This window comes from Enterobacter sp. E1 (assembly GCF_016809815.1).
GTDB lineage: Bacteria > Pseudomonadota > Gammaproteobacteria > Enterobacterales > Enterobacteriaceae > Enterobacter > Enterobacter adelaidei.
Genome location: NZ_JAFBJM010000006.1, coordinates 56,821 through 240,529 on the forward strand (window position 1 = coordinate 56,821; position 183,709 = coordinate 240,529).

A 183,709-nucleotide genomic window follows, 5' to 3' on the forward strand; every position below is an offset into this window, starting at 1 on the left:
CGCGCGGTCCGGTAACGTTGCGCATAGATGAAGTCGAAAACCTGGTGACCGCGCGAAATATTACGGCGGACCTCCAGGGGGACTACCCATGGACCGAGGAAAACCCGCTCCTGCTCACCAACGTGAAGGTGGAAACCCTCGGCGGGAAAATCACCATGCAGCAGCTGAGAATGCCGCAACACGATCCGGCCTTGCTGCGCGTAGACAATATCTCTTCCAGCGAGCTGATTAGCGCCGTCAATCCGAAACAGTTTGCCATGTCGGGGCCGGTCAGCGGGGCGCTGCCGTTCTGGCTGGACAATGAAAAATGGATCATCAAAGATGGCTGGCTGAGCAACCCCGGGCCCATGACGCTGCGTATCGACAAAGATACCGCAGACGCCATTGTGAACGATAATATGGTCGCGGGCGCCGCGATTAACTGGCTCCGCTATATGGAAATTTCGCGTTCGTGGACGAGAATCAATTTAGATAACCTGGGGCAATTAACCATGCAGGCCACCATCAAGGGGACCAGCCGTGTCGATGGCAAAAGCAGCACCGTCAACCTGAACTATACCCATGACGAGAATGTCTTTACCCTCTGGCGCAGCCTGCGTTTTGGAGACAACCTGCAAACCTGGTTTGAGCAACACGCGGCGATACCCGGTCCCCGCAGTTCGACTGGCAAGGAAAGTGAGGAACAACAATGAAAAAGATGGCTGGTGTACTCACCGTTGCCGTTGTCGCGCTACTGAGTGGCTGTACGCCGCGCATTGAAGTCGCGGCACCGAAAGAGCCGATTACCATCAATATGAATGTCAAAATCGAACATGAGATCCACATTAAGGTCGATAAAGACGTTGAAACTCTGCTGAAATCGCGCAGCGATCTGTTCTGAGGACGCCATGAAACGATTAGCTCTGATTTTACTGGCACTGGGGATGAACGTGCAGGCGGCCGCGCTCACCTTAAATGATGCCCGGGCGCAGGGGCGCGTAGGGGAAACCCTGAGCGGGTATCTTGCCCCGATCCAACAGGATGCGGAAACGCTGGCGCTGGTTAACCGTATCAATGCGGCGCGCACGGAAAACTACCAGAAGCTGGCTGACAGCAATAATTTACCGGTCGATGAAGTGGCGAAAATGGCGGGACAAAAACTGGTTGCCCGTGCTCAACCCGGCGAGTATGTGAAGGGCATTAACGGAAAATGGCTGAAAAAATAGTTAGCGGTAGCGCTTGCGGTATTCACCTGGCGAGACGCCAAAACGCTGCTTAAACGCCGTGGAAAAATGGCTATGGTCGGTAAATCCCCAGCTGTAGCCAATCCCCGCCAGCTTTTCGCCATCACTGGTAGAACGCAACACCTGCGCGCACAGATCCAGACGACGGTTTTTAATGTACTGCGCCACCACCAGCCCTTTCTCGGCAAACATGCGGTAGAGGCTGCGCACTGACATACCGCTTTCGGCGGCAATCCATTCCGGACGCAGAGATTCAGACTGAATATGATCGTCGATCAGCGCCACCACATGCTGGAACTGGCGTTCCTTACGCGGCTGAATCAACTCGCGCTGCTGGAAAGCGGGGCGCAGCAGGCAGACCATCGCTTCGATCGCGGCTTCACTCTCCCGGTCACTCAGATCGGCATTGTTCATACTGTCCATTAACAGACGATGACTCAGCTGTACCGTTGGCAAAGAACGGGAAAGGGTGAGCGCGCAGTTGATCTCCTGAAACCGACACTGCTGCTCAATGATCTGACGGGGTACCAGCAGCGAAATCTGACGGGATTTTTCCTGCCAGTTGATTGAGCAGGGGCGGGATGCGTCAAGCAGCGTGATATCACCGGTTTTTAGCACAGAGCGCCGGTCATCCTGCTCAATTTCTGCGCTGCCTTCAAGCTGAAACACGGTATAGAACCAGGCATCATTACTCTGAGCGATCTCCTGACGGGAGCGGAACAGATTCACACCGCCTGCGGTAACGGTACTGAGCTTCAGGCTGCGCGCGTAGCTGGTTTCCAGTTCGCCGAAGAATTTTCCCTCCAGAGGACGCGCGTTAAAGCGCCCGCAAACCTGGTTAATTTGCGCCAGCCACTGCTGATACTGTTCCTGCTCGCTTGCACACGCCATCGTTTCTCTCACTGCGCCGTCAACGTTTTCGCATTGTTGCATTTGTGTTGCATTTTGTCAGAGCTATGAGGCTGACTATAGGAAAGAACACTCACCGGGAACAGTGATATAAGGCGGAATTATCACGATTTGCGGAGCCTGTCACAGGTGGCAAAGCGAATGTCACACAGACAAAAGCGAGAATGCGAAACCCCTCTTAGACTGGATCAACACCCGACGAATAATAACGAAGGAGTACCCTATGTCTGAATCACTGGTGGCAATCCAACCTGCTGTGCAGCAGTTTTTAGACCGACATCATGGCCTGTGGATCGAAGGGCGTCAGGCCGCATCAGACAGTGAAAAACGGCTGAATGTCTACAACCCGGCCACGGGTGAGGTGATTGCCTCGACTGCCGATGCCAGCGTTGACGATGTTGACCGCGCCGTGATGTCCGGCTGGCGCGCGTTTGTTGCCCGCAGCTGGGCCGGAAAATTACCGGCGGAACGCGAGCGGATCTTGCTCCATTTTGCCGATCTGGTTGAGCAGCACAGTGAGGAGCTGGCTCAGCTTGAAACGCTGGAGCAGGGCAAATCCATTAACATTTCCCGCGCTTTTGAAGTTGGCTGCACCCTGAACTGGATGCGCTACACCGCCGGGTTGACCACCAAAATCGCGGGCAAAACGCTGGACCTCTCCATCCCATTACCACAGGGGGCCCGCTACCAGGCGTGGACGCGCAAAGAGCCGGTTGGCGTGGTGGCCGGAATTGTACCCTGGAACTTCCCACTAATGATTGGGATGTGGAAAGTGATGCCTGCGCTGGCCGCGGGCTGTTCCATTGTGATTAAACCGTCAGAAACCACGCCGCTGACCATGCTGCGCGTGGCGGAGCTGGCCAGCGAAGCGGGCATCCCGGACGGGGTGTTCAACGTCGTAACCGGGAGCGGCGCGGTGTGTGGCGCTGCGTTGACCTCCCATCCGCACATTGCGAAAGTGAGTTTTACCGGTTCAACGGCAACGGGTAAGCAAATTGCCCGCACGGCGGCGGACACGTTAACCGGGGTGACCCTGGAACTGGGCGGGAAAAACCCTGCCATCGTGTTGAAAGATGCCGACCCTGCCTGGGTGATTGAAGGCCTGATGACCGGCAGCTTCCTGAATCAGGGACAGGTCTGTGCGGCAAGCTCCCGCATCTATATCGAAGCGCCGCTGTTTGACACGCTGGTCAGCGGGTTTGAACAGGCGGTGAAATCGCTGAGCGTCGGGCCGGGCATGTCGCCGGAAGCCTTTATTAACCCGCTGGTTTCGCGTGCGCATTGCGACAAGGTGCAGACTTTCCTCGATGAAGCGAAGTCCCGTCATGCGGAACTGATCGCCGGTAACCGTGGCCCGGAAGGTAAAGGCTATTACGTTTCACCAACGCTGGTGGTGAACCCGGATGCCGCGCTGAGGCTCACTCGTGAAGAGGTATTTGGCCCGGTGGTCAACCTGGTGCGAGTGGCCGATGGTGAAGAGGCGCTCCAGCTGGCAAACGACACCGAGTATGGCCTGACGGCCAGCGTCTGGACGCAGAATATCAGCAAGGCGCTGGAATATACCGACAGGCTGCAGGCGGGTACCGTCTGGGTAAACAGCCATACGCTGATCGACGCTAACCTGCCGTTCGGCGGGATGAAACAGTCTGGCACCGGACGCGACTTTGGCCCGGACTGGCTGGACGGCTGGTGCGAAACGAAGTCGGTGTGCGTGCGGTATTAAAAAACAAGCCGGGTGGCGGCTACGCCTCACCCGGTTTTATTAACGGGACCACCGATCCCGCCCGGCCTCTTTCGCCCGATACAACGCCGCGTCAGCGCGGGCGATGATCTCGGGACCCGCCAGACCGTCCTCCATTCCCGCAATCCCCATGCTGGCGGTGACAACCCCGCTAACCTTCGAGCCACTGTGCGGTATCGCGGCTGAATACAACCCCTCCTGAATGCGTATAGCAACCTGTTCTGCCATGTTCTCCGGACAGTCAAACAGGATCACTACAAACTCTTCACCACCGTAGCGAGAAACAACGTCGTGAGGTGTACGTACTGATTTTTTCAGCACCTGCGCTACCTGCGCCAGGCAGTCGTCACCCGCCTGGTGGCCATAAGTGTCGTTGTAAAGTTTGAAATAGTCGACATCCAGCATAATCAGCGAGAAGGCTTTTTTCTGATCAACCGCGTTTTCCAGCACGGTTTCCATGGCCCGGCGGTTTGCCGTCTGGGTTAACGCATCCAGATGCGCCAGCGCGTCCAGCCGCAGAATGAGTCGCTGATTCTGCTGGTTACGTCGCCAGGCTTCTTCGAACCAGTTCAGGAGGATAAAGCGCCCGCAAATCAGGATCAGGGTGAATACCACCCAGATCACGGCAAAGCGCAGGTTAACGCTCTGGTTCAGGGCGATGCTTGCAGACGGCAGGGCGATCCAGAGCGGCAGGACAAAAGAGAGCAGCCCCGACGGGTGAAAATAGAGCGCGGTCATTCCCGCGAGCAACAGAATCACGAAGATTGGCCAGGCGTGAGGAAGCTGAACAACCGTGATCAACAAATAACTACACAGTGACCACAGCAGGCTGCAGATAAACAGCACGACACTGATCCCGACGATACGTCGCCAGGCCATAACCATCAGCGCGGTTGAAAGGATAATGACCCCCAGCATTGAGGTATCGACCATCATCGTAAGGTATTTCGTTGCACCGACCTGGCTGTCGATGTTACCGAACAAGACGTTGCGCAGCAGGAGCATCAGCGCAAAGCTCACGTTCACGAAAGCCAGCCACGGTAGATTCATCGACAGGCCATGGTGCACCATGGATTTTCGGGTGGGCCAGGTGGCTAGCTCGGGTGGTGTATTGCGTCTTTTTTCCATAAAGGTTGTTTACCCGTCCGGGGGCGTGAAGGTGAGATATCATTAACTATAAGCAGGTTGGATGAATCATCAAAATGAAAGGCAAAAAAACCGGGCATTACGCCCGGCTGCTGATTATTTCTGTTCGTCTTTTTTCCTGCCGAGCGTTGGCGTCTCGTCAAAGAAGTTCCACGGTTTAAGCAGAGTATGTACCCATTCCGTCGGCATGATCGGCCACTCTTCGGCACGGGCGACGTGGGTTGTCCCTGTGGTCATCCAGACGACGTCATCCTGGTTATTCAGTGACTCGTTATCTTTGCTGTACTGCCCCAGGCCCGTATCGTGGATTGAACGGTTAGGGAATTTCCCTTCCGGGTACAACTCATCAGGATGGTAACGGGTGACCCACAGCTGCTTATCCATAAAGCTCAGCCGGTGGTAAATCCACTCGTCCGGGGCAAACTTCGCGCCCGTCGCTACCGGGTGTGTACCGCCCGCGTAAGGGATAATCTGGTACGAGACCGGGTTGCCCATGCGGTTCTCTTTGCTGGTATTGCTTAACAAGCGAATAGTGCCCGGGTCGAATTTCTGTGCCGCCTGCTGCTCGGTATCAATGTCGTACTGATTGATCTGCATGGTACTGGTGCGCGGGCCACCGGCGGTGTTAGGTTTAACCTCCGGATCCATCGCTACCAGTTTATTGTTGATGCCATCCACATCCATATCAAGACGGAAGTTATAGATATGCTGGTGGGTGGTACCCACGATGTTGTGATCGATCAGTGTGCCGTATTTGGTGTCGTCTTTCGCGGTGGCGTCATGCATGGTTTTCGCCAGTACGCCTTTCACCGCTTCGATACCCGTCGCACCAGCATCAATTCCAATGGTGCCATTTTCATGGAATACCCAGTCGAAGATGTAATCGTAGTTACCGACAGTACTCACCCAACGTACCACCAGTTCACGACGCTCGGTGCTGACGTTTGGCTGTCCCATCTCCTGGTGTTTGTATTCCGGCCCGGCGTAGCGTTCGAAAATGGCGATTGCGCGCGGGATCTCCATTGGCGCACCGGTGTAATCCGGGATCGTTTCATTGAGCATCACGGCGTTAGACGGCACGTCTTTCCCCCGTACCAGCGAAGAGGTCAGGGTGCCCATGCCATAGTCGCCGGAATCCAGATAGGCTTTGAAATACCAGCCCACGTCCGGGTCGCCGTAAGGGACGATCATGCCACCTAAGGAGCCCTGATACATAACCTGGCGCTTTTTGCCGTTATCGTTGTACGTCACAGTCGAAATCATCGGGCCGACGCGGGAATCCAGGCTCAGGTGGAAATCCCAGTTCTGCCAGTGCACCATATCACCGGTAATGGTGTAGTTCTTGCCTTCTGGCTCGACGATCTCAAGGGGCTTTTTCGTTGTTTCGATACGGTCACGGCCGTCATACGGACGCGGAGCCATGGGAACCGGAATAACAGCGCCTTCTTCAATTTTCTGGATTTTTTTCTGCTCAAGATCGACTACGGCCACCAGGTTTTCAATCGGATGCGCCCAGTAGTTACCGTCACCGACGTCCAGGTAGCTGACCACTTTCAGCAGGCGATCTTCCTGCTTCAGGCCGTCTTTACCGTCGAAATAGCCGACGGTCAGCGGCGTGGTAATCACTTTCTTCGTATCGGTGATACCGTGTTTTTTAAGCACCTCTGCAAACTCAGTGCTCTCGTTGATGATCTGCTGAACCGCGGTGAAGTCATCCAGCAGCACCATGCCGTGTGCGTCTTTTACCGGTTCCCAGCTCAGGATCTTTTTGTCCTTCAGATCCACCCGGCTTTCGATAACGTGCTTCCCGTCGAGCATAACCACGTTCGCCTGGCGGGGAGAATCCACTGCCGTACCGTTAAGCACAAAGTCCCACACTTTGGTCTTATCTGGCTCAGCAAGGGCAATCTGGGTAAAACGGGTATTCGGTTTGAAATCCGCAGAGGTTTTGACGATCTCTACGGCTTGTTTGATTTCGTCAGCCGTTAGCGCGTTTAACGGGTGAGGGCGTTTTTCAACCTGGAAAGTCTGGTCGAGGCCGGACTGGAAAACGTCGTTGATGAAGGTGTCAGAGATAAAGGCCTTTTTGCCTTTCATCACCACCGGTACCTGCAGCTTGAGGGTTTTACCGTTGACGATAGCGGTTTTCGCCCCCGGTTTGACCTTCACAAAAGCACCGTCTTTCGCGATGGTGAACAGTTGTGCGTAATCATCCCACTGGACATCCGCGCCAAAGTCCTGCAGCGTTTTGTCCATCGGGACCATGTGCGCCTCGCTGCCGTGAGCGAAAACAGGGGATTGCCAGGCGCAACACAGCGCAACAGCCATAGCCAGTGCCGTTCTACGGGCAGAAAAAGAAGAATTGCTTCCCATCGTAGACCTCATCTTGTTGTGTTTATTGTGTGGTGACAGCCTTATCCTGACAGGCGCCTGAGAAAAGCGTTTGCCTGCATCTGCCAGATTATTTGTCAGTCTTGCCAGGTTAAAAAAAGACCGGGGTGGCATCACACCCCGGTCAACGTGCGAGAGAGAAAAGAGTCAGGCGTCACCCTGCTGGCGCGCCACCAGCGTCAGAATGGAGTAGAGCGCCACGGCCTGCTGATGCTGGTTAAAAATCTCAACGGCCCACTCCACCACGCCCGTCGGTTTTTCCTCGGCGGTGCGTTGTTTCTTCAGCGTTTTACGTTTGCAGGTCAGGCGCACCTGAATGGTATCGCCCGGTTTAACCGGCTCGATAAAGCGCAGGTTTTCCATGCCGTAGTTGGCAATCACCGGCCCGACACCCGCATCAACGAACAATCCTGCTGCGGCGGAAATCAGGAAATAACCGTGGACCACGCGTTCGCCAAAGATTGACTCTGCCGCGCCAATCTTGTCCATGTGCGCGTAAAAGTGATCGCCGCTCAGGCAGGCAAAGTTCACGATATCCGCTTCTGTGAGCGTACGACGCGGCGTCAGCAGGCTGTCGCCCGGCTGCAACTCCTCGAAGTATTTACGGAACGGATGAACGCGGTCTTCCTGCACGTCGGCACCGCGCACCCACTGTTTGCCAATGGCAGCCAGCATGGATGGACTGCCCTGAATGGCGGTGCGCTGCAGATAGTGCTTCACTGCCCGCAGGCCGCCCAGCTCTTCACCGCCGCCCGCGCGACCTGGACCACCGTGGACCAGTTGAGGAAGCGGAGAACCGTGGCCGGTAGACTCTTTCGAGGATTCCTCATTGAGGACCTGAATACGTCCGTGAGCGCGTGCCGCGCCGGCAATAAACTGGCGGGCGGTTGCCAGATCCGCAGTGACCAGCGTCCCGGCCAGGCTTCCACCGCCCGCGCGGGCAAGCTGCATCGCGTGGACTGCATTGCGATACGGCATCAGGGTCGCAACCGGACCAAAGGCTTCAGTCGCGTGAACTGCCGGTGTTTCATCCGGCTGCGGACAGAAAAGCAGGGTCGGTGGGAAGAAGGCACCAGTAGCCTGCAAATCCGCTTTGCCCCCCAGGCGGATTTCACAGCCTGCGGCAACCAGCTGATCCACTTTCTCCTGAACGTCCGCACGCTGTTCGCTGTTCACCAGCGCGCCCATTTTCACCCCTTCCTGCGCCGGGTCACCCACCACGACTTTTTCAAGACGCGCAATCAGCGCCTGACTGACGGCATCGAGCTGGCTTTGCGGGACGATAATCCGGCGAATGGCCGTACATTTCTGTCCGGCTTTGGCGGTCATTTCACGGACCACTTCCCGAATGAACAGGGCAAATTCTGGCTGGTCTGGCGTAACGTCTTCCCCGAGTACGCAGCAGTTCAGGGAGTCAGCTTCCATGGTGAAGGGAATGGAATTCGCCACAATATTCGGGTGCACACGCAAGCTTTGCCCGGTACTGGCGGAGCCGGTAAACGTCACCACGTCCTGGCTGTCGAGATGATTCAGCAGATCCCCTGCGCCACCGCAGATCAGACTGATGGCGCCGTCCGGTACCAGGCCGCTGTCGATAATGGATTTCACCATCGCCTGGGTCACCTGCGCTGTGGCGGTAGCGGGTTTGATGATGGCAGGCATCCCGGCGAGCCAGGTAGGGGCCAGTTTTTCCAGCATGCCCCAGCACGGGAAGTTAAAGGCGTTGATATGAACCGCCACGCCCGATTTTGACGTCAGGACATGGCGTGCGGCAAAACCACCTTCCTTCGACAGAGGGATCAACTCATCCTCAGGCCACAGTGTGTCATCCGGCAGTTCGCGGCTGCCCAGGCTGGCATAGGTGAAGAGGGTACCGATACCGCCTTCAATATCCACCCAGCTGTCTGCCTTTGTCGCCCCGGTCTGGGCGGACAGGGCATAAAACGTCTCTTTGTGACTAAGCAGATGTTTCGCCACCGCCTTCAGCATGGCAGCACGTTCGATAAAGGTCATTTTGTGAAGTGCTTCGCCGCCGTGCTCAATGACATAGCGACGGGCGGCCGCCATATCCAGCCCTTCGCTGGTCACGCTCCACAGCGCTTCGCCAGTGATGGCGTGATGAATAGTGCGTTCGCGGCCCCGGCCAGACTGCCAGGTACCGGACAAGAAGCTGGCTAACTGCTGCATCGCTTATCTCCAAATGTTACGAAAATTCACCATTAATAGTTTGATCGTGAATCATAAAAATCAAGCTGAGTTTTAATGATTTGTTAACATTGTGATCCGGCACTGATGAAGTGCAGTGCGCAAAAGCCCGGATGTTAGGGTGTGCTGTAAAAGCCTTGCGAGCGGCATCACAAAACCAGGAAACAATTCTTGGGGTTATATTTAACCTTTGTGTAACTTTTAAAAAACAAAGTGATTCAACATTTCGCTTTAGATTGCAAACTAACGAATCATAAAGGTGATGACGTGACGCAAGAACAACGGTTTGAGCAGCGCATAGCGCAGGAGACGGCGATAGAGCCCCAGGACTGGATGCCTGAGGCCTACCGCAAGACGCTGATCCGCCAGATTGGCCAGCACGCGCACTCCGAAATTGTCGGCATGCTGCCCGAAGGTAACTGGATCACCCGCGCACCGACGTTGCGTCGTAAAGCGATCCTGCTGGCGAAAGTGCAGGACGAAGCCGGACACGGTTTGTACCTGTATAGCGCGGCAGAAACGCTGGGCTGCGCGCGGGAAGACATCTACCAGAAGATGCTCGACGGCAAGATGAAATACTCCTCCATCTTCAACTACCCAACCCTGAGCTGGGCCGATATCGGCGTGATCGGCTGGCTGGTGGACGGCGCCGCCATCGTTAACCAGGTGGCGCTGTGCCGGACCTCTTATGGGCCGTATGCCCGCGCAATGGTGAAAATCTGTAAAGAAGAGAGCTTCCACCAGCGTCAGGGCTTTGAAGCCTGCATGGCGCTGGCGCAGGGTAGTGAAGCCCAACGCCAGATGCTCCAGGACGCCATCAACCGTTTTTGGTGGCCGGCACTGATGATGTTTGGGCCGAACGATGACAACTCGCCGAACAGCGCCCGCAGCCTGGCCTGGAAAATCAAACGCTTCGGCAATGACGAACTTCGCCAGCGTTTTGTCGACAACACCATTCCCCAGGTGGAGATGCTCGGCATGACGGTGCCCGATCCCGACCTGCGTTTTGACGACGAGAGCGGTCATTACCGTTTCGGCGAGATCGACTGGCAGGAATTTGAAGAGGTGATTAACGGGCGTGGCATCTGTAACCACGAACGCCTGGCCGCCAAACGCAAGGCCTGGGAAGAGGGGGCGTGGGTGCGTGAAGCTGCACTGGCGCACGCAGAAAAACAACATGCCCGCAAAGTGGCTTGAGAGGAATCACGATGAGCAATGTCTACTGGCCGCTGTACGAAGTGTTCGTACGCAGCAAACAAGGTTTGTCCCACCGTCACGTGGGAAGTCTGCATGCCGCTGACGATCGCATGGCGCTGGAAAATGCGCGTGATGCTTATACCCGCCGCAGCGAAGGGTGCTCCATCTGGGTGGTCAAGGCGAGCGAGATTATCGCTTCCCAGCCGGAAGAGAGCGGCGAGTTCTTCGACCCGGCGGAAAGCAAGGTCTACCGCCACCCGACGTTTTACACCATTCCTGATGGCATCGAGCATATGTGAGGTTGGGGATGAAAACAGTCACTGCATATGCCCTTCGTCTGGGCGACAACGGTCTGGTGCTTTCGCAGCGTCTCGGCGCCTGGTGCGGTCACGCACCGGAGCTTGAGATCGACCTCGCGCTGGCCAATATCGGTCTCGACCTGCTGGGTCAGGCGCGCAATTTCCTGACCTATGCCGCGGAGCTGGAAGGTCAGGGCGATGAAGACACGCTGGCATTTGGGCGTGACGAGCGTCAGTTCCGCAATTTACTGCTGGTGGAGCAGCCGAACGGCAACTTCGCCGACACGATTGCTCGTCAGTACCTGATGGATGCCTGGAATGTGGCGCTATATGAACGCCTTGCACACAGCAGCGACAGTCAGCTTGCCGCCATTGCCGCAAAAGCCATTAAAGAGGCGCGCTACCATCTGCGCTTTAGCCGTGGCTGGCTGGTGCGCCTGGGCGATGGCACCGAAACCTCCGCGCAAAAAATGCAGCAGGCCATCGATAACCTGTGGCGCTTTACGGCCGAACTGTTCGAAGCCGATGACGTTGAGCTGGAGCTGATTGCCTCCGGCGTGGCGGTTGAACCGCGCACCTTGCGCCAGCCGTGGGAAAGCGAAGTGTTTGCCGGCCTGGCAGAAGCCAACCTGAAGGTACCCGACGAAGTGGCGTATCGCACCGGAGGCAAGAAAGGGCTACATACCGAACATCTGGGCCCGATGCTGGCGGAAATGCAATATCTCCAGCGCGCGTATCCGGGTCAACAGTGGTAATAGCGGAGGTCATGATGCAGCGTTTTGCTGAGATTGCACCTGCGGAGATCCCGCAGATCTGGTCGCTGTTAAGCCAGATCCCGGACCCGGAAGTGCCCGTGTTAACCATCACCGATCTGGGCATGGTGCGAAGCGTCGCACCGCAAGGTGAAGGCTGGGTCATTGGCTTCACGCCGACCTACTCAGGTTGCCCGGCGACGGAACACCTGCTGGGTGCTATCCGCGAAACGATGACCGCACACGGGTTTACGCCGGTTCATATTGTGCTCCAGCTTGAACCCGCCTGGACCACCGACTGGATGACCGCCGATGCCCGCGAGCGTCTGCGTGAATATGGCATCAGCCCGCCGGTCGGCCACAGCTGCCATGCCCATGCGCCCGCTGAGGTGACGTGTCCGCGCTGTGCGAGCACCGATACCTCGCTTATCAGTGAATTTGGTTCAACGGCCTGCAAAGCGCTCTATCGCTGCAACACCTGCCGTGAGCCTTTCGATTATTTCAAATGTATTTGAGGCTGCCATGACAACGTTTCATTCATTAACAGTGGCAAAAGTGGAACCCGAAACCCGTGATGCGGTAACGATCACCTTCGCGGTGCCGCAGGAATTACAGGACGCGTACCGCTTTCGTCCGGGGCAGCACCTGACCCTGAAAACGAAACTGGGCGGGGATGAACTGCGCCGCTGTTACTCCATTTGCCGGAGTAGCGCACCGGGTGAGATCAGCGTGGCGGTCAAAGCCATCGAGGGCGGACGATTCTCCCGCTATGCCCGGGATCAGATTAAACAGGGTATGGCGCTGGAGGTGATGGTTCCTCAGGGCCAGTTTGGCTACCAGCCGCAGGCGGAACGTGAAGGACACTATCTGGCGATTGCCGCAGGCTCCGGGATCACCCCGATGCTGGCGATTTTATCCGCAACGCTTGCCACCGAACCGAACAGTCATTTCACCCTGATTTACGGCAACCGCAGCAGCCAGAGCATGATGTTCCGCCAGGCCCTGGCGGACCTGAAAGACAAATACCCGCAGCGGCTGCAGCTGGTCTCCATCTTCAGCCAGGAGCGTCTGGATAGCGATCTTCTCCATGGTCGTATTGACGGGGAAAAACTGCAGGCACTGGCGAAAACGCTGATCAACTTCCGCCAGTACGATGAAGCGTTTATCTGCGGTCCGTCGGCGATGATGGATGAGGCTGAAAGCACATTAAAAGCGCTGGGGATGCCGGAAAAAGCCATCCATCTGGAACGTTTTAATACGCCAGGCTCTGCGGCTAAACGCACGGTTAGCGTGCAGGCTGAGGGGCAGAAAGTCACCGTTCGTCAGGACGGCCGTGACCGTGAAATCACCATGACGGCGGACGATGAAAGTATTCTTGATGCCGCACTGCGCCAGGGGGCGGATCTGCCGTATGCCTGTAAAGGCGGCGTGTGCGCCACCTGTAAATGTAAAGTGCTGCGCGGCAAAGTGGACATGGTGACCAACTATAGCCTGGAGCCGGACGAACTGGCCGCCGGGTATGTGCTGAGCTGTCAGTCGCTGCCGTTAACCGCTGACGTGATCGTCGATTTCGACGCGAAGGGGATGGCATGAGCGAACTGATTGTCACCCGCCATGGCCGCGTGTTGCAGCTGACGCTGAACCGTCCGGCGGCACGCAACGCCCTCAACAATTCGCTGCTGACGCAGATTGCGGAACAGCTTGAGGCGGCGGCCTGTGATAGCGGCATTTCTGCCTGCGTTATTTATGGCAACGAGCGTTGCTTCGCGGCCGGGGCGGATCTCAACGAAATGGCAGATAAAGACTTGCCGGCCACGTTGAACGATATCCGTCCGCAGCTGTGGAAGCGGATAGACGCATTTAACAAACCGCTGATTGCCGCCGTGAACGGCTTCGCGCTGGGGGCTGGATGTGAACTGGCACTGCTCTGCGACGTGGTGATCGCCGGGGATAACGCGCGTTTCGGTCTGCCGGAAATCACCCTCGGGATTATGCCTGGCGCGGGCGGCACGCAGCGTCTCATTCGCAGCGTGGGTAAATCCCTCGCCAGCAAAATGGTGCTGACCGGGGAAAGTCTCTCCGCGCAACAGGCGCTGAGTGCTGGGCTGGTCAGCGATGTGTTCCCGGTCTCCCTGACGCTGGAGTATGCCCTGAAGCAGGCGGCATTGATGGCGCGTCATTCGCCGCTGGCATTGCAGGTCGCGAAACAGGCGCTGCGCCAGTCTCAGGAAGTGCCATTGCAGGCAGGATTGGCACAGGAACGTCAGCTTTTTACGCTGCTTTCCGCGACCGAAGACCGCCGGGAAGGTATCAATGCCTTCTTACAGAAACGCACCCCCGACTTTAAAGGACGCTAATTGTGGAATTTATCCTGAGTAACGTAGAGCAAGGCGTAATGACCATTACGCTGAACCGCCCGGAGCGTCTGAACAGCTTTAACGACGTGATGCATCAGCAGCTTTCGGAGTGCCTGAAACAGGCCGAGCGTGATGACACCATCCGCTGTCTGCTGATCACCGGGGCAGGACGTGGTTTCTGTGCCGGTCAGGATCTGAATGACCGCAATGTCGACCCCAACGGCCCGGCGCCGGATCTGGGCATGTCCGTGGAGACGTTTTACAACCCGCTGGTGCGCCGCCTGGCAAAACTGCCGAAGCCGGTCATCTGCGCGGTCAACGGCGTGGCGGCCGGTGCCGGGGCTACGCTGGCGCTCGGATGCGACATGGTCATTGCGGCGCGTTCCGCCAACTTTGTGATGGCCTTCAGCAAGCTCGGGTTAGTCCCGGACTGCGGCGGCACCTGGCTGCTGCCACGCGTTGCCGGACGCGCTCGCGCCATGGGGCTGGCGCTGCTGGGGGACAAACTCAGCGCCGAACAAGCGCAGGCCTGGGGGATGATCTGGCAGGTGGTGGACGACGAGCAGCTTTCCGCCACGGCACAGCAGATGGCGCTGCATTTTGCCTCACAGCCGACGTTTGGTCTGGGGTTGATCAAGCAGGCCATCAACGCGGCGGAAACCAACACCCTCGATGCGCAACTCGATCTCGAGCGCGACTATCAACGCCTGGCCGGGCGCAGCGACGACTACCGCGAGGGCGTCAGCGCCTTCCTGGCAAAGCGCGCGCCGAACTTTACGGGGAAATAAGATGTTGAACATACGCACTGTCGCCGTGATTGGCAGCGGCACGATGGGCGCCGGAATTGCCGAAGTCGCGGCCAGCCATGGTCACCACGTCCTGATATACGACATCTCCGCAGATGCGATCTCGCGCGCCATTGACGGCATTCGCCAGCGTCTGGCTTCCCGGGTGACGCGAGGAAAACTCTCCGCAGATGCTGGCAGCCAAATCCTGGCCAGACTGCTGCCGGTGACCGATATCGAGGCACTCTCGGCGGCAGATCTGGTGATTGAAGCGGCTTCTGAGCGTCTGGAGGTGAAAAAGGCGCTGTTTGCACAGCTGGCCGCGGTCTGCCCGGCTCAGACGGTGCTGACCAGTAACACCTCGTCTATTTCAGTTACCGCGATTGCGGCCGACGTGCACCACCCGGAGCGCGTGGCGGGACTGCATTTCTTTAACCCGGCACCGGTAATGAAGCTGGTGGAAGTGGTCAGCGGGCTGGCGACCTCTCCGGAAGTGGCCGATGCGCTGTGCGAGCTGGCGCTCAACTGGGGGAAACAACCCGTTCGCTGCCAGTCAACGCCGGGGTTCATCGTGAACCGCGTTGCACGTCCGTTCTACTCTGAAGCCTGGCGCGCACTGGAAGAACAGGTGGCCGCGCCGGAAGTGATTGACGCCGCACTGCGCGAAGGCGGCGGTTTTCCGATGGGGCCGCTGGAACTCACAGACTTGATTGGTCAGGACGTTAACTTTGCAGTGACCTGTTCGGTGTTTAACGCCTTCTGGCAGGAACGCCGTTTTCTGCCTTCGCTGGTCCAGCAGGAGCTGGTGCTGGCGGGGCGACTCGGTAAAAAAAGCGGAAAGGGCGTTTACGACTGGCAAGGGGATAAACCCGACGTGCAGTGGGTCGAGGACGTGGATGACAGTTATCGTCCGATGCGCATCGAAAAGAAAAGTGACGGTGTCACTGAAATTGACGATGTGTACCTGATGGAAACGCAGGGTGAAACCGCTCAGGCGCTGGCGTTGCGCCTTAACTGCCCGGTGGTGATGGTTGACCGTATTGAGCGCGATGTGGCGGTGATTGCGGCGGCAGCCAGCAACCCGCAGACCGCGACGTTAAAAGCCATCTGGTACCTGCAACAGCAGGGCAAACGGGTCGTACAAATTGCCGATTATCCGGGCATGCTGGTCTGGCGCACGCTGGCGATGATTGCCAACGAAGCGCTGGATGCCCTGCAAAAAGGGGTGGCCAGCGAGAAGGATATTGATACCGCCATGCGCCTCGGCGTGAACTACCCGAGCGGTCCGATTGCCTGGGGGGAGCGTCTGGGCTGGCAACGTCTGCTGACGCTGCTGGAGAACCTGCAACGTCATTACGGTGAAGAACGTTATCGTCCCTGTTCACTGCTGCGCCAGCGTGCGCTTCTGGAGAGTAGCTATGAGTCCTAACGCCTGGCATAACGCCCGCACGATGTACGAAAAGGACGCCTGCGCGCAGGCGCTTGGAATCGACATCATTGAAATGGACGAAGGCTATGCGGTGGTGACGATGACCATCACCCCGCAGATGCTAAACGGCCACAAAACCTGTCACGGCGGACAGCTTTTCTCGCTGGCGGACACCGCCTTTGCCTACGCCTGCAACAGCCAGGGGCTGGCGGCGGTCGCCTCCGGTTGCTCGATTGATTTTCTGCGTCCGGGCTTTGCCGGGGATACGCTGACCGCCACCGCGCGGGTAAAGCATCAGGGCAAACTCACCGGCGTGTATGACATTGAAATTCAGAATCAACAACAGAAAACCGTCGCCCTTTTTCGCGGAAAATCGCACCGCATTGGCGGCAGTGTGACAGGAGAAGCCTGATGCGTGATGCATTTATTTGTGATGGCGTACGAACCCCGGTGGGGCGTTACGGCGGCGCACTTTCCGCAGTTCGCGCTGACGATCTGGGGGCCGTTCCGCTGCGGGCGCTGCTGGCGCGTTATCCGCAGCTTGATCTGGAGCGGATTGATGATGTGATCCTCGGTTGCGCCAACCAGGCGGGGGAAGACAACCGCAACGTGGCGCGCATGTCGTCCCTGCTGGCGGGATTGCCGCAGACGGTTTCCGGTACCACCATTAACCGCCTGTGCGGTTCGGGGCTGGACGCGATTGGCTTTGCAGCCCGCGCTATTAAGGCAGGCGATGGCGATCTGTTGCTGGCAGGCGGCGTGGAGTCCATGTCCCGCGCGCCGTTTGTGATGGGGAAAGCCACCGCCGCATTTCAGCGTCAGGCAGAGATCTTTGATACCACCATCGGCTGGCGTTTTGTGAATCCGCTCATGCATCAGCACTTCGGAACTGACAGTATGCCGGAAACGGCAGAGAATGTAGCTGAATTGTTAAATATCAGCCGTGCCGATCAGGATGCTTTTGCGCTACGCAGCCAGCAGAGAACCGCCAGGGCGCAGCAGAACGGTATTCTGGCACAGGAGATTGTGCCAGTGCTGGTGCCGGGTAAAAAAGGCGCGGTAACGGAATGTAGCGTGGATGAACATCCACGGGCGGATACGACACTTGAACAACTAGCCGGACTGAAAACACCGTTTCGTAAAAATGGGGTGGTTACGGCGGGGAATGCCTCTGGCGTGAACGACGGCGCAGCGGCGCTGATCGTCGCCAGTGAACAGATGGCGCTCGCGCAGGGATTAGTCCCGCGTACGCGTATTGTGGCGATGGCGACGGCAGGCGTGGAACCGCGTCTGATGGGCTTAGGCCCGGTACCTGCCACCCGCAAAGTGCTGGAGCGAGCCGGACTCAGTATCAACGATATGGACGTCATCGAGCTTAACGAAGCTTTTGCTTCGCAGGCACTGGGCGTGCTGCGTCAGTTAGGGTTACCCGATGATGCCGCTCACGTTAACCCGAACGGGGGCGCTATTGCGTTAGGCCACCCGCTGGGGATGAGCGGTGCCAGACTGGCGCTGGCCGCAAGCAATGAATTGCATCGACGCAACGGGCGCTATGCGCTGTGTACGATGTGCATCGGTGTGGGTCAGGGCATTGCCATGATCCTTGAGCGTGTTTGAGCGAATAACAATGTGAGTACCCTACAATGACAAATACAACAAAGCTTGACCCGATCGAAACAGCATCCCTTGACGAATTACAGGCCCTTCAGACCGAGCGTCTGAAATGGACGCTGCACCATGCCTATAACAACGTACCGATGTACAAACGCAAGTTTGACGCAGCGGGCGTTCACCCTGACGATTTCAAAGAGCTGGCGGATATCCGTAAATTCCCGTGCACGACCAAGCAGGACCTGCGGGATAACTATCCGTTCGATACCTTTGCCGTACCGATGGAGCAGGTAGTGCGTATTCACGCCTCCTCAGGCACTACCGGCAAGCCAACGGTGGTGGGTTATACCCAAAATGATATCGACACCTGGGCCAATCTGGTGGCTCGCTCCCTGCGCGCCGCGGGCGGCAGTGCAAAAGACAAAATTCACGTAGCCTATGGTTACGGGTTGTTTACCGGTGGTCTGGGCGCGCATTACGGTGCGGAACGTTTAGGCGCAACGGTGATCCCGATGTCGGGTGGTCAGACGGAGAAGCAGGCGCAGCTTATCCGGGATTTCCAGCCAGATATGATCATGGTGACGCCATCCTACTGCCTTAACCTGATTGAAGAACTGGAACGCCAGATGGGCGGCGATGCCAGTACCTGTTCTCTTCGTGTGGGCGTGTTCGGCGCCGAGCCGTGGACGCAGGCCATGCGCCGTGAGATTGAAAAACGGCTAGGGATCACAGCACTGGATATTTATGGTCTTTCTGAAGTGATGGGCCCCGGCGTGGCGATGGAGTGTATCGAAACTGCCGATGGTCCGACCATCTGGGAAGATCATTTCTATCCGGAGATCGTCAACCCGAACGACGGCACGCCGCTTAATGACGGCGAGCAGGGTGAACTGCTGTTTACCACGCTGACGAAAGAGGCGCTGCCGGTGATCCGCTACCGTACCCGTGACCTGACACGCCTGCTGCCAGCAACCGCGCGCAGTATGCGTCGTATGGACCGGATCAGCGGTCGCAGTGACGATATGCTGATCATCCGTGGCGTCAACGTCTTCCCGTCGCAGCTGGAAGAGGAAATTGTGAAGTTCGAACATCTCTCGCCGCATTACCAGCTGGAGGTGAACCGTCGCGGACATCTTGATTCACTTTCCGTGAAGGTGGAGCTGAAAGAGAGCAGCCTGACGCTGACGCACGAACAGCGTTGCCAGGTGTGCCACCAGTTGCGCCACCGCATTAAATCCATGGTCGGGATTTCAACCGACGTGATGATCGTTAACTGCGGCAGTATCCCGCGCTCAGAGGGGAAAGCCTGCCGGGTGTTTGATTTGCGTAAAGTCGCGGCCAACGGCTGAGTTTCTTCTTCCCTCTCTCCGCCGGAGAGAGGGAACGCAGAACTATGCTATGATTCATCCGGGACAAAAATTACAACAGAATGAATCACATGAAACTCGACGCCTTCATCCAGCACGCAGTCAGCTCCGTTCCGGTCAGCGGGACATCCCTTATCTCTTCATTATACGGTGACGCGCTTTCCCATCGCGGGGGCGAGATTTGGCTCGGAAGCCTGGCGGCATTACTGGAGGGTATGGGGTTCGGCGAACGGTTCGTGCGAACTGCGTTATTCCGCCTTAACAAAGAGGGCTGGCTTGACGTCTCGCGCATTGGACGCCGCAGCTTTTATCGCCTGAGCGACAAAGGGCTACGCTTAACCCGCCGCGCGGAGAATAAGATCTATCGCGCGGAGTTGCCCGCCTGGGACGGAAAATGGTTATTGCTGCTCTCTGAAGGCCTGGACAAAACCACGCTTGCTGACGTCAAAAAACAGCTGATCTGGCAGGGGTTTGGCACGCTTGCGCCGAGCCTGATGGCCTCGCCATCGCAGCATCTGGCGGATGTGCAGTCCCTGCTTCATGATGCTGGCGTGGCGGAAAACGTCATTTTCTTTGAAGCTCACTCGCCGCTGGCTTTATCCCGCGCTGCGTTGCGTTCGCGGGTGGAAGAGTGCTGGCAACTGACCGAACAAAACACGATGTACGAAACGTTTATTAGCTCGTTCCGACCGCTGCTGCCGCTGCTGAAAGAGGCGACACCAGAGGAGCTGACGCCAGAGCGTTGTTTCCAGATCCAGCTGTTGCTTATCCATTTTTATCGTCGTGTGGTGCTGAAAGACCCATTGCTGCCGGAAGAGCTACTGCCAGCGCACTGGGCCGGGCAAAGCGCCCGGCAGCTCTGCATCAATATTTATCAGCGTGTGGCACCGGGGGCGCTGGCGTTTGTCAGTGAGAAAGGCGAAACCTCCGTCGGTGAACTGCCCGTGCCCGGCACGCTCTACTATCAACGCTTTGGTGGTCTTACGAGCACATAAGGAGTGAGGATGCCTGTTTATCAAATTGATGGTCTGACGCCGGTCGTACCTGACGAGAGCTATGTTCACCCGACGGCGGTACTCATTGGTGATGTGATCCTGGGGAAAGGTGTTTATGTCGGCCCGAATGCCAGCCTGCGCGGAGATTTTGGCCGTATCGTGGTGAAAGATGGTGCAAACATTCAGGATAACTGCGTGATGCATGGTTTCCCTGAGCAGGACACGGTGGTGGAAGAGGACGGCCATATCGGCCACAGCGCTATTCTGCATGGCTGTGTTATTCGCCGTAACGCACTGGTGGGAATGAACGCTGTGGTGATGGACGGCGCGGTGATTGGTGAAAACAGCATCGTCGGCGCGGCGGCATTTGTGAAGGCGAAAGCGGAAATGCCCGCAGGGCATTTGATTATTGGCAGCCCGGCCAAAGCGATTCGCGAGTTGAGCGAGCAGGAACTGGCGTGGAAAAAACAGGGTACAAGGGAATATCAGGTGCTGGTGGAGCGCTGCAAGCTGACCATGCACCAGGTGGAACCGCTGCGTGAAGTGGAGCCTGGGCGGAAACGGCTGACGTTTGATGAGAATTTAAGGCCGAAGACGGCGGTGTGAGGTGAGATATTGAAGCAGGGGCGGATGGAACCGACCCATGCTGCGGTTATCTGTACAGTTGCAATTAAATGAGGCTAATTATTTAATCCCTGGTGCCGATAATCTTTTTCTCTGATTATATATGAAGGAACATGTATGCATTACGCACGGCCTTTACTACGCCCTCTGTTTTTACTTTCTCTGTTGCCGTTTTCTTTTGCTCAGGCCGCTGAAAAGCCTGAACTTATCGGCGGTGGCATCAACCCCTTGTCTGTTACCCGCATCCACGATCGTGTGAGTTATATGGTGTCGTTAAACTTCAATAACGGCAAAACAGCGCAACAATGGCGTTCAGTGGATTGTAAGCAGGGTAAGTCCGAGCTTCTGTACAAGGATTTACTGGATGATGAAGGGTTAACCAAAGTCCGTTTTTACGGCGACAGCTACATGCGGTATGCGCCAGCACAGGATGATAAGCTGATGACGGCAGAGGATATCCGTAAGATCTGCCAGCTACCGGTAAAAGAACCCCTGTGGGAAAGATTATCAGCCACGTCTGCAACGGGCATTACCGATCTTGTCGATGTTAACAGCATTCATCGCGTTGGCGACATTTTAACGGTACGCATGGGATATGATTTTGCAGATATCATCTGGGAACCGCCTTATGACGCGCCGCTTGAATTAAAGATTGAGCACTATTTCTATAACTGTAAAACCCATCAGGGCGACGCTGTCGCTGCAATGAACTTCGATGGCCAGGGTCGCGTAACGGACTCACTCATCACGGCTGATATTGTTCGCCGCAAAAGTAGCTTCAAGATTGACGCTCAAAAGGCACAACACTTTGAGCAACTCTGCCAGCTACCTGCAGGCAAAACGTTCACCGCTGAAGGGCGCTTTGTACCCGCGGTGAACAAGTCAGCATCCACGTTGATGGGGCCCTCAATGCCCGATCTGAGCAATAATAATCCGCAATGGTTGAGTAAATACCCCCTTTCTGCTGCTATTGATCGCCAGGCGCAGGCATTGATCAAATCCTGGGCGATGCCGCGTTTTAAACAGGTTCGTTACACCGAAGTCAGCGCGCTCGGTAAGATTAAAGTCCAGCTGGATGCGCAATCGGATGGTTATATACGTAAGCTGGAAGATTATGGCATCTGGACGGTTCAACGTTTAACGCTGGCTAATCTGTTGCAACTGAAATTCGCCATGTCCATCAGTAGCGGTGCCATGTTGCTCAACACATTGCAGACGGATCTGCATTTCCCGTTAGTACAGGGTCAAAAATTTCAGGCTAAATTGGAAAATATTGATGCGGATAAGAAAGTCACATCGTCAGCGATGCGCTGTGAAGTGACGGGGGAAGGGGATGCGCAGCGTATCGCACCTGAGTTTAGTGGGAAATATTTGTTAGTTGAGTGTCATGAAAGTAATGAGGGGCAACCGGATAACAGGAGCAAATTAGCCTGGCTGCAGGATCTCAATATCTTCGTCCCTGTTGCTCAGCAACTGGGTGACAAGCCTGAAAGGTTGGTGACGCTGGAAAATGTGAGTGTGACGCGATAATCAATAACCAGCCTTACCGAGCTATTATGAAATAAGGACATAAAATGACCAATTCAGCGTTTCAGTGGACGTGCATTAAATGTGATAAAGAGATCCCACAGCATCTTGAATATTGTTCTGAGTGCGAAGAAAAACGATATCGCAAAATAGGTGGTTTGTTATATCTGCCATTTATCAATATGCTGTTTATCGCTTACGCCTACTTTAACTCTATGGCAGTAACGTTAAGTGCCGGGATGGAAACGGTAGGTCGTCTTCCGCTCTCCCAGACGACCTATCTCTTTGTTGCTAGTGGGATTAACTTAGTTTTCCTGCTCTTTATCATCTATATTGTTTCTCTGTTTTTGCGGAAAAAGAAAGAGTTACCTCTGGCTTATTGTGCTTTGCTTGTTTCGGGTATCGCTCTGATGCTAATTGACAGGGTCGCCACTTCTTACATCTTTCCGCAGATCTCCCTGAATATGGCTCAGATAATGCCTATTATTATGCATGTGATATACGCTTGTATCTGGATCCCGTACTTCCGTACCTCCGTTCGGGTTAAAAAGACGTTCATTTGGTAGACGAGGCTGGCCGCCAGTACACGATAGGGAAGCAATATTTATTGGCGTTGTTGGGAGGTCATCTCAGCAACCCAACCAATATTGGGTGTCTCCCACATATCCGAAAGTATGCTAAAATTTGTACAGCGATAAGCCGAAGATAAAACGTCGCAATTTCAGCGCGTTAGCCAAAGTGAGTGATTATGGATAATAGTCCACATGAACAGACAGTTTGGAAAAGATACCGCGCATGGTTGTGGTGCGGAAGTTTTTATCTGGTTGCATTGCATTGTTCTGCAGATGAAATAAACCTGTACTCAATAAACACGGGTTCATACGTCTATCATCTTACAAACAATCACGGGCAATATACTGAGAATTTTGAGAATAACTTTATATCCGTGGAGAGGAAGTTCTCGGATGATTCGAAATATAGCTTTGTGCTAGGCACAATGAAAAACAGCTTTGATAACAGATGTCTGGCTGCCGGCGTCAGAAGAGACTGGGCAGGGTGGGATAACGGTTGGGTTTTTAAAGGGATATATGGATACGTCGGTGAGTTTTTCTTTGATGCTTTCAGTGATTGTGGTGACCATGGGTCATACCATGATTTCAAAAAAGTAACAGGAATCGGCTTTTCTCCCTACATATACCATGGATTTCAATACAATTTTACGTCTTATTTTGGGATGGATGTGGGTATTATAATTCCATCCGTATTTGTCATTACAGCACAGTGGAGCTTTAGATGAATCCTTCACCTGGTGTGACGACATTATAGAATGAAGTGATGTACCACCCGTTGGTTGTGCGACATATAGTAACATCCTTCTCTCCGCTTTATCGCAGGGCTGCGACAGCAGCCCGTTGAAAATTCTGGTAATATTCGCCTTCAACCCGTTTGGGGTTATATAACACTACCGGTTTCACCCTCACTCGCAGTCTCTTTGCTTTGAATGAAGCGGAGTGCCAGATAGAGGTCTGGCGCCAGAATCATTTCATCATCATTGATAGTTGGTCGACTTTCTTTGAACCAGCGTGTTAATTCCGTTTTCCTGCCCGCAAGGATGAGCTTAATCTGCCGGCCCTTCAGGTCACGCTTTAGCTCATTAATGGTTGCCAGGACACTGATATCTGAATAGGTGAAGCAGGCAACGGCATCAATGACCACCCATTTAGGCTGTTCTGCTGCGCCTTCAACTAAGTTCAACACGCGGCGTTTAAAATAAGCCACATTAAAATAGGTCAACGGTGAGTTAAATCGATACATCAGCACGCCCGGAACCATTTTAATATCGGTGGTATTCCCTAATGAATGGATCATGCCATTTTCGTCTGTTCCCAGTAAATGCTCAGAGGGGCGAAAGACGGTACGCAGGAACTGTAACAGACCAAGCAGCACCGCAAGGCCGATCCCCTGAATAACGCCGATAATTAAAACACAGCCAAACGTGAAAAAGGCCAGGCGAAATGCTTGTTTATTTCTTCGTCTCAGGTTCCATAGCCCACGCAAATCAATTAATGACCATGACGCATACATTAGAACAATGCCTAAGGCAGAGACCGGAATAAATTGTAAGGGTTGGGTGAAAAAGAGTAATACGACTCCAATGATTAAGGCTGCGACAATGGATACCAGCTGACTTTTTCCTCCAGTGGAATCATTAACCGCGGTCCGGGAATCGGCCCCACTAATAGCAAACCCCTGAGATAACCCCGACATGATATTCGCAATACCCAGCGCTCTGAACTCTGCATCAGCATTAATTTCATAGCCATTTTTCGCGGCAAAACTGCGGGCGGTCAGCATCAGACTGACAAAACTAACCAAAGCCAGGTTCAGCGCCGGGATCACTAAATCACGCATCGGGCCCGGCTGGAACGCCACCCAGTTAACGACCGGTAAACCGGGCTGGAAGCCTTCCCCCCCAATAGTGGCAATACCATACTGTTGCGCAGATGTCCCCCATACCAGAAACGTCGTAATCACGATGGCAATCAACGGTGCGGGCCAGTGGCTGCGAAACGTTTTGATCGCCATTAAAATCGCTAACGTTAAAATGGATATTCCTAAGGTTAATAAATGGCTGTCTGAAATTCGGCCCGGTAAGGCAATAATTTTCTCAATAACCTGCGCTTCATCAAGCTTGATCCCGAAAACCTTGCCTAATTGCCCGACAATAATCGTCACGGCTACGCCATTAAGCAGGCCAGTCAGAATAGGGTGAGAAAGCAGATCGGCAAGGGCACCCAGGCGAAATTTACTGGCAAGCAGACACCATCCGCCCATCATCAATGTCATGACGATCGTCAGTTGCCAGTGCAGTTCGGGATTTCCGGCAGAAAGAGGAAACACGACGGCGGCAATCACCGCGCAGGTCGTTGCGTCGGGGCCAACAATAAGCTGACGTGAAGAGCCAAACAGCGCATAGGCTATCATTGGTAAAACGCATGAATACAGACCTACGATAGCCCCAACACCCGCCAACTCAGCATAAGCAATAGCAACGGGCAGTGCTACAGCCGCAACGGATAACCCGGCTTTAACATCATGTTTTAACCAGCTTTTATCGTAGGCTAATAAATTTTGTAACCCTGGCATGTAGTTTAATAAAAATTTTCCGAACACGTTTTTCTCCGGATATTGATCTTACCTACGTAATGATGGCACGCTTCTAAATAAAATTTTTGTTTTAAAATGGTTCCAGGCTTTGCCGACATTGGCAGTTGTTACTCTCAGGAGCGCGATATGACCACCTTTTATCAATTTTCTGCTACCAGTCTGCGCGGCCAGGTTATCTCAATGGCTGACTATGCTGGCAAACTGGTTTTGGTGGTGAACACTGCCAGTCAGTGTGGATTCACGCCACAATACTCTGGCCTTGAAGCGCTCTACAAGAAGTATGCTGGCCATGGGTTTGTGGTGCTGGGTTTCCCCTGCAACCAGTTTGGTAAGCAGGAACCCGGTGGTGCTGATGAAATCGAGCAGACCTGTTATATCAACTACGGTGTGAGCTTCCCGATGTTCGAGAAAGTAGAGGTCAACGGCAATGCCGCGCACCCGGTGTTTCGTTACCTGAAAAATGAATTGCCCGGGGTGCTGGGGGGACGGATCAAGTGGAATTTCACGAAGTTCCTGATAGGTCGCGATGGTACACCGCTTAAGCGTTTTGCACCGTTCACGACGCCGGAGAAAATGGAAGCCTCCATCCTCGCCGCACTCAAGATCTGAGTGTTCCCGTTATTCGAGATATTTGCTTCTGGCGTACTTTTGGCAAACGGCAGGTAGTATGACCGCCCGTTGACAGGGGGGCGTATACAATACCGCAAGGGATAAACTGATTGAAGCCGTCGCGTATAATCACTTATTCTTTGCCGTTTAAACATGCAGGAGATGCGTCATGATCGGCGAAACGCGCGGGCGGGGAAGACCACGAAAAACAGAAAGCACCTATGCAGATACCCGTAATGATCTGATCCGCAGCGGACTTGAACTCCTGACGCAGAATGGATTTCTTTCGACGGGAGTCGATGCCATTGTCAAAAATGCCAGTGTTCCAAAAGGCTCATTTTATTATTACTTCAAGAGCAAAGAGGAATACGCCCAGACCGTTCTGAGTGCTTACGACAGTTTCTTCGAGCACAAACTAAAAAAACATCTGCATGCGTCATCCTGCGCACCCATGATACGTCTGGAAAATTTTATACACGATGCCTGCGACGGGATTAAAAAGTACAATTTCACCCGGGGCTGCCTGGTTGGAAATATGATGCAGGAAAGTCCGGGGCTTCCACCCTCCTTTATTAAACAGCTACAGGATATTCTTGAAAGCTGGCAAGCGCTTGTGGCGACCTGTTTGTCCGATGCATTATCTTCCGGTGAAATATGCTCTGATATGAATGACAAACAACTGGCCGCTATTTTCTGGAGTGGTTGGGAGGGGGCTGTAATGCGTGCCAAACTTTATTGTTCCACCCAACCTGTGTACGACTTCTGGAGCTACTTCAAAACGTCTGTACGCTATCAGCCATCGCAGGATGTGGCACCTGAACAGTAAAAAGAGAGGGGCTGATAGCAGCCCCTTAAGAGAACGATAATCCTGTCGCTTTAGCTACATTTAATCACTGCCCGGCCACGAATGCCGCCACTAAGAAGTGCTTCGGCCACCGAGATGGCCTCACTGAGCGGATATACGCTGGTCAGGCTATCCAGTCTGGATTCCGGTAAATACGTAATTGCCTGCTGCCAGATCGCCGCTCTTTTCTCTTTCGGGAACATGACACTGTCAATTCCTTTCAGCGTAACGCCACGCAGAATAAACGGGGCCACATTTCCCATCATATCCATACCCTGGGCCATACCGCAGGCCGCAACAATACTACCATAGCGAACTCCGGCGCAGGCATTACAGAGCGTGTGACTGCCCACCGTATCAATCGCGGCAGCCCAGCGTTCTTTCTGCAACGGTTTGCCTGGGCTGGAAAGCTCAGTGCGATTAATAATCTCATTGACCCCGACCGTTTTATAAAGCCATTCGGATTCTTGCGGGCGACCGGTAGACGCGGTGACCTGGAAGCCCATTGACGCCAGGATCATGGCCGCAATACTTCCGACGCCTCCGCTGGCTCCGGTAACAAGTACCGAGCCATCTTCAGGCTTAACACCGTGGTTCAGCAGGGCGTCAACACACAGCATCGCGGTAAAGCCTGCAGTTCCGATGGCCATGACGTGTTTACTGTTTGCGCCAGCCGGAAGCGGCGTCAGCCAGTCGCCTTTTACCCGTGCCTTTTCGGACAACCCGCCCCAGTGTTTTTCCCCTACACCCCAGCCGGTGAGGAGAACCTGATCACCGACCTGATATTCCGGATGCGAACTGGCGGACACAGTGCCAGCAAAATCGATGCCCGGCACCATCGGGAACTGACGGACGATAGGACCCCGCCCGGTGATAGCCAGGGCATCTTTGTAATTGATGGAAGAGTAGTCAATGTTGACAGTGACATCCCCGTCAGGCAGATCGCTTTCAGCTGTCTCAACAAATTGCGCAGAGTAATGGTCTTCTTTCTTGTTGATTAATAATGAGTTAAACATTTTTACCTCGTAAGTTTGGTTGTATGGCTACCCGTAAACAGCAGTATAATTTCAATATTGACCGATCGTCTAATAATCAGTGCTACTATCCCAGCGTTTTAGCAATATTCAAGAATTGTTTGTTAATTCATCGCATTATCGGGTGAGCTTTTGATTCGAATCAAAATGAGGAGCTGAATGCAGATTATGTATGCTCGTTTCAGACGTGAACCGGGAAATAAAACACACGTCAGACTCTGTTCAAATAGCGTTGGGGATAATCAGCGGGGCGGTTATCGGGCCAAACCCGCCGGCCTTTGCCAGCGGGGGAACTGGATCCTTACTCCCAGCGTTTCAACAGCAGGCTAGCGTTGACGCCACCAAAGCCAAAACCGTTCGACAGCGCGTAGTTCATCTTCTGAGGACGAGCCGACAGCGCAACCAGGTTCAGGCCTTCCGCGTCTTCATCGGGGTGAGACAGGTTCAGCGTCGGCGGCACTATCTGGTCACGCAACGCCTGAATAGTGAAGATGGCCTCAATTCCGCCGGCTGCACCTAACAGATGACCGGTTGCTGATTTCGTGGACGTAATAGCAACGGGATGCGTGCCAAACAGGCTTTTAATCGCTGCCAGTTCACCTTTGTCTCCTACCTGAGTCGAAGTGGCGTGGGCATTGATATGGTCAATCTCTTCTACTGAGACTCCCGCCTGACGAATGGCCATTTCCATGGCACGACGTGCGCCGTTACCGTCTTCCGGACCCGCTGTCAGGTGATACGCATCTGCACTGGTGCCGTAGCCGACCAACTCTGCCAGCGGCGTGGCGCCACGCGCCAGTGCATGCTCCAGCGACTCAATCACGATAAGCCCGGCACCTTCCCCCATCACAAAACCATCGCGGTCGCGGTCAAAGGGGCGAGAGGCGGCTTCCGGCTGGTTATTGGAGGCGGTGGAGAGTGCTCTTGCTGCGGCAAACCCGGCAAGGCTAACGCGATGAATCGCCGCTTCTGAACCGCCACAGAGGGCGATATCGGCCTCGCCGCTGCGGATCATTCGTGCAGCATCGCCAATGGCCTGCGCACCTGCCGCACAGGCGGTGACCGGCGCGCCGATGGGACCACGAAAACCATGGGCAATTGACACATGTCCGGCGGCGAGATTGGCAAGAAAAGAGGGGATGGTGAACGGAGACAGGCGACGCGGCCCGCGCTCATCCGTCGTATGTACCGCATTGGCGATCTCGCTGAACCCGCCGATCCCAGTAGCGATGACCGTTGCAGTACGATCTTGTTCTGTCGTTGATGCAGGCGACCACCCGGCCTGCGTCAGCGCTTCACGCGCGGCAACCAGCGCAAATTCGATAAAGCGATCCATCTTTTTACGTTCTTTGGCCGGAATGGTTGCCAGCGGATCGAAGCCGTGCAGCGGGTCGTTCTCAACGGACGGAACCTGTCCAGCGACTTTGCAGGGAATATCGTCGACCAACTTCTCGCTAAGCTTTGTAATACCTGACTTTCCTGCCAGCAGCGACTGCCAGACGTGTTGTACACCGCAGCCCAGTGGGCTGACAATCCCCATCCCGGTTACAACAATGCGTTTAGCTGAAACGCCCATAAACAACTCTCCTGTATGAGTAATGTGCCGGCGACTTTTTCAGCAATGAAACCAGCAGCGCGACAATCAAAAAACCGATCATGATGAGGTCAATTACTTCGGGAAATACCTTGCTTCGTTCCTCCCGCTAATTCAGGTCGGATTCATGGCTGGCATCTCTGTAAGGTTCGGGTTGGAATTTTTGCGCGCTATCGCCTTCGCGTTTGCGCAGCAGATATTCGTGGCGGTATTTCATCATCGGTGAGGCTGCGGGTCCCGGTACCATGGTGTATTTGCCCGTAACAATCTCCTCACCGGTTGCTTTATCGACCAGGATCGGCTCCACAGAACGCTGGGTTTCACTTTCCACCAATTGCATCTGACGGCCTTCGGGTGAAAAGTGGCGGCTTCCCCATTCCGCCATCGCCAGCAGAACCATGCGAAAATCGCGCCCGCTTTGTGTGAGGTGATATTCGTAGCGCGGTGGTGAACTGCTGTAGCAAATCTTCTCCAGCAATCCGTCATCTACCAGCGACTTAAGACGGCGCGAAAGAATATTGGGCGCGACGTTACTGCTTTTCTGGAACTCGTCAAAGCGGGTAAAACCCGAAGCGGCGTCGCGCAGGATCATGATGCTCCAGCTGTCACCAATACGGCCAAGACTACGGGCGATGGGGCAGGGAGCGTGGCAAAGCAGTTCATTTTTCATGGGCTGACCTGGATGAATAGGTGGCTTTCGCAAGCAAATTGGCATAGTAACTATCAAAATGCAAGTTACTTAAGAATCAATCTGAATGTTGCACTGGTCATTGATGGACGTCTGGAGCTGAGTGTGAAAGGAAACAAAATCTCTGTTACGTCCGGCCAGCTTTATGTAGCGAAAGCGGGCGTTCCTCATTCTGTAGAACCAGGCAGCTCTGGCATACTGGTTATCATTGATTTACCAGAAACGGAAGTTGCCTGAAATACACTCGAGAACCTTCGATAATAAAGAAATGACCTTTGGCGGTGAATAAAAACATGATAGCTTTATGGTTGATAGAAGATCTCTCACGCTTTAAGTTAATGAGTGAACTCAGGAATATAAATGATAGATGATATCCGTTACCTGATAGTTTTTGCAAAAATTGTACAAGCTGGATCGATTTCAGGTGGCGCAGACGCTTTAGGGCTTACTACCGCGACAGCAAGCACACATCTTTCTAAGCTGGAGAAAAATCTGGGAAGTGCTTTGCTATACAGAAATACACGCAAATTATCCCTGACACATGATGGAGCAAGTTTGCTCGAAACCGCTAACGCTATGTTAGAACTCTATGAAAAGGGATTTATCGAGTTTAAACAGCGTTCTATTTCAACAAGCAATAAGTTGAATCTTTCTATCCCTGCAGTTTTTATAAATAGTGTATTCACACGCCATCTTGCAGGTTTTATAAAGGAATACCCGGACGTTTGCCTGAATATTTCTTATTGCGACACGCGCAAAGATATCATTGCCGATAGTATTGATGTTGCATTTCGAATTGGCGAACTACCGGACAGCGCACTCAAAGCACGGCATCTTTTTGTATTGCCCCGACACGTTGTTGCGTCAAAGCAATTTATGAGCAATTACCCGCCTGTCAACCATCCTGATGACTTAGAAAAAATGCCCTGGATTGGTCTGAGCATGCTGCAGAGCAGTCGAGAATTCAGGCACAAAAATGGCGAGATAGCTGTAATTAAGTATACGCCAACGGTTTACGTTGATAATGTCGAAGCTGCCTATACTCTTGCAAAACATCAGGTTGGAATCGCTGCTCCTCCTTGCTATCTCAGCAAAGAGGATATTAAGCGGGAAGACATGCAGTTGGTTCTCCCTGACTGGTCACTGGAACCACTAAAAGTCTATGCGATTTGGCCCTCAAATATATCTACCAGCAGTATCGCGTATACGTTAATAAATAATATTTACAACTCTTTTGAATCCCATTCATTATGATTGATTTAAAGGTTTGATAATTAAAGGGGTTAAATGTAGTCAGTGTGCAAAATAGTTTTTCATTGGGTGAGAAGCATGTAGGAGGCAGTGATGATCAGTGTTCCGCCCATACATAAATTAAAGGCACGGGTGCGTCCGGTGCTATTAAGTAATGTTGAAATATTCTTCCCAAGAACGGCCCATGCAGCTAATGAGAGATAGCATACTAAGAAATAGGTAGTTATGAAAACTATCATTGGGAAATTGTTTGACGGCTCAGAAAAAAGTACTACTCCAGATGCACAGGCAATCCAGGCTTTAGGGTTGAGCCATTGAAGTAAAAAGCCCTGAATGAAGCCAGGTGCCTCTGATTTTGTTAATGACAACTCAGACTGGGATGAAGCTATCTTATAACCTACGTATATTATAAACGCTGAGCCTGCCACGTTGAGATATTTGAAGAAGAGTGGGTGCTGCTCAATGATAGTATAGAACCCAAAGCCAGTAATAATAAGTAATAGAGTAAATCCTATTGTCGCACCTGAGACGAATGGGAGCGTTCTTCTAAATCCATGGTTCGCGCCTGATGATATAATAACCATGTTGACTGGTCCTGGCGAAATGGACATGGTGAGGGAGAACAAAAACATTGCAAAAAATAAAGTCATTTTATCTCCGTACTCTTATCGACGACTCTGTAATAAAGCAAATTTTTAATGCACGACTACATTCCTGTTATCCTCATAGTCTATAGATAAAAATGGCCAGATAAAGTGGGTTTTCTATAAAGGTGTATTTGATTTTTTCACATAATCCTTTTAATAAACATGTCGGAGATTCAATTAGTTAATTATTATTTGCACGTTTCGCATGTGTAGCCATCAACAATTACTCTTTGGCACCGTAGCCACGGTGTGATCGTCAGCCCGGTAAGCAAACCTTCCGGGCGATCAGCGGAACGCGACGGTCGGGAAATTTACCAGCCAGTGCAGAAACAACAAACCCTGCGACAAACCTCACGGGCAGGAGTGTATTGAACGCGCGTTTGAAGTCATCGCGGATCAAGGTAGCTGATTGTCTGTTTCTAATGGTATAACGTGCTGCGGCAATCGGGTTGCCGTAAGCTAACTACACTCCCAAAGGTTTATATGAAACAAATTACGTTCAGTGACCTGCAGCAACAAAGCGAGCAAGCCGCAAATTCCCCTCGCTTACGCGCTCATCGAAATTTGCACCCTGAGCTCAGCGATCCGGTTCAGCGTCTGGCTATTGCCATGGAACCAGGTACCTATGTTCGTCCTCATCGTCACCCGCACACGTTTGAACTGCTGACGGCTCTTAGCGGGCGCTTTTTAGTACTGAATTTTGATGACAACGGTAACGTGACCCAGCGTGTTGTACTGGGTGAAGATTGCAAGGTGCTGGAGATGGACGCGGGGATCTGGCATGCCGTGTTATCGCTGGATAAAGGCGGGGTCATTTTTGAGGTAAAACACGGTGGCTACCAGCCTGTTGCCGAACAAGATTCAGCCCCATGGGCACCTGCTGAAAACGAGCCAGGTACCGCGGAGCTAATGAAATGGTACGCTCAGGCACAAGTGGGTGACGGTGGTTTTACGCTGTAATGGTGCTCACAAGCCCTTGCAGGAAATTTTCTACCTGAGCAGGTGTCGCTGTATCTGCCTGGAAAAGAATATCGAGCGTGACGTTCTTCAAACCGCAGAAGCCGAAAATACCCTCGATTATCTGCGTCTGCATCGCCGTTGAGTAACCATGCTTATCGAATCCGCTGAGATCGGTGCCAGCAGTTGCTACAAGGCGAACGGGAACGTCACGTAAATTCCCCACAATCCGGCCATCTTCTGCCACCTTGTATGCCCAGTCCAGCGTCAAAACGCGATCAAACCAGCCTTTTAACAGACCGGGGACTGACCACCAGTACACCGGGAAGACAAACACCAGCATATCCGCTCGCTCAACACGCTGCTGCTCGCGCAGAATATCGCCGGGAAGGGCGCTGGGATCGCCGTGATATAAATCAAGATCGGGACGAGACATGGCCGGATTAAACCCTTCAGCATGCAGATCGGCAATTTCAACCTGCGTACCTTGCTCGCGTAATTTCCCGGCAATATGGGTTGCCAGCGAATGGGATAATGAGTTGTCGACAGGGTGAGCCGTCACGATCAATGCGTTATTAATGGCATTTGTAGCAGACATAGCGACCTCGAATGGGTAAGAGTTGACGCTTATGTTACCATTGGTAACTTAAGCGTCAATCCACCCCGAGCGATCATTTTGTGCTATTCACGTAGGTCTCCAGCACGCCAGACATGGCACCACTGAGCATATCTTCTGCAATATTTCGGGCGAGCGCGCCGTTACCTGCGGCCGTGCTGAGAGCATCTGCTGCACCGATGATGGCCGTCAGTACCGCTTCGCCCTGGACACCTTTCAGAACGATAAAAGGGGAAAGCGCGGTACGCAGACAGTCGGCACATTCCGCCACGCAGGCTTCCCGAAACGTTTGCAACGCGCGGGAGCCAGACAGTGCCGCGGCGATCGGCCCGGTTTCAGGCCCGGCGGTAATCGCGCAGTCGATATAGGCAGCGCTGAAAAAGCGGATCGTCTTTTCCAGGGTTTTGCTGTCGACCGCCAGCGTCTCACGGAATTTCGCCAGTTGCCGATCGCTATAATCCTGGTACAACGCCATAAGCAACCCTTCACGATCGCCAAAGTGGTCGTAGGGGATAGGTTTTGTCACGTTGGCCCGCTCGGCCAGATAACCGAGCGTCAGTGCCTCCGTGCCTTGCTGGCGGACAATACCACGCGCAACCTCCAGCAGTTGCACGCGGCGATCCTCTTTTCTTAAGCGCTTAACAACCATGCTTTCCTCAAAACTTTTATCTACTGATGGTAGTTTACACGTTTTCTGCGGGGTGCTGCACGCGTTGTTCCACCGGGTGGATCCTGAACCAGATCGCATACATTGCAGGCAGGAACACGAGCGTAACGATTGTTCCCCCTAACGTTCCGCCGATTAGCGTATAGGCCAGCGTTCCCCAGAAGACCGAATGCGTCAGGGGAATGAACGCCAGCACTGCAGCCATCGCGGTCAATAATACCGGTCGCGCCCGCTGGACCGTCGCCTCGACTACCGCCTGGAACGGGTCGAGACCTTCTTTCTGGTTATGGTCGATTTGCCCAATCAGAATCAACGTATTGCGCATAAGAATGCCTGAAAGAGCGATCAATCCGACCAGCGCATTGATGCCAAACGGCTGATTGAAAACCAGCAGTACAGGCACCACGCCAATCAGCCCCAGCGGAGCGGTTAAGAACACCATCACCATCGCCGAGAGTGAACGCACCTGCAGAATGATGATGAGAAGCGTCAGGGCAATCATGATCGGGAACAGCGGCAGCATGGCTTTTGTCGCTTTCCCCGATTCCTCAATAGAACCTGCCATCTCGATACCGTATCCAGGCGGTAGGGCGTCAACAATCGGCTTGAGCTGTTTCATGATGGCGACAGACACATCCGGTGGCTGAAGATTGTCGGCGATATCGCCCCGCACGGTAATCGTGGGGGTACGATCGCGTCGGCGCAGTATTGGGTCTTCCATGCCAATCTCAATTTTGCCGATTTGAGACAGCGGAATACGCTGTCCCGCATTGCCGACAAGGGTGAAACCCTCGATTTTTGCCGGGTCAAGACGGATATCACCCGCGGCACGACCAATAACTTCAACCGAGCGAATATCTTCCCGCACAGAAGTAATCGGTACACCGGATAGCAGGAACTGCAGCTGCTGAGCGACGGCACTGGAGGTTAACCCGGTGGCCTGCAGGCGGTTCTGATCCAGAGTGAAATGTAATACGGGCACGCGCGATCCCCAGTCGGTGTTGACGGTTCTCATCATCGGGCTGGCCTGGAGTACGGCTTTCACCCGATCGGCAATGTCCCGTACTTGATCAACATTCGGCCCTGAGACTCGCCAGGCAACCGGGAAGGGGGAGTACGGACCAAACACCAGCTGCGTCACCCGCACGCGCGCTTCAGGCGAAAGCCCGTTTGCGACGGCGTCTCTGAGCCGCAACTTGAGCGCCTCGCGCGACGTTTCACCGTCCGTCAGGATCACGATTTTCGCAAATGAAGGGTCGGGCAACTCGGGTGCCATCGCCAGATAAAAACGGGGCGAGCCCTGACCAATATAGGCAGTGACAATTTTGGCTTCCGGCTGCTGGCCGAGCCACGCTTCAATTTTTGCCGTTGCGGCGCTGGTTTGCGCAATTGAGGTACCGTAAGGCATCTGTACCTCAACCAGCACTTCCGGGCGATCGGAGGTCGGGAAGAACTGTTTTTTTACCAGCCCCATGCCGAGCACGGCCAGGATGAAAATGGCGACCACAGAACCGGCCACCTGCCATTTTCTGGCGATAACGCGGCCAAGCAGCTGGCGAAAACGGTTATAGCGGGGCGTGTTATAGATGGCAGCATGACCCCCTTCCACTTTGGGAATATTGGGCAGGATCTTCACACCCAGATACGGCGTGAACACCACGGCGACAAACCACGACGCGATCAGCGCAAGGCCAACAATCCAGAACATATTGCTGGTGTATTCCCCGGCTGTCGACTGGGCAAACCCATTCGGCATAAAGCCAATGGCCGTTACCAGCGTACCGGCCAGCATCGGCGCGGCGGTATGGCTCCAGGCATAGGCGGAAGCTTTGATTCTGTCGTAACCTTCCTCCATCTTCACCACCATCATTTCGATGGCGATAATGGCGTCATCCACCAGTAAACCGAGGGAGAGGATCAGGGAGCCAAGGGTGACGCGGTCAAAGTTTATTCCCGCGGCTTCCATTACCACGAAGACAACCGCCAGCGTCAGCGGTACCGCCGCCGCAACGACCACCCCCACGCGCCAGCCCATGCTGGCAAAACAGACCACCATGACCACAAGCAGGGCGACAAAGAATTTGATCATGAATTCATCGACCGACGAGCGAATATTCACGGACTGGTCGGTGACTTTGCTCAGGGACATGCCAAGCGGCAGGCTATCATTTATTTTTGCCGTTTCCGCATCCAGCGCTTTACCCAGCGCCAGACCGTTCCAGCCTTCACGCATCACAATGCCCAGCAGAAGAGCGGGTTCATGCTGATTACGAATCAGCATCGTTGGGGGATCTTCATAGCCGCGTTCAACCGTTGCCACATCGGCCAGCCTGAGCGTTTTCCCCTGAGCCACAAAAGGTGTATTGCGGATCTTCTGCAACTCATTGAATGCCCCGTCCAGGCGGATAAAAATCTGTGCGCCCCGGGTCTCAATGGAGCCCGCAGCGGTTAACGCGTTCTGGCTGTTGAGTGCATTGAAAATATCCTGTGGCGAGAGTCCCATTGTCGCCAGACGGTCATGCGAGAAGGAGATATAAATCCGTTCGGCCTGTTCACCAATAATGTTCACTTTCTTCACGCCAGGTACGTGCAGAAGCTGCTGGCGCAGGCCTTCGGCATCACGTACCAGCTGCCGCTGTGGCTCGCCTTTCGCTTTCAGGGCAAAGAGGGCAAAGGTAACATCCGAGAATTCGTCATTGAACATCGGGCCGATGACGCCCGCCGGGAGATGTTGGGATTCATCCCCAAGCTTCTTACGCGCCTGATAGAACTCCTCCTGTACCTCTGTAGGAGGGGTCTTGTCCTGTAATGATAGCGTGATAAACGCCATACCTGGACGGGTATAGGTCTCCGTACGGTCATACCACTTGAGTTCCTGCAGCCGCTTTTCCAGCGGTTCGGCAACCTGATCCTGGATTTCTTGCGCGGTCGCACCCGGCCAGACGGCAATCACCGTCATTTGTTTCACCGTGAAGGGCGGATCTTCCGCGCGTCCGAGCCCAAAAAAGGCGTAAATACCGGCAATTGTCACAAGAACGATCAGGAACAGCGTGATGGATCGCTCGCGGACGGCCAGCGCTGACAGGTTGAAGCGATTTCCGCTCATGGCGTGTTCTCCGCCAGGACGGCACTACGTTGTACGGCAAGCCTGACGATTTCACCTTCATGCAGAAGGTGGGCACCTAATGCAACAATCTTCTCGCCGGGCTTCACAGCACCTGTGACCTGCACCGCATCTTCACCCACGCTCAGTACTTTGACGGGCGTCCATACGACCTTTGTTGGTTGGCTGGAAATGCGCCAGACGCCCGGACCTTTGCCTGCATCATAGAGCGATGCCAGTGGGACCTGCATGACCTGACCTTCCGCTTTATTGTCCTGAATGTTCAGCGTGACGGTAGCTCCTAACGGTGCATTCGCCATTGCACCTTCCAGTACGTACCGTGCTTCGAAGGTGCGGGTTGTGGCGTCGGCTGAATCTGACAGCAGGCGCAGCGTCGCGGTGACCGAGTGTTTTTCATTGCCATAAAGTGTGGCTTGCGCTGCGCTGCCGACGGCAGGGCGCAACGTTTCCGGAAGCTGCACGAGCGCTTCACGCTGTCCTGCTCTGGCGAGCCTGATTACGACCTGCCCGGCACTGACAACCTGACCCGGTTCGGCGAGCGTCTCCATTACCACGCCGTCTGAATCCGCCAGCAGAACGGCATAGCCCGTAGCATTTTGCGCTACGTTGGCTTGTGCCCGGGCGGCGCTGAGATCGGCCCTGGCCGTATCGGCCGCCGCTTTGATCTGGTCATACTCCGAGGCAGACACGGCGCCGGAGGCCACAAGGCCGCGATAACGCGCCTCATCGCTGGACGCTTTTCTCGCACGCGCCTGGGCCGCGTCCACCGCGCGTTGCTGTGCCTGGGCCTGTAATCTCAGGTCAACCGGATCCAGGCGCAGTAAGGGTTGCCCCTGTTTGACACTCTGTCCCGTATCAACCAGGCGTTCGAGGATTTTTCCCTGAACCCTGAAACCTAAATCGCTTTGTGTTCTTGCGACCACCACACCCGTAAAAGCGTGGAGAGACTCGTTCGCAAGCTCAACGGAGGCCGATCTGACAAGCGGTGGCCTGGTGCGTGGGTCATCACTCGCGGAAATATCGCCGCACGCCACAAGGGCAAACGGCAAGAGACAAACGGCAACGCGGGCTGAAGTGAGCCTGAGCATGGGAAACCTTTTTGAAATAACAGGACGGTATCCGCATTCTCTGACTAGTGACCAATATTGTCAATGGTCACAAATCAGGGGGCCAGGCTTCTTAAAATCAGTGAGGAGAGAAGTACCGCCGCAGTGGGGGCCATTTCGAGGTTGTACTGCAACTGAATGGGGTTAATGAAAGGGCACATCACCATGTGTATGGCATGGGTGACTTCATCCAGCGGTGTTTTTCTTTCGAACTCGCCGGCCTGCCTGCCTTCTATAATGATGCTCTCGATCAGCTTCATCAGGCTTTCCGCGTACCTTTCCGTCGAAGGCCACTGCTCGCGTGCGGCAACGGCGGCAATGTCGTAAAGCTTACGGTCGTGGAAAAACAGCTCGCTTCCTGCCTCGGTGAGCGCTTTGAAAAGACGGCGTAATTTCTCGCTTGCTGAAGGCGCATCATTGATGGCGGAAAGCACTGCCGCCATAATCAGCTCCAGGCGGTTAGCGCAGATCACTTCACCAATTGCTTGTTTGGAATCGAAAAACTTATAAATGTAGGACTTTGAAAAACCGATGGATTTAGCCAGTTCGGCGACGGTGGTTTTCTCATAGCCGTAGTGACCGAAGTGCTCAAAAGCCGCTTCGACGATTTGCTCTCTGACAGAGTGGTCAAGGGGACCACGTGTTGATGGGGCGTTCATATTTTTAGTCATTATTTAAGCTTAGCGTGACGGGATTTGATTGACAACGAGTGACCATTTTATACTTTGGTTACCTTCTGTTTTGTCATAAGCCATTCAGACGGGACAATCAACCAGATGGGGTAAGTGTATCACTGTTTTTCGCGCGCGATGGCATCTATCTGTGGCGATGTGTGAGGGTTTCAGTGCAATTCCTTTGCACTGAAACGAGAGTATTTTTCTTAAGGAGAGCGTGGACGTAATATTTTTTCAACGATGAGCAACAGACGTTTGCGTGTTACGAATCGGTGTAACTGCCCCAGTAGCCAGTTGCCACACCCGGTAATCAGATAGCTGCGGTTAGCATCGACAGCCCTTAATGCCAGGGTAACGACTTTATCCACTGGCATCCTTTTACCTACCGAGGCTTCTTCGGCATTGACCACATCAAAAAAGGCCGTGTCCGTTGCACCGGGGCAAAGCGCCAAAATGCGAATACCCTGTGTGCGGTATTCTGCCCAAAGCGCACTCGAGAAGGAGAGTAAAAAAGCTTTTGTTGCGCCATAAATCGCCATGTAGGGGTCCGGTTGTAGCGCCGCGGTTGAAGCCACATTGATGATCACCCCAGACCCTTTCTTGAGCATTCCGGGTAGTATCGCGTGAGTCAGTTCCACGGGTACCAGGCAGTTCACGTTTATCTCATCACGCTGACGATCGATGGACAGTTTTCCGAAGGGACCATAGGTGGCGAACCCGGCGCAATTGATCAGAATGTCGGGGTAACGTCTTAATTTTTCCAGCCGTTCCGTAATGGCAGAAATGGCATCTGGTTCCACTAAGTCCTGGACAATAATAGCGATTGATACACCATGCGTTTTGACTAGCTCTGTAGCAAGTGCCTGTAGCTTTTTCTCGGAGCGGGCGATCAGAATCAATGACACGCCGCGGTTCGCAAGTTGCCGGGCGAAATCACGACCAATTCCCGAGGACGCCCCGGTAATCAACGCTGTTTTTCCTGTATAATCAAAAGAATTCATATTTTAAATCCCGTATCCCTGATAGATGCAACACAGGATAAACCGTGCACTTAGGTACACGGTCAAGCGTGATTTTTACAAGGTGAGGGCGGCGCGATGCGAATTGGCGAACTGTGTGCGAAAACGGGATTGTCAAAAGAGACGGTACGTTATTATGAAAGGCAGGGGTTGTTAGAGAATATCCCGCAACCTAATCGTAGCAACAACTACAAAGTGTATTCCGCGGTCGATTTACAGCGATTGAAAATGATCAAGCATGCCAAAATACTGGGCTTTACCTTAGCCGAAATATCCGACGTTTTAGCTGTTTGGGTCGATGACAAATTTACTGCAGAGCAAAAAAAAGCGTCTCTGCGCCGCAAGTTGCAGCAGCTGGAAGAGAAAGAAGCGGCGTTAATTGAACTCAGAGCCAGGATAACTAACGCCATTAATAAGGTTGGCGAACCTTGCGTAGATGAATTTTGATAGACCGAGAGAGGAGGCCGCAAAAACCGATGCGGCCTTATATGTCAGGCAGCCAGTTCAGGCATCTGCTCCTTCACAAAATTCAATACCTTTTTCGCGTCCAGAGACGCATATGGCAGACTCTCAACAATGGCGATTGAACGCGTATTCCCCACCGTTTCTTTTATCTCATCGAGTTTGTACTGAATATGCGGCGCAATGAGGAAACCATCGAAAGCGGGAGCGACACTGGCGAAATTATCCAGCCCTACAGCGCTAATCATCAGCGGATAACCTTCGCGTTCTGCCAGAGACTGCATCTTTTTGGCGAGCGAGTTTGCGGTATTACCAAACAAACAACATATCAGAAGCTTTTTCATGTTTTGTTCCTCCTGAAAACCGCTCTTAGGGTAGTCCTGAGGGTGTCACCGAAATGAGTGCTGTCTCTTATTTCGGCGACAAATTAATGCTCTTTTAGCCAGTCGAGAAAAAACTGACTAAATGCCGTGACCTGAAGCGGCTGTAATTTGCGTTGTGGGTAAACAAACTGCAGCCCGACGTCTTTGCGGTCGTAACGGCTAAACCCGGTGAAGCTGTCGGCAAACAGCACCATGAGCTTACCGCTCTCAACATCGTCTTTGACGTCCCACCACGATTTTCCTGCAATACCCGCGCCACTGAGCGCCCACTGACGAAGCAATGCTCCGTCGTCGCAAACCATGGCAGGTTCTATACGAACGATGGTTTCTTCTCCCTCACTTTCAAAACGCCATTCGTTCATCACCACGCCCTGAGACTCAAGTGCCAGGCATCGGTGCTGGGCTAAATCGGCAAAGGTGGAGGGGGTACCACGATCGCTAAGATACGCCCCGGAGGCGACCAGCACCCGATGATTCGGACGGATATTTCTGACGACAAGGCTGCTGTCCGGCAGGTTGCCGAAACGCACGCTCATATCCAGCCGGTTAGCGACCAGATCCTCAAGATGTTCCCTTAAGTAGATGAAAAATTTCACTTCAGGATGGCATCGGGAAAATTCAAGAACGGCGGGGCTAAGATACTGTCTGCCAAAGTCAGAGGGTGCAGAAAGGCGAATGTTGCCGCTGAGTACACCTTCTTTTTGCGTCAGTAACGACTCGGCGTGATGCATCTCTTCCAGCACGCGAAGCGCGGCATGGTAAAACTCTTCGCCTGCACGGGTCAGCGTAATGGCACGCGTAGAACGATGGAACAGGCGTGTCTGGTAACGCTCTTCAATCGCTTTTAACCTGGCCGTCATGGTGGCAGGGGAAAGCGACAGGCGTCGTCCGGCGGCGGAAAGACTACCCGCCTCGGCAACTTCAACCAGTAATGCCATGTCTTCAAGTTTGCCCATTATTCATTTTTTCCGAAAAGTGCATCTGTTTTTGCTGTAATTATCAAAAGAAGAGGTGAGCTGTAAAGTGATTTCATCCAAACCACTCGAGATGAAATCATGAACCGTACTTCACTTTTTGAACGTTACAGGTTAGGTGAGCTAATCCTCAAAAATCGTATCGTTATGGCGCCGATGACCCGCGCGCGTTCCCTTCAGCCAGGAAATATTCCTTCCTCACTGATGGCTGAGTATTACCGACAGCGTGCCAGCGCGGGATTGATCATTACGGAAGCCACGCAGATCTCGCCTCAGGGCCAGGGATACTCATGGACACCCGGTATCCATTCGCCGGAGCAGATTTCAGGATGGCAACTCACGACGGGCGCTGTGCATCAGGCGGGTGGGGTGATTTTTTCTCAGCTCTGGCACGTCGGCCGAATGTCGCACGCCAGCTTTCATCAGGATGGTCAGCCCGTCGCCCCTTCAGCACTGGCGCCGGACGCCAAAGTGTGGGTGGTGAATGAACAGGGGGAAGGTCAAATGGTTGACTGCCCGCAGCCGAGAACGCTCTCGCGAAAGGACATTCACAGCATCATCGCGGATTACCGCCAGGCGGCACTGAATGCCGTTCAGGCCGGGTTTGACGGCGTAGAGGTTCACGGCGGAAACGGCTATCTGATCGACCAGTTCCTGCGTCAAACCTCCAACAAACGTACGGATGAGTATGGCGGCACGCTTGCTAACCGGATCCGCTTTGCCCAGGACGTGTTGAACGCGATTGCGGAGGCTATTGGTCCCGAGCGTACGGGCATCCGGCTTTCACCGTTTATTACCCAACGTGGGATGAACGATCCGCAGGTGACGGAAGCCATACTCGCTCTTGCGGCCTGGTGTGAGCAAAAAGGGATCGCGTTCATCCACCTGGCGGAAGCTGACTGGGACGATGCGCCTCAGGTGCCTGATCATTTCCGTCAATCGCTTCGCGAGACGTTTAGCGGAACCCTTATCGTCGCAGGAAACTATGACCTTGATAAAGCGGAAAAAATACTTGCTGCCGGTTATGCCGATTTGATTGCGTTCGGACGGCCGTTTATTGCCAACCCGGATTTACCTCACCGGCTGGCGCACCAGTTGCCTCTGGCTCAGGTGCGAGACCCCGCCACGTTGTTTGGTGGCACTGCGACGGGATATACCGATTATCCAATATACAACCTGCAAGAGAATGATCTGCAGTTATCTAAATAAGGTGTCGAGAGAGATTATGAAATATTCAACATTTTTTGCCCCAGGCATAATGGCGCTTATTCTTGCTGGTACCACGGGAACCGCATTTTCGGCCCAGGTTGAACTGGTGAAGCCGGAACATCTTATTGTCGATAAAAGCCTGATGCAGACGCAATTAGCGGCGAATGAATATGTTGCCAGAGAGTATGCAACGTTCTGGAATACGGGGAAAGAGTCCCTGGCCCGTGATGCCCTGGCGATTAATTTTATTGATAAAACGCCTCCTGAAGGTCGCAAGCAAGGTCCAGAAGGCGCTATTTTAGCTTCCCGGGCATTTCGTACGGCCGTACCTGATTTACGCTGTGACGTTGAGCAAATGATTATTTCGGGTAGCCGTGTCGTATCCCATTTACATTTTCACGGCACATTCACCGGGACATTTGGCAAGCTAAAAGGAAAGGGGCAGAAAATAGATTTTATCGCCACGGATATTTATGAGATCGGTGACGGCAAAATTGTGGCTAACTGGCATATTGAGGACAACCTGACGCTGATGAAACAGCTGGGGGCGTTGTAAATTCATCACTCCGGGGTCTGCCCGGAGTGATGCGAAAATCCTATAAACCCAGATCGCTCAGAGAGGGGTGATCGTCCGGGCGTCTGCCCAGTGGCCAGTGGAACAGTCGCTCTGATTCGTTGATCGGCATATCGTTGATACAGGCAAAACGACGCTTCATGAGCCCATTCGGCTCAAACTCCCAGTTTTCATTGCCGTATGAACGGAACCAGTTGCCTGAATCATCATGCCATTCATAGGCGTAGCGAACCGCGATCCGGTTATCCGTAAATGCCCAGAGCTCTTTAATCAGACGATAATCCAGCTCTTTTTTCCATTTCCGCTCCAGAAACGCCTGGGCCTCTTCACGGTTGGTGGCGAATTCCGCACGGTTGCGCCATTGGGTATCAAGTGAATAGGCGAGTGCGATTTTCGCCGGGTCGCGACTGTTCCAGCCATCTTCTGCCAGTCTGACTTTTTCGATAGCACTTTCACGCGTGAAGGGCGGTAAAGGAGGACGTGTGTTCATGGCGATTACCTCAGGATTATATTATGTAGACAGGTCTGTCTACTTGCGGTAATCTATGCCTGTGAAATAACGTTGTCAACATCCGTTTTGAGGCTACCGAAAAGTGAAAACAGACCCCGTAAGCAACGATACAAAAATCAGCGTCAGGGATAAGATATTACTGACGGCGCACGATCTGTTTTATTCCACAGGTTTCAGGGCGACGGGGGTGGATACGCTGATTAAAGCGTCGAAAGTGACAAAGGTGACTTTCTATCGCCATTTCCCGAGTAAAAGTTTACTTATTCTTGCCTATTTGCACTATCGGCATGAAATATGGATTAGCTGGTTTGAGTCCACGCTGCGTCGACATCTCGTTGAAGGTAAAATACCTTCTGATGCGATATCTGAAACGCTTTGCGAATGGTTTATTTCGTCCGATTTCCACGGCTGCGCGTTTATTAATGCCAGCGCAGAGGCAAAATCGGAAGATATTGAAAGCGAAATAAAAGAGATATGCCGCGATCATAAAATCGAAACAAAGAAAATCATTGCGCAGATGACGGGCATGACGAATGAGAACGTCGCCAACGAAATCATGTTGCTGATTGACGGCGCAATTATCCATGCACAAATGGGCATGGATACGGATGATGTCATCCCTCCATTGAGGAGGGCATTAGCCGGGTTGATAGAGGGTTAATGAGACTTCCCCTTAACCCTCAACGCGGCGGCTGATGAACGTTTTCAGTATTTCTCCTGCACTATGAATATGTCGCATGACTTCAGCCCGTGCTTTCTCTGCATCCCGTTCCTTGCAGGCTGTAAGGATGCCTGCATGGTCATCCTGAAAAACTGGGGTTTCAGAAAGGAGCTTTCGCTGGAGATATTCATATCGCTCTATCTGATTGCGGGTATCATTAATCAACTTCAGCAGGCGTTGGTTTTTGCACCCACTGTAGATAAGATCGTGGAACTCCCGGTTTAGTGCGCCCTGCATTTCAAATTCAGTCGTTCTGGCGAGCAGCGTATGCGTCAGTTCTGCTCTCGCCAGCGTATCAGAATTCACCATTTTCGCGCTCTGAAAGACGGCTTCACCTTCCAGCAAGGCGCGTAGGGAGTAAATCTCATCCAGATCCTCAACGGATAGCGTTCTGACAACAGCGCCGCGATTCCTGAAAATTTCCACCAGCCCATCGCGTTCAAGCTGTCTGATCGCTTCTCTCATGGGAATTCGGCTGACAGAGAAATAACTGGCGAGATCCCTTTCAACAAGCCTTTCTCCATCACGCAGACGGCCGCTGTTGATCATCTTTCTTAACTCACTGGCGAGCACGTCCGGGGTCGAAAGGGCGTTCAGTTGCATACTGTTTCTCCTGAAAAGATGGAATAATGGTATGCCATCTGCTAGCTTACGTCGAGTCAGGGGATGTGCGAACAAACATCGCGAGTACAACCCATCGGATATCATTATCGGGAGTATCAAGATGAGCCATCGTGAACATCATTATCAGGTTAAGGTTGAGTGGAAAGGGAACAAAGGCCGTGGGACGGAAGCCTATAAAGCCTATGATCGGCTTTATGACATCACGGCGGGTGATAAATCTCCGATTGCAGGTTCATCAGACCCTGCATTTCTTGGTGATGCATCATGCTGGAATCCTGAAGATCTTCTTGTCGCGTCAGCCTCTGCCTGTCACAAATTATGGTATTTGCATCTTTGCGCTGAAGCGGGGATAAGCGTTTATACCTATATTGACCGGGCGGAAGGAACGATGCGCGAAGGAGAAAAGGGATGTTTCACCTCTATTGTGCTCAAGCCCGACATTACGCTTCGTCCTGGGGATGATATCGATCGCGCTGTGGCACTTCATCACCGCGCGCATGAGCTTTGCTTTATTGCTAACTCGCTGAATTTCCCTGTGACGTGCGAGCCAACAATACTGCATAGCGCCAGCTCACACGTCGATGAGCAATAACGCTAAGCGTTGACTAACCTTCACACCGGAAATGAGCAAATGGCCTGTAACCGTACTTTCGCTCTCGATATAAGCTGGAAAACGCTGCTGAAAGACGCGGGGCTTGAGCCAGTACGCATTCTCCGCAGGGCAGGATTACCTGACGATCTCTTTTTGCAAAAAGCGCGCGGACTCGATACGCATGAATACATCCGCTTCTGGAGCGCGCTGGAGGCCGAAACGAACCATCCTGCCTTTCCCGTACCGCTCATTGAGTTGATCTCAGCGGATGTGTTTGATCCACCACTTTTTGCCGCACTGTGTAGCAGCAATATGATGCAGGCTGTCCAGCGTCTGGCCAGATATAAACAGCTTATTGCACCCATGGTTCTGGAAACAACGGTGGAACAAAACGGCATACTTACCGTTTCACCGCGCTGGCTCTATGCGATAGCTATCCCGCCGTCTCTGCAGGTGGCAGAGCTGGGCTTCCTGCTCAAGCTTCTGCGGCTGGGGACCCGCGAACCGGTTAACCCCTTACAGGTCCGTGTCTCTGCACTGCCGTCAGCGGTTCAGAACAGCCACTTTTCCCATTTCTTTGGAACTGACGTGCAATATGGAGAACAGCCTGCCATCAGCTTTTCCTCGACTGATGCTCTTCGGCCGTTTTTAACGGCAAATGAGGGGATGTGGCAGGTATTTGAACCAGAACTTCAGCGTCGTCTCAGTCAGTTAAATGAACTGGCTTCAACCGCCGAGCGCGTTCGTGCGGTACTCCTGGAACTTATTCCCGGTAACGAAGCGACTATTGAAAAAGCGGCGGAGCGTCTGGGAATGAGCAAACGCACGCTGCAACGCAGGCTTGAGCAGGAAGGGGGCAACTTTCGCAACCTTGTTAATGCTTGTCGCGAACACCTGGCCCGGCATTATCTTCGTAATACGCGTCTTTCCGGGTATGAGATCGCATTTTTGCTTGGCTTTGAAGATCCTAACTCATTCTATCGCGCATTTATGGCCTGGACGGGCCAGACCCCTGAAGCGGCCAGGACAGCCATGCGTCTTGAGTAAACAGGTGCATATTTATCGCTCTGAAGGCGCAGTTTGCGAGTCATATGGCGCGGTACGCTAGTTAACGTAGGGCCGAAGGAGGGCAAAATAACGACAGTCTACTCACCGAGGTATTTATGTTTACTCAGGACAAGAAAACCGCGCTGGTCACCGGTGCATCGTCAGGTATGGGCAAAGTCATCGCCCGTCGTCTTATTCAGGATGGCTATCAGGTTTACGCTGCTGCCCGTAGCGTTGAGAAAATGAACGATCTCGCCCAGCTTGGTGCGCGCCCTCTGCGGATGGATATCTCGCGTGATGAAGACATTTTGGCTGCAGTAGATACCATCGTGTCGCAGACAGGTGGGGTTGACGTACTGGTCAACAATGCGGGTTTTGGGCTCTATGGACCGGTAGAAGAGATCGGTATTGATGAAGCTCGCTATCAGTTTGAGGTGAACGTGTTTGGAGCGGCCCGCCTTACGCAACTGCTGCTCCCGGCCATGCGCGCCAGACGCCATGGTTACATTATCAATATCACTTCGATAGGAGGGAAAATTTACACCCCCCTGGGAGCCTGGTATCACGCAACGAAACATGCGCTCGAAGGATGGTCTGACTGTCTGCGTCTTGAAGTGGCTGAATATGGAATTAAGGTTGTGATTGTTGAACCGGGTTTAATCGAGACAGGCTTTGGTGAAGTGGTCAGCGGCAGTATTGTCAAACGTTCAGCTAGTGGCCCTTATGGTCATCTGGTGGGGAAGGTGGCGAACTCGGTCAAAAATGCTTACGGGAATGGCAGAGGCAGCGACCCGAAGGTGATTGCGGACGTGGTTGCCCGCGCCGTTAACAGTCCTCATCCACGTACACGTTATGCTGCCGGCAAGTATGCAAAGATGCTCATCCGCATGCGCGTCTGGTTGGGTGACCGTCTGTTCGATCGCGTTATTCTTAGCCAGACCCGATGATCCGAGCGCCGAGGATAAAAAAAACTCGGCCTCCGTATGCGCCGCTACACAATGCTGTAAACACCGGCTCCCCAGTACCCCTTACCCGGGCGAGTCTGTTCTTTCCAGCCTAATGCGATCAGTTCTTTTGCAATAAACCGGTTCATGATCCCGTGTCCCATGAGCAAGACGGGTCCGTCGGAGCCCTTAGCCGCCGTCACGAGGAACTCTGCCGCCTTAACGGCACGACTTTTTGCCATTCTTACGCACTCTACCTCTCCAGACAGGCCACAGAGCCAAAGTACTCGAAATAACGCTGCCCAATGAAAAGGCGATAACCGCAACCCCGGGATACGGAATACCGGTAGCTCCGCCTCCCGAAACACGTCATCAATGAAGCCGGGTTCACACCCCAGTGTTTTTAACGATGAGAGGGCTCTCGGAAGCGGACTGCTGATGAAGGTGAGTGCGCGATAAATCAGGACTTTACTGATTTCCGGCGGCATATCGCGGCCCGTAGAAGAGAGATTATAGTTGTCGATCCACTCCGGCATTTCCCTGCACGACACTTTTGGCGCGCCTGCGTATTGGGGCTTTCCATGTCGCATCAAAATAATTTCCATAAAAATCTTATCGTCTGTCATCCACTCGTCGCAGGCAGACTAGCGCGTTCTGGCGAAAATGTTCTACCACTTGTTTTAGTGGGGAGCACGCGTTCTATATAACGAGCAGGGGGAATCCATCTATCCGGCCTACATAATTAGTCATTCGGAGTATGGTTTTAACCAACTGAAATATAAATGATATAAATAAAATCCCCACACAAACTTGGACAAATAACAGTAATTGTGTAAGTTTTAATTATGCGATTACGCCACGTTATATACAGCCGGGATGTGACCCATGAGCACGTTGCACACTGTCGTGAGTCGTTTTGTGAATTACTACACCGCACTGGATAGCCAGCCACCTTCTGCGCTGGCTGAGCTTTATCATTCAAATGCCACGCTTATCGATCCGTTCGGCGAGCATCAGGGGATTTTTGCACTTCAGCGCTATTTCACCCATCTGCTGGCCAATGTCGAAGATTGCCGTTTCACTATCGATCCGCCGCTGTGCAGCGAAAGCTGCTTTGCTGTCACCTGGGTAATGCACTGGTCGCACCCGCGCATTGCGGGTGGAGAGCCGCTCGAACTGCCGGGGTGTTCGGTAGTGGAGACGGAAAACCATCTCATCACGCGTCAACGTGATTACTACGATGCGGGAGAGATGCTCTACGAACACCTTCCTCTACTTGGCTGGGCGGTACGCGGCGTGAAGCGGAGGGTGAAATCATGAAGACGGTGCTCATTACTGGCGCAAGCTCGGGTATTGGCGCCGGGCTGGCGAAATCATTTGCCGCTGACGGCTACCACGTGATTGCCTGCGGGCGCGATCCTGCACGTCTTGAAGCCCTGCACCAGAGCTGCCCCAATCTTACCGTTCGCCTGTTCGATATGACAGACAGGGACGCCTGTCGCCAGGCCCTGACCGGCAGCTATGCCGATTTGATCATTCTTTGCGCCGGTACCTGCGAATACCTCGATCATGGCGAGGTAGATGCGGCGCTGGTGGAACGCGTTATGGCGACAAACTTCCTCGGCCCGGTGAATTGCCTTGAGGTGCTGCAGTCGCAGATGGCTGTCGGCAACCGTGTGGTGCTGGTGAGCTCGATGGCCCACTGGCTTCCATTTCCACGCGCGGAGGCCTACGGCGCGTCCAAAGCGGCGCTGAGCTGGTTTGCCGAGAGCTTGCGTCTTGACTGGGAGCCAAAAGGGATTGCTGTCACGGTTGTTTCTCCGGGTTTTGTTGACACGCCTCTGACGCGCAAAAATGATTTTGTCATGCCTGGCCGGGTGACTGTCGACGACGCGGTTAAGGCGATCCGCACCGGGCTGGCGGCAGGAAAAATGCATATCGCGTTTCCTGACGGTTTCGGCCTGATTATGCGATTACTCTCCGGACTGCCTGCGTTTCTTCAGCGCGCGCTGCTGCGCAGGATGGTGCGTTCATGAACATTGCGATTATCGGCAGCGGCATCGCCGGCCTGACCTGCGCCTGGCGCCTGGCCGGGCACCATCGGGTGACGCTGTTTGAAGCGGGAGCCACGCCCGGCGGCCATACCGCAACGGTTGACGTGACGACACCTCAGGGCACATACGCGATCGATACCGGGTTTATCGTCTACAACGACCGCACCTACCCGCGGTTTATGGGGCTACTCAGCGAGCTGGGCATCAGCGGGCAAAAAACGCAGATGAGCTTTTCGGTGCACAATCCCGCGACGGGGCTGGAGTACAACGGACACACCCTGACATCGCTGTTTGCCCAGCGTCGAAATCTGGCGAATCCGACGTTCTGGCGGCTGCTCGGGGAGATCGTCCGCTTCAATCGGCTGGCGAAAGAGACGCTGGCTGGGGAGGTGGACCCGAATGCCACGCTACAAACGTTTCTGGAGCAGCACGGCTTCACGCCGTTTTTTGCGCGCCACTACATTCTGCCGATGGGGGCCGCCATCTGGTCATCGTCGTTGCAGGAGATGAAGCGTTTCCCTTTGCCGCTCTTTTTACGCTTCTTTCACCATCATGGCCTGCTGGATATCACCCATCGCCCGCAGTGGTACGTGGTACCCGGCGGCTCGCGGGAGTATATCCGCGCCATGCTGGACAAATTGGGCAACCGCATGACGCTACACCTCAACGTGCCGGTGCAGCGGGTGAGCCGACACGCTCGCGGGGTTACGCTTCAGCTTGAAAACGGCAGCCATACCTTCGACCAGGTCATTTTTGCCTGCCACTCCGACAGTGCCCTGGCGATGCTTGATGACCCCACGCCCGCAGAGCGCGAGGTGCTGGGCGATATCGGCTGGCAGCGCAACGAGGTCGTTTTACACAGCGATCCGCGCTGGCTGCCGGTGCGGCAGCGGGCATGGGCCAGCTGGAACTACCGCCTGAGCGAACACGAGCAGGCCAGCGCCTGTGTTACCTACAACATGAATATTTTGCAGGGGTTGCCTGTGGGTAGCCCGCTGTTCTGCGTCACCCTGAACCCGGACACGCCGGTGGATGAACGCTTCGTTCTGCAACGTTTTGTTTATGAACATCCGCTGTTTAACCCGAAAAGTTGGCGGGCACAGGCGCGGCGGGGCGAGATCAACGGCCACCAGAGAAGCTGGTTTTGCGGGGCCTACTGGTACAACGGTTTTCATGAAGATGGCGTGCGCAGCGCGCTGGACGTGGTCAATGCGATAGCGTCCGGAGAGGGGAACTGAGATGAACAGCTGCCTCTATCATGGCGTACTACGCCACCGTCGCCTTCAGCCGAAAACCCATGAATTCCGCTACACCGTCTTTATGGCCTGGCTGGATCTGGATGAACTGCCGCTGCTGGCCTCCGTCGGCGTGCGGCGCAATCGCTTTGCCGCCGCCGCGTTTTATGACGCGGACTATCCGCTCGGCTCGCCGCTCAAAGAGAACGTGCTGAACAGGCTGGAAAGCCTGACCAGAGAACGCCCGGACGGGCGGGTGATGCTTCTGACGCAGTTGCGCTATTTCGGCTTTCATTTCAATCCGGTCAATTTTTACTACTGCTACGACGGGAAGGGAACGCTGCGCTGGGTGCTGGCGGAGGTCCGCAACACGCCGTGGAATGAACGTCATTACTATGCCGTTAACGGACAAAATGCGCAGCCCACGGAAAAAGCGTTTCACGTTTCCCCCTTCAACCCGATGGACATGGTCTATCACTGGCGCTTTAACGACCCGGATAACACGCTGCATATGCACATTGAAAATCATCAGGAAGGGAAAGTTTTCGATGCCACGCTGGCGCTACGCCGGGCGCCTCTGACACGCCCGGCACTGCGCTCACTGCTATTGCGCATCCCGCTCATGACCCTGAAAACCGTTTTTGCCATTTACTGGCAGGCGCTGCGCCTGTGGCTCAAGCGTGTGCCGCTGTATAACCATCCCGTCAGCAGGAGTGAACGCTCATGACCGATCCTGTCTTTGCGCTTGAACCCGATATCCCGCGCAACGTCCGCATCGCGCGCTGGCTGCTTTTTCGTTTGCTAAGCGGTATTCGCGGCGGCTCGCTGACGCTTCGCGAAGGGGCACAAACTTTCCATTTTGGCGAGACATCCTCCGCGCTGCATGCGGATGTGCAAATCCTTTCTCCCGGCGTCTACTGGCGTGTCTTAACCGGCGGTAGCCTTGCCGCGGCAGAAGCCTGGATGGACGGCGAATGGGAAACCACGCAACTCACGCCGCTTCTCGAACTGTTGGCGCTTAACGGCGAGGTACTTGGCCGTCTGGAGAAAGGATTCCGTTTTCTCGGCAAGCCTCTGGAGCGCTTACGTCACTGGACGCGGCGTAATTCCCGCGCGCAGGCACGTGAAAATATTGCCGCCCATTACGATCTGGGCAACACCTTTTATGCCCATTTTCTGGATAAGGAGCTGCTCTATTCCAGCGCGCTATTTACCGCGGACGAGCAGGATCTTACGGCGGCGCAGCAGGCAAAAATGGCGCGTTTGTGCGAACAACTGGCTCTGAATGAGACCGATCACCTGCTGGAAATTGGCACGGGCTGGGGTGCGATGGCGGAATACGCCGCGCGTCACTACGGCTGTCGGGTAACCACTACCACGTTGTCGAAAGAGCAATATCTCTGGGCGACGGAGCGGATCGCCCGCGCCGGATTGCAGGATCGCGTCGAGGTACTGCTTTGCGATTACCGTGACCTTACCGGGCAGTATGACAAGCTGGTCTCAATAGAGATGATTGAAGCCGTAGGGCAGCGCTACTTGCCAGTGTTCTTCCGTACCTGCCAGGCGCGGCTGCGTCCGGGAGGTCGCATGGCAATTCAGGCCATTACCATTCAGGACCAGCGCTATCGCGACTACAGCAAAAGCGTCGATTTCATCCAGCGCTATATTTTTCCCGGCGGCTTCTTGCCGAGCATTACCGCGATGAATGAGCTGATGACACGCCACACCGATTTCGTGGTGCGTAATCTCTTCGACATGGGGCCTGACTACGCCCGCACGCTGGCCCACTGGCGGCAGCGCTTTATCCATACCTGGCAGGAGATTGAAAAACTCGGGTTCGATGAGCGTTTTCGCAGGATGTGGCTTTACTACTTTGGCTACTGCGAAGCCGGGTTTAACGCCCGCACCATTAGCGTGGTGCAGTTGACCGCTGAGCGCGTATGAAACGATACCTTCAGGTCTTCCTGCTGGCCATCGCGTTCGATCTTTACTGGGCGCTGGTGGTGCTGTTTCGAGAACAGGGCCTGATTATCTGGCTCGCGCTGGCGATCCTTGCCTGTCTGTTGTTGCCGTCAGCATACCGTCTGTACGCAATCGGTCTGGCCGCAGCGGGCTGCCTGCTGGATGCGCTCTGGGCATTAACGGGGCTGATTTCCTTCAGGAGCGAGTCCCTGATACCGCTATGGATAGTGGCATTGTGGCTGATGTTCGCCACCGTCTGGACACAGCTTACGCTCACTACGACCTTACCCGGCTGGCTGTTGACTCTGCTGGCAGCCGCAGGAGGACCGGTGGCGTACCTGATTGGCGAGCGACTGGGGGCCATCACGTTTCTGGAGCCGACCTTTATCGTCGTCAGTTGGATGGTGCCGGGCTGGCTGGTGTTGATGCTGTTTTTCCACCTGCTATTGGGGAGACAAAAATGAGGTCTGCCGTTTTGCTTATCTGGCTGATGACCATGTCCCCTCTGGTCCAGGGGGCCGACTGGCTGGCCTGGCGTAAGGTAGGGGATGCCACGCTGACGTGGGGACCGTTCACCGTCTATACCTCCCAGCTGCGCACTCCCGATGGTCGATACAGCCGGGAAAATCAGGATCAGGCGCTAATTATTACCTATGCGCGCGATATCGATCGCGAAGATCTGGTTGAAGCGACCCGCGACCAGTGGAAGGCTCAGGGGATCCTGGCGCAGGAACCGCAAAGCGAAGCCTGGCTGCGTATGCTTCAGTCACTGTGGCCGGATGTCAGACCGGGTTCGCAACTGGCATTTGTCATCAATGATAAGCAGGGGCAGTTCTGGTATCGCGAACCCACTTCCCAGAAAAGTTTTATTCCCCTGGGACCACGCCAGTCAGAAGCATTCAGTACTCGCTTTCTGGCGATCTGGCTTGGCCCACGCACGCAGTATCCAGACCTGCGTCAGCAGTTAATCGGAGGCCAAAAATGAAACGTATCCTGATGATGGCACTGGCATTCTTGATGCTGCTGGCCGGCTGTAGCACCGACGTGACCGAGTATCGCCAGCAGCAGCCGAGGCTCGATATCTTCCACTACTTCCAGGGCAAAACCGAAGCGTGGGGGATGGTGCAGGATCGCAGCGGCAAGCAGATCCGCCGTTTTCATGTGGAGATTACCGGGGACGTTATCGGCGATACGCTGACGCTCAATGAACACTTTGTTTATGACGACGGTGAAAAGCAGCAGCGGGTCTGGCAAATCCGCCGCGTGGGGAACGATCGCTACGAGGGAACGGCAGGGGACATTGAAGGGGTTGCCACCGGGCAGGCAGCAGGCAACGCCTTTAACTGGCATTACAGCATGAATGTGAAGGCGAACGGCAGTACCTGGCTGCTCAAGTTTGACGACTGGATGTACCTGCAGGATGAGACACATCTGTTCAACAAAACCGAGATGAAGAAGCTGGGCGTCACCGTCGCCACGGTGACGCTGTTCTTTACCCGGAAGGGGGAGTGATTCGCCGTTATGCGAGCTCTTTGCGAATAATCTCCGCCCCGGCGCTCAGGGCCTTCAGTTTACCGTTGGCAACCTGACGGGAAAGAGGAGCCATACCGCAGTTGGTTGACGGGTAAAGCTTATCGGCATCAACAAACTGCAGGGCTTTACGCAGCGTATCTGCCACTTCTTCTGGCGTTTCGACGCTGTTAGTGGCGACATCAATCGCGCCAACCATCACTTTTTTACCGCGAATCAGCTCCAGCAGATCCATCGGTACGCGGGAGTTGTGGCACTCCAGGGAGATAATGTCGATGGTAGAGGTCTGCAGTTTCGGGAAGGCCTCTTCGTACTGGCGCCACTCCGAGCCGAGCGTCTTTTTCCAGTCAGTGTTGGCTTTAATACCGTACCCGTAGCAGATATGTACCGCCGTTTCACATTTCAGGCCTTCAACGGCACGTTCCAGCGCGGCGATGCCCCAGTCGTTGACCTCATCAAAAAAGACGTTAAACGCCGGCTCATCAAACTGAATAATATCGACGCCAGCTGCTTCTAATTCTCTTGCTTCCTGATTCAGGATTTTGGCGAACTCCCAGGCCAGCTTTTCACGGCTTTTATAGTGCGCGTCGTAAAGGGTGTCGATCATGGTCATCGGCCCGGGCAGGGCCCATTTGATTGGCTTGTCCGTGAGCTGGCGTAGGTACTTCGCGTCATCCACGAATACCGGTTTCTGCCTTGCGACGGCAGAGACCACGGTCGGCACGCTGGCGTCATAGCGGTTACGAATGCGTACGGTCTGGCGGTTTTCAAAATCAACGCCGCTCAGGTGTTCAATAAAGGTAGTGACAAAGTGCTGGCGGGTTTGTTCACCGTCGCTGACGATATCAATACCCGCACGGATCTGCTCATCCAGAGATAAACGAAGTGCGTCCTGTTTCCCCGCGAGTAATTCCTGATCCTGTAATTTCCAGGGTGACCACAGCGTTTCAGGTTGAGCAAGCCAGGTCGGCTTAGGCAGGCTGCCAGCCGTAGAAGTCGGGAGCAATGTTTTCATAGTAAAAGACCTTTTTTGATGTATTAAAGCGTGTAGTTATCAGACCACTGCTCAAGAATGTGTTGGTAAGGCTTAATGAAGTATTCTTCGGTAAATCGACCCTGTTCAATCGCCAGACGGCTTCGCTCTTCGCGGTCATAAACAATTTTTGTTAATGAGTGATCCTGCTGGTTCAGATCCGGTCGATAGAAAAGTCCCGCCGCCGAGTTAGCGTTATAAATTTCCGGGCGATAGATTTTCTGGAACGTTTCCATCGTGCTGATGGTGCCGAACAGTTCCAGATCGGTGTAATCACTCAGCAAATCGCCGGTAAAAAAGAACGCAAAAGGTGCGACGCTGTTTTCAGGCATGAAATAGCGTACGTTCAGGCCCATCTTCGCGAAGTACTGTTCTGTTAAAGACTCGCCATCTGGCTGATACTCGATGCCGAGCACAGGGTGCTCGTTTCCCGTACGGCGGTAGGTATCTTTGCTGGAGACGCTCAGGCAAATTACAGGTGCCTTATTGAAGTTCTCTCTGTACTCCGATGAGCTCATAAAATGGCGGAAGATATTGCCATGCAGTTCGCCAAATTTTTCCGGAATGCTGAAGTGTTGTTGGTTTTTGTTGTGCTCAAGCAGCAGCACGCTGAAATCATAATCCCGCACATACGACGAGAAGTTATTCCCGACAATGCCAGGGATACGCTGGTTGTTTTTCTTGTCGACAATGGTGGTCTGCAGTATCTCAATGGCCGGGAATGCTTTCTCAGCACCGATGTTCATCTCAACTGAAATGATTTCAAGTTCGACCGCATAGCGATCGGCATTTGGGTTATCCCAGCGCGCCAGGGCGTTAAAACGGTTGTTGATCATCACCAGCGTATTGCGCAGGTTTTCCTGACGCTTTTCCCCGCGCGCCAGGTTGGCAAAGTTGGTGGTCGTACGCGTATTTTCAGACGGGTTGTAATTCTCATCGAAGCAACTGCGCTTAAGGGTATATGTGAAAGCTTTGCTCATTGTGGTTATGCATCCTAAGTTCATGTTGCCAAGAAGTTACCGATGCATAATTTATGCCTGAGCCCGCGGCGCAGGGGAAGTGACTTAATTTCAATGCAACATGAGGGAAGTTCATTAACAGGATTGCGCACAGGCTGGAGAGTGAAGTGAAAGAGGAAGGGGCATCGCGCCCCTTAGCGTTAGGCTGTAGGCCTTTCGTTCCAGGCGTCGCTGTGCATGATGTTCCCGTCGACGATGCGCCAGGTAATTTTTTCGTACTGCAGGCTTACGCTTTCAACGTGGTTCATTTTATCGTTGGCAGTGATCTTCACGTTTGGCACGCTGCAGTTAACACCAGTAACCTTTACGTTCTCCATTAGTACGGAGTAATAACAGACTTCCTGTCCGGCATCATTAATATGATAGAACTTGATTTCAGCGCTTTTAAGCGCCTGACCGGTAGATGCTGCTTTGTAGAGATAGGGCGTGGAGCTATCAACTTCCTTTTCAATGCGCATGGATGAGTGTTGACGCGTGCCGGTGATCTTGCCGTTAGCTCTGTCTACCGGGAGGTTGATGCCATGGCTCAGCCCTATGATCTCAATGCTGCCTTCACGGTCCTGAACATCAACGGAACCTTTAATATGTGCTCCACCGTCGTCTTTTAGCCACATGTAGGGAGGAATTGGCATTCGTTATTTCCTTATTTTATTGAATAGCAGAGTTGTTAAGCGATAAATAACCGTGGTGAGGGTCAGTACAATTAAAATATCGATATTGGTATATGTGTCATATATTGTTTCAGCATTCACATCGCCATAAATAAAATCACATATAGATGAGGCGACGTCGTGGTCTAAATAGCGTTCAGCGGGCCCCAATGTGCGGCCAAATATAATGCTGATGCATATAAACCAGGCCGTTTTCAATAGCCTGATGCCCCATTTACGGGCAAGTGCTGGTATAGCCACTTTCACTCACCTCAACCCAGCCGCGTGCCATCAGCGAACGCATACAGGGAACTTCAATAAGCTCTGTACTCATGAGAGCATTCCGGATCAATGCGTAATCAGAATTATGGGCAATCGTGATACATCCCTCAGATACCGTACCTGGATGCAGCCGAAACAAACCCCGGTAGACGTTATCAATCCAGGTACCATCATCGATTCCCCAGTCATCCTTGTATAAAGCAAACCACTCATCGCGGCCAAATTCTGCGCCAGATCTCACCTTGTTCCACCGATCCTGAACCTTCGCTTTTAATCCTGAAAAGAAACCTCCAGTCCCTCTGTCAACAATCCAGTATTTACCTGGGGGAATTGGACCCGATCCTTTGACTGCACCACATAATCCATTGTTTCTGTAAATTCCCTGCCCGGAATGCGCCATAAACACGCCAACGCCGTGCAGGTTAAAAGGCGCATAGTCAGCACCGTTAAGCAGCATTGTTCCTTTTAAGGCCATATTTTCTCCTTAGTATTTTAATAAGAGAAAAGCAGCCTACGCCTGATGTGGGTACAGATATTCAACTCACATCATATTTCTGCGCTGCTGATTTTTTTTAAGAAAATGACCTGACAATTTTTAATCACTCTTTAGGCGTTAACGCTAGTTAATGCTGAATGACTAATGAGCCAGACTCAGTTAAAAAAACGACATGCCTACTTCTCTGGCACACGCTCCGCAATTCCCGCTATAATCCCCAAAATTTCCAATCGGTTTAGAAACGATCATGACAAAACTCACCTTACAAGAGCAGATGCTGAAAGCAGGCCTGGTCAGCAGCAAGAAAGCGGCGAAAGTGCAGCGCACGGCAAAGAAATCACGCGTTCAGGCGCGTGAAGCTCGGGAAGCGGTTGAAGAGAACAAGAAAGCGCAGATCGAGCGCGATAAACTGCTGAGCGAGCAGCAAAAACAGGCAGTACTGGCGAAAGAGTTTAAAGCCCAGGTGAAACAGCTGATTGAGATGAACCGCATCACCGTGGCGAAAGGCAACATCACCTTTAACTTCACCGACGGTAATCTGATCAAAAAAATCGAGGTCGATAAGCAGACCCAGACTCAGCTGATCAACGGTCGTCTGGCGATTGCGCGTCTGGTGATTAATGCTAATGGTGACTGCGAATACGCGATAATCCCGGCAGTGGTGGCCGATAAAATTGCCCAGCGCGATGCCGACAGTATCGTATTAAACAGCGCGCTCAGCCAGGAAGAGCAGGACGAAGACGATCCGTACGCGGACTTCAAAATTCCGGACGATTTGATGTGGTAAATCCCCTTCAGAACGGGGCGGCGTGACGGGCGTTAACCGGCTCTCCGCTCACGGGATGAATAAAATTCAGAATGCTTGCATGCAGCATCAGCCGGGATGTTCTTTCCGCTCCCGGCGCTTCGAGACCACCATACAGATCGCAGCCCAGAATCGGGTGCCCCAACTGCTGGCAGTGAATGCGCAGCTGGTGGGTTCGCCCGGTCTCCGGGGTGAGTTTCACCCGTGTTAACGGCAGGCCCGTCTCCTGATAAAACCGTTCCACCACCCGATAGTGGGAGCGGGCGGGTTTACCGTTTTTCGCGCAGATCGACATCAATGGGAATAGCGCCGGATCTTTGGCAATCGGCGCATCAATTACACCTTCGTCATTTTCAACATGTCCGCAAAGCAGGGCGCTGTAGACTTTCTCCACGCTGCGCTGGCTGAACTGTTCGCACAGTGCGGCATTGATAGCTTTATTGCGCGCAACCACCATCAACCCTGAGGTACCAAAATCCAGGCGGTGTACCAGCGTGCAGCCAGGGAACGTCTGGACCAGACGATAATGGACAGAATCGAGGTTTTGCGGATTTTTGCCCGAGAGGCTGAGCAGACCGGAAGGTTTATTGATCAACAGCAGATGTTCATCCTGCCAGAGGATCTCGATGTCGTCGTGACACGGTGGGGCAATAAAAGAATCAATAATCGCAGACATCAGGCCGCCCGGCTGGAGAGTGGGAGCGGATGATAACGAAATGCGGAGAAAAGAAAAACCCTCCCACCGGGCGGTGAGAGGGGAATATCTTAAGCAGCTACGAAACTGTCGATAGCGGATTTCGCATCGGTCTGCGCTTTGGTCGCCATTTCAGGACCGTAGGCAATACCTTCAGCGAACACGAAGTTCACATCAGTGATACCGATGAAGCCCAGGAAAACGGTCAGGTATGGTGCAACCAGGTCGGTTGGGGTGTCTTTGTGGATACCGCCACGGCTGGTCAGTACGATCGCACGTTTACCTTTTACCAGGCCTTCAGGACCGTTCTCGGTGTAACGGAAGGTTACGCCAGCACGCGCCACCAGGTCGAAATAGTTCTTCAACTGAGTTGGGATGTTGAAGTTGTACATTGGGGCGTTAATGACGATAACGTCGTGCGCCTGCAGCTCAGCAATCAGTTCGTCGGACAGGGCCAGAGCTTCCTGCTGACGTGGGCTCAGTGGTGCATCGCTTGGACGCAGCGCGCCAACCAGCTCGCCGTCCAGCACAGGAATTGGGTTTGCAGCCAGGTCACGCACGGTGATTTCGTCAGCAGAATGCTGTTCACGCCACTGTTCAACGAAGTAATCAGACAGCTGACCAGACTGAGAGTACCCTGCCAGAATACTGGATTTCAAAACTAATACTTTGCTCATGGGTGATTCCTGTTATTGCATTTGATTGAAGGGGGTTGCCCCGTTGCTTGTTGACACTCTATTCACAATCCTGCCATAGAGATAGCGCAATATATCGAAGCCTATGTTCGAATTTTTTGAATAAGGCGCTGAAAGCACCAATGTGGTACTCTATAGCAATCATTAAAAAGAGATTTTACCTGGCAGTGCACTGCCCGTTAACGCTATGACAGAACAACAAAAACTCACCTTCGCGATGCTACTGCAACAGCTTGATTCGCTGACGCTGCGTGATAAACCGCGCTTTGCCCGACGTTTACACGGCGTGAAGAAGGTTAAAAATCCTGATGCACAACAGGCCATTTACCAGGATATGGCAAAAGAGATTGAACAGGCGGCAGGGAAAGTTGTGCTGCGTGAAGCTGCACGTCCGGCGATCAATTACCCGGATAACCTGCCCGTCAGTCAGAAAAAACAGGACATCCTCGAAGCTATCCGCGATCACCAGGTGGTGATTGTCGCCGGCGAAACCGGTTCGGGGAAAACCACCCAGCTGCCGAAAATCTGTATGGAGCTTGGCCGCGGGATCAAAGGGCTGATTGGCCACACCCAGCCGCGTCGTCTGGCGGCGCGTACTGTTGCGAACCGTATTGCCGAAGAGCTGCAAACGGAGCCGGGCGGTTGCATCGGTTACAAAGTGCGATTCAGCGACCACGTTAGCGATAACACCATGGTCAAACTGATGACCGACGGTATTCTGCTGGCGGAAATCCAGCAGGATCGCCTGCTGATGCAGTACGACACCATCATTATTGACGAAGCGCACGAACGCAGCCTGAACATCGACTTCCTGCTAGGCTACCTGAAAGAGCTGCTGCCGCGTCGCCCGGATCTGAAAATCATCATCACCTCCGCAACCATCGACCCGGAACGCTTCTCGAAGCATTTCAACAATGCGCCGATTATCGAGGTATCAGGACGCACCTATCCGGTTGAAGTCCGCTACCGCCCAATAGTGGAAGAGGCGGATGATACCGAGCGAGACCAGCTGCAGGCTATTTTCGATGCCGTTGACGAACTGGGTAACGAAAGCGCGGGTGATATTCTGATCTTTATGAGCGGCGAGCGCGAAATTCGCGACACCGCCGACGCGCTCAGCAAGCGCGACCTGCGCCACACGGAGATCCTGCCGCTGTACGCGCGTCTGTCAAACAGCGAACAGAACCGCGTGTTCCAGGCGCACAGTGGGCGACGTATCGTGCTGGCGACCAACGTGGCGGAAACCTCGCTGACCGTACCGGGGATCAAATACGTTATCGACCCGGGTACGGCGCGCATCAGCCGCTACAGCTATCGCACCAAAGTTCAGCGCCTGCCGATTGAGCCGGTTTCCCAGGCCTCGGCGAACCAGCGTAAGGGCCGCTGTGGTCGTGTGTCAGAAGGGATCTGTATTCGTCTTTACTCTGAGGACGATTTCCTGTCGCGTCCGGAATTTACTGACCCGGAAATTCTGCGTACCAACCTGGCGTCCGTTATCCTGCAGATGACTGCCCTGGGGCTGGGCGACATCGCGGCGTTCCCGTTCGTGGAAGCGCCGGACAAACGCAACATTCAGGACGGTGTACGTCTGCTGGAAGAGCTCGGCGCTATTACCACCGATGAGCAGGCAACGGCCTATAAGCTGACGCCGCTGGGCCGTCAGCTCAGCCAGTTGCCGGTCGACCCGCGTCTGGCGCGTATGGTGCTGGAAGCACAAAAACACGGCTGCGTGCGTGAAGCGATGATCATCACCTCGGCGCTCTCCATTCAGGATCCGCGTGAACGTCCGATGGACAAACAGCAGGCGTCTGATGAAAAACACCGCCGCTTCCACGATAAAGAGTCCGATTTCCTCGCTTTCGTGAACCTGTGGAACTACCTCGGCGAGCAGCAGAAAGCGCTCTCCTCGAACCAGTTCCGCCGCCAGTGTCGCGTGGATTTCCTCAACTACCTGCGCGTACGCGAGTGGCAGGATATCTACACCCAGCTCCGCCAGGTGGTGAAAGAGCTGGGCATTCCGGTCAACAGTGAACCGGCGGAATACCGGGAAGTGCATATCGCACTGCTGACTGGTTTGTTGTCCCATATCGGGATGAAGGACGCAGAAAAGCAGGAGTATACCGGCGCGCGTAACGCCCGTTTCTCCATCTTCCCCGGTTCCGGCTTGTTCAAAAAACCGCCGAAATGGACCATGGTGGCCGAGCTGGTGGAAACCAGCCGTCTGTGGGGGCGCATTGCGGCGCGTATCGATCCGGAATGGGTTGAGCCGGTGGCGCAACATCTGCTGAAACGCTCGTACAGTGAGCCACACTGGGAGCGTGCGCAGGGCGCGGTAATGGCAACTGAGAAGGTGACCGTCTACGGTCTGCCTGTCGTGGCCGCGCGTAAGGTCAACTACAGCCAGATCGATCCGGCGCTGTGCCGCGAGCTGTTTATCCGCCATGCGCTGGTGGAAGGTGACTGGCAGACTCGCCACGCCTTCTTCCGCGAAAACCTCAAACTGCGCGCCGAGGTGGAAGAGCTGGAACACAAATCCCGCCGTCGGGACATTTTGGTGGACGACGAGGCGCTGTTTGAGTTTTACGATCAGCGCATCAGCCATGATGTGATCTCTGCCCGTCACTTCGACAGCTGGTGGAAGAAGGCCAGCAAAGAGACGCCAGACCTGCTCAACTTTGAGAAGAGCATGTTGATTAAGGAAGGGGCGGAGTCAGTCAGCAAACTTGATTACCCGAACTTCTGGCATCAGGGCAACCTCAAGCTGCGGTTGACCTATCAGTTTGAACCAGGCGCGGACGCGGATGGGGTGACCGTACACATCCCGCTACCATTGTTAAACCAGGTGGAAGAGAGCGGGTTCGAGTGGCAAATTCCTGGCCTGCGTCGAGAACTGGTCATTGCATTAATCAAATCGCTGCCGAAACCGGTGCGCCGTAACTTTGTGCCTGCGCCAAACTATGCGGAAGCCTTTTTAGGCCGCGTCACGCCGCTGGAACTGCCGCTGCTGGACGCGCTGGAGCGTGAATTCCGACGCATGACCGGCACGACCATCGACCGCGATGACTGGAACTGGGATCAGGTGCCCGATCACCTGAAAATCAGCTTCCGCGTGGTGGACGATAAAAACAAAAAGCTGCAGGAAGGGCGTTCCCTGACCGAATTGAAAGAGGCGTTGAAAGGCAAAGTCCAGGAGACGCTCTCTGCGGTTGCGGATGACGGTATCGAGCAGAGCGGATTGCACATCTGGAGTTTTGGTCAGCTTCCGGAAAGCTACGAGCAGAAGCGCGGTAACTATAAGGTGAAGGCCTGGCCTGCGCTGGTCGATGAGCGCGACAGTGTGGCGATCAAGCTGTTTGATAACCCGCAGGAACAGCAACAGATGATGTGGCGCGGCCTGCGTCGCTTGCTGCTATTGAATATCCCATCGCCGATTAAGTATCTGCACGAGAAGTTACCGAACAAAGCCAAACTGGGGCTGTACTTTAACCCATACGGTAAAGTGCTGGATCTGATCGACGACTGCATCTCCTGCGGCGTGGACAAACTGATCCACGAGGCGGGTGGTCCGGTCTGGACGGAAGCAGGTTTTGCTCAGCTTCATGACAAGGTGCGCGCGGAGCTGAACGACACGGTGGTAGATATTGCCAAACAGGTCGAGCAAATCCTCACCACCGTTTTCAATATCAACAAACGTCTGAAAGGGCGCGTGGATATGACCATGGCGCTGGGGCTGTCAGATGTAAAAGCACAGATGGCCGGGCTGGTGTACCGCGGGTTTGTCACCGGAAACGGCTTTAAGCGACTCGGCGATACGTTGCGTTACCTGCAGGCGATTGAAAAACGGCTCGAGAAAATGGCTATCGACCCACATCGCGATCGCGCTCAGATGTTGAAAGTGGAGAGCGTGCAGCAGGCGTGGCAGCAGTGGCTGAATAAACTGCCACCGACACGCCGCGACGATGAAGACGTTCAGGCAGTCCGCTGGATGATCGAAGAGCTCCGTGTCAGTTTCTTTGCCCAGCAGCTCGGTACGCCGTATCCGATTTCGGATAAACGTATTTTGCAGACAATGGAGCAGATTTCCGGTTAAAACCCTTGCCCGGTGGCGCTGCGCTTACCGGGCCTACGGAAGAAAATGTAGGCCGGGTAAGGCGTAGCCGCCACCCGGCTGGTTATCGTTCCACAATTGCCAGCGTAAACCCGTCCCACCCCTTAACCCCCACCGTCTGCAACGCGGTGGCGGTTAAACGGGGATTGTCCCCAATCATCTCGATAAACCGACGAACACCCTGCACGCGCGCATCGTCACTTTGCTCGTTAATCACTTCGCCCTCGCGTACCACGTTATCACCAATAATCAACGTCCCTGGGCGGGAGTAGTGCAGCGCCCATTCCAGATAACCTGGGTTGTTTGGCTTATCTGCATCAATAAAGATCAGGTCGAATGGCGGTATATCACCGAAATTCTCGAGCGAGTTCAGAGCCGGGCCTTCTACCAGTTCAATACGGTTGTTTAGCCCCGCGAGGTGGATATTCTGGCGGGCAATTTCGGCATGGGTTGGATCCGCTTCAAGCGTAATCAGCTTTCCGTCTGGCGGCAGAGCGCGAGCCATCCAGATGGAACTATAGGCACCGAGCGTGCCAATCTCAAGAACACGCCGCGACTGCGTCAGACGGACAAACAGCGCCAGCAGTTGACCCTGATTGGCCGCTACATCGTGTTCTGGGAGCCCGCCGCGTTTGTTGTTTTCCAGTACCTGACGCAAGACATCATCTTCAGGAATAAGCGAAGAAATCATGAAATTATCTACTGCTGACCACTGTTGTTGCATAGATTGGCTCCTGAGAGTAAAAACTGGGGGCGAAATAGGGACCTGGTAATCGTAGCACTTCAGGCATTGAACCTTCGTAAATCTGGCCCCGAAGTTCCCTGTAAAATCGTTCACGGTATAATTGAGCCGCACTGGGTACTTTTTTAAACAGCACACGCAACAGAATGTTTTGAGTGATAGAAAACCAATAGCATAATAGGCAGATGCAATCCGATTCGGCGCTCGCCTGTACTTTATTAGCCAGAAGCCGTCCCCCTGAAGAGACTCACAGGAGAAGTTCATCATGGTTCAGACCCATTTCCCCATTCTGCCTGATGCCACTCTGGCGGCGATTAATACTCTCGGCACATGGCTGGCGCAGGATGATCTGAGCGGTTCCCGTCAGAACCCGGATGTCGATGGGGTGGTTCTGGCAGGAAACGCGGTCATTCCGACTATTGATGCGGCCTGCCGTATCGCCGCGCAAAACGAGATCCCGTTGCTGATTAGCGGCGGTATCGGCCATTCGACCGCGTTTCTATATGCGGCCATTGGCAGTCACCCGCGTTATCACACGATACCGGTCACTGGGCGGGCGGAAGCCAGTATTCTGGCCGACATTGCGCGCGAGTTCTGGCAGATCCCTGAGGGACGTTTGTGGATCGAAGATCAATCCACCAACTGTGGTGAAAACGCGCGTTTTAGCTGGAACATACTGAAACAACGTCAGCGAGCTACCGGGCGGGTGCTGGTGGTGCAGGATCCGACAATGCAGCGACGTACCATGGCGACGTTTGCCCGCGTGTGCCGGGATGAACCCGTTGCACCTCAGTGGATAAGCCACCCGGGTGTTACGCCGACACTGCGGAACGGCAAAGATGGGGTGGAATTTAGCGAGGGCAACACCGGACTGTGGCCCGTTGACCGCTACCTGTCACTGGTTCTGGGGGAACTGCCGCGACTGTATGATGACGTTAACGGCTATGGTCCTGCCGGACGTGATTTTATCGCTCACGTTGAGTTTCCTGATGCCGTGGCTGACGCATGGGTATTGCTACAGCAGGATCCGATCCTGAAAAACGCCTTATCCCGGCGCTCGCTTCTCTGAGCATCCTGCGGTTTCCCCCTCCGCAAAGAGGGGGAAGGCATTACAGCGCGGCGTACTTATCCAGCGTACGCACCAGCTGTGTCACAAAACCATATTCGTTGTCATACCAGGCGACGGCTTTCACCAGTTGCAGATCGCCCGCTTCCGTTACCTCGGTTTGCGTGGCATCAAATACCGAACCAAAGTGCGAACCGATCACATCTGACGACACAATCTCTTCATCGGTATAACCAAACGATTTATTTCCCTGTGTCGCCTTTTTCAACGCGGTATTGATCTCCTCAACCGTGACCTTTTTACCCAGAATGGCGACCAGTTCGGTGACGGAGCCGGTTTTAACCGGCACGCGCTGCGCGTGGCCTTTCAGTTTGCCACTCAGCGCGGGGATGACCAGGCCGATGGCTTTTGCCGCACCGGTGGTATGCGGAATGATATTTTCTGCCGCCGCGCGTGAGGCACGAAGATCTTTTCCGCGAGGCCCATCTACCAGCGCCTGGGTACCGGTATAGGCGTGAATAGTCGTCATGGTACCGACTTTAATTTCAAAGGCATCATGCAGCGCTTTTGCCAGTGGGGCGAGGCAGTTGGTGGTGCAGGAAGCGACGGAAATGATGGTATCACTGGCGTCAATGGTGTCGTCATTCACGTTATACACGATGGTTTTCATCTCTCCGGCAGGGGCAGAAATAAGCACTTTCTTCGCGCCTGCATCCAGATGCGCTCGTGATTTTTCTTCGGAGGTGTAAAAGCCGGTGCACTCCACAACGATATCCACACCTGCGGCTTTCCACGGAATATGCTTCGCCTCTTTTTCGGCGTATACCGCAATGGTTTTACCGTCAACAATCAGCGCATCTTCAGTGAAATCCACGCTCCACGGGAAACCACCGTAGTTGGAATCATGCCTGAGCAGATAGGCCAATACTTTGGGAGAGGTGAGGTCGTTGATGGCGACGACGGTGTTGCTATCCTGGGTTTCAAGAAGGCGGCGCAGTACAAGGCGTCCAATGCGTCCAAATCCGTTAATGCCAATTTTACTCATGGTGTTCTCCTGTGAACGTGTCGATACGACAGTTTGAACTCATCCAGGCTTAGACCATCACAGGCTGGGCGGCAATTGAAGATGCTTCATGCGGAAGGAAGTATTTGAAAAACCATACAGAAAAATTGATGAATTTTTAAGGAAAGGGGATTATGTTGACGCGATATCCGTTTTTTTCGGGAAATCCCATGCGCACTAAATATACAAGCCTGCAAATCGCAATTCACTGGCTGGTGTTTCTGTTAATCATCGTTGCTTATTGCGCGATGGAGTTTAAAGGTTTCTTCCCGCGTACCGCTCGCCCATTGATCAATATGATCCACGTCTCATGCGGAATCACCATTCTGGTGCTGATGGTGACGCGTCTGCTGGTTCGTCTCAAGTTCCGCGCGCCACCGATTCAACCAAAGCCAAAAGCGATGGTGACGGGGATGTCTCATCTGGGGCACCTGGTGGTGTATATGCTGTTCATTGCGTTACCGCTGATTGGTATTGTGATGATGTACAACCGGGGCAGCGACTGGTTTGCTTTTGGCATGGTGATGCCGCATGCGGCGGAATCCAATTTTGACCTGGTCGATGTGCTGAAAGAGTGGCACGTTACGCTGGCGAATCTGGGGTATTTTATGATTGGCCTGCACGCACTGGCAGCACTGATGCACCACTATTTCTGGAAAGATAATACCCTTCTGCGCATGATGCCGAAAAAGCGTCAATAAATGCGGAAAACAGGCCGGGTAAGCGCAGCGCCACCCGGCTTTTTTTTAGCGCAGCTGAGCACGCTCTTCAGTAGTTAACGCCAGCGCCTGCGTTGATCCGGTCTCAGACGATTTCACTGCCGCTTCCAGTACAGCCATAACCGCTAATGCTTCGACAGGATTAACGGGGTTGGTGATTTTCCCGAGAACCGCATCACGTACGTTAATGTAATACTGGCGCTGATCGCCTTTCGGGGTCGCAATAGTCTGCTGTGCTCCGTCTGCTCCATAGAGCACCATGCTGTCGCTGTCTTCGCCCCAGGTTGCACTGCCGGGAATCACCCCTGCGAGCAGCTGCGCTTCCTGCTGATCGATTCTGGCTTTTACCACGCTGCCCTTATCCCCGTGGACCGTAAAGCGTGCCGTACCGCCTGCGACCAGCATGCTGGCATGCAGAATGACCTTATGTTGCGGATAATTTAAGACCACGTGCGCCCAGTCGTTAATTTCTGCACCGTCGCGCAGCGTCGCGATATTCCCCTGAACCGACTGCGGCAGGCCAAAGAGCTGAAGCGTCTGGTCAATCAAGTGAGGACCCAGGTCAAACCACAGGCCGCTCCCGGGGACGTTCTGCTCGCGCCAGCGCACGCGTACTTCCGGACGGAAACGGTCAATATGCGACTCCAGATGTTTAATCTTGCCGAGCGTACCTTGCTCAATAAGCTGCTTAATGCCGAGGAAATCGCTGTCCCAGCGGCGGTTGTGAAAGACGGAGAGCAAAAGCTGCTTTTCATCCGCCAGCGCAATCAGGTCGCGGGCTTCCTGCATGTCGAGGGTGAAAGGCTTATCCACGACCACATGTTTCCCGGCGTTCAGCGCAAGCGTGGCCAGCGGCGCGTGGGTGGCGTTGGGGGAGGCAATAACGACCAGATCGACATCCGGATGCTGAATGGCCTCTTCCGGTGTTGCAACCACCTGAACATCCGGAAGATCGCGTTTTACTTTTTCTTCATCACGAGAAGATACGACCGCCAGCTTAAGTCCATCAACGGACTGGATCAGCGGTGCATGGAAGGTTTTGCCGACAAATCCATACCCGATCAATGCAATGTTGATTGTTTTCACTTTACTCATGACCTTCTCCACGTTGATTCGCGCAAACCGTGACCTGCAATGCGCTATGGTCCCCAAGCTCAGGCCAGGGACGATCCAGAAACAGTTGTTGGATGTTGGATAACTCGCAAACCAGATACGGTTCGCAGCGGTTGACTTTAAGGTGGTCGGCGACAATCCAGTGAGCATGGCTGACGGCAAGCATCGCGCGCTTGACCTCCGCATCTGCTTCTGTACTGGCACTCAGACCGAGTTCGGCATGGATGGCGCACGCCCCGAGAATAGCGATATCCGCACGATAACGGGACAGGAGAGACAGGGTGGCGCTTCCGGCGAACAGGCGCTGTTTTTGGTCCCATTTTCCACCGAGCAGGATCAGCTCAATATTATCCTGGTCGCTAAAATGCTGGGCAATATCCAGCGAGGTGGTGATAACAGTCAGCGGCCCCTGAAGAAAGGTGGCAACAGCCATCACCGTGCTTCCGGCATCCAGAAACAGGGTGGAGCCCGGTGGAACTGCCTGCGCGACCTGTTTACCCAGACGCTGTTTGGCTTCGGGCAGCAACGTACTGCGCCCCTGACGATTCATGGCGGAAAGATTGAGTGCAATAGCCCCGCCATGATTCTTCTGCGCAAGGCCCTGGTTTTCAAGGTCAGTCAGATCGCGGCGGATGGTGTCTGCTAAACCTGAAGCTTTTCTGCCAGCTCGGTGATACTGGCCTGTCCTTGCTCACTAATAATATCAAGTACATATCGTTGACGAGCCGTTTTGTGCATGAACAAATCCTGCAAAATGTCGCAATAGTTCGCATAATACAGCATTTCAGCGCAGAGAGAAGCACAATGTCGTCACCAGGATACGCAAGTGGGGTAATGATTCAGGTAGGTGATTATTAAAATTATATTAAGTGCTTATAAGTAAACCGTTTTAAATGTTAACCATAGTGTTATTGTTATGTTTTATTTAATAGTTTGGATTATGTCGCTATTGTATCACCCTTATTTAGCGATATATTTCAATTAAATTTGAATTAACGAATTAAAATAACGTAAATTTGTTTTTTAATGGTTATTTATGTCGACATGTAGGCTTTAACTACGTAAGTTGACACTTCTTTGAAAATCTTTGTGTCTGACCCTTCATGAAATTAACGCAAAAATGTGCATATAACGAATTAGGAATTTTCCTTAAATAACAGGGGGTTTATATGTTTCATTTGAAAGTCCATTTTCGAGGTTTTGTCCAGAAACCCCATGTTTTTTCTTATTTGTAACACCGCATTAACATTGTGGGTGTAGTGGCCTATACCGCATTTTGTTATGCTGCTAACCAGTTTAAGAAATAAGTAAATTCTTAATTGAAATAAGACGCAGACAGAACTCAGTTCCAATGGAAATGGGTATGGGAAGTATTACCTGAAATCCGGCAAGGAAACCGAAGAAATATTTGTCTAATTATCTATACCTCTTTTTGGGTATTTGTTTGAGTATCACTCAGAGTCAGGGAGATAAAATGACGAAATTGAGTAAACCTAAGTTCCTTCGATATGCAGCCGCGATGGCATTATTTTCGATAGCCATAAATACCGCTTGTGCCAATAGTGGGCAGGTGGGGATTGCCCCGGTTTCCACAACAACATTAAAAGAAAGTATTCTTTTTGCTATCGATCGCGATCCGTCAATTAGTCAGCAGGCCGCGCAATTAGGTATTGGTCAGGCACAAATAGATGAAGCGCGCAGCGGTTGGATGCCGCAAATATCGTTAAACGGGAGTACAGGGCACAGCCAGACCACCGATTCCAGCGGGTCACTGAAGAATTCAGCCGCCTGGGGGCTGAGCCTGACGCAGCTGCTGTACGATTTTGGCAAAACCAATAACAGCATCAGTCAGTCTTCCGCCCAGCGTGATAGCTACCGCTATCAGCTGATGGGCACGCTTTCGGATGTGGCGGAAAAAACGGCGCTGAGCTATGTAGAGGTCAAACGCTATTCCGATCTGTTGCTGGCGGCAAAAGAGAATGTTCAGGCGCTCAAAAACGTCGAGCAGCTGGCAAAACTGCGCGCTGATGCAGGCGTGAGCTCCACGTCCGATGAGCTCCAGACCCGCACGCGTATTGCCGGCATGCAGGCGACGGTCGCTCAGTATCAGGCCGCCCTTAACAGCGCCCGCGCCAGGCTAGCGGTTTTAACCGGAATGCAGGCAGAGGTCTATTCGCCGGTGCCTGCGAATCTTGCCGTGGAGCCGGACTCGCTCAATCGCATAGATTATTCGCTGATACCGGCGGTGATGGCCGCACAGAACATGGAACGGTCTGCTCAGTATGGCGTGGAAACGGCGAAGTCCCAGCACTGGCCGACGCTAAGTCTGAAAGGAGGGCGTACCCGTTATGAATCGGACAACCGTTCTTACTGGGACGACCAGATACAGCTCAACATTGATGCCCCACTGTATCAGGGGGGCGCGGTTTCCGCACGCGTTCGGCAGGCGGAAGGCGCACGAGCCATGGCCTCCTCTCAGGTCGATCAGGCGCGTTTCGATGTCCTGCAAAAAGCTTCCGTAGCGCAGGCGGACTGGACCGGCGCACGGGGAAGAATGGAAGCCGGGAAACAACAGCTGGAAAATGCACTGCGCGCCCGCGATGTCTATAAAAATGAATACACCCTGAGCAAGCGGAGCATTAACGATCTGCTCAGCGTTGAGCAGGATGTCTGGCAGGCCACCTCGGCAAAAATAATCGCTGAGTATGATGGCTGGAGTTCGGCAATTAATTATGCTGCTGCGGTTGATAATTTAATGCCACTTATTGGAGTAGAGAAAAGCGCTACCGCAAAACTACCCGATTTGAGTTAAAAAAAGGCGCACATTGGTTGCGCAAAATAAGTCTGAAAATAATGGGTGATTTTTCCCAGGGATAGCTACATCCATCTGGTGGACATATCCACAGGAATCCTTACACCTGCAAGGAGAAGAAAATGAGTAACGTAAAGGTTGTTGATGTCATCATTCGCAAAACGGCGGAGAAAACGAAATTAACAGGTGAAGGAAATCTGTCGGTCTCTATTTCATCGCCAAGCGTGATTGAAATCCAGGGTTCTGCTCAGGATGTGGCGCGTTATGTTCGCCAGGGTAAAGATCTCCTCATTTATATGAAAGATGGCAGCGTTATTCGCTGCAATAACTATTTTGTCGAAGATCCAGAAACGCATAATCAGTCAGAACTGGTGTTCAACGACCGTCAGGAACTGACACATATTTCTTTTGCCGATGCCGGGGAAGCGTCAGGCGCTGCAGTAACTGAATTAACCGCGCAGGCCACACCGATTAGCAGCATTGAGCCTTTCCTCGAGCAGGGAAGCGTTTTGAGCGACGCGCCGTGGGGCTGGATTGCGGGCGCTGCGTTAGGCGGTGGTGCCATCGGGGCACTGCTGGCTCACGGGGGAGACGGCGAAACCAAAACAAGGGTTGTTGATAATACCAAAGAGGTTGAAAGCGCAACGCCCACCTTTTTGCTGACAGATAAAGCGGGTGACAAGCAGGGGGTGCTGAGTGCAAAAGAGGTCACGGACGATAACACCCCAACCTTTAGTGGTACCGGCCAACCGGGCGCAACCATCCAGATCAAAGACAGCAGCGGCAGTACCATCGCCAGTGCAATGGTCGCTAAAGACGGTACCTGGACGGTAAAATTACCAACCCAGACCGACGGGGAGCATACCTGGTCGGTCGTGCAGATCGACGGCAGTAAAACCACCGCAGCGGGCTGTATCACCGTGACGGTTTCTACCGCCGATGCCTCTATTACGCTGGCCACCACGGCGGGCGATAACGTGCTTAACGCCAGCGAGCAATCCGCGGGCTTTACGCTTTCCGGTGCCAGCAAAAACCTGGCGCAGGGTACTGAACTCACCGTAACGCTGAACGGCAAAACCTACACGACTGAAGTGGGCGCAGACGGCGCATGGCTCGTTAACGTGCCTGCAGCTGACGCGCAGGCGTTGGGCGACGGCACCTGGACGGTCAACGTCAGCGGTAAGGACGCGGCGGGGAACACCGTGAGCGGAAGCCAGACGATTGGCGTCGATACCACCGCGCCAACGCTGTCTGTTGATACCCTCGCGCAGGACAACATCATCAATGCGGCTGAGCACAACCAGCCGCTGACGCTGACCGGTAAAACCAATGCGGAAGCCGGTCAGATTGTCACCGTGACGCTGAACGGTAAAAACTACAACGCCACCGTGGCGGGTGACGGTACCTGGACCGTCACGCTGGCGGCGAACGACGTACAGGCGCTCAGCGAGGGCAATCACACCCTGACGGTGAACGTCAGCGATAAAGCGGGCAACGGCTCGTCTGTTACCGCAGATTTCACGGTTGATATCACCGCACCGGTTGTCACCGTCAATACCGTGGCGGGCGACGATGTTCTCAATACCAGCGAGCAGGGTCAGGCACAGATTATTTCCGGCCTGGCGAACGGTGCAGCTGCGGGCGATGTGGTCACCGTGACCCTTGGCGGCCAGACTTTCACCGGCGTGGTGCTTGCGGACGGTAGCTGGAGCGTCGGCGTTCCTGCGTCCGTGCTGGGCGCGCTGGGTGAAGGCAGCCACACGATTTCGGTTTCCGTGACTGACGCGGCAGGCAACACCGGCAGCGCCACGCACGGCATTACGCTGAGCGGACACCCGCCAGAATTTACGATTGACGCCATCAGTCAGGACAATGTTCTGAATGCTCAGGAGGCGATGCAGCCGCTGAGCCTGACCGGTACCAGCAATTTGCCGAACGGCAGCGCTATCACGGTGACGCTGAACAACGTTAACTATCAGGCGACCGTCGAAAACGGTGTCTGGGCGGTCCAGATGCCGGTTTCCGACGTGCTGAATCTGGCGAACACGCTTTATACCGTCAGGGTCAGCGGTACCGACAGCGTGGGTAACAGCGGTTCTGCAGAAGCGAATCTGCTGGTGGATACCGTCCTTCCGCAGGTCATTATCAATACGTTTGCGGGCGACAACCTGGTCAATAACGCCGAAGCGGGCGTCGATCAAACCCTCAGCGGCCGCGTTATCGGCGCGGCGGCGGGCGATACCGTCTCTGTCACCGTCGGCGGCAAGAGCTATACCGCAACGGTTGGCAGCGATCTGACCTGGAGCGTGAAAATCACGTCAGCGGATCTTCAGGCGTTCGGCGACGGTGATTTAACCTTCACCGCATCGGTGACCAATGGGCACGGCAATACCGGCACCGGCGAGCGTGATATCAATATCAACGCGGAGCTGCCGGGCCTGCGCGTGAACACCATTTCCGGCGATGACGTGATCAACGCCATCGAGCAGCAGCAGGATCTGAGCGTCACCGGCTCCAGTACTCATCTGGCAGCGGGGACGCAGATTGCCGTCACCATTAACAACGTCGAGTATGTCACCGCGGTTAACGCCAGCGGCAGCTGGCAGATCGGCGTACCCGCGGCGGACCTTCAGGCCTGGACGGCGGGAGGTATGACGGTCAGCGTCAGCGCTGAAGATACCTGGGGCAACACTGTTGCGGCTGAACACCCGATCGAACTCGATCTGAACGCAGTGGCGGTCACCATTGATACCGTCTCCGGCGATGACCTGCTGAATGCGGCAGAAAAAGGCAGTGATTTAACCCTTTCCGGCCAGACGCAGGGCGTGGAAGCGGGGCAGACCGTGGTGGTGAAATTCGCTGACCAGACCTTTACCGCGCAGGTGCAGCAGGATGGCTCCTGGAGCCTGACCGTACCCGTCAGCGCCATGGAAACCCTGATCGACGGTCGCGCGCAGGTGAGCGTTAGCGTCACTAACGTCAACGGTAACAGTGCCGAGGCGTCGCGCGTGGTCACCGTAGATACTCAGCCGCCGACAATAACGATCGATAATCTGACCACCGACAACATCATCAATGCGGCAGAAGCGCAGCAGGATTTAGTGTTAAGCGGCAGCAGCAATGCTGAAGCAGGCCAGGTGGTCACTGTAACGATGAACGGTAAAACCTATCAGACCACGGTTCAGACGGACGGTACCTGGCAGTTGAGTGTACCAGCGGCTGACGTCGGCGCGCTGGCAGATGGCATTGTGACCGTGACGGCAACCGTGAGTGATGTGGCGGGGAACACCAGCAGTGCCGATCGCATTGGGCTGGTGGACGCGACCGTGCCGCAGGTGACGATTAACGACTTTGTCACCGATACCAACACCGTTAACCAAATCGCCCATTCACAGGCGCAGATCCTGAGCGGCTCCGTCACCGGTGCGGCTGCGGGCGACAGGGTAACCATCTCCATTAATAACGTGGATTACACCACCGTGGTCGATGCGGCAGGTCACTGGAGCCTGGGACTGCCTGCGTCAGTGGTGCAAGGTCTGGCTGACGGTACCTGGACGATTAACGTCTCCGTGACCGACCAGTCCGGTAATACCGGAAGCCATTCACTGGATGTGGTGGTGAATACCGTGACGCCTGTCATCGGTATCAACACGCTGGCGGCGGACGATGTGATCAATGCTACAGAGAAAGGCGAAGATCTGCTGCTCTCCGGCACCAGCAACCAGCCGGAAGGCACCACCGTTACGGTGACCCTGAACGGCATTCACTACACAGCCACTACTGACGCCAGCGGAAACTGGAGCGTCACCGTGCCTGCTTTCGCGGTGAGCGCGCTGGGTGAAGCCCATTACACCGTGACGGCGGACGTCACCGACAGCGTAGGTAACAGCGCGTCAACCTCACACGACGTGCTGGTGGACAGCTCGCTGCCGGTTGTGACGATCAACACGCTGGCGGGCGACAACATCGTTAACGCAGCGGAAGTGGCGGCAGGGCAAACCCTGACCGGTAAGGTAACGAACGCGGCTTCAGGTGACACTGTCACTATTATCCTGGGCGGCCAGACATACACCGCTACCGTGCAGGACGATCTGACCTGGAGCCTGCCGTTAAGCGAGAACCAGCTGACCGCGCTCGGCAACGGCGATCTCACCGTATCCGCCAGCGTCACCAACGCGCACGGTAATACCGGCTCTTCTTCTCTCGACTTCACCATCGACGCCCAGCTCCCGGGACTGCGGATTGATACCGTGGCGGGTGACGACGTGATTAACGTGATCGAGCACGCTCAGAACCTGATTGTGTCCGGCACCAGCACCGATCTGGCCGCGGGCAGCATCGTCACCGTAACCATTAACGGCAACACTTATTCTGCAACCGTGCTGGCGGACGGTTCCTGGCAGGCGGCAGTGCCGGCGGCGGATGTATCTCAGTGGGCGGACGGTTCGCTGAAGATCACAGCAAGCGCACAGGATACCTCCGGTAATCCGGTCGCTATCGGGACTGTCGTGGATGTCGATCTCGCACCTGTGGCTATCACCATCAACAGCGTGACCGATGACAACGTGCTCAACGCGGCGGAAAAAGGCCAGGATCTGGTGCTGTCCGGCACCTCATCCAACGTTGAAGCGGGCCAGACCGTGACCATCACCTTCGCGGGTAAAACGTATACCACCACGGTGGATGCCAACGGGGACTGGACGTACACCGTACCGGCAGCCGATTTGAGCGGCCTGAAAGACGGTGACGCCAGCGTGCAGGTCAACGTCACCAATGTGAACGGTAACGCGGCGTCTTCGGCGCAGGAATTCAGCGTCGATACCACCGCGCCGACGGTGACCATCAACACCATCAGCCAGGACAATATGCTGAACGCGGCCGAGGCGGCTCAGGATCTGACCCTGAGCGGCACATCTACTGCCGAAGCAGGCCAGACGGTGACCGTGACCTTCAACGGCAGCACCTATACCGCGCAGGTGCAGGCGGACGGTAGCTGGACGCTGGACGTCCCGGCGGCGGACATGGCAGGCATCACCGACGGCAATGCGGCGGTCACGGCGACGGTGTCCGATAAAGCAGGCAACCCGGCCAGTGCGGGTGCTTCTGTGCTGGTTGACACCACCGTACCGCAGATTACCTTCGATATCGTCTCGGGCGACGACATCGTGAATATTGCCGAACACGGCCAGGCGCTGATTGTTTCCGGTAAGGTTACGGGGGCACAGGCGGGCGACGTGATTACCGTGACCCTGAACGGTAAAGACTACACCGCGATGCTGGATGCGTCCGGAAGCTGGAGCGTGGGTGTTCCGGCGGCGGACGTGAGCGCGTTGGCTAACGGCGACCAGACAATGTCGGCGACCCTCACCGATAAAGCGGGCAACAGCACCACTGCCACGCATGATTTTGACGTCTCCCTGACCGTACCGGTTATCGCCATCAATACCCTGGCGGGTGACGATGTGATCAATGCCGCAGAGAAAGGTGAAGATCTGCTTCTTTCCGGTACCAGCAACCAGCCGGACGGAACCACCATTACGGTGACGCTGAACGGTATCAATTACAGCGCCATCACAGACGCCAGCGGTAACTGGAGCATCACCGTTCCGGCGGCAAACGTCTCTGCGCTGGGAGAAGCAAGCTACGTCGTGGCGGCGAGTGTAACTGACGCCGCAGGCAACAGCGCGAGTACCAGCCACAGCGTACTGGTCGACAGCGCATTGCCGCAGGTCACCATTAACCCTGTCGCCACGGACGATGTCATCAACGCAGCGGAAGTGGCTGCCGGGCAGACCCTGAGCGGCAAAGTGAGCGGCGCAGCGAGCGGTGACACTGTCACTATTAGTATCGGCGGAAATACGTATACGGCTACGGTTCAGGACGATCTGAGCTGGTCGGTCAACGTGCCGTCTACGGTCTTAACCGCCATCGGTAACGGCGATCTGACGGTTTCAGCCAGCGTCACCAACGGCCACGGCAACACCGGAACAGTCGAGCGCGACATCACCATTGATGCCAACCTGCCGGGCCTGCGCGTTGATACCGTAGCCGGCGACGATGTGATCAACAGCATTGAGCACGCTCAGAACCTGATTATCACCGGCTCCAGCGAGGGCCTGGCAACGGGTGCGGCGTTAACCGTGACCGTGAACGGCAAAACCTACGCGGCGACGGTGCTCGCTGACGGTACCTGGGCGGCAGCCATTCCGGCGGCAGACGTCAGCGCGCTGACTGCTGGCACGCTCACTGTGACCGTTGAAGGCCAGAGCGCAGCGGGTAACCCGGTTTCTATCAGCCATGACGTGAAGGTGGATCTGGCGGCAGTCGCCATCAGCATTGACCCGATTGCCACAGACGACGTGATTAACGCGGCGGAGAAAGGCGCGGACCTGGTGCTGTCCGGCAGCACCACTAACGTGGAAGAAAACCAGACCGTCACCATCTCATTTGGCGGTAAGTCTTACACCGCGACGGTGGATGCGGACGGCAACTGGACGGCGACCGTACCGTCTGCCGATTTGGGCAGCCTGAAAGACGGCGACGCCAGCGTGCAGGTAAGCGTCACCAATGTGAACGGTAACAGCGCGTCGGCGGGCCGCGAGTACAGCGTGGACGCCACCGCACCGACGGTGTCTATCGAAATTATCAGCGACAACAACATCATCAATGCGGCCGAAGCGCAGCAGGATCTGGTGATCAACGGTGTGACCAACGCCGAAGCGGGCCAGACCGTTACCGTCACGCTGAACGGCGCGAATTACACCACCACCGTGCAGGCAAACGGCAGCTGGAGTGTGACCGTACCGTCTGCGGATCTGGGGGCGATTGCCGACGGCAACTATACCGTCAGCGCCGCCGTGTCTGATAAAGCGGGTAACCCGGCCTCAGCGGATCGCGATGTGCTGGTTGATACAACCGTACCACAGCTGACTATTAACACCGTTTCCGACGACGACGTGATCAACAGCGCCGAGCATGCGCAGGCATTGATTGTTACCGGATCTGTGACCGGCGCGGCGGCGGGCGATGTGGTCACCGTCACCATCAATAACAAATCTTACACCGCCACGATCGACGCCGCTGGCAACTGGAGTGTGGGCGTGCCGGCAGCAGATGTTACGGCTCTGGCCGCCGGGGATTACACCATCACCGCGGCGCTGACGGATAAAGCGGGCAACAGCAACAGCGCCACGCACAGCGTGGAAGTCAACCTGACCGCACCGGCGCTGACCATTGACACCGTTTCCGGTGACGATGTGATCAATAGCACCGAGAAAACGCAGGATCTGACCCTTTCCGGTACGGCGTCCGGGCTGGCTGCAGGCGCGGCCGTGACCGTAATGCTCAACGGCAAAGCGTACAGCGCTACGGTTGATAGCAACGGAAAATGGACCACGACCGTTCCGGCTAACGAGGTGGGGCAACTTGGCGAGGCGCTTTATACCGTTACCGCATCGGCAACGGATAGCGTCGGCAACAGCACCAGTACGTCGCACACCGTGAACGTGGAATCCGTTCTGCCGGGCGTGATTATCAACACCGTTGCGGGCGACGACGTGATCAACGCTGCTGAGCTGGCAGCCGGCCAGACCATCAGCGGCAAAGTGGTGAATGCCGAAGCGGGCAACACCGTGACCGTGACGATTGGCGGCAACAGCTACACCGCAACGGTGCAGAGCGACCTGACCTGGTCCGTTAACCTGCCGTCCGACGTTCTGACCGCGCTGGGTAACGGCGATCTGACTGTGACCGCTAGCGTCATAAACGGCGTGGGTAATAGCGGAACGGGCGAGCGCGATATTGCTATCGACGCTAACCTGCCGGGCCTGCGCGTGGATACCGTGGCGGGTGACGACGTGATCAACAGCATCGAACACGGGCAGAATCTGATTATCACCGGCACCAGCGACGGGCTGGCGGCGGGCGCGGCGTTGACCGTGACCGTTAATGCCAAAACCTACCCGGCTATCGTACTGGCTGACGGTACCTGGAGCGCGGCGATCCCGGCGGCAGATGTGGGGGCACTGGCTGCAGGCACGGTCACGGTGACTGTTGCAGGCCAGAGCAGCGCCGGTAACCCGGTCTCCATTAGCCACGATGTGACGGTGGACCTGGCAAACGTCGCCATCAGCATTGACGCCATTGCCTCAGACGATGTGATCAATGCGGCTGAAAAAGGCGCGGATCTGGTGCTCTCCGGTGCGACTTCAAACGTGGAGGAAAACCAGACCGTCACCATCACCTTCGGCGGCAAGAGCTACACCGCGACCGTTGGCGCTGACGGCAAATGGACCACCACGGTGCCCGCCGCCGATCTGACCAACCTGAAAGACGGCGATGCCAGCGTGCAGGTGAGCGTGACCAACGTGAACGGCAATAGTGCATCGGCGGGTCGCGAGTACAGCGTGGATACCACCGCGCCGTCCGTGACTATCAATACGCTTGCGGCTGACGACATTCTGAATGCGACAGAGGCTCAGGCTGACCTGACCGTGTCCGGCACCAGCACCGCCGAAGCGGGTCAGACGATAACGGTGTCACTGAACGGCAAAGACTACACCACAACCGTGGGCGTCGACGGCGGCTGGACGCTGAACGTCCCGGCGGCGGATGTTGCGGCGCTGACGGACGGCAGTGTGACCGTCACCGCATCGGTAAGCGACAAAGCGGGTAACCCGGCGTCGGTTGATCACAACCTGACGGTGGACGTCACCGTCCCTGCAGTGACCATCAACACTATCGCTGGCGACGACGTGATTAACGTGGCTGAACACGCGCAGGCGCAGATCATCAGCGGCTCCGCCACCGGCGCGGCAGCAGGTGATAAGGTGACCGTCACGATTGGCGGACAGACTTACACCACCGTGCTGGACGCGGCGGGTAACTGGAGCGTGGGTGTACCGGCGAATGTAATTTCCGGCCTCAGCGACGGTACCGTGACCGTCACGGCGTCAGTCACCGACGCGGCGGGGAACACGGGCAGCGGCACCCATAACGTGACCGTTGATACCGGTCTGCCATCGGTCAACTTCAACGCCATCAGCGACGATAACGTGCTGAACGCGGTGGAAAAAGATCAGGATCTGAACGTCAGCGGCACCAGCGCTAACCTCGCGGAAGGCACCGTGGTGACGGTGACCCTGAACGGTAAAAACTACACGGCCACCACGGCTGCAGACGGCAGCTGGAGCCTGACGGTTCCGGCAGCGGATCTGGCCGGCCTCGGCCAGGCTAATTACACCCTGAACGCGACCGCCACCAACGGCGTGGGCAACAGCGTGAGTAATACCGCGAACCTGCTGGTGGACACCGCGCTGCCGACCGTCACCATCAATACCGTGGCGGGTGATAACGTCATCAACGCGGCGGAAGTGGCTGCAGGTCAAACCTTGAGCGGTTCGGTGGCAAATGCCGAAGCGGGCAATACCGTCACCGTCACCATTGGCGGCAACCGCTACACCGCAACGGTGCAGAACGATCTGACCTGGTCCGTGAACGTGCCGTCAGACGTGCTGACCTCGCTGGGCAACGGTAGCCTGAGCGTAACGGCGACCGTCACCAACGGTCATGGCAACACCGGAACCGGCGAGCGCGGTATCACCATCGACGCTAACCTGCCGGGTCTGCGCGTGGATACCGTGGCGGGTGACGATGTCATCAACAGTATTGAACATACGCAAAACCTGATCGTCACCGGCTCCAGCGACGGGCTGGCGGCAGGTACGGCGCTGACCGTCACCGTCAACGGTAAAGACTATGCGGCCACGGTGCTGGCGGACGGCACCTGGAGCGCCGCGATCCCGTCCTCCGACGTGAGCGCGTGGCCGGAAGGCACCGTCAAAATCAGCGTTACCGGCGACAGCTCTGCGGGCAATCCGATCACCATCAGTCACGATGTGACGGTGGATCTGGCGACCGTTGCCATCAGCATCAATGCCATCGCCACCGATGATGTGATTAACGCGGCGGAGAAAGGGGCCGATCTGGTGCTGTCAGGCACCACGACCAACGTTGAGGCGGGGCAGACCGTGACCCTGAGCCTGAACGGCAAAATCTATACCACCACCGTGGACGACAGCGGTAACTGGACCTGGACCGTGCCATCTGCGGATCTGGCACACCTCAAGGATGGCGACGCCAGCGTGCAGGTGAGCGTCACCAACGTGAACGGCAACAGCGCCTCGGCGGGCCGCGAGTACAGCGTGGATGCTACCGCGCCGTCCGTGACCATCAATACGCTTGCGGCTGACAACATCCTGAATGCCACCGAAGCGCAGGCTGACCTGACCGTGTCCGGCACCAGCACCGCTGAAGCGGGTCAGACGGTGACCGTGAGCCTGAACGGTAAAGAGTACACCACAACCGTGGGCGCGGATGGCGGCTGGACGCTGAGCGTTCCGGCGGCGGATCTGGCCGTGCTCGGCGACGGCAGCGTCACGGTGACGGCGAGCGTCAACGATAAGGCGGGTAACCCGGCGTCGGTTGATCACACGCTGACGGTGGACGTGACCGTGCCTGCGGTGACCATCAATACCGTGGCGGGCGACGACGTGATTAACATCACTGAGCACGCGCAGGCGCAAATCATCAGCGGCTCCGCCACCGGCGCGGCAGCGGGCGATAAGGTCACCGTCACCATCGGTGGACAGACGTACACCACCGTGCTGGACGCGGCGGGTAACTGGAGCGTTGGCGTACCGGCAAATGTGATTTCCGGCCTCAGCGACGGCACCGTAACCGTTACTGCGTCAGTCACCGACGCGGCGGGCAATACCGGTACCGGCAGCCACAACGTGACCGTCGATACCGGTCTGCCATCGGTGGCCTTCAGCGCCATCAGCGGCGATAACATCCTGAACGCAGTGGAGAAAGGTCAGGGTCTGAGCGTCAATGGAACCAGCGCTAACCTGACGGAAGGCACAGTGGTTTCCGTGACCCTTAACGGTAAAAACTACACCGCCACCACGGCGGCGGATGGCAGCTGGAGCCTCACGGTTCCGGCGGCGGATCTTGCCGTGCTGGGCGAAGCCAACTACACCCTGAGCGCGGTAGCGACCAACGCCGTGGGCAACAGCGTCAGCAACACCGCGAACCTGCTGGTCGACACCGCGTTGCCGACCGTCACCCTCAACACCATAGCGGGTGATAACGTCATCAACGCGGCAGAAGTGGCCGCGGGGCAGACCATTAGCGGCAAGGTAGCGAACGCGGAAGCAGGCAATACCGTCACCGTATCCATTGGCGGCAACACGTACACGACAACCGTGCAGAGCGATCTCACCTGGTCCGTTAACGTGCCGTCCAACGTTCTGACCGCGCTGGGCAACGGCGATTTGACTGCGTTAGCTTCCGTCACCAATGGCCACGGCAACACCGGTACAGGCGAGCGTGATATCACCATCGACGCCAACCTGCCGGGTCTGCGCGTGGATACCGTGGCGGGCGACGACGTGATCAACAGCATCGAACACGGACAGAACCTGATCCTCACCGGCTCCAGCGACGGGCTGGCAGCAGGTACCACGCTGACGGTAACCGTCAATGGCAAAACCTATGCGGCCTCCGTGCTCGCAGACGGCAGCTGGAGCGCGGCGATCCCGGCGGCAGACGTCGGGGCCCTGGCAGCAGGCACGGTAACCGTGACCGTTGCAGGCCAGAGCGCGGCGGGCAACCCGGTAACGATCAGTCATGACGTGACCGTTGACCTGACGGCGGTGGCTATCAGTATTGATGCAATTGCCACCGACGACGTGATTAACGCGGCGGAGAAAGGCGCGGATCTGGTGCTTTCCGGCAGCACCTCGAACGTGGAGGAAAACCAGAGCGTCACCATCACCTTCGCGGGTAAAACGTACACTGCGAAAGTGGATGCCGACGGTAATTGGACGGCCACTGTGCCTTCCGCCGATCTCGCGGGCCTGAAAGACGGCGATGCCAGCGTGCAGGTGAGCGTGACCAATGTGAACGGCAACAGCGCGTCTGCGGGTCGCGAGTACAGCGTGGACGCCACCGCGCCAACCGTGACCATTGATACGGTTGCAGGCGATAACGTGATTAACGCCAGCGAAGCGTCCGCAGGTGTGACCCTCTCCGGTACTACCACGGCGGAAGTCGGGCAGACGGTCAGCGTGACGCTGGGCGGTAAAAGCTACACCACGCAGGTACAGCAGGGTGGCATCTGGAGCGTGAACGTGCCGGGTACCGATCTGTCCGCCCTGGCGGATAACGGCTACACCGTGCAGGTCAGCGTGAACGATGCTGCCGGTAACCCGGGCAGCGCGGGCAAAGCGATTACGCTTGATACCACGCCGCCAACCGTCAGCTTTAACGTTGTCGCGGGCGATGACGTCATTAACAGCGTGGAGCACGGACAGGCACAGATTGTCAGCGGCACGGCAACCGGTGCGAGCGTTGGCGATAAGCTGGTCATTACCATCGGTTCGAATCAGTACACCACTACCGTTGACGCCAGCGGTAACTGGAGCGTGGGCGTTCCGGCAAGCGTGATTTCCGCGCTCACCGACGGCACCGTGACCCTTAGTGCGACCATTACCGACAGCGCGGGCAACAGCAGCACCCAGACACACGATGTGGTGGTCAACACCGCGTCTGTGGCACTGACGGTTAACACCCTCAGCGGGGATGATGTGATCAACGCGTCTGAAGCCGGTTCGTCACTGGTGATTAACGGTTCCAGCGCCCAGTTCGCCAGCGGGACCCAGGTCACCGTGACCCTGAACGGCAAGAGCTATACGGCCACCATCCAGAGCGACGGCAGCTGGACGACCACCGTACCTGCCGCCGACGTGGGCGCGCTGGCCGATGGCGCGAGCTACCAGGTGTCTGTGTCGGCGCAGGACAGCGCGGGCAACAGCGCGTCGGCGACGCACAGCATCAGCGTAGATACCACGGCGCCAGTCGTGAGTATTGCGACGCTGTCGGGCGATGACATGCTGAACGCGGCAGAAGCGCAGCAGCCGCTGACGGTGCATGGTTCGTCCAGTGCAGAGGCGGGTCAGACCGTCACCGTGACGCTCGGCGGGAAAACCTACACTGCAACCGTAGCTATCGATGGCACCTGGACGCTCGACGTGCCGGCAGCCGATCTGGCTGCGTTGAGCCAGGGCGCTCTGACCTTGACCGCATCGGTCAATGACAAAGCCGGTAACAACGGCCAGACCACGCACACGTTAACGGTCGATACCGTCGCGCCAACCGTGACCATCAGCACCGTGGCCGATGACGATATCGTCAACAACGCAGAGCAGCTGGCGGGCCAGACCATCCGTGGCACAACCACAGCGGAACAGGGTCAGACGGTGACCGTCTCCTTCAACGGACACAGCTATCAGGCGACCGTCGGGGCAGATGGTTCGTGGTCGGTCTTCGTGCCGGGACGTGATTTCCTCGGTCTGAGCGACGGGGATTACACGATTACCGCCTCGGTGAACGATAAGGCGGGTAACCCGGGCAGCGCCACGCACGACGTGACGCTGAACGGCGACGTCCCAACCATCACCATTAACACTTTTGCGCAGGACGATATCGTCAACGCCGCCGAGCACGGCACGCCGCTGGTTGTTAGCGGCACCACCAACGCCCCGGCGGGGCAGACGGTGACCATCACGCTGAACGGTAAAACCTACGCGGCAACCGTCCAGAATGACGGTACCTGGAGCTACACGGTCGGCAGCGCAGAGGTGAGCGCGCTGGCAGACGGCGGTTCTTACGTCATCAACGCGCAGGTCAGCAACACCATCGGCAATAGCGCCAGCGACAATCATACCGTTACGGTGGATCTCACCGCGCCGTCGATGGGGATCAGCATTGATTCCCTGCAAAACGACACCGGTCTGAGCGCGAGTGATTTCATCACTAACGATAATCAGGTGGTGGTGAATGGCTCGCTGACCGCGCAGCTCGGCAATAACGAGAAGGCGCAGATCAGCCTTGACGGCGGGTTAACCTGGATTGACCTGACGGTGACGGGTACCACCTGGCGCTACACCGATGGCCGCAGCCTGACGGACGGAACGTATCAGTACCAGGTTCGCGTGATCGATAACGCGGGTAACGTGGGGGCAACGGACAGCCAGGACGTAGTGATTGATCTGACGAAGCCTGCGGCAACGACCATTACCGTGGATTCCATCACTCAGGATACCGGTCTGTCCGGCAGCGACTTTATCACCAGCGACAACCAGATCAGCCTGAAAGGGACGCTTGGCGCGGCGCTGGGCGCTGGCGACCACGCGCAGATCAGCCTCGACGGTGGCGTTACCTGGACCGATGTGAGCGTCAGCGGCCTGAGCTGGACCTATGTGGATGGGCGTACCCTGGCCGACGGGGATTACAACTACCAGCTGCGCGTGATTGACGACGCGGGCAATATCAGCGCCACCGCCAGCCAGGTGGTGACGATTGATACGGTGGCACCGGACGCCAGTAAAACGATCGCCATCGACAGCATCAGCGACGATACCGGCCTGAGCAGCAGCGACTTTATCACTCGCGACACGTCCCTGACGCTGCACGGCTCGCTCGGCGCGACGCTTGTGGACGGCGAGTATGCCCAGATCAGCATCGACGGCGGTGTGACCTGGCAGAACGTGATTGTCACCGGCAACAGCTGGTACTACGTGGACGGCCGCACGCTGGGTAACCAGACCTATGACTACTATGTACGCGTGGTAGATGCCGCCGGTAACGTGGGGGCCAGCGCCCATCAGCAGGTGACCGTCGATACGGTTGCCCCGGATGCGGCCATTACGGTGACCGTGGATAACATCACCGTGGATACCGGCTTCGACAATAACGACTTCCTGACCAGTTCGACCTCGTACACGCTGCACGGAACGCTCGGCGCAGAACTTGGCGCGGGTGAATTCGTGCAGGTGAGCATGGACGGCGGCAACACCTGGGTGTACGCCACCGTAAGCGGTACGCAGTGGAGCTACAGCGACACGCGTACCCTGACCGACGGTAGCCATAACTATCAGGTGCGGGTCGTCGACCAGGCGGGGAACGTTGGGGCAACCACCTCGCAGGCGGTAACGGTGGATACCCAGGCGCCGCAGTACGGCGTCACCATCGACAGCATCAGCGAAGATACCGGGCAGTCCGGCAGTGATTTCATCACCATGGACACCACGCTGACGATCAACGGTTCGCTGGGCAGCGCGCTGGCAAATGACGAGCGCGTACAGATCAGCCTGGACGGTGGGAATACCTGGCTCGACACCACGGTCACCAACCAGCGCTGGAGCTACACCGATACCCGCGATCTGCCTGACGGGGACTATACCTACCAGGTGCGGATTATTGACCAGGCGGGCAACGTGGGCTCTACCGCCTCTCAGGTGGTGACGGTGGACACCACGCCGCCAACCACGGTAGGCACGGTAGTGAGCTATACCGACGGTGAAGGCGAGCGTCAGGGCACCTTTGGCAGCGCGGTGGCAACAGACGATAACTCGCCGCTGATCAACGGGACGCTTAACCGCGCTCCGGACGACGGTGAAATTGTGCAGCTCTATCGTGACGGGGTCCTGCTCGGCCAGGTGACCATGAACGGCAGTGCCAGCTGGTCCTTCCAGGACAACGGCCTGAGTGATGGTAACCACACTTACATTGTGCGTGTCACCGACAGGGCCGGTAACTACACGGAGTCGGACGGGTTTGTCCTGAACGTTGATACCAGCATCCCGACCACCACGGCGGCGATTACCGCGCAGACCACATCGGATACCACGCCGATTGTCAGCGGTACCGTCTCTGCCGATCTGGTGAACGGCGAATACCTGGTGGTGACGGTGAACGGCAAAACCTACACCTCCCAGACGGGCGGCGCGGTAGTGGTCGATCCGGCACATAACACCTGGTATCTGCAGATCCCGGACGGCGATGCGCTTAGCGTGTCGAGCTACAGCGTGACGGCGCAGGTGAAGAGCAGCGCGGGTAACGGTAATACCACCGGCACGGCGACCGGCAGCCTGGTGATTGATACCACCTCGGTGAATACCGACTGGGCAACCACGGCGGGGAACAGCAACAACTCCACCATGACCCTCGGCATGAACAGCAGCGGTCTGTGGAATATCATTGCTAACGGCCAGTCTTACTCCAGCAGCGATAGCTCGAGCTATGCCGGGAATACGCTGACCAACACCCGCGGCTTCTACGTGGTGAGCCAGACCGCCGCCGACTTTGACCGTAACGGCACGCAGGACATTTTCGCCACGGAGAACACCTATGGCGGATCCACGCAGGTGATGTGGACCTACGATGGCAGCACCTATAACGCCAGCCAGCTGGCAATGGGGACCACCATCTGGTACGGCGGCGTGATTGCGTACGACAAAACCGGGGATGGCTACCTGGATCTGGCGTACGGCGATGCGGGTGCCGACTCCATTACCTACCTGATCAATAAGAACGGCGTTCTGTCGCCGGATGGCACCAACGGCGGGGCCGGGTTCTGGGGGCAATTCACCACCATGCGTGAAATTTCAGGCGTTGACCTGAACAACGACGGCACGGTGGATATTGTTCAGCACACCAACCGCAGCGGCGCGAACTCGTTAACCGTGATCAACAACAACGGTAACGGCACGCTCTCCATCGGCCAGAACCTGACCAACGTGTTTGTGGCTAACGCCTCGAATACCACCACGGCGGCGTCCATGACGTGGGCGGATTTCAACGGCGATGGCTACATGGATCTGTACCTGGGCAGCAGCTACAACAACAACGGCGGGGTGATCTACTACAACGACGGTACCGGGAAGCTCTCTGCCACCAAGAGCGCGGTGGAAGCCTCGAACGCCACGGCAGGTTATCTGTCAGTGGCGGTGGACTGGAACGGCGACGGGCAGATGGACATCATCAAGCTCAGTACCTATGGCGGCTCGCAGACGGCGACCCTGTTCACCAACAACGGTTACGGTTCCACCTGGACCTCAAGCCAGCTGGCTTCGGGCCTGGCGAACGTCACCGGCGTGGCGGCCGTGGACTACAACTGGGACGGCGCGCAGGATCTGCTGGTGTCTCAGCAAAACGGTAAGGTGGTGCTGGTACAAAACAGCAAAACCATTGCTGACGGCACCGCGATGCATCTGCACATTATCGACAGCGAGGGCATCAACGCCTACTACGGCAACACGGTCAATCTGTATAACGCCGCGGGCGTGCTGGTGGCGTCGCAGATCATCAACGCCCAGTCCGGTATCGGTTCGAACGATACCTCTGCACTGGTGAGTTTCTACGGGCTGGATCCGAAAGAAACCTATTCGGCAGAGATCCTGAAGATCACCAACGGCGTGTCGGATAACGTCACCTGGAGCGGTCTGGAGGCGGGCAACGGCAAAGAGGGCTACGTCCTGACGGCCGAAGCCGCCACCGGCGGCCACAGCGGGACCATCACCGGGACCGGGTATAACGACACCTTTATCGCAGAGGATGGCACCTATACCTACAACGGTTCCGGCGGCTGGAATACCCATTCCGACTACGACACCTGGAGCAATACCGGTGGGATGGACGTGGTGGATTACCGCAACGCAACGTCCGGGATTACGGTTGACTTACGCCTCTCAACCGCCCAGAACACCGGGTTCGGTACCACGCGGCTGCTGAACATTGAAGGGATTAACGGCTCTGACTTCGACGACGTTATCACTGGCAACAGCGGTGATAACCAGTTCGAAGGCCGAGGCGGAAACGACACCTTCAACATCGGCAGCGGCGGTCACGATACGCTGCTCTATAAGCTGATCAACGCGTCGGATGCCACGGGCGGTAACGGTCACGACGTGGTGAACGGCTTTACGGTCGGCACCTGGGAAGGGACGGCGGACACGGATCGTATTGACCTGCGCGATCTGCTCTCCGGCAGCGGCTACACCGGCACGGGCTCGGCGAGCTATGTGAACGGCGTGGCCACGCTGGACAGCAGCGCGGGCAATATCAGCGATTACATCCGCGTGGTGCAGAACGGCAGCAATACCGAAATTCAGGTGGATCTGGACGGTACCGGCGGTCAGTTCACGCCAACCACCCTGGTGACACTCAACGGCGTTCAGACGGATCTGGCGACGCTGCTGGCAAACCATCAGCTGTTAATTGCGTAAAACAGCGCCGCGGGGAGCGATCCTCGCGGCTTTTTGCGTTTATTTACACGAATAGCAATAACCCTATATTTCACAAGATTATTTTGCGGGCTCGTTTAGAGACGGTTCGATTTTCAATCATCCCGTAAAGGTATCATTTCAGTGCGTAATTATCGCGCTGGACAGGACGTAGCATTATGAAGACACATCCACAGTACGAACCCTGGCTGCAGGGCATGTTCATCATCGCGAAGCATTATCGGCTGGATTTTTCTGCGGAGCATGTTCGGGTCACCATTAATCATGAAAGTCAGTCTCCGCGCCAGCTGGTGCTGGAGGAGATGGCGCGCCAGCTTGGGCTGGGGATGCGTATGGTCGCGGCAGATGCCGTATCCCTTGACCCGTGGCGCTTGCCGATGCTGGCGGAATTCACCGGCGGGCAAATCGCGGTGATCGCTCGCATGGACGGTGAAGGTAATGTCAGTCTGCAGTTCAGTGGCGACGGAGGTCTGGAGACAACGCTAACGCGTGAGGAGCTAGGTTCACGGTTAACAGGACTGATGGTGCTGCGCCCGCTTGAATCCGCGCCGGATGCCCGCGTGGATGACTACATCAAACCGTATGAAAAAAACTGGTTCTGGCAACTGGCGCTGAAGGACTGGCGACGCTACAGCGACATTATGCTGGTGGCGCTGGTCGCTAACGTGCTGGCGCTTTCCGGCATGGTCTTCTCCATGCAGGTCTACGACAGGGTGGTACCGTCGCAGTCAGAAGCCACGCTGTGGGTGCTGTTTGGCGGCGTGATGATTGCCATCGTGTTTGAATTCATCATGCGTATGCTGCGCGTGCATATCTCTGACGTGGTGGGGAAGCGTGCCGATCTGCGCATCTCCGAACGCGTTTTTGCCCATGCGCTACGGATTAAAAACGGCGCGCGCTCTAAATCAACCGGATCGTTTATAGCCCAGATCCGCGAGCTGGAGTCGGTGCGCGAGCTCATCACCTCCACCACCATTGCGGCACTCTCCGATCTGCCGTTTTTCCTGCTGTTTGTCTTTATTCTGTGGATGATTGGCGGTCCGCTGGTGCTGGTGGTTCTGCTCGCCGTACCGTTGCTGCTCATTCCTGGTCTGCTGGTGCAGCGTCCGCTGGGTAAACTCTCCAGCGAAGGGATGCGCGAGTCCGCCATTCGTAACGCCACGCTGGTTGAAGCGGTGCAGGGCATTGAAGACATCAAGCTGATGCGCGCCGAGCAGCGTTTCCAGAACCAGTGGAATAACACCAACGACGTTGCCGCCAGCGTTGGTATGAAGCAGCGCTGGCTGACGGGCCTGCTGCTCACCTGGACGCAGGAGGTGCAGTCGATTGTCTATGCGGTGGTACTGCTGGTGGGCTGTTATCTGGTTATCAGCGGTGACATGACCACCGGTGCGCTGGTGGGGACCTCGATTCTGGCATCGCGCACAATTGCGCCGCTGTCGCAGATCTCAGGCGTGCTCTCGCGCTGGCAGTCGGCAAAAGTGGCCCGCAAGGGGCTGGACGACCTGATGCAGCGTCCGATTGACGATCCGCAGAACGGCAAAAAGGTGCACAAAGCGCACCTGCGCGGCGACTACAGGCTTGAGGACGTAGGGTTTTACTACGACGAAGAAGAGAAACTCACCGTGCTCAACATCAGCAAGCTGCAGATCCGTGCCGGAGAACGGGTTGCGGTGCTGGGGCGAAATGGTTCCGGTAAAAGTACGCTGTTACAGCTTCTGGCGGGTATGCAGGAGCCGCAGCAGGGGAGCATTCTGCTGGACGATATTGCCCTGAACCATCTTGATCCGGCAGACGTGCGTCGTGATATGCAGTTGCTCAGCCAGCAGGCGCGCCTGTTCTTTGGCTCGGTGCGTGACAACATCCTGATGGGGAACCCGCTCGCCACTGACGATGAAATTCATCATGCGCTGGTCAACAGCGGTGCGCTGGAGTTTGTGCGCAAACAGAAAATGGGGTTGAACACCATCATCAACGAGGGAGGCACGGGGCTATCGGGCGGCCAGCGCCAGGCGCTGTTGTTGGCGCGCGCCCTGATCACCTCACCGCATATCCTGCTGCTGGATGAGCCTACCGCCTGGCTGGATGAAGTGAGCGAGAAGCAGTTTATTCAACATCTTCACAAGTGGCTGGGTAAACGCCGGACGTTGGTTGTGGCAACTCACCGCTTGCCTATTCTGGACCTGGTCGACCGTATCATTGTGCTGGAAAACGGTAAGGTGGTGATGGACGGTCCACGTGACGCGATCCTGCATCAGCACGGTATGGCACCGCAAAAAGCGGCTCAGCGCACCGTGACCATGAAACCGGCAGCGGTGGCAGAGGAGGGCGCGGCATGAATGATTTCTCACGTTTCAATAGTCGTCTGAAGGAGCCGCGCTTACCGCGATCGTCCCTGGTGGCATGGTCGCTGTTCGCCCTGCTGGCGGTGTTTATCATCTGGGCGAGTCTTTTCCAGCTTGATGAAGTCACTACCGGCAACGGCAAAGTTATACCTTCATCGCATGAGCAGGTGATTCAGTCTCTTGAGGGCGGCATTATTCACAGCCTGATGGTGCGCGAAGGTGACATTGTTGAACGCGGTCAGCAGCTTGCGCAGCTTGACCGGACCAAAACCGAGTCAAGCGTCCTGGAGAGTGAGTCTCGTCTGAATGCCGCGCTGGCAACGGCTGCGCGCCTGAAGGCCGAAGTGAACGATACGGAGCTCGCGTTTCCTGAGGAACTGGATGACGACGTTGAGCTGGTCAAGCAGGAAACAGCGCTTTACCAGTCCCGTCGCGAGAGTCTGGAAAAAGGGCTGGCTGGTTTGCGTCAGGGGGCAGAACTGGTGCAGCGAGAGCTGTCGTTAACCCGACCACTGGTGACCCAGGGTGCGGCCAGCAAGGTTGAGGTATTACGTCTTGAGCGTCAAAAAAATGAGCTTGAGAATAAAATCACCGAGATGAAAAATCAGTACTACGTTCGCGCCCGTGAAGAGCTGGCAAAAGCGAATGCGGAAATTGAAGCCCAGCGTTCGGTGATGAAGGGGCGCGAGGATTCCCTGACAAGGCTGACCTTCAATGCGCTGGTTCGCGGGATTGTTAAGGATATTGACGTTACAACCGTTGGTGGCGTTATTCCCCCCAACGGCAAACTGATGAGCCTGGTTCCGCTGGACGATCAGATGGTGGTTGAGGCGAAAATCTCACCGCGTGATGTGGCCTTTATCCATCCAGGCCAGAAAGCGCTGGTGAAAATTACGGCCTATGACTACTCCATTTACGGTGGGCTGGAAGGAGACGTGACCATGATTTCCCCGGACACCTTACAGGATGAAGTGAAAAGAGACGTCTACTATTATCGCGTTTACATCCGTACCGACAATAACCATCTGACCAATAAGCAAGGCAAAGAGTTTCCGGTCTTTCCGGGCATGATAGCCACGGTTGATATTAAAACGGGCAGTAAAACTATTCTGGATTATCTGTTGAAACCATTGAATAAAGCGAAAGAGGCGTTACGAGAGCGATAGGCGAATGGCGTTCGGAACACCGAACGCCTGCTGAGTTAAGCGGTTGACGTCACGTGATGAGCGTGGCGGCGATCTTTAGGAACAACGTTAATGTAATGCGTGACATATGCAAAATATAATCCGGCATAATTTTCAACGAGTTCGATAAACGCCGGGTATATCGACATACGCCCATCACCGCGATCTTTCAGATAACCTGCCTCTTGTGCCGATTTGATGATTCGGTTGACGTGAATTCTTGAAACAAAAAATTCTTTTGCGAGTGTGCTTGCTGAATATTCAATAGTTGCACCATGGGCAGATTTGTTTTTTATGGCCTGCAGGTATAGATAGAGCATAATCATTCGACCGCCATCTTTATCGATGAATAATCCCACTTCAGGCAAAACCTTTCTGAACGTTAATCCCCGAAAAAGATATTCTGCCACGCGACGGAAAAAATTATTTCTCAACACGTCATTATCCAAAAGGTTAACGTCAATATTAAATGCCGGATAAAGAATGCTGACCGGCAAAAATGCCCCGGACATATATCGCTTTAGTTCATTCAGGCCTTTTTCAGTTGGCGCTATTCTCGTTTTGCGTCTGTCTTCCGTGCAGCGCCAGGTGCTGATGCGCCCGGTGGTTCTGAGTATCGTAATGATTGCAATAACGCTGTTGGGGCTGGCTATTTTATAGCGAGAACATAACTCTTTTATTTCCGAGACAGATTCAGCCTGATTTCCAAAAATAAAACAACACATGGAAAGGATAATGTTAAATCGTGATTCCTGCAGCATTGTTTTGTAGAACAAAGGTTGTTTTTTGTAGATGGTGTCATTAATGGTGTAGTGCTCTAATATTGCCTCACTGAATCGCGGATTGTTCTTTATAACATCCCTTCGATGTAGCAAGGCCCTGGATGAGATATGATTATCCATAGCGTATTTCTCGTATTTGAATGAGCCGATAGATGAAGTATCCAGCCTTCTTTTTCGGAATTTTCATTATACCCTGAGAATGAAACATTTACCGTGGTTATTTGAAAAGAAAAGTATATTTTCAGGTTGTGTGGCGTGAAGTGATTAACGCAAAGATGTTCCAGTGAGGACTGTTTCTTACCCTGTTGTTGTACGGTAAAATTAATACTCACATCAGGTGCATGACATTTTATGCATTCACAAATGGAAATGGCGCGTTGGTGCCCAGGAGCAGGTTATGACCCAAAAAATTTCTCTCAGAAATGGGGCTTGCGATGACCAAAAGTTTGTCATCTCAGCCTGCGGCTTCACATTTCAGGGATATCGTCTGATCCTGGAAAAATACGGGATAGAGGCATCGCTTATTCGCTTTGTTGGGGATGAGATATCTCAACGAGACAGAAAAAATATTCTTATAAATCAGAGTGCTCACATTGTGGTGTTCCTCGGGAAAGGTATTGTCAATCTCCTTGAGAGTCTGAAACGCCTGGCATCCGTACTTAATTCGCTACCCGTTATTCAACGTGTTACTCTGTATGGTGATATACCAGACAGCTGGCTGTATCGCACCCTGGGTAGCCTTTTAAATAGCAGCCGTCAGTTATCGCTGATTCGCATGGCCAGCGTGTCTGATATAATAGGCTCCATCAGCATGCATGATAATATATTTAAGGATGGTTCTCGTTTATTGCGGGATCACTCTCTGGATTATTCTGCTAAAGGAAATTTTAAATGGCTAACCCGAAGGGAGGTTGATGTTTTATTAAGTTTCTACCGGGGCATGTCCGTAAAAGAATTGTGCGACACAATGGGGTTATCTAATAAAACGGTATATACTCACCGAAAGGAAGGTGTTCAAAAATTACATTTAATCAAGCAATGGGTAAACGATTCACACAATTTCAATGTGGGTGAGAGTATTAAGCGCAAAAGTCAAAAGACAGACTTTACGGAAAAGGAAACAGAGATTTTTAACGCGCTGCTTAAGCGGGAAATTTTCCCTGTGTACCAGATCATTACCGACCATAACAAAAAAGGGGTTGGTTTTGAAATACTTATTCGCTGGAATAAAAATGGTAAAATCGTCAAGCCAGTCAGTTTTTTGGCTGATATTTCAAATAATGAAATATGGCTAAAGATTACGGCGTTAGTTATCCATGCTGCCGTGTCTGGTATTAATAAATATAACGGGAAGTATTATTTTTCAGTTAATATACCACCCCGACTGGCTTCCGGGAATGCATTGCCTGATATGGCAAAGAAAGCTATCGACATGCTACTCAAACCGCGGTGGGCCGAAAATTTAGTCTTTGAATTCGCGGAGGATATTGATGTCACGAAGGACACCAGGATCCCTGAAACTATGCGCCATTTACGGAGTACGGGATGTCGATTATTTTTGGATGACTGCTTCTCTAACCATCAAACCATGTTCCCGGTGCGACAGGTACATTTTGATGGGCTCAAACTAGACAAGGACATTGTTGAGCATTTCGTGGCAAATGACAATGACTATCACCTTATTAAAGCGATACAACTTTATAGCGATATGACCGGGACGGATTGCATTGCAGAGGGAGTTGATAGCGAAGAAAAGTTTGAGAAATTAGCTGCCCTGGGCGTCAAAAACTTTCAGGGGTATTATTTATCTCGTGCTGTGAAAGAAGATGAGTTAGACCGCATGGTACGGTTATTTAGCTAGTGAGGAAAAAAAGCCCCGAAGGGCCTTGAGTTATTTTCGACCCAGCAACAGGCCGAGCACAATACCGACAGCACCAGCGGCGATTAGGCCAGTGAGAGGGTTGTTTCTGACCGCTTCGGTGACATCGGAGACCGCATCGCTGGCCTGCGCGGCATATTTTTTCGCGGCACCTTTTACCTGATGTTTTGGTGAATCAACGAATTCACCAAACTGCTGCTGCGCTGAACCTGCGAGTTCATCAAGTTTATTTTTTGCTTTGTCTTCAGCAAACTGGGTATTTTTATCAGTACCGAAATCAGACATTTTTGCCTCCTTTTGTTGATAGTTAAAGGATAGCCGCTCTTTGTAGAGGTGAGAGACGAAAGGCTAAATTCGGCACCTGACAGGATGGTTTTCGGATATATCTCTATATCGGGAACCCGTTATTTCTCATTGTCATCCAGACCGTAATTTATGCCAGGGTAGCACAGTTTCAGGAGCGGCAGGCCGGGTAAGCGCAGCTACCCGGCCGATATAGCGGTCAATGAGGTATAGTCATTTTAACGGCAGGTAGATATCCGTTTGCAGCGCATGTTCCGGCACCTCGTGAATAAAGTTGAGGTAGTGGAAAAATACCGGGGCATCGCGCAGCGTTTCGCCGCTGGCCGGTAGCCAGTCGCGAAACATCACCCATACCGTGGCGGAAATGTTATCCAGCGAACCTGAGTGACGCCCGACGGCGTATCGACCACCGTCGATTTCACCACTGGAAACCCCGAAGTCATTTTCTGGTATCGCTTCAGAGATACTGCCGCAAATATCGAAACGAAAGGCGTCTGCGGGTGTGGTTGCCGGGTCATCCCAGGCAATGCCAAAGGTGCTGCTTTCGTGTACGGGTGATAAGCCCGAGGTTTTACGCCAGGCAATAAATTTCGCCGCGCTGTCATTAACCCTATCTGGGCTGCCACGGTGCTGCAGCACTGCCACTCGGGTCTGTGGGAAATCGACAATCTTAATTTCCATTGTTTTTTGCTCCTGAAAGGTCATTTTCGGTACGCGCTGGTGCCAGCTCAGCCAGTCCGGCTGTTGCCGAAACTGACGGGGGCTTTTTCCAAATGCGTTTCTGAAGGCGCGGCTGAACGATTCGGGGTTCTGAAATCCGGCATCGAGCGCAATATCAATCACCTTATCCTGTGGATTAAACGCCAGTCGCCAGGAAGCACGACGAAGGCGTAGCCACTGGATATAGCGATACAGCGGCTGGCCGCTGAATGCCAGAAACTGCCGGTGAAAATGAAAAGGTGAACAGCAGGCTATCGCGCTGAGCTTCTCCAGCGTGAGCGGCTCATCGAGATGGTGGGCGATATAGTCGCACACCATCGTGAAGCGCTCGCGGTAGGCCGTTTTGATTGCATCGTTCATTGCATCCTCCTGATGACTTACTTTGCTTTACCGTACAGTGAAGATCCTGACCGATCTTGCGCAATTAACGTAACCAATCCTATGTGGACTTAACTCAATCGAATAAAGTGAGTTCATGGAAGAGCATAGGTATGTCGTTGTGTAAGCATCCCAGCTTTAGTTCCATGCACTTTTTGAGAGTTCCTGTTTCTCAGCTATCAGCCGGTATTCCTCCCTCGTCAGGTTATTCAGGGATTCATGAGGACGCTCGTTGTTGTGTTCATTCAGCCAGCGTTCCGTGATTTCCCGTGCTTCATTCAGCGTTCTGAACAGGTAAAAATCCAGGATTTCTGTCCGGTACGTCCGGTTGAACCGTTCGATAAACGCATTCTGCGTCGGTTAACCCGCCAGCGAGGTTCGACCCGCTGGCTTAAAGAGGAGATGCAAAAGCTGGTGTAACACAATGAAAATAATTCCTTATAGCCTTTTTAAAACCAGCATGCAGAATTATTTTTCCTCATCTTCGAATAATGCCATTGAATATACCCACGATGGCATTGCATTGATTTTGTGTTCGTACGATTGACTTTTTTCAGAACAATGGTTTTTAATGTTATATACGAAGCTTGGTAGCCCGGAGTTAATTAAGTATTTATCAATAAGAGATGAAACACAAAAATAAGGTTGATTATTTGCTTCTTGAGAGAGTTGTTCTAAATTAGCATTATCTCCTGCAGTCACAAATACAGGGACATCTCCATAATCTGTAGGTTTTATATCCCACTTAAATACAAAATCATCGTCGTGATTGCCTGTTTTGCTGAAAAGCTCAGTTGCAAGAACGTTATTTTCCATGAAGAATTTATTTAAGGCGGGCTTATGATCGCCATAAAGAACAACTACTGCATTCGGATCTATTTTTCGAACTTCTTTGTAGAAATTAACAAAACGATCAACGGCTTGTTTTAATTCGAATGTATATATTTTCTCACCTGAATCGTTCTCATGAGGATATGGACCATGTGTAGACATAGTAATTAAATTTATGAATATGTTTTTTCCGCCAGCTTTTTTTAAGTGTTCAATTGCTGACTTATAAAGGAGATAATCATCAGGTTGCCATTGCCATTTTTTTCTGGTTGCAACAATTTGTTCCGGAAGGCTTATATTAGACATTTCATAAAGACCATCAAATTGTTCAAATCCAAATTTTTTATATACAATATCTCTATGCCAAAATTCTTTTAAATAATTGTGTGCTGCATAAGTTATAAAGTCTTTTGCTTTTAATGAGCTGGCAATAGTATCGGAATACGATTTGAACTGTGATGCATATTCTTGATAAATTATGCCGGATAAAACCCTTGAATTACTTGGTAATCCGGTTAGCATTTCAAATTCAACATTTGCAGTACCTCCACCATAAACTGGAGAAGTAGCTCTAAAAGTAACAAACCCTTCGTTCAATATTGGGGTGATAATTTCTTTGAAATTTGCATTGTCATACCAACATGACTCACAGAGCACATAAATGATAGTTTTATGTTTTGGTAATAGCGTACTATCCGTACGTTTTTCAAGATTGTAAATTTCTTTATTACTTTTGCTAACTAAAGGAGCAGATTTTCGTGAACTTGTCATCACGAGATGCATTGCTATTCCATTATCCTGAAGATTTTCAGGCCAATTCCATGATTTGTAATTTACATTCATTTCCTTAGCTAATAATATCATTTTCCTGGAGGTGACACTGTCCTCACCAAAGAGAGAACTGAAATGAGAGTAAAACGAAAATGGCAATGTTATTATAAAGATAATAGCAAGAGCCATTGTGTTTTTCTTTGTTGTATAAAACACTCGGCTGATAAAAAATAAAATCACACAGATTGAAAGTGCGAGGAAAAGAAAGAATGCTGGCCATGCTGTAAGATAATGTTTTGCGATGGTTATATTAGAGTGAGAGAATAAATCATTCCAGGATAACACCTCACCTGTGAGAGATAACTTGATATTGTTTATATATTCAAGTAATTTAAATGTTGTAAAAGAAATATAGGCTGAAACTAAAGATGGTAGTTTTATTAAACGAAGTGAAATATAAGCTAAAGGTAAAGGGCTGGCAAGCCATATGTAGTGTATTAATGAATATAAATAGTTTGGTAATTGAACGGTGTTTTTAATTCCAGTTACAGCTATTGCGAAGAAAGTAGTAATGAAAATAAAGTCTAACAATGATGACTTTACTTTTTTTGGACAGTTAGTTGAGGTGAAAGACGTAGTTTTGAAGAGCACGTTCATTTTTGAACCTTAAAAGTAATAATTCTTAGTATACCATGTAATTATTCGAAGCGTAATAACCTATCTTAAAAAGGTAACTAATGCCACTACTTGAAAATAAGTATTTGGCAATTAATGACAGGTAAATCACTGAGCGTTTTTTGTACGAAACGTCATCATGAATAAGACCTTAAAACTTGTATGGTAATCTAACTGGATCAGAGAAAAATCTCGTTATGTCTGATAGTGACTTTTAAATTTATTAAGTAAATACATGATAATCATAGAATTCTTAATCTTTACATAAGAGTGCTTAGAGGTATACCATACCCCCCTATAGTATCAGGAGGGCGTATGCCGCATTCACCCGAAGACAAAAAACGTATCCTTACCCGCGTCCGTCGCATTCGTGGGCAGGTCGATGCCCTTGAACGCGCGCTGGAGTCGGGCGATCCCTGTTTAGCCATCCTGCAGCAAATCGCCGCCGTGCGCGGTGCTGCCAATGGCCTGATGGGCGAAATGGTCGAAATTCACCTCAACGATGAGCTGGTGACGGGGGAAACAACGCCGGATCAGCGAGCCGTGCGCATGGCGGAAGTCGGCCATTTGCTGCGCTCTTATCTAAAATAAACCCACATACCTCACAATAAGGGAAGACAATATGAAATCTCGCGCTGCTGTCGCATTTGGCCCCGGCCAGCCGCTCAAAATCGTTGAAATCGACGTGGCACCGCCGAAGAAAGGCGAAGTGTTGATCAAAATAACCCATACCGGCGTATGTCATACCGATGCGTTTACGCTGTCGGGTGACGATCCGGAAGGCGTTTTCCCTGCGGTACTCGGTCATGAAGGTGGCGGGATTGTGGTAGAAGTGGGCGAGGGCGTGACCAGCCTGAAACCAGGGGATCACGTGATCCCGCTGTACACCGCGGAGTGCGGCGAGTGTAAGTTCTGTAAATCCGGTAAAACCAACCTCTGCCAGGCGGTTCGCGCCACTCAGGGCAAAGGGCTGATGCCGGACGGCACCACCCGTTTCTCTTATAACGGCGAGCCGGTTTATCATTACATGGGCACCAGCACTTTCAGCGAGTACACCGTTTGCGCGGAGATCTCGCTGGCGAAGGTGAACCCGCAGGCGCCGCTGGATAAAGTCTGCCTGCTGGGCTGCGGCGTGACCACCGGTATTGGCGCGGTGCATAACACGGCAAAGGTCAAAGAGGGCGATACCGTGGCGGTGTTCGGTCTCGGCGGCATTGGTCTGGCGGTGATTCAGGGCGCGGTTCAGGCGAAGGCCGGTCGTATCATCGCAGTCGACACCAATCCGGAGAAATTCAAGCTGGCGGGTGAAATGGGTGCGACCGATTTCGTGAACCCGAAAGATCACGAAAAATCGATTCAGGATGTCATCGTTGAGCTGACCGACGGCGGCGTTGACTTCAGCTTCGAATGCATCGGCAACGTGAACGTGATGCGTTCTGCGCTGGAGTGCTGCCACAAAGGCTGGGGCGAGAGCATCATCATTGGGGTTGCCGGGGCGGGTCAGGAGATTAAAACTCGTCCATTCCAGCTGGTGACAGGTCGCGTGTGGCGCGGTTCCGCGTTTGGCGGCGTGAAAGGGCGTACTCAGCTCCCGGGTATGGTTGAAGATGCCATGGCCGGAAAAATCCAGCTCGACCCGTTCATCACCCATCGTTTGCCACTGGAGCAGATCAACGACGCGTTTGATCTGATGCACGAAGGGAAATCCATCCGCACCGTTATTCATTTCGGCGACAAGTAATTTCATTTCGGCGACAAGTAATTCTTCTGCCAGCGGTTTTTCACCGCTGGCATTTCTTTAATAATCTTCTCTAAAGTGTGACCAGTGCGGCGTTTTTAGCCGTAATCTAAATCTCTGCCGTGCCGATGACTATTTAACGGGCGTGTTTTTACGCATCTTACCTATAAGAGAGTCGACGGTCATGGACAACACTACTTCGATGCAGGCGCAGCGCAAGCTGGGCTTCTTGCATCACATCAGGCTGGTTCCGCTGTTTTCCTCCATTCTCGGTGGCATTATTCTGCTTTTTGCCTTGAGCTCAGGTCTGGCGGGATATTTCCTGCTTCAGGCCGATCGCGATCAGCAGGATGTCACATCTGAAATTCAGGTGCGTATGGGGCTGTCGAACAGCTCAAACCATCTGCGAACCGCGCGTATCAATCTGATCCACGCCGGTGCGGCAAGCCGTATCGCGGAGATGGATGCCATGAAGCAGAACATCAGCGATGCGGAAACGCGTATTAAGCAGTCTCAGGAGAGTTTCACCGCCTATATGAATCGCGCCGTGCGTACCGCAGAGGGCGAAGCGCTGGATGCTGACCTGAAAGCACGATATGACGCCTATATTGCGGGTATGCAGCCGATGGTGAAATTCGCCAAAAACGGTATGTTTGAAGCGATTATCAACCATGAAAACGAAACCGCCCGTCCGCTGGACGACGCCTACAACGCCGTGCTGCTGAAGGCGATTAAGATCCGTACCGACCGTGCCAATGCCCTGACGGCACAGGCGCACAGCCGCACACAGCTGGGTCTGATGTTTATGATCGGCGCGTTCGCGCTCGCACTGGTGCTGACGGCATTGACCTTTACCGTGCTGCGCCGCACGGTGATCCATCCGCTGCAGCGTGCGGCGAAACGTATCGAGAATATCGCCAAAGGCGACCTGACGATGCCGGACGATGTGGCCGGACGTAGCGAAATTGGCCGCCTGACGCGCGATCTGCAAACCATGCAGCACTCGCTTGAAAACACCGTGGGTACCGTACGTCAGGGGGCGGAGGAGATCTACCGTGGAACCAGTGAAATCTCTGCCGGTAACACCGATCTCTCTTCGCGCACTGAACAGCAGGCTGCTGCCATTGAGCAGACCGCCGCAAGTATGGAACAACTGACCGCAACGGTGAAACAGAACGCGGATAATGCTCACCATGCCAGTAAACTGGCGGAAGATGCCTCCGGTAAAGCCAGCCGTGGCGGCCAGATGGTCTCCGGGGTGGTCAAAACCATGGGTAACATCTCCAGCAGTTCGAAAAAAATCTCTGAGATTACCGCAGTGATTAACAGCATTGCCTTCCAAACCAATATCCTGGCGCTTAACGCAGCGGTAGAAGCGGCGCGTGCGGGTGAGCAGGGCCGTGGTTTTGCTGTGGTGGCAAGTGAAGTACGTACCCTGGCAAGCCGCAGTGCGAATGCCGCAAAAGAGATTGAGAGCCTGATCAACGAGTCGGTCTCGCTGATCGACCAGGGTTCTGGTGAAGTTGTCGCCGCCGGCAACACCATGAATGAAATCGTGGAGGCGGTTAAACGGGTGACTGACATCATGCTGGAGATTGCCGCAGCGTCTGATGAGCAGAGTCGTGGCATTGTGCAGGTGAGTCAGGCGATTTCTGAAATGGATAAAGTGACCCAGCAGAACGCCTCTCTGGTGGAAGAAGCCTCCGCAGCCGCAGCATCTCTGGAAGAACAGGGCGCGCGTCTGACCGAGGCGGTTGGCGCGTTTCGTTTGAGCAGCGTGAAGCCAGGCCGAGTGGCTACACCAGCCTCAGTGACGAAGAGCACGCCGCTACGCCACGCGGCGACGGTTTCCGGGGATAACTGGGAAACGTTCTGAGTTGCGCCACCAGAAAAAAAGGGACCTTTCGGTCCCTTTTTTCATCTGTTACTTCTTATCGGGTAAGGCATACGCGATAACGTAATCACCGCGATCCGGTGACTGACGGGCGCCCCCGGCGTTAATGATGATGTACTGCTTACCGGTTTTCGGCGACACGTAGGTCATCGGGCCGGACTGGCTGCCGACCGGCAGGCGGTCTTTCCAGATCTCTTTCCCGGTGGCGGTATCAAACGCGCGCAGGTAGAAATCCTGCGTGCCAGCGAAGAACAGCAGACCAGACTGAGTAGAGAGCGAGGCACCCAGTGTCGGCATACCAATTGGGATCGGCATATGCATACGAATGCCCAGCGGGCCGGTATCTTCCACCGTACCGACAGGAACCTGCCACACCAGCTTGCCGGTTTTCAGGTCAACGGCTGACATGGTGCCAAACGGCGGCTTCTGGCACGGAATGCCCAGCGGCGACAGGAAACGTTCGCGCATGGCGCCGAACGGCGTGCCGTCCATCGGTACGATACCCATCTCGATGCCGCTGGCGTTTTTCGCCACGTTAGCGCGCGGTACCATGTAGTTTGCCAGCCCCAGGCGCATATCGTTGACGAACATCAGGCTGTTGTTCGGGTCAACGGAGACGCTGCCCCAGTTCATCCCGCCGAGCGAGCCAGGGAACTGCAGGGAACGGTCGAGACCTGGCGGCGTGAAGACGCCCTGATGGCGCATCTCTTTGAACTGAATACGGCACAGCAGCAGGTCAACAGGCGTCGCCCCCCACATGTCGGACTCGGTCAGCGTCTGGTTGCCAATCATTGGCATACCAACAGAATACGGCTGGGTTGGAGAGTAGCGCTCACCTTCGACGTTACCCGCCGGGACAGGACGCTCCTCAACCTTCGCCACCGGCTTACCGGTTTCGCGGTTGAGCATGAAGATCATACCCTGCTTGCTGGTCTGCACCAGTACAGGCGTGGTACCGCCCTTACCGTCGGGCAGGTCGTACAGCAGCGGCTGGGAAGGCAGATCAAAGTCCCACAGGTCGTGGTGGGTGGTCTGGAAATGCCAGCGGACCTGACCGGTGGCTGCATCAACCGCCACGATAGATGAGCTGTATTTATCATCCAGCGCGGTACGTTCACCTGCCCAGAAATCCGGGGTGGCATTGCCGGTTGGCAGGTAGATCAGGTTCAGTTTGGCGTCGTAAGACATCGCCGACCAGACGTTCGGCGTACCGCGCGTGTAGGTCTGGCCTTCCGGCGGCAGGCCGGTCAGGTTCGGGTTACCCGGATCCCACGCCCACGCCAGTTTACCGGTGTGAACGTCATACGCGCGCACCACGCCCGGCGGTTCGCCAGTGGAGTAGTTATCCGCGACGCGACCGCCGACGACAACAACATTCCCGGCAACCAGCGGCGTAGACGTTTGCTGATAGTAGCCCGGCTTGATCTCGCCCATGCCGACGCTCAGGTCAACGGTGCCATGGTCGCCAAAGTCTTCGCAGACCTTACCGGTATCCGCGTTGATGGCAATCAGGCGGGCATCAGTAGTGGGCAGGAACAGGCGGCGAGGGCACGCGGCAGGCTGTGTCTCAACCTGTGACGTTGTCACTGAAGAGCGATCCTCAAAATAGCCCAGACCACGACAACGCTGCCAGTTAGGTGCCGTGGCTTTGGAATCATAGCGCCACTTCTCTTTACCTGAGTCGACATCCAGCGCCAGCACTTTACTGTATGGCGTACAGACATAGAGCGTGTCGCCAATCTGCAATGGCGTGTTTTGATCTTCCGCGCCAGAACCATTGCTCTGCGGGATATCACCCGTGTGTGCAACCCAGGCAACTTTCAGGCCACTGACATTCTGCTTGTTAATCTGGTCCAGCGCGGCGAAGCGGTCGCCGTGCGTGGTGTTGCCCCAGTGCTCCCAGTTTTTTTGCTGCTCGCCGGGTGCGACGGGTTTAACCGGAACGGGCTCGTTAGCCGCCACGAGGGTTTGCGGTTTAAACATCCAGCCCAGGCTGACCAGCATAGCCACCGCAAGCACGGCTGCGATACCAAAAGCGGGAGCCTTGTTCGGTGCGTTATGGTTTGCTGCACGCAGAAAAGGCCACACGATGGCGCAGAGGAATGCCAGTACGGCAAACGTAAAGAGGCGGGAGAAGAGCGGCCAGAAATCCCAGCCCGCATCGCTTACAGCCCAGAACAGCGAGGCGATAAACGCGATGCTATAAAGCACTATCCCACTGGTGCGACTGGTGAAAATCAGGATCGCGGCAATCACCATCACCACGCCCATTATCAGGAAGTACCAACTTCCACCTACGGAGGCGAGCTTAAAGCCCAACCCGCCGACGGCCAGACCGATGAGCATCATCAGTCCGGCAAGTAGCCACTGCAGAATACGAGGTATCCCGCGCGGCGCGCTGCCAAATGCCATTTTCTGTCTCCTTTAGATCCCCCCGCCGTGCCGGAAATGTACCAGTTGGGTAATAATTGCAAAGGGAGCAATGATAAATACGAGTGAATTCGGGTTTGTAAAATGATTTGTGAACCATTTGGTGAATTCACAGGTATGATAAAACTGTTAAATTGTTTTACGCAATTGTTAATGAATAATTTCGCATTAATTGATTAGAGCACAGGACTGCCCCTCGCCCCCTTTGGGGAGAGGGGTAGAGTGAGGGGAAAGGTTTCTAGACCGGCATAGATTTGCGAATGGCGCTCAGCAGCGTCTGTGCACCTGTGGAAAGCGGGGTATCTACCCGCGTCAGAATACCGATGGGTTCACCGGCGCCAGGCGACGTCACCGGCAGTGCGGTAAGCGTACCCTTGCGTAAATCATCTTTTACCGCGCCGGAGGGAACGAACCAGACGTAGTCATAATCCAGAGTAAGCTGGCGTGAAAGCGAGGCCGAAAGCGTTTCGATACAACCCGAAGGCAGCGAACATCCCTGCATTTTCAGCAGTGTTTCGGCAGTGTCTCGCGGGACTGTCCCTTTAGGGCAGACCACCACAGGCCACTCCATGACGCGGCTTAACGTCACGGTATCCTGCAACAGAGGGTGGTCAGGACGCACAACCAGCTTCAGTGATTCCAGGAACAACAGTTCGTAATTCAGACCACCCATCAGTTCAGGATCGGACATTCGACCGATGCCAAGATCCAGTTCACCTGATTTCAGCCCCGCGAGCAGCATGGTGTTATTCATGGTGGCAACCTGAATCGTGGTATGTCTTTGCTGTTTGTGGAACTGACCGATGACCGGAGGAAGAATACCCAGTGCAGCGGTAGGCAGGGCTCCCACGCGCACAACTTCGCTGGCGTGCTCTTCTTTGCGATTGAGGGACTGGCCCGCGGTGTTGAGGGCATCAAGCACTTTTACGGCGTGCGTGAGAAATTGCTCGCCCACCAGGGTCAGTTGTGCCCCTAAACGGCCACGGTCAAAAAGACGTGTACCGGTAAGTTGTTCCAGCTCATTCAGCGTTTTCGAGAGAGCAGGCTGGCTCAGGTTAAGAGTTTCAGCCGCACGCCCCAGCGTTCCCTGTTGAGCGACGGCCACAAATGTATGCAAATGGCGCAAGCGTATGCGCTGACTGAACAGACCATTTTTTTCCATAGGCGATGTTAAAAACAGAGCGATGCGGGTGACAAGTTAAGTTGTTTAATTTTGATAACTTGATAGCAAAATATTTTTAACATTTGATCTGTTTGAGTTACAACATGTTTTTCGACGGGGGCACAAAAGCGAACGTCCGTGTTCATTTATCGCGCATTCAGGAGAGGAGTGGCTAACCGGTTTAGATCACGCCGTCACCGCCGTCAGAGCACCACACCTGGCCGGACGTAAAGGAACATTCATCCGAGGCCAGCGTGACGTACAATGGCGCAATCTCGACGGGCTGGCCCGGACGCCCCAGCGGGGTGGCGCCACCGAACTCCTTCACTTTTTCCATCGGTTGCCCGCCGCTGGATTGCAGCACCGTCCAGTAAGGACCGTACGTTGTTGGGTATCGCTCATAGCTGACTCCTTAAGCCAAGGGGTGAGATTTGATGGATAACTGCAGCGTTAACGCTTCGCTGAATTATTTCTGCAAACGATCTACGCGGACGACGGCAGGGGATGATTTTTTATCAAGCGAACCGTTAATACCGATCATCTGGTCGGGTTTTACCGTTCTGCCCTCGAAGACTGTCTGGGGAATAATAACGTCGATTTTTCCGGTTTTATCCTGAAATACAAATTTATCGCCGCTACCGTCAATAAGATTACCGCGCAATGAAATTGTTGCACCATCGTGCATTTGTTTTGCCTGAGTGATTGTCATAATGCGCGCATCGTCGGTTCCGCGATATCCGCTATCCAGCGAATGAGGTGGCGGTGGGGCTTCGCCTTTTTGTAATCCGCCGTTATTATCTGCCCATGCGGTCGGAGCCAGAAATATCACTAAAGCGAAAGCGGATGATAATTTCATCTGATATCCTTCATCTTTGGGTGTATTGAATTATTAAGTATTATTGCTATTCCTTTATGGGGCAAATGTGATAAGTCCTAAAAACACGCACCTTAAAAATCGAAGGTATTCTGCTATTGGCCGCCATAATAATTGCTATACAGGTATGCGAGAAATTAAATATGCCATGATTGAACGCCATGTATATATTTCGAATATTTTTTTCGAGAAATGACAGGCGGACAGAGAAACATTCTTTTTCGCGACAACAGTCCGCCGTCATGGCGTTCCTCAGTGATAGCCTTCAGTATCCGAAACCTTGCCCCGGAAGACGTAGTAGCTCCAGGCGGTGTACACCAGGATCACCGGAATAATCAGTAATGTCCCGACCAGCATAAACAGCTGGCTGGCAGGCGGGGCAGCGGCCTCCCACAGGGTGATACGCGGCGGAATAATGTTCGGCCAGAGGCTAATGCCCAGTCCGCTAAACCCGAGGAAAATAAGTCCCAGCGTCAGCAGAAAAGGGCGCGCGTGGCTGGTCGGATTGCGGGTCAGGCGCCAGATCAACACGCTGAAGATCCCGACCAGCAGAGGAACCGGCAGGAACCAGAAGAAGTTGGGTAGGGTAAACCAGCGGTCGGCCACGTACTGCCAGCCGAGCGGCGTCCAGACGCTCACCACCGTAATTACCACTATCAGCGCCAGCAGCACGTGGCGGGTCAGCTCGCGCATACGGACCTGCAACGCGCCTTCGCTTTTCATAATGAGCCAGGTTGTGCCCAGCAGCGTGTAGGCGACGACCAGACCGATGCCGCAGAAGAGATTAAAGGGTGTGAGCCAGTCCAGCGCCGAGCCAACAAACCGCCGTCCCTCCACGTCGAAGCCGTTTATCATCGCCCCCACCACCACGCCCTGGCTGAAGGTGGCGAGCAGGGAGCCGCCAGCAAAGGAGTAGTCCCAGAACTTGCGGTGTGAGGGGGTGGCTTTGAAGCGGAACTCAAAGGCGACGCCGCGAAAAATGAGGCCGATCAGCATCGCGGTGAGGGGGATCGTCAGCGCATCAATAATGACCGCATAGGCCAGCGGAAATGCGCCGAAGAGCCCCGCGCCGCCGAGTACCAGCCAGGTCTCGTTACCGTCCCAGACGGGCGCCACGCTGTTGACCATCACATCGCGCTCTCTGGCATCGCCCACGAAGTTAAACAGCAGGCCAATGCCCAGATCGAAGCCATCCATAATGATGTACATCAGCGTGGCAAACACGATGATGGCAAACCAAATCACTGAGATATCGACACCCATCAGATTTTCTCCTCTTCCGGAACAGACTCAGCGGCAGACAGCGGACGGGCAGGCGTGCCCGAGGTGTTTGACGTCAGCGTATCGACGGGCTGAGGACCTTTCTTAATCAGCCGGATGAGATAGACATAGCCTACGCCAAACACCGACGAGTAGACGACGAAGAACGCCAGCAGGCTGATGCTCATCTGCAAGGTGCTGTGCAGCGATACCGCGTCGATGGTGCGAAGGTAGCCATAGACGACCCACGGCTGACGTCCCACTTCGGTGGTTACCCATCCGGCGAGCAGCGCCAGTAGCCCGGCAGGCCCCATGCAGAGGGCAAACCAGTGGAACGGGCGCGAGTGGTAAAGTCGATGGCGATAGCGCAGCCAGACGCTGATAAGACCAAGGGTAATCATCAGCAGTCCCATCCCGACCATCACGCGGAACGACCAGAAAACAATGGTCGAGTTTGGGCGATCTTCTTTCGGAAAGTCTTTCAGCGCCGGGACCTGCTTATCCAGGCTGTGCGTCAGGATAAGGCTGCCGAGCGCGGGGATTTCCAGACCGTATTTGGTGCGCTCCTCGTCCATATCCGGCAGGCCAAACAGCAGCAGCGGGGTAGCCTCGCCGGGAGGATTTTCCCAGTGCCCCTCAATGGCGGCAATTTTTGCCGGCTGATGCTCAAGCGTGTTCAGGCCGTGCATATCGCCCACCACCGCCTGAATGGGCGCGACCACCAGCGCCATCCACATCGCCATCGAAAACATGGTGCGAACGGCGGGGGCATCGTTACCGCGCAGCAGATGCCATGCGCCCGATGCCCCGACAAACAGCGCGCTGCTCAAAAAAGCGGCGATAGCCATATGAATAAGGCGGTAAGGGAACGAGGGGTTAAAGACAATCGCCAGCCAGTCCTGCGGGATAACCTGCCCGTTATCGATAGTGAAACCCTGCGGGGTATGCATCCAGCTGTTGGAGGCGAGGATCCAGAAGGTCGACATCAGCGTGCCGAGCGCCACCATGCAGGTTGAAAAGAAGTGCAGACCCGGACCGACCTTATTCCAGCCGAACATCATGACGCCAAGGAAACCGGCTTCCAGGAAGAAGGCGGTTAACACCTCATAGGTCAGGAGTGGGCCGGTAATACTGCCGGCGAACTGTGAGAAGCCGCTCCAGTTGGTGCCAAACTGATACGCCATGACCAGACCGGAAACGACGCCCATCCCGAAGTTAACGGCAAATATCTTGAGCCAGAAATGGTACAGCGATCGCCAGACGTCGTTTTTGGTGCGCAGCCACATGCCCTCCAGCACCACCAGATAGCTGGCGAGCCCGATGGTGATCGCAGGAAACAGGATGTGGAACGAGACGGTAAAAGCGAACTGAATTCTTGCTAAATGGAATGCATCAAGTGCGAACATGGTCCGTACCTCTGAAACGATGGGGCACGCGCATCGCCGGGCTGCTTTTTGCTACCAGGCAAAACCGATTACGGTTTTTGATACCGGTGCCGCAATCGGCCACGGTGAGCAGGTCGGAATGCGGATCGCCGTGCCAACTTCCGCGAACCTCTTTACCTAAAGATAGAGTGTAGACCCTGTTGGCATAATCCTCGTCTGGAGACAGTGTGAGGATAAAATAATGGTTCCGTTTGGGGTTGTTCAGGGGGCCAGTAGCACACGGTTTGACCACTGTCGTCTTAAGATCACAAATCAGAAATTCTTCCCCCAGGAAGGAACGGGTTTCTCTACACTCCAGGTAATATTCACTGGAGGCATGACATCATGGCGAACACCATCACGGCTGATGACATTCGGGAACGCTTTTCGCAGGCTATGTCGGCGATGTACCAGCAGGAAGTTCCGCAATACGGCACTTTGCTCGAACTGGTCGCAGACGTAAACCTGGCGGTTCTGGAAAATAACCCGCTATTACATGAACAACTGGCTAATGCCGATGAACTGGCGCGCCTGAACGTGGAGCGCCACGGGGCGATCCGCGTCGGCACGGCACAGGAACTATCAACCCTGCGTCGTATGTTTGCCATCATGGGCATGTACCCGGTCAGCTATTACGATCTCTCTCAGGCGGGGGTGCCGGTCCACTCCACGGCGTTTCGTCCGATAGACGATGCGGCGCTGTGCCGTAATCCGTTTCGTATCTTTACCTCGCTGCTGCGTCTTGAGCTGATTGAAAACGTTGCGCTGCGTGAACGCGCGGCGGAGATCCTGTCTCACCGGAACATCTTTACCCCACGCTGTCTGGCGCTGATCGAGCTCCATGAGTCGGAAGGGCAGTTTACTGACGCACAGGCGCACGAATTTGTGCAGGAAGCGCTGGAAACCTTCCGCTGGCATCGTCATGCGACGGTCGATCAGGAAACCTATCTGGCCCTGCACAACGAACACCGGCTGATTGCCGATGTGGTTTGCTTCCCGGGCTGCCACATTAACCACCTCACGCCGCGTACCCTGGATATTGACCGAGTGCAGGAGCTGATGCCGAAGTATGGTATAGAACCAAAAGTGCTGATCGAAGGACCTCCTCGTCGCGAAGTGCCTGTGCTCTTACGACAGACCAGCTTTAAGGCGCTTGAAGAACCAGTGCTGTTTGCCGGAGAACATAAAGGCACACATACCGCGCGGTTTGGTGAAATTGAACAGCGCGGCGTGGCGCTGACGCCAAAAGGCCGTGAACTGTACGATAGCCTGCTCGCACAGGCCGGTACCGGTAAAGATAACCTGACCCACCAGCTGCATTTGCGGGAGATCTTTAACGCTTTCCCGGACAGCGAAATGCTAATGCGTCGTCAGGAGCTGGCCTATTTCCGCTATCGTCTGACGCCTGCGGGGGAAGCGCATCGCCACGCGTTTCGTCCCGGAGACGATCCGCAGCCGCTGATCGAACGTGGGTGGGTGGTCGCTCAGCCGATTACCTACGAAGATTTCCTGCCGGTCAGCGCTGCCGGGATATTCCAGTCCAATCTCGGGAACGAAACCCAGGCGCGCAGCCACGGAAATGCCAGCCGCGATGCCTTTGAAGCGGCGCTGGGCTGCCCGGTGTATGACGAGTTTACGCTCTATCAGGAGGCTGAAGTACGAAGCAAACAGCGTTGCGGTTTGCTCTGAAACCGTTACTCTGCTGGGGTGTGATGGAAAAATTAAGGTCGTTATGCAAAATCCTTCCGCCCCTGTGGTTGAAACGCGCTGCGGCGCACTGTCTGGTTTAACCGATGAAAATGTCCATGTCTGGTGCGGTATTCCCTACGCCGCACCGCCCGTGGGCGAGTGGCGCTGGCGTTCCCCGCGGCGGCCTGAACCGTGGGATGGACTTCGCGAAGCCACCACCTTTTCGGCCTCAAGCTGGCAAAGCAGCGAGTATTGTCAGGAGCTAGGCGGCGGCGATCCGGGCCAGTTTTCTGAAGATTGTCTCTATCTCAACGTCTGGTCTCCCAAAGAGCGCGCGGAATCGCTTCCGGTGATGGTCTGGCTGCACGGCGGCGGGTTTACCATTGGTGCCGGGGGGCTGCCGCCCTATAACGGCAAAGCGCTGGCAATGCGCGGTGTGGTTGTAGTCACGATCAACTATCGCCTCGGTCATCTTGGCTTCTTTGCCCATCCTGCACTGGAGGGCGAAGAATATCGCGTTGTGCATAATTTTGCCCTGCTGGACCAGATCGCCGCGCTCGAATGGGTGCGGGATAACATTGCTGCGTTTGGCGGCGACCCTGCTAACGTGACCCTGTTTGGCGAATCCGCGGGCGCGCGCAGCGTGCTTTCGCTGCTGGCCTCGCCATTGGCAGAAGGATTGTTCCATAAGGCGATTGTACAAAGCGGTTACACCTTACCTGACACGCCGCGCGAGCAGGCACTGCAGAAGGGGGAAGCGCTGGCCGCCCATTTTGGCCTGGAGAATGCGACAGCCGAGGAGCTACGCGCTATTCCGCCCGACGCGTTCTGGCCATTAACCGCACCGCTGAACATTGCCCCGGCACCCATCGTCGGGGATTGCGTGCTGCCGGAAGCGATGCTCGATGTCTTCTTCGCCGCCCGACAGCATCCTGTGCCGGTGATGATTGGTTCAAACAGCGATGAAGCCAGCGTGATGGCGGTGTTTGGTATCGATCTTGCCGGGCAAATCCAGAAACTGCGCCGCGAACGTCGATTTGGTCTGGGGTTGATTAAGCTGCTCTATCCTGGCGTCAAAGGGGACGAAGAGCTGGGCCGACAGGTGTGCCGCGACATGGCGTTCACCACGATGGGTTACGTAGTGATGCAGGCTCAGCAGCGTATCGGCGGATTGTGCTGGCGTTACTGGTTCGACTATGTCGCGGAAGCAGAACATGACACCTATATCAACGGCGCCTGGCACGGCAATGAAGTTCCCTATGTGTTCGATACGCTTGGTCAGGTAGAACCGTCGCGTCAGTATGTTAATGCACGCGATCTCCAGTTTGCTGCCCAGGTTGCCGATTATTGGGTAAGTTTCGCGCGTGACGCGGGGAGGCGCGACATTCTGCCGGGACCCACGCACTGGCCCGCGTGTCGCAAGGGGCGGGACGTTCTGTTACGTATTGGAGTGAATAAACATGCAGGTTTCAGGCTTGAAAACCGCTTTATGCGCGCGCGCATGAGTCTCTTCAAGCGGGTGATGAAGCATCACGTCAGCCTCGACTAAGCAAACAAGCGCGAAACGCCGCCAGCCCATTTTCTTCGCCAGGCGTTTCGCGCAGCACCAGGCGGTAGCTCGCGCCGGTTTTTATACTTGTCTCATAGGGCCGCGTTAGCCTTCCGGCACGGACATCTTCTTCTACCAGCGTTTCGTCGGCAATGGCGACGCCCAGCCCCTGAATGGCCGCCGTAATGGCGAGATCCATCGTATCGAAGTGTTGATTTTTGTGCATAACAAAGCCCGGGCCTTCCTGTTTTGCCAGCCACAATGACCAGTCTGTCTTATCCCTTGTGGGGTGAAGAAATGTCAACGAACCCAGTGCGGCACTCGCGCGCATAGGGCTAAGCACCGGGGTTAACGCCTCTTCAAACAGCAGGTCGCCGGCACTCATATGCGTGCCGAACACGATGGCCGCATCGTAAGATTCGGTTTTGAAATTCACGTTGTGATCGGTGGTGGTGGTCAATGCAATTTGCAGATCCGGCTGTTCACGCTCCACCTCCAGCAGGCGGGGGACCAGCCAGCGCATGGCGCAGGTGGGGGCTTTTAAGCGGATGACGGTTTGCTGGCTGCGGGCCCGGTCGGCCACCGTCAGCAATTGCTCAAAAGACGATTGCAGTTCAGGCAACAGGGCGCTTCCCTGCGGTGACAGCCGCAGCCCACGCGCATGACGCTCAAATAGCGGAAAGCCAAACCACGCTTCAAGGGAAGCGATCTTGCGGCTCACTGCCCCCTGTGTCAGGCAAAGCTCAGCGGCGGCGTGGGTGAGGTTCAGGTGACGCGCGGTGACTAAAAATGCGTCGATGGCATTGAGCGGGAGCGAACGGCGCGACATATAAACACCTCAGCTATGCATTTTTCTCATGGCTATTATGACAACAATTCGATTGTCCCGACAACTCACTTGTTGTTTGAATAGTTATGCAATGTCCATGAGAAGGGAAAGAGGATGACTTTACGAACGCCGGTGCAAACACGCTCTAAACTGCCTGATGTGGGTACCACCATTTTTACCGTTATCGGCCAGCTCTCGGCGCAGCATAACGCGATTAACCTTTCTCAGGGCGCACCGAATTTTTCCTGCGACCCGAAGCTGATTGCGGGCGTCACCCGCGCAATGGAGGCAGGGCATAACCAGTATGCAGCGATGACCGGTCTGCAGCCGCTCAAAGAACGCATTGCCGATAAAATTGCCACCCTCTACGGTACGCAGTATGACCCAGGTAGCGAGGTGCTGGTCACCGCCAGCGCCAGCGAAGGGCTTTATTCGGCAATCAGCGGGCTGGTGCACCCGGGCGATGAGGTGATCTACTTTGAACCGTCATTTGACAGCTATGCGCCAATTGTCCGCCTGCAGGGGGCAACCCCGGTCGCCATCAAACTCACGGTGCCGGATTTTGCCGTCAACTGGGATGAAGTGCGTGCCGCGATCACCCCGTGTACGCGTATGATTATCATCAATACCCCGCACAACCCGAGCGGTCAGGTTTTCTCAGCTAATGATCTGCAGCAGCTGGCGGCGCTGACGCGCAATACCGATATCATTATTTTGTCTGACGAAGTGTACGAACACGTCGTTTTTGATGGTGAACCGCACCACGGGATGGCTACACACCCGCAGCTGGCGGAACGTAGCGTGATTATCTCTTCTTTCGGAAAAACCTATCACGTTACCGGATGGCGTGTGGGTTACTGTGTTGCTCCGGCGGTACTGATGGACGAGATTTGTAAAGTCCATCAATTTTTAATGTTTTCTGCCGATACGCCAATGCAGCATGCCTTTGCTGAACATATGGTCGACCCGCAAACCTGGCTGTCGCTGTCGGCGTTTTACCAGCGTAAGCGCGATCTGCTGCAAAGCCTGCTTGAGGATTCGCCGTTTACCCTGTTGCCGAGTGCCGGGTCGTTCTTCATGCTGGCGGACTACAGCCAGTTTAGCGATGAGCGTGATAGCGAGCTGGTGAAACGGCTGATCGTTGAGTACGGTGTTGCCACCATTCCGCTGTCGGCGTTTTATGCGGACGGTACGGATAATAAATTGATTCGTCTCTCTTTTGCGAAAGATGAGGCGACGTTACGGGCAGGTGCCCAGGCCCTGTGTCGGGTTAAACCACGCTGAGGAGTATTGGATGAAATTACGCGCGTTAGTTGTCGGCATGGGATTGCTGTGTACCTTTTCTTCCTTCGCGGCTACCGAGCTGCGTTACGGTCTGGAAGCGGAATATCCGCCGTTTGAGAGCCGTAATGCGGCGGGCGAACTGGAAGGGTTTGACGTTGAGCTGGGGAATGCCATTTGTAAAGCCGCAGCGCTGAAGTGCACCTGGGTTGAAACCTCGTTTGATGCGTTGATTCCGGGGCTGGTGGCGAAGAAATTCGACGCGATCAACTCGGCGATGAATATCACCGAACAGCGCCGCAAGAGTATTGATTTTACCCAACCGATCTACCGTATTCCGTCGCAGCTGGTCGGTAAGGCCGGAACGGCGGTAGAGGCGACTCCCGAAGGGCTGAAGGGAAAAACCATCGGTGTGCTGCAGGGATCCATTCAGGAAACCTATGCGAAAGAGCACTGGGAAAAGCAGGGTGTCACCGTGGTGTCTTATAAAGATCAGAATATGGCCTGGGGCGATCTGCTGAATGGTCGGATCGACGCCTCGCTGGTCATGTCAGCGGCCGGGCAGGCAGGTTTCCTCAGCAAGCCGCAGGGGAAAGGGTTTGGCTTCATCGGCAAACCGGTGTCTGACGACACTATCCTCGGCAGTGGGATCGGTTTTGGGTTGCGTAAAGGTGACGAGGCCACCAAAAAGCAACTTGATGCCGCGATTGATAAAGTACGTGCCGACGGCACGATCGCTAAACTCGCTGATAAGTACTTCCCGGGTATCGATGTCAGCGTAAAATAACCGCCTCATTGGCCCCGGCGAACGATGTCGCGCCGGGGCATTTTTCTACACATTCTCCAGGCTTTCTTTACACCACTTTCGGGCCGTTCTGGTCGACAGAAAATATTTCACACTTTGTTCATATAATCACCGGCCAACAATTGGATTCTTAACCATTTTTGTTTAGGCTGTGCGTTCTTTCTTGCCGTCATTTCGCCGAGCGCGAAACACATTCACACGACCATAAGGACGTTTTTCCAGGCATGAATCGCAGACGTTTTCTAAAAGGCTCGCTGGCAGTGGCAGCCCTGAGCGGCACATCTGGCCTTGCTTCTCTGTTTTCCAAAGCGGCATACGCTGCTGACTCTGACATTGCTGACGGCCAGAGCCGTCGTTTTGATTTCTCCGTACTGCAATCCATGGCGCATGACCTGGCGAAAACCCCGTGGGGTGGTGCGCCGCGCCCGCTGCCGGACACGCTGGCCACCATGACACCGCAGGCGTACAACGCCATCCGCTACGATGAAAAGCAGTCTCTGTGGAATAACATTGAAGGGCGTCAACTGGACGTGCAGTTCTTCCATATGGGAATGGGTTTCCGTCGCCGCGTGCGGATGTTCTCGCTCGACCAGTCTACTTCTATGGCGCGCGAGATCCACTTCCGTCCGGAGCTGTTCAGCTATGGTGAAACGGGTGTGGATACCAAACAGCTGGAAGGGCAAAGCGATCTCGGCTTTGCGGGCTTCCGTGCGTTTAAAGCCCCTGAACTGGCGCGTCGCGATATCGTCTCTTTCCTCGGTGCGAGCTATTTCCGTGCGGTTGATGACACCTACCAATATGGTCTTTCCGCACGTGGTCTGGCGGTGGATACCTTTACCGACACGCCGGAAGAGTTCCCGGATTTCACCTCGTTCTGGTTTGAAACCGTCAAACCTGGCGACACCACTTTTACCGTTTATGCGCTGCTGGACAGCCCAAGCATCACTGGTGCTTATAAATTCGTGATCCACTGCGAGAAGAGCCAGGTGATTATGGAGGTGGAAAACCACCTCTATGCGCGTAAAGACATTAAGCAACTCGGCATCGCACCGATGACCAGCATGTTCAGCTGCGGTAATAACGAACGCCGCATGTGTGACACCATTCACCCGCAAATTCATGACTCCGACCGCCTGGCCATGTGGCGCGGCAACGGGGAGTGGATCTGTCGTCCGCTGAACAACCCGCAGAAGCTGCAGTTCAATGCCTATATGGACAAGAATCCGAAAGGGTTCGGCCTGCTGCAACTTGATCGCGATTTCTCGCACTATCAGGACGTGATGGGCTGGTATAACAAACGCCCAAGTCTGTGGGTTGAGCCGCGCAATGACTGGGGCAAAGGCTCAGTTGGCCTGATGGAGATCCCGACTACGGGTGAAACGCTGGATAACGTCGTCTGCTTCTGGCAGCCAGAAAAAGCGGTCAAAGCGGGCGACGAGCTGGACTTCAAATATCGCCTCTACTGGAGCGCCATGCCGCCAGTGCGTTCTCCGCTGGCAACGGTCTTCGCGACCCGCACCGGTATGGGTGGCTTCCCGGAAGGGTGGGCACCCGGCGAAAATTACCCGAAAGTGTGGGCCCGTCGCTTCGCTATCGACTTTGTCGGTGGCGACCTGAAAGCGGCTGCACCAAAAGGCATCGAGCCGGTCATTACGCTCTCCAGCGGTGAAGCGAAGCAGGTTGAGATCCTTTACGTTGAACCGTTTGACGGCTATCGCATTCTGTTTGACTGGTATCCAACATCGGATTCGACCGAACCAGTGGACATGCGTTTGTTCCTGCGCTGCCAGGGGGATGCCATCAGTGAAACCTGGCTGTACCAGTATTTCCCGCCAGCACCGGATAAACGTCAGTACGTTGACGACCGGGTAATGCGTTAACGATTGATACCCTCTCCCGTTGGGAGAGGGTTAGTGTGAGGGGTCATGACCGCAGCACAATCCGAAATTATCCCGGTGTCTGACACCGTCGAACTGCGCGCCGTTGAAGAGCGCTACGCCGCCGAACTGCACAACCTCGTCGTCAAAAACAGAGCTTTTCTGCAAACCGCCTTTGACTGGGCGCAGCACGTGGGCAGCGAAGAAGATACCCGCCGTAACGTGCAGAGTAACCAGATGCTGCACCAGCGCGGCTACGCCAAAATGTTTTTGATCTTTAAGGATGATGGGCTGGTCGGCGTGCTGTCGTTTAACACGATTGAACCGGCCAACAAAGCCGGGTACATCGGCTACTGGCTGGATGAAGCGCATCAGGGGCAGGGGATCCTCTCTCAGTCATTGCAGGCGTTTATGCGTTACTACGCTGAACGCGGTGAAATCCGTCGTTTTGTGATTAAGTGTCGGGTCGCGAATCAGCACAGCAACAATGTTGCCCTGCGCAACGGTTTTACGCTGGAAGGTTGCCTGCGGGAAGCGGAATTCCTCAATGGTCATTTCGACGATGTGAACATCTACGGCAAGATTTATACGCTATAGCGCGCCCAGCAGGGGCGTGCGGGTAATGCGCTGGTTGCCATTAATGACCTTTTCGCCGCGCAGATGAATATTCTCACCGGCAAACGCTTCAATCACCGCATCGTCGGTGATTTCAACCCGGTGCTCAATCAGCACATCGCCGCTGATCCTCGCCCGTCCCTGAATCACGACTTTATCATCCAGCATGATCGGCCCACCGCGTAGCCATGCCTGTCCCCCAATCAGAACGTGGTGTTTTATGATGCAGTTTCCTTCTACCACCGCATCCTCCGCGACCTGAGAGCTGTAGCGCACCGTCGGAATGGCATCGTCATCAAAACCGGCAATCACGCGGGCATTGCCATAGACCTTTGCGCAGTCGCACACCCAGACGTTATTGAGATCGTTGCCTTCAAGGATTGCGTTGTCGAATATTTCGGCGCGGTGCTCAACAAAGGCATCATTCACCATCGCATCGCCGTAGATTTGCGCCTGATGCACAATGCGTGACTGGCTCACCGTCGCGTTATCGTAAATTTGCAGGATCTGTTCATGGTCCGGCGTCAGGCCTTTGGCGGCAATAACGACGCTGTTGTGAAGCACGCGGGCATTGCCATAAATATGACATTCACCCCGAACACAGGAGTGCTGAATGGTGACGTTGTCACTTATTCGGGCTCCATGGCTGACTTCAGCCTCGTCCAGCCAGCAATTGTCGCCGATATGCGCTTCGTGGCTGATGATGCAAGGCAGGGTAAGCCGCGCGTTGCCGGATACGGTGGCACCGGCGAACACCACGCTGTTTTCGTCGTAGATCCAACAGTCACCGTCTTGTGCGAGGGCGCGCTCATCGTCAATCCATCCACCTTTCGTACCTATCGTCACGTCGTTAAACTCCGCCGTGGCGATAATCTGCCGTAATGTGGTCGTGTGGGTTGTTTCGCCATTTTTCCATTGCCAAAGGCGTGTATCGTCGCTCAGGCGATATTTGTTCATCTTGATCTCTCTGATAACCGTCTTAACTAAACGTAGCAAATATTTCAGTTTTCGAACGGTTGGCAACCAGACGGTAAACGCCTTAAAATGGCATTCAAAATGCACTTTAAATTTATGCAGGATCAGGAAAAAATAATGACCGTCGATGAGAATTACTTCACAGAGAAATATGGCTTAACCCGAACGCATTCCGAGGTGCTGTTCAGTGCAGAAAGGGTTAAGCCGGGTAAAACGCTGGATCTGGGCTGTGGAAATGGCCGTAACAGTCTCTACCTTGCTGCTAACGGTCACGAGGTGACGGCCTGGGATAAAAACCCGATGAGCATTGATAATATCGAGCGCATCAAGGCGGAAGAAGGGATCGACAACCTCCACACGGCGATAAAAGATCTCAACACCCTGAGTTTCGACGGCGAATATGATTTTATTTTGTCCACCGTCGTGCTGATGTTCCTGGATGCAAAAACCATCCCCGGTCTTATCGCCAATATGCAGCGCTGCACTACACCAGGCGGTCACAACCTGATTGTCGCCGCCATGGATACGGTGGACTACCCGTGTACCGTTGGTTTCCCGTTTGCATTCAAAAGCGGTGAACTGAGCAACTACTATGAAGGCTGGGAGTTGCTCAAATACAACGAAGACGTTGGTGAACTGCACCGCACCGATGAAAACGGCAATCGCATTAAGCTGCGCTTTGCCACCATGCTGGCGCGTAAGCCCACTTAACGGGCGGCCAGCAGGCAGAGTTGCAGGGCAGTCTGGTAAGAGGCCTCGAACGACGACAGCGGCAGAAATTCAAACCTCGAGTGGAAGTTATGCGCGCCGGTGAAGAAGTTTGGCGTAAGTAGCCCTTTTGCCGAGAGTGCCGCACCGTCTGTGCCGCCGCGCATCGGCGTCGGTTTCGGCGTGATGCCGAGCGATTCCATCGCTTCAAACATCAGGTCGATAGCGCGCCTGTCTTCGCCAATCGCATTGCTGATATTGCTGTAGGTATCTTCAATGCGATAGTCCACGTTGGCCGTTGGATGTTGGGCGGCTATCAGCGCAGCCACGTCGGCAATCTGCTGCTTGCGGGCGGCAAAGCTGTCCTTGTCAAAATCGCGGATATTCGCTTTGAGGATGGCCTCGTTTTGCCCCGCCTGAATACCGTTAAACCAGATATAGCCCTCACGACCTTCGGTACACTCGGGCGTTTGCTGGCGGTCAAAATGGTTGATGTAATCGGTCGCCATCAGCAGGGGGTTCACCAGCACGCCTTTGGCGGACATGGGGTGTGCCGTCACGCCGGTAAAGCGGATTTCCGCGGCTGCCGCATTAAAATTCTCGTAGACAATTTCACCCAGCTCGCAGCAGTCAATGGTCCAGGCAAAATCAACGTCGAAGCGTTTCAGATCGAGCGCCTTCGCGCCACACAGACCGATTTCTTCATCCGGGACAAATGCGACCACAATGTCGCCGTGTTGATGCTCCGCGGTCAGGTTTTCCAGCACGGTCATGACTACGGTAACGGCTGATTTATTATCTGCGCCCAAAACGCTGGTTCCGTCGCTGAAAATAATCTCCTCATTAGGGTAGGACAGAATTTCCGGGTGCTCTTTTACGCGTAACCAAATGTCTTTGTCTTTATTCAGACAGAGGTCTTCACCTGTAAATGTTAATATCTGCGGATGAATATCCGGTGATAATCCCACGTCGACGGTATCAATATGGGTAATAAAACCAATACGCGGCGCACCGGCGACGTTACCTTTTTTCACCGCGGTCACCGTGGCGAATTCATCAATCACAATGTCGTCTAACCCCAGCTGTGCCAGCTCCTGAGCAAGCTCCCGCGCCATGTTGTGTTGGCCTGGCGTAGAGGGCAGCGTTTTTACTCTGGCATCGCTCTGGCTGGTGATGGAGAGATAGCGAAAAAAGCGGTGCGTTAATTGTCTGGAAAGTGGCGAGCCCATAGTGATTTATTCCTTATTTATTTTTCAGGTGTTTGCCACTTCACTTTAATGTTATTTATGAAATGGCAAAAGAATTAATTAGCCGTCGAATTAAAAAGACAGGAATAAATGATGAAAAGCAAACTCACAATCTTAACGCTTGCTCTTGCGGCGCTCACCGTCAGTTCCACTGTCGCTGCGAAAACGCTCGTGTATTGTTCCGAAGGATCGCCGGAAAACTTTAATCCTCAGTTATACACGTCGGGCACCAGCGTGGATGCCAGTGCCGTACCTGTTTATAACCGGCTGGTCGATTTCAAACCTGGCACCACGGAGCTGGTACCCAGTCTGGCAGAGAGCTGGGAGGTCAGCGACGACGGTAAAGTCTATACCTTCCATCTGCGCAAGGGGGTGAAATTCCAGAGCAATAAATTGTTCACACCGACCCGGGACTTTAACGCCGATGACGTCATCTTCTCGTTTATGCGGCAGAAAGATGTGAATCATCCTTACCATAACGTCTCTAACGGCAGCTATTCCAATTTCGAAAGTCTGGAGTTTGGCAGTCTGATAACCGCCATTGATAAAGTCGATGATCACACCGTGCGCTTTACGCTGGCACACCCGGAGGCGCCGTTTGTCGCGGATCTGGCATGGTATTTTGCCTCGATCCTCTCTGCGGAGTATGCCGACGCGATGCTGAAAGCGGGGACACCAGAGAAGGTGGATATGGAGCCGATTGGCACCGGGCCGTTTAAGCTCGTACAGTATCAGAAGGACTCCCGCATCCTTTTCACCGCGTTTGCAGACTACTGGCAGGGTAAATCGAAACTCGATCGACTGGTGTTTACCATCACGCCGGATGCTTCAGTACGTTTTGCCAAAATCGAAAAGAACGAATGTCAGGTGATGCCGTTCCCGAACCCAGCCGATCTGCCGCGTATGAAGGCGAACAAAGACATCAACCTGATGAGCAAGGCAGGGCTGAACACTGGTTTTCTGGCGTTTAACACCCAAAAGCCACCGCTGGATAACGTGAAGGTTCGCCAGGCGCTGGCCATCGCCATCAACAAATCAGCCATTATTGACGCGGTGTTCCATGGCACGGGGACCGCCGCGAAGAACCTGCTGCCGCCAGGGGTATGGAGCGCCGACAGTGAACTTAAGGATTACGATTACGATCCGGAAAAGGCAAAAGCGCTGCTGAAGGAAGCAGGTTTTGCAAACGGGGTGAACATTGATTTGTGGGCAATGCCGGTTCAGCGTCCGTACAATCCGAATGCGAAACGTATGGCCGAAATGATTCAGGCCGACTGGGCGAAAGTGGGCGTACAAACTCACATTGTCACCTATGAATGGGGTGAATACCTCAAGCGCGTGAAGGGCGGGGAGCATCAGGCTGCGCTGATGGGCTGGACGACCGCAACGGGCGATCCGGACAATTTCTTTGGTCCGCTATTTACCTGCACCTCTGCAAATGGCGGTTCGAACTCGGCGAAGTGGTGCTATAAGCCGTTTGATAAAATTATTGCGGAGGCAAAATCAATAACCGACCACGATAAACGTGTGGCGCTGTATAAAGAGGCTCAGCAGATGATGCATGACCAGATGCCAGCGGTGATGATTGCGCATTCAACCATTTTCGAACCGGTGCGCAAAGAGGTGACGGGTTATGAAATTGACCCGTTCGGTAAGCATCTGTTCTGGCAACTGGATATACATCAGTAATTTTTCACTGCCCGGCACGCATCCGGGCAGTCTTTTTGCAATTTGTGCTCCCGACATCATTTTTTGTCACAACAAACCCTCCAGTCCTTTGCTATAACTTCAAATGCATACTTGCAGATAACATGGAAAACCATCATGCGTACTCAAACTTTTTTAAAAGTTGCAGTGCTTACTGGTCTGTTGGCTTTGGCGGGCTGTTCATCAAAAGTGGCCGCTCCCGAACAATACTCAGGCTTTTTAAAAGACTATTCTGGTTTAAAGGAAACAACTTCTGCAACGGGTAAACCGACCTTACGTTGGGTTGATCCGTCATATAACGAAGCTAATTATGACAATATTGTCTGGAACCCGATTACTTATTATCCGGCTCCAAAGCCAACCACGCAGATTGGTCAAAAAACACTGGATGAGCTGCTGAGTTATACCAACAACAAAATGAAAACCTCGATTGGTCAGCGTAAACCGATCGTTACCACACCAGGGCCGCGTAGCCTGATCTTCCGTGGTGCGATTACCGGTGTAACCTCTAAGCAAGAAGGTTTGCAGTTCTATGAAGTGGTGCCAGTGGCACTGGTGGTTGCAGGTACGCAAATGGCGACCGGTCACCGCACAATGGATACCCACCTTTACTTTGAAGGTGAGTTGATTGATGCAAAAACCGGTAAACCTGTTATTAAAGTGGTTCGTAAAGGCGAAGGTAAAGAGCTGACGAACAAAAATACCCCAATGGGCTTTGCAACCCTGAAACAGGTTGTTGATGACATGGCGACCGATGCCACCATGTTTGATGTGAAAAAGACCATGAAATAACCAGGAAAGGCCTGCATTGCGCAGGCCTTATTTATTTACGCTGTTCGTAAGCGCCTGATCCAGGTTTCGGGTTTAGTAAACATCACCATATTCCCCCCCAGAATCAGCAACAATCCGACGATACCGTTAATATGCCACACGTAACCTTCATAAACCGTTGAGATGGAGAGGGCGACCAGCGGGAAGAGCAGCGTACTGTAGGCTGCTTTACCAGGGCCAATACGTCCCACCAGCGTAAAGTAAGCACCGAAAGCAATCACCGAACCAAACAAAGCCAGATAGAGCAGCGCGCCAATGTAGCTCACCGTCCATTCCGGGGTGAAACTGTCGCCTCTGAAAAGGGCAATGCACCCCATCACCAGTGTGCCATACAGCATCGCCCAGGCGTTGGTAGTCATAGTTTCAAGGCCTTTGCGCTGATGGCGCATGCTGATCATATTGCCCAGCGAGAAACCGTAGGTACCGAGTGCGGAGAGACCAATACCCGTCAGGAGTGACGCGCTCCAGCCACTGGCCAGAAGATCGTCCCAAAAGAGGGTGATAATGCCAATCAGCCCCAGAGCCGCAGCGGTCCAGAACCGCGCTGGTGGGCGTTGGCCGAAGAAAATAAAGCTGTTAATGGCGTTATAGAGCACCGCCATTGAGAAAATCACCGATTCCAGCCCGGTGTTGATGTGCGAGGCCGCGGTATAAAAGCACCAGAAGTTAAAGCAAAAAACGCAGCATCCCTGAAGTATGCAAAACAGATGATCCCGCAGCGCCAGTTTGCGCAGTCTACGCAGGGCGAGTAACACCACCATCATCGTGAGGCTGGCAACCGCGAAGCGCCAGAAAATGGATACGGGGGCCGCCACGGAACCCTGCTGCAGGAAAATCGCAATCCAGGTGGTTCCCCAGATAATTACCACCAGTCCGTATAATAATGCGTTCATACTTTTTCTCTTCTCAAATCACGGAAGTGGGCAGTATGGCGCGCTGAGCCGCAAGGGGCTTGCACTGCCTTGCGGTAGACTTGCAAATTCTTGCGCTTTTTTCTTTTATGGGGACTGGCAACCGGCGGCAACAATTCTTAGACTGATATTCTGATCAATAACACGCTAACGGTTATGTCTCACGCTTACGATACCTTTGAAACGCTGCGCCAACAGAATGCAGTCCTGCGGGAAACCGTCTCGCTGAACTCGGGTATTCAGCTGGCAGCGTGGTACAACAAGCACGATACGATAACGGTAAAAAGCAATCATCATACCCTTAGCCTGTACGTGGCTGACGGTTACGAAAGTTATCAAAAAACGCCGGGCGGCTGGAAAAATGGCGGTGGTCCGGATCGTTTCTGTTTGATGCCCAAAGAGAGCGAATCAACGTGGGATATCCGGGATGACCTGTCGTTTGTGCATCTCTACTGCACCGATGAACATCTGCGCGACGTGGGAGAAAAAATCTGGGACAAGCGGCCACTTTCGCTGACCCTGGACGAGCGTATTTTCGGCAGTGACCCGAAGATAACCGCGTTGTACCGTCAGTTTTTACTTGGCTGCGACTGGCAGCAGCACGCTAACCAGCTCACCCTGAGCACGGCCTCTACGCTGCTGTTAACGCATCTGCTGCAAAACTACTCGAACGTTCAGTGGAAATTGCCGGTCGTCACGGGCGGGTTATCCCCGTTCGTGTTGCGTAACGTGCTGGCCTTTATCGAAGAGAACCTGGGGCAGCCCCTGACGCTGGCAGAACTGGCTGCACAGGCCTCCCTCAGCGAATACCATTTTGCCCGCATGTTCCGCCAGTCGACGGGGCTGGCGCCGCATCAGTACGTGATGCAGCGCAGAATGGAAAAGGCGAAAGCGCTGGTACAACACACGGCGACGCCGCTGACGGACATCGCGCTTGCCTGTGGGTTTAACTCCGCCAGCCACTTCAGTAACCGCTTTCGCAGCGTGACGGGAATGACACCTTCTCAGCTACGCGCGGCGAGTGCGTGATAACAGGGCATAGCACACACCGCCCAGAACCAGTCCCCAGAATGCCGAACCAATGCCCAGGAGCGTCACACCGCTCGCGGTCATCAGGAATGTGACTATCGCTGCGTCACGTTCCGCTTCGTGATTCAGTGCCTGATACAGACTTCCGCTGATGGTGCCCAGTAGCGCCAGACCTGCCAGCGTCTGGATCCAACTGAGCGGTAGCGCCGTCATGATTGCAGTAATAGAACCACCGAAAATACCGGCTAACAGATAAAATCCACCGGCCGCGATGGCTGCCAGCCAGCGTTTACCTGCATCCGGGTGCGCATCCGGGCTCTGACAAATGGCGGCGGTAATCGCCGCGATACAGATGGAAAAGACGCCAAAGGGCGAAAACAGCAGTGCCAGCCCGCCCGTAAAGATGATGAGCGGCGAAACCGCCAGCGGGTAGCCGGAGGCTTTCATCGTGGCGAATCCCGGGGCATTTTGAGAGGCCATGGTCACCAGGAAGAAAGGGATGCCCACGCTCACCAGGCTGGTGAAGGTGAAGGATGGCGCAATAAACTCCGGCATAACAAGGGAAAGGGTGAATTTATCCGTGACATCGTCACCACTTACCCAGGCCACGATGCCGCCTGCCAGAAGCGTAACCACAATGGCATAGCGGGGGGCCAGCGCTTTTGCCATTAGCCACGCGGCAATCATGCTGCCGCACAGCAGAAAGTGTCCCTCCAGATGGGCAAACGCATGCAGCCCAAACTGCAAAAGCACCCCTGCCAGCATGGCAGCCGCAAGCGAATGGGGGATCAACTTCATCAGCCTGGCGAATAACCCGGTGATGCCGCAGAGTAAAATGAGCGCATTGGCAAAGATGAATACGCCGATCGTTTCAGCCAGCGTGACACCGTGCAGGCTGGTCGCGAGCAGCGCCGCACCGGGTGTTGACCAGGCGGTGAGTACCGGCGCTTTATACCACCATGAAAGCGCCAGCGTGCTGACTCCCATCCCGATCCCCAGCGCGGTCATCCAGCCCGCAATCTGTTGCGCATTTGCGCCGGCTGCCGCTGCGGCCTGCCAGATGATAGCAGCAGAACTGGCGTAGCCGACCAGGACGGCGACAAAACCTGCCAGAACGGCTGGAACAAGGTGTGTTGAAGAAGCGCGCATGAAGACTCCGTTGTGCGTTATAACGTCCGTGGTAAGGTAACACTGTGCGTTATAGCGTACAAGTGATATGCTCGTCATCACCAGGAGGGAACATGGACATCACACAACATCTTGCAACCACACTGAAAACACTGCGCCAGGATCGCGGCTGGAGTTTGTCGAAGCTGGCAGAAGAGACGGGGGTTTCAAAAGCGATGCTCGGGCAAATCGAGCGCAATGAATCCAGCCCCACGGTATCAACACTGTGGAAAATCGCCACCGGGCTGAACGTACCGTTTTCCACCTTTATCACCCCAGAGGCGGACAAGCAGGCTGTTTTTGACCCGCAGCAGCAGGCCATGGTGGTAAAACCGCTGTTCCCGTGGGATGAGACGCTGAAGTTTGATCATTTCTCCATTACCCTGGCACCCGGCGCGCTAAGCGAGTCAACGCCCCATGAAACGGGGGTGATTGAGCATGTGGTGGTGATAAGCGGCGAGCTGGAGATGCAACTGGAGGGTGAGTGGCAGACAATTCCTGCCGATTCGGGCATCCGTTTTGCCGGAGACAAACCGCACGCGTACCGTAACAGCAGCGACCGGACGGTGCATTTTCACTCCCTAATCCATTATCCCCGCTGACGCTACGCAAAACTGTTTCGCTGTCGCATACTTCTGACTACAATAGCCGCCATTTTGACCATAACGGATAACGACGAAGTATGCGCCTGCAATCCCATCATCTTGAACTTTTAAGCCCGGCCCGCGACGCCGCCATTGCCCGTGAAGCGATCCTTCACGGTGCAGATGCCGTCTACATTGGCGGTCCTGGCTTTGGTGCCCGCCATAACGCCAGCAACAGTCTGCAGGATATTGCTGAACTGGTACCGTTCGCCCACCGTTTCGGGGCGAAAGTGTTCGTGACCCTGAACACCATTCTTCATGATGATGAACTGGAACCTGCGCAACGTCTGATCACCGATCTCTACCAGACCGGGGTCGATGCCCTGATTGTCCAGGATATGGGCGTTCTTGAGCTGGATATCCCACCTATTGAACTGCACGCCAGCACCCAGTGCGATATCCGCACCGTTGAGAAAGCCAAATTCCTCTCCGACGTCGGTTTTTCGCAGATCGTTCTGGCGCGTGAACTGAACCTGAACCAGATCCGTGATATTCACCAGGCGACAGACGCGACGATTGAATTCTTTATCCACGGCGCGTTGTGCGTGGCTTATTCCGGCCAGTGCAATATTTCTCACGCCCAGACCGGGCGCAGCGCTAACCGCGGCGATTGCTCTCAGGCTTGTCGCTTGCCGTACACCCTTAAAGACGATCAGGGGCGCGTCGTGGCGTTTGAAAAACACCTGCTTTCCATGAAGGATAACGATCAGACCGCCAACCTCGGTGCGCTGATTGATGCAGGCGTGCGCTCCTTCAAAATTGAAGGGCGGTATAAAGATATGAGCTACGTGAAGAACATCACCGCACACTATCGTCAAATGCTGGATGCCATTATTGAAGATCGTGGTGACCTGGCACGCGCGTCAGCCGGTCGTACCGAACATTTCTTTATTCCGTCGACCGATAAAACCTTCCATCGTGGCAGTACCGACTATTTCGTGAACGCCCGTAAAGGTGACATCGGCGCGTTTGATTCGCCGAAATTTATCGGCTTGCCGGTCGGTGAAGTTCTGAAAGTGGCGAAGGATCATCTGGACGTGGAGGTCACGGAGCCGCTGGCGAACGGCGATGGCCTGAACGTGATGATTAAGCGTGAAGTCGTAGGCTTCCGTGCCAATACGGTTGAAAAAACCGGAGAAAATCGCTATCGCGTGTGGCCGAATGAAATGCCTGCCGATCTCTACAAAGCGCGACCGAACGCGGCGCTAAACCGTAACCTGGATCATAACTGGCAGCAGGCGCTGCTGAAAACCTCCAGCGAGCGTCGCATCGCGGTGGATATTGAACTGGGAGGCTGGGAAGAGCAGCTGATTTTGACCATGACCTGTGAAGACGGCATCAGCGTGACGCATACGCTTGATGGCCAGTTTGAGGTCGCCAACAATGCGGAAAAAGCGCTAAACAACCTGAAAGAGGGTGTGGCGAAGCTGGGACAGACGATTTACTACGCGCGTAATATTGAGGTGAATCTGTCGGACGCACTGTTCGTGCCGAACAGCCTGCTTAACCAGTTCCGTCGGGAAACCTCGGAAATGCTCGATGCGGCTCGTCTGGCACACTATCCGCGAGGTAGCCGTAAAGCTGAAGCTGTTCCAGCGCCCGTTTACCCGGATACGCATTTGTCGTTCCTGGCTAACGTCTACAACCATAAAGCACGTGAATTCTATCATCGTCACGGCGTGCAGTTGATCGACGCGGCCTATGAAGCACATGAAGAGAAGGGTGATGTGCCGGTGATGATCACCAAGCACTGTCTCCGTTTTGCGTTTAACCTGTGTCCTAAGCAGGCGAAAGGGAACATCAAGAGCTGGAAGGCCACACCTATGCAACTGGTGAATGGTGACGAAGTGCTTACCCTGAAATTTGACTGCCGTCCTTGCGAAATGCATGTAATTGGCAAGATGAAAAACCATATTTTCAAAATGCCAGCGCCGGGGAGTGTCGTAGCCTCAGTAAGCCCGGACGAACTTATGAAAACCCTGCCTAAACGCAAAGGTAATTAACGAAAGTGTGTATCCGGTTTGCGCGATTTTTGCCACAGGTGGTGTTCGCGCAAACCTTCCGCTGATTCTTCTGCTTCACTTCGCAACTCATCGCTGTCAGCTTCATGCCGAAGCTGATGCCCAACATTTTTTACCCATAAATACTCATGACCTTTGTGCCCGGCCATCAGTTGGCCTGAAAACAGGGCGCAAATCAGCATTATGAGTGTTAACCCTTTTTTTATCATGTGTTCACCGCGAAATGACAGAGCAGGAATATCATGCCTGTTATTTCATGGTGTTATTATTCAAAAGTTCAAATTATCGCAAAGAGAATGTCAAATATTGTCGGAATAAAAGACAGCCAGGAAACATCTTAAAAATCATCTGATATATTGCAAGCCGCCATTTTTGGTACATAACTGGACAGTTACTTTAAAGATTATTCCTATATAATAGCGAGTCTATGGCTAAGGAATGGGTCCTGATTAATGAAAAAAATGATAACGTTTGGGATTGTAGCGGCTGCTGTTGTGGCTGCTGCTGGGTTTCACTACGCTGGTGACAACGAACCGGAATATATTAAGTCCGCACAAACACGTGTTGGTTCATATTTAACCAGCGATTATGGCCGTGTTGCCTGCAATAGCACCAAAGTGAACGATCAACATTGGGAATTAGACTGCACCAATCAGTTGCGGGGAAAAACATTTCAGTTTGCCGTGTATCCTTCTGATAAAGCACCTTATAGCGTCGCGCGTTCGTTTTATCTGGAAGCAATGAATGATGACGCAAAATTGAGCGCTGAACAGGGGCTGATGCGTTATTTGCAAATCAATACCAAAGCGGGTTAATAGGGCTGTTTACCTCTCGTTAAGATAAAAGGTGTTAGGTTGTAATGGATCCGCTGCCCGGCCATGGAGTGTCGGGACGTAGAGCATAAAATACAAATCTATCCATGCAAGCATTTACCGCCAGATAATGGCGGTTTTTTTTTGTACATGTCGTCACGATGTTTGCCGCGGTTTATGATTTCAGCCGATAGTGCGACTGCACCAGACCTGAAGGGAAGCTGTGGCTTGATACCAGTGTCAAATCAATATCCTGGGGCAGGCTTCCGAACAAAGACTTTCCTGAACCAAGCAGAACAGGGACGGTCGTGATAACCATATCCGCGACCAGCCCTTCACGCAGGAACGACTGTATCACCTGTCCGCCATCGAGATAGACGCGATGGACGTTCTGCGCCGCCAGGTCATCGAGCACCTCTGTTGGTGTGCGATGAGAGAACTGTACTTTGCCCTTCAGGGCCTCCGGCACGGGAGTATTCGCCAGCTGTCGGGAGAGTACCAGCACGGGCCGGTCATAAGGCCATGTGTCAAAGGACAATACCTTCTCATAGCTCCCTCGTCCCATTACGATCCACTCTTTGTCCGCGATGAACGCTTCATAGCCATGATCTTCTGTCGGGTCATCGCGCTGCAAAAGCCAGTCGATATCGTCATTCTCTCGGGCGATATAGCCATCAAGACTGACCGCGATAAAAACGTGTGTGGTGATCATCAGGTGCTCCGTATTTCAACACAACCAAAAGAGTGATGCCTCAGCGGGCATTACCTGGACCTGAAAATTGCTTGCGATACTGTGCCGGGGAAAGTGCAAACTGCTGGCGAAAATGATGGCGCAACGTCGATGCCTGACCAAATCCAGTTTGTTCTGCAATACTGTCGATACTTAAACGGCTGCTTTCAAGATAATCTTTTGCCCGCAACAGGCGTTCATTGATCAACCAACGCGCTGGGGTCATTCCTGTCGCTGCCTCGAAGCGACGAAGGAAAGTGCGCTGGCTCATGCCCACCCGACGCGCCAGCGAATCGACGCTATGAGGCTCGACAAGATGATTGTGGAGGAAATCAAAAAGCTGGCCCAGGCGCTGGCTTTCCCGCAACTGCGCGACCGGGCGACTCAGCTGTTGCGGTTGTGAGCCATCCCTGTGAGGGGGAATGACCAGCCGACGCGCAACGCTATTGGCCGTTTCCATTCCATAATCCCGCCGTACAACGTGCAGGCAGAGATCAATTCCTGCCGCACTGCCTGCGGAGGTAAGAATATCTCCCTCATCCTGATAGAGCACATCCTCGACCACCTGGATGTCAGGGTAACGGGCTTTAAGCGCGTCAAGATAGCGCCAGTGCGTCGTGGCTTTACGTCCGTTCAGCAACCCCGATGCCGCCAGCACAAAGACCCCCGAACAGATGGACAGCAACTGGCAGCCTCGCGCGCTGGCCTGGCGTAATGCCTCACAAAGTGTGTCCGGGACTGGTGAATCCAGGCCTCTCCAGCCAGGAATCACGATCAGATCGGCAGATTCAAGCAGGCTTAAATCGCCGTCGGTTATTATACGGATCCCACCGGTTGCCCGAAGTTCACCGCTATCAATACCCGCCACCGCAAAACGATACCATTCGTCCCCCAGTTCAGGACGCGGTAGACCAAAGATCTCCACCGCCACGCCAAACTCAAAGGTACACAGACCGTCATACGCCAGTACAACCACCAGCGGCCGCGTTATCTGTCTTAAGTTTGTCATCTTTTTGCTGTTTTCTGGCATACGCGCGGGCATTCACGGGCTGAATTTGTGGATAGAGTAGTGTTAACACAAACGCCAAAGATGAGGAAGTATCATGAGTTATGTTACTGAATTTCCGGCTGCGGAACCGCAGGAAGCTGTCACCCATTTTCTACGCCGCCTGAGCGTCGAAACCGACTGTGCTGATGTGCATCATGCCATCGTCAACCAGGAGCAAGATTTTGTGCTGCTGCACGTAGTGGGGAGTCCGGAGCAGTTTGCGCGCCGTCATGTGCCTGGCGCATTGCACCTGCCGCGTAGCCAGATTACTCCTGAGCGCATGGCGCAATGGCCTGAAGGCACGCTTTTCGTTGTCTACTGCGCAGGGCCGCACTGTAACGGCGCGGACAGAGCGGCGCTCAAGCTGGCACGACTCGGGCTGCCGGTCAAAATCATGCTCGGGGGGATCACCGGCTGGGAAGATGAAAAGTTCGCCTTTGCCAGCAGCGAAACCGCTACCGCGCTGTGAAGATGAATTTTATTCAACACCCGTGAAATTTTCTCGTTTGCCGGAATATGACAGATATGACATCTTTTTTGGACATTTAGACATCCAGAAGTCTAAACATTCAAATAATGAATTATCACTTCTGGCAATTATCGCCGGCAGACTGAGGAGAATTCCATGCAACGACAACACGCCCCGTATCGCGCCGATGTAGTAGGCAGTTTTTTACGTCCGGACACCATCAAACAGGCCCGCCTGAAATTTGCCAGCGGCGAAATTGATGCCGGAGAACTTCGCGCGGTGGAGGATGAGGCGATCCGCCATGTTGTCGAGCAGCAGTGCGCATGTGGGCTCCATGTGGTCACCGACGGAGAGTTTCGCCGCGCCTGGTGGCATTTCGATTTCTTCGACGGTCTGCAGGGCGTTGAGCGTTACGATTCACAGCAGGGTATTCAATTTAACGGGGTACAAACCAAAGCCCATGGCGTGCGCGTCATCGGCAAGCTGGGCTTTGGCGAGCATCCGATGCTGGAAGATTTTCGTTATCTGAAAAGCATCAGCGGCAACGCTCAGCCGAAGATGACCATTCCCAGCCCGAGCGTGCTCCATTTCCGCGGAGGCCGTAAAGACATTGATGCGACGGTTTACCCGGATCTGAATGACTATTTTGACGACCTGGCGACCACCTGGCGTGATGCCATCCGCGCATTCTACGATGCAGGCTGCCGTTATCTGCAGCTGGATGACACCGTCTGGGCGTATCTCTGTTCTGACGATCAGCGCCGTCAGATCCGCGAACGCGGCGATGATGCCGATGAACTGGCGCGTATCTATGCCCGCGTGCTAAACAAGGCGCTGGAAGGGAAACCGGACGATCTGACCATCGGGCTGCACGTCTGTCGCGGGAATTTCCGTTCAACCTGGATTTCCGAAGGCGGCTACGAGCCGGTGGCGGAAGTGCTGTTTGGCACGGTCAACGTTGATGCCTTCTTCCTTGAGTATGACAACGACCGCAGCGGGGATTTTGCACCCCTGCGCTTTGTTCGCCCGGGCAAGCAGCAGGTGGTGCTGGGCCTTATCACCACTAAAAACGGCGAACTTGAAAACCCGGAAGGGGTAAAGGCACGTCTGGAGGAGGCGGCAAAATACGTGGCGAAAGCGCAAATTTGCCTCAGCCCACAGTGTGGTTTTGCCTCCACGGAAGAGGGCAACACGCTAAGTGAAAACCAGCAGTGGGATAAAGTGCGTCTGGTGACGCAGATCGCCAGCGAAGTCTGGTAAACCCTTCGTTCCCGGCGCTGCATTATAAAAGTGCAGCGCTGTGCCATTCTGAGTCGTTCTCTTTACATCCTGCTTTCACTTTCCCTGCAATCGCGCTTTTTCCATTCTGGCATCCTTTTTGCTCCTGCTTAGCTGGCACATTTTTTTCCGCGTCCACGCCGTAACGGACGTCTTCGCACAGCGTTCTTTTTCAGGAGTGAAAATATGCACCGTCGTACCTTATTGAAAGCCTTCGCGTTGTCAGCTTCTGTTGTTGCTATGGGAATGAGTTTTGGCGTGCAAGCGGCCGATACCATCAAAGTGGGCATTATGCATTCTTTGTCCGGCACGATGGCTATCTCCGAAACCCCGCTGAAAGATGTTGCGCTGATGACGATCGATGAGATCAACGCCAAAGGGGGCGTACTGGGTAAAAAGCTGGAACCGGTAGTGGTTGACCCGGCGTCGAACTGGCCGCTGTTTGCTGAGAAAGCTCGCCAGCTGTTAAGCCAGGATAAAGTCGCGGTCGTGTTCGGTTGCTGGACATCGGTGTCGCGTAAATCGGTTCTGCCGGTGTTTGAAGAACTGAACGGCCTGCTGTTCTATCCGGTGCAATATGAAGGCGAGGAGATGTCACCGAACGTCTTCTATACCGGCGCGGCACCGAACCAGCAGGCGATCCCGGCGGTGGAATACCTGATGAGTGAAGACGGCGGTGGGGCAAAACGCTTCTTCCTGTTAGGTACCGATTACGTTTACCCCCGTACGACCAACAAGATCCTGCGTGCCTTCCTGCATTCGAAAGGTGTCGAGGATAAGGATATCGAAGAGGTTTACACCCCGTTTGGTCACAGCGACTACCAGACTATTGTTGCCAATATTAAGAAATTCTCCGCAGGCGGTAAAACCGCCGTGGTATCGACCATCAACGGAGACTCCAACGTACCGTTCTACAAAGAGCTGGCCAACCAGGGCCTGAAAGCGACCGACGTGCCGGTAGTGGCATTCTCCGTGGGTGAAGAAGAGCTGCGCGGGATAGACACCAAACCGCTGGTCGGCAACCTGGCTGCGTGGAACTACTTTGAGTCTGTGGATAACCCGACCAACCAGGCGTTCGTGGCGGATTACAAAGCCTATGCAAAAGCGCACAAGCTGCCGAATGCCGATACCGTGGTGACCAACGACCCGATGGAAGCCACCTACGTGGGCATCCATATGTGGGCACAGGCGGTGGAAAAAGCCGGTTCTACCGATGTAGATAAAGTGCGCGCGGCGATGGCAGGCCAGTCATTTAAAGCCCCTTCAGGTTTTACGCTCACCATGGATGCCACCAACCATCACCTGCATAAGCCGGTCATGATCGGTGAAATTGAAGGGAACGGTCAGTTTAACGTGGTGTGGCAGACTGAACAGCCGGTACGTGCCCAGCCGTGGAGCCCGTTCATTGCCGGGAATGACAAAATGCCCGATCAGCCGATGAAAACCGCCAGCAACTGAGCCATTACCGCAGGGAGATAATCCATGAACGTCATGCGCACGATCGTCGCTATTGTGTGGCTTGCCGGTCTGCTGCCAGGGATGGCGCAGGCATCGGATGCCGATCGTTTTGTTGCCGCCAGTCGCAGCCAGCAGGCTGACCTGCTGACGCAGTGGGCCGCAGCGCCGGATGCCGCAAGGTTGCCGCTGCTTCAGGCACTGCAAGATGAAAACCTCTACACCGACAGCCAAAAGCACGCGTTTGTGCAACGTAATGGCGACATCATGCCGCTGGGGGAAACCAAAACTGCAGAGGGGCCAACCAAAGCCGTGCGTCTGACCAACCGGCTGCGGGTGCTTGCCGCAACAGCCATTGCTACACATCAGGTTGTGAGTGACAGTGTCACTGAAAGACGTGCTGCGGCTCGCCAGCTTCAGCGTGACGCTCAGCCCGGCATGCTCGGTTTCCTGCAAACGCGGGTTGTGAGTGAAACCGATGATGTGGCGCGCCAGGCGCTGCTGCTGGCGGTGGCGAATCTTCAACTGGCAAGTCCGCAGGCAGAGGTGCGCCGCAAGGCAGTCGAGCTGTTAGGTCAGTCCGACGATCCGGATGTGCAGTCAAAGCTAACACCGTTTGCGCAGGTGCAGACCGAGCCTGATGCTGGCGTTCGCGCTGCCGCAGAAGAGAGCCTTAGCCAGATTAAGCATCGCCTGATGTGGGGCGATCTGCTGGGACAGGCGTTTATGGGACTCTCTCTGGGATCGGTGCTGCTGCTGGCCGCGCTGGGTCTTGCTATCACCTACGGTTTGCTGGGGGTAATCAATATGGCCCACGGTGAGATGCTAATGCTCGGGGCGTACGCTACATGGATGGTGCAGCAGGTGATGGCCGGGCTTGCTCCCCAGTGGCTGGCGCTCTATCCGATTATCGCGTTGCCGGTGGCGTTCTGCCTGACGGCGGGCATCGGGATGGTGCTGGAGCGTACCGTGATCCGTCACCTGTACGGTCGTCCGCTGGAAACGCTGCTGGCAACCTGGGGCATCAGCCTGATGCTCATCCAGCTGGTGCGCATGACCTTTGGCGCACAGAATCTGGAGGTGGCAAACCCGGCATGGTTGTCTGGCGGCGTGCAGGTCTTTGCTAACCTGACGTTGCCGTGGAACCGCATAGTGGTGCTGGGATTCGTGCTGCTGGTGCTGTTCTTCACCTGGCTGATTCTGAATAAAACCCGTCTGGGGCTTAACGTGCGTGCGGTGACACAAAACCGCAGCATGGCTGCCTGTTGTGGGGTGCCGACGGGGCGTGTCGATATGCTGGCTTTCGGGCTTGGCTCAGGCATTGCCGGGTTAGGCGGCGTGGCGTTATCTCAGCTTGGGAACGTCGGGCCAGAGCTGGGTCAGGGCTATATCATCGACTCTTTCCTCGTGGTCGTTCTCGGTGGCGTAGGCCAGCTGGCAGGCAGCGTGGCCGCAGCCTTTGGTCTTGGGATCTTTAATAAAATCCTTGAGCCGCAGATGGGGGCGGTACTGGGCAAGATTCTGATTCTGGTGGCGATCATTCTGTTTATTCAGAAACGACCGCAGGGGTTGTTTGCACTGAAAGGGAGGGTTATTGACTGATGAGCCAGCCACTCACCTTAACGCTGGCGCGTAAAGCGCCACGAACCATTCAGATTGTCGGCAGCCTGCTGGTGGCGTGTCTGCTGATATTGCCGTTTTTTGCCTTACTCCCTGCCACGCATCCGCTGGCGTTATCAACCTGGATGCTGACGCTTATCGGTAAGATCCTCTGCTACGCCATCGTTGCGGTGGCGCTGGATCTGGTGTGGGGCTATGCCGGAATGTTGTCCCTTGGGCACGGTATTTTCTTCGCGCTGGGTGGCTATGCGATGGGCATGTACCTGATGCGCCAGGCCGCAGGTGACGGTTTGCCCGCGTTTATGTCGTTTCTCTCCTGGACCGAAATGCCGTGGTTCTGGTGGGGAACCCAGTACTTTGCCTGGACGCTGGTACTGATTGTCATGGTGCCTGGCCTGCTGGCGCTGGTGTTTGGCTGGTTTGCCTTCCGCTCGAAGATCAAAGGGGTCTACTTCTCAATTATGACCCAGGCGCTGACCTATGCGGGGATGTTGCTGTTCTTTCGCAACGAAACCGGTTTTGGCGGTAATAACGGCTTTACCGGTTTCACCACGTTGCTGGGGTTTTCGGTGACGGAAACGACCACGCGTATTGCGCTGTTTCTGGCGACCGTATTGTTGCTGCTCCTGGCGTTAGGCACCGGATTTGCACTGGCGAAGAGCAAGTTTGGCCGTATTTTGACTGCCGTACGGGATGCCGAAAACCGCCTGACGTTTTGCGGGTACGATCCTCGCGGGTTCAAGCTGCTGGTGTGGACACTTTCTGCAGTGCTGTGTGGCCTTGCAGGGGCACTCTACGTTCCGCAGGTGGGCATTATCAACCCAGGAGAGATGTCGCCGACAAACTCGATAGAAGCGGCAATCTGGGTAGCGCTGGGCGGACGTGGCACGTTGGTGGGGCCGGTGATAGGCGCTGCGCTGGTGAATGGGGCAAAGAGTGTTTTCACGGTCGCGATGCCGGAATACTGGCAACTGTTTCTCGGGATGATTTTTATCGCCGTGACCCTGTTTTTACCACGCGGCGTTTACGGTCTGTTTCGTAAGGGAGAGAAGTAATGCAGCCAGCTGAAGGATTATTCACCCGCCAGTTACCTGGCGATCGCTACCGTGAGCAGACTGACCCTGTGCTGCAACTGGAAAAGATCAACGTTAACTTTGATGGATTTCAGGCATTGACGGATCTCACATTGAACATCGGCGTGGGCGAGTTGCGCTGCGTGATTGGTCCCAATGGTGCAGGTAAAACCACGCTGATGGATGTCATCACTGGCAAAACACGGCCGAAAAGCGGCAAAGCGATTTATGACCAGTCTATTGACCTGACGCTGCTTGAGCCCGCCGCCATTGCCCGTCAGGGGATTGGCCGAAAATTCCAGAAACCGACGGTATTTGAAGCGCTAACGGTGTGGGAAAACCTTGAGATTGCCATGAAAACCGATAAATCCGTGTGGGCGAGCCTGCGGGCAAAACTCAACGGTGAACAACGCGACCGGATTGATGAAATGCTGGTTTTGCTGCGGCTGAGTAGTGAACGTGACCGCCTGGCCGGGCTACTTTCGCACGGGCAAAAACAGTTCCTCGAGATCGGTATGCTGTTGGTCCAGGATCCGCATCTGTTGTTGCTGGATGAGCCGGCGGCCGGGATGACCGATGCGGAAACCGAATATACCGCTGAGTTGTTCAAAACGCTGGCGGGCAAGCATTCTCTGATGGTGGTGGAGCACGATATGGGCTTTGTAGAAACCATTGCCGATCACGTGACGGTACTGCACCAGGGGCGCGTGCTGGCGGAGGGATCGCTTCGCGAGGTGCAGGCCAATGAGCAGGTGATTGAAGTCTATCTGGGACGCTAAGGAGCGGTGATGTTACAGGTTAACGAACTGAATCAATATTATGGCGGCAGCCATATTCTGCGCGGCGTGAGCTTTGAAGCCATCACTGGCGAAGTCACCTGCCTGCTGGGGCGTAACGGCGTCGGGAAAACTACGCTGCTGAAGTGCCTTATGGGTCTGATCCCGGCGAAAACCGGGGAGGTGATTTGGCAGGGCAAAAAAATCACCTATAGCAAGCCGCACCAGCGGGTGCAGTCTGGCGTGGCGTATGTCCCGCAGGGGCGTGAAATTTTCCCTCGCTTAACCGTTGAAGAAAATTTGCTGCTTGGCCTGTCGCGGTTTTCTGCCCGCGATGCAAAGCATGTTCCGGAAGAGATCTGGCAGTTGTTCCCGGTGCTTAAAGAGATGAAACAGCGTCGCGGGGGCGATCTCTCCGGAGGACAACAGCAACAGCTGGCGATTGGTCGAGCGCTGGCAAGCCGCCCGCAATTGTTGATCCTCGATGAACCCACCGAAGGTATACAGCCGTCTGTCATAAAAGAGATAGGTCAGGTGATCCGCACCCTGGCGGATCGGGGCGATATGGCGATCCTGCTGGTCGAGCAGTTTTATGATTTTGCCGCCGGGCTGGCTGACAGCTATCTGCTGATGTCGCGCGGCACTATCATTCAGCGCGGACGAGGTGAAAACATGGAGCAGGAGGGCGTTCGCGGCCTGGTTGCGATTTGAAATGTTATAATATAACATTCGCATTCTTATCAAACGGAATGAGGATGTTATGTTGGCTGCACATATTGGAAAATTTGCCATGACTCTGGGGGCGCTGCTGGTCAGCGGCCAGCTGTTTGCTCACTCGCACGGCCATCAGATGACCGAAGCGGAACAGAAGGCGGCGAACGGCGTGTTTGAGGATAAAGACGTGAAGGACAGAGCGCTGTCTGACTGGGACGGTACCTGGCAGTCGGTCTATCCGTTCCTGCTCGATGGTTCGCTGGATCCGGTCTTTAGGCAGAAAGCGCAGAAGGATAAAAGCAAATCCTTTGATGAGGTGAAAGCCTACTACCGCACGGGATATGCGACGGATGTGGATGCCATCGGCATTGAAAATAACGTTATGGAATTTCACAAAGGTAAAGAGGTTAGCCGCTGTCATTATGATTACAGCGGCTACAAAATCCTGACCTACGCGTCAGGTAAGAAAGGCGTTCGCTATCTGTTTGAGTGCAAGGACACCAGCAGCAAGGCGCCGAAATTCGTGCAGTTCAGCGACCATACCATCGGACCGAAGGCCTCTTCGCACTTCCATATTTTCACGGGCAACACCTCCCACGAGGCGCTGCTGAAAGAGATGGATAATTGGCCGACCTACTACCCGAACGAGATGTACAAAGAGCAGGTGGTGGAGGAGATGTTACACCATTGATGCTTTACGGCCGGGTAGCGGCAACGCCTTACCCGGCCTACACGTGCTACGCTACGTTGGGTGACTCGCACCACGCCTTCACGCTCATCCCGCGCAAGATCATCAGCCAGGCAATCACAATGGCGACCATCATAATCACAAATAACGACCAGTGCGGCAGGTTGGTCAGGATTATACCGGTGATCATTGGGTTTGCCGCTGCGCCGAGCCAGCCCAGCGCCTGCGCGGAGAAGTAGCTCGCTTTCATTCCTGGTGGAGCGATATTGTCGATCAACATGTATTCACCCGGTGCATAGATGATTTCGCCGAGCGTAAAGATGGCGGCAGCAATACCCCAGTAAATCAGGTTTTCTCCGGAGAGCATGAAGCCGCCCAGTCCCATAATAAAAAACAGGGTCGCGAGGGTCATCAGCGGGCGAATATTGCTGGCAGAGATCTTGCGACCCAGCGCATATTGCAGCGTCACCACCACGGCGGCGTTGACGGGCAGCACCACGGCGACCACTTTTTCAGCGAAATCACTGTCTGCATGCGCGGCCAGAACGTATTGCGAAATACAGCTCGCGAACGATCCGCCCACGTAGGACGCCAGCAGGCCAGAGAGCGTGTACCAGAACAGCGCGCGGTCTTTCAACAACACTGAAGGCTGCCAGGGCATTTTCTCCTCGGTGGTATCCAGTGCGACGCTTTTTTGCACGAAGAAATGGATAAATCCGAGCGGCAGTGCGGCACAGAAGGCGGCCAGCCAGAACGGCAGCTGCAGGCTGTACATCACCAGCAGGGTGCCAATGGGCGGCCCGATCGTCCAGCCAATATTCAGGAAGCTGTAGTTCAGCGAGAAGACACGCGCTTTCTGACTTGCGGTGAGCACGTCGGAGAACCAGGCCTTCAGCACCGTTGAAAAGACGGAATAGGCGCAGTTGATCAGCGCAAAGAACAGCACCACCAGCGTGACGTTATCGACCAACGGGATCGCGACAAATCCGGCAATAAAAGCCACGATCGCGATCAGCATGTAGCGTTTTTTATCAAACTTATCGGCAAGAATGCCAAACCCCAGGCTGAACACCACGCCGATAGTCAGCGCAATCGTCAGGGCATAACCAATATTCTCGACGCTCATGCTATAGACGCGCGTGAGATAAATGGTCATAAACGGCAGCGTTGCCCCCCGACCGATTGTTAACAACAATGACGATGCCAGCAGCGCTGCGGTTGAGCGCCTGAGAGATGGTTTCATATTCCTGCCCGACAATTGCTTATGCTTTTTATGTTGTGTTCTAAAAGGAGTATCACGACATAAGGGGCTTGTATAGCACCCAATTTATCCGTAAGTGCTTCGCCTGACTGCCAGAATTAATGATCTTCTCGCAGCGTGCTTTTTTCTGTTACCTTGAAGTGTTAACAAATAATTAATAATTCAGGGGCAGGGTATGACGCGTAAAGACGGGCTGCTGGCGTTGCTGGTGGTCGTAGTATGGGGGCTCAATTTTGTGGTCATCAAGCTGGGGTTGCACAACATGCCCCCGCTGATGCTGGCCGGTTTACGTTTCATGCTGGTGGCGTTCCCGGCGCTTTTTTTCGTCGCCCGTCCTAAAATCCCGTTGAAACTGCTGCTGGGCTATGGCCTGACCATCAGCTTTGGCCAGTTCGCTTTTCTCTTCTGTGCCATCAAGTTCGGAATGCCGGCCGGTCTTGCCTCGCTGGTGTTACAGGCGCAGGCGTTCTTTACCATTATCCTCGGCGCGTTTGTGTTTGGTGAGCGTTTGCAGGGCAAACAGCTGGCGGGGATCACGCTCGCGGTGTTTGGCGTGCTGGTACTGATTGAGGCCAGTCTGAACGGTCAGGATGTGGCGTTGCTCGGCTTTATGCTGACGCTGGCAGCGGGGCTGAGCTGGGCCTGCGGGAATATCTTCAACAAATTGATCATGCAGCATGAGGCGCGCCCGGCTGTTATGTCGCTGGTGGTCTGGAGTGCGCTGATCCCGATAATCCCGTTTCTGGCGGCGTCGTTTATTCTGGATGGTCCGGATGTGATGCTGAACAGCCTGGTTGAAATCGATCTCACCACGATTTTGTCGCTACTCTACCTGGCGTTTGTCGCCACTATTATCGGCTATGGGATCTGGGGGTCACTGCTTGGCAAGTATGAAACCTGGCGCGTCGCACCGCTGTCGCTGCTGGTTCCGGTGGTGGGGCTTGCCAGTGCGGCACTCTTACTGAATGAAACGCTGAGCGCGCTGCAGCTGCTTGGCGCTGTGCTGATCATGGCCGGGTTGTATATTAATGTCTTTGGTTTGCGCGTGCGTCGGGCGACGCGGGTCAGTGGAAAGGCATAAAAAAGCCCCGCATCTGCGGGGCAAAACGAATCAGAGGCCGTGCTAATTGTAATAAGGCACGCCTAATTCGTCGGACTTGTCGCTACCTGCACCCATGTGGTTGAAATCGTAGGGTGACCGGTCATGTGCTGACGGCAAAATCATCGTATCAGGATTATTTTGCTGCGTTGCACGAGGGGTTTGCTCCGCGAAGGTCTGGCTGGAGAACAGCACCAGCAAGGCGAGGGCGGCGGAGGCGATAGCTTTCATGATTTCCTCGGTTACGTCTTTAAAGGCGATGATTAACTACAATGTTTTAACGGATACAGGTATCGGGATTCGCCCGGCACGCTGGTAATTCGGTACTTATGAGGCGGCACGTCAAAGTAGTTCTTGAACGTACGCGTCAGGGTTTGTTGCGATTCAAATCCGTAACGCTCCGCCAGATAAAGGATCGGCTCATTGCTTTCTTTCAGTTTCTGGGCAATTTCTGTCAGCTTGCGGCTGCGAATATATTGACCTAATGAATGGCCGGTCTCTTTTTTGAACATCCGTTGCAGGTGCCATTTGGAGTAACCTGAACGCTCGGACACTTTTTCAAGGGAGAGCGGCGATTCCAGGTTATCTTCGATCCAGTCCAAAATGCTATGAATGGTAATAGCGTCAGTATTGCGTCTGGACATCGTCATACCTCTTATTCTGATTACGGCAGTATTTTCTTAAGCAAAAGCTCAAGGGTTGCCACTTCATCTGCCGTTAAGTTTTTTGTGAGTTCCTGATGTAATTTTTGTCCTACTAATTGATGACATTGTTCGCACATCGCTGCGCCATCCTCGGTGAGTTTCACCAGTACGCCGCGTTTGTCATTCGGGTTAGGGCTTCGTTCTATCCATCCTTTGCAGACGAGACGATCCAGCATGCGGGTTAGCGCACCCAGATCGACAGAGAGCACCTTTTTCAGCTCAACCGGCGTGATACACATTTCGCAGCGAATGGAACACAGCACTTTGAACTGTGTTGCGGTGATATCCAGCGGTGACAGGTAGTCATTGAGCAGGCGATCTTTTTTCTGATTGACCATATGAATAAGACGACCCAGTGGAATAATGTCGTTAAAGAGATCACTGGTGCTTTTCACAATGGTTGCCCTGGCAAGTAGTTTAGTCACGGCAGATATTATTGCTCAGGCAAGTATAAGTCAACTGAATGAATTAACCGATGCCACGAATTGCTAAAACGTTTCATGTACGTTTTTTGAGGTCTTTCAAATCAAATAGATAACCAGGAGTAATTATTCACGGAGGAAAATAATCGTTACGTTGAGCAGATGGCTGAACGTCACACTTTCCCCCTATAATTGCTGTGTTAAATATGAATAAGGACAACAACGCACTATGTTGGATTTGATTAAAGCAATTGGTCTTGGGCTGGTGGTATTGCTGCCGTTGGCCAACCCGTTAACGACGGTTGCGCTCTTCCTCGGGCTCGCGGGGAACATGAACAGCGCCGAGCGTAATCATCAGTCGATGATGGCCTCCGTGTATGTATTCGCCATCATGATGGTGGCTTACTACGCCGGACAACTGGTGATGAACACCTTCGGGATTTCTATCCCTGGCCTGCGTATCGCCGGGGGGCTGATTGTGGCCTTTATCGGTTTCCGTATGCTGTTCCCGGCACAAAAAGCGCATGAGTCACCGGAAGCGACCAGTAAATCGGAAGAGCTGGAAACCGAACCGAGTGCGAATATCGCCTTTGTACCAATTGCCATGCCGAGCACGGCGGGGCCGGGTACCATCGCGATGATCATCAGTTCCGCATCCACGGTGCGTGACAGCGCAACCTTCCCGGACTGGGTACTGACGGTTGCGCCACCGCTGATTTTTGCGATTATAGGCATTATCGTGTGGGTGTCACTGCGCAGTTCTGGCGCCATTATGCGCTGGGTAGGCAAGGGCGGTATCGAAGCGATTTCCCGTCTGATGGGCTTCTTACTGGTCTGTATGGGCGTGCAGTTTATTATTAACGGCGTACTGGAGATTATTAAAACTTACCATTAATTTCATTGCCGGGTGGCGGCTTCGCCTCACCCGGCACAAACAAACGTCACCCGTGCTGCCTGTGTTCTTCAAGCGCCACCGGCCATTTACGGAAGATCAGCACTGACCAGATCAGCGCTACCAGCGCAGGGATGGCTCCCAGATAGCCGATCGCCGACATCGACACATGCAGGCTAATTTGATTTCCCACCAGCGCGCCCGCGCCAATGCCCAGATTAAAAATCCCCGAGAACAGTGACATGGCGACGTCCGTCGCATCGGGTGCCAGGGCCAGGACTTTCACCTGCATGCCCAGACCAATAATCATGATCGCCACCCCCCAGAACAGGCTGAGGATCGCCAGATGGTTTTCACTTCCCGCCGCGGGCATCAGTAACAGCAGGCAGGCCAGCAGCAGGCCAATGGCACTACTCACCAGAGTGGAGGCATGCTGGTTACCCAGCTTACCAAACAGAATGCTGCCAATAATGCCCGCTCCACCAAGGATCAACAGTAATACCGTGGCAAAGTTGGCGCTAAAGCCCGCCACAACCTGTACAAACGGCTCAATGTAGCTATACGCCGTGTAATGCGCCGTCACCACAATGACGGTAAGCAGGTAGATACTCAGTAACGCCGGGCGACGCATCAGCAGCGGCAGGCTTTTCAGCGAGCCAGAATGTTCGCTTGGCAGCGTCGGCAGCAGTTTGATCAGGCAAACCAGCGTGATCAGTGCCCCCATGCCGATGGCGAAGAAGGTGGTACGCCAGCCGAAATATTGCCCTACGATGCGGCCAATAGGCAGACCCAATACCATCGCCAGCGCCGTACCGGTGGCAATCAGGCTCAGCGCCTGGGCTCGTTTACCGGCCGGTGCCAGCCGTATAGCCAGAGACGCAGTAATTGACCAGAACACAGCGTGGGCAAAGGCAATACCGACGCGGCTAATGACCAGCACGGTAAAGCTCCACGCCATAAACGACAAAACGTGACTGGCAATAAACAACGCAAACAGACCGATTAACAGCTTACGCCGCTCCATCTGGCTGGTCATGAGCATAAACGGCAGGGACATCAGCGCCACCACCCAGGCGTAGATGGTCAACATAATGCCCACCTGCGCCGTTTCCATCTGGAAACTTTCCGCGATATCAGACAACAGCCCAACCGGAACAAATTCTGTGGTGTTAAAAATAAATGCGGCAATAGCCAGCGTGACCACCCGTAGCCACGCAACTCTGCGGGAAACTGTGTTCGTTGTCATAGGGATGTCGGAGATTCGTTGCTGAAAAGAAGAGATGTCGATCTTAAAACGTTAAATGGTGAAAACTCAATCATTATGTGATGCAGATCTCAATATTTACCTTATGAAAGCGGTAGCCGGGAACGTCGTTTTCATTGAATATAAAAGAACAACATAATAAAAACAGGCGGTAAGACAATGCAGGAGATTGATTTTTATCTGGTTGATGCCTTCAGTGACAAAACCTTTGGCGGCAATCCGGCAGCGGTTTGCCCGTTGAAGACATGGTTACCCGATGAGACCTTGCTGAGAATGGCGCAAGAGCATAATCAGTCGGAGACGGCTTTTTTCGTCTGCAGTAAAGGGGGGATTGAGCTACGCTGGTTTACCACTCTTACGGAAGTGAATCTCTGCGGTCACGCCACGCTGGCGGCGGCGTATGTCCTGTTTACCGAACTGGATTATCCCGACTCGCGGATCCACTTTGATACCGCATCTGGCCGCCTGACAGTAAGCCGTGAAGGTGACTGGATGACACTGGATTTCCCGGCATGCCCAACTCATGAAGAGACGCCCCCACCGGAGATGCTCTCGGCCCTGGGGATCAGCCACTACGCTGAAGCCCGTAAAGGCCGGGCCTGGCTCATCGTGCTGGACGATCGCCAGCAGGTCGAAGCGCTCGCGCCAGACATCTCCGCGATGACGCCAGGCGAACATAAAGTGACGGTAACGGCACGGGGAGACGGTGAATATGATTTTGTCAGCCGCTTCTTCTCGCCGGGGGTGTCCGTCCCGGAAGATCCGGTTACCGGCTCTGCACATACGATGCTCATTCCTTACTGGAGTGAAAAACTGCGTAAAACGACGATGCTTGCTCGTCAGGTTTCCGCACGCGGCGGGGATGTCCGCTGCGAGTTGAAAGACTCACGCGTGCTGATGAGCGGCCAGGCAGCACTTTATTTAAAAGGCACAGTTTTTCTGCGCTGAATACCCATAACAAGAGAGGAAGAGACAATGCAGGAAATTGAATTTTATCTGGTGGATGCCTTTAGTGACAAAACGTTTGGCGGCAATGCTGCAGCAGTGTGTCCTCTGGAAGAGTGGTTGCCGGACGAGACGCTGCTCAAAATGGCGCAGCAGCATAACCAGTCTGAGACAGCTTTTTTTGTACGAACCGACGACGGGTTTGAGCTGCGCTGGTTTACCACGCTGGATGAAATTAACCTGTGCGGCCATGCCACGCTGGCGGCATCACACGTTATTTTCGAATACCTTGATTACCCTCATACCGAAATCACCTTCACCACGCGCTTTGTCGGCGAGCTGACCGTCAAACGCAGCGGCGACTGGCTGACGCTGAACTTCCCCGCGTGGACGACAGAAGTCGTGGAAAACCCACCCGAAGTGCTGCTTAGCGCGCTGGGCATCCCAGAGGCGAAAGAGGTGCGCGTCGGACGCGATTACATGGTGGTGCTGGAGAGCCAGCAACAGGTGGAAGCGTTAACGCCAGATATTGGGGCGATGCTTCCGCTGGATAAAATGGTCTGCGTGACGGCGCCGGGAGAGCAGTATGACTTCGTCAGCCGCTTCTTCTGCCCGGGGGAAGGGGTACCAGAAGATCCGGTCACCGGGTCTGCCCACAGCATGCTGATCCCGTACTGGAGCGAAAAGCTGGGTAAAACGTCACTGAACGCCCGCCAGGTATCGTACCGTGGCGGGGACCTGCGCTGCGAGCTGAAGGGCGACCGCGTGCTGATTGGTGGCCAGGCGACCCTGTATCTGAAAGGGCGCATCTTCCTGCGCTAGCCGAGTGAGGCGCCGCCGCATATCACCATCTCCTGGCCGGTGATGGCGGCGGCGTCGTCGCTAAGCAAGAAACTCACCAGTCCCGCCACCTCCTCTGGCGAGATTAAACGCCCGATTGGCGGACATTTGGGGGGCGAGGTTTCCCGCCCCGGCGCGCTGAGCATCGGCGTATGGGTGGCGCCCGGCGCGACCACGTTAGCGGTGATCCCGCGCGGGGCCAGCTCCGCCGCCCAGCTTCTGACCATTCCCACCATCGCCGCCTTGGTGGCAACATACTGCGATCGTCCTGCTGCCCCGCGGGAGGTTCTGCTGCCTATCGCCACCAGCCGTCCACGCGGGGCCATTGCGGGGGCAAAATGGTTAAACAACGCCTCACAGGCCATGACGTGGAGCTGCCACAGGGACTCGCTAACGCGGCTTTCCAGCTGGCCCAGCGGCGCGGCGGCCATCATCCCGGCGGCATGGATCACCGCCCGAGGCGTAGCGATGGTGTGCATGGCGCGGCTCAGGGCGTCCGGGTCGGTGATATCCACCTGAAGGCAGGTGAAGCCGGGGGTATACGGCATCACGGCCCGTCGGCTCAGCCCGGTGACCTGCCAGTCCTCCGCCAGCAAACGCTTAACGATGGCCTCCCCAATTCCGGAGCTGGCTCCGGTAACGACGGCGTGGCGCATGTCATACCTCCAGCATCGCGCGCGGAATTTTAAACACCGCTTTGCGCACGGTCATCGGTGCCTCTGCGGCGCACAGCGCCTGGTGAGGTTCACCGGGACAAAACACTGCAAAGTCGCCTGCGGCCAGGCGGATCCTGACGCTGTGCCCGGCGGATGAAGCAATAAAGAGATCCGGCTTACGCTCTTCGTCACCCGGCCTGCCTGCGGGAAGCGCGCCAGCGTATATGTATTCTTCACCGGCTAACACGATTTGGATATCCGCCCACTGATGATGATACTCCGTGTGCCGCTCGGCGCGCGGCTGGGTTTTCGCCGGGCCGACGTGACAAAACCATGGCGCATCGTCTGGCTGCCAGCGCCCGTCATTGCGTTCGCTGAGCGCCTTAAGCGTGCAGTCCGGGCGCGAAAGCAGGGCGTACAGCGCCGGCGGGAGCCCTGCCAGCGGCAGGGCGTTGAGATGTCCGATAATCATACTGACTCCTTGACCCATTCTGGCGTCACCCGCACGTATTTGATGGCCTGACGGAAGTACGTATACGCGATATGCAGATCCCCTTCAGGACCCTGCTTGATGCTGGGATAGGAGAATTCGCGGTTGAGCTTTTCCAGAGAGTTGTTGGTCATGCAGTAGCCATCCCCCTCGTCCAGATGACGTTGCCACGGCCAGCTTTGACCACCGTCCGGCGAAATGGCGACGGTCATCGGCGCGCGCGGTGCACCCCAGAAGGCAGCCCGACCGTGGGTGACAACCGGCTCTTTGCGCCCGTCGCCATCGTCTATTTCATCGTATAGTGAGGCCCGACGTTCCCGCGCGCCGGCGGCGCTCATGGGGTTAAACACCAGCGCCAGCTCACCGCTCGCAAGCGTGGTCACCTGGATAGACGAGTTGTTATTGGGTAGCTCCGTGGGCTCCGGTACGGACCAGCTTTCACCGTTATCGGTTGATTGGCTGTAATAAATATTGTCCGCCCAGCGGCTGCGGAACAGGGCGACCAGCGTGCCGTTGAGAAGCGGAGTGATGTTCATATGCACGCAGCCCAGGCTGTCCGGCACCTCGACGTCGCGCCACGTTTTGCCACCGTCTTCGGAGATTTTTACCGCGCTTATGTCGTCATTGCCTACCCATTTCTCACCTGGCCGCGTGCGGCAGTAAAACACCGGCAGCAGCCAGCTGCCGTTGTCCAGCACGACAATCGGCTGGCGGATAAACGTGCCCGGTTTATCGAGCAGGGTGGCGATATCTCCCCAGGTTTTACCCAGATCTCGGGACTGGCGATAGCGCACGATGGCCGTGTCCTGATTCCCGGAAACCTGCGCGGTCCACAGCAGCCACAGCATGTTGTCCGGGGCCAGGAACAGAACCGGGTTTTGTTCGGAACGCGTGGCATCGTCCGACAGTTTTACCGCATCGCTCCACTGCTTGCTGCCCTGCGCCAGGCGTGACCCCCATACGGAGATATCCGCAATGCCTTCCTGGGTACCGCCAAACCAGACGCACATCAGCGAGCCGTCCGGCAGCGGCAGCAGGTTCGCCGCGTGGTTTTGTGGGCAAGAGGAAGGCAGCATGGCGGCCTTCACGTGAGCGTCCTGTTGCGGGCGAAGAATCCCGTCGCGAGTTACGGTTACAGACATATCAGACTCCATTATTTTGAGCGGGGGTTGGCGCTTTACCCTGCGCTTTTCCCGGAATGAGGCGGTCGATCGCCATGATGACGGCTGGGGTTATCAGGGCGATATACATATTGTTGATGCCGAAAGGATCGCCCAGCAGATACCAGACCGAGGTCACGACGCAGGCGCCAATCAGGCCCGCATTGGCCCCGCGGGTGCTGCGGAAGAACGGGGCGTAAAACGCGATGACGGCCACCACGGAAATCGACAGGCGAATGGCGCGGGTAAAGAACGAGAGCTTCAGCACTTCAGGCACCAGCAGCACAAAAATCAGCGGCAGGAAGCCAATCAACAGGGAGATCCAGCGGGTGGCCTTAAACTCCTGCTCGGGCGTCGGGTTGCGCATCGGCACGTAAAAGTCTTTGACCACCAGGGAGGCGATGGCCAGCGCAACGGTACTGACGCTGACGAAGATGGACGCCACCAGAGAGGTGGTTACCAGGCCGGCCAGCCACGGGTTCATATCCTGCAGGAAAATCGGCATCGCATAGAGGCTGTCGATCTCAGGGTGCAGGTATTTTGCCGCCACGCCAATCACCGCGATGGCCAGCGCGATCGGCAGGCAGAAGAAGAAGGCAACCCAGGTAGAGCGTTTGGCTGATTTCACGTCTTTGGTGGAGGAAATCGCCTGAATGACAAACTGGGTACAGAAGATGGAGCCGATGGTGCCAATCAGCCACGCGAAAATGGTCGACGCGCCGATGTTGCCATCCCAAGTCCAGTAGAAGTCCGGCATGTTTTCAATCATCGGCGTAAAACCGCCGGTTTTCGACAGCGCAAAGCCCATGATGGCGAGGATGCCGAAGTATTTCAGCGCGCTGTGCAGCACCGTAACCCAGGCCACGCCCTTCATGCCGCCAAAGGCGAAATAGAAGGTGCTGACAATGGCCGTAATAAAGGCGGCCACCGGGAGGTTGACTTTCAGTACCGTGGAAATGGCCGCCGCGCCGCTGACGTAGTTCCCCACGTTAACCAGCAGCAGGGCGTAGATCATGATGATGGAGATAATGTTTTTGGTGCTGTTACCGTATTTTTCAGCAATCGCACCCGAGATGGTGATTTTCCCGGTGTTGTAGATGCGCTTCACCAGCAACAGGCCAAAGAGCGGGAAGCCAATCGCGGCCCCGATAACGGACCATGACGCGGCAAACCCGTCTTCAAACGCCGCCTGCGCGGTACCGATGGTGGATTTAGCGCCGATATACTCGGACATCAGCAGGATCCCGACGATAAACGCCGGCATCGCGCGGGAGCCTTCCATAAAGTCGCCGGAGTTTTTACTGCGGATCCGAAAGGTCAGCCAGGTGGTGAACAGGATGTAGGCAATGACTATGCCCACAATGATCAGGGTATCTTCAGCGGTAAAATTATTCATCTTTGCCTCTCTTCAGGGCGAGTGAATCCTGGGCACCTCAGGCACCCGGTATTCTTATTGACGAAACAAACGCCGTTTAGTTAAGTGACGTCGTCACTATTCGGCGTATCTGTTGGCACTGCTGCTCGCTAAACGCCACGGCATAGCGGCTTTCTCCGACGTCTTCCCCCATGATCTGCAGCGCTTTTTTGACTGCGGCAGGCGAAAACGCCACGTTGTAAAGCTCGGTGCGAAGCTGGGTGACGCGCTCCTGCGCCAGTCGAGAACCGTCAATATCACCCGCGTTAAAGCGTGACCAGATGGCGTTGATGGCCTCCGGCGCCACGTTCGCCAGCCCGGAAATACAGGCTGAACATCCGTCGACGAAGCCCTGATGGATAAGCGAATCCGGGCCGTTCAGCACGTCGAATCCGCCAATGTCGCTCACCGCATTGAGGAATCCGCTCAGGCTCTCGTAACTTCCGGCACTGTCTTTAATACCGATAATGTTCGGATGCTCGGCCAGCGCGCGTGCGGTAGCGGGCTCGATGGTGTTGCCGGTACGCGCCGGAATGTTGTACAGAAATACCGGGACGTCTAGCGCGTCGGCGATAGCGGTGTAATGTGCGACGAGTTCAGCCTGCTTCAGCGGAACGAAGTAAGGGGTAATGACGGAAACGGCGTCGACGCCCAGCGAGGCGATCTGTTTTCCGAGGCGGATGGTTTCACGGGTCGAGATTTCCCCAATGTGCGCCACTACCGGGGCGCGCCCGGCAACCGTTTCCACACAGGTACGGGTAACGGCGATTTTTTCTTCTTCGTTCAGCACGAAGAACTCGCCGTTTGTGCCGCCGCAGAAGATGCCGTTACCAGCATTAAGTTGACGATCGATCTGTTGTTTAAGGCCCGACAGGTTCAGCGCGCCTTCCGTGTCAAAGGGGGTCACGATGGCCGTCAGTACGCCCCTGATGTTGTTATGCATGATTCACTCCCTGGCTATTCATGTTGGGAAACAGTGTCCGGTAAATCGCCTGCACCTCGTCGTGGTTGACCTGACAAGGGGCGTTGTTCATTAGTCGCTTAACGTTAAGGGCCGCATCGCTCAGGGAGGGGACGTCGTCGCGCGGTACGCCCAGCGCCTCCAGGTTGTCCGGCAGGTTGAGCCTGCGAACCAGCGCGGCAAAGTACTCCACCAGCGCGTGGGATTTCTCTTCGTCTGACAGCGCCGTATCCGCACCGGGCACCAAATCCCATACCTGCGCAAATTTCGTCACGCAGTGGGGGCGAACCGCTCGCATGCAGGGTGCCAGCAGAATGGCATTAGCGACGCCGTGCGGCAGGTGATATTTACCGCCGAGCGGATAGGAAAGGGCGTGAACCAGGTGCGTGCCTGCATGCGCAATGGCAACCCCGCCGTAATAAGACGCCCACAGCATCTCCAGCTTCGCCAGCAGATTTCCCGGTTCGGCGCAGGCCGTTTCAATGTTGTTCAGCAGCTTAGCCAGTCCCGTCAGCGCGGCGTTATCGCTCACCGGGTTGGCAACCGTTGAGGTGAAACACTCAATCAGATGACACAGGGCATCGATTCCGGTGGATGAGGCAATATGCGCGGGCATGCTGGTGGTCAGCTCCGGCAGCAGGGCGACGTAGTCAGGCAGCAGGACGGGGGAGATAATGCCCACCTTCGTGTTTTGCTCCGGGATGGCCAGAATGGCGTTCGGCGTAGCTTCCGATCCGGTTCCGGCAGTGGCCGGGATCAGCAGCGAGGAGATGCGCGCCACGGGTTTTGTTCCCGCCAGCAGGCTGTCCAGCCCCGGTGACTGCGGGTGGCAGAGCACCGAAAGCAGCTTGGCCACATCCAGGACGCTACCCCCGCCAAGCCCGACGACCAGCCCAAACGTTCCCGTTAACCCGGCAAGCAGCTGGCTCACGTCATGGTGTGAGGGTTCAGGCGGCACCGTATCGATAATCGTGACGCGGCGGTTGTCCTCTTCGAGGATCGCGCGGATCTGCTTTGCCGCCTCCAGACGCGCAATATTGCCGTCCGTCACCAGCAAGAGCTGCGCTTTGTCAGTCAGTAACGGCCTGATGGCGGCGATGGCGTTCGCGCCGCTAATTATGGTGCTGTTAATAGTTACCACGCTTTTCTCCTGTCTCTGGGTCCATGATTGATTTCGCTCAAACAAGACGCTTCATGGTCATCGTGTAGCTAAATTTATAATTTATTCGCAAACTGATTAACTTGATCTTGCTCACATATAATCAATCATGATTGAATATAATCATTAACAGGAAAGGCGAACCCGGAGTGGGATGAAAGTGAACAATCTGTACAGAGAGGTCGTGGTGGTCGCAGATGACTTTACCGGCGCTAACGACGCCGGCGTAAGCCTGGCGCTGTGCGGCAAAAAAGTCAGCGTGGCGTTTCATACGCCTTTTACCCAGACGACCGATGCGCTGATCGTCAATACCGATTCCAGGGCGCTGTCGGCATGGGAGGCGGCCGAAAAGGTGGCCGAACTCGGGGCGGATATCGCGGATGCCCGCTGGCTCATCAAAAAAATGGATTCGACGCTGCGCGGCAACACGGGGGCCGAGTCACAGGCCCTGAAGACATTAAGCGGCAAGCGCCAGGTGATTGTTGCCCCGGCATACCCCGCGGCAGGGCGGATCACGCGGCACGGCAGGTGTCTGATGAACGGCATTCCGGTGAATGAAACCGAATTTGCCAGCGATCCCAAAACGCCCGTTCCGTCTGCCGCCATTGCTGACCTGTTTAGCGGCGTGAGCGTTAAAAACGTGACCGTGAAGACGCTGACAGCCGAACTGGCGCAGGGAACGGAGTGGTTGATCGTTGATGCGCAAACCGACGAGGAGCTGGACGCCATTATCGCCGCCGCGCAGGGCTGCGCGCAGACCCCGCTGCTGGTGGGCTCGGCCGGGCTGTGCGATGCGCTGGCCCGCCATCTGGCCACGGCCCGACGCAAACAGCTGCTGGCCGTGGTGGGCTCGATGAGTGAGATCGCTCAACGACAAATTACGCGGGCTAAATGTAAGAGGGGCGTCTCGTCGGTACTCATCGATGTGAATGACGCGCTGCGCGGCGACGCGGACGGGTATCTCACACAGATTGCGCAGGTGCTCCAGGCTGGCCATCACTGCATCGTGCATACCAGCGCGGGCCACGCGGCTCGTCATCAGGTGGAGCAGCTCTGCCAGCAACATCACGTCACCCGAGCGGGTCTGGGCGAAAAAATCTGTACGTTTTTAGGCGAGCTGACCCGACAGGTGCTTGCGGTGCACGAGCCGGACGCGCTGTACGTCTCCGGTGGCGATGTGGCGATGGCCGTCGCCAGGGCACTGGATGCCCGCGGGTTTGAAATCACCGGGTGCATCGCACGATGCGTACCGGTCGGACAATTTGTGGGCTGTAGCTGGCAGCGGCCGGTAATGACCAAAGCAGGGGGCTTCGGAAAGGAAGAGACGCTGCTTGAGGTTTTGCATTTTATCGAGGAGAGACTGAGTGACTAAAATCATCGCTGTAACCATGGGTGACCCGGCCGGCATTGGCCCGGAAATCATTATTAAATCCCTCATCGGGGGCGAGCTGTCAGGGGCGCCCGTGGTGGTGGTGGGCTGTGCCAGAACGCTGCAGCGGGTGCTGGAGAAAGGGATCGCCGGGCAGGCGGATATGCGGATCATCGACGCGGTGAGCGACGCGCGGTTTGCTCCCGGCGTGATCAACGTGCTTGACGAACCGCTTGCAGAACCCGATGCGCTGCAGCCGGGCGTTGTGCAGGCTGCGGCAGGGGACCTGGCGTATCGCTGCGTGAAGCGCGCCACCGAGCTGGCGATGGCGGGCGAGGTGAAAGCGATTGCAACGGCGCCCCTGAACAAAGAGGCACTGCACCTTGCCGGTCACCTTTATCCGGGGCATACCGAACTGCTGGCGCACCTGACCAACAGCAAAAATTACGCCATGGTGCTGTATACCGATAAGCTGAAGGTGATTCACATCACCACCCACATTGCGCTGCGCAAATTCCTTGATACGCTCAATCAGGATCGGGTAAAAACCGTGATTGGCATTGCGGATAGCTTCCTGAAGCGCGTCGGGTTCGAGCATCCCCGCATCGCGGTTGCCGGCGTTAACCCGCATGCGGGGGAGAACGGCCTGTTTGGTGATGAAGAGATCAAGATTGTCGGCCCGGCCGTTGCGGCGATGAAAGCGCAGGGGTTAAACGTCACCGGACCGTGTCCGCCGGATACGGTATTTATGCAATGCCACGAAGGAATGTATGACATGGTCGTTGCGATGTATCACGATCAGGGGCATATTCCGCTAAAATTGCTCGGCTTTTACGACGGGGTAAATATCACCGCCGGCTTGCCGTTTATCCGTACCTCTGCAGACCACGGAACCGCGTTCGATATTGCATGGACCGGTAAAGCCAAGTCTGAGAGCATGACGGTGTCTATTCAGTTGGCTATGCAAATCACACGGGAATGATATGAAGGGATATAACCGGTTAGAGCAGATAATGGATTACCTGAAAGGGCACAATCTGGTGACGGTGGATCAGCTGGTGGCGATTACCGATGCCTCGCCGGCGACGATTCGCCGGGATTTGATCAAGCTCGATCAGGAAGGGGTGATCAGCCGTACCCATGGCGGGGTCACCCTCAACCGGTTTATTCCTTCCCAGCCCACGACGCATGAAAAAATGCAGCGCAGCCTGGCGGAAAAACACGCCATCGCCAGCGCGGCCGCGAGCTTTGTTAAGGCAGGTGACGCCATTGTGCTTGATGCCGGTACCACGATGATTGAACTTGCGCGTCAGCTGACGCATCTGCCGCTTCGCGTAATCACCAGCGACCTGCACATCGCGCTATTTCTCTCGGAGTTCCGCCAGATTGAAGTGACGATTATCGGCGGGCGTATCGATGATTCGAGCCAGTCCTGCATTGGTGAACACGGGCGTCGCCTGCTGCAAAACGTGTGGCCGGACGTGGCTTTTGTCAGCTGCAACGGTTGGGATATCACCCGCGGCATCACGTCGCCAACGGAAGAGAAGGCCGCGCTGAAGCGTGATTTACTTGCCAATGCAAAACGTCGCGTGCTGCTGGCGGACAGCTCCAAGTACGGTGCCTGGTCGCTGTTTAACGTAGCGCATCTTAATACCCTCACGGATATCGTCACCGACGGCAGGCTGGATGAAACGACGCAGGCGCAGCTTCGGGCGCTGGATATCCCGCTGACGCTGGCGTCATGACATAAGTTAATACTATGAAGCACCCCGGCAGGCCTGCGCTATGTTAAAAACAAAATAGCAAGGAGCCTGCCATGTATTCCATTTCCTCTGCATCTGCACGTCATCCGGACATTCTCACCCTGATCGCGGCGCTCGACCGCTACCAGAGCGAACTCTATCCCGCCGAAAGCAATCATCTGCTCGACCTGGCTGCGTTGCCGGAAGCCTCACTTATCCTGATGGTCATTCGCGACCAGCAGCTTCAGGCGGTCGGCTGCGGGGCCATCGTGCTCAACGGCGACGGAACGGGAGAGATGAAGCGGGTCTACATTGACCCGGCTCATCGGGGCCAACATCTTGGAGAGACGCTGCTGGCCGCACTGGAGGACGAAGCCCTCAGCCGACATTGCCACACGGTACGGCTGGAGACGGGCATCAAACAGCGCGCTGCGGTTCGGCTTTACGAACAGTGCGGGTACGAAATGCGCCCGGCGTTTGCGCCGTACGTTGACGATCCCCTCAGCCTGTTTATGGAGAAGGCACTGGTTGTGGACGTTCGTTTAGCTGCGCTATAAAGGCCTCCAGCTGGCGAGTCATTGCCCCGCGGCGCCACACCAGCCAGGTGGTCAGCCAGCGCCAGTTTTCCGCCAGCGGCCACGCCTCAACCTGATGATGCCCCGGCATGCTTTCCAGCATTGAACGGGGCATCAGCGCAATACCCGCACCCGCGATAACACAGGCGAGCATGCCGTGATAGGACTCCATCTCATGAATGCGGCCAGGCGTGGCTCTGTCTGCATGAAACCAGCTTTCCAGGTGTCGACGGTACGAGCAGTTCGCGCGAAAAGCGTAGACGTCGCTACCGCTCACCTGCGTGGCACGTTTGACCTCCGCATGTCCGGCGGGGGTGACCAGCATCATTTCTTCGCGGTAGACGGGCATTCCCTCCAGTTCCGGGTGCGAAAGAGGCCCGTCGACAAAGGCGGCGCTTAAGGTTCCCTCCAGTACGCCATCAATCATCGTCCCGGATGGCCCGGTAGAAAGGGCAAACTGGATACGCGGGTAGCGCTGGTTAAACTGCGCCAGCGTCTCAGGGATGCGTACCGCAGCAGTACTTTCCAGCGCCCCGAGGGCAAATAACCCCTGGGGTTCATCTCCCGCGACGACCATGCGCGCTTCATCCACCAGCGCCAGGATCTGCTTGCTGTAGCGCAGGAAGTTATGCCCGGCGGGGGATAAACGCAAACGCTGGTTCTCACGAATAAACAACTCAACGCCAAGGTCAGCTTCCAGCTGGCGGATGCGGGTCGTCAGGTTAGACGGCACGCGATGCACCTTCTGCGCCGCCTGGGTGATACTGCCCGTCTGTGCGACGGCGTTAAACATTTCAAGCTGGGTTAAATCCATAATATTCTCGATTCGTGAATAAGGTGGTTAGTATTATTCATTTTTAAGAAATAGCAGAGTGGGCCATAATTAATCAACCGTTTTAACGTGGAGAACATCATGACTTATTCACCTGCAACACATGCCCTCTCTGTGAACCCGACGACGGGAGAAACGCTCGCAGCCTGGCCGTGGGCAACCCAGGAGGAGGTTGAACACGCGATTTCACTGTCTGACGCGGGTTTTCGTCAGTGGCGACGCGAAAGCGTTTCACACCGTGCGCAGAAACTACGCGATCTCGGCGCAGCGCTGCGCAACCGTGCGGAAGAGATGGCGCAGACGATCTCCCGGGAAATGGGAAAACCCATTCTGCAGGCGCGGGCGGAAGTGGCAAAATCCGCCGGTCTGTGCGACTGGTATGCTGAGCATGGCCCGGCGATGCTGCGCGCGGAGCCCACGCTGGTGGAAAACCAGAAGGCGGTGATTGAGTACCGACCAATGGGACCGGTTCTCGCGGTGATGCCGTGGAACTTCCCGCTCTGGCAGGTGCTGCGCGGTGCGGTACCGATCCTGCTCGCCGGGAACAGCTATCTGCTTAAGCATGCGCCAAACGTCCTCGGTTCAGCCGATCTTATTGCGCAGATTTTTGCAGACGCAGGGTTTCCTGAAGGCGTTTTTGGTTGGGTGAATGCCACTAATGATGGCGTGAGCCAGGTGATTAACGATCGTCGTATTGCGGCAATTACCGTAACCGGCAGCGTGCGCGCCGGTGCGGCGATTGGCGCGCAGGCCGGAGCGGCGCTGAAAAAATGCGTTCTTGAACTGGGGGGCTCTGACCCATTCATCGTTCTCAACGATGCTGACCTCGATCTTGCCGTGAAGGCGGCGGTGGCGGGTCGCTACCAGAACTCTGGACAGGTGTGTGCGGCAGCAAAACGCTTCATTGTGGAAGAGGGTATTGCGGATACCTTTACCCAACGTTTTGTCGATGCGGTTTCTGCGCTGAAGATGGGTGCTCCGGATCGGGAAGAGAACTATATTGGCCCAATGGCGCGTTTTGACCTGCGCGATGAACTGCATCAGCAGGTGCAGGCCACACTGGCTGAAGGGGCAACGTTGCTGCTGGGCGGGGAGAAAATCAGCGGTGAGGGCAATTATTATGCCCCGACCGTACTCGGCAATGTGACGCCTGAGATGACGGCCTTCCGCCAGGAGCTGTTTGGTCCGGTCGCGGCCATTACGGTTGCGAAAGACGCGGAGCACGCTCTGACGCTTGCCAATGACAGCGACTTTGGTCTGTCAGCAACCGTCTTTACCGCTGACGCAGCGCTTGCGGATAAATTCTCGCGCGAGCTGGAGTGCGGCGGCGTGTTTATCAACGGCTTTAGCGCCAGCGATGCGCGCGTGGCCTTCGGTGGCGTGAAGAAAAGCGGCTTTGGCCGCGAGCTTTCCCACTTTGGGCTGCACGAGTTCTGCAACGTGCAGACGGTGTGGAAGGATCGCGTGTAATTTATTCGGCCCTCATCACGAGGGCCGTTGTCATTTCTTTGCAATGGTTCTGTCATTTTCATTTCGTAGACTCGCACGCGTCTAACGCATTGTTAATGAAGAAAATCATGAACCTAACGCAAATTTTCCGCCGTATTGCGCAGCGTGTTATCCCTCGTCACTTTGGCCTGCTGACGGGTATTTTTTGTATTATTGGCCTTTTCTCCGCGCTGCAGCTCTCCTCTTCATTTTTGCTTAACGCCTCACTGAACGAAGCCCAACGCAACGAGCAGCAAAATCTGCTGGCGTATCAGCAACAGAGTAAGCTGGATCTGGCCCGCGTTTCCCTGCTGGCAGCAAGCGATCTGCTTAACCGGTCCGGCGTCTGGTTTATGCAGGATAAAGAGACCGGCTCCGACGGAAGCTGGCATAGCCTGATGGATGACGCGCAAAAGGCGCTGACGGTTTCTCAGCAGGCATGGAAGGCCTGGCTGGCGCTCAATCCGCCGAAAGATGAAGCCCTGACGAACAGCTATCAGCTGTTCTACGGCGCGATCAAAGAGCAGGCGGAAGGTCTGGTCAAAACCAACACTATCGACGCGTTTTTTGCCGTACCGGCTCAGGCTTTTCAGACAGACTTTAACGACAATTACGCGCGCTACCAGCAAGCCAGCGAGCAGCAGGCTGTGCAGGGCCGCCAGACGTTGATGGCGCAGCTTTCCGGTCTGCAAACGTTGTTCCTGTTTGCTCCGGTTCTGTTACTCGCCATCGCTATTGCCGTCTGGTTCGGCATGTCCCGATGGGTGATTACACCGTTGCGTCGGTTGATTGCGCATATCAACCGACTGGCTGCCGGAGATCTCTCCGGCATCCCGCCGGGTGTCATACGTTTCAACCGGGAAATAGGGCAGCTCAGCGACAGTATTGCCACCATGCAGCAGGGTTTGCAGCAGCTGGTGTCTGAGGTCAGCAATGCGACCACCTCTATGGTTGAGAACATTGGTGCCCTGGCACAGGGCAACCAGAAGCTGTATCAGCAGTCGGCACGTCAGGCGAAAGAGCTTGAGGACGTGACGGCGCATATTGCGGCACTGGAAACGCATGTAGAAGGGAACACCGGTTACGCCAGACTCGCCAGCTCGCGGGCTGATGAAGCGCGCCAGGCGGTAGTTGGCGGAGATCGGATGATGTCTGCCGTTAATGCCTCTATGCAGGCGATCGTCGACCGATCCTCAGAAATGCGCGGGATCGTGGCAATGATCGACAGCGTGGCGTTTCAGACCAATATCCTGGCGCTGAATGCCGCCATCGAGGCTGCCCATGCCGGGAACCAGGGGCGGGGGTTCGCCGTTGTCGCCAGGGAAGTCGGACTGCTGGCCAGAAAGAGCAGTCATTCGACGCAGACTATCCAGGAGCTAATCAATCGCTCTTTGCAGGGCATTGAAGACGGTTCCCGCGCCGTTAACCTGATGGAGGAGAACTTGCAGCAGGTCACCGGTCTGGTGGGGAATTTAAGTAGTTTGCTGAATGAGATCTCAGCCGCCACGCTCAGTCAGGGAGAGAGTATTCATCGGATGACGAGCCAACTTCAGGCGCTTAATCAGGTCTCCCGTCAGACGGATTTACTGGTCTCTGATGCCTCGGATTCCTCAGTGCGGCTGCAAAAGCAATCCGATCTTTTATTGCAGGCGGTTTCGCGTTTTCGTCTTAGCGCCTGACGCAATACATTAGCCTCTGTTATACTCGCAGCCCGTTTTAGCCTGAGGGCAAGGAGCAAAGTGTGGCTGCGGTCATCCATAATGAGATGTTGGACGAGATTCTGGCGCAGGTTCGTCCGTTAATTGGAAAGGGGAAAGTTGCCGACTACATTCCGGCCCTTGCCTCGGTCAGCGGGAATAAACTTGGCATCGCTATCTGCACCCTGGACGGACAGCGATACCAGGCAGGCGATGCAACTGAACGTTTTTCCATTCAGTCCATTTCCAAAGTGCTGAGTCTGGTTGCAGCTATGCGCCAGTATGAAGGTGACGAGATCTGGCAGCGCGTGGGTAAAGATCCTTCCGGCCAGCCTTTTAACTCACTGCTGCAGCTTGAAATCGAACAGGGTAAACCGCGAAATCCCTTTATCAATGCCGGGGCTCTGGTGGTCTGCGACATGTTGCAAAGCCGCCTTAGCGCGCCGCGTCAGCGAATGCTTGAGATTGTTCGCCAGCTTTCAGGCGTAAACGATATCGCCTACGATCCGGTGGTGGCGCGCTCGGAATTTGAACACTCCGCCCGCAATGCCGCCATCGCCTGGCTGATGAAATCCTTCGGCAATTTCCATAATGACGTGGCGACTGTTCTGCAAAATTATTTCCATTACTGCGCCCTGAAAATGAGCTGCGTTGAGCTGGCTCAGACATTCCTGTTCCTGGCGCACCAGGGGCACGCTCCGCATCTTAACCAGCCGGTGGTTTCGCCTCTGCAGGCGCGTCAGATTAATGCGCTGATGGCAACCAGCGGGATGTATCAAAACGCTGGCGAGTTTGCCTGGCGCGTGGGCCTCCCGGCAAAATCGGGCGTTGGCGGCGGTGTGGTGGCAATTGTGCCTCATGAAATGGCGATTGCCGTCTGGAGCCCGGAGCTGGATGAAACGGGGAATTCACTTGCCGGTGTGGCGGTTCTGGAAAAACTGACCCAGCGTCTTGGGCGTTCCGTGTACTGATGCCTGACCTTGACCCTCTCTTTTCCCGCCTGGCGCGATCGACTTTTCGTTCGCGCTTTCGCTTAGGCGATAAGGAAAGACAGTACTGCTGGGACAAAGGTGCCGAAACCATCGATCGGCATGCCGCTGACTTTGTAGAAAAGCGCCTTGCTCCGGCCTTGCCGGTAAATGATGGCAAACAGACACCGATGCGTGGTCACCCGGTGTTTATTGCCCAACATGCTACGGCCACCTGTTGTCGGGGTTGTCTGGCAAAATGGCATAACATTCCGCAGGGTGTTCAGCTTACGGCGCAGCAACAGCATTATATCGTCAGCGTGATCCACCACTGGCTGGTGCTCCAGATGAACACCTAAATTTGACGAGTTATGATCCCGTTGTAATTGTGTTATAGATGCATCCTAAGTTAGTCCCGACTATGCTGACGACCGCAGTAATTGCCATAAGCAACATATGGAATGATATTTAATGCGTTCTGCTCTTACCGCTTTCAGGCTGTTCCAACCCGATACGCCGCTGCGAAATGCGTTGGCGATTTTTATTCTCACCACCTTATTCTATTTTGTGGGGGCGGAATTACGGCTGATTGAGGCTTTGTCGCTGTTTTGGCCGCTGAATGGCGTCATGGCGGGGATCTTTGCCCGTTATGTCTATCTGAATCGCCTGCATTATTACGCGGTGTCGTATGTTGCTATGCTGACGTACGACGCAGTGACGACCAACTGGGGAATGGCCTCAGTGGTGATTAATCTGTCTAATATGATCTTTATCGTTGTTGTCGCCGTGCTGGTTCAGCGCGACAGACGGTTAATGAAGAAAACCCCAGACCCGCTCAACGCGTTACGTCTGTTTAACTACTGCCTGATTGCCGCGCTGCTTTGTGCGTTGCTCGGTGCGGTGGGGTCAGTGGGGATTGATAGTCACACCTTCTGGCCGCTGTTTGCCGACTGGTTTAGCGAACAATTCTCAACCGGCGTGCTTGTTGTGCCTTGTATGCTCACGTTACGTATGCCCCTGCGTGAATTCAGGTTACGTCTTGAACAGCTCTTGCCGGTGATTGCCTTGATCGTCTCGGTGGTTGCATCGGTGGTGATTGGCGGGGCGGGGAGTCTCTCATTTCCTCTTCCTGCGCTTATCTGGTGTGCGGTTCGCTACTCATTGCCTGCGACCTGTCTGCTGACGTTTATCACGGGCGCGACTGAAATCATTCTGGTCGCCAACTCGATTATTAATATTGCCGTGGCGACGCCGTTTACGACGCCGATGATGTTTTCAGCCCGTCTGGGGATCGCCACAATGGCAATCTGCCCGGTGATGGTATCCGTCAGCATGGCAGCGATTAATTCCCTGATTCGCCAGGTTTCTCTCAGGGCGGATTACGACTTTTTAACGCAGGTTTACTCGCGTTCCGGCCTTTATGAGGCGTTAAAGCGTGAAGAAACGCACCGCCATTCACGTTTTCTGACCGTCATGCTGCTGGATATTGATTACTTCAAAAGCATTAATGATAACTACGGCCATGAGTGCGGTGATCGTGTGCTCGCGTCGTTCGCCCAGCAGGTTCAGGAGGTCGTTGGTGAAGATGGGATGGTGGCGCGAATGGGCGGAGAAGAGTTCGCGGTGGTGGTAAATTCTGGCGACGCACAGAATGGTTTTGAACTGGCTGAGCGTATCCGGTCCACTGTTTCCAGTCACCCTTTTACATGGCGTCAGCAAGCGCTCCATCTGACGGTCAGTATTGGCCTGGGGAGTGGCAAGGCTGAGTCATGGCAGTTGACTGAGGTCTTCAACAAACTGATGGCCGAAGCGGACGATCATCTCTATCGTTCAAAAAAAGCGGGTCGAAATCGTACCAGCGCCCGGGTGTCGGACGAGCAAATTGCCGCGACCTCCGGGAGTGAAACATAGCTGCGTTAATCGTCATAAGGCATTGACGTGAATAGTAAGCGACTTAGCAGGATGTTAGAACACTGACAATGTCCCTGTTTAAGCTACGCTTTGAGTAACGCTTTACGTCAGGAGACATTATGAAAGCACCTGCAATCCCTGAAAATGAAACGGAACGTCTTAACTCACTGCGTGAGTCTGGTTTGCTCGAGATTGACGGTTCCCCATCGTTTGACCGCTTAACACGACTGGCAAAGCGATTCTTCCAGGTGCCGCTTGCGATGGTCAATCTTATTGATGAACATGCCCTGATCGTTAAATCAGCCGATGGGCAGGCACCCGGCAGTGTGCCACGTAACATCTCATTTTGTGGCCATACGATCCTTACCGAAGCGCCGCTGGTGGTGGGAGATATGCTACAGGACGATCGTTTTGCTGATAATCCGCTGGTGGCAGGCGAACCCGGTGTTCGTTTCTACGCGGGCTTCCCGCTGCGCCTGCGTGACGGCGCAAGCGTTGGTTCACTGTGCCTGATTGATTACGCTCCCCGGGAGTTTTCTGACGCCGACCTTGCTGTCCTGGGAGACCTTGGCGCACTGGCGGAAGATGAATTTGCTGCCATCAGCGCGGCGACCACGGATGAATTAACCGGGCTATTCAACCGTCGGGGTTTTAATCAACTCGTGCGTTTCACGCTTTCCGTTGCCCGGCGCCGGGCCGAGCCGCTGACGCTCGGCTGGCTGGATTTGGATCGCTTTAAGGAAATTAACGATCGCTTCGGGCATGAAGAGGGGGATAAGGCGCTGAAAGCCATGGCGCAACTGATGTGTGCTTCTTTCCGTGAAGCGGATCTGCTGGTTCGTTTTGGCGGGGACGAGTTCGCCGTGCTGTTTGCGGATACGGATGAGCAGGGCGCCTGGATTGCCATGCAGTACCTCGTCGAGCAGGTAGAAAACTATAACGCCCGCAAGTTACACCCTTGGTCGCTTCACTTCTCATGGGGGCTAAGTGAATTCGATCATAACGGCAACGACCTGCAGCAGTGGTTAAAAGATGCTGATGAAAAGATGTATGCCATGAAACAGCAGCGCCAGCGCGCCCGGTGACATAACAAAAGCCTATGTCCGATCCGTTTGCGTTAAGAAGATGTTAAATGCACAGTGAGCGTATTCAACGTAAGGAATAACAATGAATACCTCACTGCAAATCAAAAGCCTCACCCGCGAAGACATTCTCACCCATATTGATGCCCTGGCCGGGATCCTCGAAAACTGTGTCAACGGCGGCGCATCCGTCAGCTTTATGCTTCCCTTTAGTCTGGAGAAGGGCCGCTCTTTCTGGCGCGGTATTGCTGAAAGCGTAGGGCGCAATGAGCGCCTCGTGCTGGCCTGTGTCGACCCGCAGGACGGCATCATCGGAACGGTGCAGTTAATCACAGACCAGCCGGAAAACCAGCCGCATCGCGCCGATGTAGCGAAGCTGCTGGTTCATGAGAAAGCGCGTCGGAAAGGGGCCGCGATGGCGCTAATGGAAGCGCTTGAAGTTCAGGCCAGAGCCAGAGGCATTTCCGTGCTGGTGCTTGATACTTCCGCAGGCAGCGGCGCCGAGACGTTTTACCAGCGCGCTGGCTGGCAAAAGGTCGGCGAGATCCCACGCTATGCTCTTATGCCGGACGGTGCCATGACGGCCACGTCCGTGTTCTACAAGTTCCTGTAATTATTTTGCACAACTGCACCGGGATTGATCAAAACAGGGTTTCTGGTCGTCAGATTTTGATAAGTTATCGTACCAATCTTATCAGGCTGTATGACTAATTATAAAAGGAACCTAAAGTGGACACTCTCAACCGTCGTGATTTTCCCGGTGCGCAATATCCTGAACGTATCATTCAGTTTGGTGAAGGCAATTTCCTGCGTGCGTTCGTCGACTGGCAACTCGATTTGTTAAATGAACATACCGATCTTAACGCTGGTGTGGTTATCGTTCGTCCTATTCAAAGTGACTTCCCGCCGTCGCTTAGCACACAGGATGGCCTGTATACCACGATTATTCGTGGCCTGAATGCGCAGGGTGAGGCGGTGAGCGATGCCCGTCTTATCCGTTCCGTTAACCGGGAGATCAGCGTCTATAGCCAGTATGATGAGTTCCTGAAACTGGCTCACAACCCGGATATGCGCTTTGTTTTCTCGAATACCACCGAAGCCGGGATAAGTTATCACGCCGGTGACAGATTTGAAGATGCCCCCGCAGTGAGTTACCCGGCGAAGCTGACGCGACTGCTGTTTGAGCGTTTCAGTCACTTCAACGGCGCGCCAGACAAAGGCTGGATAATCATTCCCTGTGAATTGATTGACTACAACGGAGATGCACTTCGTGAACTGGTGTTGCGCTATGCGCAAGAGTGGGCGCTGCCTGCCGCTTTTATCCGCTGGCTGAACGAGGCCAACAGCTTCTGTTCGACGCTGGTCGACCGTATTGTGACCGGTTATCCGCGTGACGAAGTGGCCACGCTGGAAGCTGAGCTGGGTTATCACGATGGGTTCCTGGATACGGCTGAACATTTCTATTTATTTGTCATACAGGGACCGGCATCCCTTGCCCGTGAGCTTTGCCTGGATAAATACCCGCTAAATGTGCTGATTGTTGATGACATCAAGCCATACAAAGAGCGAAAAGTCGCGATTCTGAACGGTACACACACGGCGCTGGTGCCGGTGGCATTTCAGGCAGGGCTGGATACGGTAGGTGAGGCGATGAATGATAGCGACGTTTGCGCCTTCGTCGAGAAAGCGATTTATCAGGAAATTATTCCTGTTCTGGATCTACCGCGTGATGAACTGGAATCTTTCGCCAGCGCGGTAACAGGTCGGTTCCGTAATCCTTACATCAGGCATCAGTTGCTCTCTATTGCGCTCAACGGCATGACCAAATATCGCACTCGTATACTGCCGCAGCTGCTGGCAGGGCAGAAAGCGACAGGTAAATTACCTGCACGCCTGACATTTGCCTTAGCGGCACTGATGGCGTTCTATCGTGCAGAGCGTAACGGGGAACGCTATCCGGTGCAGGATGATGCACACTGGCTCGAACGTTATCAACAGCTGTGGGCGCAGCATCACGATAAGCAGATCAGTACCCGTGAGCTGGTGCAGGCGGTATTGAGCGTAAGTGAGCACTGGGAGCAGGATCTCACTCAGGTTCGTGGCCTCGTAGACCAGGTGACACTGGATCTTGATGCCATTTTGTTGAAAGGAATGCGCTCAGCGGTAAAACCGCTTTGCTAAGGACGTTACCCGGCTTCGGCCGGGTTTAATAACAACGCCATTTAGTTACAACATACTATTATGTCTGTTTTAAAATTCAGATGCAGCACCGTGCGGTTAAAGCTAAACAGGTGTAAAAATTCAATGTTCCATTAACATGCTTGCAACCGTGTGGGGGATCACGTTTAATAACCACGCTCTTTTCTTTTCTGAAACTCACTATGATTGTTCGTCCTAAGCAGCACTGGCTGCAAATGATTTTTGTCTGGCATGGCTCAGTACTGCCTAAAATCTATACCCGACTGTTACTTAACTTCCTGTTATCTATCGCCGTGATCGTGATGCTACCGTGGTATACCTCTCTCGGCATCAAATTTACGGTTGCGCCATTTAGCATTCTCGGCGTGGCGATCGCTATCTTTTTAGGTTTCAGAAACAACGCCTGTTATTCGCGCTACGTTGAAGCTCGCCTGCTTTGGGGGCAACTGATGATAGCGGCCCGCTCTCTGTTTCGCGAGGTAAAAAACACCCTACCAGACGATAAGTATCTGGGTGAATTTGTCCGCCTGCAGATTGCCTTCGCCAACTGTTTACGCATGACCCTGCGCCGGGAAATGAACGCCGGTCAGTTGTCTCGCTATCTTGCCGCAGATGATTTAAAAAAAGTGATGGAAGCCAACTCGCCGGCGAACCGTATTTTGCTGATCATGGGAGAGTGGTTGGCTGTTCGACGTCGTAACGGACAACTATCAGACATTCTTTTCCACAGTCTGAATAACCGTCTGAACGACATGTCCATCGTTCTGTCTGGGTGTGAGCGTATTGCGACGACTCCAGTGCCGTTTGCGTATACGTTAATTCTGCACCGTACGGTGTATCTGTTTTGCATCATGCTGCCGTTCGCGCTGGTTGTGGACCTGCATTACATGACGCCGTTTGTCTCTGCGCTGATTTCTTACACTTTCATCTCGCTGGATGCACTGGCGGAAGAACTGGAAGACCCGTTTGGTACAGAAAATAATGACCTGCCATTGGACGCCATCTGCAACATGATGGAACGCGATCTGCTGCAGATGAACGATGAAGAGACTATTCCTGACAGGCTGATGCCGGATAAACATTACCAGCTGACCTGACGGGCGTTCCACTCGTCGCGGGTGATCTCCCACAGCTCAGAATCCAGTATTCCGCTGACGTACGCTTTCTTTTCTGTCCTGATAAGCCGCATGCCGCTACTGTCCGAAATACGTCGGGAGCGGCTATTTGCAGCGGCTTTTGGCGCACGCAATACCGACTTGTTCAGTGTATTAAACCAATAATCCGTTGCTGCAATACTGGCCTCACGCATAAATCCCTGACCCTGAAACTCCGGAGCCAGCCAAAAACCACGGTTATTATCTTCGACATCGTAAAGGCAGATAATGCCCATCAGTTCATCGGGAACGTCGCGACGGCGGATGCTCCAGAACCAGGCAATTCCTTTTGCCATATCCGGCAGCGCCACATTATTGACATAGTTTTCCGCGCCGTTATCCGGGTAGGGCCAGGGTACAGAAGAGACCATATAGCGGACGATCTCCCAGCGCGGATAAAGCTTCTGTATCTGGACGGCATCTTCGGCAACCAACGGTTTTAGCAATAGGCGTTCTGTCGTGAGAGTCGGTATCGTCATCCGCGGATCTCCATATTTAAGCGTTATGCTTTTGTTTGGGTTCTGATATTTTCACTTCTATCACATTCTATTTGGTTGCGTTATAAGTAATTTACTACCAAAATTTTGCTTTGCATTCCGAACGGTTACAGTCAGATAGGTTGAGTTCAACTTATCCACACGCAAAAGGAGTATTGTATGGTTTTGCCTGGAATGAACCCTGAGAGAAATCTCCCCGGCTATGATTTTGCACGCATTGCAGGGCTTGGGGCTGCAGATTTTGATTTCAACGCGCTAGGTTCCGCTATGGACTGTAATCGCGAATTTGCTAAGGCCGGGATCATTTATTCTGACGGTGCTCAACGCTACCTGGTTCGATCTGGGCAACGTCATGCTAATGGGCAAAGTGGCATTGTAACCCATGTTATTGTAACTAAAGCAACATCCCAGCCATCCGCTTCTATCGTAGGTAAATCCTTGACTGATGCAGTGACATCCACATCCATGGGAACTGAGCTAGCATCAACAGTACTTTCATGTGGTGCGATGATCATTACTGGAGGCGTGATGCTTGCGGGCACTGCAGCAACACCTATTACCGCAGGAGGCAGTGGCGTCTTAGTGGCTATTGGCTACGCTGGTACCATCGCCACTGGGTTGCAATGTGTTAATGGTCTTTATCGTATCTATGATTTGGTTGAAAACGGTGGCGGAAATGTTGCCTGGCTCGATACGCAAGAATGGTACGTAGCAACCTCTACATCACTGGATTTAATTTCGTTAGCAAGTGCCGGAGGTGCATTAAAAGAAGCGATTACCACCTGGCGTGCAATGAAATCCATATCTTCTTTGAAAGCCACTGAGTGGTTGAAAAACTATCCTCGTCAGGATCGCGCTCGTTTGACCGAATTGATAATTCGCGCACAAAACCCGGGTATAAGTAACAAAGAGATTAAAGCTCTTATTCGCGCAGGTCTTTATCCGAAACGCTTTCCTACCGGACCGGTTCAGATAGAACTCACTCGACAACTTGGACAAGTGGTCACAAGTGCCGCGGCTCTGGCTGGGAGTGCAGTCAGTGGAGTTGTTGCAGCGCCCAGTAACATACCACGGACCGGTAAATACATTATCGGTACCATCCAGTCGCTGGCGGTATTCTGATGAGGTTTCTGAGTTTTTTAACCGGACGGGTTTTCCTGGATCTTCTGCAGCATGGCAGAGAGATAGAGGAAGCTATTGCTCGTCGTGATCCTCGTTTGTTGAACTATTCCACTCCCGAGATGGAACAGTATTTTTCTCGTCCCCTTAGCGAGTTGCCGCGTCAAAATCCTTACCCGGTAGCCACGTTGTTCCCTCTGTTTTTAGTGGTGTTTGCGTTTAACCTTTTGCCTTTTCTCCATACTATGCAGGGGTTATCTCCATTAAATCATGCACTGAGCTTTTTCGTACCATCATTAATAATGACAGGCGCGCTCATTGTTATAAGCGCGCTTCTGGCACGAGGGGCAACGTCGGGATTGCTGGGGTTTATGACGCTGTTCATAGTTATGCTGGTACTAACCCTCGTTCAGACGCTATATCTTCTGCTTTCCCATGACGGAAGTATTTGGCCACTAGTCATCGCATTCTCCGCACTGTTACTTTGTCGGGTAGTGATGAATAGCAGTGGTTTTGTGCTGTTTACGCTGTATTGTCGTACTCAGCGTCTTGCCAGGCTGGCACGTGAAATGCGGCTAAAAATCCGTTAAAGAGGTGTTGTGACGTTACCGAAAACTAAGTCGGGTTTTGATAATGGCGAACTCTTTGTAATACGAGGGAATACATGGCTGTCACGGTAAGAGCTTTACGCGCAGATGATTATTCTCAATGGCGTCCCCTGTGGGATGGCTATACCCATTTTTATGACTGCTTCCTCGAGGAGTCTGTGACCGCATCGACATGGGAAAGGGCGTTATCAGATCGTTCACAGATGTTCTGCCGCGTAGTAGAGAAGAACGAAAAGGTCATCGGTTTTGCGATGTGCATTCTGCACGAAGGAACCTGGTCGACAGCGCCCATTTGTTACCTGGAAGATCTGTTTGTCGATGCCACCGAGCGCGGGGCGGGAGCCGGAAAGGCGCTCATTGATGCTCTGATAGAGGAAGGCAAACGGGAAGGGTGGTCAAAACTATACTGGGTCACCCGGGAGAACAATCCGGCGCGTAAACTCTATGATAAATATGGTGAAGCTGACGATTACGTCCGCTATCGCCTCTCCCTGTAAATCTGTAACGCCTGTGTTTGTATCACACTGTATCAGCGCCCGGGATACATACACAGGCTTGCAATAAACCCGCTTTCGCACATATCCGCTATACATTGAGGTGTTGTTATATCCCCGTGAAATGTACTCAACCGGAGATACCAACATGTTCAGCAAACTCGCGTACTCAACCCTCGCACTGACCGTTTCTCTTGGCACGGTGATGTCCTGTCAGGCCGAAGCCACCGGCACAAACTTCGCGTCAGCTTTTGATCATCCACTGCAAATTAACGCCGGCGATCTGAATGTCGGTTATGTCGATATCGGCCCCAAAAATGGTCAACCGGTCATTTTATTACACGGCTGGCCTTACGATATTCACAGCTACGCCGAGGTAGCGCCTGCGCTGGCGGCCAAAGGCTACCGGGTGATTGTGCCTTCTCTGCGCGGCTACGGCACCACGCGCTTCCTGTCTGCAAAAACGCCACGCAACGGCCAGCCTTCGGCGATGGCGAAAGACATTGTTAACCTGATGGACGCTTTGAATATCAAACAGGCGGTGTTCGCGGGATACGACTGGGGTGCCCGTACGGCGGATATCGTTGCGGCGCTTTGGCCAGAGCGCGTTAAATCACTGGTGTCGGTGAGTGGATATCTCATCAGCAGCCAGCAGATTGGCAAACAACCGTTGCCGCCAAAAGCCGAACAGCAGTGGTGGTATCAGTTCTATTTCGCCACCGAGCGTGGTGCTGAAGGCTATGCCAAAAACACGCATGATTTCGCGCGCTTAATCTGGTCGCAGGCATCGCCTGACTGGAAATTTAGCGATGCAGCCTTTAACGCCAGCGCCAAATCCCTTGATAACCCGGATCACGTCGCAGTGACGCTCAGCAACTATCGCTGGCGTTTAGGGCTGGAAAAAGGGGAGCGTAAATACGACAGCTACGAGCAAAAACTGGCGACTTTGCCGAATATTACCGTCCCGACCATTACCATTGAAGGCGGAAATAACGGTGCGCCGCACCCGGCACCGCAGGCCTATGCAGGTAAATTTACCGGTAAATATGAGCACCGCACCTTCGGCGCAACCGTGGGGCACAACCCTCCTCAGGAAGATCCACAGGATTTCGTCAAGGCGGTTATCGACGCGGATAAGCTGTGATATGTGCTATTTTCAATACGTTACCCCTCAGTCAGGAGAGTTCGGTGGAGCATATTGATCATATCCTTGTCGTCGATGACGACAGGGATATTCGTGAACTGATTGTCGACTATCTCATTAAGTCCGGTTATCGCGCGACCGGTGCGGCAAACGGTAAAGAGATGCGTGCCGTGTTGGATAAACAGCATATCGACCTGGTAGTGCTGGATGTCATGATGCCCGGTGATGATGGACTCACCCTGTGCCGACAGCTTCGCAGCGGCAAACACAAAGATTTGCCCATCCTGATGCTGACGGCGCGCAGCGAAGAGACGGACAGGATCCTGGGACTGGAAATGGGGGCGGATGATTACGTTGTGAAGCCGTTTGTCGCCCGTGAGCTACTGGCACGTATCAAAGCAATTTTGCGGCGGTTTCGCACAATGCCGCCCAATTTACAGGTGACCGAGGCAGGACGACTGGTGATGTTTGGTGAATGGCAACTGGATACCGTCGCCCGCCACTTAATTGACCCGGAAGGGGTGATCGTGGCGCTCAGCGGGGCGGAGTATCGCCTGCTGCGCGTATTCCTCGACCATCCTCAACGTGTTCTCTCCCGGGATCAGTTACTCAACCTGACGCAAGGGCGAGACGCCGAACTGTTTGAACGTTCTATCGATTTGCTCGTAAGCCGGGTTCGCCAGCGTCTGAATGAAGATGCACGCACGCCTGCCTATATTAAAACCGTGCGCAGTGAAGGCTATGTTTTTACCATGCCCGTGACAATCAAAGAGGTTAATGAATGACGCTTTGGCCACGCTCACTGCTTGCCCGACTGCTGATCATTGTGCTTGCGGGTCTTTTGCTGGCCAACGCCCTGAGTATGACGCTGGTCATGGTTGAACGAATGCACAGTGCCCGCACGGTGATGCTCGGTAATCTGGAATACGATGTTGCAACCAGCGTGGCCATTTTAGACCGGTTACCCGCCAGTGAACGCGCGGCCTGGCTTCCGCGACTTGAACGGGGTAACTATCGTTATATCCTTGGTGCAGGTGAGCCTGGCGCCGCGCCGACGGATAAGCGTTCGCAGGATGCCATCCGAACGTTAAAAGAGACCCTCGCGGCTGACTATCCGCTCAGTTTTACCGCGGTTCCGGGTTCTGTTTCCCATATTCAGGCACATCTCACATTGCACGATGGCTCGCCGCTGACCATTGACCTGATCCCCCGAATGCCGCCGGTCGCAAGCTGGCTACCTGTTGTTCTCATCCTGCAACTTTTGCTCCTTGCTGCCTGCTCCTGGATCGCGGTACGACAGGTGATACGGCCTTTTTCACAATTTACCCATGCAGTAGATACGCTGGATCCTTCGGCAAATGCCCCCATGAAAGAGAAGGGACCGGTTGAAGTACAACGAGCAGCGCATGCCTTCAATGCAATGCAGGCTCGCATCCAGTCCTATATCAAAGACCGCGCGCAGATCCTTGCCTCCATTTCTCACGATCTCCAGACCCCAATAACACGCATGAAACTGCGTGTCGAAATGGCAGAACAACCTGAGCTTCGCGACAAGCTATTAAATGACCTTGATAACATGTCGCGTCTGGTGCGGGAGGGGATTGCATATGCCCGGTCATCAGAATCACTGGAAGAGACGTCGCTGAAACTGGAGTTGAACGCGTGGGTGAATAGCATAGCGTGCGATTATCAGGACATCGGTAAAAACGTGCAGTTTCAGGCAAGCGAGGCTCGTTTACCCGTTGTTACTCGCCCGCAGGCGCTTCGTCGGGTGATGACTAATTTGCTGGATAACGCTCTGAAATTCGGCGAGCGTGCCGTCATCGCTATAGATGATTCGTCTACCGAAGAGGTGGTCATTCACATCATGGACGGTGGGCCGGGAATACCCGAGGCCGAGCTCGCGGCCGTGTTGCAGCCTTTTTATCGGGTTGAAACATCGCGCAACCGTGACACCGGCGGAACCGGGCTTGGTCTGGCTATTGCCGCGCAGCTCACCGCCCAACTCGAAGGAAAGCTGAAGCTGGTAAACCGCGTAGAGGGAGGGCTCGACGTCTCAATTGCACTGCCTCGACGCTAATTGTACGGCTTTGTATCTCTCAGGGAGACAGATACAGAGCCAGACAAAACCCCAGGTTTTACACATATCCTGAACACATCGGTACGATGAAATAGCCTCACTGCAGCGTTGCAGCATCTGTCATGTGAGGTCACTATGTTTCTGATAATCGCTTTTTTAGGTGGGATGATAAGCCTGCTCAGTCCATGTACGCTCCCGGTTATTCCGCTCCTGTTCGCCGGTTTTCAGGGGCAACGACGACATATTCTGGCGCTCTTTGCGGGGATGATCGTGATGTTCACCCTGGTGGCGATGGCCGTCACCGTCGCCAGCGAGTGGATTGCAGAGGCAACCATTATCGGGCGCTGGGTCGCGCTTGTCATTCTGGCTATCGCCGCGCTGAGCTTAATCTCTCCATCCTTTGCCCGGCGTATTGCGCAGCCTGCCGTCAGCGTGGGAAATGCCCTCAATACCCGGAGCGGGCAAACGCGCGGTATAGCATCGGCTTTTCTGGCCGGACTAGCCGTGGGGTTGCTCTGGTCTCCCTGTGCCGGACCGATTCTGGGCGCCATTTTCAGCATTAATATTGCGGGGAATTCAGCCATTGCGACAGGGGCTCTGCTGGCCGCCTATGGCAGCGGATGCGCGCTGATGCTGGGATTGCTTATTATCGGCGGGCGAAAACTGATGGCACCGCTGAGAGCAAAGTCGGCGCTGATGGAGAGATTACGCCAGGCTGTGGGGGGCGTGATGCTAGCGGCTGTGGCTTTGAATGCAACAGGCGTAACATCCATATTGAAAGGCGCTAACGGCGTTGCCGACTATCTGGAAACATCGTTGCTGAATCTGGCAAAACCAGCAACCACACCGGTGAAGCTTCAGCCAGTCGTGATGGCGGAGCCCAGCAGTCAGTTACCTTCGTTAAGCGGTGGAACAGGGTGGATAAATGGTGACAGTGTCACGTCTGAATCGCTGCGCGGTAAGGTAGTGCTGATCGATTTCTGGACATGGGACTGTATCAACTGCCAGCATACGCTCCCGCATGTGCGTGACTGGGCGACAAAATACCAGTCACAGGGTCTGGTGGTGATTGGGGTTCACACGCCCGAATACCCCTGGGAAAAACCGCTTTCCTCGGTAAAAAATGCGGTGAATAAGTGGCAGTTGCCCTATCGGGTTGTGACCGATAACAACTATCAAATCTGGAATGCTTTCGGCAACCAGTACTGGCCCGCACATTACTATTTTGATGCGAAAGGGCAGTTACGCTACACCTCTTTTGGCGAAGGCAACTATGAACAGCAAGAGAAGGTCATTCAACAGCTGCTCAAAGAAGCCCGCTCATAAGCCATCAGGGTTGACGTTTAGCAACAATAAACAGCCGTGGAAAAGCCAGCAGTATCTGCCCGTTTTCCTGGAGCGGATACTGCTCTACCAGTAGTTCATGGTAGCGTTTCAGAAAATGTTTCTGCTCGCTCTCATTCAGCTCCTGCAGCCAGGGGCGCAAACCGGTGGCGCTGACCCAGTCAATAATGGCCTGGTGAGAGCTCATTTTATGAAAATACGTTGTCCGCCAGATATCTACGTCACAACCGGCTTCTGACAAAATATCAAAATAGGCATGTACGCCGGGCAACGGTTCACGACCACGATCGGGGTAATCTTGCTCCAGCGCCACTTCACGCATCGCCACATGGGTGGGTTCGAGCCAGTTGTCAGGCATCTGGATCGCCAGCACGCCATTTAACATAAGCAAAGAGACAAGGTGAGGCAGGAGATCGTAATGGTCAGGGATCCATTGCAGCGATGCATTAGCGTAAATCAGACTCAGCGGCTGGCCGGGCTTATACTGGCGAATATCGGCTTCAACAAAATGGCAGTCAGGTAACGCCTTGCGTGCTTCTTCCAGCATCGCAGGTGAATTATCAACCCCAGTGATATGTGCCGATGGCCAGCGATGCTGTAACAGGGCAGTACTGTTGCCTGGCCCGCAGCCCAGATCAACGATGGAGGTGACGTCATCCAGTGGAATTCTGGCGAGCAGTTCAGCGGCAGGACGCGTTCGTTCTGCACCATATTGCAGGTAAAGAGAAGGGTTCCAGTCAGCCATAGTCAGATCTCCGTTTTGCCTTTTTTTGCAAGAATAGCACAGGCAGACACCTGCACAGTGGCAGGTGTCATGACTCAGGCAAATTACAAAATGCCTTTCAGTGCAACATGGTAAAGCAGCATGATGGTTTTCCCATCGACAATCTTACCCGTTTCAATGCCCTGTAATGCTTCTTCCAGCGTCATTTCGAGTACATCGATATCTTCGCCCTCAGCCTTGATCCCACCGCCTGAGCTGGTTTTGTCTTTCGGATGGTACTCGGCAAGGTAAAAATAGAGTTTTTCCGTGACGGATCCCGGGCTCATATACGCTTCAAAGATTTTCTGCACGCATGAAACGCTAAACCCGGTTTCTTCTTCCGCTTCTGCTTTAATGCGGCTCTCTGGATCCATGTTATCGAGCAACCCGGCAGCAGCTTCGATCAAATCGTCCTCATGGCCGTTGATAAATACAGGAAAACGGAACTGGCGGGTCAGGATCACCGTCTTTTTCTCACGGTTGTAGAGCAGGATTGTCGCGCCGTTACCCCGGTCATAAACTTCACGGTTTTGCCGCTGCCATTCGCCATCACGGCGCTGCAGGTCAAAGGTATATTTTTTAAGGACATACCAGTTATTTGACAGCGTTTCACTGTCAATAATGCGTACATCTGCACGTTTTGATTGCACGATTGTTCCTCCTTACGTAGAGTAATCATCATAACCAGCATTATCGTGTAACTTCAAGATTAAACATGCAACACCAGGAATCCTAATGCTCACCAGTCAGCGAAAACAATTGATTATTGAAAAGCTCGAAGCCGAAGGGCAGGTTCAGTCGAAAGCACTCAGCATTCTCTTCGATGTCTCTGAAGACACTATACGGCGCGATCTACGTGAGCTGGCGGCAGAAGGGCGTTTACAGCGCGTTCACGGTGGCGCGCTACCGTCATCTTCCGCTATTGCTCCGTTCGCAGAACGTCAATTCGTTAAGATGGATGCGAAAAAAAAGGTGGCTCAAAAAGGTGCACAGCTCATCTCTTCGGGCCAGGTGGTGATCGTTGACGGTGGAACAACGACCGCCGAACTGATTACTTTTTTACCTCCTGACTTGCACATCACCGTGGTAACGCACAGCCCGAGTATCGCTCTGGGACTGGTTAATCATCCTTCTGTCGAGGTGATTCTGATTGGTGGCCGCCTGTATAAACACTCTATTGTTGCGGTCGGCGCGGGGGCCATTGAAGGTATCGAAAATATTCACGCAGATCTGTTCTTTATGGGAGTGACTGGCATCCACCCTGAGGCGGGACTGACGACCGGTGATTTTGAAGAAGCGTGCATCAAACGTGCATTTTCCGGCAGAGCCGCAGAGACGGTTGTCCTGGCCTCACCGGAAAAAATAAACACCGCGTCATCGTTTGTGATTGGCGATGTGTCTCTGGCGAATACCATCGTTATCGATGGCAATACCGATGAGGACTGGATCCGTGCGATATCGGAAAAAGGGGTATCTATCATTGCGTAAGTGAAGGGCTGGTCTATGCTAAAAAAGCGATCGGCCTTGATTTGGCTTTTTGAAAAATAACGATAATTCTCGCGTTTTCGGTGGCGAATATGAACAGGATTGTGCTCGCGCTTTTGACGTGTTTTCTCTTCTCTGTACTTGTGAATTCCCATGCAGCGGAACCTCGTCAGGAGCCCACTGAAAAGGAGCGCGCTCGCACGGTTTATATTTTCCATCAACCGATCGTCATGCTACAGGCAAAGTTCGGTCTTACCACGCCAGAAGAACGGGTGTTACGCATCCGCAATACGCTACGAAATTTCACTGAAGCTGATGTTCGCGAACCGCTAAAGATTGTGTCAGTAAATCGTTATAACCAGCCGGGACGGCTCATCGTGATGAACGGCAAACCGGTGATGCTACTGACAGCAGGCGATCTCGACGAGGGAGACGATCTTACGCTTGACCAGGCGGCGCAGCGCGTACTGGCGCGTATGGAAGCGCAACGCTCAGCCTTGAGCGATCAGTATAACAGCGGCTGGCTGGCGCTATCGGCGGTGAAGACCGTAGCGGGACTGCTGGCACTGGTGCTGTTCTGGTACGGCACATACCGTTCATGGCGCTGGATCAAACGTGTTTATCGCCGGCGTATTTTTGAGAATCGAAGCTGGATACCCCAGCGCTGGCGGCGGTTTATCGGTGCTATCGAAACGCGCCTGTATGCGTTGTTGATGATTTTACTGGGAATTGTCGCACTCTATGTCTGGCTGAGTTGGACCTTCAGCCTGTTCCCCTGGACGCGCGTCTGGGGAGAGTCTCTGGGAGAGTGGTCCGTACGCGTGGTACGCGATATCGCGCTGTCTATTGTCTCAGCGTTACCGGGCCTGTTGATTGTTCTGATCATCTTCCTTATTACCGCCTTCATTTTGAAGTTGTTAAAGATGGTACTCAATCAGGTGGAAGCAGGGCGTTTGCAACTGCCCGGTATCCATCCTGAAACAGTTGGTGCAACCCGCAAGCTGATTTCAGTCGTGGTGTGGCTCTTTGCGCTTTCGGCAGCTTATCCTTTTTTGCCCGGGGCCAATTCACTGGCTTTTAAAGGCATCAGTGTTTTCTTTGGCCTGATGCTCACGCTAGGCTCTGCCGGGGTGATGAACCATGCAATGAGTGGTCTGGTTTTGATTTACTCGCGTGCTCTCCGCAAAGGAGACATGATTCGGGTGGCAGATAACGAGGGGCTGGTAAGTGAAATTGGTATGCTTGCAACCAAAATTATCACCCGTGAAAACTACGTGGTTACCGTGCCGAACGCTGTCGTGGTAAGCGGTAAAATTACCAATTTGAGTGCGCAAAGTACAAACGGTGGCGTTAACCTGACTGTCGGCGTCACCATTGGTTACGACACGCCATGGCGTCAGGTTCATGCAATGTTGGAGCTGGCGGCCAAACGTGCCAAAGGAATCGATCTTTCACAGCCACCGTTGGTGCGACAGTTGAGTCTGATGGATTGGTACATTGCTTATGAATTACAGGTACGACTGCTGCCGGATGTGTCACTGGCAGATGGCCGTAACGAACTGCACAGCAATATTCAGGACGTCTTCAATGAATTTAACGTGCAGATCATGTCTCCGAATTTTGTATTGCAACCGGAAAACAGTGTGATGGTGCCAAAAGAGAACTGGTATAGCGCACCAGCGACGCCACCTGAAAACTGAAAATGATGAACAGCGTCTGGAAGGTACTTTCAGTGGGCTCAATGACCAGGGCAATGACAACAGATAATGTGTAGATTTCCCATGGATTCATATTTGTCTGGCCTGTTTTCAGAGGTCCGCTTTGTAGCTGAATTGAAATGTCCGCCTGTGGGTTATGTTTCAGCTTTTGCCGAAGATGTCCTGTCTCCGGGTCTGGAGTTGCTGCAGGGCTTCCAGCATGTCGTCCTGATTCAGGCTTCGCTGTGATTTCTTTCCGGGTTGTTTCTTTCGGCGGGATGTCTGTCCGTCAAGGGATGGCAGGGCCTGCGAGCGGGTGTTGTCCCGTTTGTCCTGAACCAGCTTAATCATCTCCAGGGCGCGTCCCAGTCGTTTGTTGTCGACTATGGCTCCCTGGTCCAGTTCTCCCAGCCGGTCGTAAGTGATAAAGGGCAGGGAAGTACCACCGGCACGGAGCTCGATAGTGCCATCCGGATACTGCCAGACATCGATGTATTTCCCCTGAAAACGACGGTTTTCTTCGTTATCTTCAAGCAGATAAAGCTTCTTATCATACTGTAAAGTCAGGTTTTTTGAGACCTTGCGCTGTTCACGCCAGGTAAATGTCGCCTGCAGGTTTTCACCGTTCTCCAGCGGGCGATGTACGTCAAAATCGTGACGGGGCAGCTTTGCGAAGCGGCGGTTGTAATCTGCCATAAACTCATCAGCAAAGGCGTTGGCAGCTTCAGGAGTACTGATACCGCGCAACCGCAGCTCCTTGACCAGGCGGTCCTGTAATGTCAGGTGGGCCCGCTCAACGCGGCCCTTGGCTGAACTCGTATTGGCGCAGATACCAGTAATGTTCAGCTCGTTCATTGCACGGCCAAACTGGGTCTGGCCATCGCCGCCGGTAGCCTGTTTGTTGTTGATCCTGAAGACACTGGCCTTGTCGCTGTAGAACGCCAGAGGCTTGCCGTATCGCTCCAGATAACCGCGAGTGGCTTCAAAATAGGTGAAAGTAGACTCAGAACTGACGAACAGAAGCTGCATCAGCCGGCTGGTTGCATCATCGACATAAACAAGGAGCGTACAGGCCGGGCCACGATCCTCGAACCAGCGATGGTCACTGCCATCAATCTGTATCAGCTCACCAGTACAGGCGCGTCGTGGGCGAGGCTGATGTACACGCGGCGGTCGTAGCTTACGGGGGATCCATAAACCGGCCCGGGTCATCAGCTTACGCACAGTCTCTTTAGCAAGGTACAAATCATGAACTTCAGCGAGCTTTTCGCAGGCTAATGTCGGACCAAAATCAGCGTAGCGTTCACGGATGATGTGCAATGCACGCTCAGCGAGGCCTGGCGTCAGTTGCCGGTTACCTGGCTGACCACGACGGCGGTTAACCAGCGACAGCGGTCCGTGTTCACGGTAGCGCTCAAGCAACCGGCGGCAGTGTCTGTCTGAGATCTCCAGCCGGCTGGCAGCAAGGCGCGTTGTCAGGCGTCGGTCAATCACATCCTGAAGGATCCTGAGTCGGTTCACATCGTTCATCGAGAAAAACTCCGTTCCGTATGCCGTCATGAGTCTCATCCTTTGGAAGCTGCGAGCGTTGTGGTGAGACTGTAGCGCGGACATGTCTATTTGGTCAGATACGGACATCTCAATTTAGCTACTACAATATTGGTGCGCATAATGTATATTATGTTAAATATGGTGGGTTTGCTCTTAAGTTCATGAGTCCCTCTCTTTCAGGAACTTACCGATGAATCAGTCAGTTGCCAAAGTTTAGTTGTGGACTTACGATGACTTCATAACGCAAAAATTACGGGGCATCCGCTAAGTTCATGGCATATACCATCTTACATTTATCGAGGAACAACCAGAGAACTCATCTCATAGTTGATGATGTGACTACCCTACCGGTCATGTTCGCCACAATTTATGGAATGAATGAACTGAGCAAGAAAAGCCTAGGGACTCAAGAAAACATTTTGTGTTCGCTGCGTTTCTTTTACGTCTATTACTATAAGAAGCATAAACAAACATTTGACTACGATTTCTATCGGTCTTGACCTGCCCCCAGGATTAGATACAACCTTCAGTTAGTAATGTCGGTTGGTTTTTCTTCATATTTCCTGTTTCGCCAGTCCGTTGCGAATTCAGCTGGTGTCTGGTAATCCAGCGATGAATGGGGAC

The 183,709-nt window shown here is 54.3% G+C and carries 163 protein-coding genes and 3 pseudogenes (1 of these 166 cut by a window edge); 100 read left to right on the forward strand and 66 right to left on the reverse strand.

From position 1 onward, the window contains the following. The 3 genes in view from JGF26_RS15980 to JGF26_RS15990 are tightly spaced (at most 7 nt apart) and all read left to right on the forward strand, a layout consistent with a single transcriptional unit that may run on beyond the window. Nucleotides 1–692 carry the 3' portion of a YdbH family protein gene (locus JGF26_RS15980; protein ID WP_049006771.1) on the forward strand. Its footprint begins 1,948 nt before the window's first position, so the window shows 692 of its 2,640 coding nt (coding positions 1,949–2,640); the start codon falls outside the window, past its left edge; the stop codon is at nt 690–692. After that, nucleotides 689–880, forward strand: coding sequence for a YnbE family lipoprotein (locus tag JGF26_RS15985; protein WP_028017557.1), 192 nt, complete (start codon nt 689–691; stop codon nt 878–880). Before JGF26_RS15980 ends, JGF26_RS15985 begins: the two co-directional genes overlap by 4 nt. 7 nt (nt 881–887) lie before the next feature. After that, nucleotides 888–1,205, forward strand: coding sequence for a YdbL family protein (locus tag JGF26_RS15990; RefSeq protein WP_028017556.1), 318 nt, complete (start codon nt 888–890; stop codon nt 1,203–1,205). Here the strand turns inward: JGF26_RS15990 and feaR are convergent, their stop codons facing one another. Beyond that, the gene (feaR, locus tag JGF26_RS15995; protein ID WP_134708430.1) at nt 1,206–2,114 is read right to left on the reverse strand and encodes a transcriptional regulator FeaR; all 909 of its coding nucleotides are present in this window, start codon (nt 2,112–2,114) and stop codon (nt 1,206–1,208) included. 241 nt (nt 2,115–2,355) lie between these two features. On the opposite strand from feaR, the gene JGF26_RS16000 reads away from it, so the two are divergent. Beyond that, a complete protein-coding gene (locus tag JGF26_RS16000; RefSeq protein ID WP_049006774.1) occupies nt 2,356–3,855 on the forward strand; it encodes an aldehyde dehydrogenase family protein in 1,500 nt (499 codons plus the stop codon). A 39-nt stretch (nt 3,856–3,894) separates the two neighbouring features. Here JGF26_RS16000 and JGF26_RS16005 read toward each other — a convergent pair whose 3' ends face one another. From JGF26_RS16005 to paaZ, 3 genes are all read right to left on the reverse strand, one after another. Continuing rightward, a complete protein-coding gene (locus tag JGF26_RS16005) occupies nt 3,895–5,001 on the reverse strand; it encodes a GGDEF domain-containing protein (RefSeq protein ID WP_028017553.1) in 1,107 nt (368 codons plus the stop codon). Between the two features lie 114 nt (nt 5,002–5,115). Continuing rightward, nucleotides 5,116–7,392 (reverse strand): primary-amine oxidase, encoded by a 2,277-nt coding sequence (tynA, locus tag JGF26_RS16010; RefSeq protein ID WP_134708359.1) that lies wholly within the window; start codon nt 7,390–7,392, stop codon nt 5,116–5,118. Nucleotides 7,393–7,557: 165 nt separating this feature from the next. Next, the gene (gene paaZ, locus JGF26_RS16015) at nt 7,558–9,597 is read right to left on the reverse strand and encodes a phenylacetic acid degradation bifunctional protein PaaZ (RefSeq protein WP_134708360.1); all 2,040 of its coding nucleotides are present in this window, start codon (nt 9,595–9,597) and stop codon (nt 7,558–7,560) included. 285 nt (nt 9,598–9,882) lie between these two features. On the opposite strand from paaZ, the gene paaA reads away from it, so the two are divergent. From paaA to JGF26_RS16095, 16 genes are all read left to right on the forward strand, one after another. Further along, the gene (gene paaA / locus JGF26_RS16020; RefSeq protein WP_028017549.1) at nt 9,883–10,812 is read left to right on the forward strand and encodes a 1,2-phenylacetyl-CoA epoxidase subunit PaaA; all 930 of its coding nucleotides are present in this window, start codon (nt 9,883–9,885) and stop codon (nt 10,810–10,812) included. 11 nt (nt 10,813–10,823) lie between these two features. After that, entirely contained in the window at nt 10,824–11,111 is a 288-nt protein-coding gene (paaB, locus tag JGF26_RS16025; RefSeq protein ID WP_006175064.1) for a 1,2-phenylacetyl-CoA epoxidase subunit PaaB, read from the forward strand. An 8-nt stretch (nt 11,112–11,119) separates the two neighbouring features. Beyond that, nucleotides 11,120–11,866 carry a 1,2-phenylacetyl-CoA epoxidase subunit PaaC gene (gene paaC / locus JGF26_RS16030; RefSeq protein WP_128347902.1) on the forward strand — a complete coding sequence of 249 codons (747 nt, stop codon included), beginning with the start codon at nt 11,120–11,122 and terminating at the stop codon, nt 11,864–11,866. 14 nt (nt 11,867–11,880) lie between these two features. Then, nucleotides 11,881–12,378 (forward strand): 1,2-phenylacetyl-CoA epoxidase subunit PaaD, encoded by a 498-nt coding sequence (gene paaD / locus JGF26_RS16035; RefSeq protein WP_028017547.1) that lies wholly within the window; start codon nt 11,881–11,883, stop codon nt 12,376–12,378. Between the two features lie 7 nt (nt 12,379–12,385). Further along, nucleotides 12,386–13,456: a 1,2-phenylacetyl-CoA epoxidase subunit PaaE gene (gene paaE / locus JGF26_RS16040; RefSeq protein ID WP_134708361.1), complete on the forward strand. Its 1,071-nt coding sequence runs from the start codon at nt 12,386–12,388 to the stop codon at nt 13,454–13,456. Beyond that, on the forward strand, nt 13,453–14,220 hold the full coding sequence (paaF, locus tag JGF26_RS16045; protein ID WP_134708362.1) for a 2,3-dehydroadipyl-CoA hydratase PaaF: 768 nt from the start codon (nt 13,453–13,455) through the stop codon (nt 14,218–14,220). The genes paaE and paaF overlap by 4 nt, the downstream gene beginning before the upstream one ends. Continuing rightward, complete coding sequence (gene paaG / locus JGF26_RS16050) at nt 14,220–15,008, forward strand: 2-(1,2-epoxy-1,2-dihydrophenyl)acetyl-CoA isomerase PaaG (RefSeq protein ID WP_128347900.1); 789 nt, start codon at nt 14,220–14,222, stop codon at nt 15,006–15,008. Before paaF ends, paaG begins: the two co-directional genes overlap by 1 nt. Nucleotide 15,009: 1 nt before the next feature. After that, complete coding sequence (gene paaH / locus JGF26_RS16055; RefSeq protein ID WP_134708363.1) at nt 15,010–16,434, forward strand: 3-hydroxyacyl-CoA dehydrogenase PaaH; 1,425 nt, start codon at nt 15,010–15,012, stop codon at nt 16,432–16,434. Then, nucleotides 16,424–16,846, forward strand: coding sequence for a hydroxyphenylacetyl-CoA thioesterase PaaI (gene paaI / locus JGF26_RS16060; protein ID WP_049006797.1), 423 nt, complete (start codon nt 16,424–16,426; stop codon nt 16,844–16,846). The genes paaH and paaI overlap by 11 nt, the downstream gene beginning before the upstream one ends. Further along, nucleotides 16,846–18,051, forward strand: coding sequence for a 3-oxoadipyl-CoA thiolase (pcaF, locus tag JGF26_RS16065; RefSeq protein WP_129324816.1), 1,206 nt, complete (start codon nt 16,846–16,848; stop codon nt 18,049–18,051). Before paaI ends, pcaF begins: the two co-directional genes overlap by 1 nt. A gap of 26 nt (nt 18,052–18,077) precedes the next feature. After that, complete coding sequence (gene paaK, locus JGF26_RS16070) at nt 18,078–19,394, forward strand: phenylacetate--CoA ligase PaaK (RefSeq protein WP_028017540.1); 1,317 nt, start codon at nt 18,078–18,080, stop codon at nt 19,392–19,394. 80 nt (nt 19,395–19,474) lie between these two features. Beyond that, nucleotides 19,475–20,407 carry a phenylacetic acid degradation operon negative regulatory protein PaaX gene (gene paaX / locus JGF26_RS16075; RefSeq protein ID WP_028017539.1) on the forward strand — a complete coding sequence of 311 codons (933 nt, stop codon included), beginning with the start codon at nt 19,475–19,477 and terminating at the stop codon, nt 20,405–20,407. Nucleotides 20,408–20,416: 9 nt separating this feature from the next. Next, nucleotides 20,417–21,013 carry a phenylacetic acid degradation protein PaaY gene (gene paaY / locus JGF26_RS16080; RefSeq protein ID WP_134708364.1) on the forward strand — a complete coding sequence of 199 codons (597 nt, stop codon included), beginning with the start codon at nt 20,417–20,419 and terminating at the stop codon, nt 21,011–21,013. A 135-nt stretch (nt 21,014–21,148) separates the two neighbouring features. After that, nucleotides 21,149–22,561, forward strand: a complete 1,413-nt coding sequence (locus tag JGF26_RS16085) for a hypothetical protein (RefSeq protein WP_134708365.1) — start codon at nt 21,149–21,151, stop codon at nt 22,559–22,561. Between the two features lie 44 nt (nt 22,562–22,605). Next, nucleotides 22,606–23,124, forward strand: a complete 519-nt coding sequence (locus JGF26_RS16090) for a DUF2569 domain-containing protein (protein ID WP_028017536.1) — start codon at nt 22,606–22,608, stop codon at nt 23,122–23,124. A 182-nt stretch (nt 23,125–23,306) separates the two neighbouring features. Beyond that, a complete protein-coding gene (locus tag JGF26_RS16095) occupies nt 23,307–23,855 on the forward strand; it encodes a hypothetical protein (protein ID WP_238934273.1) in 549 nt (182 codons plus the stop codon). A gap of 155 nt (nt 23,856–24,010) precedes the next feature. Here JGF26_RS16095 and JGF26_RS16100 read toward each other — a convergent pair whose 3' ends face one another. Then, nucleotides 24,011–25,732, reverse strand: coding sequence for a SulP family inorganic anion transporter (locus JGF26_RS16100; RefSeq protein WP_128348923.1), 1,722 nt, complete (start codon nt 25,730–25,732; stop codon nt 24,011–24,013). Between the two features lie 120 nt (nt 25,733–25,852). Between JGF26_RS16100 and JGF26_RS16105 the strand changes: the two genes are divergently transcribed. Both JGF26_RS16105 and JGF26_RS16110 read left to right on the forward strand, forming a co-directional pair. Continuing rightward, nucleotides 25,853–26,335, forward strand: a complete 483-nt coding sequence (locus JGF26_RS16105; RefSeq protein ID WP_028017533.1) for a glutathione peroxidase — start codon at nt 25,853–25,855, stop codon at nt 26,333–26,335. A gap of 169 nt (nt 26,336–26,504) precedes the next feature. After that, complete coding sequence (locus JGF26_RS16110; protein ID WP_134708366.1) at nt 26,505–27,161, forward strand: TetR/AcrR family transcriptional regulator; 657 nt, start codon at nt 26,505–26,507, stop codon at nt 27,159–27,161. 50 nt (nt 27,162–27,211) lie between these two features. On the opposite strand, the gene JGF26_RS16115 is transcribed toward JGF26_RS16110, so the two are convergent. From JGF26_RS16115 to JGF26_RS16125, 3 genes are all read right to left on the reverse strand, one after another. Continuing rightward, complete coding sequence (locus JGF26_RS16115) at nt 27,212–28,195, reverse strand: MDR family oxidoreductase (protein WP_134708367.1); 984 nt, start codon at nt 28,193–28,195, stop codon at nt 27,212–27,214. Nucleotides 28,196–28,514: 319 nt separating this feature from the next. Continuing rightward, nucleotides 28,515–29,789 carry a beta-ketoacyl-ACP synthase II gene (fabF, locus tag JGF26_RS16120; protein WP_134708368.1) on the reverse strand — a complete coding sequence of 425 codons (1,275 nt, stop codon included), beginning with the start codon at nt 29,787–29,789 and terminating at the stop codon, nt 28,515–28,517. A gap of 127 nt (nt 29,790–29,916) precedes the next feature. Further along, entirely contained in the window at nt 29,917–30,477 is a 561-nt protein-coding gene (locus JGF26_RS16125; RefSeq protein ID WP_028017529.1) for a helix-turn-helix domain-containing protein, read from the reverse strand. Here JGF26_RS16125 and JGF26_RS16130 point away from each other — a divergent pair. Both JGF26_RS16130 and JGF26_RS16135 read left to right on the forward strand, forming a co-directional pair. Next, nucleotides 30,454–30,732: a cupin gene (locus JGF26_RS16130; protein WP_240739569.1), complete on the forward strand. Its 279-nt coding sequence runs from the start codon at nt 30,454–30,456 to the stop codon at nt 30,730–30,732. The genes JGF26_RS16125 and JGF26_RS16130 overlap by 24 nt on opposite strands. A gap of 123 nt (nt 30,733–30,855) precedes the next feature. Then, the gene (locus JGF26_RS16135) at nt 30,856–31,749 is read left to right on the forward strand and encodes a LysR family transcriptional regulator (protein ID WP_134708369.1); all 894 of its coding nucleotides are present in this window, start codon (nt 30,856–30,858) and stop codon (nt 31,747–31,749) included. Nucleotides 31,750–31,808: 59 nt separating this feature from the next. Here the strand turns inward: JGF26_RS16135 and JGF26_RS16140 are convergent, their stop codons facing one another. Further along, the gene (locus JGF26_RS16140) at nt 31,809–32,396 is read right to left on the reverse strand and encodes a LysE family translocator (protein WP_134708370.1); all 588 of its coding nucleotides are present in this window, start codon (nt 32,394–32,396) and stop codon (nt 31,809–31,811) included. A gap of 480 nt (nt 32,397–32,876) precedes the next feature. Between JGF26_RS16140 and JGF26_RS16145 the strand changes: the two genes are divergently transcribed. After that, nucleotides 32,877–33,353: a WbuC family cupin fold metalloprotein gene (locus tag JGF26_RS16145; RefSeq protein WP_028017518.1), complete on the forward strand. Its 477-nt coding sequence runs from the start codon at nt 32,877–32,879 to the stop codon at nt 33,351–33,353. On the opposite strand, the gene JGF26_RS16150 is transcribed toward JGF26_RS16145, so the two are convergent. The 6 genes from JGF26_RS16150 to JGF26_RS16175 form a co-directional block, all read right to left on the reverse strand. Then, entirely contained in the window at nt 33,343–33,948 is a 606-nt protein-coding gene (locus JGF26_RS16150) for an NAD(P)H-dependent oxidoreductase (protein WP_134708371.1), read from the reverse strand. The genes JGF26_RS16145 and JGF26_RS16150 overlap by 11 nt on opposite strands. A gap of 73 nt (nt 33,949–34,021) precedes the next feature. Continuing rightward, nucleotides 34,022–34,615 carry a TetR/AcrR family transcriptional regulator gene (locus tag JGF26_RS16155; protein WP_108089980.1) on the reverse strand — a complete coding sequence of 198 codons (594 nt, stop codon included), beginning with the start codon at nt 34,613–34,615 and terminating at the stop codon, nt 34,022–34,024. A 34-nt stretch (nt 34,616–34,649) separates the two neighbouring features. Beyond that, nucleotides 34,650–37,739, reverse strand: a complete 3,090-nt coding sequence (locus tag JGF26_RS16160; protein ID WP_134708372.1) for an efflux RND transporter permease subunit — start codon at nt 37,737–37,739, stop codon at nt 34,650–34,652. Continuing rightward, on the reverse strand, nt 37,736–38,845 hold the full coding sequence (locus JGF26_RS16165) for an efflux RND transporter periplasmic adaptor subunit (protein WP_134708373.1): 1,110 nt from the start codon (nt 38,843–38,845) through the stop codon (nt 37,736–37,738). The genes JGF26_RS16160 and JGF26_RS16165 overlap by 4 nt, the downstream gene beginning before the upstream one ends. A gap of 74 nt (nt 38,846–38,919) precedes the next feature. Beyond that, complete coding sequence (locus JGF26_RS16170; protein WP_028017513.1) at nt 38,920–39,534, reverse strand: TetR/AcrR family transcriptional regulator; 615 nt, start codon at nt 39,532–39,534, stop codon at nt 38,920–38,922. 209 nt (nt 39,535–39,743) lie between these two features. Then, the gene (locus JGF26_RS16175; RefSeq protein ID WP_028017512.1) at nt 39,744–40,538 is read right to left on the reverse strand and encodes an SDR family oxidoreductase; all 795 of its coding nucleotides are present in this window, start codon (nt 40,536–40,538) and stop codon (nt 39,744–39,746) included. Between the two features lie 96 nt (nt 40,539–40,634). Here JGF26_RS16175 and JGF26_RS16180 point away from each other — a divergent pair, with 96 nt between their 5' ends. Beyond that, entirely contained in the window at nt 40,635–41,003 is a 369-nt protein-coding gene (locus JGF26_RS16180; protein ID WP_134708374.1) for a MerR family transcriptional regulator, read from the forward strand. 44 nt (nt 41,004–41,047) lie between these two features. On the opposite strand, the gene JGF26_RS16185 is transcribed toward JGF26_RS16180, so the two are convergent. Both JGF26_RS16185 and JGF26_RS16190 read right to left on the reverse strand, forming a co-directional pair. After that, nucleotides 41,048–41,362 (reverse strand): PTS cellobiose transporter subunit IIB, encoded by a 315-nt coding sequence (locus tag JGF26_RS16185; RefSeq protein ID WP_028017510.1) that lies wholly within the window; start codon nt 41,360–41,362, stop codon nt 41,048–41,050. An 83-nt stretch (nt 41,363–41,445) separates the two neighbouring features. Continuing rightward, complete coding sequence (locus tag JGF26_RS16190) at nt 41,446–42,357, reverse strand: LysR family transcriptional regulator (protein ID WP_134708375.1); 912 nt, start codon at nt 42,355–42,357, stop codon at nt 41,446–41,448. A gap of 99 nt (nt 42,358–42,456) precedes the next feature. Here JGF26_RS16190 and JGF26_RS16195 point away from each other — a divergent pair, with 99 nt between their 5' ends. After that, nucleotides 42,457–43,584, forward strand: a complete 1,128-nt coding sequence (locus JGF26_RS16195) for an alkene reductase (RefSeq protein WP_134708376.1) — start codon at nt 42,457–42,459, stop codon at nt 43,582–43,584. Between the two features lie 16 nt (nt 43,585–43,600). Further along, on the forward strand, nt 43,601–44,140 hold the full coding sequence (locus JGF26_RS16200) for an ester cyclase (protein WP_134708377.1): 540 nt from the start codon (nt 43,601–43,603) through the stop codon (nt 44,138–44,140). Nucleotides 44,141–44,180: 40 nt separating this feature from the next. On the opposite strand, the gene JGF26_RS16205 is transcribed toward JGF26_RS16200, so the two are convergent. Further along, nucleotides 44,181–44,648, reverse strand: coding sequence for a nuclear transport factor 2 family protein (locus JGF26_RS16205; protein WP_129324802.1), 468 nt, complete (start codon nt 44,646–44,648; stop codon nt 44,181–44,183). Nucleotides 44,649–44,751: 103 nt separating this feature from the next. Between JGF26_RS16205 and JGF26_RS16210 the strand changes: the two genes are divergently transcribed. Beyond that, nucleotides 44,752–45,330 (forward strand): TetR/AcrR family transcriptional regulator, encoded by a 579-nt coding sequence (locus JGF26_RS16210; RefSeq protein WP_049005988.1) that lies wholly within the window; start codon nt 44,752–44,754, stop codon nt 45,328–45,330. A 12-nt stretch (nt 45,331–45,342) separates the two neighbouring features. On the opposite strand, the gene JGF26_RS16215 is transcribed toward JGF26_RS16210, so the two are convergent. Continuing rightward, nucleotides 45,343–45,993 (reverse strand): GntR family transcriptional regulator, encoded by a 651-nt coding sequence (locus JGF26_RS16215; protein ID WP_049005989.1) that lies wholly within the window; start codon nt 45,991–45,993, stop codon nt 45,343–45,345. 121 nt (nt 45,994–46,114) lie between these two features. On the opposite strand from JGF26_RS16215, the gene JGF26_RS16220 reads away from it, so the two are divergent. The 3 genes from JGF26_RS16220 to JGF26_RS16230 all read left to right on the forward strand — a co-directional run bounded on the left by JGF26_RS16220 (nt 46,115) and on the right by JGF26_RS16230 (nt 48,600). Further along, nucleotides 46,115–46,606 (forward strand): OsmC family protein, encoded by a 492-nt coding sequence (locus JGF26_RS16220; RefSeq protein ID WP_028017503.1) that lies wholly within the window; start codon nt 46,115–46,117, stop codon nt 46,604–46,606. Between the two features lie 39 nt (nt 46,607–46,645). Continuing rightward, nucleotides 46,646–47,653 (forward strand): AraC family transcriptional regulator, encoded by a 1,008-nt coding sequence (locus tag JGF26_RS16225; RefSeq protein WP_134708378.1) that lies wholly within the window; start codon nt 46,646–46,648, stop codon nt 47,651–47,653. Nucleotides 47,654–47,769: 116 nt separating this feature from the next. Next, nucleotides 47,770–48,600 (forward strand): oxidoreductase, encoded by an 831-nt coding sequence (locus tag JGF26_RS16230; RefSeq protein ID WP_134708379.1) that lies wholly within the window; start codon nt 47,770–47,772, stop codon nt 48,598–48,600. A gap of 44 nt (nt 48,601–48,644) precedes the next feature. Here the strand turns inward: JGF26_RS16230 and JGF26_RS16235 are convergent, their stop codons facing one another. Beyond that, the gene (locus JGF26_RS16235) at nt 48,645–49,223 is read right to left on the reverse strand and encodes a phosphoglycerate mutase family protein (protein ID WP_238934274.1); all 579 of its coding nucleotides are present in this window, start codon (nt 49,221–49,223) and stop codon (nt 48,645–48,647) included. Between the two features lie 259 nt (nt 49,224–49,482). On the opposite strand from JGF26_RS16235, the gene JGF26_RS16240 reads away from it, so the two are divergent. From JGF26_RS16240 to JGF26_RS16275, 8 genes are read left to right on the forward strand one after another with little or no spacing between them, the layout of a single operon-like run. Continuing rightward, on the forward strand, nt 49,483–49,917 hold the full coding sequence (locus JGF26_RS16240; protein ID WP_028017499.1) for a nuclear transport factor 2 family protein: 435 nt from the start codon (nt 49,483–49,485) through the stop codon (nt 49,915–49,917). Continuing rightward, on the forward strand, nt 49,914–50,633 hold the full coding sequence (locus tag JGF26_RS16245) for an SDR family NAD(P)-dependent oxidoreductase (RefSeq protein ID WP_028017498.1): 720 nt from the start codon (nt 49,914–49,916) through the stop codon (nt 50,631–50,633). The genes JGF26_RS16240 and JGF26_RS16245 overlap by 4 nt, the downstream gene beginning before the upstream one ends. Next, nucleotides 50,630–51,889, forward strand: coding sequence for an FAD-dependent oxidoreductase (locus JGF26_RS16250; protein ID WP_028017497.1), 1,260 nt, complete (start codon nt 50,630–50,632; stop codon nt 51,887–51,889). The genes JGF26_RS16245 and JGF26_RS16250 overlap by 4 nt, the downstream gene beginning before the upstream one ends. A gap of 1 nt (nt 51,890) precedes the next feature. Further along, a complete protein-coding gene (locus tag JGF26_RS16255; protein ID WP_028017496.1) occupies nt 51,891–52,613 on the forward strand; it encodes a DUF1365 domain-containing protein in 723 nt (240 codons plus the stop codon). Beyond that, entirely contained in the window at nt 52,610–53,830 is a 1,221-nt protein-coding gene (locus JGF26_RS16260) for a cyclopropane-fatty-acyl-phospholipid synthase family protein (RefSeq protein WP_134708380.1), read from the forward strand. Before JGF26_RS16255 ends, JGF26_RS16260 begins: the two co-directional genes overlap by 4 nt. Further along, nucleotides 53,827–54,312 carry a DUF2878 family protein gene (locus tag JGF26_RS16265; protein WP_134708381.1) on the forward strand — a complete coding sequence of 162 codons (486 nt, stop codon included), beginning with the start codon at nt 53,827–53,829 and terminating at the stop codon, nt 54,310–54,312. Before JGF26_RS16260 ends, JGF26_RS16265 begins: the two co-directional genes overlap by 4 nt. Continuing rightward, nucleotides 54,309–54,833: a hypothetical protein gene (locus JGF26_RS16270; protein WP_134708382.1), complete on the forward strand. Its 525-nt coding sequence runs from the start codon at nt 54,309–54,311 to the stop codon at nt 54,831–54,833. The genes JGF26_RS16265 and JGF26_RS16270 overlap by 4 nt, the downstream gene beginning before the upstream one ends. Then, on the forward strand, nt 54,830–55,360 hold the full coding sequence (locus tag JGF26_RS16275; RefSeq protein WP_134708383.1) for a DUF3833 domain-containing protein: 531 nt from the start codon (nt 54,830–54,832) through the stop codon (nt 55,358–55,360). Before JGF26_RS16270 ends, JGF26_RS16275 begins: the two co-directional genes overlap by 4 nt. A 7-nt stretch (nt 55,361–55,367) precedes the next feature. Here the strand turns inward: JGF26_RS16275 and JGF26_RS16280 are convergent, their stop codons facing one another. The 5 genes from JGF26_RS16280 to JGF26_RS16300 all read right to left on the reverse strand — a co-directional run bounded on the left by JGF26_RS16280 (nt 55,368) and on the right by JGF26_RS16300 (nt 58,837). Next, nucleotides 55,368–56,393, reverse strand: a complete 1,026-nt coding sequence (locus tag JGF26_RS16280) for a methionine synthase (protein WP_028017491.1) — start codon at nt 56,391–56,393, stop codon at nt 55,368–55,370. Between the two features lie 23 nt (nt 56,394–56,416). Further along, a complete protein-coding gene (locus JGF26_RS16285) occupies nt 56,417–57,391 on the reverse strand; it encodes a DUF1852 domain-containing protein (protein ID WP_134708384.1) in 975 nt (324 codons plus the stop codon). 179 nt (nt 57,392–57,570) lie between these two features. Beyond that, nucleotides 57,571–58,062, reverse strand: coding sequence for a type VI secretion system tube protein TssD (tssD, locus tag JGF26_RS16290; protein WP_134708385.1), 492 nt, complete (start codon nt 58,060–58,062; stop codon nt 57,571–57,573). Between the two features lie 3 nt (nt 58,063–58,065). Further along, nucleotides 58,066–58,341: a hypothetical protein gene (locus JGF26_RS16295; RefSeq protein WP_134708386.1), complete on the reverse strand. Its 276-nt coding sequence runs from the start codon at nt 58,339–58,341 to the stop codon at nt 58,066–58,068. After that, complete coding sequence (locus JGF26_RS16300; RefSeq protein ID WP_108089964.1) at nt 58,316–58,837, reverse strand: DUF2778 domain-containing protein; 522 nt, start codon at nt 58,835–58,837, stop codon at nt 58,316–58,318. The genes JGF26_RS16295 and JGF26_RS16300 overlap by 26 nt, the downstream gene beginning before the upstream one ends. Before the next feature lie 268 nt (nt 58,838–59,105). On the opposite strand from JGF26_RS16300, the gene JGF26_RS16305 reads away from it, so the two are divergent. Continuing rightward, nucleotides 59,106–59,645 carry a DUF2058 domain-containing protein gene (locus JGF26_RS16305; protein WP_134708387.1) on the forward strand — a complete coding sequence of 180 codons (540 nt, stop codon included), beginning with the start codon at nt 59,106–59,108 and terminating at the stop codon, nt 59,643–59,645. Nucleotides 59,646–59,652: 7 nt separating this feature from the next. Here the strand turns inward: JGF26_RS16305 and JGF26_RS16310 are convergent, their stop codons facing one another. Next, nucleotides 59,653–60,339, reverse strand: a complete 687-nt coding sequence (locus tag JGF26_RS16310; protein ID WP_134708388.1) for an RluA family pseudouridine synthase — start codon at nt 60,337–60,339, stop codon at nt 59,653–59,655. A gap of 89 nt (nt 60,340–60,428) precedes the next feature. Beyond that, nucleotides 60,429–61,034: an FMN-dependent NADH-azoreductase gene (gene azoR / locus JGF26_RS16315; RefSeq protein WP_028017486.1), complete on the reverse strand. Its 606-nt coding sequence runs from the start codon at nt 61,032–61,034 to the stop codon at nt 60,429–60,431. A gap of 205 nt (nt 61,035–61,239) precedes the next feature. On the opposite strand from azoR, the gene hrpA reads away from it, so the two are divergent. Next, entirely contained in the window at nt 61,240–65,142 is a 3,903-nt protein-coding gene (gene hrpA, locus JGF26_RS16320) for an ATP-dependent RNA helicase HrpA (protein WP_134708389.1), read from the forward strand. Nucleotides 65,143–65,224: 82 nt separating this feature from the next. Here hrpA and JGF26_RS16325 read toward each other — a convergent pair whose 3' ends face one another. Beyond that, on the reverse strand, nt 65,225–65,884 hold the full coding sequence (locus JGF26_RS16325; protein ID WP_028017484.1) for an O-methyltransferase: 660 nt from the start codon (nt 65,882–65,884) through the stop codon (nt 65,225–65,227). A 283-nt stretch (nt 65,885–66,167) separates the two neighbouring features. On the opposite strand from JGF26_RS16325, the gene JGF26_RS16330 reads away from it, so the two are divergent. Further along, nucleotides 66,168–66,971, forward strand: coding sequence for a YdcF family protein (locus tag JGF26_RS16330; protein WP_134708390.1), 804 nt, complete (start codon nt 66,168–66,170; stop codon nt 66,969–66,971). 40 nt (nt 66,972–67,011) lie between these two features. Here JGF26_RS16330 and gap read toward each other — a convergent pair whose 3' ends face one another. After that, nucleotides 67,012–68,013: a type I glyceraldehyde-3-phosphate dehydrogenase gene (gap, locus tag JGF26_RS16335; RefSeq protein WP_028017482.1), complete on the reverse strand. Its 1,002-nt coding sequence runs from the start codon at nt 68,011–68,013 to the stop codon at nt 67,012–67,014. A gap of 188 nt (nt 68,014–68,201) precedes the next feature. On the opposite strand from gap, the gene cybB reads away from it, so the two are divergent. Beyond that, nucleotides 68,202–68,732: a cytochrome b561 gene (cybB, locus tag JGF26_RS16340; protein ID WP_032666827.1), complete on the forward strand. Its 531-nt coding sequence runs from the start codon at nt 68,202–68,204 to the stop codon at nt 68,730–68,732. Between the two features lie 45 nt (nt 68,733–68,777). Here the strand turns inward: cybB and JGF26_RS16345 are convergent, their stop codons facing one another. Continuing rightward, a complete protein-coding gene (locus tag JGF26_RS16345; RefSeq protein ID WP_134708391.1) occupies nt 68,778–69,845 on the reverse strand; it encodes an oxidoreductase in 1,068 nt (355 codons plus the stop codon). Beyond that, nucleotides 69,838–70,601 (reverse strand): annotated as a pseudogene (locus JGF26_RS16350) (DeoR/GlpR family DNA-binding transcription regulator). The gene JGF26_RS16345 and the pseudogene JGF26_RS16350 overlap by 8 nt, the downstream one beginning before the upstream one ends. Before the next feature lie 736 nt (nt 70,602–71,337). On the opposite strand from JGF26_RS16350, the gene JGF26_RS16355 reads away from it, so the two are divergent. The 4 genes from JGF26_RS16355 (at nt 71,338) to JGF26_RS16370 (ending at nt 94,332) form a co-directional block, all read left to right on the forward strand. After that, nucleotides 71,338–72,675: a TolC family outer membrane protein gene (locus JGF26_RS16355; protein WP_028017478.1), complete on the forward strand. Its 1,338-nt coding sequence runs from the start codon at nt 71,338–71,340 to the stop codon at nt 72,673–72,675. Between the two features lie 122 nt (nt 72,676–72,797). Then, nucleotides 72,798–90,803, forward strand: a complete 18,006-nt coding sequence (locus tag JGF26_RS16360) for an Ig-like domain-containing protein (RefSeq protein ID WP_134708392.1) — start codon at nt 72,798–72,800, stop codon at nt 90,801–90,803. 176 nt (nt 90,804–90,979) lie between these two features. Then, nucleotides 90,980–93,160: a type I secretion system permease/ATPase gene (locus tag JGF26_RS16365; protein WP_108089958.1), complete on the forward strand. Its 2,181-nt coding sequence runs from the start codon at nt 90,980–90,982 to the stop codon at nt 93,158–93,160. Beyond that, entirely contained in the window at nt 93,157–94,332 is a 1,176-nt protein-coding gene (locus JGF26_RS16370) for an HlyD family efflux transporter periplasmic adaptor subunit (protein WP_134708393.1), read from the forward strand. The genes JGF26_RS16365 and JGF26_RS16370 overlap by 4 nt, the downstream gene beginning before the upstream one ends. Before the next feature lie 35 nt (nt 94,333–94,367). On the opposite strand, the gene JGF26_RS16375 is transcribed toward JGF26_RS16370, so the two are convergent. Further along, nucleotides 94,368–95,252 carry a MarR family transcriptional regulator gene (locus JGF26_RS16375; RefSeq protein WP_134708394.1) on the reverse strand — a complete coding sequence of 295 codons (885 nt, stop codon included), beginning with the start codon at nt 95,250–95,252 and terminating at the stop codon, nt 94,368–94,370. Between the two features lie 277 nt (nt 95,253–95,529). On the opposite strand from JGF26_RS16375, the gene JGF26_RS16380 reads away from it, so the two are divergent. Further along, a complete protein-coding gene (locus JGF26_RS16380) occupies nt 95,530–96,993 on the forward strand; it encodes an EAL domain-containing protein (RefSeq protein ID WP_134708395.1) in 1,464 nt (487 codons plus the stop codon). 30 nt (nt 96,994–97,023) lie between these two features. On the opposite strand, the gene JGF26_RS16385 is transcribed toward JGF26_RS16380, so the two are convergent. The 4 genes and pseudogenes from JGF26_RS16385 to JGF26_RS16400 form a co-directional block, all read right to left on the reverse strand. Then, entirely contained in the window at nt 97,024–97,296 is a 273-nt protein-coding gene (locus JGF26_RS16385; protein ID WP_045284344.1) for a CsbD family protein, read from the reverse strand. Between the two features lie 231 nt (nt 97,297–97,527). After that, on the reverse strand, nt 97,528–98,394 hold the full coding sequence (locus JGF26_RS16390; protein ID WP_134708396.1) for an AraC family transcriptional regulator: 867 nt from the start codon (nt 98,392–98,394) through the stop codon (nt 97,528–97,530). A 156-nt stretch (nt 98,395–98,550) separates the two neighbouring features. Beyond that, nucleotides 98,551–98,772, reverse strand: a pseudogene (locus tag JGF26_RS16395) (transposase); the annotation flags it as partial. 108 nt (nt 98,773–98,880) lie between these two features. Then, nucleotides 98,881–100,671: an alkaline phosphatase family protein gene (locus tag JGF26_RS16400; RefSeq protein ID WP_134708397.1), complete on the reverse strand. Its 1,791-nt coding sequence runs from the start codon at nt 100,669–100,671 to the stop codon at nt 98,881–98,883. 333 nt (nt 100,672–101,004) lie between these two features. On the opposite strand from JGF26_RS16400, the gene JGF26_RS16405 reads away from it, so the two are divergent. The 3 genes from JGF26_RS16405 (at nt 101,005) to JGF26_RS16415 (ending at nt 104,303) form a co-directional block, all read left to right on the forward strand. Continuing rightward, on the forward strand, nt 101,005–101,280 hold the full coding sequence (locus tag JGF26_RS16405; RefSeq protein ID WP_028017469.1) for a metal/formaldehyde-sensitive transcriptional repressor: 276 nt from the start codon (nt 101,005–101,007) through the stop codon (nt 101,278–101,280). Nucleotides 101,281–101,311: 31 nt separating this feature from the next. Beyond that, a complete protein-coding gene (locus JGF26_RS16410; RefSeq protein ID WP_108089953.1) occupies nt 101,312–102,430 on the forward strand; it encodes an S-(hydroxymethyl)glutathione dehydrogenase/class III alcohol dehydrogenase in 1,119 nt (372 codons plus the stop codon). Nucleotides 102,431–102,611: 181 nt separating this feature from the next. After that, nucleotides 102,612–104,303, forward strand: a complete 1,692-nt coding sequence (locus tag JGF26_RS16415; RefSeq protein WP_134708398.1) for a methyl-accepting chemotaxis protein — start codon at nt 102,612–102,614, stop codon at nt 104,301–104,303. Between the two features lie 48 nt (nt 104,304–104,351). On the opposite strand, the gene JGF26_RS16420 is transcribed toward JGF26_RS16415, so the two are convergent. From JGF26_RS16420 to JGF26_RS16445, 6 genes and pseudogenes are all read right to left on the reverse strand, one after another. Further along, nucleotides 104,352–106,733 (reverse strand): glucose/quinate/shikimate family membrane-bound PQQ-dependent dehydrogenase, encoded by a 2,382-nt coding sequence (locus JGF26_RS16420; protein WP_134708399.1) that lies wholly within the window; start codon nt 106,731–106,733, stop codon nt 104,352–104,354. A gap of 256 nt (nt 106,734–106,989) precedes the next feature. Continuing rightward, nucleotides 106,990–107,913 carry a LysR substrate-binding domain-containing protein gene (locus tag JGF26_RS16425; protein WP_134708400.1) on the reverse strand — a complete coding sequence of 308 codons (924 nt, stop codon included), beginning with the start codon at nt 107,911–107,913 and terminating at the stop codon, nt 106,990–106,992. 181 nt (nt 107,914–108,094) lie between these two features. Beyond that, nucleotides 108,095–108,292: pseudogene (locus JGF26_RS16430) on the reverse strand (SDR family oxidoreductase); the annotation flags it as partial. An 87-nt stretch (nt 108,293–108,379) separates the two neighbouring features. After that, the gene (locus JGF26_RS16435) at nt 108,380–108,769 is read right to left on the reverse strand and encodes a YdeI family stress tolerance OB fold protein (RefSeq protein WP_108089950.1); all 390 of its coding nucleotides are present in this window, start codon (nt 108,767–108,769) and stop codon (nt 108,380–108,382) included. A 270-nt stretch (nt 108,770–109,039) separates the two neighbouring features. After that, a complete protein-coding gene (cydB, locus tag JGF26_RS16440) occupies nt 109,040–110,050 on the reverse strand; it encodes a cytochrome d ubiquinol oxidase subunit II (RefSeq protein WP_134708401.1) in 1,011 nt (336 codons plus the stop codon). Next, nucleotides 110,050–111,453, reverse strand: coding sequence for a cytochrome ubiquinol oxidase subunit I (locus JGF26_RS16445; RefSeq protein WP_134708402.1), 1,404 nt, complete (start codon nt 111,451–111,453; stop codon nt 110,050–110,052). Before JGF26_RS16445 ends, cydB begins: the two co-directional genes overlap by 1 nt. Between JGF26_RS16445 and JGF26_RS16450 the strand changes: the two genes are divergently transcribed. The 3 genes from JGF26_RS16450 to JGF26_RS16460 all read left to right on the forward strand — a co-directional run bounded on the left by JGF26_RS16450 (nt 111,452) and on the right by JGF26_RS16460 (nt 114,709). Continuing rightward, complete coding sequence (locus JGF26_RS16450) at nt 111,452–111,613, forward strand: hypothetical protein (RefSeq protein WP_164881334.1); 162 nt, start codon at nt 111,452–111,454, stop codon at nt 111,611–111,613. The two genes, JGF26_RS16445 and JGF26_RS16450, sit on opposite strands and share 2 nt — an antisense overlap. A 203-nt stretch (nt 111,614–111,816) precedes the next feature. Then, complete coding sequence (locus tag JGF26_RS16455; RefSeq protein WP_028017461.1) at nt 111,817–113,160, forward strand: VOC family protein; 1,344 nt, start codon at nt 111,817–111,819, stop codon at nt 113,158–113,160. Between the two features lie 43 nt (nt 113,161–113,203). Next, nucleotides 113,204–114,709, forward strand: coding sequence for a carboxylesterase/lipase family protein (locus tag JGF26_RS16460; RefSeq protein ID WP_134708403.1), 1,506 nt, complete (start codon nt 113,204–113,206; stop codon nt 114,707–114,709). Here the strand turns inward: JGF26_RS16460 and JGF26_RS16465 are convergent. Further along, nucleotides 114,696–115,538: a LysR family transcriptional regulator gene (locus JGF26_RS16465; protein WP_028017459.1), complete on the reverse strand. Its 843-nt coding sequence runs from the start codon at nt 115,536–115,538 to the stop codon at nt 114,696–114,698. The genes JGF26_RS16460 and JGF26_RS16465 overlap by 14 nt on opposite strands. Before the next feature lie 114 nt (nt 115,539–115,652). Here JGF26_RS16465 and JGF26_RS16470 point away from each other — a divergent pair, with 114 nt between their 5' ends. The 4 genes from JGF26_RS16470 (at nt 115,653) to rimL (ending at nt 120,098) form a co-directional block, all read left to right on the forward strand. Continuing rightward, nucleotides 115,653–116,822 (forward strand): pyridoxal phosphate-dependent aminotransferase, encoded by a 1,170-nt coding sequence (locus JGF26_RS16470; RefSeq protein WP_134708404.1) that lies wholly within the window; start codon nt 115,653–115,655, stop codon nt 116,820–116,822. Nucleotides 116,823–116,832: 10 nt separating this feature from the next. Further along, the gene (locus JGF26_RS16475; RefSeq protein WP_049007271.1) at nt 116,833–117,606 is read left to right on the forward strand and encodes a transporter substrate-binding domain-containing protein; all 774 of its coding nucleotides are present in this window, start codon (nt 116,833–116,835) and stop codon (nt 117,604–117,606) included. Between the two features lie 242 nt (nt 117,607–117,848). Then, entirely contained in the window at nt 117,849–119,504 is a 1,656-nt protein-coding gene (locus JGF26_RS16480; RefSeq protein ID WP_134708405.1) for a glucan biosynthesis protein, read from the forward strand. A gap of 45 nt (nt 119,505–119,549) precedes the next feature. After that, nucleotides 119,550–120,098, forward strand: a complete 549-nt coding sequence (rimL, locus tag JGF26_RS16485) for a 50S ribosomal protein L7/L12-serine acetyltransferase (RefSeq protein ID WP_028017455.1) — start codon at nt 119,550–119,552, stop codon at nt 120,096–120,098. On the opposite strand, the gene ydcK is transcribed toward rimL, so the two are convergent. Further along, nucleotides 120,093–121,073, reverse strand: a complete 981-nt coding sequence (gene ydcK / locus JGF26_RS16490) for a YdcK family protein (protein WP_134708406.1) — start codon at nt 121,071–121,073, stop codon at nt 120,093–120,095. The two genes, rimL and ydcK, sit on opposite strands and share 6 nt — an antisense overlap. 135 nt (nt 121,074–121,208) lie before the next feature. On the opposite strand from ydcK, the gene tehB reads away from it, so the two are divergent. Then, nucleotides 121,209–121,802, forward strand: coding sequence for a tellurite resistance methyltransferase TehB (gene tehB / locus JGF26_RS16495; protein ID WP_129325002.1), 594 nt, complete (start codon nt 121,209–121,211; stop codon nt 121,800–121,802). Here tehB and pepT read toward each other — a convergent pair. After that, nucleotides 121,799–123,028: a peptidase T gene (gene pepT, locus JGF26_RS16500; protein WP_134708407.1), complete on the reverse strand. Its 1,230-nt coding sequence runs from the start codon at nt 123,026–123,028 to the stop codon at nt 121,799–121,801. The genes tehB and pepT overlap by 4 nt on opposite strands. Nucleotides 123,029–123,139: 111 nt before the next feature. Here pepT and JGF26_RS16505 point away from each other — a divergent pair, with 111 nt between their 5' ends. Both JGF26_RS16505 and JGF26_RS16510 read left to right on the forward strand, forming a co-directional pair. Then, complete coding sequence (locus JGF26_RS16505) at nt 123,140–124,735, forward strand: ABC transporter substrate-binding protein (protein ID WP_134708432.1); 1,596 nt, start codon at nt 123,140–123,142, stop codon at nt 124,733–124,735. A gap of 135 nt (nt 124,736–124,870) precedes the next feature. Further along, nucleotides 124,871–125,545, forward strand: coding sequence for a DUF3313 domain-containing protein (locus JGF26_RS16510; protein WP_049007223.1), 675 nt, complete (start codon nt 124,871–124,873; stop codon nt 125,543–125,545). A gap of 35 nt (nt 125,546–125,580) precedes the next feature. Here JGF26_RS16510 and JGF26_RS16515 read toward each other — a convergent pair whose 3' ends face one another. Next, complete coding sequence (locus JGF26_RS16515) at nt 125,581–126,477, reverse strand: EamA family transporter (RefSeq protein ID WP_028017449.1); 897 nt, start codon at nt 126,475–126,477, stop codon at nt 125,581–125,583. Between the two features lie 174 nt (nt 126,478–126,651). Between JGF26_RS16515 and JGF26_RS16520 the strand changes: the two genes are divergently transcribed. After that, entirely contained in the window at nt 126,652–127,524 is an 873-nt protein-coding gene (locus tag JGF26_RS16520) for a helix-turn-helix domain-containing protein (protein WP_049007224.1), read from the forward strand. Here the strand turns inward: JGF26_RS16520 and JGF26_RS16525 are convergent. After that, a complete protein-coding gene (locus JGF26_RS16525; protein WP_134708408.1) occupies nt 127,504–128,673 on the reverse strand; it encodes a benzoate/H(+) symporter BenE family transporter in 1,170 nt (389 codons plus the stop codon). The genes JGF26_RS16520 and JGF26_RS16525 overlap by 21 nt on opposite strands. Nucleotides 128,674–128,765: 92 nt before the next feature. Here JGF26_RS16525 and JGF26_RS16530 point away from each other — a divergent pair, with 92 nt between their 5' ends. Further along, nucleotides 128,766–129,293, forward strand: coding sequence for an XRE family transcriptional regulator (locus JGF26_RS16530; protein ID WP_028017446.1), 528 nt, complete (start codon nt 128,766–128,768; stop codon nt 129,291–129,293). A gap of 80 nt (nt 129,294–129,373) precedes the next feature. Beyond that, nucleotides 129,374–131,338, forward strand: coding sequence for a U32 family peptidase (locus JGF26_RS16535; RefSeq protein ID WP_128347745.1), 1,965 nt, complete (start codon nt 129,374–129,376; stop codon nt 131,336–131,338). Here JGF26_RS16535 and JGF26_RS16540 read toward each other — a convergent pair. After that, nucleotides 131,335–131,565, reverse strand: coding sequence for a DUF2554 family protein (locus JGF26_RS16540; RefSeq protein WP_028017444.1), 231 nt, complete (start codon nt 131,563–131,565; stop codon nt 131,335–131,337). The two genes, JGF26_RS16535 and JGF26_RS16540, sit on opposite strands and share 4 nt — an antisense overlap. Nucleotides 131,566–131,808: 243 nt before the next feature. Between JGF26_RS16540 and JGF26_RS16545 the strand changes: the two genes are divergently transcribed. After that, nucleotides 131,809–132,171, forward strand: coding sequence for a hypothetical protein (locus JGF26_RS16545; protein ID WP_129325008.1), 363 nt, complete (start codon nt 131,809–131,811; stop codon nt 132,169–132,171). A 172-nt stretch (nt 132,172–132,343) separates the two neighbouring features. Here JGF26_RS16545 and JGF26_RS16550 read toward each other — a convergent pair whose 3' ends face one another. Both JGF26_RS16550 and ftrA read right to left on the reverse strand, forming a co-directional pair. Next, on the reverse strand, nt 132,344–132,880 hold the full coding sequence (locus tag JGF26_RS16550; RefSeq protein WP_049007228.1) for a dihydrofolate reductase family protein: 537 nt from the start codon (nt 132,878–132,880) through the stop codon (nt 132,344–132,346). 40 nt (nt 132,881–132,920) lie between these two features. Further along, nucleotides 132,921–133,928: a transcriptional regulator FtrA gene (ftrA, locus tag JGF26_RS16555; protein WP_134708409.1), complete on the reverse strand. Its 1,008-nt coding sequence runs from the start codon at nt 133,926–133,928 to the stop codon at nt 132,921–132,923. Between the two features lie 73 nt (nt 133,929–134,001). Here ftrA and JGF26_RS16560 point away from each other — a divergent pair, with 73 nt between their 5' ends. From JGF26_RS16560 to zinT, 8 genes are all read left to right on the forward strand, one after another. Continuing rightward, nucleotides 134,002–134,415: a rhodanese-like domain-containing protein gene (locus JGF26_RS16560; protein WP_108089934.1), complete on the forward strand. Its 414-nt coding sequence runs from the start codon at nt 134,002–134,004 to the stop codon at nt 134,413–134,415. A 156-nt stretch (nt 134,416–134,571) separates the two neighbouring features. Further along, nucleotides 134,572–135,675, forward strand: a complete 1,104-nt coding sequence (locus tag JGF26_RS16565) for a cobalamin-independent methionine synthase II family protein (RefSeq protein ID WP_028017439.1) — start codon at nt 134,572–134,574, stop codon at nt 135,673–135,675. Nucleotides 135,676–135,879: 204 nt separating this feature from the next. Continuing rightward, complete coding sequence (gene urtA, locus JGF26_RS16570) at nt 135,880–137,151, forward strand: urea ABC transporter substrate-binding protein (protein ID WP_134708410.1); 1,272 nt, start codon at nt 135,880–135,882, stop codon at nt 137,149–137,151. Between the two features lie 24 nt (nt 137,152–137,175). Beyond that, nucleotides 137,176–138,750, forward strand: a complete 1,575-nt coding sequence (gene urtB, locus JGF26_RS16575; RefSeq protein ID WP_134708411.1) for an urea ABC transporter permease subunit UrtB — start codon at nt 137,176–137,178, stop codon at nt 138,748–138,750. Further along, nucleotides 138,750–139,823: an urea ABC transporter permease subunit UrtC gene (gene urtC, locus JGF26_RS16580; protein ID WP_028017436.1), complete on the forward strand. Its 1,074-nt coding sequence runs from the start codon at nt 138,750–138,752 to the stop codon at nt 139,821–139,823. The genes urtB and urtC overlap by 1 nt, the downstream gene beginning before the upstream one ends. Continuing rightward, a complete protein-coding gene (urtD, locus tag JGF26_RS16585; RefSeq protein WP_028017435.1) occupies nt 139,823–140,620 on the forward strand; it encodes an urea ABC transporter ATP-binding protein UrtD in 798 nt (265 codons plus the stop codon). The genes urtC and urtD overlap by 1 nt, the downstream gene beginning before the upstream one ends. Before the next feature lie 9 nt (nt 140,621–140,629). Next, nucleotides 140,630–141,328: an urea ABC transporter ATP-binding subunit UrtE gene (urtE, locus tag JGF26_RS16590; protein ID WP_049007235.1), complete on the forward strand. Its 699-nt coding sequence runs from the start codon at nt 140,630–140,632 to the stop codon at nt 141,326–141,328. A 52-nt stretch (nt 141,329–141,380) separates the two neighbouring features. After that, entirely contained in the window at nt 141,381–142,022 is a 642-nt protein-coding gene (zinT, locus tag JGF26_RS16595; RefSeq protein WP_134708433.1) for a metal-binding protein ZinT, read from the forward strand. A gap of 46 nt (nt 142,023–142,068) precedes the next feature. Here zinT and ydeE read toward each other — a convergent pair whose 3' ends face one another. Further along, nucleotides 142,069–143,262: an efflux MFS transporter YdeE gene (gene ydeE, locus JGF26_RS16600; RefSeq protein ID WP_108089930.1), complete on the reverse strand. Its 1,194-nt coding sequence runs from the start codon at nt 143,260–143,262 to the stop codon at nt 142,069–142,071. Nucleotides 143,263–143,455: 193 nt separating this feature from the next. Here ydeE and eamA point away from each other — a divergent pair, with 193 nt between their 5' ends. Then, on the forward strand, nt 143,456–144,361 hold the full coding sequence (gene eamA / locus JGF26_RS16605) for an O-acetylserine/cysteine exporter (protein WP_028017431.1): 906 nt from the start codon (nt 143,456–143,458) through the stop codon (nt 144,359–144,361). Between the two features lie 42 nt (nt 144,362–144,403). Here eamA and marB read toward each other — a convergent pair whose 3' ends face one another. The 3 genes from marB to marR are packed head-to-tail and all read right to left on the reverse strand — an operon-like array spanning nt 144,404 to nt 145,478. Further along, nucleotides 144,404–144,610, reverse strand: a complete 207-nt coding sequence (gene marB, locus JGF26_RS16610) for a multiple antibiotic resistance protein MarB (RefSeq protein ID WP_028017430.1) — start codon at nt 144,608–144,610, stop codon at nt 144,404–144,406. Nucleotides 144,611–144,642: 32 nt separating this feature from the next. Further along, nucleotides 144,643–145,023 carry an MDR efflux pump AcrAB transcriptional activator MarA gene (marA, locus tag JGF26_RS16615; RefSeq protein WP_008502237.1) on the reverse strand — a complete coding sequence of 127 codons (381 nt, stop codon included), beginning with the start codon at nt 145,021–145,023 and terminating at the stop codon, nt 144,643–144,645. A 20-nt stretch (nt 145,024–145,043) separates the two neighbouring features. Further along, nucleotides 145,044–145,478, reverse strand: a complete 435-nt coding sequence (gene marR, locus JGF26_RS16620) for a multiple antibiotic resistance transcriptional regulator MarR (RefSeq protein WP_028017429.1) — start codon at nt 145,476–145,478, stop codon at nt 145,044–145,046. 256 nt (nt 145,479–145,734) lie between these two features. Between marR and JGF26_RS16625 the strand changes: the two genes are divergently transcribed. Continuing rightward, entirely contained in the window at nt 145,735–146,400 is a 666-nt protein-coding gene (locus JGF26_RS16625; protein WP_028017428.1) for a MarC family NAAT transporter, read from the forward strand. A gap of 46 nt (nt 146,401–146,446) precedes the next feature. Here JGF26_RS16625 and JGF26_RS16630 read toward each other — a convergent pair whose 3' ends face one another. Beyond that, nucleotides 146,447–147,643, reverse strand: a complete 1,197-nt coding sequence (locus JGF26_RS16630; RefSeq protein WP_128347735.1) for a sugar transporter — start codon at nt 147,641–147,643, stop codon at nt 146,447–146,449. 177 nt (nt 147,644–147,820) lie between these two features. Between JGF26_RS16630 and JGF26_RS16635 the strand changes: the two genes are divergently transcribed. Together JGF26_RS16635 and JGF26_RS16640 are read left to right on the forward strand one after the other, a co-directional pair. Beyond that, nucleotides 147,821–148,609, forward strand: coding sequence for a PhzF family phenazine biosynthesis protein (locus tag JGF26_RS16635; RefSeq protein WP_108089927.1), 789 nt, complete (start codon nt 147,821–147,823; stop codon nt 148,607–148,609). A gap of 27 nt (nt 148,610–148,636) precedes the next feature. Further along, nucleotides 148,637–149,428 (forward strand): PhzF family phenazine biosynthesis protein, encoded by a 792-nt coding sequence (locus JGF26_RS16640; protein WP_134708412.1) that lies wholly within the window; start codon nt 148,637–148,639, stop codon nt 149,426–149,428. Here the strand turns inward: JGF26_RS16640 and JGF26_RS16645 are convergent. The 6 genes from JGF26_RS16645 to JGF26_RS16670 all read right to left on the reverse strand — a co-directional run bounded on the left by JGF26_RS16645 (nt 149,425) and on the right by JGF26_RS16670 (nt 155,268). After that, nucleotides 149,425–150,102, reverse strand: coding sequence for an SDR family oxidoreductase (locus JGF26_RS16645; protein ID WP_028017424.1), 678 nt, complete (start codon nt 150,100–150,102; stop codon nt 149,425–149,427). The genes JGF26_RS16640 and JGF26_RS16645 overlap by 4 nt on opposite strands. Nucleotide 150,103: 1 nt before the next feature. Next, nucleotides 150,104–150,574 (reverse strand): YhcH/YjgK/YiaL family protein, encoded by a 471-nt coding sequence (locus JGF26_RS16650; protein WP_028017423.1) that lies wholly within the window; start codon nt 150,572–150,574, stop codon nt 150,104–150,106. Next, nucleotides 150,571–151,734 carry an exo-alpha-sialidase gene (locus JGF26_RS16655; RefSeq protein ID WP_134708413.1) on the reverse strand — a complete coding sequence of 388 codons (1,164 nt, stop codon included), beginning with the start codon at nt 151,732–151,734 and terminating at the stop codon, nt 150,571–150,573. Before JGF26_RS16655 ends, JGF26_RS16650 begins: the two co-directional genes overlap by 4 nt. Nucleotide 151,735: 1 nt before the next feature. After that, nucleotides 151,736–153,148 carry a sodium:solute symporter family protein gene (locus JGF26_RS16660; protein ID WP_028017421.1) on the reverse strand — a complete coding sequence of 471 codons (1,413 nt, stop codon included), beginning with the start codon at nt 153,146–153,148 and terminating at the stop codon, nt 151,736–151,738. A gap of 76 nt (nt 153,149–153,224) precedes the next feature. After that, the gene (locus tag JGF26_RS16665; RefSeq protein ID WP_134708414.1) at nt 153,225–154,109 is read right to left on the reverse strand and encodes a dihydrodipicolinate synthase family protein; all 885 of its coding nucleotides are present in this window, start codon (nt 154,107–154,109) and stop codon (nt 153,225–153,227) included. After that, on the reverse strand, nt 154,102–155,268 hold the full coding sequence (locus tag JGF26_RS16670; protein ID WP_134708415.1) for an iron-containing alcohol dehydrogenase: 1,167 nt from the start codon (nt 155,266–155,268) through the stop codon (nt 154,102–154,104). The genes JGF26_RS16665 and JGF26_RS16670 overlap by 8 nt, the downstream gene beginning before the upstream one ends. Nucleotides 155,269–155,440: 172 nt before the next feature. Between JGF26_RS16670 and JGF26_RS16675 the strand changes: the two genes are divergently transcribed. The 4 genes from JGF26_RS16675 to JGF26_RS16690 all read left to right on the forward strand — a co-directional run bounded on the left by JGF26_RS16675 (nt 155,441) and on the right by JGF26_RS16690 (nt 158,954). Further along, nucleotides 155,441–156,658 carry a four-carbon acid sugar kinase family protein gene (locus tag JGF26_RS16675; RefSeq protein WP_134708416.1) on the forward strand — a complete coding sequence of 406 codons (1,218 nt, stop codon included), beginning with the start codon at nt 155,441–155,443 and terminating at the stop codon, nt 156,656–156,658. Next, on the forward strand, nt 156,651–157,637 hold the full coding sequence (locus tag JGF26_RS16680) for a D-threonate 4-phosphate dehydrogenase (protein WP_028017417.1): 987 nt from the start codon (nt 156,651–156,653) through the stop codon (nt 157,635–157,637). The genes JGF26_RS16675 and JGF26_RS16680 overlap by 8 nt, the downstream gene beginning before the upstream one ends. Nucleotide 157,638: 1 nt before the next feature. After that, a complete protein-coding gene (locus JGF26_RS16685; RefSeq protein ID WP_028017416.1) occupies nt 157,639–158,400 on the forward strand; it encodes a DeoR/GlpR family DNA-binding transcription regulator in 762 nt (253 codons plus the stop codon). A 71-nt stretch (nt 158,401–158,471) separates the two neighbouring features. Continuing rightward, nucleotides 158,472–158,954, forward strand: coding sequence for a GNAT family N-acetyltransferase (locus JGF26_RS16690; RefSeq protein ID WP_063428187.1), 483 nt, complete (start codon nt 158,472–158,474; stop codon nt 158,952–158,954). Here the strand turns inward: JGF26_RS16690 and JGF26_RS16695 are convergent. Next, the gene (locus tag JGF26_RS16695) at nt 158,908–159,786 is read right to left on the reverse strand and encodes a LysR family transcriptional regulator (protein ID WP_128347731.1); all 879 of its coding nucleotides are present in this window, start codon (nt 159,784–159,786) and stop codon (nt 158,908–158,910) included. The genes JGF26_RS16690 and JGF26_RS16695 overlap by 47 nt on opposite strands. A 99-nt stretch (nt 159,787–159,885) precedes the next feature. Between JGF26_RS16695 and sad the strand changes: the two genes are divergently transcribed. The 9 genes from sad to JGF26_RS16740 all read left to right on the forward strand — a co-directional run bounded on the left by sad (nt 159,886) and on the right by JGF26_RS16740 (nt 170,246). Next, a complete protein-coding gene (sad, locus tag JGF26_RS16700) occupies nt 159,886–161,274 on the forward strand; it encodes a succinate-semialdehyde dehydrogenase (RefSeq protein WP_134708417.1) in 1,389 nt (462 codons plus the stop codon). Between the two features lie 107 nt (nt 161,275–161,381). Next, the gene (locus JGF26_RS16705) at nt 161,382–162,971 is read left to right on the forward strand and encodes a methyl-accepting chemotaxis protein (RefSeq protein ID WP_028017412.1); all 1,590 of its coding nucleotides are present in this window, start codon (nt 161,382–161,384) and stop codon (nt 162,969–162,971) included. A gap of 62 nt (nt 162,972–163,033) precedes the next feature. Then, nucleotides 163,034–163,960: a glutaminase B gene (glsB, locus tag JGF26_RS16710; protein ID WP_134708418.1), complete on the forward strand. Its 927-nt coding sequence runs from the start codon at nt 163,034–163,036 to the stop codon at nt 163,958–163,960. Next, nucleotides 163,960–164,316 (forward strand): DUF4186 domain-containing protein, encoded by a 357-nt coding sequence (locus tag JGF26_RS16715; protein ID WP_049005509.1) that lies wholly within the window; start codon nt 163,960–163,962, stop codon nt 164,314–164,316. The genes glsB and JGF26_RS16715 overlap by 1 nt, the downstream gene beginning before the upstream one ends. A 112-nt stretch (nt 164,317–164,428) precedes the next feature. Beyond that, complete coding sequence (locus tag JGF26_RS16720; protein ID WP_134708419.1) at nt 164,429–165,868, forward strand: GGDEF domain-containing protein; 1,440 nt, start codon at nt 164,429–164,431, stop codon at nt 165,866–165,868. A 119-nt stretch (nt 165,869–165,987) separates the two neighbouring features. Continuing rightward, nucleotides 165,988–166,953, forward strand: coding sequence for a sensor domain-containing diguanylate cyclase (locus JGF26_RS16725; protein WP_134708420.1), 966 nt, complete (start codon nt 165,988–165,990; stop codon nt 166,951–166,953). 82 nt (nt 166,954–167,035) lie between these two features. After that, on the forward strand, nt 167,036–167,563 hold the full coding sequence (locus JGF26_RS16730) for a GNAT family N-acetyltransferase (RefSeq protein WP_128347727.1): 528 nt from the start codon (nt 167,036–167,038) through the stop codon (nt 167,561–167,563). 116 nt (nt 167,564–167,679) lie between these two features. Beyond that, a complete protein-coding gene (locus JGF26_RS16735) occupies nt 167,680–169,131 on the forward strand; it encodes a tagaturonate reductase (RefSeq protein ID WP_134708421.1) in 1,452 nt (483 codons plus the stop codon). 200 nt (nt 169,132–169,331) lie between these two features. Continuing rightward, nucleotides 169,332–170,246, forward strand: coding sequence for a bestrophin family protein (locus tag JGF26_RS16740; protein ID WP_238934275.1), 915 nt, complete (start codon nt 169,332–169,334; stop codon nt 170,244–170,246). Here JGF26_RS16740 and JGF26_RS16745 read toward each other — a convergent pair. After that, nucleotides 170,231–170,782, reverse strand: coding sequence for a GNAT family N-acetyltransferase (locus tag JGF26_RS16745; RefSeq protein ID WP_134708422.1), 552 nt, complete (start codon nt 170,780–170,782; stop codon nt 170,231–170,233). The genes JGF26_RS16740 and JGF26_RS16745 overlap by 16 nt on opposite strands. A gap of 177 nt (nt 170,783–170,959) precedes the next feature. Between JGF26_RS16745 and JGF26_RS16750 the strand changes: the two genes are divergently transcribed. The 7 genes from JGF26_RS16750 to JGF26_RS16780 all read left to right on the forward strand — a co-directional run bounded on the left by JGF26_RS16750 (nt 170,960) and on the right by JGF26_RS16780 (nt 177,571). After that, nucleotides 170,960–171,922, forward strand: coding sequence for a hypothetical protein (locus tag JGF26_RS16750; RefSeq protein WP_028017403.1), 963 nt, complete (start codon nt 170,960–170,962; stop codon nt 171,920–171,922). Then, nucleotides 171,922–172,509 (forward strand): hypothetical protein, encoded by a 588-nt coding sequence (locus tag JGF26_RS16755; protein WP_028017402.1) that lies wholly within the window; start codon nt 171,922–171,924, stop codon nt 172,507–172,509. The genes JGF26_RS16750 and JGF26_RS16755 overlap by 1 nt, the downstream gene beginning before the upstream one ends. A 74-nt stretch (nt 172,510–172,583) precedes the next feature. Further along, nucleotides 172,584–173,024 carry a GNAT family N-acetyltransferase gene (locus JGF26_RS16760; protein WP_028017401.1) on the forward strand — a complete coding sequence of 147 codons (441 nt, stop codon included), beginning with the start codon at nt 172,584–172,586 and terminating at the stop codon, nt 173,022–173,024. A gap of 145 nt (nt 173,025–173,169) precedes the next feature. Further along, entirely contained in the window at nt 173,170–174,165 is a 996-nt protein-coding gene (locus JGF26_RS16765) for an alpha/beta hydrolase (protein ID WP_028017400.1), read from the forward strand. Nucleotides 174,166–174,209: 44 nt separating this feature from the next. Continuing rightward, complete coding sequence (locus JGF26_RS16770) at nt 174,210–174,950, forward strand: response regulator (protein ID WP_128347722.1); 741 nt, start codon at nt 174,210–174,212, stop codon at nt 174,948–174,950. Then, a complete protein-coding gene (locus JGF26_RS16775; protein WP_134708423.1) occupies nt 174,947–176,245 on the forward strand; it encodes an ATP-binding protein in 1,299 nt (432 codons plus the stop codon). Before JGF26_RS16770 ends, JGF26_RS16775 begins: the two co-directional genes overlap by 4 nt. A 135-nt stretch (nt 176,246–176,380) precedes the next feature. Next, on the forward strand, nt 176,381–177,571 hold the full coding sequence (locus JGF26_RS16780) for a cytochrome c biogenesis protein/redoxin (protein ID WP_134708424.1): 1,191 nt from the start codon (nt 176,381–176,383) through the stop codon (nt 177,569–177,571). Between the two features lie 4 nt (nt 177,572–177,575). Here the strand turns inward: JGF26_RS16780 and tam are convergent, their stop codons facing one another. Both tam and JGF26_RS16790 read right to left on the reverse strand, forming a co-directional pair. Further along, nucleotides 177,576–178,334, reverse strand: a complete 759-nt coding sequence (gene tam, locus JGF26_RS16785; RefSeq protein WP_134708425.1) for a trans-aconitate 2-methyltransferase — start codon at nt 178,332–178,334, stop codon at nt 177,576–177,578. A gap of 83 nt (nt 178,335–178,417) precedes the next feature. Further along, nucleotides 178,418–179,002, reverse strand: coding sequence for an NUDIX domain-containing protein (locus JGF26_RS16790; protein WP_049005520.1), 585 nt, complete (start codon nt 179,000–179,002; stop codon nt 178,418–178,420). 85 nt (nt 179,003–179,087) lie between these two features. Here JGF26_RS16790 and JGF26_RS16795 point away from each other — a divergent pair, with 85 nt between their 5' ends. Together JGF26_RS16795 and JGF26_RS16800 are read left to right on the forward strand one after the other, a co-directional pair. Continuing rightward, on the forward strand, nt 179,088–179,840 hold the full coding sequence (locus JGF26_RS16795; protein ID WP_028017394.1) for a DeoR/GlpR family DNA-binding transcription regulator: 753 nt from the start codon (nt 179,088–179,090) through the stop codon (nt 179,838–179,840). Between the two features lie 89 nt (nt 179,841–179,929). After that, nucleotides 179,930–181,537: a mechanosensitive ion channel domain-containing protein gene (locus JGF26_RS16800; RefSeq protein WP_134708426.1), complete on the forward strand. Its 1,608-nt coding sequence runs from the start codon at nt 179,930–179,932 to the stop codon at nt 181,535–181,537. Nucleotides 181,538–181,696: 159 nt separating this feature from the next. On the opposite strand, the gene JGF26_RS16805 is transcribed toward JGF26_RS16800, so the two are convergent. Then, nucleotides 181,697–183,094, reverse strand: coding sequence for an ISNCY family transposase (locus JGF26_RS16805; protein WP_134708427.1), 1,398 nt, complete (start codon nt 183,092–183,094; stop codon nt 181,697–181,699). Between the last annotated feature and the right edge of the window lie 615 nt (nt 183,095–183,709).

Coding starts and splice junctions, on each gene's coding strand:
- JGF26_RS16730 (WP_128347727.1), top strand. CDS start 167,036: ATGAATACCTCACTGCAAATCAAAAGCCTCACCCGCGAAGACATTCTC.
- JGF26_RS16330 (WP_134708390.1), top strand. CDS start 66,168: ATGGTTCAGACCCATTTCCCCATTCTGCCTGATGCCACTCTGGCGGCG.
- marB (WP_028017430.1), bottom strand. CDS start 144,610: ATGAAAGCTATCGCCTCCGCCGCCCTCGCCTTGCTGGTGCTGTTCTCC.
- JGF26_RS16300 (WP_108089964.1), bottom strand. CDS start 58,837: ATGGCCTTAAAAGGAACAATGCTGCTTAACGGTGCTGACTATGCGCCT.
- JGF26_RS16470 (WP_134708404.1), top strand. CDS start 115,653: ATGACTTTACGAACGCCGGTGCAAACACGCTCTAAACTGCCTGATGTG.
- JGF26_RS16390 (WP_134708396.1), bottom strand. CDS start 98,394: ATGAACGATGCAATCAAAACGGCCTACCGCGAGCGCTTCACGATGGTG.
- pcaF (WP_129324816.1), top strand. CDS start 16,846: ATGCGTGATGCATTTATTTGTGATGGCGTACGAACCCCGGTGGGGCGT.
- JGF26_RS16630 (WP_128347735.1), bottom strand. CDS start 147,643: ATGACAACGAACACAGTTTCCCGCAGAGTTGCGTGGCTACGGGTGGTC.
- JGF26_RS16480 (WP_134708405.1), top strand. CDS start 117,849: ATGAATCGCAGACGTTTTCTAAAAGGCTCGCTGGCAGTGGCAGCCCTG.
- JGF26_RS16650 (WP_028017423.1), bottom strand. CDS start 150,574: ATGATTATCGGACATCTCAACGCCCTGCCGCTGGCAGGGCTCCCGCCG.
- JGF26_RS16360 (WP_134708392.1), top strand. CDS start 72,798: ATGAGTAACGTAAAGGTTGTTGATGTCATCATTCGCAAAACGGCGGAG.
- JGF26_RS16435 (WP_108089950.1), bottom strand. CDS start 108,769: ATGAAATTATCATCCGCTTTCGCTTTAGTGATATTTCTGGCTCCGACC.
- JGF26_RS16420 (WP_134708399.1), bottom strand. CDS start 106,733: ATGGCATTTGGCAGCGCGCCGCGCGGGATACCTCGTATTCTGCAGTGG.
- JGF26_RS16515 (WP_028017449.1), bottom strand. CDS start 126,477: ATGAACGCATTATTATACGGACTGGTGGTAATTATCTGGGGAACCACC.
- JGF26_RS16115 (WP_134708367.1), bottom strand. CDS start 28,195: ATGTTTAACTCATTATTAATCAACAAGAAAGAAGACCATTACTCTGCG.
- JGF26_RS16625 (WP_028017428.1), top strand. CDS start 145,735: ATGTTGGATTTGATTAAAGCAATTGGTCTTGGGCTGGTGGTATTGCTG.
- JGF26_RS16170 (WP_028017513.1), bottom strand. CDS start 39,534: ATGACTAAAAATATGAACGCCCCATCAACACGTGGTCCCCTTGACCAC.
- ydeE (WP_108089930.1), bottom strand. CDS start 143,262: ATGAAACCATCTCTCAGGCGCTCAACCGCAGCGCTGCTGGCATCGTCA.
- JGF26_RS16725 (WP_134708420.1), top strand. CDS start 165,988: ATGAAAGCACCTGCAATCCCTGAAAATGAAACGGAACGTCTTAACTCA.
- JGF26_RS16285 (WP_134708384.1), bottom strand. CDS start 57,391: ATGAGCAAAGCTTTCACATATACCCTTAAGCGCAGTTGCTTCGATGAG.
- JGF26_RS16235 (WP_238934274.1), bottom strand. CDS start 49,223: ATGACAGACGATAAGATTTTTATGGAAATTATTTTGATGCGACATGGA.
- JGF26_RS16560 (WP_108089934.1), top strand. CDS start 134,002: ATGAGTTATGTTACTGAATTTCCGGCTGCGGAACCGCAGGAAGCTGTC.
- fabF (WP_134708368.1), bottom strand. CDS start 29,789: ATGGGCGTTTCAGCTAAACGCATTGTTGTAACCGGGATGGGGATTGTC.
- JGF26_RS16510 (WP_049007223.1), top strand. CDS start 124,871: ATGCGTACTCAAACTTTTTTAAAAGTTGCAGTGCTTACTGGTCTGTTG.
- paaX (WP_028017539.1), top strand. CDS start 19,475: ATGAATCACATGAAACTCGACGCCTTCATCCAGCACGCAGTCAGCTCC.
- JGF26_RS16780 (WP_134708424.1), top strand. CDS start 176,381: ATGTTTCTGATAATCGCTTTTTTAGGTGGGATGATAAGCCTGCTCAGT.
- JGF26_RS16675 (WP_134708416.1), top strand. CDS start 155,441: ATGAAAGTGAACAATCTGTACAGAGAGGTCGTGGTGGTCGCAGATGAC.
- azoR (WP_028017486.1), bottom strand. CDS start 61,034: ATGAGCAAAGTATTAGTTTTGAAATCCAGTATTCTGGCAGGGTACTCT.
- JGF26_RS16200 (WP_134708377.1), top strand. CDS start 43,601: ATGAAATATTCAACATTTTTTGCCCCAGGCATAATGGCGCTTATTCTT.
- feaR (WP_134708430.1), bottom strand. CDS start 2,114: ATGGCGTGTGCAAGCGAGCAGGAACAGTATCAGCAGTGGCTGGCGCAA.
- JGF26_RS16380 (WP_134708395.1), top strand. CDS start 95,530: ATGACCCAAAAAATTTCTCTCAGAAATGGGGCTTGCGATGACCAAAAG.
- JGF26_RS16660 (WP_028017421.1), bottom strand. CDS start 153,148: ATGAATAATTTTACCGCTGAAGATACCCTGATCATTGTGGGCATAGTC.
- JGF26_RS16640 (WP_134708412.1), top strand. CDS start 148,637: ATGCAGGAAATTGAATTTTATCTGGTGGATGCCTTTAGTGACAAAACG.
- JGF26_RS16265 (WP_134708381.1), top strand. CDS start 53,827: ATGAAACGATACCTTCAGGTCTTCCTGCTGGCCATCGCGTTCGATCTT.
- urtD (WP_028017435.1), top strand. CDS start 139,823: ATGCAGCCAGCTGAAGGATTATTCACCCGCCAGTTACCTGGCGATCGC.
- JGF26_RS16085 (WP_134708365.1), top strand. CDS start 21,149: ATGCATTACGCACGGCCTTTACTACGCCCTCTGTTTTTACTTTCTCTG.
- JGF26_RS16345 (WP_134708391.1), bottom strand. CDS start 69,845: ATGAGTAAAGTGAAAACAATCAACATTGCATTGATCGGGTATGGATTT.
- JGF26_RS16755 (WP_028017402.1), top strand. CDS start 171,922: ATGAGGTTTCTGAGTTTTTTAACCGGACGGGTTTTCCTGGATCTTCTG.
- JGF26_RS16245 (WP_028017498.1), top strand. CDS start 49,914: ATGAAGACGGTGCTCATTACTGGCGCAAGCTCGGGTATTGGCGCCGGG.
- paaZ (WP_134708360.1), bottom strand. CDS start 9,597: ATGCAGCAGTTAGCCAGCTTCTTGTCCGGTACCTGGCAGTCTGGCCGG.
- urtE (WP_049007235.1), top strand. CDS start 140,630: ATGTTACAGGTTAACGAACTGAATCAATATTATGGCGGCAGCCATATT.
- JGF26_RS16220 (WP_028017503.1), top strand. CDS start 46,115: ATGAGCCATCGTGAACATCATTATCAGGTTAAGGTTGAGTGGAAAGGG.
- JGF26_RS16180 (WP_134708374.1), top strand. CDS start 40,635: ATGCGAATTGGCGAACTGTGTGCGAAAACGGGATTGTCAAAAGAGACG.
- JGF26_RS16325 (WP_028017484.1), bottom strand. CDS start 65,884: ATGCAACAACAGTGGTCAGCAGTAGATAATTTCATGATTTCTTCGCTT.
- JGF26_RS16240 (WP_028017499.1), top strand. CDS start 49,483: ATGAGCACGTTGCACACTGTCGTGAGTCGTTTTGTGAATTACTACACC.
- JGF26_RS16415 (WP_134708398.1), top strand. CDS start 102,612: ATGGACAACACTACTTCGATGCAGGCGCAGCGCAAGCTGGGCTTCTTG.
- JGF26_RS16795 (WP_028017394.1), top strand. CDS start 179,088: ATGCTCACCAGTCAGCGAAAACAATTGATTATTGAAAAGCTCGAAGCC.
- JGF26_RS16270 (WP_134708382.1), top strand. CDS start 54,309: ATGAGGTCTGCCGTTTTGCTTATCTGGCTGATGACCATGTCCCCTCTG.
- JGF26_RS16255 (WP_028017496.1), top strand. CDS start 51,891: ATGAACAGCTGCCTCTATCATGGCGTACTACGCCACCGTCGCCTTCAG.
- JGF26_RS16105 (WP_028017533.1), top strand. CDS start 25,853: ATGACCACCTTTTATCAATTTTCTGCTACCAGTCTGCGCGGCCAGGTT.
- tehB (WP_129325002.1), top strand. CDS start 121,209: ATGACCGTCGATGAGAATTACTTCACAGAGAAATATGGCTTAACCCGA.
- JGF26_RS16690 (WP_063428187.1), top strand. CDS start 158,472: ATGTATTCCATTTCCTCTGCATCTGCACGTCATCCGGACATTCTCACC.
- hrpA (WP_134708389.1), top strand. CDS start 61,240: ATGACAGAACAACAAAAACTCACCTTCGCGATGCTACTGCAACAGCTT.
- cydB (WP_134708401.1), bottom strand. CDS start 110,050: ATGGGTGTCGATATCTCAGTGATTTGGTTTGCCATCATCGTGTTTGCC.
- JGF26_RS16775 (WP_134708423.1), top strand. CDS start 174,947: ATGACGCTTTGGCCACGCTCACTGCTTGCCCGACTGCTGATCATTGTG.
- JGF26_RS16375 (WP_134708394.1), bottom strand. CDS start 95,252: ATGGATAATCATATCTCATCCAGGGCCTTGCTACATCGAAGGGATGTT.
- ydcK (WP_134708406.1), bottom strand. CDS start 121,073: ATGAACAAATATCGCCTGAGCGACGATACACGCCTTTGGCAATGGAAA.
- JGF26_RS16760 (WP_028017401.1), top strand. CDS start 172,584: ATGGCTGTCACGGTAAGAGCTTTACGCGCAGATGATTATTCTCAATGG.
- urtA (WP_134708410.1), top strand. CDS start 135,880: ATGCACCGTCGTACCTTATTGAAAGCCTTCGCGTTGTCAGCTTCTGTT.
- sad (WP_134708417.1), top strand. CDS start 159,886: ATGACTTATTCACCTGCAACACATGCCCTCTCTGTGAACCCGACGACG.
- JGF26_RS16410 (WP_108089953.1), top strand. CDS start 101,312: ATGAAATCTCGCGCTGCTGTCGCATTTGGCCCCGGCCAGCCGCTCAAA.
- paaI (WP_049006797.1), top strand. CDS start 16,424: ATGAGTCCTAACGCCTGGCATAACGCCCGCACGATGTACGAAAAGGAC.
- JGF26_RS16365 (WP_108089958.1), top strand. CDS start 90,980: ATGAAGACACATCCACAGTACGAACCCTGGCTGCAGGGCATGTTCATC.
- JGF26_RS16745 (WP_134708422.1), bottom strand. CDS start 170,782: ATGACGATACCGACTCTCACGACAGAACGCCTATTGCTAAAACCGTTG.
- JGF26_RS16665 (WP_134708414.1), bottom strand. CDS start 154,109: ATGCATAACAACATCAGGGGCGTACTGACGGCCATCGTGACCCCCTTT.
- JGF26_RS16125 (WP_028017529.1), bottom strand. CDS start 30,477: ATGAAAAATGAACTGCTTTGCCACGCTCCCTGCCCCATCGCCCGTAGT.
- JGF26_RS16175 (WP_028017512.1), bottom strand. CDS start 40,538: ATGAATTCTTTTGATTATACAGGAAAAACAGCGTTGATTACCGGGGCG.
- JGF26_RS16450 (WP_164881334.1), top strand. CDS start 111,452: ATGGTCCGTACCTCTGAAACGATGGGGCACGCGCATCGCCGGGCTGCT.
- tynA (WP_134708359.1), bottom strand. CDS start 7,392: ATGGGAAGCAATTCTTCTTTTTCTGCCCGTAGAACGGCACTGGCTATG.
- JGF26_RS16000 (WP_049006774.1), top strand. CDS start 2,356: ATGTCTGAATCACTGGTGGCAATCCAACCTGCTGTGCAGCAGTTTTTA.
- JGF26_RS16565 (WP_028017439.1), top strand. CDS start 134,572: ATGCAACGACAACACGCCCCGTATCGCGCCGATGTAGTAGGCAGTTTT.
- JGF26_RS16740 (WP_238934275.1), top strand. CDS start 169,332: ATGATTGTTCGTCCTAAGCAGCACTGGCTGCAAATGATTTTTGTCTGG.
- JGF26_RS16135 (WP_134708369.1), top strand. CDS start 30,856: ATGATAGATGATATCCGTTACCTGATAGTTTTTGCAAAAATTGTACAA.
- JGF26_RS16635 (WP_108089927.1), top strand. CDS start 147,821: ATGCAGGAGATTGATTTTTATCTGGTTGATGCCTTCAGTGACAAAACC.
- JGF26_RS16550 (WP_049007228.1), bottom strand. CDS start 132,880: ATGATCACCACACACGTTTTTATCGCGGTCAGTCTTGATGGCTATATC.
- JGF26_RS16225 (WP_134708378.1), top strand. CDS start 46,646: ATGGCCTGTAACCGTACTTTCGCTCTCGATATAAGCTGGAAAACGCTG.
- JGF26_RS16310 (WP_134708388.1), bottom strand. CDS start 60,339: ATGTCTGCGATTATTGATTCTTTTATTGCCCCACCGTGTCACGACGAC.
- JGF26_RS16540 (WP_028017444.1), bottom strand. CDS start 131,565: ATGATAAAAAAAGGGTTAACACTCATAATGCTGATTTGCGCCCTGTTT.
- JGF26_RS16305 (WP_134708387.1), top strand. CDS start 59,106: ATGACAAAACTCACCTTACAAGAGCAGATGCTGAAAGCAGGCCTGGTC.
- JGF26_RS16705 (WP_028017412.1), top strand. CDS start 161,382: ATGAACCTAACGCAAATTTTCCGCCGTATTGCGCAGCGTGTTATCCCT.
- JGF26_RS16645 (WP_028017424.1), bottom strand. CDS start 150,102: ATGCGCCACGCCGTCGTTACCGGAGCCAGCTCCGGAATTGGGGAGGCC.
- JGF26_RS16195 (WP_134708376.1), top strand. CDS start 42,457: ATGAACCGTACTTCACTTTTTGAACGTTACAGGTTAGGTGAGCTAATC.
- JGF26_RS16720 (WP_134708419.1), top strand. CDS start 164,429: ATGCGTTCTGCTCTTACCGCTTTCAGGCTGTTCCAACCCGATACGCCG.
- JGF26_RS16355 (WP_028017478.1), top strand. CDS start 71,338: ATGACGAAATTGAGTAAACCTAAGTTCCTTCGATATGCAGCCGCGATG.
- paaE (WP_134708361.1), top strand. CDS start 12,386: ATGACAACGTTTCATTCATTAACAGTGGCAAAAGTGGAACCCGAAACC.
- JGF26_RS16155 (WP_108089980.1), bottom strand. CDS start 34,615: ATGGTTGTTAAGCGCTTAAGAAAAGAGGATCGCCGCGTGCAACTGCTG.
- paaC (WP_128347902.1), top strand. CDS start 11,120: ATGAAAACAGTCACTGCATATGCCCTTCGTCTGGGCGACAACGGTCTG.
- paaF (WP_134708362.1), top strand. CDS start 13,453: ATGAGCGAACTGATTGTCACCCGCCATGGCCGCGTGTTGCAGCTGACG.
- JGF26_RS16400 (WP_134708397.1), bottom strand. CDS start 100,671: ATGAACGTGCTCTTCAAAACTACGTCTTTCACCTCAACTAACTGTCCA.
- cybB (WP_032666827.1), top strand. CDS start 68,202: ATGCGCACTAAATATACAAGCCTGCAAATCGCAATTCACTGGCTGGTG.
- JGF26_RS16455 (WP_028017461.1), top strand. CDS start 111,817: ATGGCGAACACCATCACGGCTGATGACATTCGGGAACGCTTTTCGCAG.
- JGF26_RS16005 (WP_028017553.1), bottom strand. CDS start 5,001: ATGGAAAAAAGACGCAATACACCACCCGAGCTAGCCACCTGGCCCACC.
- JGF26_RS16475 (WP_049007271.1), top strand. CDS start 116,833: ATGAAATTACGCGCGTTAGTTGTCGGCATGGGATTGCTGTGTACCTTT.
- JGF26_RS16535 (WP_128347745.1), top strand. CDS start 129,374: ATGCGCCTGCAATCCCATCATCTTGAACTTTTAAGCCCGGCCCGCGAC.
- JGF26_RS16090 (WP_028017536.1), top strand. CDS start 22,606: ATGACCAATTCAGCGTTTCAGTGGACGTGCATTAAATGTGATAAAGAG.
- JGF26_RS16260 (WP_134708380.1), top strand. CDS start 52,610: ATGACCGATCCTGTCTTTGCGCTTGAACCCGATATCCCGCGCAACGTC.
- JGF26_RS16715 (WP_049005509.1), top strand. CDS start 163,960: ATGCCTGACCTTGACCCTCTCTTTTCCCGCCTGGCGCGATCGACTTTT.
- rimL (WP_028017455.1), top strand. CDS start 119,550: ATGACCGCAGCACAATCCGAAATTATCCCGGTGTCTGACACCGTCGAA.
- JGF26_RS15985 (WP_028017557.1), top strand. CDS start 689: ATGAAAAAGATGGCTGGTGTACTCACCGTTGCCGTTGTCGCGCTACTG.
- JGF26_RS16275 (WP_134708383.1), top strand. CDS start 54,830: ATGAAACGTATCCTGATGATGGCACTGGCATTCTTGATGCTGCTGGCC.
- paaB (WP_006175064.1), top strand. CDS start 10,824: ATGAGCAATGTCTACTGGCCGCTGTACGAAGTGTTCGTACGCAGCAAA.
- JGF26_RS16110 (WP_134708366.1), top strand. CDS start 26,505: ATGATCGGCGAAACGCGCGGGCGGGGAAGACCACGAAAAACAGAAAGC.
- JGF26_RS16160 (WP_134708372.1), bottom strand. CDS start 37,739: ATGAGCGGAAATCGCTTCAACCTGTCAGCGCTGGCCGTCCGCGAGCGA.
- JGF26_RS16685 (WP_028017416.1), top strand. CDS start 157,639: ATGAAGGGATATAACCGGTTAGAGCAGATAATGGATTACCTGAAAGGG.
- JGF26_RS16800 (WP_134708426.1), top strand. CDS start 179,930: ATGAACAGGATTGTGCTCGCGCTTTTGACGTGTTTTCTCTTCTCTGTA.
- tam (WP_134708425.1), bottom strand. CDS start 178,334: ATGGCTGACTGGAACCCTTCTCTTTACCTGCAATATGGTGCAGAACGA.
- ftrA (WP_134708409.1), bottom strand. CDS start 133,928: ATGCCAGAAAACAGCAAAAAGATGACAAACTTAAGACAGATAACGCGG.
- JGF26_RS16095 (WP_238934273.1), top strand. CDS start 23,307: ATGGATAATAGTCCACATGAACAGACAGTTTGGAAAAGATACCGCGCA.
- JGF26_RS16370 (WP_134708393.1), top strand. CDS start 93,157: ATGAATGATTTCTCACGTTTCAATAGTCGTCTGAAGGAGCCGCGCTTA.
- JGF26_RS16465 (WP_028017459.1), bottom strand. CDS start 115,538: ATGTCGCGCCGTTCGCTCCCGCTCAATGCCATCGACGCATTTTTAGTC.
- urtB (WP_134708411.1), top strand. CDS start 137,176: ATGAACGTCATGCGCACGATCGTCGCTATTGTGTGGCTTGCCGGTCTG.
- JGF26_RS16205 (WP_129324802.1), bottom strand. CDS start 44,648: ATGAACACACGTCCTCCTTTACCGCCCTTCACGCGTGAAAGTGCTATC.
- paaD (WP_028017547.1), top strand. CDS start 11,881: ATGCAGCGTTTTGCTGAGATTGCACCTGCGGAGATCCCGCAGATCTGG.
- JGF26_RS16750 (WP_028017403.1), top strand. CDS start 170,960: ATGGTTTTGCCTGGAATGAACCCTGAGAGAAATCTCCCCGGCTATGAT.
- urtC (WP_028017436.1), top strand. CDS start 138,750: ATGAGCCAGCCACTCACCTTAACGCTGGCGCGTAAAGCGCCACGAACC.
- JGF26_RS16145 (WP_028017518.1), top strand. CDS start 32,877: ATGAAACAAATTACGTTCAGTGACCTGCAGCAACAAAGCGAGCAAGCC.
- JGF26_RS16525 (WP_134708408.1), bottom strand. CDS start 128,673: ATGCGCGCTTCTTCAACACACCTTGTTCCAGCCGTTCTGGCAGGTTTT.
- JGF26_RS16655 (WP_134708413.1), bottom strand. CDS start 151,734: ATGTCTGTAACCGTAACTCGCGACGGGATTCTTCGCCCGCAACAGGAC.
- gap (WP_028017482.1), bottom strand. CDS start 68,013: ATGAGTAAAATTGGCATTAACGGATTTGGACGCATTGGACGCCTTGTA.
- JGF26_RS16405 (WP_028017469.1), top strand. CDS start 101,005: ATGCCGCATTCACCCGAAGACAAAAAACGTATCCTTACCCGCGTCCGT.
- JGF26_RS16190 (WP_134708375.1), bottom strand. CDS start 42,357: ATGGGCAAACTTGAAGACATGGCATTACTGGTTGAAGTTGCCGAGGCG.
- paaK (WP_028017540.1), top strand. CDS start 18,078: ATGACAAATACAACAAAGCTTGACCCGATCGAAACAGCATCCCTTGAC.
- JGF26_RS16385 (WP_045284344.1), bottom strand. CDS start 97,296: ATGTCTGATTTCGGTACTGATAAAAATACCCAGTTTGCTGAAGACAAA.
- marA (WP_008502237.1), bottom strand. CDS start 145,023: ATGTCCAGACGCAATACTGACGCTATTACCATTCATAGCATTTTGGAC.
- pepT (WP_134708407.1), bottom strand. CDS start 123,028: ATGGGCTCGCCACTTTCCAGACAATTAACGCACCGCTTTTTTCGCTAT.
- paaY (WP_134708364.1), top strand. CDS start 20,417: ATGCCTGTTTATCAAATTGATGGTCTGACGCCGGTCGTACCTGACGAG.
- JGF26_RS16445 (WP_134708402.1), bottom strand. CDS start 111,453: ATGTTCGCACTTGATGCATTCCATTTAGCAAGAATTCAGTTCGCTTTT.
- JGF26_RS16545 (WP_129325008.1), top strand. CDS start 131,809: ATGAAAAAAATGATAACGTTTGGGATTGTAGCGGCTGCTGTTGTGGCT.
- eamA (WP_028017431.1), top strand. CDS start 143,456: ATGACGCGTAAAGACGGGCTGCTGGCGTTGCTGGTGGTCGTAGTATGG.
- JGF26_RS16530 (WP_028017446.1), top strand. CDS start 128,766: ATGGACATCACACAACATCTTGCAACCACACTGAAAACACTGCGCCAG.
- JGF26_RS16250 (WP_028017497.1), top strand. CDS start 50,630: ATGAACATTGCGATTATCGGCAGCGGCATCGCCGGCCTGACCTGCGCC.
- JGF26_RS16140 (WP_134708370.1), bottom strand. CDS start 32,396: ATGACTTTATTTTTTGCAATGTTTTTGTTCTCCCTCACCATGTCCATT.
- JGF26_RS16215 (WP_049005989.1), bottom strand. CDS start 45,993: ATGCAACTGAACGCCCTTTCGACCCCGGACGTGCTCGCCAGTGAGTTA.
- JGF26_RS16765 (WP_028017400.1), top strand. CDS start 173,170: ATGTTCAGCAAACTCGCGTACTCAACCCTCGCACTGACCGTTTCTCTT.
- JGF26_RS16425 (WP_134708400.1), bottom strand. CDS start 107,913: ATGGAAAAAAATGGTCTGTTCAGTCAGCGCATACGCTTGCGCCATTTG.
- JGF26_RS16695 (WP_128347731.1), bottom strand. CDS start 159,786: ATGGATTTAACCCAGCTTGAAATGTTTAACGCCGTCGCACAGACGGGC.
- JGF26_RS15990 (WP_028017556.1), top strand. CDS start 888: ATGAAACGATTAGCTCTGATTTTACTGGCACTGGGGATGAACGTGCAG.
- JGF26_RS16460 (WP_134708403.1), top strand. CDS start 113,204: ATGCAAAATCCTTCCGCCCCTGTGGTTGAAACGCGCTGCGGCGCACTG.
- tssD (WP_134708385.1), bottom strand. CDS start 58,062: ATGCCAATTCCTCCCTACATGTGGCTAAAAGACGACGGTGGAGCACAT.
- JGF26_RS16805 (WP_134708427.1), bottom strand. CDS start 183,094: ATGACGGCATACGGAACGGAGTTTTTCTCGATGAACGATGTGAACCGA.
- JGF26_RS16520 (WP_049007224.1), top strand. CDS start 126,652: ATGTCTCACGCTTACGATACCTTTGAAACGCTGCGCCAACAGAATGCA.
- JGF26_RS16280 (WP_028017491.1), bottom strand. CDS start 56,393: ATGAAAACATTGCTCCCGACTTCTACGGCTGGCAGCCTGCCTAAGCCG.
- JGF26_RS16185 (WP_028017510.1), bottom strand. CDS start 41,362: ATGAAAAAGCTTCTGATATGTTGTTTGTTTGGTAATACCGCAAACTCG.
- paaH (WP_134708363.1), top strand. CDS start 15,010: ATGTTGAACATACGCACTGTCGCCGTGATTGGCAGCGGCACGATGGGC.
- JGF26_RS16230 (WP_134708379.1), top strand. CDS start 47,770: ATGTTTACTCAGGACAAGAAAACCGCGCTGGTCACCGGTGCATCGTCA.
- JGF26_RS16165 (WP_134708373.1), bottom strand. CDS start 38,845: ATGCTCAGGCTCACTTCAGCCCGCGTTGCCGTTTGTCTCTTGCCGTTT.
- JGF26_RS16150 (WP_134708371.1), bottom strand. CDS start 33,948: ATGTCTGCTACAAATGCCATTAATAACGCATTGATCGTGACGGCTCAC.
- JGF26_RS16505 (WP_134708432.1), top strand. CDS start 123,140: ATGAAAAGCAAACTCACAATCTTAACGCTTGCTCTTGCGGCGCTCACC.